The organism is Acinetobacter sp. YH12239 (genome assembly GCF_013417635.1).
In the GTDB taxonomy this organism is placed as follows: domain Bacteria; phylum Pseudomonadota; class Gammaproteobacteria; order Pseudomonadales; family Moraxellaceae; genus Acinetobacter.
This window is the reverse complement of sequence record NZ_VPDP01000003.1, coordinates 115,344-336,417: the sequence shown is the minus strand read 5'-3', so window position 1 is coordinate 336,417 and position 221,074 is coordinate 115,344. Positions and strand designations below refer to the sequence as shown.

General features: G+C 38.9%; 197 protein-coding genes, 9 tRNA genes, 3 pseudogenes and 1 CRISPR repeat array. Of the genes and pseudogenes, 99 read left to right on the top strand and 110 right to left on the bottom strand.

Features of this window, described 5'->3' with window-relative positions:
- The coding region (locus FTV17_RS05770) for a BapA/Bap/LapF family large adhesin (RefSeq protein WP_179998533.1) at nucleotides 1-3,723 on the top strand (3,723 nt) is incomplete at its 5' end.
- A gap of 96 nt (nucleotides 3,724-3,819) precedes the next feature.
- Here FTV17_RS05770 and FTV17_RS05765 read toward each other — a convergent pair.
- Entirely contained in the window at nucleotides 3,820-4,782 is a 963-nt protein-coding gene (locus tag FTV17_RS05765) for an alpha/beta fold hydrolase (RefSeq protein ID WP_179998532.1), read from the bottom strand.
- 105 nt (nucleotides 4,783-4,887) lie between these two features.
- Here FTV17_RS05765 and FTV17_RS05760 point away from each other — a divergent pair, with 105 nt between their 5' ends.
- Complete coding sequence (locus FTV17_RS05760; protein ID WP_257219892.1) at nucleotides 4,888-5,211, top strand: MGMT family protein; 324 nt, start codon at nucleotides 4,888-4,890, stop codon at nucleotides 5,209-5,211.
- 32 nt (nucleotides 5,212-5,243) lie between these two features.
- Here FTV17_RS05760 and FTV17_RS05755 read toward each other — a convergent pair whose 3' ends face one another.
- The gene (locus FTV17_RS05755) at nucleotides 5,244-5,684 is read right to left on the bottom strand and encodes a universal stress protein (protein WP_179998531.1); all 441 of its coding nucleotides are present in this window, start codon (nucleotides 5,682-5,684) and stop codon (nucleotides 5,244-5,246) included.
- A 248-nt stretch (nucleotides 5,685-5,932) separates the two neighbouring features.
- Here FTV17_RS05755 and FTV17_RS05750 point away from each other — a divergent pair, with 248 nt between their 5' ends.
- Nucleotides 5,933-6,691, top strand: a complete 759-nt coding sequence (locus FTV17_RS05750) for a hypothetical protein (RefSeq protein WP_179998530.1) — start codon at nucleotides 5,933-5,935, stop codon at nucleotides 6,689-6,691.
- On the opposite strand, the gene FTV17_RS05745 is transcribed toward FTV17_RS05750, so the two are convergent.
- Nucleotides 6,675-7,304, bottom strand: coding sequence for a CatB-related O-acetyltransferase (locus FTV17_RS05745; protein WP_179998529.1), 630 nt, complete (start codon nucleotides 7,302-7,304; stop codon nucleotides 6,675-6,677). The genes FTV17_RS05750 and FTV17_RS05745 overlap by 17 nt on opposite strands.
- 76 nt (nucleotides 7,305-7,380) lie before the next feature.
- Entirely contained in the window at nucleotides 7,381-7,794 is a 414-nt protein-coding gene (locus FTV17_RS05740; protein WP_035266893.1) for a RidA family protein, read from the bottom strand.
- Nucleotides 7,795-7,913: 119 nt separating this feature from the next.
- Between FTV17_RS05740 and FTV17_RS05735 the strand changes: the two genes are divergently transcribed.
- Complete coding sequence (locus FTV17_RS05735; protein WP_035266956.1) at nucleotides 7,914-8,501, top strand: TetR/AcrR family transcriptional regulator; 588 nt, start codon at nucleotides 7,914-7,916, stop codon at nucleotides 8,499-8,501.
- 64 nt (nucleotides 8,502-8,565) lie between these two features.
- On the opposite strand, the gene greA is transcribed toward FTV17_RS05735, so the two are convergent.
- The 5 genes from greA to yhbY all read right to left on the bottom strand — a co-directional run bounded on the left by greA (nucleotide 8,566) and on the right by yhbY (nucleotide 15,206).
- The gene (gene greA, locus FTV17_RS05730) at nucleotides 8,566-9,042 is read right to left on the bottom strand and encodes a transcription elongation factor GreA (RefSeq protein ID WP_035266896.1); all 477 of its coding nucleotides are present in this window, start codon (nucleotides 9,040-9,042) and stop codon (nucleotides 8,566-8,568) included.
- Between the two features lie 95 nt (nucleotides 9,043-9,137).
- A complete protein-coding gene (gene carB, locus FTV17_RS05725; RefSeq protein ID WP_179998528.1) occupies nucleotides 9,138-12,371 on the bottom strand; it encodes a carbamoyl-phosphate synthase large subunit in 3,234 nt (1,077 codons plus the stop codon).
- A gap of 14 nt (nucleotides 12,372-12,385) precedes the next feature.
- Nucleotides 12,386-13,528, bottom strand: coding sequence for a glutamine-hydrolyzing carbamoyl-phosphate synthase small subunit (gene carA, locus FTV17_RS05720; protein WP_035266900.1), 1,143 nt, complete (start codon nucleotides 13,526-13,528; stop codon nucleotides 12,386-12,388).
- A gap of 802 nt (nucleotides 13,529-14,330) precedes the next feature.
- Entirely contained in the window at nucleotides 14,331-14,867 is a 537-nt protein-coding gene (locus FTV17_RS05715; protein WP_179998527.1) for a DOMON-like domain-containing protein, read from the bottom strand.
- Nucleotides 14,868-14,882: 15 nt separating this feature from the next.
- A complete protein-coding gene (gene yhbY, locus FTV17_RS05710; RefSeq protein WP_035266903.1) occupies nucleotides 14,883-15,206 on the bottom strand; it encodes a ribosome assembly RNA-binding protein YhbY in 324 nt (107 codons plus the stop codon).
- A gap of 196 nt (nucleotides 15,207-15,402) precedes the next feature.
- Between yhbY and rlmE the strand changes: the two genes are divergently transcribed.
- The 4 genes from rlmE to FTV17_RS05690 all read left to right on the top strand — a co-directional run bounded on the left by rlmE (nucleotide 15,403) and on the right by FTV17_RS05690 (nucleotide 19,512).
- Nucleotides 15,403-16,053, top strand: a complete 651-nt coding sequence (gene rlmE, locus FTV17_RS05705; protein WP_179998526.1) for a 23S rRNA (uridine(2552)-2'-O)-methyltransferase RlmE — start codon at nucleotides 15,403-15,405, stop codon at nucleotides 16,051-16,053.
- A 137-nt stretch (nucleotides 16,054-16,190) separates the two neighbouring features.
- Nucleotides 16,191-18,080 (top strand): ATP-dependent zinc metalloprotease FtsH, encoded by a 1,890-nt coding sequence (gene ftsH / locus FTV17_RS05700; protein WP_035266907.1) that lies wholly within the window; start codon nucleotides 16,191-16,193, stop codon nucleotides 18,078-18,080.
- A 103-nt stretch (nucleotides 18,081-18,183) separates the two neighbouring features.
- Nucleotides 18,184-19,038: a dihydropteroate synthase gene (gene folP, locus FTV17_RS05695; protein WP_179998525.1), complete on the top strand. Its 855-nt coding sequence runs from the start codon at nucleotides 18,184-18,186 to the stop codon at nucleotides 19,036-19,038.
- 162 nt (nucleotides 19,039-19,200) lie between these two features.
- Nucleotides 19,201-19,512, top strand: a complete 312-nt coding sequence (locus FTV17_RS05690; protein WP_179998524.1) for a DUF5713 family protein — start codon at nucleotides 19,201-19,203, stop codon at nucleotides 19,510-19,512.
- A gap of 111 nt (nucleotides 19,513-19,623) precedes the next feature.
- Here FTV17_RS05690 and FTV17_RS05685 read toward each other — a convergent pair.
- Nucleotides 19,624-19,709, bottom strand: a tRNA-Leu gene (locus FTV17_RS05685).
- Between the two features lie 217 nt (nucleotides 19,710-19,926).
- On the opposite strand from FTV17_RS05685, the gene FTV17_RS05680 reads away from it, so the two are divergent.
- On the top strand, nucleotides 19,927-21,690 hold the full coding sequence (locus FTV17_RS05680; RefSeq protein ID WP_179998523.1) for an alkaline phosphatase: 1,764 nt from the start codon (nucleotides 19,927-19,929) through the stop codon (nucleotides 21,688-21,690).
- 8 nt (nucleotides 21,691-21,698) lie between these two features.
- On the opposite strand, the gene FTV17_RS05675 is transcribed toward FTV17_RS05680, so the two are convergent.
- The 3 genes from FTV17_RS05675 to FTV17_RS05665 form a co-directional block, all read right to left on the bottom strand.
- On the bottom strand, nucleotides 21,699-22,430 hold the full coding sequence (locus FTV17_RS05675) for a hypothetical protein (protein ID WP_179998522.1): 732 nt from the start codon (nucleotides 22,428-22,430) through the stop codon (nucleotides 21,699-21,701).
- A gap of 119 nt (nucleotides 22,431-22,549) precedes the next feature.
- Nucleotides 22,550-22,635: transfer RNA gene (locus tag FTV17_RS05670), tRNA-Leu, on the bottom strand.
- Between the two features lie 9 nt (nucleotides 22,636-22,644).
- Nucleotides 22,645-22,718 (bottom strand) — tRNA-Cys (locus FTV17_RS05665).
- Between the two features lie 153 nt (nucleotides 22,719-22,871).
- Here FTV17_RS05665 and folD point away from each other — a divergent pair.
- Both folD and FTV17_RS05655 read left to right on the top strand, forming a co-directional pair.
- Entirely contained in the window at nucleotides 22,872-23,720 is an 849-nt protein-coding gene (folD, locus tag FTV17_RS05660) for a bifunctional methylenetetrahydrofolate dehydrogenase/methenyltetrahydrofolate cyclohydrolase FolD (RefSeq protein ID WP_092765931.1), read from the top strand.
- 175 nt (nucleotides 23,721-23,895) lie between these two features.
- Complete coding sequence (locus tag FTV17_RS05655; RefSeq protein ID WP_179998521.1) at nucleotides 23,896-24,576, top strand: methyltransferase; 681 nt, start codon at nucleotides 23,896-23,898, stop codon at nucleotides 24,574-24,576.
- An 11-nt stretch (nucleotides 24,577-24,587) separates the two neighbouring features.
- Here FTV17_RS05655 and FTV17_RS05650 read toward each other — a convergent pair whose 3' ends face one another.
- Nucleotides 24,588-25,019, bottom strand: coding sequence for a hypothetical protein (locus FTV17_RS05650; RefSeq protein ID WP_179998520.1), 432 nt, complete (start codon nucleotides 25,017-25,019; stop codon nucleotides 24,588-24,590).
- Between the two features lie 143 nt (nucleotides 25,020-25,162).
- Nucleotides 25,163-26,992, bottom strand: a complete 1,830-nt coding sequence (locus tag FTV17_RS05645) for a phosphoenolpyruvate carboxykinase (GTP) (RefSeq protein ID WP_035266931.1) — start codon at nucleotides 26,990-26,992, stop codon at nucleotides 25,163-25,165.
- Nucleotides 26,993-27,398: 406 nt separating this feature from the next.
- Here FTV17_RS05645 and FTV17_RS05640 point away from each other — a divergent pair, with 406 nt between their 5' ends.
- From FTV17_RS05640 to FTV17_RS05620, 5 genes are all read left to right on the top strand, one after another.
- Nucleotides 27,399-28,322, top strand: coding sequence for a diacylglycerol kinase family protein (locus tag FTV17_RS05640; protein WP_179998519.1), 924 nt, complete (start codon nucleotides 27,399-27,401; stop codon nucleotides 28,320-28,322).
- Complete coding sequence (locus FTV17_RS05635; RefSeq protein ID WP_179998518.1) at nucleotides 28,319-29,095, top strand: metallophosphoesterase; 777 nt, start codon at nucleotides 28,319-28,321, stop codon at nucleotides 29,093-29,095. The genes FTV17_RS05640 and FTV17_RS05635 overlap by 4 nt, the downstream gene beginning before the upstream one ends.
- A 169-nt stretch (nucleotides 29,096-29,264) precedes the next feature.
- On the top strand, nucleotides 29,265-29,555 hold the full coding sequence (gene groES / locus FTV17_RS05630) for a co-chaperone GroES (RefSeq protein ID WP_004810787.1): 291 nt from the start codon (nucleotides 29,265-29,267) through the stop codon (nucleotides 29,553-29,555).
- Between the two features lie 69 nt (nucleotides 29,556-29,624).
- On the top strand, nucleotides 29,625-31,259 hold the full coding sequence (groL, locus tag FTV17_RS05625; RefSeq protein WP_035266940.1) for a chaperonin GroEL: 1,635 nt from the start codon (nucleotides 29,625-29,627) through the stop codon (nucleotides 31,257-31,259).
- Between the two features lie 149 nt (nucleotides 31,260-31,408).
- A complete protein-coding gene (locus tag FTV17_RS05620) occupies nucleotides 31,409-32,578 on the top strand; it encodes a LuxR C-terminal-related transcriptional regulator (protein WP_179998517.1) in 1,170 nt (389 codons plus the stop codon).
- A gap of 35 nt (nucleotides 32,579-32,613) precedes the next feature.
- Here the strand turns inward: FTV17_RS05620 and FTV17_RS05615 are convergent, their stop codons facing one another.
- Nucleotides 32,614-33,843, bottom strand: coding sequence for a hypothetical protein (locus tag FTV17_RS05615; RefSeq protein ID WP_179998516.1), 1,230 nt, complete (start codon nucleotides 33,841-33,843; stop codon nucleotides 32,614-32,616).
- 328 nt (nucleotides 33,844-34,171) lie between these two features.
- Here FTV17_RS05615 and FTV17_RS05610 point away from each other — a divergent pair, with 328 nt between their 5' ends.
- From FTV17_RS05610 to FTV17_RS05600, 3 genes are all read left to right on the top strand, one after another.
- Nucleotides 34,172-37,279, top strand: coding sequence for a multidrug efflux RND transporter permease subunit (locus FTV17_RS05610; protein WP_179998515.1), 3,108 nt, complete (start codon nucleotides 34,172-34,174; stop codon nucleotides 37,277-37,279).
- 159 nt (nucleotides 37,280-37,438) lie between these two features.
- Complete coding sequence (gene mgtE / locus FTV17_RS05605) at nucleotides 37,439-38,776, top strand: magnesium transporter (protein ID WP_373687189.1); 1,338 nt, start codon at nucleotides 37,439-37,441, stop codon at nucleotides 38,774-38,776.
- A 40-nt stretch (nucleotides 38,777-38,816) separates the two neighbouring features.
- Nucleotides 38,817-39,392 carry a DUF4112 domain-containing protein gene (locus FTV17_RS05600; protein WP_179998513.1) on the top strand — a complete coding sequence of 192 codons (576 nt, stop codon included), beginning with the start codon at nucleotides 38,817-38,819 and terminating at the stop codon, nucleotides 39,390-39,392.
- Between the two features lie 59 nt (nucleotides 39,393-39,451).
- Here FTV17_RS05600 and htpX read toward each other — a convergent pair whose 3' ends face one another.
- Both htpX and FTV17_RS05590 read right to left on the bottom strand, forming a co-directional pair.
- Nucleotides 39,452-40,357, bottom strand: coding sequence for a protease HtpX (gene htpX / locus FTV17_RS05595; RefSeq protein WP_179998512.1), 906 nt, complete (start codon nucleotides 40,355-40,357; stop codon nucleotides 39,452-39,454).
- 124 nt (nucleotides 40,358-40,481) lie between these two features.
- Complete coding sequence (locus FTV17_RS05590; protein ID WP_373687188.1) at nucleotides 40,482-41,339, bottom strand: lytic transglycosylase domain-containing protein; 858 nt, start codon at nucleotides 41,337-41,339, stop codon at nucleotides 40,482-40,484.
- A gap of 513 nt (nucleotides 41,340-41,852) precedes the next feature.
- Here FTV17_RS05590 and ttcA point away from each other — a divergent pair.
- Nucleotides 41,853-42,776, top strand: a complete 924-nt coding sequence (gene ttcA, locus FTV17_RS05585; protein ID WP_179998511.1) for a tRNA 2-thiocytidine(32) synthetase TtcA — start codon at nucleotides 41,853-41,855, stop codon at nucleotides 42,774-42,776.
- Nucleotides 42,777-43,115: 339 nt separating this feature from the next.
- Nucleotides 43,116-43,499 carry an SCP2 sterol-binding domain-containing protein gene (locus tag FTV17_RS05580; protein ID WP_092765941.1) on the top strand — a complete coding sequence of 128 codons (384 nt, stop codon included), beginning with the start codon at nucleotides 43,116-43,118 and terminating at the stop codon, nucleotides 43,497-43,499.
- Nucleotides 43,500-43,543: 44 nt separating this feature from the next.
- On the opposite strand, the gene FTV17_RS05575 is transcribed toward FTV17_RS05580, so the two are convergent.
- Nucleotides 43,544-44,659 (bottom strand): transglycosylase SLT domain-containing protein, encoded by a 1,116-nt coding sequence (locus tag FTV17_RS05575; RefSeq protein ID WP_179998510.1) that lies wholly within the window; start codon nucleotides 44,657-44,659, stop codon nucleotides 43,544-43,546.
- A gap of 366 nt (nucleotides 44,660-45,025) precedes the next feature.
- Here FTV17_RS05575 and greB point away from each other — a divergent pair, with 366 nt between their 5' ends.
- The gene (gene greB, locus FTV17_RS05570; RefSeq protein WP_092765943.1) at nucleotides 45,026-45,520 is read left to right on the top strand and encodes a transcription elongation factor GreB; all 495 of its coding nucleotides are present in this window, start codon (nucleotides 45,026-45,028) and stop codon (nucleotides 45,518-45,520) included.
- Between the two features lie 90 nt (nucleotides 45,521-45,610).
- Nucleotides 45,611-45,700 (top strand) — tRNA-Ser (locus tag FTV17_RS05565).
- A gap of 142 nt (nucleotides 45,701-45,842) precedes the next feature.
- On the opposite strand, the gene FTV17_RS05560 is transcribed toward FTV17_RS05565, so the two are convergent.
- Nucleotides 45,843-46,541 (bottom strand): pirin family protein, encoded by a 699-nt coding sequence (locus tag FTV17_RS05560; protein ID WP_179998509.1) that lies wholly within the window; start codon nucleotides 46,539-46,541, stop codon nucleotides 45,843-45,845.
- Nucleotides 46,542-46,689: 148 nt separating this feature from the next.
- The gene (locus tag FTV17_RS05555; RefSeq protein ID WP_179998508.1) at nucleotides 46,690-47,919 is read right to left on the bottom strand and encodes a L,D-transpeptidase family protein; all 1,230 of its coding nucleotides are present in this window, start codon (nucleotides 47,917-47,919) and stop codon (nucleotides 46,690-46,692) included.
- A 205-nt stretch (nucleotides 47,920-48,124) separates the two neighbouring features.
- On the opposite strand from FTV17_RS05555, the gene hemE reads away from it, so the two are divergent.
- From hemE to FTV17_RS05535, 4 genes are all read left to right on the top strand, one after another.
- Entirely contained in the window at nucleotides 48,125-49,198 is a 1,074-nt protein-coding gene (gene hemE / locus FTV17_RS05550; protein ID WP_179998507.1) for a uroporphyrinogen decarboxylase, read from the top strand.
- A gap of 17 nt (nucleotides 49,199-49,215) precedes the next feature.
- Nucleotides 49,216-50,016 (top strand): DUF817 family protein, encoded by an 801-nt coding sequence (locus tag FTV17_RS05545; protein ID WP_035266975.1) that lies wholly within the window; start codon nucleotides 49,216-49,218, stop codon nucleotides 50,014-50,016.
- Nucleotides 50,017-50,166: 150 nt separating this feature from the next.
- Nucleotides 50,167-50,637, top strand: coding sequence for a DUF3015 family protein (locus FTV17_RS05540; RefSeq protein WP_035266978.1), 471 nt, complete (start codon nucleotides 50,167-50,169; stop codon nucleotides 50,635-50,637).
- A 59-nt stretch (nucleotides 50,638-50,696) separates the two neighbouring features.
- On the top strand, nucleotides 50,697-52,574 hold the full coding sequence (locus FTV17_RS05535) for a DUF4105 domain-containing protein (RefSeq protein WP_179998506.1): 1,878 nt from the start codon (nucleotides 50,697-50,699) through the stop codon (nucleotides 52,572-52,574).
- Between the two features lie 45 nt (nucleotides 52,575-52,619).
- Here the strand turns inward: FTV17_RS05535 and FTV17_RS05530 are convergent, their stop codons facing one another.
- The 7 genes from FTV17_RS05530 to FTV17_RS05500 form a co-directional block, all read right to left on the bottom strand.
- Nucleotides 52,620-52,979, bottom strand: coding sequence for a cupin domain-containing protein (locus tag FTV17_RS05530; protein ID WP_179998505.1), 360 nt, complete (start codon nucleotides 52,977-52,979; stop codon nucleotides 52,620-52,622).
- A 72-nt stretch (nucleotides 52,980-53,051) separates the two neighbouring features.
- Nucleotides 53,052-53,600, bottom strand: a complete 549-nt coding sequence (folE, locus tag FTV17_RS05525; RefSeq protein ID WP_171076769.1) for a GTP cyclohydrolase I FolE — start codon at nucleotides 53,598-53,600, stop codon at nucleotides 53,052-53,054.
- 94 nt (nucleotides 53,601-53,694) lie between these two features.
- Nucleotides 53,695-54,378: a Smr/MutS family protein gene (locus tag FTV17_RS05520; protein ID WP_035266985.1), complete on the bottom strand. Its 684-nt coding sequence runs from the start codon at nucleotides 54,376-54,378 to the stop codon at nucleotides 53,695-53,697.
- Nucleotides 54,379-54,498: 120 nt separating this feature from the next.
- Nucleotides 54,499-55,590, bottom strand: a complete 1,092-nt coding sequence (locus tag FTV17_RS05515; protein ID WP_179998504.1) for a calcium:proton antiporter — start codon at nucleotides 55,588-55,590, stop codon at nucleotides 54,499-54,501.
- Nucleotides 55,591-55,774: 184 nt separating this feature from the next.
- Nucleotides 55,775-56,581 (bottom strand): indole-3-glycerol phosphate synthase TrpC, encoded by an 807-nt coding sequence (trpC, locus tag FTV17_RS05510; protein ID WP_179998503.1) that lies wholly within the window; start codon nucleotides 56,579-56,581, stop codon nucleotides 55,775-55,777.
- A gap of 18 nt (nucleotides 56,582-56,599) precedes the next feature.
- Nucleotides 56,600-57,646 (bottom strand): anthranilate phosphoribosyltransferase, encoded by a 1,047-nt coding sequence (trpD, locus tag FTV17_RS05505; RefSeq protein ID WP_179998502.1) that lies wholly within the window; start codon nucleotides 57,644-57,646, stop codon nucleotides 56,600-56,602.
- Nucleotides 57,647-57,655: 9 nt separating this feature from the next.
- Nucleotides 57,656-58,240: an aminodeoxychorismate/anthranilate synthase component II gene (locus tag FTV17_RS05500; protein WP_218945285.1), complete on the bottom strand. Its 585-nt coding sequence runs from the start codon at nucleotides 58,238-58,240 to the stop codon at nucleotides 57,656-57,658.
- A gap of 951 nt (nucleotides 58,241-59,191) precedes the next feature.
- On the opposite strand from FTV17_RS05500, the gene glnA reads away from it, so the two are divergent.
- Nucleotides 59,192-60,607 carry a type I glutamate--ammonia ligase gene (gene glnA, locus FTV17_RS05495; RefSeq protein WP_179998501.1) on the top strand — a complete coding sequence of 472 codons (1,416 nt, stop codon included), beginning with the start codon at nucleotides 59,192-59,194 and terminating at the stop codon, nucleotides 60,605-60,607.
- 96 nt (nucleotides 60,608-60,703) lie between these two features.
- Nucleotides 60,704-60,982: pseudogene (locus FTV17_RS05490) on the top strand (hypothetical protein).
- Between the two features lie 29 nt (nucleotides 60,983-61,011).
- Here FTV17_RS05490 and FTV17_RS05485 read toward each other — a convergent pair.
- Nucleotides 61,012-61,926, bottom strand: a complete 915-nt coding sequence (locus tag FTV17_RS05485; RefSeq protein ID WP_179998500.1) for a polysaccharide deacetylase family protein — start codon at nucleotides 61,924-61,926, stop codon at nucleotides 61,012-61,014.
- A gap of 160 nt (nucleotides 61,927-62,086) precedes the next feature.
- Between FTV17_RS05485 and FTV17_RS05480 the strand changes: the two genes are divergently transcribed.
- From FTV17_RS05480 to FTV17_RS05465, 4 genes are all read left to right on the top strand, one after another.
- Nucleotides 62,087-62,578 carry a chorismate lyase gene (locus FTV17_RS05480; RefSeq protein WP_179998499.1) on the top strand — a complete coding sequence of 164 codons (492 nt, stop codon included), beginning with the start codon at nucleotides 62,087-62,089 and terminating at the stop codon, nucleotides 62,576-62,578.
- Between the two features lie 10 nt (nucleotides 62,579-62,588).
- Entirely contained in the window at nucleotides 62,589-63,467 is an 879-nt protein-coding gene (ubiA, locus tag FTV17_RS05475) for a 4-hydroxybenzoate octaprenyltransferase (protein WP_179998498.1), read from the top strand.
- Nucleotides 63,468-63,575: 108 nt separating this feature from the next.
- The gene (locus tag FTV17_RS05470) at nucleotides 63,576-64,799 is read left to right on the top strand and encodes a S9 family peptidase (protein WP_179998497.1); all 1,224 of its coding nucleotides are present in this window, start codon (nucleotides 63,576-63,578) and stop codon (nucleotides 64,797-64,799) included.
- Between the two features lie 112 nt (nucleotides 64,800-64,911).
- Nucleotides 64,912-65,142 (top strand): hypothetical protein, encoded by a 231-nt coding sequence (locus tag FTV17_RS05465; protein WP_179998496.1) that lies wholly within the window; start codon nucleotides 64,912-64,914, stop codon nucleotides 65,140-65,142.
- On the opposite strand, the gene FTV17_RS05460 is transcribed toward FTV17_RS05465, so the two are convergent.
- The 7 genes from FTV17_RS05460 to FTV17_RS05430 form a co-directional block, all read right to left on the bottom strand.
- Nucleotides 65,143-65,595 carry a DUF2726 domain-containing protein gene (locus FTV17_RS05460; protein WP_179998495.1) on the bottom strand — a complete coding sequence of 151 codons (453 nt, stop codon included), beginning with the start codon at nucleotides 65,593-65,595 and terminating at the stop codon, nucleotides 65,143-65,145.
- A gap of 65 nt (nucleotides 65,596-65,660) precedes the next feature.
- Nucleotides 65,661-65,736: transfer RNA gene (locus FTV17_RS05455), tRNA-Asn, on the bottom strand.
- Between the two features lie 106 nt (nucleotides 65,737-65,842).
- On the bottom strand, nucleotides 65,843-66,145 hold the full coding sequence (locus FTV17_RS05450) for a hypothetical protein (RefSeq protein ID WP_179998494.1): 303 nt from the start codon (nucleotides 66,143-66,145) through the stop codon (nucleotides 65,843-65,845).
- Nucleotides 66,146-66,241: 96 nt separating this feature from the next.
- Nucleotides 66,242-66,317, bottom strand: a tRNA-Asn gene (locus FTV17_RS05445).
- Between the two features lie 6 nt (nucleotides 66,318-66,323).
- A tRNA-Asn gene (locus FTV17_RS05440) sits at nucleotides 66,324-66,399 on the bottom strand.
- A 153-nt stretch (nucleotides 66,400-66,552) separates the two neighbouring features.
- Nucleotides 66,553-67,179, bottom strand: coding sequence for a superoxide dismutase (locus FTV17_RS05435; RefSeq protein WP_092765960.1), 627 nt, complete (start codon nucleotides 67,177-67,179; stop codon nucleotides 66,553-66,555).
- Between the two features lie 161 nt (nucleotides 67,180-67,340).
- On the bottom strand, nucleotides 67,341-68,099 hold the full coding sequence (locus FTV17_RS05430; RefSeq protein ID WP_179998493.1) for a Nif3-like dinuclear metal center hexameric protein: 759 nt from the start codon (nucleotides 68,097-68,099) through the stop codon (nucleotides 67,341-67,343).
- Between the two features lie 169 nt (nucleotides 68,100-68,268).
- Between FTV17_RS05430 and FTV17_RS05425 the strand changes: the two genes are divergently transcribed.
- Nucleotides 68,269-69,456, top strand: coding sequence for a trypsin-like peptidase domain-containing protein (locus tag FTV17_RS05425; protein ID WP_179998492.1), 1,188 nt, complete (start codon nucleotides 68,269-68,271; stop codon nucleotides 69,454-69,456).
- Nucleotides 69,457-69,691: 235 nt separating this feature from the next.
- Here FTV17_RS05425 and FTV17_RS05420 read toward each other — a convergent pair whose 3' ends face one another.
- Both FTV17_RS05420 and radA read right to left on the bottom strand, forming a co-directional pair.
- Nucleotides 69,692-70,681: a Tim44 domain-containing protein gene (locus FTV17_RS05420; protein ID WP_179998491.1), complete on the bottom strand. Its 990-nt coding sequence runs from the start codon at nucleotides 70,679-70,681 to the stop codon at nucleotides 69,692-69,694.
- Nucleotides 70,682-70,812: 131 nt separating this feature from the next.
- Nucleotides 70,813-72,201, bottom strand: a complete 1,389-nt coding sequence (gene radA / locus FTV17_RS05415; protein WP_179998490.1) for a DNA repair protein RadA — start codon at nucleotides 72,199-72,201, stop codon at nucleotides 70,813-70,815.
- 187 nt (nucleotides 72,202-72,388) lie between these two features.
- Here radA and FTV17_RS05410 point away from each other — a divergent pair, with 187 nt between their 5' ends.
- Entirely contained in the window at nucleotides 72,389-72,787 is a 399-nt protein-coding gene (locus tag FTV17_RS05410) for a hypothetical protein (protein WP_179998489.1), read from the top strand.
- A 55-nt stretch (nucleotides 72,788-72,842) separates the two neighbouring features.
- Here the strand turns inward: FTV17_RS05410 and FTV17_RS05405 are convergent, their stop codons facing one another.
- Entirely contained in the window at nucleotides 72,843-74,201 is a 1,359-nt protein-coding gene (locus FTV17_RS05405) for a sodium:alanine symporter family protein (RefSeq protein ID WP_179998488.1), read from the bottom strand.
- A 322-nt stretch (nucleotides 74,202-74,523) separates the two neighbouring features.
- Here FTV17_RS05405 and FTV17_RS05400 point away from each other — a divergent pair, with 322 nt between their 5' ends.
- The 7 genes from FTV17_RS05400 to mtlD all read left to right on the top strand — a co-directional run bounded on the left by FTV17_RS05400 (nucleotide 74,524) and on the right by mtlD (nucleotide 82,321).
- Nucleotides 74,524-75,921, top strand: a complete 1,398-nt coding sequence (locus FTV17_RS05400) for an amino acid permease (protein ID WP_179998487.1) — start codon at nucleotides 74,524-74,526, stop codon at nucleotides 75,919-75,921.
- 139 nt (nucleotides 75,922-76,060) lie between these two features.
- Nucleotides 76,061-76,255, top strand: a complete 195-nt coding sequence (locus FTV17_RS05395; protein WP_035267033.1) for a lipoprotein — start codon at nucleotides 76,061-76,063, stop codon at nucleotides 76,253-76,255.
- A gap of 47 nt (nucleotides 76,256-76,302) precedes the next feature.
- Nucleotides 76,303-77,547, top strand: a complete 1,245-nt coding sequence (gene lysA, locus FTV17_RS05390) for a diaminopimelate decarboxylase (RefSeq protein ID WP_179998486.1) — start codon at nucleotides 76,303-76,305, stop codon at nucleotides 77,545-77,547.
- An 11-nt stretch (nucleotides 77,548-77,558) separates the two neighbouring features.
- On the top strand, nucleotides 77,559-78,401 hold the full coding sequence (gene dapF, locus FTV17_RS05385) for a diaminopimelate epimerase (RefSeq protein WP_179998485.1): 843 nt from the start codon (nucleotides 77,559-77,561) through the stop codon (nucleotides 78,399-78,401).
- Between the two features lie 112 nt (nucleotides 78,402-78,513).
- Nucleotides 78,514-79,434 (top strand): tyrosine recombinase XerC, encoded by a 921-nt coding sequence (locus FTV17_RS05380; protein WP_179998484.1) that lies wholly within the window; start codon nucleotides 78,514-78,516, stop codon nucleotides 79,432-79,434.
- Nucleotides 79,435-79,588: 154 nt separating this feature from the next.
- A complete protein-coding gene (locus tag FTV17_RS05375) occupies nucleotides 79,589-79,963 on the top strand; it encodes a hypothetical protein (RefSeq protein WP_179998483.1) in 375 nt (124 codons plus the stop codon).
- A gap of 210 nt (nucleotides 79,964-80,173) precedes the next feature.
- Nucleotides 80,174-82,321 (top strand): bifunctional mannitol-1-phosphate dehydrogenase/phosphatase, encoded by a 2,148-nt coding sequence (gene mtlD, locus FTV17_RS05370; RefSeq protein WP_179998482.1) that lies wholly within the window; start codon nucleotides 80,174-80,176, stop codon nucleotides 82,319-82,321.
- 86 nt (nucleotides 82,322-82,407) lie between these two features.
- Here mtlD and FTV17_RS05365 read toward each other — a convergent pair whose 3' ends face one another.
- Nucleotides 82,408-82,902 carry an Lrp/AsnC family transcriptional regulator gene (locus FTV17_RS05365; protein WP_179998481.1) on the bottom strand — a complete coding sequence of 165 codons (495 nt, stop codon included), beginning with the start codon at nucleotides 82,900-82,902 and terminating at the stop codon, nucleotides 82,408-82,410.
- A gap of 112 nt (nucleotides 82,903-83,014) precedes the next feature.
- Between FTV17_RS05365 and FTV17_RS05360 the strand changes: the two genes are divergently transcribed.
- From FTV17_RS05360 to FTV17_RS05335, 6 genes and pseudogenes are all read left to right on the top strand, one after another.
- Nucleotides 83,015-83,623 (top strand): LysE family translocator, encoded by a 609-nt coding sequence (locus FTV17_RS05360; protein WP_179998480.1) that lies wholly within the window; start codon nucleotides 83,015-83,017, stop codon nucleotides 83,621-83,623.
- A 452-nt stretch (nucleotides 83,624-84,075) separates the two neighbouring features.
- Nucleotides 84,076-84,828, top strand: a complete 753-nt coding sequence (locus FTV17_RS05355) for an electron transfer flavoprotein subunit beta/FixA family protein (RefSeq protein ID WP_179998479.1) — start codon at nucleotides 84,076-84,078, stop codon at nucleotides 84,826-84,828.
- Between the two features lie 18 nt (nucleotides 84,829-84,846).
- On the top strand, nucleotides 84,847-85,779 hold the full coding sequence (locus tag FTV17_RS05350) for an FAD-binding protein (protein WP_092765976.1): 933 nt from the start codon (nucleotides 84,847-84,849) through the stop codon (nucleotides 85,777-85,779).
- 331 nt (nucleotides 85,780-86,110) lie between these two features.
- Nucleotides 86,111-86,620: a hypothetical protein gene (locus FTV17_RS05345; RefSeq protein ID WP_257219889.1), complete on the top strand. Its 510-nt coding sequence runs from the start codon at nucleotides 86,111-86,113 to the stop codon at nucleotides 86,618-86,620.
- A 304-nt stretch (nucleotides 86,621-86,924) separates the two neighbouring features.
- Nucleotides 86,925-89,891: a DNA gyrase subunit A gene (gene gyrA, locus FTV17_RS05340; RefSeq protein WP_179998477.1), complete on the top strand. Its 2,967-nt coding sequence runs from the start codon at nucleotides 86,925-86,927 to the stop codon at nucleotides 89,889-89,891.
- A 72-nt stretch (nucleotides 89,892-89,963) separates the two neighbouring features.
- Nucleotides 89,964-90,387: pseudogene (locus tag FTV17_RS05335) on the top strand (DUF3887 domain-containing protein).
- A gap of 1 nt (nucleotide 90,388) precedes the next feature.
- Here the strand turns inward: FTV17_RS05335 and FTV17_RS05330 are convergent.
- The 4 genes from FTV17_RS05330 to FTV17_RS05315 are packed head-to-tail and all read right to left on the bottom strand — an operon-like array spanning nucleotide 90,389 to nucleotide 95,206.
- Entirely contained in the window at nucleotides 90,389-91,489 is a 1,101-nt protein-coding gene (locus tag FTV17_RS05330) for an ABC transporter permease (RefSeq protein ID WP_179998476.1), read from the bottom strand.
- Nucleotides 91,486-92,625: an ABC transporter permease gene (locus FTV17_RS05325; RefSeq protein WP_179998475.1), complete on the bottom strand. Its 1,140-nt coding sequence runs from the start codon at nucleotides 92,623-92,625 to the stop codon at nucleotides 91,486-91,488. Before FTV17_RS05325 ends, FTV17_RS05330 begins: the two co-directional genes overlap by 4 nt.
- Nucleotides 92,625-93,716 (bottom strand): HlyD family secretion protein, encoded by a 1,092-nt coding sequence (locus FTV17_RS05320; RefSeq protein WP_179998474.1) that lies wholly within the window; start codon nucleotides 93,714-93,716, stop codon nucleotides 92,625-92,627. The genes FTV17_RS05325 and FTV17_RS05320 overlap by 1 nt, the downstream gene beginning before the upstream one ends.
- 11 nt (nucleotides 93,717-93,727) lie before the next feature.
- The gene (locus tag FTV17_RS05315) at nucleotides 93,728-95,206 is read right to left on the bottom strand and encodes a TolC family protein (RefSeq protein WP_179998473.1); all 1,479 of its coding nucleotides are present in this window, start codon (nucleotides 95,204-95,206) and stop codon (nucleotides 93,728-93,730) included.
- 309 nt (nucleotides 95,207-95,515) lie between these two features.
- On the opposite strand from FTV17_RS05315, the gene serC reads away from it, so the two are divergent.
- Nucleotides 95,516-96,598, top strand: a complete 1,083-nt coding sequence (gene serC, locus FTV17_RS05310) for a 3-phosphoserine/phosphohydroxythreonine transaminase (protein ID WP_179998472.1) — start codon at nucleotides 95,516-95,518, stop codon at nucleotides 96,596-96,598.
- Between the two features lie 86 nt (nucleotides 96,599-96,684).
- On the opposite strand, the gene FTV17_RS05305 is transcribed toward serC, so the two are convergent.
- From FTV17_RS05305 to argG, 6 genes are all read right to left on the bottom strand, one after another.
- On the bottom strand, nucleotides 96,685-96,834 hold the full coding sequence (locus tag FTV17_RS05305) for a hypothetical protein (protein WP_171076764.1): 150 nt from the start codon (nucleotides 96,832-96,834) through the stop codon (nucleotides 96,685-96,687).
- 33 nt (nucleotides 96,835-96,867) lie between these two features.
- Complete coding sequence (locus FTV17_RS05300) at nucleotides 96,868-97,809, bottom strand: hypothetical protein (protein WP_179998471.1); 942 nt, start codon at nucleotides 97,807-97,809, stop codon at nucleotides 96,868-96,870.
- Between the two features lie 153 nt (nucleotides 97,810-97,962).
- Complete coding sequence (locus FTV17_RS05295) at nucleotides 97,963-100,470, bottom strand: TonB-dependent receptor plug domain-containing protein (protein ID WP_179998470.1); 2,508 nt, start codon at nucleotides 100,468-100,470, stop codon at nucleotides 97,963-97,965.
- A 216-nt stretch (nucleotides 100,471-100,686) separates the two neighbouring features.
- The gene (gene rnt / locus FTV17_RS05290) at nucleotides 100,687-101,343 is read right to left on the bottom strand and encodes a ribonuclease T (protein ID WP_035266446.1); all 657 of its coding nucleotides are present in this window, start codon (nucleotides 101,341-101,343) and stop codon (nucleotides 100,687-100,689) included.
- Nucleotides 101,328-102,362, bottom strand: a complete 1,035-nt coding sequence (pyrC, locus tag FTV17_RS05285) for a dihydroorotase (RefSeq protein WP_179998469.1) — start codon at nucleotides 102,360-102,362, stop codon at nucleotides 101,328-101,330. Before pyrC ends, rnt begins: the two co-directional genes overlap by 16 nt.
- A gap of 227 nt (nucleotides 102,363-102,589) precedes the next feature.
- Entirely contained in the window at nucleotides 102,590-103,930 is a 1,341-nt protein-coding gene (gene argG / locus FTV17_RS05280) for an argininosuccinate synthase (protein WP_092765981.1), read from the bottom strand.
- 429 nt (nucleotides 103,931-104,359) lie between these two features.
- On the opposite strand from argG, the gene FTV17_RS05275 reads away from it, so the two are divergent.
- On the top strand, nucleotides 104,360-106,393 hold the full coding sequence (locus FTV17_RS05275; protein ID WP_179998468.1) for an NADPH-dependent 2,4-dienoyl-CoA reductase: 2,034 nt from the start codon (nucleotides 104,360-104,362) through the stop codon (nucleotides 106,391-106,393).
- 97 nt (nucleotides 106,394-106,490) lie between these two features.
- A tRNA-Ser gene (locus FTV17_RS05270) sits at nucleotides 106,491-106,580 on the top strand.
- A gap of 69 nt (nucleotides 106,581-106,649) precedes the next feature.
- On the opposite strand, the gene FTV17_RS05265 is transcribed toward FTV17_RS05270, so the two are convergent.
- From FTV17_RS05265 to FTV17_RS05245, 5 genes are read right to left on the bottom strand one after another with little or no spacing between them, the layout of a single operon-like run.
- Nucleotides 106,650-107,438: an ABC transporter ATP-binding protein gene (locus FTV17_RS05265; protein WP_179998467.1), complete on the bottom strand. Its 789-nt coding sequence runs from the start codon at nucleotides 107,436-107,438 to the stop codon at nucleotides 106,650-106,652.
- The gene (locus FTV17_RS05260) at nucleotides 107,435-108,451 is read right to left on the bottom strand and encodes an iron chelate uptake ABC transporter family permease subunit (protein ID WP_179998466.1); all 1,017 of its coding nucleotides are present in this window, start codon (nucleotides 108,449-108,451) and stop codon (nucleotides 107,435-107,437) included. The genes FTV17_RS05265 and FTV17_RS05260 overlap by 4 nt, the downstream gene beginning before the upstream one ends.
- Nucleotide 108,452: 1 nt before the next feature.
- Nucleotides 108,453-109,490, bottom strand: a complete 1,038-nt coding sequence (locus FTV17_RS05255; RefSeq protein WP_179998465.1) for an iron ABC transporter permease — start codon at nucleotides 109,488-109,490, stop codon at nucleotides 108,453-108,455.
- Nucleotide 109,491: 1 nt separating this feature from the next.
- Entirely contained in the window at nucleotides 109,492-110,442 is a 951-nt protein-coding gene (locus tag FTV17_RS05250; protein WP_179998464.1) for an ABC transporter substrate-binding protein, read from the bottom strand.
- 37 nt (nucleotides 110,443-110,479) lie between these two features.
- On the bottom strand, nucleotides 110,480-111,289 hold the full coding sequence (locus FTV17_RS05245; protein ID WP_179998463.1) for a siderophore-interacting protein: 810 nt from the start codon (nucleotides 111,287-111,289) through the stop codon (nucleotides 110,480-110,482).
- 232 nt (nucleotides 111,290-111,521) lie between these two features.
- Between FTV17_RS05245 and FTV17_RS05240 the strand changes: the two genes are divergently transcribed.
- Nucleotides 111,522-112,844, top strand: coding sequence for a condensation domain-containing protein (locus FTV17_RS05240; RefSeq protein ID WP_179998462.1), 1,323 nt, complete (start codon nucleotides 111,522-111,524; stop codon nucleotides 112,842-112,844).
- 36 nt (nucleotides 112,845-112,880) lie between these two features.
- Here FTV17_RS05240 and FTV17_RS05235 read toward each other — a convergent pair whose 3' ends face one another.
- Nucleotides 112,881-113,651, bottom strand: coding sequence for an SDR family oxidoreductase (locus FTV17_RS05235; protein ID WP_179998461.1), 771 nt, complete (start codon nucleotides 113,649-113,651; stop codon nucleotides 112,881-112,883).
- A 160-nt stretch (nucleotides 113,652-113,811) separates the two neighbouring features.
- Here FTV17_RS05235 and FTV17_RS05230 point away from each other — a divergent pair, with 160 nt between their 5' ends.
- From FTV17_RS05230 to epmA, 7 genes are all read left to right on the top strand, one after another.
- Nucleotides 113,812-115,047, top strand: a complete 1,236-nt coding sequence (locus tag FTV17_RS05230; protein ID WP_179998460.1) for an isochorismate synthase MenF — start codon at nucleotides 113,812-113,814, stop codon at nucleotides 115,045-115,047.
- The gene (locus FTV17_RS05225; protein ID WP_179998459.1) at nucleotides 115,044-116,708 is read left to right on the top strand and encodes a (2,3-dihydroxybenzoyl)adenylate synthase; all 1,665 of its coding nucleotides are present in this window, start codon (nucleotides 115,044-115,046) and stop codon (nucleotides 116,706-116,708) included. The genes FTV17_RS05230 and FTV17_RS05225 overlap by 4 nt, the downstream gene beginning before the upstream one ends.
- Nucleotides 116,709-116,723: 15 nt before the next feature.
- Nucleotides 116,724-117,368 (top strand): isochorismatase family protein, encoded by a 645-nt coding sequence (locus tag FTV17_RS05220; RefSeq protein ID WP_179998458.1) that lies wholly within the window; start codon nucleotides 116,724-116,726, stop codon nucleotides 117,366-117,368.
- Nucleotides 117,369-117,370: 2 nt separating this feature from the next.
- A complete protein-coding gene (locus tag FTV17_RS05215; protein WP_228133240.1) occupies nucleotides 117,371-117,604 on the top strand; it encodes a phosphopantetheine-binding protein in 234 nt (77 codons plus the stop codon).
- Nucleotides 117,605-117,723: 119 nt separating this feature from the next.
- On the top strand, nucleotides 117,724-118,890 hold the full coding sequence (locus tag FTV17_RS05210; protein ID WP_179998457.1) for a type III PLP-dependent enzyme: 1,167 nt from the start codon (nucleotides 117,724-117,726) through the stop codon (nucleotides 118,888-118,890).
- 110 nt (nucleotides 118,891-119,000) lie between these two features.
- The gene (locus FTV17_RS05205; protein ID WP_179998456.1) at nucleotides 119,001-120,068 is read left to right on the top strand and encodes a 4-phosphoerythronate dehydrogenase; all 1,068 of its coding nucleotides are present in this window, start codon (nucleotides 119,001-119,003) and stop codon (nucleotides 120,066-120,068) included.
- Nucleotides 120,065-121,045, top strand: a complete 981-nt coding sequence (gene epmA / locus FTV17_RS05200; RefSeq protein ID WP_179998455.1) for an EF-P lysine aminoacylase EpmA — start codon at nucleotides 120,065-120,067, stop codon at nucleotides 121,043-121,045. Before FTV17_RS05205 ends, epmA begins: the two co-directional genes overlap by 4 nt.
- A gap of 12 nt (nucleotides 121,046-121,057) precedes the next feature.
- Here the strand turns inward: epmA and FTV17_RS05195 are convergent, their stop codons facing one another.
- The gene (locus tag FTV17_RS05195) at nucleotides 121,058-121,423 is read right to left on the bottom strand and encodes a GNAT family N-acetyltransferase (RefSeq protein WP_179998454.1); all 366 of its coding nucleotides are present in this window, start codon (nucleotides 121,421-121,423) and stop codon (nucleotides 121,058-121,060) included.
- A 236-nt stretch (nucleotides 121,424-121,659) separates the two neighbouring features.
- Between FTV17_RS05195 and FTV17_RS05190 the strand changes: the two genes are divergently transcribed.
- A complete protein-coding gene (locus tag FTV17_RS05190) occupies nucleotides 121,660-122,271 on the top strand; it encodes a LysE family translocator (protein WP_179998453.1) in 612 nt (203 codons plus the stop codon).
- Nucleotides 122,272-122,321: 50 nt separating this feature from the next.
- Here the strand turns inward: FTV17_RS05190 and FTV17_RS05185 are convergent, their stop codons facing one another.
- From FTV17_RS05185 to ahcY, 6 genes are all read right to left on the bottom strand, one after another.
- Nucleotides 122,322-123,560, bottom strand: a complete 1,239-nt coding sequence (locus FTV17_RS05185; protein ID WP_179998452.1) for a multifunctional CCA addition/repair protein — start codon at nucleotides 123,558-123,560, stop codon at nucleotides 122,322-122,324.
- 79 nt (nucleotides 123,561-123,639) lie between these two features.
- A complete protein-coding gene (locus FTV17_RS05180; RefSeq protein WP_179998451.1) occupies nucleotides 123,640-125,919 on the bottom strand; it encodes an NADP-dependent malic enzyme in 2,280 nt (759 codons plus the stop codon).
- Between the two features lie 132 nt (nucleotides 125,920-126,051).
- Nucleotides 126,052-128,916: an EAL domain-containing protein gene (locus FTV17_RS05175; RefSeq protein WP_179998450.1), complete on the bottom strand. Its 2,865-nt coding sequence runs from the start codon at nucleotides 128,914-128,916 to the stop codon at nucleotides 126,052-126,054.
- Nucleotides 128,917-129,083: 167 nt separating this feature from the next.
- Nucleotides 129,084-129,794 carry a 16S rRNA (uracil(1498)-N(3))-methyltransferase gene (locus tag FTV17_RS05170; RefSeq protein ID WP_179998449.1) on the bottom strand — a complete coding sequence of 237 codons (711 nt, stop codon included), beginning with the start codon at nucleotides 129,792-129,794 and terminating at the stop codon, nucleotides 129,084-129,086.
- Nucleotides 129,795-129,894: 100 nt separating this feature from the next.
- Complete coding sequence (gene metF, locus FTV17_RS05165; protein ID WP_179998448.1) at nucleotides 129,895-130,731, bottom strand: methylenetetrahydrofolate reductase [NAD(P)H]; 837 nt, start codon at nucleotides 130,729-130,731, stop codon at nucleotides 129,895-129,897.
- Between the two features lie 171 nt (nucleotides 130,732-130,902).
- Nucleotides 130,903-132,285: an adenosylhomocysteinase gene (gene ahcY / locus FTV17_RS05160; RefSeq protein WP_004814998.1), complete on the bottom strand. Its 1,383-nt coding sequence runs from the start codon at nucleotides 132,283-132,285 to the stop codon at nucleotides 130,903-130,905.
- A gap of 386 nt (nucleotides 132,286-132,671) precedes the next feature.
- Here ahcY and FTV17_RS05155 point away from each other — a divergent pair.
- Together FTV17_RS05155 and FTV17_RS05150 are read left to right on the top strand one after the other, a co-directional pair.
- A pseudogene (locus FTV17_RS05155) lies at nucleotides 132,672-133,517 on the top strand (DUF4917 family protein); the annotation flags it as partial.
- A gap of 114 nt (nucleotides 133,518-133,631) precedes the next feature.
- Entirely contained in the window at nucleotides 133,632-134,141 is a 510-nt protein-coding gene (locus tag FTV17_RS05150) for a cysteine peptidase family C39 domain-containing protein (RefSeq protein ID WP_179998447.1), read from the top strand.
- Between the two features lie 131 nt (nucleotides 134,142-134,272).
- Here FTV17_RS05150 and FTV17_RS05145 read toward each other — a convergent pair whose 3' ends face one another.
- Complete coding sequence (locus FTV17_RS05145; protein WP_179998446.1) at nucleotides 134,273-134,785, bottom strand: tetratricopeptide repeat protein; 513 nt, start codon at nucleotides 134,783-134,785, stop codon at nucleotides 134,273-134,275.
- Between the two features lie 292 nt (nucleotides 134,786-135,077).
- On the opposite strand from FTV17_RS05145, the gene FTV17_RS05140 reads away from it, so the two are divergent.
- Nucleotides 135,078-136,676, top strand: a complete 1,599-nt coding sequence (locus tag FTV17_RS05140) for a bifunctional 3-(3-hydroxy-phenyl)propionate/3-hydroxycinnamic acid hydroxylase (protein WP_179998445.1) — start codon at nucleotides 135,078-135,080, stop codon at nucleotides 136,674-136,676.
- A gap of 78 nt (nucleotides 136,677-136,754) precedes the next feature.
- On the opposite strand, the gene FTV17_RS05135 is transcribed toward FTV17_RS05140, so the two are convergent.
- The 4 genes from FTV17_RS05135 to FTV17_RS05120 all read right to left on the bottom strand — a co-directional run bounded on the left by FTV17_RS05135 (nucleotide 136,755) and on the right by FTV17_RS05120 (nucleotide 140,283).
- Entirely contained in the window at nucleotides 136,755-137,648 is an 894-nt protein-coding gene (locus FTV17_RS05135) for a LysR substrate-binding domain-containing protein (protein ID WP_179998444.1), read from the bottom strand.
- A 155-nt stretch (nucleotides 137,649-137,803) separates the two neighbouring features.
- Nucleotides 137,804-138,142 (bottom strand): DUF3325 domain-containing protein, encoded by a 339-nt coding sequence (locus FTV17_RS05130; protein ID WP_179998443.1) that lies wholly within the window; start codon nucleotides 138,140-138,142, stop codon nucleotides 137,804-137,806.
- Between the two features lie 5 nt (nucleotides 138,143-138,147).
- Nucleotides 138,148-139,926, bottom strand: a complete 1,779-nt coding sequence (locus tag FTV17_RS05125) for a PepSY domain-containing protein (RefSeq protein ID WP_179998442.1) — start codon at nucleotides 139,924-139,926, stop codon at nucleotides 138,148-138,150.
- Nucleotides 139,927-139,929: 3 nt separating this feature from the next.
- Nucleotides 139,930-140,283, bottom strand: a complete 354-nt coding sequence (locus FTV17_RS05120; RefSeq protein WP_035265656.1) for a hypothetical protein — start codon at nucleotides 140,281-140,283, stop codon at nucleotides 139,930-139,932.
- Nucleotides 140,284-140,445: 162 nt separating this feature from the next.
- Here FTV17_RS05120 and rutD point away from each other — a divergent pair, with 162 nt between their 5' ends.
- The 7 genes from rutD to FTV17_RS05085 all read left to right on the top strand — a co-directional run bounded on the left by rutD (nucleotide 140,446) and on the right by FTV17_RS05085 (nucleotide 146,702).
- Complete coding sequence (gene rutD, locus FTV17_RS05115) at nucleotides 140,446-141,240, top strand: pyrimidine utilization protein D (protein WP_179998441.1); 795 nt, start codon at nucleotides 140,446-140,448, stop codon at nucleotides 141,238-141,240.
- Between the two features lie 300 nt (nucleotides 141,241-141,540).
- A complete protein-coding gene (rutA, locus tag FTV17_RS05110) occupies nucleotides 141,541-142,653 on the top strand; it encodes a pyrimidine utilization protein A (RefSeq protein ID WP_179998440.1) in 1,113 nt (370 codons plus the stop codon).
- Entirely contained in the window at nucleotides 142,650-143,399 is a 750-nt protein-coding gene (gene rutB / locus FTV17_RS05105; RefSeq protein ID WP_179998439.1) for a pyrimidine utilization protein B, read from the top strand. Before rutA ends, rutB begins: the two co-directional genes overlap by 4 nt.
- A gap of 33 nt (nucleotides 143,400-143,432) precedes the next feature.
- Nucleotides 143,433-143,813: a pyrimidine utilization protein C gene (rutC, locus tag FTV17_RS05100; protein WP_179998438.1), complete on the top strand. Its 381-nt coding sequence runs from the start codon at nucleotides 143,433-143,435 to the stop codon at nucleotides 143,811-143,813.
- 70 nt (nucleotides 143,814-143,883) lie between these two features.
- Nucleotides 143,884-144,423 carry an NADH-dependent FMN reductase RutF gene (gene rutF / locus FTV17_RS05095; RefSeq protein WP_257219888.1) on the top strand — a complete coding sequence of 180 codons (540 nt, stop codon included), beginning with the start codon at nucleotides 143,884-143,886 and terminating at the stop codon, nucleotides 144,421-144,423.
- 28 nt (nucleotides 144,424-144,451) lie between these two features.
- Nucleotides 144,452-145,822, top strand: a complete 1,371-nt coding sequence (gene rutG, locus FTV17_RS05090) for a pyrimidine utilization transport protein G (RefSeq protein WP_179998436.1) — start codon at nucleotides 144,452-144,454, stop codon at nucleotides 145,820-145,822.
- A 13-nt stretch (nucleotides 145,823-145,835) separates the two neighbouring features.
- Nucleotides 145,836-146,702, top strand: coding sequence for an NAD(P)-dependent oxidoreductase (locus FTV17_RS05085; RefSeq protein ID WP_179998435.1), 867 nt, complete (start codon nucleotides 145,836-145,838; stop codon nucleotides 146,700-146,702).
- A gap of 72 nt (nucleotides 146,703-146,774) precedes the next feature.
- Here FTV17_RS05085 and FTV17_RS05080 read toward each other — a convergent pair whose 3' ends face one another.
- The 4 genes from FTV17_RS05080 to lipA all read right to left on the bottom strand — a co-directional run bounded on the left by FTV17_RS05080 (nucleotide 146,775) and on the right by lipA (nucleotide 152,419).
- Nucleotides 146,775-147,158 carry a carboxymuconolactone decarboxylase family protein gene (locus tag FTV17_RS05080; protein ID WP_179998434.1) on the bottom strand — a complete coding sequence of 128 codons (384 nt, stop codon included), beginning with the start codon at nucleotides 147,156-147,158 and terminating at the stop codon, nucleotides 146,775-146,777.
- Nucleotides 147,159-147,208: 50 nt separating this feature from the next.
- Entirely contained in the window at nucleotides 147,209-148,390 is a 1,182-nt protein-coding gene (locus tag FTV17_RS05075) for a thiolase family protein (protein ID WP_092766019.1), read from the bottom strand.
- A 258-nt stretch (nucleotides 148,391-148,648) separates the two neighbouring features.
- Entirely contained in the window at nucleotides 148,649-151,123 is a 2,475-nt protein-coding gene (locus FTV17_RS05070) for an acyl-CoA dehydrogenase (RefSeq protein WP_179998433.1), read from the bottom strand.
- 282 nt (nucleotides 151,124-151,405) lie between these two features.
- Nucleotides 151,406-152,419: a lipoyl synthase gene (gene lipA, locus FTV17_RS05065; RefSeq protein ID WP_035265671.1), complete on the bottom strand. Its 1,014-nt coding sequence runs from the start codon at nucleotides 152,417-152,419 to the stop codon at nucleotides 151,406-151,408.
- Between the two features lie 210 nt (nucleotides 152,420-152,629).
- Here lipA and sthA point away from each other — a divergent pair, with 210 nt between their 5' ends.
- Nucleotides 152,630-154,045 (top strand): Si-specific NAD(P)(+) transhydrogenase, encoded by a 1,416-nt coding sequence (gene sthA / locus FTV17_RS05060; RefSeq protein WP_179998432.1) that lies wholly within the window; start codon nucleotides 152,630-152,632, stop codon nucleotides 154,043-154,045.
- Between the two features lie 74 nt (nucleotides 154,046-154,119).
- Here sthA and chrA read toward each other — a convergent pair whose 3' ends face one another.
- Nucleotides 154,120-155,325 carry a chromate efflux transporter gene (gene chrA, locus FTV17_RS05055; protein WP_179998431.1) on the bottom strand — a complete coding sequence of 402 codons (1,206 nt, stop codon included), beginning with the start codon at nucleotides 155,323-155,325 and terminating at the stop codon, nucleotides 154,120-154,122.
- 124 nt (nucleotides 155,326-155,449) lie between these two features.
- The gene (locus FTV17_RS05050) at nucleotides 155,450-156,313 is read right to left on the bottom strand and encodes a pirin family protein (protein ID WP_179998430.1); all 864 of its coding nucleotides are present in this window, start codon (nucleotides 156,311-156,313) and stop codon (nucleotides 155,450-155,452) included.
- A 99-nt stretch (nucleotides 156,314-156,412) separates the two neighbouring features.
- Here FTV17_RS05050 and FTV17_RS05045 point away from each other — a divergent pair, with 99 nt between their 5' ends.
- The gene (locus FTV17_RS05045) at nucleotides 156,413-157,342 is read left to right on the top strand and encodes a LysR substrate-binding domain-containing protein (protein ID WP_179998429.1); all 930 of its coding nucleotides are present in this window, start codon (nucleotides 156,413-156,415) and stop codon (nucleotides 157,340-157,342) included.
- A 128-nt stretch (nucleotides 157,343-157,470) separates the two neighbouring features.
- On the opposite strand, the gene FTV17_RS05040 is transcribed toward FTV17_RS05045, so the two are convergent.
- The 5 genes from FTV17_RS05040 to map all read right to left on the bottom strand — a co-directional run bounded on the left by FTV17_RS05040 (nucleotide 157,471) and on the right by map (nucleotide 163,589).
- A complete protein-coding gene (locus tag FTV17_RS05040; protein ID WP_373687185.1) occupies nucleotides 157,471-158,685 on the bottom strand; it encodes an MFS transporter in 1,215 nt (404 codons plus the stop codon).
- Between the two features lie 140 nt (nucleotides 158,686-158,825).
- Nucleotides 158,826-159,944 carry an OmpW family protein gene (locus tag FTV17_RS05035; protein WP_179998427.1) on the bottom strand — a complete coding sequence of 373 codons (1,119 nt, stop codon included), beginning with the start codon at nucleotides 159,942-159,944 and terminating at the stop codon, nucleotides 158,826-158,828.
- Nucleotides 159,945-160,106: 162 nt separating this feature from the next.
- Complete coding sequence (locus FTV17_RS05030; protein WP_179998426.1) at nucleotides 160,107-161,177, bottom strand: OmpW family protein; 1,071 nt, start codon at nucleotides 161,175-161,177, stop codon at nucleotides 160,107-160,109.
- 233 nt (nucleotides 161,178-161,410) lie between these two features.
- The gene (locus tag FTV17_RS05025) at nucleotides 161,411-162,499 is read right to left on the bottom strand and encodes an OmpW family protein (RefSeq protein ID WP_179998425.1); all 1,089 of its coding nucleotides are present in this window, start codon (nucleotides 162,497-162,499) and stop codon (nucleotides 161,411-161,413) included.
- 265 nt (nucleotides 162,500-162,764) lie between these two features.
- Nucleotides 162,765-163,589 (bottom strand): type I methionyl aminopeptidase, encoded by an 825-nt coding sequence (map, locus tag FTV17_RS05020; protein ID WP_179998424.1) that lies wholly within the window; start codon nucleotides 163,587-163,589, stop codon nucleotides 162,765-162,767.
- A 209-nt stretch (nucleotides 163,590-163,798) separates the two neighbouring features.
- Here map and rpsB point away from each other — a divergent pair, with 209 nt between their 5' ends.
- The 3 genes from rpsB to FTV17_RS05005 all read left to right on the top strand — a co-directional run bounded on the left by rpsB (nucleotide 163,799) and on the right by FTV17_RS05005 (nucleotide 166,192).
- Nucleotides 163,799-164,551, top strand: coding sequence for a 30S ribosomal protein S2 (rpsB, locus tag FTV17_RS05015; RefSeq protein ID WP_035265684.1), 753 nt, complete (start codon nucleotides 163,799-163,801; stop codon nucleotides 164,549-164,551).
- A 140-nt stretch (nucleotides 164,552-164,691) separates the two neighbouring features.
- A complete protein-coding gene (tsf, locus tag FTV17_RS05010) occupies nucleotides 164,692-165,567 on the top strand; it encodes a translation elongation factor Ts (protein WP_035265686.1) in 876 nt (291 codons plus the stop codon).
- A 112-nt stretch (nucleotides 165,568-165,679) separates the two neighbouring features.
- Nucleotides 165,680-166,192, top strand: a complete 513-nt coding sequence (locus FTV17_RS05005; protein WP_179998423.1) for a DUF3465 domain-containing protein — start codon at nucleotides 165,680-165,682, stop codon at nucleotides 166,190-166,192.
- Between the two features lie 66 nt (nucleotides 166,193-166,258).
- Here FTV17_RS05005 and FTV17_RS05000 read toward each other — a convergent pair whose 3' ends face one another.
- From FTV17_RS05000 to FTV17_RS04970, 7 genes are all read right to left on the bottom strand, one after another.
- Nucleotides 166,259-166,702 (bottom strand): DUF962 domain-containing protein, encoded by a 444-nt coding sequence (locus FTV17_RS05000; RefSeq protein ID WP_179998422.1) that lies wholly within the window; start codon nucleotides 166,700-166,702, stop codon nucleotides 166,259-166,261.
- A 172-nt stretch (nucleotides 166,703-166,874) separates the two neighbouring features.
- On the bottom strand, nucleotides 166,875-167,486 hold the full coding sequence (locus FTV17_RS04995) for a septal ring lytic transglycosylase RlpA family protein (RefSeq protein ID WP_035265690.1): 612 nt from the start codon (nucleotides 167,484-167,486) through the stop codon (nucleotides 166,875-166,877).
- A 283-nt stretch (nucleotides 167,487-167,769) separates the two neighbouring features.
- Complete coding sequence (gene mltB, locus FTV17_RS04990; protein ID WP_373687187.1) at nucleotides 167,770-168,711, bottom strand: lytic murein transglycosylase B; 942 nt, start codon at nucleotides 168,709-168,711, stop codon at nucleotides 167,770-167,772.
- 309 nt (nucleotides 168,712-169,020) lie between these two features.
- The gene (locus FTV17_RS04985) at nucleotides 169,021-169,674 is read right to left on the bottom strand and encodes a hypothetical protein (RefSeq protein ID WP_035265692.1); all 654 of its coding nucleotides are present in this window, start codon (nucleotides 169,672-169,674) and stop codon (nucleotides 169,021-169,023) included.
- A gap of 25 nt (nucleotides 169,675-169,699) precedes the next feature.
- Complete coding sequence (queF, locus tag FTV17_RS04980) at nucleotides 169,700-170,518, bottom strand: NADPH-dependent 7-cyano-7-deazaguanine reductase QueF (protein WP_179998420.1); 819 nt, start codon at nucleotides 170,516-170,518, stop codon at nucleotides 169,700-169,702.
- Nucleotides 170,518-171,291, bottom strand: a complete 774-nt coding sequence (locus FTV17_RS04975) for an ABC transporter permease (RefSeq protein ID WP_179998419.1) — start codon at nucleotides 171,289-171,291, stop codon at nucleotides 170,518-170,520. The genes queF and FTV17_RS04975 overlap by 1 nt, the downstream gene beginning before the upstream one ends.
- Nucleotides 171,288-172,223, bottom strand: a complete 936-nt coding sequence (locus FTV17_RS04970) for an ABC transporter ATP-binding protein (protein ID WP_179998418.1) — start codon at nucleotides 172,221-172,223, stop codon at nucleotides 171,288-171,290. The genes FTV17_RS04975 and FTV17_RS04970 overlap by 4 nt, the downstream gene beginning before the upstream one ends.
- A 187-nt stretch (nucleotides 172,224-172,410) precedes the next feature.
- Here FTV17_RS04970 and FTV17_RS04965 point away from each other — a divergent pair.
- The 8 genes from FTV17_RS04965 to FTV17_RS04930 all read left to right on the top strand — a co-directional run bounded on the left by FTV17_RS04965 (nucleotide 172,411) and on the right by FTV17_RS04930 (nucleotide 182,499).
- Nucleotides 172,411-172,486, top strand: a tRNA-Arg gene (locus FTV17_RS04965).
- Nucleotides 172,487-172,919: 433 nt separating this feature from the next.
- The gene (gene cas1f / locus FTV17_RS04960) at nucleotides 172,920-173,888 is read left to right on the top strand and encodes a type I-F CRISPR-associated endonuclease Cas1f (RefSeq protein WP_179998417.1); all 969 of its coding nucleotides are present in this window, start codon (nucleotides 172,920-172,922) and stop codon (nucleotides 173,886-173,888) included.
- Nucleotides 173,885-176,827 carry a CRISPR-associated endonuclease Cas3'' gene (locus tag FTV17_RS04955; RefSeq protein ID WP_179998416.1) on the top strand — a complete coding sequence of 981 codons (2,943 nt, stop codon included), beginning with the start codon at nucleotides 173,885-173,887 and terminating at the stop codon, nucleotides 176,825-176,827. The genes cas1f and FTV17_RS04955 overlap by 4 nt, the downstream gene beginning before the upstream one ends.
- A 5-nt stretch (nucleotides 176,828-176,832) precedes the next feature.
- Entirely contained in the window at nucleotides 176,833-177,822 is a 990-nt protein-coding gene (gene cas7fv, locus FTV17_RS04950; RefSeq protein WP_179998415.1) for a type I-Fv CRISPR-associated protein Cas7fv, read from the top strand.
- Nucleotides 177,823-177,833: 11 nt separating this feature from the next.
- Nucleotides 177,834-178,847: a type I-Fv CRISPR-associated protein Cas5fv gene (gene cas5fv / locus FTV17_RS04945; protein ID WP_179998414.1), complete on the top strand. Its 1,014-nt coding sequence runs from the start codon at nucleotides 177,834-177,836 to the stop codon at nucleotides 178,845-178,847.
- Nucleotides 178,848-178,856: 9 nt separating this feature from the next.
- Entirely contained in the window at nucleotides 178,857-179,471 is a 615-nt protein-coding gene (gene cas6f, locus FTV17_RS04940) for a type I-F CRISPR-associated endoribonuclease Cas6/Csy4 (protein ID WP_179998413.1), read from the top strand.
- Between the two features lie 132 nt (nucleotides 179,472-179,603).
- Nucleotides 179,604-180,711: direct repeats of the CRISPR family, unit length 28 nt; unit sequence GTTCACTGCCATGTAGGCAGCTTAGAAA.
- Between the two features lie 218 nt (nucleotides 180,712-180,929).
- Nucleotides 180,930-182,234 carry a type II toxin-antitoxin system HipA family toxin gene (locus tag FTV17_RS04935; protein WP_179998412.1) on the top strand — a complete coding sequence of 435 codons (1,305 nt, stop codon included), beginning with the start codon at nucleotides 180,930-180,932 and terminating at the stop codon, nucleotides 182,232-182,234.
- Nucleotides 182,227-182,499, top strand: a complete 273-nt coding sequence (locus tag FTV17_RS04930) for a helix-turn-helix transcriptional regulator (RefSeq protein ID WP_179998411.1) — start codon at nucleotides 182,227-182,229, stop codon at nucleotides 182,497-182,499. Before FTV17_RS04935 ends, FTV17_RS04930 begins: the two co-directional genes overlap by 8 nt.
- 546 nt (nucleotides 182,500-183,045) lie before the next feature.
- Here FTV17_RS04930 and FTV17_RS04925 read toward each other — a convergent pair.
- Nucleotides 183,046-183,402: a hypothetical protein gene (locus FTV17_RS04925; protein ID WP_179998410.1), complete on the bottom strand. Its 357-nt coding sequence runs from the start codon at nucleotides 183,400-183,402 to the stop codon at nucleotides 183,046-183,048.
- Nucleotides 183,403-183,659: 257 nt separating this feature from the next.
- Nucleotides 183,660-184,361 carry a putative quorum-sensing-regulated virulence factor gene (locus tag FTV17_RS04920; RefSeq protein WP_179998409.1) on the bottom strand — a complete coding sequence of 234 codons (702 nt, stop codon included), beginning with the start codon at nucleotides 184,359-184,361 and terminating at the stop codon, nucleotides 183,660-183,662.
- 402 nt (nucleotides 184,362-184,763) lie between these two features.
- On the opposite strand from FTV17_RS04920, the gene glyA reads away from it, so the two are divergent.
- Together glyA and rnk are read left to right on the top strand one after the other, a co-directional pair.
- Nucleotides 184,764-186,017: a serine hydroxymethyltransferase gene (gene glyA, locus FTV17_RS04915; RefSeq protein ID WP_179998408.1), complete on the top strand. Its 1,254-nt coding sequence runs from the start codon at nucleotides 184,764-184,766 to the stop codon at nucleotides 186,015-186,017.
- Nucleotides 186,018-186,161: 144 nt separating this feature from the next.
- Nucleotides 186,162-186,566 (top strand): nucleoside diphosphate kinase regulator, encoded by a 405-nt coding sequence (gene rnk, locus FTV17_RS04910; protein WP_179998407.1) that lies wholly within the window; start codon nucleotides 186,162-186,164, stop codon nucleotides 186,564-186,566.
- A gap of 37 nt (nucleotides 186,567-186,603) precedes the next feature.
- Here the strand turns inward: rnk and FTV17_RS04905 are convergent, their stop codons facing one another.
- The 5 genes from FTV17_RS04905 to FTV17_RS04885 form a co-directional block, all read right to left on the bottom strand.
- On the bottom strand, nucleotides 186,604-187,011 hold the full coding sequence (locus FTV17_RS04905) for a DUF3106 domain-containing protein (RefSeq protein WP_179998406.1): 408 nt from the start codon (nucleotides 187,009-187,011) through the stop codon (nucleotides 186,604-186,606).
- A complete protein-coding gene (locus tag FTV17_RS04900) occupies nucleotides 187,001-187,327 on the bottom strand; it encodes a hypothetical protein (protein ID WP_035265708.1) in 327 nt (108 codons plus the stop codon). Before FTV17_RS04900 ends, FTV17_RS04905 begins: the two co-directional genes overlap by 11 nt.
- Nucleotides 187,317-187,937, bottom strand: coding sequence for an RNA polymerase sigma factor (locus FTV17_RS04895; protein ID WP_171260669.1), 621 nt, complete (start codon nucleotides 187,935-187,937; stop codon nucleotides 187,317-187,319). The genes FTV17_RS04900 and FTV17_RS04895 overlap by 11 nt, the downstream gene beginning before the upstream one ends.
- Before the next feature lie 160 nt (nucleotides 187,938-188,097).
- Nucleotides 188,098-188,874, bottom strand: coding sequence for an RNA methyltransferase (locus FTV17_RS04890; protein WP_035265712.1), 777 nt, complete (start codon nucleotides 188,872-188,874; stop codon nucleotides 188,098-188,100).
- A gap of 50 nt (nucleotides 188,875-188,924) precedes the next feature.
- Nucleotides 188,925-189,899, bottom strand: a complete 975-nt coding sequence (locus tag FTV17_RS04885; RefSeq protein WP_179998405.1) for a class 1 fructose-bisphosphatase — start codon at nucleotides 189,897-189,899, stop codon at nucleotides 188,925-188,927.
- A 172-nt stretch (nucleotides 189,900-190,071) separates the two neighbouring features.
- Between FTV17_RS04885 and FTV17_RS04880 the strand changes: the two genes are divergently transcribed.
- The gene (locus tag FTV17_RS04880) at nucleotides 190,072-190,257 is read left to right on the top strand and encodes an NF038105 family protein (RefSeq protein ID WP_179998404.1); all 186 of its coding nucleotides are present in this window, start codon (nucleotides 190,072-190,074) and stop codon (nucleotides 190,255-190,257) included.
- 47 nt (nucleotides 190,258-190,304) lie between these two features.
- Here the strand turns inward: FTV17_RS04880 and pal are convergent, their stop codons facing one another.
- From pal to ybgC, 6 genes are all read right to left on the bottom strand, one after another.
- On the bottom strand, nucleotides 190,305-190,877 hold the full coding sequence (gene pal, locus FTV17_RS04875; RefSeq protein WP_179998403.1) for a peptidoglycan-associated lipoprotein Pal: 573 nt from the start codon (nucleotides 190,875-190,877) through the stop codon (nucleotides 190,305-190,307).
- 28 nt (nucleotides 190,878-190,905) lie between these two features.
- Entirely contained in the window at nucleotides 190,906-192,189 is a 1,284-nt protein-coding gene (gene tolB / locus FTV17_RS04870) for a Tol-Pal system beta propeller repeat protein TolB (RefSeq protein ID WP_179998402.1), read from the bottom strand.
- 137 nt (nucleotides 192,190-192,326) lie between these two features.
- The gene (gene tolA, locus FTV17_RS04865; protein ID WP_179998401.1) at nucleotides 192,327-193,544 is read right to left on the bottom strand and encodes a cell envelope integrity protein TolA; all 1,218 of its coding nucleotides are present in this window, start codon (nucleotides 193,542-193,544) and stop codon (nucleotides 192,327-192,329) included.
- Between the two features lie 3 nt (nucleotides 193,545-193,547).
- A complete protein-coding gene (tolR, locus tag FTV17_RS04860) occupies nucleotides 193,548-193,997 on the bottom strand; it encodes a protein TolR (RefSeq protein WP_092766076.1) in 450 nt (149 codons plus the stop codon).
- A complete protein-coding gene (gene tolQ / locus FTV17_RS04855; protein ID WP_179998400.1) occupies nucleotides 193,998-194,696 on the bottom strand; it encodes a protein TolQ in 699 nt (232 codons plus the stop codon).
- A gap of 23 nt (nucleotides 194,697-194,719) precedes the next feature.
- Nucleotides 194,720-195,127 (bottom strand): tol-pal system-associated acyl-CoA thioesterase, encoded by a 408-nt coding sequence (ybgC, locus tag FTV17_RS04850; RefSeq protein WP_035265725.1) that lies wholly within the window; start codon nucleotides 195,125-195,127, stop codon nucleotides 194,720-194,722.
- A gap of 262 nt (nucleotides 195,128-195,389) precedes the next feature.
- On the opposite strand from ybgC, the gene FTV17_RS04845 reads away from it, so the two are divergent.
- The 4 genes from FTV17_RS04845 to FTV17_RS04830 all read left to right on the top strand — a co-directional run bounded on the left by FTV17_RS04845 (nucleotide 195,390) and on the right by FTV17_RS04830 (nucleotide 201,377).
- Entirely contained in the window at nucleotides 195,390-196,616 is a 1,227-nt protein-coding gene (locus tag FTV17_RS04845; RefSeq protein WP_179998399.1) for an acetamidase/formamidase family protein, read from the top strand.
- 284 nt (nucleotides 196,617-196,900) lie between these two features.
- A complete protein-coding gene (locus FTV17_RS04840) occupies nucleotides 196,901-198,562 on the top strand; it encodes an NAD(P)/FAD-dependent oxidoreductase (RefSeq protein ID WP_179998398.1) in 1,662 nt (553 codons plus the stop codon).
- A gap of 12 nt (nucleotides 198,563-198,574) precedes the next feature.
- Nucleotides 198,575-199,483 (top strand): alpha/beta hydrolase, encoded by a 909-nt coding sequence (locus FTV17_RS04835; protein ID WP_373687186.1) that lies wholly within the window; start codon nucleotides 198,575-198,577, stop codon nucleotides 199,481-199,483.
- A 268-nt stretch (nucleotides 199,484-199,751) separates the two neighbouring features.
- Nucleotides 199,752-201,377 (top strand): sigma-54-dependent Fis family transcriptional regulator, encoded by a 1,626-nt coding sequence (locus tag FTV17_RS04830; protein ID WP_179998396.1) that lies wholly within the window; start codon nucleotides 199,752-199,754, stop codon nucleotides 201,375-201,377.
- A 32-nt stretch (nucleotides 201,378-201,409) separates the two neighbouring features.
- On the opposite strand, the gene mobR is transcribed toward FTV17_RS04830, so the two are convergent.
- On the bottom strand, nucleotides 201,410-203,086 hold the full coding sequence (gene mobR / locus FTV17_RS04825) for a phenol degradation transcriptional regulator MobR (RefSeq protein WP_179998395.1): 1,677 nt from the start codon (nucleotides 203,084-203,086) through the stop codon (nucleotides 201,410-201,412).
- A 339-nt stretch (nucleotides 203,087-203,425) separates the two neighbouring features.
- On the opposite strand from mobR, the gene FTV17_RS04820 reads away from it, so the two are divergent.
- The 6 genes from FTV17_RS04820 (at nucleotide 203,426) to FTV17_RS04795 (ending at nucleotide 208,107) form a co-directional block, all read left to right on the top strand.
- Nucleotides 203,426-203,713 carry a phenol hydroxylase subunit gene (locus FTV17_RS04820; protein WP_257219887.1) on the top strand — a complete coding sequence of 96 codons (288 nt, stop codon included), beginning with the start codon at nucleotides 203,426-203,428 and terminating at the stop codon, nucleotides 203,711-203,713.
- 21 nt (nucleotides 203,714-203,734) lie between these two features.
- Entirely contained in the window at nucleotides 203,735-204,739 is a 1,005-nt protein-coding gene (locus FTV17_RS04815; protein WP_179998394.1) for an aromatic/alkene monooxygenase hydroxylase subunit beta, read from the top strand.
- An 11-nt stretch (nucleotides 204,740-204,750) separates the two neighbouring features.
- Nucleotides 204,751-205,017: an MmoB/DmpM family protein gene (locus tag FTV17_RS04810; RefSeq protein WP_179998393.1), complete on the top strand. Its 267-nt coding sequence runs from the start codon at nucleotides 204,751-204,753 to the stop codon at nucleotides 205,015-205,017.
- A 63-nt stretch (nucleotides 205,018-205,080) separates the two neighbouring features.
- The gene (locus FTV17_RS04805) at nucleotides 205,081-206,604 is read left to right on the top strand and encodes an aromatic/alkene/methane monooxygenase hydroxylase/oxygenase subunit alpha (RefSeq protein ID WP_179998392.1); all 1,524 of its coding nucleotides are present in this window, start codon (nucleotides 205,081-205,083) and stop codon (nucleotides 206,602-206,604) included.
- Between the two features lie 67 nt (nucleotides 206,605-206,671).
- A complete protein-coding gene (locus FTV17_RS04800) occupies nucleotides 206,672-207,034 on the top strand; it encodes a phenol hydroxylase subunit P4 (RefSeq protein ID WP_179998391.1) in 363 nt (120 codons plus the stop codon).
- A gap of 11 nt (nucleotides 207,035-207,045) precedes the next feature.
- Nucleotides 207,046-208,107, top strand: coding sequence for an NADH:ubiquinone reductase (Na(+)-transporting) subunit F (locus FTV17_RS04795; RefSeq protein WP_179998390.1), 1,062 nt, complete (start codon nucleotides 207,046-207,048; stop codon nucleotides 208,105-208,107).
- A gap of 57 nt (nucleotides 208,108-208,164) precedes the next feature.
- On the opposite strand, the gene FTV17_RS04790 is transcribed toward FTV17_RS04795, so the two are convergent.
- The gene (locus tag FTV17_RS04790) at nucleotides 208,165-208,770 is read right to left on the bottom strand and encodes an OmpW family protein (RefSeq protein ID WP_179998389.1); all 606 of its coding nucleotides are present in this window, start codon (nucleotides 208,768-208,770) and stop codon (nucleotides 208,165-208,167) included.
- A 270-nt stretch (nucleotides 208,771-209,040) separates the two neighbouring features.
- Nucleotides 209,041-210,393 (bottom strand): amidohydrolase, encoded by a 1,353-nt coding sequence (locus tag FTV17_RS04785; RefSeq protein WP_179998388.1) that lies wholly within the window; start codon nucleotides 210,391-210,393, stop codon nucleotides 209,041-209,043.
- A 206-nt stretch (nucleotides 210,394-210,599) separates the two neighbouring features.
- On the opposite strand from FTV17_RS04785, the gene FTV17_RS04780 reads away from it, so the two are divergent.
- A complete protein-coding gene (locus FTV17_RS04780; protein WP_179998387.1) occupies nucleotides 210,600-211,280 on the top strand; it encodes a hypothetical protein in 681 nt (226 codons plus the stop codon).
- Between the two features lie 131 nt (nucleotides 211,281-211,411).
- On the opposite strand, the gene ruvB is transcribed toward FTV17_RS04780, so the two are convergent.
- From ruvB to FTV17_RS04765, 3 genes are all read right to left on the bottom strand, one after another.
- Nucleotides 211,412-212,419, bottom strand: a complete 1,008-nt coding sequence (gene ruvB, locus FTV17_RS04775; protein WP_179998386.1) for a Holliday junction branch migration DNA helicase RuvB — start codon at nucleotides 212,417-212,419, stop codon at nucleotides 211,412-211,414.
- 11 nt (nucleotides 212,420-212,430) lie between these two features.
- A complete protein-coding gene (gene ruvA, locus FTV17_RS04770; RefSeq protein ID WP_179998385.1) occupies nucleotides 212,431-213,033 on the bottom strand; it encodes a Holliday junction branch migration protein RuvA in 603 nt (200 codons plus the stop codon).
- A 121-nt stretch (nucleotides 213,034-213,154) separates the two neighbouring features.
- Nucleotides 213,155-214,495, bottom strand: a complete 1,341-nt coding sequence (locus FTV17_RS04765; RefSeq protein ID WP_179998384.1) for a deoxyguanosinetriphosphate triphosphohydrolase — start codon at nucleotides 214,493-214,495, stop codon at nucleotides 213,155-213,157.
- 426 nt (nucleotides 214,496-214,921) lie between these two features.
- Between FTV17_RS04765 and sohB the strand changes: the two genes are divergently transcribed.
- Nucleotides 214,922-215,884 (top strand): protease SohB, encoded by a 963-nt coding sequence (sohB, locus tag FTV17_RS04760; protein ID WP_179998383.1) that lies wholly within the window; start codon nucleotides 214,922-214,924, stop codon nucleotides 215,882-215,884.
- Between the two features lie 53 nt (nucleotides 215,885-215,937).
- Here sohB and FTV17_RS04755 read toward each other — a convergent pair whose 3' ends face one another.
- Nucleotides 215,938-216,579: a DUF2238 domain-containing protein gene (locus FTV17_RS04755; protein ID WP_179998541.1), complete on the bottom strand. Its 642-nt coding sequence runs from the start codon at nucleotides 216,577-216,579 to the stop codon at nucleotides 215,938-215,940.
- 162 nt (nucleotides 216,580-216,741) lie between these two features.
- On the opposite strand from FTV17_RS04755, the gene FTV17_RS04750 reads away from it, so the two are divergent.
- Nucleotides 216,742-216,981 carry a hypothetical protein gene (locus FTV17_RS04750; RefSeq protein WP_092766082.1) on the top strand — a complete coding sequence of 80 codons (240 nt, stop codon included), beginning with the start codon at nucleotides 216,742-216,744 and terminating at the stop codon, nucleotides 216,979-216,981.
- A 74-nt stretch (nucleotides 216,982-217,055) separates the two neighbouring features.
- Here FTV17_RS04750 and purB read toward each other — a convergent pair whose 3' ends face one another.
- The 4 genes from purB to FTV17_RS04730 are packed head-to-tail and all read right to left on the bottom strand — an operon-like array spanning nucleotide 217,056 to nucleotide 220,869.
- Nucleotides 217,056-218,444 (bottom strand): adenylosuccinate lyase, encoded by a 1,389-nt coding sequence (gene purB / locus FTV17_RS04745; RefSeq protein WP_179998382.1) that lies wholly within the window; start codon nucleotides 218,442-218,444, stop codon nucleotides 217,056-217,058.
- Between the two features lie 55 nt (nucleotides 218,445-218,499).
- A complete protein-coding gene (hflD, locus tag FTV17_RS04740; protein ID WP_179998381.1) occupies nucleotides 218,500-219,231 on the bottom strand; it encodes a high frequency lysogenization protein HflD in 732 nt (243 codons plus the stop codon).
- Nucleotides 219,232-219,245: 14 nt separating this feature from the next.
- Entirely contained in the window at nucleotides 219,246-220,379 is a 1,134-nt protein-coding gene (gene mnmA / locus FTV17_RS04735; protein WP_035265757.1) for a tRNA 2-thiouridine(34) synthase MnmA, read from the bottom strand.
- A gap of 4 nt (nucleotides 220,380-220,383) precedes the next feature.
- Nucleotides 220,384-220,869 (bottom strand): NUDIX hydrolase, encoded by a 486-nt coding sequence (locus tag FTV17_RS04730; RefSeq protein WP_179998380.1) that lies wholly within the window; start codon nucleotides 220,867-220,869, stop codon nucleotides 220,384-220,386.
- Nucleotides 220,870-221,074 lie beyond the last annotated feature (205 nt).

Here is a 221,074-nt window from a genome sequence, read left to right as displayed (position 1 = left end):
TTAGCAGATGGCGAATATGACGTAGTTGCAAAAGCGACAGATAAAGCAGGTAACACAGGTGAATCTCAGCCAGAGAGCTTCGAGGTTGACACAGTAGCACCTGAATTAACCATCGATGAGCTTAAGCCAACAAACGATACTACACCAACAATCTCAGGTAAGACTGAGCCAGGTGCAACAGTAAAAGTTGAAATCTTAGACAAAGATGGCAACCCTGTAGCAACAGGTGATGCGACTGTAGATCCAGAAGGTAACTGGACGTTCACACCGACTGAAGAATTACCAGAAGGTGAATATACAGTTAAAGCTGAAGCGAAAGATGCGGTAGGTAATACTGCTACTGAAACTGCGGATGGCAAATTAACTGTAGATACAACTGCACCATCTGATACCGATGTAACGATTGATCCAATTGCGGATACAAACGATACAACACCAGAAATCACAGGTACAACTGAACCAGGAACAACAGTAAATGTCGTTGTTAAAGACAAAGACGGTAAAGTTGTTGCAGAAGGTCCAGCAACAGTTACAGGTGACACATGGACATATACACCATCAGTTGAATTAGCAGATGGCGAATATGACGTAGTTGCAAAAGCGACAGATAAAGCAGGTAACACAGGTGAATCTCAGCCAGAGAGCTTCGAGGTTGACACAGTAGCACCTGAATTAACCATCGATGAGCTTAAGCCAACAAACGATACCACTCCTGAAATTACTGGTAAAACAGAACCGGGAGCGATAGTTGATGTTGTGATCAAAGACAAAGACGGTGAAATTGTCTCTGAAGGTAAAGCAGAAGTTGATCCAGAAGGTAACTGGACGTATACACCGACTGAAGAATTACCAGAAGGTCATTACGATATAGAAGTAACTCCGACTGATAAAGCGGGTAACAAAGGTGATACTTCTAAAGAACAGTTAGAAGTTGATACAACACCTCCTTCTGACATTACTATTGATCCAATTGGTGGTGATGATTTCGAATCGAATGATCCTCAACCTGAAATTACAGGAACAGGTGAGAAAGGTTCGCTAGTGGATATCGTGATCACCGGTCCAGATGGCTTCGAAGAGAAGGCCACTGTTGAAGTAGGAGAAGATGGTAAATGGTCGTATAAACCAGAAGCTGAGTTGGAAGAAGGTGACTACAAAATCGAAGCTACTCCTAAAGATGAAGCTGGAAACGTAGGTAATCCAACTGAACAAGATTTTGTAATCGACTTGACACCACCAGATATCGATATTGATCCGTGGGAAGATGATAATGATCCTTGGTTAGATATCGATCCTTGGGATGATGAAGAAGCTGCATGGGATGTGAGTGAAGCTGCATCTGTACAGGCAGTATCATTAGCTGCTGAGCCTCAAATTGCTGCATTCTCTGCTTTCGCTGCACGCTCATTATTTGTAGCTGAACCAGTAGTAACAGCAGCTCAAGTAACGGCGGTTGATCCAAGTATTAATTATACTAATGATCCACAACGTACAATTAGTGGTAATACAGAAAACAATCCTAAAGAGGTTGCTGTAGAGATTAAAGATGCTAATGGTAGTGTTGTATCTAGTGGTTTAGCAGTGTTGTCAGCAGGTCGTTGGAGTTATAAACCAGCAGAACCTTTAGCAGATGGTACATATACACTTGTAGCTACTGCACGTGATGCAGCAGGTAATACTAGCCGTACAGTTTCTTTAAAATTTGGTGTAGATACACTTTCACCTGACTTGTCAGTTGAAGAGTTATATCCTACAAATGACACTACCCCAGCAATTTCTGGTTCAACTGAACAATATTCTAAAGTTCAAGTCGTGATCAAAGATAAGAATGGAAATACTGTTGTAGATGCACCAGCTTCTGTAGATAGCTCAGGCAATTGGACATTTACACCGCCAAGAGATTTGGCGGATGGTAATTATACAGTTGAAGTAACATCTACCGATTTAGCAAAAAACAAAACAACTGAAACACATCAATTAACAGTTGATACTCAAGCTCCTGATGCTGTGATTATTAATCCAATTACAGATCCAAGTGACTTGAAACCAGTATTAACAGGTAAAGCTGAAGCGAATACTACTGTCGAATTAGTGATTAAGGACTCTACAGGTCGAATTATTGATTCTGCACTTGTTCCTGCTGATCAAAATGGTAATTGGACATATCCAATCAACAATAATTTACCAGAAGGTACAATTATCGTTGAAGCTAAAGCGATTGATGAAGCTGGAAATGTCGGTCCTTCATCAAGCATTGGCTTTGATTTAGATGTAACTCCGCCAGATGCTCCAACTGCTACATTTAATGCTGATGGTTCATTAGTAACTGGTACTGCACAAGCTTTATCAACAGTTAAAGTAAAAGATGCAAACAACAACGTGATTGGTACAACTACTGCGGATAGCAATGGAAACTACTCAATTAAGTTGACACCAAGTTTAAATGACGGACAAAACGTATCTGTGACAGCTTCTGACGTAGCGGGTGAATCTGCACCACGTAAAGTGACTGCACCGAACATTCCGTTGGATGCAATTGATAACGTTGCGAAAGCAGGTATCGAGTATGAGTATCCAGTTACACAGAAATTCATTAAAGATGCGATTTCGTACAATTGGTTGATTGGTTTCCTTGGTATCACGCTTGGTAAAACAAGTGGTGCTACAGAGTTTACAATCGGTGCTAACAAAACTGCTGACATACAACTTCAAGTGAAGTCTGCTTCTTGGAAAACATTGTTTGACACTGTGAAAGTTAATTTGTACAAACAAGACAGTTCTGGTAAGTGGGTACTTATCGCTAATGATAAATCGTCAGGTTTATTCGACTTTATTGGTATCTTTGGTGAAGTTGCACATATTAATTTAGATGGTTTATCAGCTGGTAAATATCGTATTGAAATGAGTAACTCGAACCTTGCTTCTTTACCAGGTTATGTACAGACTAACTTGCTCATTAAAGAAACTGATACAAGTACAACGCCTGTAGTGAAGTCAATCACTGAAGCGAAGGGTAATGTGATTACTGATCTTGATCCTGTACATGGTAAAGATCTTGTAGTTGCCGGTGCTGTTGTGAAAGCTGTAAATGGTGTTGCGATTAATGGTGCAACAACAATCAAAGGTGAGTTTGGTACATTAACAATCGATGCAAACGGTACATACGCTTATAAGCCAAATGCAAACCTTAACGCGATTGGTAAAACGGATGTATTTAACTACACGATTACTGATCCTGTAACTGGTAAGTCTGATACAGCTCAATTAGTACTTCAAATTGATTCTAAATCAGGTTCACCATTGGCTTGGAGCAAATTCACACCAGAAGCAAACGCAAATGATGCTGATGCATTGGCGAATGAAACAGCAGGTAAGTTTAATTCTACTTACTTGAATGAAACAGTTTCTGCTAAAGGTTTGGATAAGTTGATCTTTAATGTGTTAAATGACAACAGCCATAACGGTGGTAACGGCGTTGACACAATCAATGACTTCCAATTAGGCAGCAATGTGAAGATTGATGTTTCTGAGTTGTTATCTGATAGTGCAACTGCTCAAAACATTGATAAATTCATCTTTGTCGAGAAAGACGGAAACAATACGAAGTTAAGTATTGATCGTGATGGCGCAGGTACAACTTATAACAAGGTTGACCTAATTACTTTCAACAATACTGATGTTTCACTTCAAGACTTGTTGAACAAAAACCATTTGTTGTTCTAATAGACTAATGTAAATAAGAGGAACTTCGGTTCCTCTTTTTTTATTCTTGAATTAAAAAAATGGGACATTTAAAATGTCCCATTCATTGTCTATAACTTATTTGAGTAGATTAAGAAAATTTAAATAATGTTGTACGAGGATTTGTTCTTGTTCCAATATTGGTGTATGACCTACACCTTTTAAGATGATAGGCTCTTGAGCATTTTTCAGTAATTCTTTCAGTTCAGCTGCAGCTTCTACATTAATAATTTGATCACGATCTCCCCAAATGATGAGTGTTGGTTGATCGATTGAACGAGCCGCTAGCGCAAATGTTTCAGGTGTAAATGATTTGGACATGAGAATAAGTTGCTCAACGAGTTTCGTGTTATTCGTAACATTGGATATCATGAGCTTTTCTTGTTCGACTTTCAGCTCGTTCGGTATAAATGGAGGTTGCTGCGTAGCAATTTTAAATAACCGATCAAAATCTCCAGGTTTAGAAACGATAAAATTTTTGAGTAAATTTGGGTCTTTTAAGTAAGGGGTATTGGCAGATTTAAATACACCTGCACTATTAATGAGTAGTAATGATTTAGTATCGATTGGATACTGCGCCGCATAAAGTAATGCTACAGCTCCGCCCATGGAGTGACCGGCAACATTTAGATTTTGATCAACATGAATGGCTTCTGCAAAGCGACGTAATTTTTCTGTCAGATTAGGAATTGAATAATCAAAATCTGCTGCTACTTTACTATCACCTTGACCAGGTAAATCAGGGATAATGATGTGATAATGTGGTGTCAGATAACGAGCGACTCGGTTCCAATTATCGCGACTGCCTGCAAGACCATGCACAAGCATAAGTACGGGTTTGCCTTTGGTTCCACCTTCACTGTAAGCCCAATCGATGTCGGAAACTTTAATACGCTTGGTATTTAGTCCAGCCCAAGCACGTTCTTGTTGTAAAATATTTTGTATATTTATACTGCTTGGCGCGGCTTGAGTTGTCGATGTAATAGAGATTGTACCGACTGCAATTGAAGCAGCAAGTAAGTGTGAAAATATCCTTTTCATTGTATTTCTCTGTGTATTGTTATTGTGCAAATTTAGATTAAGTGAGTCTGTTATGAAATGCATTTGCTCAAATCAATCATCCGATAAACTATAGGTCAATTATTGATGAATCGATCAGCATCAGCGGAAATGGCACAGATGATCTTGGCCACAGTATCACAAATTCCTTATGGGAAAGTAGCCAGTTATGGTCAAATTGCTGCGATGTCCGGACTGCCTAAACATGCACGTTTGGTTGGTCGTGTGTTGAATCAATTAGATGTGAGTAGCGATTTGCCTTGGCATCGTGTCATTAATGCACAAGGTAAAATTAGTCATCAGCGTTTGGATGATCAAGGTTTTAATTGCCAGCAAGCTAGATTGCTTGAAGAGGGAGTTGTGTTTAACAATGGCAAAATAGATTTCAAGATTTTTGGATGGTTCGAGTAGCTCCGTATGATGGTATACGGAGCTATCAGATATTATTGCTTCACGACAAAAACAGGTACATTGACTTCAGTGATGAGGCTTTGTGCGACACTGCCCATAATTAATTTCTTGAATCCTGAGCGACCGTGCGAGCTGATAACAATCAGATCAATATTAAGCTCATCAATCGCTTTCATTATTGTGCGGTGAATACTTTCTCCTTCGAGTATTTTAGTCTCTACGTCTACTCCATATTCATTAAACTTTGCTTTAGCTTGAGCTAGGTTATCTTCAATAAATTTTCGTGCTCGTTCAATTAAAAGATTTGACTGCCCATCTGAGAGATATTCGGCTGCGATATAGGGATCGAGTGTCATCACTTGAACAACAGTGATTTTGCTATTAAATGCTTTAGCCAATTCAACAGCATGCTGAACGACGTTGAGTGCTACTTCTGAACCATCCACTGGAACGAGGATATTTTGATAACTCATGTTGTTCTCCTTTTTTAACCGTTATTAAAATAGTTCAAAATAAAGTTGAAAAATTATGCTTTCGTATTGATCATATACTGATTTTTTTATTAATAAAACCAAGTGAATTTGTTGGAATTTTTTTTAAACATGTATTTAAGATTGGTTAAATTATTTGATAACTATATCTTTATTTATTTTTATATAAACTATTTCATCAATTCTATATTCTGGTATAAGTTCCTCAGAACAAATATTAATTAAATTAAATGATAAATTTTTGTAAAGTTGTTTGCATCTCGATTTTTGGTGCATTATTAACATCTCATCTCTATGCAAATTATATAATCTTTGCACAATCATTTGCGGAAATTCCAAGTTCTAAGAGTTTGGTCAACTCAATTTGTCAAAAAAACGAATTGAAATGTCGAGCACAAGACACAAAATTATATCGTGTGAAGAATATTAAGGATTCATATTGCTATCTAATTGATTCTTCTCCTAAATTAGTCAAATTTAAAAAAAAGGGTGAACACTATATTGAACTTAATCGTTGGGATTTTAAGGATTATAGACACTCACATCAAAGTTCTAGCATAGACGATGAGTTTCAAAGCTCAGGAATCAAAATTTATCCAGCACTTTATCCATTAAGTCAAAATGATCTGGCAATTGCTATCATTGATGATAGGTTTGTAAGCTACTCAGGGGGAGGGAGAACAGAGCAGTATGCGGACTTTGTTCAATTGAATCGTAAAGGAAAATATAGATTAGCAGTAGCAGATCAACTTTTTTATGCTTCTGAAAGGATTCGTGCATGTTTTTCAGAACATGATTATCAGACTTCAGCACATTGTTACGATGAGTCTGGAACTGTTCTAAATATTCATTTTAAACGGGGTGATCAGCAATATTATCATTGGACTCTTAATTACACAGATTATATTTGGCCTGCTCACGAATCTGAAAAAAATCGAAAAGTAGTGAAATATTCAAAAAAAATATTGCCATTTAATGATCTAAATTAAAAAAATAATCTGAAATTGAATTAACATCACCTGCCTGCAACTGTTCACGCATTTTTAAAAACTGCTTTTCATCTAAATCATAGAGCTTAAGAGAAAGCAGTTTTTTAACATCTTCCTTAGGGAAACGGTATTTAATAATTTTGGCAGGTACACCACCGACGACAGCATAAGGTGGCACGTCTTTGGTGACGACAGCACCAGTTGCCACCACTGCGCCTTCACCAAGTTTTACCCCTTGCATAATCATGGCACGGGAACCAATCCAACACCCATCACCAATGATAGTATCGCCGGCAGGCACAAAACTACGCGTATCAAAAGGAAATGCAGAAATCCAGTCGGTACGGTGTAACTGATTTCCACCCATCATGATGACACACTCAGCGCCAAAACATACAAAATTGCCGATATAAAGCTGATCGATGGGTTTTTCAGGTGTCGAAGCTTTGTCATGTAGATAACGCACCACACAACGCTCAAAACCTTGATCCCAATATGCTGAGTAATAGCTGTAATTGCCTTTGATATGAATATTCGGATTTTTGACTGTTTTCGAAATAAATTCGAATTCGCACCAATGCTTAACAGGGGAGTTGATCAGCTTTTCAGACATATCAATTAGATGACACACACGGAGAGTGTATTATAGCGAATAGGCTATTGGACTGGCATATTAATTTTCAAAACCCTTATGTAAACTCAGTAAGTTTAGCGTTATTAGGAATACGTGCAATCACTTTAATTTCAAAATCAAATCCTGCTAACCAATTCACACCTAAAGCTGTCCAGTTGGGATAAGGTTTTTGCGTGAAAACCTGATTTTTGACTTTCATAATGGTTTCAAATTGATGTTCTGGATCGGTATGAAAAGTCGTGACATCGACAATATCATCAAAATTACAACCAGCCCCAGCCAAAGTGTCAGCTAAGTTTTGAAAAGCCTGCGCAACTTGTTTTTCAAAATCTGGTTCAGGCGAACCATCTTCACGACTACCAACTTGTCCTGAAACAAAGAGTAAATCTTGCGATCGAATGGCGGCAGAATAACCATGTTGTTCATACAATGCATGGCGTTTTTTCGGAAAAATAGCTGTTCTTGTCATGAAATTATCTCCATTGAGATGTGAATTAAAAATTTAACATACGAATCGTATGTGAATAACTTAATTGACATACGTAGTGTATGTCAATTAGAATTTTTGTCATGGAAGGGATGCAAGTTATGTCTGTACGTGAACAAAAAATGGTGGAAACCCGCAAAAAATTGATTGAAGTTGCACGTCGTGCCTTTGCGATGTATGGATATGCTGATACATCCATGGATAAACTCACAGCAGAGGTGGGGTTGACGCGTGGGGCGCTCTATCATCATTTTGGTGATAAGAAAGGCTTATTTGCTGCGGTGGTTGATCAAATTGATTCAGAGATGGCTGCATCTGCCCAACAACATTTGAAACAGCCTGATGACCTATGGGAAGGGTTGATGCTGGAAGGGCGTACGTATATCGAACATGCATTAAACGCAGAATTTCAGCGTATTGTACTGCGTGATGGGCCAGCAGTATTGGGAGATCCAGCACATTGGCCAAGTCAAAATAGATGCTTGCAGAAGACACGTGAATGCGTAGAGCAATTGCTAGCTGAAAATAGATTAAAACAAATCGATGCACTTGCTGCTGCAGTCTTGCTTAATGGGGCAGCCATGAATGCAGCATTGTGGGTGGCGTCTAGTGAACATCCTAAAAAGCTATTACCACAGGCTTTACAAGCCTTCGAAATATTTGCGTCGGGCTTCTTGAAAATAAATTAATGTAAATTTTTAATCCAATAAAAAACCCCTCATCAGAGGGGTTTACAGCCTAAAATATCAAGAATTAAAGATATTCTACGCTCACAATTTCGTATTCAACTTCACCTTGAGGTGTCGTAATCTTAACTTCATCGCCTTCATTTTTTCCTAAAAGACCACGAGCGATAGGGGAATTCACAGATATTTTGTTAATTTTAAAATCTGCTTCGTCGTCACCAACAATTTGATACGTTTTACGTTCTTCAGTATCCAAATTTTCAATTGTGACAGTCACGCCAAAAACAACGCGTCCATTTTGCTCAAGTTCTTTAACGTCAATCACTTGTGCAGCACCCAATTTTCCTTCGATATCTTGGATACGGCCTTCACAGAAACCTTGTTGCTCACGTGCAGCGTGGTATTCCGCGTTTTCTTTAAGATCTCCGTGTTCACGCGCTTCAGCAATCGCTGCTGTAATACGAGGACGATCTACAGTTTTAAGTTGATGTAATTCTTTCTCAAGCGCTTCTTTGCCTTGAGGTGTCATAGGATAACGTTGCATAGTTGTCCCTCAAAAAAGTAAGTATGAAAAAATACTAAGTCTATAAATGAAAAAAAGCCCGCCACCAAGAGGTGACGGGACTTCTTGGTAGTGTATTAACCTACTGTTTGTAAGTCTTGCAAACGATATACATCCATTGGCAATTTGATTGCTAAAGCTTGGCAAACTGCATCTGCACCATTAAGGGTAGTCGTATGATAGACCTTACCTTGAAGTGCAGAACGGCGGATTGAGAACGAATCCTGCTGAGCTTGTTTACCTTCTGTTGTATTGATAATGAGGTGTATTTCGCCATTTTTCAAGCGGTCCACAATATTTGGACGACCTTCAGTCACTTTATTTACACGTTCACATTCAATACCAGCCGCTTTGATGACATCGTATGTGCCACCAGTAGCAAGAATTTTGAAGCCAAAGCCAGCAAGTTGTTTTGCAATACCTGCTGCACGTGGTTTATCAGAATCACGTACAGAGATGAACGCATGTTTAACTTCACCTTCCGTTGGAAGACCTGGTAAACGCTCATTTGCACCTAATACAGCTTTATAGAACGCTTCACCAAATGTTTTACCAACGCCCATCACTTCACCTGTAGATTTCATCTCAGGCCCAAGGATTGGATCAACACCAGGGAACTTGTTGAATGGGAACACTGCTTCTTTAACAGAGAAGTGCTCAGGGATAATCTCTGTAGTGAATCCTTGAGATTCTAAAGATTGACCCGCCATACAACGTGCAGCTACTTTCGCTAAAGACTCACCGATACACTTAGATACAAACGGAACTGTACGTGATGCACGTGGGTTCACTTCTAAGATGTAAACGTCTTCGCCTTTAACCGCAAACTGTACGTTCATCAAACCAACAACGCCAAGTTCTTTTGCCATTGCAACTGTTTGACGACGCATTTCGTCCTGAATCTCTTTAGAAAGAGAGTAAGGAGGGATCGAACATGCTGAGTCACCTGAGTGAATACCTGCTTGTTCAATGTGTTGCATGATACCGCCAATCACAACGTCTTTACCGTCAGATACGCAGTCTACGTCAACTTCGATCGCGTCGTCTAGGAAGCGGTCAAGAAGAACAGGGGCATCGTTAGAAGCTTGAACAGCATCACGTAAATAGCGACGTAATTCTTCGTCGTTATATACGATTTCCATTGCACGACCACCAAGTACATAAGATGGACGTACTACAAGTGGATAGCCAACTTTCGCTGCTTCAGCCATACCTTCTTCAGCAGATTTTACAATGCTGTTGTTTGGTTGACGAAGTTGCAGACGTTGAATCATTTGTTGGAAACGTTCACGGTCTTCTGCACGGTCAATCGCATCAGGAGATGTACCAATAATTGGTGCACCAGCTTCTTCTAAAGCACGAGCCAATTTAAGTGGTGTTTGACCACCGTACTGTACGATGATGCCTTTTGGCTTCTCAATACGTACGATTTCTAACACATCTTCAAGTGTAATTGGTTCGAAGTACAGGCGATCAGATGTGTCATAGTCAGTCGAAACCGTTTCAGGGTTACAGTTCACCATGATTGTTTCATAACCGTCTTCACGCATCGCAAGCGCCGCGTGTACACAGCAGTAATCGAATTCGATACCTTGACCAATACGGTTAGGACCACCACCGATCACCATGATCTTGTCTTTGCTAGACGGGTTTGATTCACATTCGTCATCGTAAGTTGAATACATATACGCTGTGTCTGATTCAAACTCAGCAGCACAAGTATCTACACGTTTGTAAACTGGGGTTACGCCCAAGTTCCAACGATGTTTACGGAATTGTTTTTGTGAAATACCCATCAAGTTCGCAATGCGAAGGTCAGATAAACCTTTACGTTTAAATGAACGGATGTTGTCCGCATTTAGATCACCAAAACCTAAAGTTTTGATTTGATTTTCAGTTTTGATGATGTCTTCAATTTGGATCAAGAACCATTTATCGATCTTAGTCGCTTGGAATACATCTTCTAATGTAAAGCCGTGACGGAATGCGTCAGCCACGTACCAAATACGCTCAGGACCCGGAACACGAAGTTCTTGTAAGATTTTCTCACGCGCGCCTTCAGCACCCACTTCGATTTTTTCATCAAAGCCAGTTGCACCTACTTCAAGACCACGAAGTGCTTTGTTTACAGACTCTTGGAAGTTACGACCAATTGCCATAACCTCACCCACAGATTTCATCTGTGTGGTTAAAGTTGCGTCAGCTTGTGGGAATTTCTCAAAGTTGAAACGTGGAACTTTAGTTACAACGTAGTCAATCGCAGGTTCGAAGGATGCTGGAGTGGTACCACCAGTGATGTCATTTTTAAGCTCATCAAGGGTATAACCAACCGCTAATTTCGCAGCGATTTTCGCAATAGGGAAACCAGTTGCTTTTGAAGCCAATGCAGAAGAACGAGATACACGTGGGTTCATCTCGATCACAACCATACGGCCAGTATTTGGACAAATACCAAACTGTACGTTAGAACCACCTGTTTCTACACCAATCTCACGTAACACTGCTAAAGATGCATTACGCATTAACTGATATTCTTTATCTGTTAATGTTTGTGCAGGTGCAACAGTGATTGAGTCACCTGTGTGTACGCCCATTGGGTCAAAGTTTTCAATCGAACATACGATGATACAGTTGTCGTTTTTGTCACGAACAACTTCCATCTCATATTCTTTCCAACCAATTAAAGATTCATCGATCAATAATTGTTTAGTTGGAGAAAGATCGAAACCGCGTTCACAGATTTCAAGGAATTCTTCTTTGTTGTATGCGATACCACCGCCTGAACCACCCATGGTAAATGATGGACGGATAATCACTGGGAAGCCGAAACGTGCTTGAATTTCTAAAGCTTCTTCCATTGATTCAGCGATTGCTGCTTTTGGACATTCAAGACCAATTTTACGCATTGCTTGGTCGAAAAGTTTACGGTCTTCCGCTTTTTCGATCGCTTCTTTCGTTGCACCAATCAATTCAACATTGAATTTTTCTAAAATGCCATGCTCATCAAGGGCAAGGGCACAGTTCAATGCAGTCTGACCACCCATTGTTGGAAGAACTGCGTCTGGGCGTTCTTTCTCAATGATCGCTGCAACAGTTTGCCAAGTGATTGGCTCGATATACGTTGCATCTGCCATTGCAGGGTCAGTCATGATCGTTGCAGGGTTAGAGTTTACCAGAATTACACGGTAACCTTCTTCACGTAATGCTTTACATGCTTGTGCACCTGAGTAGTCAAACTCACACGCCTGACCGATAACAATTGGACCAGCACCAATAATTAAGATGCTTTTAATATCCGTACGCTTTGGCATTATTTGCTCCTCAATTACTTCTTAGATGCTTCAATAAGTTCGATGAAATGATCGAACAATGGTGCGCAGTCATGTGGACCTGGGCTTGCTTCTGGGTGACCTTGGAAACTAAACGCAGGCTTATCTGTACGATGAATCCCTTGAAGAGTTTGATCGAACAATGATTTGTGCGTCGCTTTAAGGTTTGCAGGTAAAGTTTCTGCATCCACTGCGAAGCCATGGTTTTGAGAAGTAATCATCACTGTACCATCTTCGATGTTTTGTACAGGATGGTTCGCACCATGGTGACCATGAGGCATTTTCACCGTTTTAGCGCCAGAAGCGAGGGCAAGAATTTGGTGACCCAAGCAAATACCAAATACAGGTACGTTACGAGCGTCTTCAACAATTGTTTTTACAGCTTCAATTGCATAGTCACATGCTGCAGGATCGCCAGGACCATTCGATAAGAATACGCCATCTGGATTTAGAGCAAGAACTTTTTCAGCAGGAGTTTGTGCGGGCACGACAGTTAATTTACAACCGCGGTCTGCGAGCATACGTAAGATGTTGGTTTTGACACCATAATCATATGCAACAACATGGAATTTTGCTTCTGGTTGGGAGAAACCTTGACCTAATTTCCAAGAACCTTCAGTCCATTCGAAACCGTTTGGATCACAGCATTCTTTCGCAAGATCTAAACCATTCAGACCGCCGAATGCACGAGCTTTTTCTAAAGCTTCTTCTTCTGTAATATTTTCACCAGCTAAGATACAACCGTTTTGTGCACCTTTAGCACGTAAAATACGTGTCAGTTTACGTGTATCAATGTCAGCGATAGCGACAACATTGTGAGATTTTAAGTATTCGCCTAAAGATTGCGTAGATCGGAAGTTGCTGTGCAATAAAGGTAGGTCACGAATGATCAATCCGTTTGCCCATACTTTATGAATTCGACCTGACTCAGCGTCTTCATCATTACAACCTGTGTTACCAATGTGTGGATAGGTAAGCGTAACAAGTTGTTGTGCATAACTTGGGTCAGTCAAAATTTCTTGATAGCCAGTCATGGCAGTGTTGAAAACGACTTCACCAGTCGTACTACCCGATGCACCGATTGACGTTCCTTTAAAGATCGTACCATCGGCAAGGGCTAAAATTGCTGGGGTGCTCAAACCAAAGCTCCTGAAATTTAGGCTGTAAAAAAGCGAGTAGACGAAAAAAAAGGAAGGCTACTTTAAAACCCACCCTCCTTACATCTGCTCGCTTGAACTTAACACGGCATTATACGCAAACACCTTGATAAAGTCCACGTAAATAAACCTGAATTCGTCATATATATACCTTGTAATTTGTTTAAAAGTCTGCTTTTTAAACTTTGGACAAAAGTCTAAGAATGTAAGAATTGTTTAATAATTCAAAAGTTAAGTTTTATCACGATGTATCAAAATTTATGTAGACTTGCAATTAATAAGCTAAGTTTATGAAACAGAATAACAAAGCTTCTAAAAAGCTCATCCGTTAAATAGAACAAATGTTGAAGTTGCTCAAAATGCTTCTTAAAAATTCGAAAAAAGTGCTGATTAGGTTTATTTACAAGTATTTTAGAAAGGATCAGTTAAATATGGAAAATAAACTTAAAAGTTGCGTTGCTTGTTAAAAATGTGCGTTCAATTATTCAGAGAGAAAATTGGTACTTAGAATGATGGGATCTACAATTAAACCGATCGAACTTTAAGAGATTTGATGTTGCTTCAGTGTTTGTGAAGAAATATTTACGAGCAGATTTGGCTGTTCGGGTGATTAAGGACAATTCTGAAATTTAGAGATGTGTATCAGCAATTACGAATATCTGTAGAGTTAACATGCTGAGATCAGTTGTACAAAACTTTTTTCAAAGAGAGGTTGGAAGACTCTACAACTATAGAGCTTAAATATTGGGGGTAAAAAAATAGTGAGATTAAATCTCACTATTTTTTAAAACTGATGCAACCAATCGCGCTTGTTATGGAAGTCAGCCTCAGGACTACTATGCTGCATCGCATAATAATGTTTAGCTTGCGGTGTGTTTAATACAGCGGATAAGCCAATAAAAATATCCTGCCATTTCAATTTATGTTTTAACATAAACTCCGTTAAATCAAGGCTCACATTTAAACCATAGTGCGTCTTTTTGAGTGAGTTCAGTTCTATGTCATAAGCTGCTTGTGGTGGCATATCTTCAGGGTAGCGATACTCTTCAAATTGATACGCTTGCCAAGCTTGAGAAGGGGAGAGATTGACTTCACGATAAAAGTCCTGATCTTTCACCCCAATGAAAATTTCAAAGCAGGTTTCTTCCCACAGAAAATCTCGTCGTGGATGACCAGCTACAATTTCTGGATAAACTAAGTATTGATTTGGGTCACGTAACCAATAGCCCACATTTAGTGTGTATGGACTCACTTGTTCAATTGCACCAACCAGGGAGATATCAAAGTAACGGTCAAAAGAATTTAGTTCGTAACTTGCCATTCAATGCAACTCAAATTAATTAGAAAGATGCGCGTGGCGAACAAGATTTGAAAGTTTAGGATTTTGTTTTGCCGCTTTCTTGTATAAAAGTGCAATTTTTCCAATGGTTTGAACAACTTCTGCACCAGTAACTTCGGCGATTTCAGTAATGACAGCTGCGCGAGCATCACGATCTTCACCGCCAATTTTTACTTTAATTAACTCATGATCATTTAAAGCACGTTGAGTTTCTTCAATGACATTTTCAGTTAAACCTTGACCACCTAACATTACCACTGGGTTAAGTGCATGTCCGATTTGACGCAAACGTTTGCGTTCCTGAATTGATAAAGCCGCCATAAAGATAACCTAATTTTAAAAACGACTTAGTATAGCAAATCAAGAGATCAAACGCTTATGTTTCTCAGAAATAATCGATCAACTTAAATCAAAAAAACCTAACCGATAATCTTGAATTAGATACAGATGAATACTGCAAGGGGGATAAAATTCACGTACAATAAAAAGTTAGAAGATTATGTGTATTTAAAGAGTTATGGCAACACGCATTACCAATCAGAAGTTATCCAAAAGTAGTCGTGCGTGGATGAGAGAGCATTTAGATGACCCGTTTGTGAAAAAAGCACAAAAGGAAGGTTATCGTGCGCGTGCTGCATATAAATTGCTTGAAATCCAAGAGAAATACAAAATCATTAAACCTGGTATGACTGTTGTGGACCTTGGTGCTGCACCTGGTAGTTGGTCCCAGATCGCCGGAAAATTAGTGGGTGATAAAGGTTTAGTGATCGCATCAGATATTTTGGAAATGGATGCACTTCCAGATGTGACGTTCCTGCAAGGAGACTTTCGAGAAGAGGAAGTTTTCGAAAAATTGTTAAATATTTTAAATGGACGAACTGTAGACGTTGTAATTTCAGATATGGCCCCCAATACATCAGGTAATAAGGCCGTTGATCAACCTCGACAAATTTATTTGTGTGAACTTGCATTAGACTTTGCCAATAAAGTTTTAGGTCCGAAAGGACAGTTTGTTGTTAAAGTATTCCAAGGAACAGGTTTTGACGAATTCCGTAAGGAAGTTGTAGACAGTTTTGAGGTATTAAAAACTGCAAAGCCTGCTGCCTCGCGTGCTCGTTCGAAGGAAGTTTTTTTAATTGGACAGGGCCGTAAAAAGAATTCGCAATAAAGTGACTTGCCAAGTCGCTAAAAAATGTGCATTTTGTACCTTTTGAATATTTTATTGCGAAATTGATTTACTCGCTTTTTGTTAAAGGTCACCCAATTTTGGGCATGATCAAATTAGATTGATATGGGAATAAAGCTTTGAGCGATCTCTTTAAGAATGCCGTTTTATGGCTTGTTATACTTGGTGTGCTGATATTAATTTTCAGCAACATTAGTGACCGTGATAAGCCTGCTGCATTGAACTATTCAGAATTTGTTGCAGCGGTTAATGCTGGTCAAATTAAACAAGTTACCATTGACGGTGAACGAATTAGTGGCGAAAAAGTAAATGGTTCTCCATTTGAGAGTATTCGTCCTGCGGTTCAAGATCCTGAGTTAATGCCGAATCTCATCAAAAATAATGTCGTTGTTGAGGGTACTGCTCCGCAACGTCAAGGTTTATTGATGCAGCTTTTGATCGCAAGCTTTCCAGTACTTTTAATCATTTTGTTATTCATGTTCTTTATGCGCAACATGGGTGGCGGTGCTGGTGGTAAAAACGGCCCGATGAGTTTTGGTAAGTCAAAAGCAAAAATGCTTTCAGAAGATCAAATCAAAGTCACTTTCACAGATGTTGCGGGTTGTGACGAAGCGAAACAAGAAGTCGTTGAAATTGTTGATTTCTTGAAAGATCCAACAAAGTTTAAGCGTCTTGGTGCGAGCATTCCTCGTGGTGTCCTGATGGTAGGTCCACCGGGCACAGGTAAAACTTTACTTGCGAAAGCGATTGCTGGAGAGGCTAAGGTTCCATTCTTTAGTATCTCAGGTTCAGACTTCGTAGAAATGTTCGTTGGTGTTGGTGCATCACGTGTACGTGATATGTTTGAGCAAGCGAAACGCCATGCGCCGTGTATCATTTTCATTGATGAGATTGATGCGGTGGGTCGTCACCGTGGTTCAGGTACTGGTGGTGGTCATGATGAGCGCGAACAAACCTTGAACCAGATGTTGGTAGAGATGGATGGTTTCGAAGGCAATGAAGGTATCATCGTTATTGCTGCGACTAACCGTGCTGACGTGCTAGATAAAGCTTTACTTCGTCCGGGACGTTTCGACCGTCAAGTGATGGTTGGACTTCCAGATATTAAAGGTCGTGAGCAAATCCTGAATGTGCATTTGAAAAAATTACCTTCAGTGACTGGTGTAGATGTCAAAGTATTGGCACGTGGTACTCCAGGGTTCTCTGGTGCGCAATTGGCAAACTTAGTCAATGAAGCTGCATTATTTGCTGCACGTCGTAATAAAAATACGGTCGATATGCATGATTTTGAAGATGCAAAAGATAAGCTTTATATGGGGCCAGAGCGTAAATCAATGGTTCTTCGTGAAGAAGAGCGTCGCGCAACGGCTTATCATGAAGCAGGTCATGCGATTGTAGCTGAAATGCTTCCAGGCACAGACCCAGTACATAAAGTCACGATCATGCCACGTGGTTGGGCATTAGGTGTAACTTGGCAGCTTCCAGAGTTTGATCAAACCAGTCATTACAAAGACAAAATGTTGAATGAGCTTTCTATTCTGTTTGGTGGTCGTATTGCAGAAGAAATTTTCATTAATCAGATGTCGACTGGGGCTTCTAACGACTTTGAGCGTGCAACAAAAATGGCGCGTGCAATGGTGACCAAGTACGGTATGTCTGACAAGATGGGTGTCATGGTTTATGAAGAAGATGCTCAACAGTCATTTATGGGTAGTCTAGGTGGTCGTACTATTTCTGAAACGACTCAACTTGAAGTTGATCGTGAAATTCGCCGTATCCTAGATGAGCAGTACAAAGTTGCACGTGATATCTTAGAAAATAATAAAGATATTGCCCATGCGATGGTAAAAGCTTTGCTTGAGTGGGAAACGATTGATCGTGATCAAATCCGTGACATTATGGAAGGTCGTGAACCTCAACCACCTAAGGTATATGTGGCTGAGAATCCAATCGTAGATGTAACCCCTACAGATGGTCCTTCAACGCCTCCACCGTTACCTGCAAGCTAAAATGAAGGAGCCTCTTATGAGGCTCTTTTTTTTGTGTTGAAATTATCCCTCATGTTTAAATTTTACTTGATATCATGTGAATGGATTTTCTAGGGACATCAATATGCAACTTATCTCTTTGCCTAATCAGATTCTTAAATGTGGAGCATTGGAACTTGATCTATCAAAGCCTCATGTAATGGGTGTGTTAAATGTAACGCCAGATTCGTTTAGTGATGGTGGTAAGCACAATAGTGTAGATGCGGCACTAGAGAGAGCAAAGCAAATGATTGCTGAAGGGGTGAGTGTTATTGATGTTGGTGGTGAGTCAACTCGCCCTGGCGCATCTGCTGTTGATGTTCAGGATGAAATAGATCGTGTAGTTCCGGTCGTCGAAGCGGTGTCAAAATTGAATGTTGTGATCTCAATCGACACTTCACAACCAGAAGTGATTAAAAAGGCGGTTAAAGCTGGAGCGCATATTTGGAATGATGTCAGAGCTTTAACAAAGCCACATGCTTTAGAAACAGCTGCGGAATTAGATATTCCAGTCATTATCATGCATATGCGTGGTGAGCCAACCACAATGAACCAGTTGGATCAATATGATGATATTACTTTAGATGTGATCTCAGAATTGCAAACTCGATTAGATGCAGCATTAAATGCGGGAATTAAACCTGAAAATATCATGATTGATCCGGGTTTCGGATTTGCAAAAAATGCACATCAAAACCTGAAATTATTAAAAGAGTTGTATAAATTAAATGAGTTGGGATATCCAATACTTTCTGCATTATCTCGTAAGCGATTTATTGGTGAAGCTTTAGGTGGTGTACCTGCCCATGAACGTGCAGTGGGTTCGGTGACGGGGCATCTGTTAAGCATACAGCAAGGAGCATGTATGGTCAGAGCACATGATGTAAAAGAAATGGTGCAAGCTATACAAATTTGGACAGCAATGAATAGTGTCAGTTAAATTAAAGGGTGATTTAAGGTATTTAAAATCATCAATGAAAATATTGGCTTAGTTATACTTTGACTCAAAGTGAGATTTACTCCTCGTTTTTATTGTTGGTTTAATGTCTAGCTTGTGTTATATAAGCTCGGTTTTTGTTAATGCTATTACTTGAGCTTTAATATGTTGAATGATGTACTTCTCCCGATGTTCGACGATGAATATTATCCTGATATTCTTGTGGCTGAAATTCAGCAACTCATTGAAAAATTCTCAAAGAAGGTATCTAAGGTGAATTCCGATGCTGAGATTTATCAAATCGCCAATGATATTGTGTCGGAAATTAATGAGATGAAACCTCAGTTCGAAGATCTTGACTCATCTCTTGATGATGCAGCAGCAGACTATATTGCTGAGGCAATGATGATGGTCGTTCAGGAAGAGGGATTCTTAGATATCGAAATGGAAGAACTTGTTTCAAATAGAGAGTGGTAAATCGCTCTCTATTTTTTTGTGTTGTTATTGTTGTGACTAAAAAACGCTAGGCATAAAAAAACCAGCTTACGCTGGGTTCTTTATTTACACCATTCTTCTCTATTAGAAGAATGGTGCCCGAGGCCAGACTCGAACTGGCACGCTTTGAGGGCGGGGGATTTTAAATCCCCTGTGTCTACCGATTTCACCACTCGGGCATGTGCGCAATAATAGAGGACACTTTTAAGCTTGGCAAGAGAAAATCGCATTATTTGCTTTCTTTTCAATCAACTTGCATTTATTAGATTAAAAAATATAACTTTTGGGGCGATGGTTTATGATATTTGGACATTAAATTGTCATCTGATTGCAATTTTAACTTCATAAATACGGTTTAAGTTCGAAGTTAAAATAACTCGCCAATTCGTAAATAAAATGAAAAATAAAATCTCAAGACGCGCATTAATTAAAAATTCATTGGCTGGATTAGGTGCGATTTCACTACCTGTTTCGATTACAGCATGTAATGGCGATGGTCAAACCAGCAATGAGCATAAAGTTGAATTTTTGCATGGAGTGGCGAGTGGAGATCCATTACAGGATCGAATAATTCTTTGGTCGCGAATAACACCTACAGATCTGACGAAAACATATGAATTATATTGGGAAACTGCACTTGATGAGAATTTTTCGAATATCGTGCAGATGGGGAAAATCAAGACTTCTGCTGCTAAAGACTTTTGCTTGAAAGTCGATGTGCTTAATTTGAGTGCCGATACTCGCTATCATTACCGATTTAAATATGGGCAGATATATTCTCCAATTGGTCGTACGAAGACCTTAGCAACCAAGACCAATGCGGTTAACTTTGCCGTATGCTCATGCTCAAATTATCCAGCTGGTTATTTTTATGTGTACCGTGAAATTGCGAAGCAGGACGTGGATGCTGTGCTGCATCTGGGCGACTATATTTACGAATATGGCAAAGATGGATATGCAACTGAACAAGCCGAAAAGCTTGGTAGAACACTCGATGTGGATAATCAAAACGAGATTTACCGTCTAGAAGATTATCGAAAACGTTATGCAAAATATCGAACAGACCCTGATTTACAAGCGGTTCATCAACGTCATCCATTTATTTTGATTTGGGATGATCATGAGCTGACAAATGATGCATGGCGAGCTGGTGCGCAGAATCATCAACCTGATCTCGAGGGGGATTTCGTAGTACGAAGAACAGCAGCCCTAACCGCTTATTTTGAATGGATGCCAATTCGCGAAAAAAGCAACAACGATATTCTTAATATTTATCGTCAGTTTAATTTTGGTGATTTAGTTCAACTTAATATGCTAGATACACGTATGTTGGCACGAGATGAGCAACTGGCTTTTGCTTCATTTATGGATGGTGAAGATCTAAATGTTGAGCAATTTAGATCGGCATTATTGAATGAGCAGCGACAGCTAATAGGGATAGATCAGTTAAATTGGTTGGCGAATAGTCTGCAGAGCTCTCGCGCAATATGGAGTGTATTGGGTCAGCAAGTATTGATGGCGAAAATGTTGGTACCTGTTGAGGTATTACAAATATTAAATGTTGCCAAAAGCGGCATGGTAGATGGCAACTTTTTAATTGAAGCTCAAAAACGTCTCATGGAGTTGGTCGCGATTAAGTTGCGTTATAAAAATAATGATCCGAGCTTAACTGACGCTGAATTATCAAGAATACTAACCGTGATTCCTTATAATTTAGACGCTTGGGATGGTTACTATGCTGAGCGTGAGCGTGTTTATGCTTTGTATGAGCAGTATCAGAAGAAAGTTGTTGTGTTGGCTGGAGATACCCATAATGCGTGGGAGTCTGCATTACATCAACAAAATGGTGAGAAGGTGGGGATTGAATTAGCAACAAGTTCAGTTTCTTCACCAGGTATGGAGAAATATCTCAATTTACCTGAGAACTTAATGCAACAATTTGAACAAGTGTTTATCCAATTGATTGATGAATTAAGCTTTTGTAATTTGAATCAACGAGGCTATTTAAAATTGAGCTTTGATTCTACGCAATTGAGTGCAGATTGGTTGTTTTTAACAGATATTCATTCACAGGAGTATCGAGTTGATCAACTCAGATTGCACTCGACCACGTATGATACCAATTTGAATATAATTAAAGTAATGCAGCAAGCAAGTTGATCGTAGCGCTACATGATGCTATCGATATATTTTTCAATATCGGTATGCTTGTAGCGCATACACAATTTGTTTTCATAGTTCATCAAATGAACATAAAGTTGTGCATTTTTTTGTTTTTGTTCAATCAGTAATTGATGCTGCTTTGAGTTTTTCGATGAAAAGATTAGTTTTAAGTAAAGCTTAAAATTTTGTTTATAACTCCAGAAAGCCACTCTACGAATTTCTTGAATGTAGTAATAGTTTTCTTTAGAAGTATTTTCTCGGAATAAATTCTCTTTATAAAATTTAACGAAACCAAAATTCATAGCGAAATAAAACAAAATTCCCTGTAAGAACCAACTTTCCATAAAAGCGATATTTAAACTTTGTAAAAGAATGAGGATGGTCAGTTTGAATGGGGTATTTTTAAGTTGCTGGTAAGTTGAGATACTACTGTGCTTGATCTGTTTGAGGATGATTGGCGTAATCAGCATAAAAAATAACATGATACACAACACAGCACTCCCACCAGATTGAAAGCCTTCTAAAAAAATAATGTGTTGTTTAAGCAAAAGGGTTAACAAATATGAGCAAGGAAGGAAAATCATTAATGCAAGTGCAAGCGGGATCAGTTCTTTACGCTCATCTAGAATCCCTTTGGTCTTTAACTGACTATAGAGCAAGAAGTTTTTTTTAAACGCTTGAGGGTATTGTTGTTTTAGTTCTTGAAGATATTGAGCAACTTGCTGATTTTGATTCATTTGAATATGAAATTCTGAAGATGAGTGATTATAGCAGATGAGTTTAAAGAAAATGCAGACATAAAAAAACCAGCTTACGCTGGGTTCTTTATTTACACCATTATTCGCTATTGGAAGAATGGTGCCCGAGGCCAGACTCGAACTGGCACGCTTTGTGGGCGGGGGATTTTAAATCCCCTGTGTCTACCGATTTCACCACTCGGGCTTAACAAGATGGAGGCGGAGGTCGGAATCGAACCGGCGTACACGGAGTTGCAGTCCGCTGCATGACCACTCTGCCACCCCGCCATGTCTTGTTGATGCGTATATTAACAAGCTCTGAAAAAAAAACAATAGTGCTTTTATTCGTATGTGCAGAAAAACAGCATATAACGGAAATTATTTAAAATATTCATGTAGAATGTGCGAAATTGATTCATATCAACACTTGGGAGATGTGCCGTGGCATTAGTTTTAGATGGTCGTGCATTGGCAAAACAAATTGAGGCTGATTTGTTAACTCGCGTAGAAGCGTTAAAAGCAAAATCAGGACGTACTCCAATTCTTGCGACGATTTTAGTAGGTGACGATGGTGCATCTGCAACTTATGTGCGTATGAAGGGTAATGCATGCCGCCGTGTTGGTATGGATTCACTTAAAGTTGAACTACCAAAAGAAACGACGACAGAACAATTGCTTGCTGAAATTGAAAAACTCAATGCAAATCCTGATGTTCACGGTATTCTTTTACAACATCCAGTACCTGCGCAAATTGATGAGCGAGCGTGTTTTGATGCGATCTCACTTGAAAAAGATGTGGATGGTGTTACTTGCCTTGGTTATGGTCGTATGGCAATGGGTGAAGCGGCTTACGGTTCTGCGACACCTGCAGGTATTATGACGATTCTGAAAGAAAACAACATCGAAATCGCAGGTAAGCATGCGGTTGTTGTAGGTCGTTCTGCAATTTTGGGTAAACCAATGGCAGCTATGCTTCTCGAGGCGAATGCTACTGTAACGATTTGTCACTCTCGAACACAAGACCTTGCTAGCTTTGTGAAGCAAGCGGATATCATTGTGGGTGCAGTGGGTAAAGCTGAATTGATTCAAAAAGATTGGATTAAACCTGGTGCAGTAGTTGTTGATGCTGGTTTCCATCCACGTGATGGCGGTGGTGTGGGCGATATTCAACTTGTTGGTATTGAAGACATTGCTTCAGCTTACACACCAGTACCGGGTGGTGTAGGTCCAATGACAATCACAACGTTGATTCGTCAAACTGTAGAAGCGGCTGAGAAAGCACTAGGTTAATATTATCTCCCTCTCTTGCGCCATATACGGTTCAGGGAGAGTGTCGGGGTGAGGGTATTGAGTTGGATAAATCCTCTCCCTAGCCCTCTCCTTTAAAAAAGGAGAGGGAACTCTCTTTATTAATTTAGGTTTCGTATTTGAAACTCAAATTTTGCATTTTTAAAAATAAAATCCAATGAGCTGTACTTTCCAATTTCCTAAAGCGCCTGAACATTTACTAAAAGCCTTACATGATGTGATTCCACATTGTGAACTTCATGCACAGCAACTGCCTGATACACCAATTTCACTTTGGCTCATTCCACCCGTTTTTCCAACCGATAAGCTAGATGATGAAGTTATTCGTCGTATTTGGAATGATACGCCATATTGGATTTTCTGTTGGGCATCAGGTTTAGCAATGTCACAATGGTTATTGGCTGAACCGCATCATGTGAAAGACAAAGTGGTTTTAGACTTTGGCGCAGGTTCAGGCGTAGTTGCGATTGCGGCGAAAATGGCTGGGGCAAAACGTGTCATTTGTTGTGACATTGATCAAGTTAGTTTGGATGCGTGTCGTGCCAATGCTGAATTGAATGATGTTGAGCTTGAATATTTGGATGACTTATATAAAGCTGAGCAGGTTGATATCTTGTTGGCGGCTGATGTGTTGTATGACCAGTGCAATCGTTTCTTCTTAGATGAGTTTTTAAAATTTGCACCTGAGGTGTGGGTGGCGGATAGTCGTGTAAAAAACTTTAGTCATCCGAAGTATGAAAAGCTTGATGAACGCAGTGCAACGACATGGCCAGACTTGGATGAGTCACCTGAATTTAGAAATGTCAGTTTTTATAAGACACTCAATGAAGTACATTGAGTGTCTTAAGTTTAGAGTGTGCAGTTAAAGCGAACCACTTGTAAGAGACTAGGCTTAGTTTCTAAAGAAAGACGTGTATTGTAGTCTTCATTGCTGTATAGACTTTGAGTGTTTGAGAGTCCAAAAGATGTTCGTGATTGGCCAATTTGAACCTGTTGAGTTTCTTGAGTTTTATAATTGGGATTAGCAATTTCATTTACACTCAAAATGGTAGTTTTATACTGTTGAGTATGTCCTAAAACTTGTTGGCAAGTGCGTTGCAATTTGTGTTCATCAATATTTTGGTTGGCACGTGCAGAGAGGGTATACGAAATAGTGGCAGAATTCTCTGATTTATTTTCAATTTGATATCCTGTAGCTCCATTGTGCTGTCGCGGAACAGATTGACAGGCTGTAAGCATAAGGGCGATGAAACAAGAGCCAATCATTTCTATTTTTTTCATTATTCGATCCTAATAAGCTGTTTAAATCAGTATGCCATAAGTGTGACAACTTATTGGTACTAATAAACGTTACTAAATACACTTTATTCAGTTTGTTTGAAGTAAAAAAAAGGTCACCGAAGTGACCTTTTTTCTCATCATGCTTAAGCAGATTTAACCGCTTCTAAAAGCTCAGCTTGACGTTTTTTCAACGCTTCTGGTAAACGATCACCAAGTTTGTTGAATAATTCAGTGTGGCTTTCAAGTTCTTTGATCCATTGATCTTTGTCTTGAGAAGTCACAAGGTCAAATTGTTCTTTCGTAAAGTCAGAACCAGTCCAGTTCAACTGTTCGTATGTTGGAACACGACCAATTGGAGTTTCAACAGCGTCAGCACGACCTTCACAGCGATCGATAATCCACTCAAGAACACGCATGTTTTGACCGAAACCAGGCCATACAAAGTTGCCTTCAGCATCACGACGGAACCAGTTCACGTTGTAAATACCAGGAAGCTTGTTACCAGCAGCTGCAGCTTTCTCGCCAACTTTCTCACCCATTTCTAACCAATGCGTGAAGTAGTCAGCCATGTTGTAGCCAGCAAATGGAAGCATCGCAAATGGATCGCGACGAACAATACCTTGTTGACCAACAGCAGCAGCAGTTGTTTCAGAGCCCATCGTTGCAGCTTTATAAACACCGTCAACCCAGTCAAATGCTTCTGAAATTAGAGGTACTGTGTCCGCACGGCGACCACCAAAGATGAACGCAGAGATTGGAACACCTGCTGGATTTTCCCAGTCAGCATCAATAGAAGGGCATTGACCAGCTGAAACTGTGAAACGCGCATTTGGATGAGCCGCTTTTTCTTCACCAGTGTGGGGTTGACCTTTCCAGTTAGTTAGGTTAGCAGGCGCTTCTTTAGAAAGACCTTCCCACCATACTTCACCGTTGTCAGTCACAGCAACGTTTGTATAGATCACGTCTTTATGAAGCGTAGCCATACAGTTCGGGTTCGTTTTCGTATTTGTACCAGGAGCTACACCGAAGAAACCTGCTTCAGGGTTGATTGCATATAAGCGACCATCTTCACCTGGTTTGATCCAAGCAATATCGTCACCTACAGTTTCAATCTTCCAACCTTCATAACCTGCTGGTGGAATTAACATTGCAAAGTTTGTTTTACCACAAGCAGATGGGAATGCAGCTGCGATGTAGTGTTTTTCGCCTTGTGGATTTGTCACGCCAAGGATGAGCATGTGTTCAGCTAACCAGCCTTGTTGACGACCCATGAATGATGCGATACGTAATGCTAAGCATTTTTTACCAAGCAATGCGTTACCACCATAACCAGAACCGAATGACCAAATTTCACGAGTTTCTGGATAGTGAACGATGTATTTTTCTTTGTTGCAAGGCCAAGCAACGTCTTTTTGACCTTCTTCCAATGGTGCACCTACAGTGTGTACACATGGAACAAATTCGCCATCAGTACCAAGAACGTCATAAACAGCTTTACCCATGCGAGCCATTTTAGACATGCTGACTGCAACATAAGGAGAGTCAGTAAGTTCGATACCAATGTGAGCAATATGAGAACCTAAAGGTCCCATAGAGAAAGGTACAACGTACAAAGTACGACCTTTCATAGAACCGTCAAATAAACCGTTTAATTTTTCACGCATAACCGCTGGAGCTTCCCAGTTGTTAGTTGCGCCAGCATCTTCTTTATTTTCAGAGCAGATAAAAGTACGGTCTTCAACACGAGCAACGTCAGAAGGATCAGAGTTTGCAAGATATGAACCAGGGTGCTTTTCTTGGTTAAGCGCTTGCATTGTGCCGTTAGCGATCATCAAGTCGATATAACGTTGATATTCTTCTGCGCTACCGTCACACCATTCAATTTTTGCTGGTTTTGTTAGTTTAGCAATCTCTTCCACCCAAGCAATAAGCTTAGGGTGACGAACGAATTCTGGTGCGTTCACTTGGGTCATGGTGAGGCCTATATCAAAAGTGTACAATGTGGTGTACAAATAATATCTAGATGCTGGTTTGCAGACTCTAGATTCAGTATGAAAAAAAGTGGCTGTATTAAAGCATATTTTCATAAAAAAAATAAGACCAAAGGCTTAAATACCGCTTAAGACTTAAATGGTATTAAGTTTATGTAATTATTAGATATTTTTTTAAAAAATGAATGATTTCTTTTTCATGTTTAATTTTTATGTTTAGTATTTTTGGTTAAAATATTTATATTAAACAATGTCTTGGTTAAATTTTGAGATCAATTCTCATCATCGAAAAATCAAATGAACGTCATTTAAAAATTACATAAATTGGCTTTTAATTGAGTAGTAAATAGACGAAATTTTAAAGTAATTCAATTTTTAAAGCCATAAAATGAATTCAATGCTTAAGCCTTTGTCTATGATTTTCAATGAAAAATCTGGATTTCATGCCACCAATAATGATCAAATTTATGAGCAACTCATGCGTTATTGGACAGATCTAGGTTTTGAAATACAAGTTTTTGATATTGCATCAGAAATGAGTATTCAAGCACTCATCAAAAAAGTTCATCTTCGACATTTAAATCACGATAATCAGGGGGTAATTGTGGTTGCTGGCGGGGATGGAACGCTAAATTCTGTGGCTAATTATTTATTACATCAAACCATTCCTTTGGCAATTTTACCTTTAGGGACATTCAATTATGTTGCACGGGTTTTAAATATTCCTTTAGATATTCTCGAAGCTGCAAAACTGGTGGTTGAAGGTAAGCCTAAAGCAGTGCATGTGGCAAAAATTAATGATGCTATTTATCTAAATAATGCGAGTTTGGGTCTTTATCCATTGTTTATTAAAAAAAGAGAGTTATATAACCAAAAACTAGGGCGTCTGCCATTACATGCCTATACTTCTGGCTTAGATGTGTTGATTCGTGATCGTAAAGAATTAAAGCTGGAAATTGAGGTGGATGGTGTGAATTATGCAGTTAAAACCCCTTTATTATTTTTAGGCAATAACCAACTTCAATTAAAAGAAATGAACCTCAATATCGCTAAAACGGCAGAAGAGGGTCGGGTTGCGGGAGTTGTACTTGCTCGGACGGATAAGCTGAGTATTTTTAAAACACTCATCCAACTCATTCGTGGAAAATTAGATCAGGCGGCAGACGTATATAGTTTTAGTGCGGATCATGTTCGAATACGTTCTCATCAAAAAAAGATAACCGTAGCAATCGATGGAGAAATTATTCAACTGGATTCACCATTAGATATCCATGTTGAAAGAAATGCACTGACCTTAATGGTGCCACAATGATTTTACATTTGTCTGATTTGCATTTTGGAACTGAGCAACAAGATTGCTTAGATGCAATTACTCACTTTGTTGCAGAACATTTGATCGAAGCTATTGTGGTCAGTGGTGATCTCACTCAAAGGGCAAGATTTTCACAGTTTTATCACTGCAAAAAATTTCTAGAAGAACTTAATCTTCCTTATATTGTGATTCCGGGTAATCACGATATTCCTTTGTTTCATTTATGGCGCAGATTTTTAAGTCCTTTTCATCGGTATAAGTTGTTTTTTGGTGAAATGGAACAGACCTTAGAAACTGAGCATTTTTATATTATAGGAATCAATACAATTCATCCTAAGTACCATACCAAAGGTCGTATTACTGAGTTTCAAATTCAGGAAATTGATCAAAAAATGAAATTGGCTCCTCAAGATAAATTAAAAATTCTGCTTACGCATCAACCTTTCTATAGTGGTGATCACGGTATAAATATGTCTAAAGATCGTCCTAAAAATACTGAAAAAGCCCTAAAGACATGGGCAAGCTCAGGGTTGAATGCAATTCTACATGGTCATTTACATGTATCTGCTGTTTATGATCTGAATAAGATTTTCCAACTCAATGCTCAACATCCAATATTGGATATTCATGCAGGTACCGCTACGTCACATCGTTTACATCATGACTTTTCTAATAGTTTTAATCTAATTGATGAAAAACTGAAGGTGCGTGAATATCGGTTTGATTCGAGATTCAAGAAATTTTATTTAGTTGCAAATTGGAATGAAGGCTAAATTATCGAAATGTCTAAAAAAAATACAAAAAAATAAATTTTTTTTCATTTTCCCCTTGAAGCAATTTTTTCCATCCCCACAAAAGTGACATCAAATAATTTTGGTGGTGATCTAAGGAAATTAAGATCACGACTATTAATCAAAAGACTTAGTCTGATGGAGTATTTTTATGAGCAACATTCGTCCATTACATGACCGTGTAGTAATTCGTCGTGTTGAAGAAGAAACAAAAACAGCTGGCGGCATTTTATTGCCAGGTTCTGCTGCAGAAAAACCTGCTCAAGGTGAAATTATTGCAGTTGGTAATGGTCAGATCACTGACAATGGCGTTCGCGCTTTAGATGTAAAAGTAGGTGACAAGGTATTGTTTGGTACTTATGCAGGAACAACTGTGAAAGTAGATGGCGAAGAACTATTAATCATGAAAGAGTCAGATATTTTAGCTGTTTTAGAAGGCTAATTGATTCTTTTTAATACTACTCATTTAATCAATCAGATTTAGTAATTTTAATAATATTCGGAGTCAAATATGTCAGCTAAAGACGTTAAGTTTGGTGATTCAGCTCGCACAAAAATGATCGCAGGTGTGAATATCCTTGCAGATGCGGTTAAAGTTACACTTGGTCCTAAAGGCCGTAACGTTGTTATCGATCGTTCATTCGGTGCGCCACACATCACTAAAGATGGTGTTTCTGTAGCGAAAGAAATCACATTAAAAGACAAGTTTGAAAACATGGGTGCTCAACTTGTTCGTGAAGTTTCTTCTAAAACAAATGACATCGCAGGTGACGGTACTACAACGGCAACTGTTTTGGCTCAAGCAATTTTGAACGAAGGGATCAAGTCAGTAACTGCGGGTATGAACCCAATGGACTTGAAACGCGGTATTGATATTGCAGTTAAAGCTGTTGTTGCAGATATTAAAGCAACTGCTAAACCAGCATCTGATTCTAAAGCGATTGAGCAAGTTGGTTCGATTTCTGCGAACTCTGATACGACTGTTGGTTCACTGATCGCTCAAGCGATGGAAAAAGTGGGTAAAGAAGGTGTAATCACTGTTGAAGAAGGTTCAGGCTTTGAAGATTCTCTAGATGTTGTAGAGGGTATGCAGTTTGACCGTGGTTATATTTCTCCATACTTCGCAAACAAACAAGATACATTGACTGCTGAATTGGAAAACCCATTTATCCTTCTTGTTGATAAGAAAGTAAGCAACATCCGTGAGTTGATTACTGTTCTTGAGGCAGTTGCGAAAACAGGTAAACCACTTCTTATCATCGCTGAAGATGTTGAAGGTGAAGCACTTGCAACGCTTGTTGTAAACAACATGCGTGGCATCATCAAAGTATGTGCTGTTAAAGCACCAGGCTTCGGTGATCGTCGTAAAGCAATGCTTCAAGATATCGCGATCTTAACTGGTGGTACTGTGATTTCTGAAGAAATCGGTATGCAGTTAGATCAAACAACACTTGAACATTTAGGTACTGCACACAAAGTGACTGTATCTAAAGAAAACACAGTGATTGTTGATGGTGCAGGCGATGCGAATCAAATTGCTGAGCGTGTTCAACAAATTCGTGCGCAAATCGAAGAATCAACTTCAGAATACGACAAAGAAAAACTTCAAGAGCGTGTTGCTAAATTAGCAGGCGGTGTAGCAGTGATTAAAATCGGTGCTGCAACTGAAGTTGAAATGAAAGAGAAGAAAGATCGTGTAGACGATGCTCTTCATGCAACTCGTGCTGCTGTTGAAGAAGGTGTTGTTGCGGGTGGTGGTGTTGCATTAGTACGTGCAGCTAAAGCACTGGATGGTGTAACGGGTATTAACGATGATCAAAACGTAGGTATCAACATCCTTCGTCGTGCGATTGAAGCGCCACTTCGTCAAATCGTATCTAACGCAGGTGACGAACCATCTGTAGTGATTAATGCAGTTAAAAATGGCGAAGGCAACTTCGGTTATAACGCTGCGACTGGTGAATACGGCGATATGCTAGAAATGGGTATCCTTGATCCAGCGAAAGTTACTCGTTCTGCACTTGAGCATGCTGCGTCTGTTGCGGGCTTAATGTTAACAACTGAGTGCATGATTACAGAGATCCCAGAAGATAAACCAGCTATGCCTGACATGGGCGGTATGGGTGGTATGGGCGGTATGATGTAATTCATCCCACAGCCTAAAAAATCCCCGCATTAAGCGGGGATTTTTTTGTCATCTGTCTGATAAATATTTGAATACTATTGTAAATATTGAATAAAAGCCTAGTAGAGCGCTAATCTAAAGGAACATTAACACCATGATTGGGGGTGATGATGTTAACTGTTCAAGAAAATCAAATCATAGAAGAAATTTATGAGGCTGCCTTAAAGCCACATCACTGGGAAAATGTTTTAAAACAGGTCGTGGAATTTACACAGAGTTCAACGGCGATCTTTACTTACTTTGATCAGCTTCGGTCCGAACAAAATTTTATTTACACCATTAATATCCCGATTGATGGAATTCAAAATTATCAAACGTATAACTTAGATGTCGTAGACATGCGTATTCATGGTGAGTTAATGAATACCTATGGATTAGAGCATGTCTATCAAATTGATTGTCGATCATACGCTGAAACAGATAATGAGGATTTGAAAAGCTTTTATGAATATTGTTTAGTTCCTTCAAACATCTGTCATCTTAGTGGGGTATTGCTAGAGTATGGAAAATATAAATGGGGCGTGCTTGCAGTACATCGACCCTCAGATGCAGTTGCTTATGAGGCTGCTGAATTACAAAGTTTAGAACGAATCGCTAAACACTTTAGAAGAGCGATTCAAATTCATCGACAAATTAAGCATCTTCAACATGATAGAAGTAATTACACCGAAATTTTAGATAAGTTGAATGTGGGTGTACTCATCATTCAATCTGATCTAGAAGTTAAATTTGTGAATCAGTATGCGAAGGATTGTTTGAATGATACGAGTATGATTGAAATAGATTTGCATAGCAGATTAAAAATAATCGAGCCTTATAATACTCAATTAAAGAAATTGGTGCAGAGTACATTCAAAAAGAATGAGTGTCATTCATTAGAGAGGCTTGATCAAGATCAAGTTGGGGGTGCAATGCAATTATACAGCGATGGACATCAATCAGCGTACTTAATCACAGTCTCACCACTTAAGGTGCTGTCAGATTCAATGATCTTAGACAATAATCAAGTTGCATTATTCTTATCAAAAATGCAGGATCGAAAACGCTTGTCTAAAATATTACTGAAGTCAACATTCCAACTGACAGCTCGAGAAATTGAAATTTGTCAGCATTTTATGGACGATCAGCATCTTGAAAATATTGCTTTGAAATGTGGGATTACGCTGAGTTCACTGCGGACATATCTGAAAACGATTTATCAGAAGTTAGGATGCTCCTCACAAGCTGAAATGATGCGGATTTTGATCGAATTTATTGATGCTTTTCAGCATATTGAATAATCCCCCTTTAACGAAGATGTTGAAGGGGGATAAAATTAATTCATTCTGGTCAGTGTAAATGTGCCTTCATCTGCTACGGTAAAGCTTAAACTTTGAGTAGAAATTTGTAATGGTAAGCCTAAATGCGCGTCTGTATCGGATAATCCAGCACAACCATTTGTATCAATGCTGAGTGGCGTGGTAACAAAGAGCTTGTTGTCGCGTAATTGATAACGACCATACTCAATACCAGGGCCACCACAAGGTCCGTCATATGGATCTGGTTGATCATCGCCAATAGCATCTACCATAATGAAAGTGTTATTAGAATTAAATACGAAAATTTGTTTACCACTTGAGGACTGCCATGCGCCTACAATTCCACTATTATTTCGAGGAACTCGCGTAAACTCTGCACTTTCATCAGGATTTTCAGCTTCAGAAATCTTAAGTACAGAACCGTCAAAAGATAGTTTCATTGAACGCGATTCCCCATGATCGAGAAGTCCCCAATCTTCATTGGTATCAATCACAGGCGTAGTACTATTTATTGAAGAAGCGTATAAACTTCCACTTAGAGTATCTAGATTTATTTTGGCGTATTCCATGCCATTTGAAGAACTATTAGGCTCGTTCGGGATTGGTTCACCGAGCATATATTCGCCATTCTCTCCAATAAATAACACAATTTCAGACTCATCATTTTTTGCATACCATACGCCTTGAATGTCTTTGAGCATTGAGCCGCTAAAATGTTCTTTAGCTTGCTCTTCACTGACTACTATATTGGAGGCAATTTCAGGAATATTGATAATTTGAGCTTGAAGTCGCTCTCTAAAATCACTTGTCGTGTTGCTGAAATCAATCGCTGAAGGCGAGAGAGTTGAAACATCAACTGGGATTTGTATGGTCTCTTTATCCTCATCGATATCCAATGATTGTAAAAAAATCAGCAGATTGATAATTCTCTTGTTACGTTCATCTGCATTTAAATCTTCATCCACGAGTTCATTCGGTGTCACACGAGCTAAGCCTTGTACAGTACCAATTTCGATACCACCAATTTTAAATGTAATGACATCTCCATCTCGATATTCAAATTCCCCATTTGCATTGGTCTTCTTCGCATTGTCATTATTGCCATTCACGATATATGTCGCACCTGCTACTGGGCTGTCAGTCAGTATTCCTATTTTAATCTGATCATCATTTTTTGCGGATTTATCCGAACCACCACAAGCTGCTAAATAGGTACTGAGCGCCAGTGTTAGAAGAGCTTTTTTCATCATTTCCCCTAAATCATTCGTATTTTTGTACCTCGAATATAGTTTTAAAAAATTGAATATGACTATCCTCAAATTGGGAGGGGGTGATGGCATTAATGCTGCGTAATTTTAGAAGTTTTTTACTTTTGAGAAATTGCGCATATTTTTTTTGAAGGATCAGATAAGCGGTTCATAGGTGAGGGCTTCATATTTTCTTCTTAATTCGATCAATGTTGATCGTTTCTGTTATTAGTTCTTGTTTTTTTATTCATAGTCACTGAATATCAATTAAATTTTTATATATTTTAATGAAAACACTTTCTAGAATTCTTTTGACGGCTTAACGACTATGTTATCTAAGTTCTTTATTGAACGACCTATTTTTGCTGGCGTACTTGCGATTATTGTCATGGCAATTGGTATATTTGCGGTGATGAGCTTACCGGTAGAACGCTATCCTGATATTGCTCCGCCAAGAATTACTGTATCAGCAACTTACACAGGAGCTGATGCCGAAACAGTTGAAGAAAGTGTCACACAGGTCATAGAACAACAGATTAAAGGAATTGATAACTTACTTTATTTTAGCTCTACCAGTAATGCATCTGGGAATAGTCGAATTAGTTTAAGTTTTGAAAACGGAACTGATCCAGACACAGCACAAGTCCAAGTTCAAAATAGCATTAATGGGGTGATCAATCGTTTGCCTGAAGACGTGCAGCGTCAAGGGGTCAATGTCTATAAATCCTTAGGTGACACCTTTATGGTGGTGGGGTTATATGACACTACGAACCAAAGTAATAATATTGCGTTGTCAGATTATTTGGCTGATCATATTGAACCAGAAATTGCGCGTGTAGAAGGTGTTGGTGAGGTTGATGTCTTTGGTTCTCAATATGCCATGCGTATTTGGTTAGATCCGAATTTACTGAAACAATATCAGTTGATGCCTAGTGATATTCGTGCCGCAATTGAAGCACAAAATACACAAGTTGCTGCAGGTGGAATCGGAGATTTACCGACAGTAGCAGACCAGTATCTTAATGCAAAAGTTACCGCTGGATCACGACTAAGAACAGTCGATGAATTTAAAAATATCATTGTCAAAGCGACCGCTGATGGAAGTTTTATTTATTTAAAAGATGTGGCGCGCGTTGAGTTAGGTGCTGAAAACTATCAAGCTTTTAATACCATTAATGGATCACCTTCAGCAGGCTTGGCTGTTTCAATGTCATCTGGTGCAAATGCTCTTGCAACCTCAGCTAAAATTAAAGAAGTCCTTGAAGACATTAAGAAAAAACTTCCTGAAGGCTATCAAATTGTATACCCACGAGATAACACGCCGTTTGTTCAAGAGTCCATTAAAGAAGTCGTAAAAACCTTAGTTGAAGCCATTATCTTGGTTGTGTTGGTCATGTTTATCTTTTTACAAAGCTGGCGCGCAACACTTATTCCAACGGTCACGGTTCCAATTGTTATTTTGGGCACTTTCGCCGTCTTATTTGCACTCGGAATGACCATCAATACGTTGACACTTTTTGCATTAGTTCTTGCGATTGGATTACTTGTAGATGATGCAATTGTGGTGGTCGAAAATGTCGAACGTTTGATGCATGAAAAGGGGCTATCTGCAAAGCAAGCGTCTATCTTATCTATGCAAGAGATGACGGGGGCTTTAATTGGAATTACAGTGGTGCTAACTGCAGTATTTATTCCGATGGCTTTTTTTACAGGATCGACAGGAGTTATATACCGTCAGTTTTCAATTACCTTGATTGCAGCCATGGCACTGTCATTATTGGTCGCGTTAATTCTCACACCAGCATTGTGTGCGATTATTCTTAATCCTAAACAACAAGAAGCAAAATGGGCGACATGGTTTAATACAACAATGGAATCATTACGATTGCATTATCTAAAGTGGGTTGAAAAAAGCCTGTCACTAAAATGGATCGTTTTAACCAGTTTTGCTGGGTTAATTGTGATTTTTGCTTTGTTTTATAAGTCGCTTCCAACCAGCTTTATTCCAAGTGAAGATCAAGGTTTTGTCAGTGTCCAATTCAGTTTACCTGAAGGCGCACCTATGACAGAAAGTCAGCTTGTTGGTGAAAGTATTCGAGAGTATTTTCTTGAACAAGAAAAACAAAATGTTAGGTTGGTTCAAATTCGTTATGGACGAAATTTTTCAGGAACGGGTCAAAATTTAGGAACAGGATTTGTAGCATTACATCATTGGGATGATCGTCCAGGTGAGGCAAACTCTGCACAATCCATTCGTGAACGAGCGATGGAGTTCTTTAGAAAAGACAGTCGCGCTCGGATTATGGTGAGTTTGCCAGGTTCTGTAAGTGGTCTTGGCGATACCAACGGCATCGAGTTTTGGCTGCAAGATTTAAATGGACAAGGACGACAGTATTTAGAAGATCAATTTCAAGCGCTAGAACGACAGGCAATCAACTTCACGAATTTTGAAAATTTGGGCAAACGCTCTAATCCAGATAAAGCCAAATTGAAAGTAAATATTAATCAAAAATTAGTGATGGCAAATGGTCTTTCACAATCTGCGATTAATAGCACTTTGGCTGCAGCTTGGGGTGGTTCCTATGTGAACGACTTTATTGATCGCGGACGTATTAAACGCGTCATGATGCAGGGTGATGCCGAGTATCGTTCAAAGCCTGAAGATCTCAATTTATGGTCTGTACGAAACAATCAAAATCAAATGATTTCATTTGGTAATTTTGCCACTGTGGACTGGGATGGAGGCCCTGATGTGGTGACTCGTTTCCAAGGTTATTCCGCGCTACAAATGGAAGCAGACACTGCAAAAAATGTGAGCAGTGGTGCTGCAATGCGTGATATCAAGTCTATGGTTGATCAATTGGACGGGGTTGGGCTAGCGTGGAGTGGATTATCGTTTCAAGAGCAACAATCGAGTACACAAGCCATTTGGCTTTATCTCATCTCTGTTGGCTTTATCTTTCTATGTTTAGCTGCCTTATATGAAAGTTGGTCGATACCTTCTGTTGTGATTGCTGCTATTCCATTGGGTATTGGCGGTAATATTATTTTTAGTTGGTTGGTCGGATTTCCAAACGATATCTACTTCCAAATTGCGTTACTTACGACGATTGGGTTGTCATGTAAAAATGCCATCTTAATTGTTGAATTTGCGGCAATGGCTCAGGAGCGTGGAGCTAACGCGATTGCTGCTGCTTTAAAAGGTGCAAGTTTGCGCTTACGTCCAATTATAATGACCTCGCTTGCTTTTGGTGCAGGGGTTATACCTTTGGTATTTGCTTCAGGTGCTGGTGCTGCCAGTCGTCAAGAAATTGGTGTAAGTGTCCTTGGTGGGGTAATTTTCGGCACAATTTTAGTTCTAGTCTTTATTCCCTTTATGTTTGTTATCGTTCGGAATATTTTCAAATATAAATCAAAATCAGCATCTGAAACTTAATATGGTATCCGCAGTACAGCGAGTATGGTACTGCGGTTGATTTAATCCATTTTTTAAATATCAGTCTTTGACAAGATCTATACGCACTAACATTTTCAATTAGTGTTAGCATGCCTTGCGTAATTCTAAACGATAATAAATGAAGCGATTATGGATCAAATTAAACAAGATCATAAAATTGAAGCATTACAACAAGCATTGATCAATTCTGATGTCGCTCAGATTGATCATATTGCGGATACGATTAATCCTGCAGATTTGGCTTTGTTTTTACAGCAATTAGAAATTGATCAACAAATACAACTTATCCACCATTTAGAAAACGCAGCATATGTATTTGAATTTCTGCCACTCAATCATCAAGTACAGTTGGTTAAAAAAATGGACGGCATAAGTACAGTCCAGTTAATTCGTTCAATGCATTCAGATGCTCGAACTGATTTGTACAAAGCTTTACCGGATCAAATTAAAACATTTATTTTTGCGAATTTAGATCGAGAAACGAAGCAGCAAGTTCAAGCTTTGGCATTGTATGCTGAGGAAACAGCTGGTGCGATCATGACATCTGATTATGTCACTTTGCCATCAGACATCTCAATGCAACAAGCTTTAGAGATTTTGCGTCACTCCGCCAAAGATACTGAAACCTTATATCTGATCTATATTACCAATAAATTTCAGAAACTTGAGGGTGTAATTTCTCTTCGAGAAATTGTGCAAGCACCTTTGGATAAAACAGTCCAAGAAGTCATGACCACTGACGTCATTTACGGACGGGTGGATGAAGATCAGGAATCAGTGGCAAAAAAATTAAGCCACTATGATTTTATCGCCTTACCCATTTTAGATCATGATGATCATCTACTCGGTATCGTCACTTATGATGACGCTATGGATGTATTCCAAGAAGAATTTACCGAGGACTTTTTGAAGAGTGGGGCGGTAGAGCTTAAAGAAAATATCAGTATTCGTTCAGCACCAATATTATTGTTATTTAGACAACGTGTTTTTTGGCTAGTGTTCCTGGTCTTTGGCAGCCTACTTTCGAGTATTGGGATTGCCCATTATGAAGACATCATTGCTGCGCATATTGTTTTGGTTTTCTTTTTACCACTACTGGTTGGGAGTGGGGGTAACGCAGGCTCCCAATCTGCAACCTTGATGGTTCGAGCAATCGCAACTGGCGATGTAAAAGCCAAAGATTGGTTTGTGTTGCTTGGTCGTGAAGCGATGGTTGCTCTATGTTTGGGTGCAACGATGGCTGCAGCTGTTTCGATTCTTGGCTATATCCGTGGAGATATGATGGTCGCTTTAGTGCTTGCGATCAGTATGATGGGTATTGTCATGATGGGCTGTCTGATCGGGATGAGTTTACCATTTGTACTCAATAAATTAGGACTCGATCCTGCAAGCGCATCTGCGCCCTTGGTCACTTCAATATGTGATGCAACTGGTGTATTGGTCTATTTATTTATTGCTTCACAACTCTTATTCTAAGGCTATGACTGATGGAGTATCTTTGCAGGATGTTGCTTAAATGACAAATAAAAATAAATTAACCCAAGCTGAAGTCATCAAAATGGAACGCGATCTTGCCAAGTTCGCAAACATGATGGATTCCGTCGTAAGAATTCCATTCACTAAACAAGGGGTAGGGGCTGATGCAGCATTGAGTACGATTCCTGTGGCGGGTGACGTAGCTGGATTTGTACTTACGTGTTATGCAGTATTACAAGCTCGAAAAATCGGTGTGCCCCAATCTAAATTGAATGGCGTGCTTAAACTTGCTGTGATGGATGGTGTAGTAGGTTTAATCCCTGTTGCAGGTACACTCTTTGATGTGTTTATTCGACCGAGTCGCAAGGCTTTAGATTTGGTTCATGATCATATCCGTGAAGAATATCAGATTCATTCTGACCATCATGTGGTACACCCATTTTTACATGAAAATTTAGAACGCAAACAGCAGAACTCTGCCTTCTGGCGAAATCCTGTCGTGGCATGGATTTGGATTCATATTCCTGATCTACTGGGTCTTCTGTTTTTAATTATTTTTGCTGTTGCCCTGTGGTTTGGCGTCACGTTCTTATGGCAATGGTTTCAATCTATTTAAAGTGTTATGGATTGAGTCCATAAAAAAAGCCTCCATATGGAGGCTTTTTTAGAAGCAGATTAAGGACAATCAAGTTGTTGTAATGCTGCTACACGTTGCTCAATTGTTGGGTGTGTTTGAAAGAGTGCAGCAAGGCTGAATCCTTCTTCACGACCTGATGAAATTGAGAACGCTTTCATTTCTTTAGGCATTTGATCTGGCATTTCAGTTTCTGCTTGTAAGCGAAGTAATGCATTGATCATTGCTTGTTTACCTGCTAAACGCGCGCCAGCCTCATCAGCACGATATTCACGATAGCGAGAGAACCACATCACAATCGCCGAAGCAAGAATACCGAATACGATATCTAACACGATTGTAATGAGGAAATAGCTCCAGCCCGGTGCTTCACCTTCTTCACGACCAAATACGTTGCGATCTACAAAGTCGCCGACGATACGCGCGAAGAACATTACAAATGCGTTGACTACACCTTGGACTAAAGCAAGGGTGACCATGTCACCATTTGCAACGTGACCAATTTCATGCGCCAACACTGCACGTAATTCATCTTTATTCATGCGTTCCAATAAGCCTGTTGAAACAGCGACTAAAGCATCGTTTTTATTCCAACCGGTTGCGAAGGCATTTGATTGATAAGATGGGAAAATACCAACTTCTGGCATTTTAATACCAGCACGTTGAGAAAGTTGTGCCACTTCATTGAGTAACCATGCTTCCGCTTGGTTGCGTGGAGCATTGGGATCAATTAACTCTGTACCTGTGGTTTTCTTTGCAATCCACTTTGACATGAATAGGGAGATTAAAGAACCCACCATACCAAAGACAAAACAGATCACAAGTAAATTGCCAAGATTCAAGCCACCCGCGCCATGGTAACTACCGACACCGAAGAGTGACAAGATTATGCCAGCTACCACCAGTACCGCGAGGTTGGTCAGCAAAAACAAACCAATCCGCATCATCGAGAAAATCCTCTTATAAATAAAATTTAATAAGCTTTTTGAATTAAAAAACCTACGTCAAATATGCTTTCGAATGGGGAAAATTTCAAGAAAAAAATAAAAAATATAACGAAAAAAATTGAGATTAATTCGAAATATAGATCTTAGCTGATGCTATAGCATTATTTGTTGAATATGAACCAGCTGGTGCATCAGTAAAACTTCCATCAGCGGCCACAATAATTTGGCGAGGAGGTGACTTTGGTTTAGCTGGTGCAGTCATTTGAGCTGATAAATTCTGATTGTTATAGCTCGGTGTACTTGACTTAGAAGATGCTGAAGCTGAATAACTATTGGTCGGATTTGAGCCTACACCATTGGCGTATAAATTATTGTAACGACTGAGTACACGTCTGACATAATCTTGAGTTTCACGAAAGGGTGGAATTCCACCATATTTAGCAACATTTCCTTCGCCAGCATTATAACCCGCTAATGCCAATTGCGTATTGCCATTAAAGCGTTTCAATAGCCAAGCCAAATATTTTGCACCAGCGAAAATATTTTGTTCAGGATCATATGCATTATTAACATTAAATCGTTGTGCAGTCGCAGGCATCAATTGCATAAGACCCTGAGCACCAACAGGGGAGCGTGCATGTATATTAAAACCAGACTCGGTGTGCATCACCGCTTTAATGAGTCCTTCAGAAATGCCGTGTCGTTGAGCTGCTTGGCGAATATAGCCATCAAAGGCATTTCGATTTTTACTATGGCTTGGGAGAACTGATGCTTCGTTGCTTCCCCAATTGCTGTAACTATGAATATTGCTGTCTGGATAGTAGGTTTTCTTTTCAACTTTAAGATGATTGTATTTGTTTTTGCGGTTGGTCAGTACGGTAGTGCCGTTTGAATCTTTCAACTGATAGATTGTTTGACCTGCAGAAGCCTGTGGCGAGAATATTAGAAAATTCACACACCCAAATAACGCTATGACTTTTATTTTATTTGTAGTTTTCATCATTCGAACACTATTTTTGTCCCTAAATGATATGTAGGTGATTTTCTGCAATGGAGATGTCTCTCGACTATGTAATGTTTTTAACAATTCGTTGTGAAAAAATCAAGTCTTAATTGTTGGCTTAATATCCAAAAAAATTATTTATTTTTATTTATAAACAACTGCTTGACACATATAAGTTATTGAATTTTAACGATATAGAATAGTGGTTAAAAAATGATCAATCTAAGGGAAAGCACCATCTTATCTTGCCAAAACTTTGTCAACCCCTAAAAAGTCCACAATTTTATCCACAGGTTTTGTGGAAAACTGTGGAAAAGTCCAAAAGATAAGCAATTCGACTAAAAAATGAACCCAAGCGTCCATTTTAGATGTGTGAATAAGACAGTGTTATGAAAAAATAAAAATTAGATGTAAAAAACAGATTCTTTAGATGCGATTAAGCACTGAATCGGCTAAAATTGCGCAGTATTTTTTTTATGGTTAATGTCGTCTATGTACTCGCCAGTTGAATCCAGCCAAGGATTTAATTTTAAGCCAGAGCCACCTACGAGTTCTGCATATTATCGTTTATTGAAAAAACTTCGTCGTCAAGTAGGTCATGCAATCCGTGACTACAAAATGATTGAGGATGGCGATAAGGTCATGGTATGTATTTCAGGTGGTAAAGATAGCTATACCATGCTGGACATTCTCCTGCAGTTTAAACGCATAGCACCAATCAATTTTGATGTTGTGGCTGTGAATCTTGATCAGAAACAACCAGGGTTCCCTGAGGATGTATTACCCCGTTATTTAGAAGAAAATAACATTCCGTACTACATCTTAGAAAAAGATACATATAGCATTACCAAAAAGCTTACACCTGAAGGTAAAACCTATTGTGCAGTGTGCTCACGCTTGCGCCGTGGTTCTTTATATGGTTTTGCTCAAGAAATTGGCGCGACCAAAGTTGCTTTAGGTCATCATCGTGATGATATTATGGCAACGTTCTTCTTGAACCTATTCCATGGCGGTAGTTTAAAGGCAATGCCACCAAAATTACTTTCATCGGATAAAAAGAATATTTTGATTCGTCCTTTGGCGTATGTTGAAGAGAAAGACATTATCAAATACGCTGAAATGCGCAAATTCCCAATTATTCCATGTAACTTGTGTGGTTCGCAGGAAAACTTACAGCGCGCAATCATCAATGATATGTTGCGTGAATGGGATAAAGCTCATCCAAAACGTTTACACAGCATTTTTGGCGCGTTACAGAACGTCTCACCATCGCAATTGGCCGACCGAGATCTTTTCGATTTTGAAGCCTTAGATGGACAACGTGAAGTTGATTTTGATGTGACTTGCTCAACAGCCGAAGGGGATACACCAAATAAGCGTATTAGCATGGTCAATCTCGGTTTTGCTGCTGAGTAATTCGTCTTAATTTAAAAAGCACTTTTCGAAGTGCTTTTTTTATTTCTTAGATTTTTACAATTTAATGAAGGCGTTGAGTCGATTTACAAAATGATGTTTTTTGTCACTTTCGGTCGTAGTACCGATACAAAAAATCATTGACAAACTTGTGAAAAAATAAAGATTTGATGATATTTAGATGATTAGTTTTATTTACAAAAAAAATCGAACGCAGAGTACAAAAAAACGTATCGCATTTGGAAAATATCATGCTATAACTCTCTCAAGCGTAAAGCTTCTACATGTTGTTATCTTGGATAGGTAACGCAATAAATTGAATAAATACATCGAGGAAAGAACATGCCTGCATTTTTAACTGATGATTGGTTTGCAAACGTTGAGAAACTTACAGCTGAAGCTGGTGATTTGAACTTACCACCATCATTAGCAAATCTAGCATTGAATCTTGTAGTAACAGGTAGCGAAGGAACGACTGAATTAGCGCTTGATAGCGGTAAGATCCAAAAAGGGGCTTCTGCGAATGCTAAAACAACTTTAAACTTAGATGCGGATACTTTACGTAAAGTATTCTTAGAGTTTGACATGGCTGCTGCTATGCAAGCATTCATGACTGGTAAAATCAAAGTTCAAGGCGATATGTCTCAATTGATGGCTTTACAAACAGCGAAGCCAAGCCAAGAACAAAAAGATTTGTTCAAAAAAGTTTTAGAGCAAACAACTTAAGGCTTTTTAAACAAAAAAAGCTTACCTTTAGGTAAGCTTTTTTATTAAATACTCACCAAACTTGGTGTCGTTTTAATATGTTCTAAATAAGCACGAATACGAGTGACGTATTGGATCGCTTGCTTATAACGCGTATTGTGCGATTGATTACGGTAAAGAAAATCATATACCTGTATCCAATCATTCGGATTTTTTCCTTGAGCTTTTAGACGCTTCATAATCGCATCTGTGGCACCTGGCCCCATATTGTAAGCTACGAGGGCATACCAATAACGATCATGTTTAGGAATATAATCATATTTCGACATCATCAGATCAAAATACTTCGCACCACCTGCAATACTTTGAGCAGGATCAACACGATTCGACACACCCATTGCTTTTGCTGTGTTGTTAGTGAGCATCATGATGCCACGCACACCTGTGGGAGACACAGAATTCGGTTTTAAGAAAGACTCTTGATAACCTATCGCAGCGAGGAAGTGCCAATCTAAGTCGTATGTTTGGGCTGACTTTTCAAAGCTAGCTTTATAAATTGGCATACGTGTTTTCAGATTGCGCTGAATAGTATCCCAATCATCTTGTTTAACCACATTGCGGTTGTAGAAAGATGCCATTTGACGGATAGCACCATTTTGCTTGCTTTGACAAACAAAACCACTTGCAGTATCTGTTAAAGGATCAGCAGCATTTTTAAAAACCCAATTGATTTCTGGATTAAGCCCATTTTTGCGTAAGCTTTCAAGGTCACCACATGATGCGGAAAAACCTGAAAGATTCTTTTGCTCAATGGTCATGATCGATGCTGTGGTCACCGCGAAATGAGCTTTACCTTGCTGCACCATTTTCAAAGCGGCTTCATTACTTTGAACCGTTTTAAAATCGAGTTTTACATTTAAGTTTTGAGCGTAACTGCTCACCAAGTCATAGCCAAAGCCATGTTTGAAGTTACCGTCTTTAAAAACCACGGTGGGATTTGACACGGCCACCACTGTAAGTTTGTTCGAATTTACAATGGAGTTGTATTGGTTGTCGGTCTTTGTTGCATTTAATGCATGAAATGGGATAAATGCTGTAGCGAGGACCATCGCTTTAAACGAGAGAGAAGAAGTTAGTGAATTAAGGCAAAGCCTCGATCCAGTGTTTGAACTACTGCGCATGTTGTCTCCGCTACAAGTAATTTATGCCCAAAAAAAGCAAAAGCAGTACCGCCTTAAACTTTTATTTAAAGTTGATAAATTCAATTAGGGTGGGCGTCATGAACGTCATTCAAAATGACATGTGTGGGTGGATAAAATATTGAAGAAAAGATCTTCGTACAAAAAGTAATCAAGATGAAACATGGGCGCATATTAATGGTCAATTTTACTCATGTCAAATTTTGTACAAAAAAAAATAAAAAACATGGTTTTAAGATATTGATAAATAAAAAGAAAAAACTTTATAAAATTTTTCCATGTAGAAATGCGGTATAAAATGTTGCAATGTGTCGCTATAACGTAAGCAAAATACTCATTTTATCGCCTATGAAATCGAATTTAATTACCCGAAGTGGGCATGACAAATTGGTCGCAGAACTACAATATTTATGGCATGAGGAACGACCTGAAATCACCAAAAAAGTGAATTGGGCTGCCAGTTTAGGTGATCGTTCTGAAAACGCAGATTATCAATACAATAAACAAATTTTACGAAAAATAGACCGTCGTGTTCGTTACCTCGGTAAACGACTTGAAGAGTTGCGAATTATCGATTTTTCTCCTGAACAAGAGGGCAAAGTATATTTTGGCGCTTGGGTAGACATCGAGAACGAGGAAGGACAATTAAAGACGATTCGGATTGTCGGTGTAGATGAAATTTATGATCATCATCCTCAACATATTTCAATAGATTCACCTATGGCACGTGCAATGTTAGGTAAGCAAGTAGATGATGAATTTGAGGTACATACACCCTTGGGGAAAAAAACATGGTTTATTAATTCAATTCGCTATGAAAAGCTCGAAAATTCAGCAAAATAGTGATTTCTGATTTAAAAATAGGCAGGCGAGCAAAATTTCTTAGAAAAGTGTTTGCCAATTTTAAAAAATATTTATATGATAGCCGCCATTGGAAGCGTGGCAGAGCGGTTTAATGCACCGGTCTTGAAAACCGACGAGGGTGTGAGTCCTCCGTGAGTTCGAATCTCACCGCTTCCGCCAAATTTTTAAAAAGCCACTAATCATTAGTGGCTTTTTTTATTTTCTTCATATTCGTGCGATATTAAGACTGATATTTACTGTTTGATTTAATTTTTTGAGCAAGTCATAAAAAAACCACCCTAAGGTGGTTTCTCTACAGCGTTTAAGCCACTTTTTCTGGAAGATCGAACCAAATCACACGAGCATCTTCTGATGCTTCAATCTGCGCTGGATCAATAAATGCAATAGCATCTCCTGCATTCACAGTGTGTTCAGCGACTTGAATTGAACCACTAATCACATGTAGATAGCTGACATGTTGTGTTGCATCAACTTCAAGTGAATGGCCTTTCTCCAAAACAGCTGATTTAACCTCCGCATTTTGGCGAATATGCATGGGTGCATGTTCTGTCGGTCCACAAATCAGATGCCATTTGTTCGGTTTTTCAGCAGGATCAAGTTGAATTTGTTGGTAATTCGGCTCGGCATCGCGCTGATTTGGAATAATCCAGATTTGCAGTAAGTGAACTGTTTCATCACCTTGGTTGATTTCACTGTGTTGAATGCCTGTACCTGCACTCATCAGTTGCCATTCACCAGCTTTGATATCACCGTGGTTACCCATACTATCTTTATGTGTAATCGCTCCCTGCAATACACAGGTGAGAATTTCCATATTGTCGTGTGGATGTTTACCGAAGCCTTGATGCCCAGCAATGAGGTCATCATTAATGACACGGAGAGCACTGATGCCCATGTGGTTAGGGTCATACCAGCTCCCAAATGAGAAGCTGTGTTTGGATTCTAACCAACCCATTTTTACATGACCACGTGATTCACTGCGATGTAAATAAGCATTCATGATGATGCTCCTTTCATTATTCTTAAAGATGATGTTATTTTAATAGTTTAAAATGAATAAGATAGTGGATTAGGACAACGTATCGTTCTAATTTTGAAACATAACAAGGATAAAAAAGCCTGCTTGAAACAGGCTTTTTAAAATTAGATTATTCTAAGAATTTTACTGTAACGCCAGAACGAACTTTATTACCCAAATCATTCGCATCCCAGTTGGTTAAGCGGATACAACCGTGTGAAGCTGTCTTTGAAATACTTGATGGGTTAGGTGTGCCGTGAATACCGAACGATTTTTTGCTTAAACCGATCCAGATATTACCTACAGGGCCATTAGGACCAGGTGGTAATGAAAGTGGCTTCAAATTTTTACCTTGTACAAAGTTACTTGGTGAATAGCTATACCAAGGGTTTTTCGCTACACCAGTAATTTTGTATGTTCCAGTCGGCGAAGGAGTGTCAGCACTACCGATGGTTGCTGGGAATGAGCCAACCATTTGGTTTTGTTGGTTAAACAAATAAAGTTGTTTAGCGCCTTTATGAGCCACGATTAAATGAATATTTTCTGGAAGTTCATTGCGAATGTTGGTCACAATAAGCTTTTCACCCGCTTTCTTAAATGTCGCTTTAGGATTTAGTTTCTTGAGAAACTCTTCATCCATATGGAATTTTTCAGCCAGCATTTCACTTACACGTGTGTAATACAGACCTTTCATTTTCGCTTGTAAAGCATAGTCATGAGGAATTGAGGCTGCATAAGGACCTTTTAGGTCTGCTTCGGTAATCGTGTATTCAACATAAGCAGGTTTACCAGCTTGGCGTGCAACTAGAGCATCCCAAGTTTCTTTCGTCAAAACACCTGTAGCCTTTAAACCATTCATTTGCTGGAATGAAGCAATTGCTTTAAGTGTATTTTTACCACTTGTACCGTCAATAGCACCTGGTGAAGCATGTGCATTGTTTAACATTACATGTGCACGGGCATATACAGGGAATTGACCTTTGCCAATATTTTCATACCATTCAGCATTATTCAGACTGTCTAGTGTCCATGAATCTGCCGTAACAGGTGCTGATGTAGATGGAGCTGGATTTGTCACTGCTGAAGATGCAGGTGCACTGCCGATGTCTGCAGTGCTGTCCTCAGTTCTTTCTAGATTTTGAAGCGTATCTGCAGCTTGATTTAGATCATTTTGCTCTTGCTGGCTAATTTGAGCTTCAGAGCTAGATTCTACCGCGAGAGGATCAATTGGATCTTGAATAGTATCTAAACTCGTTTTTGTAATTGGAGAAAGCGGTTGTTCAGCAGTACCAGAAGCAGCCAATGCAGTTCCAGACATAATACAACTTAAACTCAAAGCAAGAATTGAGCGAACGAACATGTAATTCAACCTTAAGAATTATTCATATTGATTTATAAAAACACGGATAAAGTATTGCAGAAAAAACACGGATATGCAGTATTTGTTTTGTTTAAATCAAATAAATTCCGATAGTCTCAATCTTTATTTTCATTCTAACTAAATACTTTAAAGTGCAGCTTTTTGGTATGATGAATGGAATTTCAATTTTGCATCGAGAAAGTAAATGACGACCTTAAAAAATGATCGTTTTCTGCGTGCCTTATTATGTGAACCTGTGGACTGCACGCCAGTTTGGATGATGCGTCAGGCTGGTCGATATTTACCTGAATATCGTGCGACACGCGCAACAGCGGGTGATTTTCTTTCTTTGTGCAAAAATAATGACTTTGCTTGTGAAGTGACTTTACAGCCGCTTCGTCGCTATGACTTAGATGCAGCCATTCTATTTTCAGATATTTTGACTGTTCCTGATGCTTTGGGCTTAGGACTATATTTTGAAGCAGGGGAAGGACCAAAATTTAAGAAAACAGTCCGTACTGAGCAGGATGTAGCCCAATTACCAAAAATTGATGCTAAATCGGACTTAGACTATGTCATGAATGCAGTGTCGACAATCCGCTCAGCATTAGGTGGTCAGGTACCGCTAATCGGGTTTTCTGGAAGTCCATGGACACTCGCGACTTATATGATCGAGGGTGGGTCGAGCAAAGATTTCCGTTACACCAAGCAAATGATGTATGCACAACCTGAAGTTTTACATGCCTTGCTAGATCATTTGGCTGATTCAGTCATTGATTATTTGAATGCACAGATTGAGGCAGGTGCGCAAGCGATTCAAATTTTTGACAGTTGGGGTGGTGCACTCGCACATCGAGAATATCAAGAATTTTCACTCAATTATATGCACAAAATCGTGAAGGGTTTAAAGCGTGAAAATGAAGGCCGCAAAGTACCAGTAATTTTATTTACCAAAGGTGGTGGTCAATGGTTAGAGCCTATGATCGCAACTGGCGCAGATGCGTTTGGACTGGATTGGACAACCCCTTTAAATGTTGCACGTCAAACTGTTGCTGGTCGCGCTGCCCTACAAGGTAATTTAGACCCTGCAACATTATATGGCTCTCCTGCGAGTATCGAAAAGTCAGTAAAATTAATGCTCGATGATGCCTACGCTGCTGGTGAAAAAACGGGTTATGTTGCAAATCTTGGACACGGTATCACCCAATGGGTAGATCCTGCGAATCCTAAAGTTTTCATTGATACGGTACATGAGTACAGCGCAAAATATTTAGGCTAAACATTTAGGATGAATGTGTGAGCTTTTTAAAATCATTGTTTGAGTTTCATTATAAGGCAGCATCCGCTGCCTTATTTGGTATTTTATTACTGCTTGCCTTTGCTTTGACGGCTTCGATGGGGCATCAAGAATATTATGGATTGTACCGATACGACTACCTCTTGATTTATGCAGTGGTTATTCAGGTCTGTTTGCTGCTTTTAAAGCTAGAGTCTTGGGCCGAAGCCAAAGTTATTGCAATTTTTCATATGGTGGCCATGGTCATGGAGATTTTCCTGACACATCCACAGATTGCATCATGGCAATATCCGCAACCTGCGGTATTTAAGATTATGACCGTACCACTTTTTGCGGGATTTATGTATTCTGCCGTGGGCAGTTTTTTTGCTCGTTCACTCAGGCTCTATCGTGTAGAAATTGAGAACTTACCTAGTTTTTTTAATATGCTGAGTTTAGCGATCTTGTCCTATTTAAACTTTATGACGAAGTTCTTTATCCCAGATATACGATACTTATTGTTTGCATGGAGCGTATTGATATTTTGGAAAACTAAAATAACGTTCAAGCTTAAATATCATGAAATGACCTTGCCAATGCTTCCTGTGCTTTTGTTGTTGGCATTTATTATTTGGATTGCTGAAAATATCAGTACTTTTTATCAAATTTGGTTGTATCCAACGCAAGTGGAACAGTGGCATATGGTGGGATGGGGGAAACTTGGTTCTTGGTATCTCCTATTAATGCTGAGTTTAGTATTGGTTTTAAAAATCCTAGGTGAACGGAATTCACAGGGTTTGTGGCGATTGAAGGGCGAATAAGTTAATTCATCAAAAAAACTCGATACTTGATGGCATTGGTAAAATTTGTTTTGCGTTCTTGGCTTGATATCGCTATGTTAAAGAAGTTCGTAAAAGAACAAAATTGGAACAATAAAGAACACTTGAGCACATCAAGTTTGGAGTGATGTTATGTATAAAAAATTAGCTTTAGCTGCGGTATTGGCAGTAGGATCAACAGCTGCATTTGCTGACCGTGATGTGGGTTGTGGTATCGGTTCACAAGTTTGGGCAGGTCAGTCTGGTAAAGTTGCAAAAATCTTAGCAGGTACGACCAACGGTTTATTTGCTAACCAATTATTCGGTATTACTTTCGGGACGTTAGGCTGTAGTGGTACAGGTACAGTAACAGCACAAGCAGTAACATTTACAAATGAAAATGCCGAAGCTCTTGCACGTGATATGGCGGTAGGTGAGGGGGAAAGTCTTAACGTCCTTGCAGAGCTTCTGAATATTAAATCTGAAGATAAAGCACGTTTCTTTGCAGTATCAAAAGAAAATTTCTCTGAAATTTATTCAGCGGACAATCAAGATGCATTCCAAGTCCTTGCATCTCTTCAAACTGTTATGTCTCAAGACGAAGTATTAAAAGCTTACGTTTAATTGCGAAAACCCTGTCTTATGGCAGGGTTTTTTTGTTTCATCATTATTAAGTTCATTTTATGAAATTTGCTTTTTTTTCTGCCTTGATTGTCAGTAGCTTTCTGACACATGCATATGCTTCTCCAGTTGAACAATATATTGCACAAGCACAACACCATCAGCTTGATAAAAATAAAACTTGGCAAAGATTAATGTATGCACATCAAGCGAAGAGTGAAGTCAGATATTCAGGATTTTTTTTTAGTGCAAATGGTGCAGATAATTTAGAAGAGGAGCTGAATGCAAATATTCGTGAATTATTTATAGATCGAGGACAAGATCAATCCATTATATGTCGTTTCCCAGCTCGCTCTGCATGGTTAATAGAACAACTGAAAATAAAACAAGAGGAGCTTCCTAAAGCAGATTGTCCTGCTCTAGAGGAATGGATTGGACAGATTAAACCGTATCAAGCAACGTTGATTTATGCGACAGATTTCATGGGAAATCCAAGTTCGATGTTTGGTCATACCTTGCTACGTCTTGATCCTAAAGATCAAAAAGAGCTTAATCTTATTTCTTATGCAGTCAACTACGCTGCGACGGTCGAAAATAGTGATAGTTTTTCTTTTGCTTGGAAAGGCTTAACGGGTCAATATCCAGGCGAATACTCATTAATGCCCTACTATCGAAAAGTAAAAGAGTATGGTGATTTCGAAAGCCGTGATTTGTGGGAATATGAATTAGCATTAAACCCAGAAGAAACAACACGTTTAGTACAACATATCTGGGAGTTAAAGCATGTCCAATTTCCCTATTATTTTATAAGTGATAATTGTGCCTACCGCTTATTGGGACTCATTGATTTGGTAAAACCCGATGCCAATCTACAAGCACAGTTTAGTCATACTGTAATCCCAGTCGAAACCATTAAAGCGGTTCAGCAGCAAGGTCTTATTAAAGATACTGTTTATCGCCCAGCACTTGAAACGCAGTTACTTCATCAAGCCAAACAACATGGTAATGACTTAGCACATTCGGCACATCAATTAACGCTGGTGCAACCAGCACAAATGCGTGAATTTTTATCTCAATTTACGGCCAAGGATCAGGCGCGTATTCTTGAGATGGCATATGATCATTTGTATCTACAGCTTATTTCTCAAAAAATCGAAGCGAGTATTGCGCAACCTAAAATACGACAAATTTTGAGTTTAAGAAGCCAACTCCCTGTTGAAAAACAACGTACTGAAGTGGCAAGACCACGAATTGACCCTGTGGATGGGCATCATGCTCGAAAAACATTGATTGAATTTGGACGAGTGCAGGACGATACGTTTGTGCAGATCAACCATCGACTAGCGTATCATGATTTATCTGATCCTCAGGGTGGATACCGACTTGGAACACAGTTGAAATTTCTTGAGGGAAGTCTCGAGTTACGGAATGATCAATTCAAGTTGGCTGATTTAGATCTTTTAGAAGTGAATTCTTATAACCCAATTACGCCTTTTAAGACGCCGTTGAGCTGGGGATTTGGGTTAGGTTGGAAACAACTCTCAATTGATGATTCTGGAAATTTCAGTGATAGCGAGCAACATGGTGTTTTGAATCTATCAACACAGTTTGGATATAGTTGGGCAGATGCAGATCGTGAACACCTGTGTTATGCGCAGATGCAGAATCATATTCAAGCTGGAAAAATTTTAGAAAAGGGCTGGAGATTGGGGTTAGGGCCAACTGTAGGTTGTCAAAACTTATGGTCAGATCGAGTGAATAGCTTAGTGCAAATTGAAATCCCTTTTTGGGAGGATCAGCAGGCTTGGCAGCTCGGACTACGATCCTCAGTTCAGTATGCACTTAGCTCGCAAAGTGCTATCTCTATTCACTGGAATTATCAATTACAAGAACAGCATGATTGGCATCAAACTAGTTTAGGATTTACACGCTATTGGTAAATACACAGCACTAGGAAGTACTGTGTTGAAAGGTGAAGCTTGTTTTTAAACGATTACATTCACATAGTACTTTTTTACTTGCTCAACGACTTCGAATGTTCCAATGAATCCTGGTGGGATTACACCTGCTTGACCTGCCGAAACTTCGATAAAGTGATTTTTACTTTGAGTGTGGATGCGAACTTTTCCTTCTATAATTTGAAAGAATTCTTGTTTATTGTCGGCAAATTGAATACTCCAAGCACCAACTTCACATTCCCAAATCCCACATTCCATATGCTCGTGTTCATAAAGACTGTAGGTGTGACGTTCGGGATTGCCTTGGACGAGACGATCAGGACGCGGGAAGTCGACTGATTTTTCTGCGTGTTGTTGACCTTGACCTGCAACATGAAGAGATGTCATATATTCACCTTAAGAAATTGAGCCTTGGAATACGGTCTAAAAAAAACCTCAACAGGGTTGAGGTTTTATGAATTAATAACTTTCTGGAACAGCGCTCAGAAACTCGCGACGTTCATCTTTGTTAGTTTTAAAGTCCCCAACAAATGATACTGTACGAGTAGTTGACTCTTGTTTGCCTACACCACGCATCATCATACACATATGTGCTGAATCAATGACAACAGCTACGCCTCTAGCACCAGTCACTTGAGCCACAGCTTCAGCAATCTGTTGAGTTAGATTTTCTTGAATCTGTAGACGACGGGCAAACATTTCAGTAATACGTGCAAATTTAGATAAACCTAAAACTTGACCTTCTGGTAAGTAGGCAATATGCACACGTCCATAGAACGGCAGTAAATGATGTTCACAAAGCGAATAGAATTCGATGTTCTTGACCAAAACCATTTCACGGTTGTCTGAAGGGAAGACCGCATTGTTGGTCACTTCTTCAAGCGTTTGGCTATAACCTGACGTCAAATACGAAAAAGCTTTAGCAGCACGCATTGGTGTATCTTTAAGACCAGGACGAGTAAGATCTTCGCCAACGGCAGTTAAAATGTTGGCGTAGGATTGCTGCATAGACATAAGACGTGTTCACTTACACAGATGTTGAACAAGGACGGCATTGTATCAGAAAACGATTACAATGCCGTATATTCAGAAAAAATTCCGATTATTGAGTAAATTTTGGATTCTTTTCTGCACGTTTAAGCAGAACTAAGACCGCGCCAGTGCCACCTTGTTTTTCAGGCGCACTGACAAAAGCCAAAACATCACGATGTTGTCTGAGCCAACTATTAACATAGGTTTTTAAAACAGCTTCAGGACCTTTACCATGAACAATTTTAATGACGTTTTGATTTTGCTCTTTCGCCATCTGAATAATTTGCAATACAGCTGAACGTGCTTCTTCTACGGTACAGCCATGCAAATCAACTGCTTCAAACCAACGTAAATTTCCAGCTTTCAGATCTTCAAATACTTTATGTTGTAAGGTCGCAATTCGATAACTCAGACTGGCCTGACTGCCAACTGGATTGAGCATGGCTTGAGTATCAGACATCACAGTTTCATCAGTATGCATTGGACCTTCAGCAGCAGCACGTTTTGCTAAGGTTTGAGCATCCAATTTCTTTTTTAATGGTTTCTCAATTTTTGCAATATTGCCATGATCAATTTTTTGAACACCTTGCATCTGCTGACGAAAGAGTTCTAAATCTTCCTCATGCTCTTGTTCAACCGTCTTTTCAATAGGTTTAGGAGCTTCAACACGAGGAGCAGGATTACTGATTTGTTTCTTAAACTGTTTCAGTAAATTAAATTGATCTTTTGATAAAGAAGAATCATGTTTACTCATAACGTGTTTGTAACTTTAAAGTGGAAGATGAATGAATGTGATTATAATCCGAAAACCCCTCAACTTTGTAGTGAGGAGTATTTAAGTTGATTTTAACAGGTTAAATTAAGTGGAGATAACTTAAGGGACAAAGCTAAAAAATAGGTATGTGGCAAAAATACACAGATGTACAATGCCTGGCAAAATGGTGGTGTATCCAGTACGCAGAGAATTTGAAACAACAAAAAGTGATAGTACGAGTAATGCTAATGATTTTGCATCTAAACCTAACTCGAGTGTCCAGCCCATGCCGATCGAAAAAAAAGCCACCACAGGAATCGTAAGTCCGATACTTGCAATTGCAGAACCTATGGCTAAATTTAAACTTGATTGAAGCCGATTTGCTTTTGCTGCACGAATAGAAGCTCCAAACTCTGGCAGTAATACAATTGCTGCAATTATGATCCCAAGGGTCGCTAACGGTGCGCCAAACTGAGTCAGTAAGCTTTCAAGTGTTGGAGAAATTCCTTTTGCTGACAATACCACAGCAATCAAAGAGACGATCAGCATTATTAAGCTGATCATGACAGTATGAATACTAGGAATGAAGACATCTTCTTCTACAGCATTCTGATCGACTTCTACTGGTAGGAAGTAGTCACGATGACGTACAGTTTGGAAAAAAGTAAACGCTGAAAATAATATCAAAGTAATGATGGCGATAAAAAATAATTGTGAATTGTTGTAGCTGCCAATAGCTGGTGAGTTAGTCACATAATTTGGCAATACCATGGCAATAACAATAATGACGGTCATGGTGCCTAAAGCAGCAGTGACACCTTCTAAATTAAAGCCTTGAACTTGATGTTTAGTGGCACCTAATAATAAGCTTAGACCAATGATTGCATTTAAGATGATCATCACCGCTGCAAAAATCGTATCACGTGCAAGCCCCATGGCTTCAGGACCACCTGACATCATCATTGAAACAATCAGTGCAACTTCGATAATCGTGACGGATAATGCCAACACTAACGTACCAAACGGTTCTCCTACTTTATGAGCAATAACTTCTGCATGATGCACAGCAGTCACTACACTGCCAATCAGACCAACACAAAGTAATGTGACAATAAATGGAAAGCTTGGAATAAGATGATATACACCCAGAATAACCAGTGAAACTATAGGTATAGCAATGGTCCATGTGGGATTAAAGCGATTCGTTTTCATAAGATTATGTTCTATTTATTGTTGAAAAATAATGATAAGTGTTTGATGGTTTATTAATCAAATTTATTTTGAATTTGTTCTAGCTATTGTTGTTGGAATTAATGGAGGCAAGAATGGATTCGGGAATCCATTCTTATCAGGTCTAAAGCTTAGAATTTGAAAACCTTACCACAGAATATTAGAGTTAAATATTCTGCGGTTCGCCAAACAATGCGGTAAAGGCATGATCAGGACGAGGCTGTTTCATAAAACTTTCACCCACAAGGAAAGTGTGAATGTCATTTTCTTGCATCATGGCAACATCGGCAGGCGTAGCAATGCCACTTTCAGTCACCAGTAAACGCGAAGGATCAAGTAATTTTTTCAAACGTAAAGATGTATTTAAATTAACATCGAAAGTTTTTAAATTACGATTATTAACGCCTAATAAACAACGATCTGACAATTTGAGAGCACGTTCTAGTTCATATTCATCATGCACTTCAACCAGTACATCTAAATGATGTTCAAATGCAGTTTTCGACATTTCCTCAAGTTGTTGATCTGAAAGACATGCAACAATGAGAAGGATACAGTCTGCATGCAATGCACGAGCTTCAATCACACCATAAGGATCGATTAAGAAATCTTTTCTTAGTGCAGGCAAATCACAGTGAGAGCGAGCAATATGAATGTTCTCATCGGCACCTTGGAAGAAATCAATATCTGTAAGTACTGATAAACATACCGCACCCGCTGATTGATACTGTTCAGCTATTTCAGCAGGATTGAAGTTTTCTCGAATAATGCCTTTAGAAGGAGATGCTTTTTTGATTTCAGCAATGACAGCTGGACGTTTGTGTTGTAGAGCTTGAGCAAAACCGCGAACAGGGCTAGCGGCTTGAGCGAGTTCTTCGACGTCCTTGTAACTACGTTGTTTTAATCGTGCAGCAAATTCTTCTTGTTTACGGTCAACAATTTTGCCAAGAATAGTATTCGCGATATCTAACATAAGAATGTCCTGACTTAATTAAGCTTCATAATGTTTTATTGTTTTTGTGAATTCAGAAAGCACATCCATCTTTTCAAGTGCCTGACCACCATAAATGATGTCATGTGCTAATGCCACACCTTGTTTATAACTCGAAGTTAAACCTGAGACATAAATACCAGCACCAGCATTTAATGCAATCATACTGGCTGCTTTTTCACCTTTCGGTGATTTTTTCTTACCTAGTGCATCTTTGATCAGTGCCAAACTTTCAGCAGAGCTATCAACAGATAAATGCGTCAATGTTTGAGATTCAATCTCTACGTCCTCAGGGAGGATTTCCCACTCAGTAATTTCACCATTTTTTAACTCAGCAACATAGGTAGATGAAGCAAGACTGATTTCATCTAGTCCATCTTTAGAGTGAACAACCATGACGTGTTCAGCACCAAGTTGTTTAAGAACTTCAGCAATAGGTCGACATAATTCTGTTGAGAACACGCCAATTACAAAGCGCTTTACACCAGCCGGATTCGTAAGCGGGCCAAGTAAGTTGAAAATGCTTCTGAAGCCCAATTCTTTACGAGGACCTGCTGCATACTTCATTGCTTTATGATGGTTTGGAGCAAAGAGAAAACCCACACCCAAATCGCGGATACAGCGTTCAGTCTGTGCCATATTTAGGTCGAGATTAATACCAGCTTGTTCTAATAGATCTGACGAGCCTGATTTTGATGACACACCTCGGCCACCGTGTTTGGCAATCGTTGCACCTGCAGCTGCAATTACAAAACTTGATGCAGTTGATACATTAAACAGGTTTTGTCCATCACCACCCGTGCCAACGATATCGACTAAGTATGGAAGATCACTGACATCAATCTTGATCGCATATTCACGCATCACACGTGCAGCAGCAGTAATTTCGTCAATACTTTCGCCTTTTAAACGTAAACCCATCATTAATGCACCGATTTGTGCATCAGTCGCTTCACCATCCATAATGGTGCGCATAACAACTTCCATTTGAGGCTGTGTTAATTCAATATTTTTCGTAATGTTGTTTAATGCTTGTTGAATATTCATGTCTTGCTCTTACGCATAAATTTCTAAGAAGTTTTGGAAAATTTTGTGGCCATGTTGGCTGAGTATCGATTCTGGATGGAACTGAACACCTTCAACGGGAAGGGTTTTATGTTTCACACCCATAATTTCTTCCATAGAACCATCTTCTTCATTGGTCCAACACGTCACCTCTAAACATTCAGGTAAAGTCGCTTGATCAATGACTAAAGAATGATAGCGAGTCGCTGAGAATGGAGAGGGTAGATTGGTAAAGATCCCTTGATCAGAGTGGTACATGTCAGATAAACGCCCGTGCATTACTTTTTTTGCACGAACAATATCTCCACCAAATGCTTGCCCGATACTTTGATGACCTAAGCACACCCCAAGCAGTGGAATCTTGCCTGAAAAGTGTTGAATCGCTGGGATTGAAATACCTGCCTCAGAGGGAGAGCAGGGACCAGGTCCAATGACGAGATATTTTGGTTGCCATCGCTCAATATCCTCCAAAGTCACGGCATCATTACGGACCACTTTTACTTCCTGATTTAACTCGCCAAAATATTGGACGATGTTGTAGGTAAAAGAGTCATAGTTGTCGATCATCAGAAGCATTTTAAGCTTAACCTCTTGAAATTTATAATTTAACTTAATTTAGCTTTGTTTTTCACATTGATAAGATGCATCACAGAGTGTTGACTGCATCCTTGTCTAGTAACTCAAAGCGATTAAGTGGCAGTTATCATAGCAGATTCTTTTATCAGCGCAGGTTAAATTTTGGGGTTCAAAACATCAGCAATATTGATCACTTAAATCAAATTAACGTGTGAATTAAGGGTTCTAGGTGAAGAGCGCTAAAAAATGAAATATTGCTCTGAATCTAAAAGCTCATACGTGTTACGCATAAACTTTTAAATCAGCAAGAGTAGTGAGAAAGATTTGTGTTAAAAACAAACAAACAAAATGAGATCAGTAAATTTATAATTTATAAGATTTAGTCTCGCGGTCGTTCACTTTTACATCATTCAGTTTAGACAATTCATTTTACTGAACTATTTTGATGCACAAAATTTAAATTCATCATGGCTTAATGTTTCTTAATAAAGTCATGATTGAGTTGAAATTTTAGTTTTCCAAATAAAATCTAAATATATGTGGTTTGTATTTATTAATATATAAAACAAGGTATTAAACGCATGTGTCTGAAAAATTTATCCATTTTTCTGTTTTTTAAAAGTATATAAAATATAACGTTTGGTAAATAAATAGATTAAATCTATGAAAAAATTAGATTTTAAGTTTAATAATTAAACGATCTAGCTGTGATATGCACCATTTTGATACAGGTTGTAAATAAATATTTTTTATTGCGATGAACTGTGCCTGAATATGGTGCATTTAGTTTTAAGCACAGTATAATAGTCGCAAAGCAAAGTGAATAAAGCTGTTAATCTGATAAGGATTTCAAGATTTTAGCTTTGCTTTTGAAAGTTGGTACGGTAATTGCTTTAAAACTACCAACTACTAACACGCACTAAATGTGCAACAAAAAATCATCGGAGCAAAATGAGCATGGCGAACAAGGTCCTACAACTCATCCAAGAAAGTGGCGCAAAATGGGTAGACTTCCGTTTTACGGACACTAAGGGTAAAGAGCAACACGTTACTTACCCAGCAGATACTATCGATGAAGATACTTTTGAAGATGGTAAAATGTTCGACGGTTCTTCAATTGCTGGTTGGAAAGGTATCGAAGCGTCTGACATGATCTTACGTCCAGATGCTGAAACAGGTTTTATCGACCCGTTCTTTGCAGAGCCAACTGTTGTTGTGACTTGTGATGTTATTGAGCCATCTACTGGTCAAGGCTATGACCGTGACCCACGTTCAATTGCTCGCCGTGCAGAAGAATATTTAAAATCTACTGGTATTGGTGATACTGCTTTCTTTGGTCCAGAACCAGAATTCTTCGTATTTGACGAAGTTAAATGGGAAGTGGATATGTCTGGCGCACGCCACACATTAATCGCTGAAGAAGCAGCATGGTCTACGAACAAAGACTATGAATCAGGTAACTCTGGTCACCGTCCACGTGTGAAAGGTGGTTATTTTCCAGTGCCTCCAGTTGATTCTTCACATGATATGCGTGCAGATATGTGTGCGAAAATCGAAGAAATCATGGGGCCAGGTCGTGTAGAAGTACATCACCACGAAGTTGCATCTTGTCAATTAGAAATTGGTGTGAGCTTCAACACCATGGTTCGTAAAGCAGACGAAGTACAACAGTTCAAATATGCTGTTTGGAACGTTGCTCATCAATATGCAAAAACAGCAACTTTTATGCCTAAACCAATGGTAGGTGATAACGGTTCTGGTATGCACGTTCATATGTCGATCTCTAAAGATGGCAAGAACTTATTCGCAGGCGATGAATATGCAGGTTTATCTGAAACTGCACTTTACTTCATTGGCGGTATCATTAAGCATGCTCGCTCTTTAAATGCCTTAACAAACCCTTCTACAAACTCGTATAAGCGTTTAGTTCCGCATTTCGAAGCACCGATTATGCTTGCTTACTCAGCACGTAACCGTTCTGCATCGATCCGTATTCCTTATGTTTCTAGCCCGAAAGGCAAACGTATTGAAGCACGTTTCCCAGATCCAATGATGAACCCGTACTTAGGTTTCGCTGCATTGTTAATGGCTGGTCTTGATGGTATCCAAAACAAGATCCATCCAGGTGAAGCTGCGGACAAAAACTTGTACGATCTTCCACCGGAAGAAGAAGCTAAAATCCCAACAGTGGCACACAGCCTTGATATGGCGCTTGAAGCACTTCAAGCAGACCACGACTACCTTCTTAAAGGTGGTGTGTTCACTAAAGATATGCTCGATGCTTACATTGAGCTTAAAACTGAAGAAGTTCGTCGTCTTAATACGACAACTCACCCAGTTGAATTTGATATGTACTACAGCCTGTAATTCGTTCACGAATTTCGCTGTAAAAAACCCGCGCAATGCGCGGGTTTTTTTGTGTTTTAAGTTAAAATAGATGTAGTCAAATATGAGAAATATTTCATGGCAAAGCCACATAAAAAGCACACGGGATTTTTTCCTTGGAATGATCCAAGTGATCACGAAAAAGGATTCAAGCTCAATTTTTCTGAAGTGACCTATTTGGAAGTTGGCAGAACCGTCGAAGGCTATAAGCAGGCATAATTTCTTGAACTAAGAAATCCTGATTTGGCTTTACAATTTGATTATCCACATGAATTTTATATCAGTGCCGAAGGTTTTATTTTAGTAAAAACACCACAAGGCAAATTTGAAGTGATTGCAAAATCTGACAATGCTTGAATGTGTGTAGCTGCGCCTAAAAGTAAGATTTATTCCTTGTGATCATCCAAGTCATATTTGAGTAAGTTTTCACGCTCATAAGGTGCATCCTCAGCAGGATATCTTAAGCTTTCAATATTTTGGCTTTTGGCGATAGACCATATAATACTTTCCCCAGCGGGGATATTAGGGCTGAAATTCTGATATAGCGGATCAGCATAAGCATCTGCTGCATTGATTATTGTCCACCCTTTGCTTTCTAAGGCTAAAACGATCTCGCCTAGAAACTGTCCATTAATCGCATTCGTGTGGAGTAACAATATATGCTGCGGAGAGCGTTGAAGGGTTTGTAATGCGAGTGAATCATAATATTCTGCTCGATCAAGAAGATGATCAATATAAGCCTGCTTCAATCTTTTGATGTGTGATGTTTTACCTGCTTTTAGATACGCTAGATATTTTTGATTATAAAACCAGTCACTTGCATCAATACTAACACCACCATGCTGGTAATGATTTTGCTTTAACCAGTGTTGGACTTGATCTCTTTTCGCAATATTATTGCCTTCTTTGAGATAGGGGTACCTAAAAATTCTCCTAAAGTTTTTTAAATCACGAAAAACTAATTCATTAATTCTAATGCTTTTGATGTAGTCTTTCGCCAAAACTTCAGGTTTATTTAAATTTTCGTGAAAAGCACTGTGATTGCCGACAATATGTCCGTGTTTATCCCATTGACGTATTAAGTTTTTACCCGCATTGTCACCGATTTTGATGTAACTTGGGAAAATGATAGATTGAATATTTTTGGATTTTAAATGCGCTAGTATTTGTTGATTAATGTGTGGAGCAGTAGGATCGATAGTTGGATTTAATCCATCATCAAAACTCAGTGCTAATTGACGAGCATGAGCTTGGGAAAGAAATAACAGTGATATAAATAAGTACAAGCTAAATTTAAGCATGTTTAATGAAGGTGTTTACGAATGAATGTTTATAGCAATTTTTTGGGGGAGTGCAGTATGAAATGTGTGAGTGTGATGCCTTAAACTAAACCATAGGTTTGGTGCATTAGTTCTAAAGCTTGGGTACACTTGAGAGTATAAAATAATGGTAGTCTGAAATATGCTTGAAAGCCGTCAATTTAATCATCAGGAAAAATTAATGTGTCCTGAGTTAAAAAAATGGTTGTACGCCTCAGGCTCACTTACCCAACAACTGACAGATTTAGCTGATGGAATATTTAAAGTCCAACGAATCCAAGAGCGATTTCAACGTTTAAACTTTAATGATGCTAGCTGGATGGGTGTATCACATCAGCATACTTCTTGGGTGAGAGAGACTCATTTATTTGGTTCTGAGTGTGAACCGTGGGTAAAAGCGAAATCTATTTTCCCAATTACTAGCCTTCAAAAAAAAGCCCGTCTCTTTCAACATATTGGAAATCAGCCCATAGGTCGATTCCTGTTCCAACGCACAGAACCGCAATGCCAACGTCGCGTGATCTTACTTGAGGATGGATGGACTAGACAGAGCTGTTATACTTGGCATGGCTGTAAATTTATTGTCCAAGAAACATTTTTACCAGCATTTGAACGTTTTATAAAAACTCATTGAGCTAGACTTTATGGCAACCGCACAAGCAATCACCTGGCGCGAGCGTTTAAGCGCTTACTACTATTTATGTCGTTTCGATAAGCCAATTGGTACTGAGCTAGTCCTGTGGCCCACCTTATGGGCGCTGTGGATTGCAGCTGGTGGAATACCTGATGTAGTGACACTGCTTGCCATCGTATGTGGCACTATATTTATGCGTGCAGCGGGATGTGCCATTAATGATTTTGCTGATCGTAAAGTGGATGCACACGTAGAAAGAACCAAAAATCGTCCATTAGCCACAGGTGTGATTTCTGCAAAAGAAGCAGTTTGGGTGTTTATCGCACTGGTTGCGGCAAGTGCTTGTACATTGTTCTTCCTGCCTATTGAAACTTTTTATTGTGCCTTAATTGGGCTGGTACTTGCTTTCATCTATCCATTTATGAAGCGCTATACGCATTTACCTCAAGTGGTACTGGGGATGGCATTCTCATGGGGTATACCGATGTCATTTACTGCAATGGGGAAGCCTTTGGATTGGACGTGTTGGCTACTTTATTTCGGTAATTTGGCTTGGACTGTAGCTTATGATACTCAATATGCAATTACGGATCGCGAATATGATTTAAAGATTGGGGTTAAGTCGACGGCCATTTTGTTTGGAAAAAATGATATTAAAATTATCAGTTTATTGCAGGCGATGAGTGTTATTTTAATTGGTACTGCACTATGGCTTGAACACATACTTGTCCCTTATGGATTAATCGCATTAGTGCTCGTGGTAGGTGATTTCATCTATCAATGGACCAAAACGCGTGATAAAGATCCGCAATGGTGCTTCTGGGCATTTAGACATAACCGATGGGTAGGGGTGATGATCTTTATGGGTATTTTTATTGCGTTGATATAAACTGAATATTAAGTACAAATAAAGTTATTAAGCATCCTAGTCGGATGCTTTTTTTTATGTTTAATTAAAAGTACTCATGGAGAGTGATAATAATGAAGGGAAAGAATTATGAAGTATGTGATTAAAAAAACGGTTATCGCAATGTGCTGTACGGCAGCATTACTGTTAACGGCTTGTAATAGTGATGATGATAAAAATATTTTTCAAGAAAAAGTGTTTGTTGCTGAGAAAGCCTATCAAAAAGATAGTTTAGAGCAAGCTTCCAAAATCCAAATTATGACTTATTTAATGCCGAATGTTCTGGGTCAGAAAACTGAGGCTACAGCAATGGTCATGTTTCCTAAGACTGCTCAGCCAGCAGCAGGATGGCCAGTGGTGGTATGGGCACATGGAACAACTGGTGTTGGAGACGAATGTGCACCAAGCAATAATGTACTTAATTCGAATTTTGAAATTTTAGCGAACAGTCTTCTTAAAGAAGGTTATGTCATTGTAGCCCCTGATTATGAAGGTTTGGGAGTTAAAGGGATTCATCCTTATCTTCATCTATCTAGTGCTGCACAATCTGCGATTCATGCAATAAAGTCAGTTCACCAAGCATATCCATCACAATTAAATAAATCTTGGATGTCTGTCGGCCAATCCCAAGGTGGACATGCATCATTAGGAATTGCACAATATGCCAATAATGATCCGTATTACAAAGGGGCTGTAGCAACTGCTCCAGCATCCAGTTTGGGTTACATTATTACCCAAGTCGCACCAAATGCCATTTCAGCGATAGAAATTCAAAATAGAGATTTGGCAATCGCTATTTATTCAGAGCTATTAGCTTATGCTGCTTATACAGGTGTAGGGATTAAAGCATATGAACCTAGATTTTCATTAGCAACGATATTCCAATCTAGGTCTCAAGCTGTGGCAGAGAAAGCTGAGGGGTCGACTGGTGAAAATGGCCTATGCTTGATGCCATTAATTGATGAGTTTAAAAAAGACATTAAGACTTATTTGGAATCAAATTCAACACAAAAAGTAATGGACTATCCTGGGTTAAAGGTTGGCTTTGAAAATGATCCAGTGGTGAGTAGTTTTTTAAGTAATAATCAGCCTGGAACTCAAAAACTCATGAAACCGGTTTATGTGGTTCAAGGTGAAAATGACACCGCTGTCCCATATCAAGTAACACAACAATTAGTACATCAGTTAAATGGATTGGGGACTCAACCTCCAGTTGTATTAGATATTGTGGCAGGAGCATCGCATACACAAGCGATTGTTGAGAAAAATGATGAGGTTGTTGATTTTATTAAATCGTATTTATCGGTGCGCTAAACGTGACTATGTCAGCTAGGGTGTTGCATCCTAGTTGACCCTTAAAGCTAAAGTTTTTTCTATGACTTTATTCTGTTATATTGCCTCGGACTCAATGACTCAGGTTTTGTCGATGACTTCATCAAAAAAGAAATTCACCACTAAATTTATTTTATTGGCAAGTCTAGGCCCCCTTATCCCGTTGCTTATCATTGCGATTGCTTTTTTTGCAGTAAAGAGTGATGCAAAGAACAAAGCAGAGTACGATCGTTTACGTGCAGAACAAGCCGCGCGAATTGAAGCTAGAGAAAAACAAGAGCAATTTGAGCAGAATGCTTCGTCTGTAGCAGAGCCTTTGAACTAATTATTTTTTAGTAAGAATGTCTTTTTTGAGACTTTGAACACTTGGGATATCGTTATAGCGAAATACTCGATATCCTGCTTCATAAAACATTTGATCGCGTTCAGCATCTTCTTGTTCCTTACCAAGATGACTTGGATCATCGAGTTCGATAATGGCGATAACTTTAAGCTGATCATCCAGTAAGACAAAGTCAGTCACTTTTCGATTAAATTTAGCTCGAATCTTTAGACTGGGGTTTGTGATTAAAGCGCTAAAAGCGACTTGAGCAAGCACATGGTATTGCGGAAAACTCTCTTTTAATCTAAAAAACATTTTACTTTCAAATGCGGTAATAATGCGTTTGGGGTAAAAGCGTTGTGGCTTTTTAAATAATTGTTGAAAGATAATGGTGAGCAGGGCAAGGGTTGCAATAACACCAATAATTAAGAAAGTAATTTGACTGGATTGAAACACAGGAATTCGTAAATAAAAGCACATATAAGAAAAAACCCACTCGATTGAGTGGGTTTTTAGAATCTTGGCTCTCCAACCTGGGCTCGAACCAGGGACCTGCGGATTAACAGTCCGTCGCTCTACCGACTGAGCTATTGGAGAATCTGGTACGCATTCTATGAGTCAAATGAAGAGAGGTCAAGCCTTAACATTGAAAAATATTAGAAATATGAATCAACTGATTTAAATTTAATCTAAGTGAAACGATCTATAGCTTTTTTAATAAATGGACATACTCTGCTTTGCTTTTCAGTGGATTCGCTTTACGACATAAACTCATAAGTTCCATCATGGTTTGTTGTGATGATTCCACATGTACCTCGTTTTGAATTTTTTTGATCAGGAGTGCGTGTTCAGAGGATAATTCTGAAGTGCAGTGATACAAACGTTCATACATAAGTGCAGGGGCTACTTTATTATGTTCAGATTTCTGAGTGCATTGAAATATAAAAATGAGACTGCCAACAAGTAGAGACCAGAAAATCAGTGATTTAAGCCAAGGTGTATTCATTTTTAGACTTTTTTATAAAATTAGAATAATTCTATAGCAAATCAAAAATTTAGGCATAAAAAAACCCAAGTCATTATGCTTGGGTTTTTAGAATCTTGGCTCTCCCACCTGGGCTCGAACCAGGGACCTGCGGATTAACAGTCCGTCGCTCTACCGACTGAGCTATGGGAGATTAGATTGGCTCTCCAACCTGGGCTCGAACCAGGGACCTGCGGATTAACAGTCCGTCGCTCTACCGACTGAGCTATTGGAGAATCTGATGCGCATTTTAGGGTTGAAATTACTAGTCGTCAACCAATTATTGTAAAGAAATGAATAGTTTGATTTATTAATACTCAAATTGATGTAAATAATAAAAAAACCATCCTAAAAGGATGGTTTTTTAAACCTAATAAGACGGTTAAAGCTTATTTTTCTACGCCAGCTTCTTGACCAGCATATTTCGCATTAGCGTAATCCCAGTTCACTAAGCTTTCTAAGAAAGTAGAAATATACTTAGGACGAGCGTTGCGGAAGTCGATGTAGTAAGCATGTTCCCAAACATCGATCGTTAATACAGCTACTTTACCATGAGCAAGTGGAGTATCAGCATTTGAAGTTTTCATGATAGAAAGTTTACCATTTACTTCATCAGCAACTAACCAAGCCCAACCTGAACCGAATTGAGTTGTAGCAGCAGCAGCAAATTCTTCAGCAAATTTTTCGTAAGAACCGAAAGCTTCGTCAATTTTAGCAGCTAAAGCACCAGTCGCTTTACCACCACCGTTTTTAGCCATACAATTCCAGTAGAATGTGTGGTTCCAAACTTGTGCTGCGTTGTTGAAGATACCTGCTTTAGAAGCATCACCAGCAGAAGCTTTGATGATTTCTTCAAGCGTTTTACCTTCAAGATCAGTACCTGCAATAAGGTTGTTTAGATTAACAACGTAAGTATTGTGGTGTTTGTCGTGGTGGTATTCTAAAGTTTCTTTGCTGATGTGTGGAGCAAGATCTTCGTAACCGTACGGAAGAGCTGGTAAAGTAATCGTTGTCATGTTTTAAGTTCCTTGCATTGTGCTGGGTTTTACATCGAAGTGCACTTATTGTAATAGATTCTCACCATATTTTGCGCATTACTTATAAATAAGAATACAGAATAAAGCGTGAATTAATACGTATAAGCTCACTCCAATTTAAAACGCGTGGTTAAATCAATTTAAATAGGATTATTGAGTTCAACGTAATGATATTCAAGACCAAATTGTTCACAAATTGCTTGACCTAGTCGTTGAACACCATAACGTTCAGTCGCATGATGTCCACATGCGTAATAATGCACATCTAATTCTACAGCTTGATAAAAGGTACGCTCACTGACTTCACCTGAAATATAAGCATCGCAATTTTGTTCGGCAGCTTTAGTGATAAAGTCTTGAGCACCGCCAGTACAAAATCCAACTTTTTGAATACGTGGTTTATCAGCCATCAAATGTATCGGATCATAATTAAGTTGTTGTGACACAAAAGCTTTGAACTCATCTGGTGTCATTGCATTTTTTAAATAGCCGATATTTCCAATGGGATGACGTTCATTCGGATCAAGTGCTTCAAGTTGATCAAGATGAAGTAAATCTGCTATCGCTGCATTATTTCCCAAGCTAGGGTGGCTATCTAGAGGTAAATGATAAGCTAATAATGAAATATCATGTTGAATGAGTGATTTAATTCGTTTGCCACGCATTCCTGTAATCGGAGATGGCTCACCTTTCCAAAAATAGCCATGGTGAACCAATAAAACATCAGCTTGCAGCTCGATTGCAGCATCAATGGCTGATTGAGAAGCCGATACAGCACAAACAATTCGCTTTACTTCTGTTTTGCCTTCGATTTGCAGACCATTAGGAGCGTAATCTTTAAATTCATTGGCTTTTAGGGTCAGATCACACCATTGGATAATGTCGTTTAGCTTTACCATAATGTTCTTAAGTCTGTGAAAATATAAAGATCAAAGCATATTTTTAATATTAACTAAAGCCGAACAAAACTATTTTCACAATTTTAGGTATATAAATTTTTTTTGATTACAATATGCTGTCATAAATACTTTTCTCATCAATAAATTAAAATTCTCAGAGGATATTAAAGTGCGCCGGTCCTTTACATGGTTACCATGGGTGTTACTCATCATTGTAATTATTAGTTTTGTCACGTGGCAAAAGCTAAATCAACCAAAGCCTCAAATAGCAGCTGATGGATATAAAATGCCGGCTGAAAAAGTAGAACCTTTGGTGGATACGACACGTTCTGGGGGAGTGGTTTCATACAATGCTGCGGTAAAGGTTGCAGCACCTGCAGTCGTCAATATTTTTACAACACAAACTGTTAAAAAAATTGATCATCCGATTCTAAATGATCCTGTTTTTAGAGAATTTTTTGGTGGTCAATTACCAGAACGTTTTGGACAAGGACCAAATGAAAATAGTTTGGGTTCAGGGGTGATTGTTCGACCTGATGGTTATATTCTGACTAATAATCATGTGATTGCACAGGCTGATCAGATTATTGTGGCGTTGTATGATGGTCGTCGAGCAGAAGCCAAAGTGATTGGAACAGATCCTGACACTGATTTAGCAGTCATTAAAATCGAAATGGACAAACTACCAGTGCTTCCTTTCAAACTGAGTGGAAACGAGGTTGGAGATGTTGTACTCGCAATTGGTAATCCATTTGGCGTGGGGCAAACAGTCACGCAAGGGATCATTTCTGCGACAGAACGTTCGGGATTGGGTATAAATTTCTATGAAGATTTTATTCAAACCGATGCTGCTATTAATCCAGGAAATTCTGGAGGAGCACTCATTGATGTTGCGGGTAATTTGATTGGGATTAATACCGCAATATTCTCGCAATCGGGTGGGTCTTTAGGAATTGGTTTTGCTATTCCTGCTAAAGTCTGTCAGCAAGTTCTGAATTCAATATTAAAAGAAGGCAGAGTGATTCGTGGGTGGCTAGGTATTGGTTTGGCGAATCCAACGCAACTCGATGTATTACAACCTCGTGAGAAGGGGGTAATTGTGAGCAGCGTCTATGAGTCTGGTCCTGCAGATAAAGCTAAGGTTAAAGTCGGTGATCGGATCATGAAAGTAAATGATCAGGAGATCAATAATCCATCACAATTGATTAATTATGTTGCAATGCAATCACCGAATACCTCTGCAAAAATTGAGATTTTACGTGAAGGTAAGAGCATCAATACTGAAGTGGTTATTGGTGAACGACCAGCTGAAACCAGCGATCGTAATAGCCAGTATATTCCATTACCTCGTCGTTAAATTAACAAGCCCCAGTAATATGGGGCTTTTTTATAATTCTTAGATTCTATATTGTTTCATACCTTTGAATGAATCTGAATAAATCTGCTATTTAATAATTAAATACGGTCATGCATCCCTTATTGATGGTTAGATAGGGTTTTAATAAATACAGAAATGAATCCACTCAACAAGGATTAAACAGTGTGCGAAACAAAAAAAAGCCAGTGGTTCACTGGCTTTTTAAGGGAAAAAATTAGCTTTCTTGTTGAATACCCGCAACCAACCAATCTTGACTAGAACCTGCTGGTTTAACGAAATGCCAAACTTCAGCAAAAGGTTGTGGAAGGCTGTTTAAGTCTTCACTTACCGTACCCGTGAAACGAACGCTGACAACGTATTGACCATTTTCAGTCGCAGAATCAACAACCATAGCATTCAGATTTGAAAACTCAGCTACGTCTTGATCTTGGTTAGCCATGATATCGTTATACATCGATTGATAAAGATCAGGCGTCAAATAACGTTGAATCTCAGCAATATTACTTGCCGTATTCATCGATTGAATATGGTTGAAGCGTTGGCGTGCAATGCGTAAGAAAGCAGCTGGTTCAGTTCCGTCAGGTAGCTGACTTCCACTAGACATTGTTGCTGCACCAAAAGGAGCTTGTGGTGCTTGAGATGCAGCTGTACCACCGCCCACAGATTGACCAAAAATATTGGTATTATCATTAGACACTGAAGGGCGAGGTGCAGCAGTTTGACCAAACGGTGCAGATTGAGGACCTGAACTGTTTGGTGCATATGGGTTGTTAGCCGCTAATTTTTTTTTTGCTCCGAATTTACGGAAGATGAAGAACGCAGCAGCAGCAATAATCAACAACCAAACCCAACTTGGGATACCACCTTCTTCCTCAGGTTGTGCAGCAACTTCTGCTTGACTCGCTGGAACAGTATCATCATCTGCTAAAGCATTTGCTGCGACTGCACCAATTGCAGCACCAGCAACACCAGCAGCGACCATACCACCAACACCAGGACCAGACTTTTGAGGTGCAGTCGCTGGAGCAGCAGGTTGTTGGGCAGGAGTAGCTTGACGTGGTTGCTGATATGATTGGGTTGGAGCAGCAGAACGGCTCATACCATGGCTTTTACCACCACCAGCACGTTTTGCTTCTGCAAAAGGCGCTACCATGAGTGTCGCCATTAAAATACCCGCAACTAAACTACGCTGTCGAACTTCCATCTAAAATTCCTATTTAAAAAAGTTAATTTCACACTGTATTTATGCAGTCTTTTGGCTTAAATTTCAACTTAAACCTCAATTTTTTTCAGTATTCATACACAGTGTATAGTTAAATAAATTGATCAGCTGAATTAATGTTCATCCGCTAAGCTCATCGCTTCAGTTAAAGCTTCATGTAGACGGGCAACGGCGATAATTCGAACACCAGAAATATCCTTTTGCGGTGCATTTGCTCTAGGCACTATAATATATTTAAACCCGTGCTTAATTGCTTCCTTTAAACGTTCCTGCCCGTTAGGTACGGGACGAATCTCTCCCGATAAACCCACTTCGCCAAATACAGCCAATTGCTGAGGGAGTGCTTTTGCTCTCAAACTTGAAGCACAAGCCAATAAGACGGCGAGATCTGAACCTGTTTCAGTAATTTTTAAGCCACCAACAACATTCACATATACGTCTTGACCAGAAGTTTGAACACCACCATGTCGGTGCATGACGGCGAGTAGCATATTCAAACGGTTTTGCTCAAGACCCAATGCAACACGGCGAGGTTGACCATGCGCGTCATCTACTAGGGCTTGCACTTCAACTAAGAGTGGACGTGTGCCTTCTCGACTAATCATGACGATAGAACCAGGAATCGCTTCATCATATCGGCTAAGAAAGATGGCTGAGGGGTTGGCAACCTCTCTAAGCCCTTTATCGGTCATCCCAAAAACACCGAGTTCATTGACTGCACCAAAACGATTTTTAACAGCTCGAATCATTCGATAACGTGAATCAGATTGACCTTCAAAATAAAGTACGCAATCGACCATGTGTTCTAAAACACGAGGGCCAGCTAAAGCACCTTCTTTGGTCACATGACCCACAATAAATAAAGCTGTTCCGCTGTTCTTCGCAAAACGTGTCAGAAGGGCTGCAGATTCTCGAATTTGAGAAACGCCGCCTGGCGCAGACTGTAAAGTTTCAGTGTATAAAGTTTGAATCGAGTCTAAGATCGCGACAGCAGGTCGTTCATGCGCTAATACTTCGCAAATACGCTCTACGCACGTCTCAGCCATCACTTTTAATTGATCAGTTGGAAGATCCAAACGATTGGCACGTAATGCAACTTGAGATAAAGATTCCTCACCAGTGACATATAGGGCGGAACTTTTCGCGGCAGCCATATGGGTTGCCGTCTGCAAAAGAATTGTTGATTTACCAATACCAGGGTCACCACCGATCAGTACAACTGAACCAGTAACAAGCCCTCCGCCTAAAACGCGATCAAATTCTCCAATCCCTGTTGCTAAACGTGTTTCGTGAGAAACTGAAACTTGATTCAATGTAGTGATTGATGCTGCTTGACCAGCATAACCACCTGCAATTTTTGGATTTGCACGATGCGTAATCGCAGGGGCAATGGTGACTTCAACTAAACTGTTCCATTCTCCGCATTCTGAGCATTGACCTGCCCATTTAGGATGATCTGCGCCACATTGTTCACAGCGATATACACTTTTTGCTTTAGCCATAACTTGATATAGGTTTTTTGATTTTCTATATGCTGAGCATACTGAGTAAAGGTCACGAAAACAAAAAAATATTGATCAAATTTTAAAACAATAAGACAAGTCATGACGTGTGCTTTAACGAGATATTGAATTAAAGCGATCATGAATTGATTTATACTCATATCAAGAATCGACTGAGTTATTTGATATGCGTTTGTACGCCCAACATATTGATGCCATCGCACGCGAAATACAGCGTGATGTGCTGTTTATTCATTTTGAGAATTACACGGATGATCAGAATGAGGAAGAAAGTATTCGAGATCATGTTATTACATGGCTTGAACAACATGAAATTGAATTTGAGCCATGTCTAGGTTTGTCTGGTGAGGATGAAATTGACAGCTATCTGGGTGACCTATATCTAGATATTCCTTTTGATGAGCAAAATAAGCAGTATCAGCTGGTTAAAAATTATCTTGAAGATGAACAGGGTAATATGAAAATTGAACATGTTTTATTTTTTGTGTTGAGCTTGGAGGTTGCAGAAGAAATTGCAAAGGATCAAGAGGAAAAACAAAATTTGAACGATCAGAAATTTTCGTGAAAAGAAAAAAAGCCTCATCAATGAGGCTTTTTTTGGTTTGATTCTATTAATTTGTTTAATAAAGCTCACCAGATTTTCGTCGTTCAATAAAATCTTTAGATTCTTTTGCAATGACTCCAGAAAGTAACAATAAGGCAATTAAGTTTGGTGCTGCCATTAAACCATTGAAGGTGTCTGCGAAGAGCCAAACTAAATCAAGTGTGACGACACAGCCTACAAATACCGAAGCAATATAAATGAGACGATAGATAAATACTGACTTTTCACCCAGTAAATAGGTGCAACATTTTTCACCGTAATAACTCCAACCTAAAATAGTTGAATAAGCAAAAAAGATGATTCCGAACGTAACAACCCAGCCCCCAAATCCTGGTAGTAATTTGTCAAAAACACTAATGGTCAGAACAGCCCCAGTTTGATCACCAAATGTTTGTCCTGCCATGATGAAACCCATAACAAGAACAATACCCGTAATTGAGCACACAATAATCGTATCAATGAATGTACCTGTCATTGAAACTAGGCCTTGACGGGCAGGGTGATCAGTTTTTGCTGCTGCCGCTGCAATGGGCGCTGAACCCATACCTGCTTCGTTTGAGAATACACCACGGGCAACACCGTAACGAATCGCTGCACCAATCGCGCCACCTGCTGCTGCCTCGCCTGTAAAAGCATAGGTGATAATCATTTTAAGAGCTGGTAATACCAATTCTAAATTATTCAAAATAATAATTAAGCCGCCGATGATATAACCCAAGGCCATGACAGGAACAATAATTGAGGATGCTTTGGAAATAGATTTGATGCCACCTAAAATCACCAAAGCAGATAAAATCGTAATAATGATGGCAGTGGTGAGCGTGCTTATACCCAAACTATTTTCTACTGCTAATGCCACTGTGTTTGATTGAACTGAGCTACCAATACCAAAGGATGCCAATGTACCAAATAATGCGAAGAGGACAGCGAGCCACTTCCATTTTGCACCAAGTCCTCGTTCAATGTAGTACATTGGACCACCAGACATTTCACCTTTTTCATTTTTTACACGATATTTGACCGCCAAAACACCTTCACCATATTTGGTTGCCATGCCAAAAAATGCAGTCATCCACATCCAGAAGACAGCACCTGGACCACCCAGCACACAAGCTGTCGCTACCCCTGCGATGTTACCTGTACCAATCGTGGCTGAAAGTGCAGTCATGAGTGAGGCAAACTGTGAGATATCTCCCGAGTCTTTTTTATCGGGGTGTTTCCCAAACACTTGTTTAAATGCTAATGGAAGCATCCTGAATTGCCAAAAAAGTAGACGGAATGTTAAGAAAACACCTGTCCCAACAATCAGCACCAGCATATACGGTCCCCAGACTAAGCCACTGAGTGTTTCCATGATTGATTGTATTTCTTGCATAAATTACCTTCTTATTTTCCTGATTGTTTTTTACATGCATGATCAAGCAAGGGATATGCCATACTTTTGTGCGATCAAACACATCATTCCTTTTGATTATTTTTTGCACTTATATTTTTTACATATAACAACAAGATTTTCAATATTTTACTCAAAATAAGATAAATAAATATGATGAATAAATGATCATTCTGGTGATATATAAGAAAAATGAATTAATACTTTAAACTAATTAGAAAATATTGATCGTGCTAATTTTCTTTTTGAAATCTGATTTTTTTCAGTTAAGTTGTGCCGATTAATATATTTGGTGAATTTGAAAATGTCAGATCAAAATATAAATTCGCCTCAGCAAAATGGTGAATTACAACGAAGTCTATCCAATCGACATTTGCAGTTAATTGCAATTGGAGGCGCAATTGGAACAGGTTTGTTCATGGGCTCTGGGAAAACAATTAGCCTAGCTGGTCCTTCAATCCTTGTAATTTACATGATCATCGGTTTCATGGTTTTTTTAGTGATGCGAGCACTAGGCGAATTGTTGCTTTCAAATTTGCAATATAAGTCTTTTATTGATTTCGCAACGGATTTAATTGGACCATGGGCAGGTTACTTTGTGGGCTGGACCTATTGGCTGTGTTGGATCACCATTGGTATTGCAGATTTATCGGCGATCATTTATTACCTTCAGTTCTTCAATAATGGGATGCCTTTTAGCCCTGAAGAAGGGGTAATGATTAGCATCGCTGCAATCGTATTTATCATGGGATTGAATCTTGTTACGGTGAAACTGTTTGGTGAATTAGAATTCTGGTTTGCTTTAATCAAGATTATCGCAATTGTGGTTTTAATTGGCGTTGGCTTTTGGATGATATTTACAGGTTTTACTTCTACATCAGGTGAAATCGCAGCATTCAGTAATATTTGGTCACACGGCGGGATCTTCCCAACAGGTGCAATCGGTTTCTTGGCAGGCTTCCAAATCGCAATTTTTGCTTTTGTGGGTGTAGAACTGGTGGGTACAACGGCAGCTGAAACTAAAGATCCTGAAACAAACTTGCCGAAAGCTGTCAACTCGATTCCTATTCGAATCATTATTTTCTATGTTTTGTCGTTGCTGGTGGTGATGTCGGTTACACCATGGAATATGATTGATCCGAATATTTCCCCATTTGTAAACTTGTTTAGTCAAGCAGGTATTGCAGCCGCTGCTATTATTATGAATTTGGTTGTATTGTCTTCAGTGATGTCATCGATGAACAGTGGCGTATTCTCAACCAGTCGCATGCTGTTTGGCTTATCGCGCGAAACTCAAGCACCTGAAGCTTTTGGAAGACTGAATAAGCGAGCTGTGCCAGCGAATGCCTTGTATTTCTCAGCAGTATGTTTGTTACTAGGGGCAGCACTGCAATACTTCGTACCGAATACGGTGGAAGCATTTACTTTAGCGACAACACTTTCCACCATTTTATTTATTTGTGTATGGTTGATGATTATTTGGAGTTATGTGGTGTATTACAAAACACGCCCAGAACTTCATGCCAAATCGAAATTTAAACTACCAGGTGGATTGGTGACATGTGCGATTGTTGCTATATTCTTTATTGGCATGATTGGAGTATTGGCTTTAGAAGATGATACTCGCCGTGCATTGATGGTGAGCCCGATTTGGTTTGTTATTCTGATCATTGGTTATTTTGGTTTTTATAAGAAAAAATAAAAACTTATAAATGATTTGCAATTTAGGTCAAAAGAAACGTCAGTAAAAACTGGCGTTTTTTTATTTCTGTTGCGTTAAATACTTTGGTGAATTAGATGATCAAGGTATACTTCTATAAATTTTACTGATAGGTGTAGGTATGCGTATTTTGATCGGAGTTATCAGTGCAGCCGTTGTTTCAATCTTGGCTGGATGTGGTCAGACTGGTGCATTACAATTACCCAGTGATCCAAACTATGACAAGCGAGCACAATATTTAATTTATAAAAACAGTGATCGCCCAAGTCAGGATCAAGCTGAACCTAAAGCAGATGCTGTACCTACTCAAGATTAATATTCATTTATTTTTTTTCTCCAGCGCAATTTAGAAAGGATACATCCATGAGTTTCCCTCGCATTCAAGGGGTTTTGCACGCAGAACAATGTTCATTGGATCAACTTGCTCAGCAATTTGGTACACCACTTTATGTTTATTCAAAAGCAACTTTTGAAAAACATTATTTGGATATGGATCGTGCTTTTAATTTTATCGATCACCAAATTTGTTTTGCAGTGAAGTCAAACTCAAATATCGCTGTTCTAAATGTGTTGGCGAAACTTGGTTGCGGTTTTGATATCGTGACTGGTGGTGAATTAGCACGTGTTTTACGCGCAGGTGGTGACGCTTCTAAAATAGTCTTCTCTGGTTTGGGCAAGTCTGAAGCTGACATTCGTCAAGCATTAGAAGTGGGTATTGCCTGTTTTAATGTGGAATCATATGCAGAGCTTGACCGTATTCAACAAGTTGCAGCAGAACTTGATGTAAAAGCTCCAATTTCACTTCGGGTAAATCCAGATGTTGATGCCAAAACACATCCATATATCTCGACTGGTCTTAAAGAAAATAAATTTGGTATTCCTTCTGATTCGGTATATGAAACTTATCAGTATGCAGCAAGTTTAAGTCACTTAGATATCGTAGGAATTGATTGTCATATTGGTTCACAATTGACTGAAACTCAACCTTTTGTTGATGCGCTTGATCGTGTCATGAACATGATTGATGCATTGAAAAAATTAGGGATCAACCTCAAGCATATTGATATTGGTGGTGGTCTTGGTGTGACTTATAAAGATGAAGTTCCACCGACAATTGAAGAATATGCAAATGCTTTACGTCCTGCATTAGAAAAACTTGGTCTTAAAGTGTATATGGAGCCAGGGCGTAGTATTTCGGCGAATGCTGGCGTATTGGTGACGAAAGTTGATCTTTTAAAACCAACCAATCATCGCAATTTTGCAATTGTTGATGCAGCAATGAATGACTTGATTCGTCCTTCTTTGTACGAAGCTTGGATGGATATCCAAGAGGTTAATCAAAATTCGCAAACTGAGAAAAAAGTTTGGGATGTGGTTGGTGCGATCTGTGAAACAGGTGACTTCCTTGGTAAAGAGCGTGAACTTGCGATTCAAGCGAACGATCATTTGGCCGTTTTAGGTGCAGGTGCTTATGGTTTTGTGATGAGTTCAAATTACAACAGCCGAGGTCGTGCAGCAGAGGTGATGGTTGACGGTGATCAAGCACACTTAATTCGTGAACGTGAAACGATTGAGTCTCTGTGGGAACGTGAGTCCTTATTGCCTTAAGGAGACAATAGATGTTGCTAGAATTTACTAAAATGCATGGTCTAGGTAATGACTTCATGGTGGTTGATTTAATCAGCCAACGTGCTTATCTAGATCCTGTCATGATTCGCCGGTTGGCTGACCGTAATTTTGGCATCGGTTTTGATCAGTTATTAATTGTTGAAACACCAGACCATCCGAACGTGGATTTCAAATATCGCATTTTTAATGCGGATGGTTCTGAAGTTGAGCAATGTGGCAATGGGGTTCGTTGTTTTGCCAAATTTGTTCATGATCGTCATTTAACCAATAAAACTAAATTCAAAGTGCAAACAAAGGCGGGGATCGTCGAGCCTGAGTTGGGTGCGAATGGATGGGTGCGTGTGAACATGGGGTATCCGAAGTTCTTACCGAACCAAATCCCATTTCTAGCAGAAGCGCCTGCTGCTTTATATGATTTAGCTTTAGCGGACAATGAGACGATCAGCATCGATGTGGTTAATATGGGAAATCCGCATGCAGTGACCATTGTGCCAGACGTGTTAACTGCTGATGTTACCAAAATCGGCCCGCAAGTGGAGTCGCACGAACGTTTTCCTGAGCGTGTAAATGCTGGATTTATGCAGATCGTTGATGAAAAACATGCTCGATTACGAGTTTTTGAACGTGGTGTGGGAGAAACATTGGCTTGTGGTACAGGTGCATGTGCTGCTGCTGTCTCAGGTATGCGCCGTGGTTTATTGTCTAGCAATGTGGAAATCGAACTTGCCGGCGGTAAATTGCTGATTGAATGGAAAGAGGGAGATGTAGTTTGGATGACTGGTCCAACTGCAACGGTTTATGAAGGTCGTCTGGATCTTCGCTATTTTCAATAAAGCTTATTTCCTGACTAAAAAGCCCTGAAATTCAGGGCTTTTTACTTTATGATTTGATGGAATGCCCACGAGTATTGATGACTAGACATCGATTCAACAGAGAGAAAGCCAAATGCAATATGGCGCAATGCAATTGCTGTCAATGTGGTTGAAAGAGAGAAAGATTCAAAATCAATCTGAGCATACGCTTGAGGCGTATTTTCGTGATGTATCTGGTTTTATTGACTTTTGTTATGAAAAGAAAATTGAATTAAATCAAGTTGAAGCATCTGATTTACGAGAATATATGGCTTATAAGGTTGAACAACATCAACTCAACAGTGCAAGCTTACAACGTCATTTAACAGCCATTCGTCAATTCATGAAATGGGCTGTGGAAGGGAAATATCTATCGAATAATCCCATTCATGATTTTAAGTTAAAAAGACAGCCAAGGCCTTTGCCGGGTATGGTTGATGTCGAAACGATTCAGCAAATTTTGGATCAATCTGCACCTGAATCCTCTCAAGATCATCTCTTGTGGTTAAGGGATAAAGCTATTTTGGAGCTGCTTTATTCAAGTGGTTTACGATTAGCCGAAGTGCAAGGATTGAATATTCGAGATATCGATTTTACACGACAATTACTTCGAATTACAGGTAAGGGAAATAAAACTCGGGTTGTTCCTTTTGGTTTGAAAGCGAAAACGAGTTTAATCGAATGGCTTAAAGTCCATCGTATCTGGTGTGGGGAAATTGAGTTAGATTCCCCAGTTTTTATTACTAAAAAAGGGAATCGATTGACCAATCGACAGATTGAAAATCGAGTCAAATTGCAAGCACAGAGAGCGGGCGTAAATGTGGATTTACATCCTCACTTATTGCGACACTGTTTTGCTAGTCATCTGCTTTCAAACAGTGGTGATTTACGAGCAGTTCAAGAAATGCTAGGTCATAGTAATCTATCTACGACACAAATTTATACTCAGTTAGATTTTGATCGTTTGGCACAAGTTTATGACAAAGCTCACCCTCGGGCGCAGAAAAACAATTAATTGTTTCGACCAAAGTTGACTGAAGAAACGTATAAAATCATTTTTTAAAATATCATTTATAAGGTATAAGAAAGTATAAAACTTAAGCGTTCAACATTTATTCAATAATCACTATCAATCTAAGGATTAATTTAAGGATAAGTTAGGTCAAATCATGATTGACAATATTGATCAAAAGTATCAGCAACTCTCTTCAGCACAAAAAGACATCTTTGCAGGCTATGGTTTACGTCAGGTGAAACATTTTGTGGAAATCAATCTCCCGACGATAGAAGCTGCACTACCGAACAATGCCTATGTGCAGGGTATTAATACTGAAGGAAAAATCCAAGCGATTGATCCAGTAGCATCTAAGACCTATCTGTGGATTTCTGATCAGCAATGGCAAGAAAGATCTATTGCAGATCAAGGTGTAGATTTAAAAGAAGATTTTATTGAAGTTTGGAAAATTTTTGAATTAGAACAATATCCTATTATTGAATTGAGTCACGTCCATCGTGATTACTTGGCGGCGCTCAATCAAGCTTGAAAAAATTGATTTAAAAAACAGGGCTAATAATTTTAGCTCTGTTACTTTATAGAAAATTAAATTTACCTGTTTCCAACAACTCAATACATAAAGATAAAAATATTGATTAAATAATAATCAATTTTGTTTCATATATTTATTCTGCCCATTCGATTCAGTCAAATTCTTTACACTTGTCTAGTAATTTTGATTTTTTTTGGAGAGGGGTAAATGATTAAATTTCATGAAAATAATATCCATGCCGCCATTTTTGATATGGATGGCACAATGTTTGATACGGAGCGACTTCGTTTTCAAACGTTGAAGCAAGCATCATTAGAGCTCATTGGAGTCGAATTTACCGACGCCTATTTATTATCTTGTTTGGGTTTAAGTGCTCGTAGTGCCGAAAAACTGGCAAATCAGCAATATGGTCAAGAAGTACCGTATGCGGAAATTAGAAAGCGAGCAGATCAGCTAGAACTTGAGCATGTAAGAAAATACGGAGTGCCGATTAAATTTGGACTCATGCAAGTTCTTGAACGTTTAAGAAAGTCCAATCTGAAAATGGCAGTAGCGACTTCGAGTCGACGTGAAATAGCTGAAGAGTATTTAATCAATGCCAATGTATATAAGTTTTTCGACATTATCGTATGCGGCGATGAGGTTGATAATGGAAAACCACACCCAGAAATTTTCTTAAAAGCTGCTGAGCAACTGAACATTGATCCAACTTTATGTTTAATGTTTGAAGACTCAGAAAATGGAGTGATGTCGGCGTTTGAAGCGGGTGGATTAACGGTATTGCTTCAAGATATCAAAGAACCTAATTCAACCATGCTCGAAAAAGCAAATTTCTTTTACGAAAGCATGCATGATTTTCTGGAAGATTTAAATCAATTTACACCAAAATTAAAAATGCCTGCTCTATTTGACTCTTTTCCTCAGACTTTAAATCAGCATGTCGTGGGGATACATGGTTTTGGGGCAATAGGTGGTGGCTATATTGCCCAAGTATTGTCTCATTGGGATGGATATACTCGACCAAAACAAATCTATGCTTCAACGCGGAATTCACTCTATAGAAATAGTGTGAATACTTTTGGTGGTTACAGTATTCGTTATGGGCAACACTCTCATGACGAGCGAATAGACAATATAAACGTCATAGATGCATCAAATATTGAAATGATGCAGCACATGTATATTGAATCAAGTTTAATTGCACTGTGTTTACCTGAAAAGGCAATCGAGCAAGAGGCTAAAACCATTGCTCAAGGGTTGTATGCGCGTTATATCCATTTTGAAGAACAATTGAATCCTCTAACAGTTTTAATTGTTTTAAACAAAGTAGGCGCAAAATCATTAATTGAGCAACAGATTTGTAGTGCTTTGCATGAAATTACGGATGCGAAGACAGTCAATATCATCATGTCGCAGCATTATTTTTGCGATACAGTAGTCAATCGAATGGTAGCGAAAATTACAGATCAAAAACTATTTAGACAGTTAAAAATCAAATACAACATTTTTAGACATGTGCAGGATGAGCATGATTTAGACGTGACGGATGTGGATGAAGGGACGCGTTTAAATGCTGAACAAGAACAATTGGCTACACAGTATATTGACGATCTATACGAAAAATTCAAATCGGCGCATATTCTACAAAATCTAGAATTGATCTTATTTCATGCCGAAACAGATATGCCACTTTATGTGGAAAATAACAGTCCTTTATTGGCAAAAATGCGCCAAATGATTCTGGTTGAAGAAATTGAAGAGATACAGTTAATCAAAAATCGCATGTGGAATGGTGTGCATGCAATGACAGCATGGGCTGCAAGTTTTCGACAATATGAAACGATCGGGATAGCACTGTCTGATGAGCAAATTTCTAAATTTATGTTGGCAGTACTCCATGAGGTTAAAGTTGGATTAAAGGATCTACTACCACATCGAAAAGAAAATTTAGAATTGTTGGCGAAGAGTTTTATCGACTCTTGTGAGACGGCTTATAAAGACCCGTGTGATCGAGTGGCACGAGACCCATATCGTAAGTTAGGTTTTGGTGAGCGGGTACTATCTTCATTGGCATACAATTTTCAACGTGGTAAGCCTTATCAGGAAATTTTCAAAGGGCTTGTATTGGGTTATGCATACGTTATATTGAAGAAAAATCAACGACTTGAAGGTGTGATTCGGCATTTTGCTCAGCAACTTAGTCTAACTGAATTGGAACTTGAGGATCAATTGTATTTACAGGAAGAGCTGAAACGAAGACTCAAAATTTGTGATCCTAAATTGAGTGAATCAGTGGATCAGCATGTACTTTTAGAAAAAATTTTGAATGAAAAAATCGAGGTTGAAAAAACTTAAAGCATTGAACATTTAACTTTTTAACTAGATCAAATTGGATAATCGGTCCGATCTGAAAAGTCAGTCGGATCGATTGCTTTATGGTATTAAATTGATTGCAGGGGCAGTTGATAGCTTTGTTTAATGATTTGACTGGGTAAATCCGTTTTCACACTGGTAATGCCATTTTTTTTGGTTAAGTGTTCTGACTGAAATTTACGATAGTTCTCCAAATCAGGTACGACAACTTTTAACATCGCATCACATTCGCCCAAAATAATATAGCACTCCATGACTTGAGGGAGTTCTTTCATCGCCTCAATAAAAGTATCGATGGTTTCAGCGTCTTGTCCCACCAACCAAATACGCGAAAATAGAATAAGTTGTAATCCGATTTTTTGAGGATCAACAATGGTTGTGTATTGCTGGATGACTCCAGCCTCTTCGAGAATTTTTACGCGTCTTAAACAAGAGGATGGTGATAAGCCAATCTCTTTGGCTAAATCATTATTTTGAATTCGACCGTTGGTTTGAAGTTCATGAATGATACTTTTATCGATACGATCTAATTTAACTGAAATTGATTTAGATATTATTTTCATATGTTAGAATTAAATTCTAAAAATTAAATAATAAATAGAATATTTGAAATCCTATTTTATGTAAATTCGAAGATACTTTTTTTTCATTTTCATTAATGATGGAAGAAAGAAAATGTCTACCTATTGGTTATTTGCTTTGACAGTTATCCCTCTTATTTTTACGCCTGGTCCGGATATGTTATTTATTCTGTCACAGGTAATGGGTAAAAATGCGAAAGCAGGCGTTATGGCGACTTTAGGGGTGTGTTTAGGTTATTTCGTCCATTCTTTTTTAGTCGTTGTGGGTATTGCGGCTATCATTATTTCTTTCCCTATTATTTTTGAAACGATTAAATGGTTAGGAATCTGTTATTTGCTTTATTTGGCATTTAATTTGATTCGATCTGCGCTTAATCACAAAAATATTGAAATTAAACAAAGTCAGGTCAATAGTCCGATTAGACGCGGTTTTATAACATCCTTACTTAATCCTAAAGGTATGCTTATTTATTTTGCGATTTTGCCTCAATTTATTAACCAGCATACCTCTTCGATTATGGGACAGGGGATTGTCTTATCCCTAATCTTTATTGGATTATGCTTAATTATTTATTCATCATTGAGTTTTGTATTTGCATTTTTGACACAGAAAACAGGGATAAATGAAAAACGTCAAAAATGGATTGATGGTGGTTCGGGAGTGATGCTTTCATTGGCAGCAACATGGCTCATTGTGAATTAACATTAAAAAAACGCAAACTAATGTTTGCGCTTTCTATTCAAATAGAATTAACTTTGGTTAAATTATACTCAAAAAGAATAGCTGTTATTGTAATTTTTGCTGTCTGTTATGACATTTTTTACCTCAAATTTGGTGACTCACGCCAACGCTTTTCAACGTAAAATAAGAGTCTACAGCATCAATTCAACTGATGTAGTTAATAAATTAAAAAAATATTAAAAATCAAAGTTTAATTTTTTACAAAAAATATTGAAAAGCTGACAAATTTATTAACAAAATAATTTTGTGAACGCTCCGTTCAACGAAAATTACGCTTTTTTACAGCAGTTTTGTGAATTGTGACTTGACCGAAATGCCAAACACATTGCAAGATAGGACACCTAAAAATTTTAAATGAAGAGTTATTATAACTTTTCTGAATATTTACTTCTGTTAAAACAGCCGAGGATTACATGAAGGCTCTTGTTGCTGTAAAACGTGTGGTTGATGCCAACGTTAAAGTTCGCGTAAAGCCGGACAATAGTGGGGTTGACCTTGCCAACGTTAAAATGTCAATTAACCCATTCTGTGAAATCGCAGTGGAAGAAGCGGTTCGCTTAAAAGAAAAAGGAGCTGTTTCAGAAATCGTTGTTGTTTCTATTGGTCCTAAAGAAGCGCAAGAACAAATCCGTTCTGCAATGGCGCTTGGTGCAGACCGCGGTATCCTAGTTGAAGCTGATGATAGCCAACTTGGTGCTTTAGAAGTTGCGAAGATTCTTAAAGGCGTTGTAGACGCTGAACAGCCACAACTTATCCTTCTTGGTAAACAAGCAATTGATGATGACTCTAACCAAGTTGGTCAGATGCTTGGCGCATTACTTGGTGCTGGTCAAGGTACATTTGCTTCAGAAGTTAAAGTTGAAGGCGATAAAGTACAAGTGACTCGTGAAATCGACGGTGGTTTACAAACTGTTGAACTAGCACTTCCAGCGATCATTACGACTGACTTACGTTTGAATGAGCCACGTTATGCGGCGCTTCCAAACATCATGAAAGCACGTAAAAAACCGCTTGATACTAAATCTCCTGCAGATTTTGGTGTTAATCCTGCAACTAAGCTTAAGACTGTTAAAGTTGAAGCGCCTGCTGAACGTAAAGCTGGTGTTCAAGTGAAGTCTGTTGATGAGCTTGTTGAAAAACTAAAAAATGAAGCGAAAGTGATCTAATACAGAAGGATAAAAATCATGAGTATTTTAGTAATCGCTGAGCACGACAACAAAGCACTTAACGGTGCAACTTTAAACGTTGTAGCTGCGGCTCAAAAAATCGGTGGTGATATCACTGTATTAGTTGCTGGTTCAGGCGCTCAAGCAGTTGCTGATGAAGCTGCTAAAGTTGCTGGTGTAAGCAAAGTTCTTTTAGCTGACGATGCTGCATATGCAAACCAATTGGCTGAAAATGTAGCGAAGCTTGTTGCTTCAATTGGTACAGGTTATTCACACATTCTTGCGGCGTCTACAACGACGGGCAAAAACGTACTTCCACGTGCTGCAGCACTTCTTGATGTAAGTATGATTACTGACATTATTGCAGTTGATGGTCCTAAAACTTTCAAGCGTCCAATCTATGCTGGTAACGCGATTGCAACTGTAGAGTCTGGTGAATCAGTTGTTGTTGGTACAGTTCGTGGTACAGCGTTCGATGCAGTTGCTGCTGAAGGTGGATCTGCTGCGGTTGAAGCTGCAACTTCTACTGGTGATGCGGGTATTTCTAAGTTCGTATCTGAAGAAATCGTAAAATCAGAACGTCCAGAATTAACAGCAGCTCGCATTGTTGTATCTGGTGGACGTGGTGTAGGTTCTGGTGAGAACTACCATAAAGTACTTGATCCATTAGCTGATAAGCTTGGTGCAGCTCAAGGTGCATCTCGTGCAGCAGTAGATGCTGGTTTCGTTCCAAACGATATGCAAGTTGGTCAAACGGGTAAAATCGTTGCGCCAGACCTTTATATTGCTGTAGGTATCTCTGGTGCGATTCAGCACTTGGCAGGTATGAAAGATTCTAAGGTGATCGTTGCGATCAACAAAGATGAAGAGGCTCCAATTAATGCAGTAGCTGACTACTGGTTAGTAGGTGACTTAAATACAGTGGTTCCAGAATTAGTTTCTAAAATCTAATTCAGCATTGCTGTACGAATGCTCTGATCGAGTAATGATTCATTTCATTTTACTTGGTCAGGGCATTTTTATATTTAATCATCAAAAAAATCTCATAAAACAAAATTATAGATTATTCTCATCAAGGGATCAGAATTTACCGTTTTATATGTTTTTTGTAATTGTGATATGATTCGCCATCATTTTTTAAGCTCATTCATACTTTCAATGTATTGATGAGGGAGTTTGTGTTTTGCTGGTCGACACCCGAATAACATTACCGCTTGTTCTAATCGCGGTCTCATGTTTAATTTTTCCATTATTTAATCAAGTCCATTTCAATGTGTTTGGTATGGAAGACGTGCGTCTGATTGAAAATTTACAGGCTCTTTTATTGTTGTCCTTTGCAGCTATTAGCTATTTTTACATAAAGCCTTTACAGCTTAGAGAAGGTAAGAAAGAGTTTTGGCTTTGGGCTGTTTGCTGGTGGGTTTTATTGTTTGGTCGTAGTACCAGTTGGGGGCGAGATTATTTCCCTGATGTCCCAAAAATCTATTTTCGAGGTATCTCAATTGTATTGATTGGGTCTGTGGTTTTTCCACTATTGAACCAAAAATTACGCACAGAGATTGTGAACAAGTTTAAGACAGCTATTATCCCAGTTTGGGCCTTGGTTTTGGCTGTGATTGGGCTCGTTGTTTCTGATGCGATAGAGCATCATCGCTTTATAGGGATGCTCCTGCTCACAGAAAATAGTAATGAAAGCTTACTCGAAGAGCTGTATGAGTTTCCGTTGATTTTAAGCTTATTTGCAATTTCTTTTAGTTTAATGAAAGCGGACAAGCGCGAACTTCATCATTGAAGAATATTCATGTATTTATAAAGATCCTTACGAGGATCTTTTTTTATGTATAAGTAGCAAAAAGTGATTTTTATCATTCATTTTAGAGTAATACTGTTTAAGAATTTTGTGTTGAAAATTTAGTCATTTTTATGAATAAAATTAAACAGATCATCCATAAAATTTAGGGACAAAAATACGGATTTGTGCTATCATTTTCGGCTGAGTTTTAGAATTTAGCTCCATAGATTTTGAGCTAATTTTTTGCAAGATTGATTATATAAATCGAGCAGTTTCTTCAAGCTGTTTGTAATAAGGAGTATGCATGAGCGTATCGGAAATTCGACCGATTGCCATTGAGGATGAACTGAAGAGCTCATATCTCGACTATGCTATGAGTGTCATTGTCTCTCGTGCACTACCAGACGTTAGAGATGGTTTAAAGCCAGTTCATCGCCGTGTTCTTTATGCGATGCATGAGCTTGGAAATGATTATAACAAAGCTTACAAAAAATCAGCGCGTGTCGTTGGTGATGTAATCGGTAAATACCACCCTCATGGTGACTTTGCTGTATACGAAACAATCGTTCGTATGGCACAAGATTTCAGTTTACGTTATCAGTTGGTTGATGGTCAGGGTAACTTCGGCTCTGTTGATGGTGACAGTGCGGCAGCAATGCGTTATACCGAAGTGCGTATGCGTAAATTAACGCATGAACTGTTAGCTGATTTAGAAAAAGATACAGTAGAGTGGGAAGATAACTACGACGGTTCAGAGCGTATCCCACAAGTTATGCCAACTCGTGTACCAAATTTACTCATTAATGGTGTCACGGGTATTGCTGTCGGTATGGCAACCAATATGGCGCCGCATAATATGACTGAAGTGGTCAATGCGTGTTTAGCCTATGCCAATAATCCGAATATCAGCATTGAAGGATTGATGGAACATATTTCGGGTCCAGACTTTCCTACAGGCGGTATCATTTACGGTAAATCAGGTATTGTTGATGCTTACCGTACTGGTAAAGGTCGTTTATTTATTCGTGGTAAGTACCATTTAGAAGAAGACCAAAAAACAGGTCGTACGACGATTGTATTCACTGAAATTCCATATCAAGTGAACAAAGCAAAAACGATTGAACGTATTGCTGAACTTGTGAAAGAGAAGAAGCTCGAAGGTATTTCAGAGTTACGCGACGAATCTGATAAAGAAGGGATGCGTATTGCAATTGACTTAAAGCGTGGCGAAAACGCTGAAGTAATTGTCAATAATCTATTCCAAAACACTCAGCTTCAAAATTCATTCAGTATTAATATGGTTTGCTTGGATAATGGCCAGCCAAAGCTGATGAATTTAAAAGACATCATTGCTGCTTTCATTCGCCATCGTCAAGAAGTTGTAACACGTCGTACGATGTTCGAATTACGTAAAGCGCGTGAACGTGGTCATATCTTGGAAGGTTTAACGGTTGCTTTAGCAAATATAGATGCCATCATCGAAACCATTAAAACCTCTGCGAATCCGCAAGAAGCACGTGAACGTTTGCAAGCAGGGGAATGGTCTGCAGGGGGCGTAGTTGCTTTATTAGAAAAAGCGGGTTCAGTTTCTGTTCGCCCAGATGAAATTGAAGGCGAAGATCCTAATAAACCGTTTGGATTATCTGGCAATATTTATCGTCTCTCACCAACTCAAGTGGGTGCAATTTTAGAATTACGTTTGCATCGTTTAACTGGTTTAGAACAAGACAAGCTGCATGCAGAATATTCTGAAATTTTGGCACAAATTGCAGAGTTGACAGCAATTCTTAATGATTTTGAATTGTTGATGAACGTGATTCGTGAAGAGCTTGCACTTATTCTTCAGCAATATGGTGATGAGCGTCGTACTGCGATTGTAGAATCTCGTGTAGATTTCTCTCGTGAAGATTTAATTCCAGAAGAGCAAGTTGTTCTAACGGTTTCTCAATCAGGCTATGCGAAAACACAGCCACTTTCTGATTATGCTGCGCAACGTCGTGGTGGGCGTGGTAAATCAGCAACGTCTATGAAAGAAGATGATTACATTCAACATCTGATTGTGACATCCAACCATGCAACAGTTTTATGCTTTACCAATGTCGGCAAAGTCTATCGCTTAAAAGTTTTTGAAGTGCCTCAAGCTTCTCGTGGTGCAAAAGGTCGTCCTATGGTGAACTTATTGCCATTAGATGAAAATGAGACAATTACTGCTATTCTGCCAGTGATTGATGCACCAAAGAAATTTAAAGAACGTCTAGCGGATTTCCGTCAGTTTGTTAAATCTCATCAAGCTCAATTGCAGCAAAATGAAATCATTGCTGCACACTATGATGCATTAGAAAAATCATTTGCTGATCTAGCAGATGGTGACGATCTATCAGACGAATTGCGTACGCATCTGAAAGAGCTAGGTATTGAATTATCAACTACAGATCTTGATGATGAAGTAGTTGCTGAATTTGCTGAGCTTGCAGAAAACTTACGTAAAAACTTCTATGTCTTTATGGCAACGGAATACGGTACGATCAAGCGAGTTGAACTTGAGCAGTTCTCTAATGTACGTTCAAATGGTTTGCGTGCAATCGAGTTAGCTGGAGATGACCGTCTAATTGGTGTTGCGATTACGGACGGTGAACAACAAATTATGTTGTTCTCGAATGAAGGTAAAGCGATTCGATTTGCAGAAACTGATGTGCGTGCAATGGGTCGATCTGCGAAAGGTGTACGTGGTATGCGTGTCACCATTGGATTGGCACAAGCGGAAGAAACTGAAGACAATGATTTAGATTCAGAAGATGAAGATACGGATTCTAATTTCATAAGCCGTATTGTTTCATTAGTCGTTGTTCCGGAAACAGGTGAAGTGCTTTGTGCTTCAGCAAATGGTTACGGTAAGCGTACGCCAGTGGATGACTTCCCGACCAAGAAACGTGGTGGTAAAGGCGTCATTGCGATCAAGACATCTGATCGTAATGGTGAGCTGGTTGGTGCCGTAGCGATCGATGTCAGTAAAGAAGTCATGCTGATTTCTGATGGTGGTACGCTAGTACGTACTCGTGCATCTGAAATTGCTCAGACGGGTCGTAATGCACAAGGTGTACGTTTAATCCGCTTAGGTGAAAACGAGACATTGGTTGGTGTTGAAGCGATTGAAGCTGTAGAAGAAGATGAGTTTGTTGAAGAACTTGATGCTGAAACAGTGAATGTTGAAAATGTAGAAACTGATGTGGTTGATGCTTCAGAACAAATGAACAATACCCCAGAAGAATAAATCCTTTGAAATATGAAAAAGGGCGCTTAGGCGTCCTTTTTTATCGACCAAGATTGATTAAGGAATAATAGGATGCAAAAGAGAATTTGGTTATTAACAACAGTGTTGGCATTGGCTGCTTGTGATCGGAATCTCAGAGATTCCTGATCCAAGTCCAGCACAAACCAAAGCTGCGGAAGTTGCATACGATGACTTACGAGATGGTAAATTTGAGGATTTTCTTGCTCATTTAGAACCTGAGTTACAGGCACATTTTAAAGAAAATGAGAAAATTATGAAAAAATTCTCTCATCAAATTCCAAAATGTCAGTACAAGTCCAAAACTCTATTGATTAAGAAAATCGAAGAAAGTACAGCAGCACCGAGCCAATACAAAGTCAGTTATGAAATTGCTTATCCTAAAAATTTAGTGCAATACGATGTGAGCTTCGATCAACCGAATGGCAGCACAAAAATTCGTAATTTTAATATTCAAGTCTTTGGTGGTTCGCAATAATTTATGGGCTGTGATACTTGCTGATTAAACGATGATAAGCAAAGCCTAAACAGATCAAACCAAAGACGGTCAAATAAGCCAGTTTAGGTAAAATGAGTGCGATAGACACGCCCATTTGATTGAGTTGAATAAACATTTGCACGATTTGCGTCGATGGAAGTGCTTGCCCAAGGATTTGCATCCACTCGGGCATAGCACTATGCGGCCAAGCTACGCCTGAAAGCATAAATAAAGGGATAGAAGTGAAAACGATGATATGACCTGCACGCTCAGGCAGATCTAAAAAACTTGCGAAAAGTAATGTCATCGAAATTATACAAAATACCGCAATAGGCACAGCAATGAGCATTCCAATAAAATTACCACCACGTGGGTAGTCAAACCACCAGAAAGTAAAACCAAATAAATAAAAACAACCAAGAGAGCCAATGGTTAAAATTGCAAGTCCAATGCCAAGCAGATTCATACGATTGAATGGTCGATGTTGTTCACGATAGATCGCAATCAACATACTTAAACCGAGCAAAATTGTTTGGTGAATAATGAGTGGAGCAACAGCTGGAAATACGTAACTTCCATAACCAGAAAGTGTATTAAACAAAGGAATTTGATGAATTGAAATCGCAGGTGAGAACTGAGAAATATTACTAAAGCGTTCAGCGTATTCACTTAAGGTATTTTCAACAGAACTGACCAGCCCTAAACCAATTTGTTTGGTCACTAAAAAATTTGCAGCGCTTAAATACAGCCCAATCCCACCATTTTCACCATGATGTACTGATTGCGAAAGATTGGCAGGCAGCAGTAATATTCCATCTGCTTTTTGTTCTACAATCCATGATTTCGCTTCAATAAAATTGCTTGTGACTGCTTTAATATCGACATTTGGGCTTTGACCAACCTGATTGATAATCGTGGTCGTTAGCGCACTTTGTTCTTCATCGACAATAATAATGGGAAGTGCTTCAGCCTGTTGTGCCAGATAGGCAGTGGGGTAAAAGAAACTGTAAAACACAACTGAAAGAATCAGTGTGGTGAAAATACTCGTATTCGAAAAAATATCTTTAAATGTTTGTAAATAGACTGCCCAAAGTGATCTCATTGTTGCATACCTTTGGTTATTTTCTTTAAAAATAGATAAGCCAGAGCAAGGGAGAAAGCCACATAGATCAATAAAATGATGATGGGTTGAATTGAAATGGACAGTGGACTACCGATCACCCATTGTTCAGTTTGTAGCTTTGCATAGGGGGTGAACGGAATAATATTTGCCCAAAATTGAGTAAAGAGAGGAGCGTTGTTTAAAGGTAATGTCACGCCTGCAAAACTTAATGATGAGCCACCATAGACTGCCAAAAAACCAAATGACTTAGATAAATCTTGTGTAGCAAGGACAACTGCTGAACTTAAAAATGCGTATGCACTATAAAATAAAATTTGACCGAGTAGTATCAACCATAGAGAACCTGCAATAAACCAACCTCGAACTTCAATTAACCAAAACATCCATAGCCATGTCCAAAGGCAAAATATACAGACATACACAAGATTTTTGGAAAGTAATGCTGACCATAAGCCTGAAGACTGTAGCCAACTTTCTAATGTATGCCGTTTAATTTCTTGTCCAACGGCAAAGGCGATACAGCAACACAGCAAAAGATGCAAAATTGCGGGAACCATATAAGGCTCTAAGTAGAACTCATAATTGAGTTGTGGATTGTATAAGGGCGATATTTTGACATGTGGCGTGGGGGCATCGACATAGGGTAAGGCAGTACCGAGATATTGTTGACCACTAAATTCTGCTAAAGCACTTAAAGTACTGACCAGCATCGCAGATGAAATCGTATTACCAATACTAAAATAACTTTGATTAAACGCGATACTAATTTCAGCATCCTGTGTGGCAACCAAATGTTGTTCTGCACCATTTGGAATATGGATATATCCCCAAATTTTGTTTTGGTTCAGAGGTTTTTCAACTTCTACACTTTGCTCAGATACGGTGTAAATCTCAAGACTATGATTGAGAGAGACTCGCTCGTATATGGCATGGCTGAGTCGACTTTGGTCTTGGTCAATAATTGCTATAGGCAGATGGCTCGGCTTGCCTTGGTTAAACATGCTGCCAAGCAGAACTAGAACGCAAAGTGGTGCTACTAAGACTAGAGCCAAGTCCCATTTTTCATGGATAAGATAGCGGAGTTCGCGTAAAACTCCTAACCAAAACGGCAGCATTATTTTGGCTCTTCAAGTTTAAACAAAACACTCATCCCAGCTTTTAGCTCGGGCATTGCAGTTTGTGGTACTACATGCACTTTAAAACTTCGCACATCATAACCACCTGTTTGACGGGTAGTTTTAATGGTGGCAAATTCACCTTCGGCACTAATATTTTTTACTTTGAATTTTGCATTTTGATTTAAGGCAGGAATAAATCCTTCAAGGGTCGCATTTTGTTTTAAGGCACTGTATTGGTCTTCGCGAATATTAAAACTCACCCAACGCTCAGCAGAAATCAAGCTGACCACAGGTACAGCCATTGCCACGAGTTCGGACAAATTTCCGTAAGTTTTAGATACTGTACCGTCGATCGGAGCAAGTAACGCTGTTTCAGCTTCAAGTGCATTGGCTTCATTTAGAGCAGCTTGTGCAATTTGTACTTGAGCATCTGCGGAGCTTTTTTGCTGAGGTGTGCTACCACGTTCTGCACGTGTATATTGCTGGTATGCAGCTTCGGTCATTTGGGCTGAGGATTGTGCTGCAGCAGCTAATTCATCACGTCGTTGACGAGAAATAACACCTTCTTTAAACAAATTTGCCGCACGTTGATAGGACACTTGAGCAAGGTCTTGCTGTGCTTTTAAAGCTTGCCAGTTGGCATAGAGGCTCGCAATATTTTCATTTTGAGAGCCACGCTCAGCAGTCGATTGTAAGGCTAGAGCTGATTGTAAGGCAGCCAAAGCTTGCTGCTTTTTGGCTTCAACTTCAGGGCTTTTTAAGCGAACAAGCGTTTGACCTTTTTTAACGGTGTCACCCTCATGTACAAGTATTTCTTCAATACGGCTGGGTACTTTGGTTGCAACTTGAACAGTTTGTGCTTCAACACGTCCTTGTAGCTCAATCATTTGAGGTTGATAACTTTTCCATAGTCCAAAGCCTATAATGCCTAAAAAGATCGGAATTAAAGCCAAAAGTAGATATTTTTTCTTTGATTTTTCTTCTGCTTGAATGTCTTGATTTGCAATGTCGTTGTCTTTTATTGAAAGGGTAGATTGATTAGAAACATCGTGATCGAGTGAATCATCTGGCTTTTGATTATCAGTCATGGGATGCTCCATTAACGAATATAGTGTGTATTGGTATGTTGCATAAAGCTTTGAAACTCAGCAATTGAACCATGACTTTGTAAAAGTGTTGCGAGTGACATCACATATTTATAGGCATTTAAAGCCATTTCTGCTTTTAAACCACTCAGCATATTTTGGGCATCAATGACTTGCATGGCTGTGCCGACATCTTCTTTAAAAGACAGGGTTTGTATCCTTAAATTTTCTTGAGCCGCTTTTAGATTTTGCTGTAATAGCACATCACTTTGTTGTGCACTGACAGCTTCGCTATACGATTTATAAATAACATTTTCAATTTCTTGCTGAGTACGTGCTGTCATCAGCTCTGTGGCATAACGCTTTAATTCTGCCGCTTGAATATTTTTATTTTTATCAATGCCTGAAAATAGGTTATAACGCGCTGCGACACCGATAATCCAGTTTTCATTGTGATCTAGACTATATTCACCAAAGGCAAACACATTGGGTTTCTTGGTTGCTTGTTGCGCTTTGACATTGGCTTTGGCGAGTTCAGTGTCCATTTGCATTTTTTGTATCAAAGTCGAGTTTTGTTTAAAACTGTTCAGTAGGGCATTAACACTTTGTGGTTCTGAACGATTTACAAATAATGGTGTGCTTAAATCGGTAATGCTAGTTTGTTGTAGTAAATTATTAAGTTGAAACAGTGCTGCATTCAGATTGGCTTGGCTATTTTGATGACTACGCTCAGCATTATTTTTTGCAACTTCAAATTGCATACGCTGACCTTTGCTAATAAAGCCTTGCTGTTCAAGTTTAAGTGAGTTTTTATAATGTTGTTGCATGGCATCGAGATTAAAACCAGTTGAAGCTTGAAGTTGTTTTTGTAGCTGTACATTGAAATAAGCTTGGATTAGCTCGAAGCGCTGTGTATCTTGTTGTTGTTTATTGCTGAGTTCACTACGACCAGCTTGTATGGTTGCAATTTCTTTTGCACTCGTCGTTAAACCACCCGTATAGAGTGGCATCATTACGGATATAGTCGGGCGTATGACTTGATCTTCAAGTATCACGTTAGAGGTATCGGGGATTAAACCAATACTACTATGAATTGTGTTGTTAATTCCGTTTTGTAAAGGCTCAGTGATGCCTGATGGTAAGCCATTATGGCTTTCCCATTGATTAATTTGCCCTGTAATACCTTGGGAAAGACCATTTTCTAAATTGTTTTTAAATTGCTTGAGTGGAATATCCACTTCACTATGAAAGGCGTAGGCGCGGACATTGAGGTCGACACGGGGGAGTCCGATATTTTTGACGGCTTCTGCTTCGAGTTTAGCTGCATTTTCTAGTTGGTAAAATGCTTGTGAACTATAAGAGCTTTGTAATAGTTGACGTTCAGCATCTTGAAAACTGATACTTTGTGCATGGCTCTGACTGATATTTAGCATCATAGCTGTCAGTATGCTTAACCCAAAAAGGAGGCGAGGTTTATTGTTTTTAAGATTCATGAAGTCAACAAAACTTTATTATCAGTCGATCTAGGAAGGATTATAAATCAAGGCGTTGCTTCGAGGGTGAAAAGCAAAGTTGTAGTATTGTTTCGAAGATGAATAAGAAATTGCAGTATTCATTAAAATCTATTTTAGAAAATTAGTCGGTTCTTCAAATAAATGAAGGTGATTCAATTTATCCTCATCATCTACATTGATTTTTTGACTGTAATTACAGTTTGAGATTGAAATAATTTTGTGCAAGACTGCGCCATATATGGTTAAATGCCACCATTTTATTGTGTCTCACATAGATAAGGAAAACTCATGCGCGCGTACAACTTCTGTGCTGGTCCTGCTGCATTACCTACTGCCGTTTTAGAAAAAGCCCAAGCTGAAATGCTAGATTGGCAAGGCAAAGGTCTTTCAATCATGGAAATGAGCCACCGTAGTTCGGACTACGTTGCTGTAGCTGCGAAAGCAGAAGCAGATCTACGCAAGCTGATGAACATTCCTGAAAACTACAAAGTGTTGTTCTTACAGGGTGGGGCATCACTACAGTTTTCTGCAATTCCATTGAACTTATTGGGTAAAAACAGCAAAGCTGATTATATCCACACAGGTATTTGGTCAGAGAAAGCTTTAAAAGAAGCGCAGCGCTATGGTGATATCAATGTCATCGAAGCGGGCATTAAAGATGCTGATGGTAATTTGGCAATTTCTGAAGAAAGCACTTGGAACTTATCTGAAGATGCCGCTTATGTGCACTATGCAGACAACGAAACCATTGGTGGTATTCAGTTTAAAAATATCCCAACAACAGATAAACCATTAGTTGCAGATTTATCTTCAAGTATTTTGTCTGCTCCAATTGATGTGACTAAATTCGGTCTGATTTATGCTGGTGCGCAAAAAAATATCGGTCCAGCAGGCTTAACGCTTGTGATCGTACGTGATGATTTACTCGATCAAGCGAAAGCTGAGATTCCAAGTATTTTGAAATATGGTTCACAAGCAAAAAATGACTCAATGGTAAATACGCCATCAACATATGCTTGGTACTTATCAGGTCTTGTATTTGAATGGTTGCTTGAACAAGGTGGTGTAGAAGCAATTGCGAAAGTAAACCAAGCGAAAGCTGAATTACTATATGGTTATATTGACTCTAGCGATTTCTATGCAAACCCGATTGCTAAAGAATACCGTTCAATCATGAACGTGCCTTTCACTTTGGCGAAACCTGAACTTGAAAAACAGTTCTTGAAAGAAGCTGAAGAAAATCATTTGTTGAACCTTGCAGGTCACCGTTCAGTAGGTGGTATGCGCGCAAGTATTTATAATGCTGTGCCACTAGAAGGTGTTCAAGCACTAGTTAACTTTATGGATGACTTTGCAAAACGCAATGCTTAAAATTAGATCGTAAAAAAAAGCCTGTCATATGACAGGTTTTTTTTATGTATCTAAAACGTAGATGAAAGTGATCAACGCTAATTTTCTTAAAATGCTGGAATAAGATTGGTAAAGTGGAAAATAAAAGCAGCGAGGAAAACACCTAAGAAAAAGAAACAGTAAGCACCCTTGTCTACTCGAATACGAGGGCGTGCTTGTTCCATTAAGCCTGTTGATTGTTCCGGTATAATTTTCATCTAGGAGCCTAAATATTACTTTATAGTTAAATCCTATTTATTTGATGTATTTTTAGCATAAATATTCGCCTGAATCCATATATTTCCACGAATATATTGACCAATTTCGAAATTTTTATAATTCTCATCCTTAGTCGCGATACGAATAAGTGTAGCAGGTTGGTTATCTTCCAAAATAAGTGTTACATCATAAAGTTGATAAAATTGATCGTTGAACTGCATTTGGGTCTTGCCAACCACTTTTCCTTGGAACCAGGCCTCATCTTCCTGACCCATGGTTTCACCGTACAAGTAAGCCACCATTTTCGAAAAATCGACCGTTACAGGTTCTTTATCGGCATCTGATTTAGGTTCCCAAGCATCGATCAGCTGCTGTAAATTATCTGGCGCTACACCATTGTGTTCACTCAAAATTTCATTTAAAGCACGATGGTGTTTAATTGAAGCTGGATCATCCACAACAATTTGTTCTTGATCAGCAACTTTTTCTAGCTCATAAGCCCAAGCATTTAATTGGACTTTATAAGATTGATTTTTGTGGTATTGAATTTGATTCACGCTGTATAAGCTATCAAAAGCATAAACCACACTATTATCACTAACTTTTAATTGTAACACTGCTTGCGTGTTGGACTTACATGTAATGATGCGTTCAATCGTTGCGTTTAACGTATAAGGACTATCAAAAGTAGGGAAGGCTGTTTTGACTACTTTAGGTTTATTGTCTTCTACAGCAATGACTTGAACCAATTGGATAGGTTGTTGTTTAGGTCCTTGAATTAACCAAACATTCGGATCCATATCTTGTTCTTCAGCACAAATCCCCATCGGCATGACAGGTGCATTTAGTGCTTCACTCAACCATTTTGGAACCTGAACAGTCGGATCATCAGTTAACAGCGCCCAATGTTCTACATGGCTACCAAAGCTTTGATCTTCTATCGTAATAATTTCAGGTTTGTTTTGATTGTTCATATGCTCATTCTAAGATTGAGTGAATTACTCTATGTAATATCGAGGATAATTGATATTTTTCAAGTCTTGAATTGTTTTTTCTTTATGCAATCCAAAAGTTTAACGCGGCATAAATAAAAAAAGAGCACCTAAGTGCTCTATGGGAATCATGAGTTAGAACTTGAATGTAACATCGGCAATAAACTGACGTCCAATTTCAGGACTTGGTGTTGGTGTCACTGCGGATGTATTGGAAGAAAAGTACTCATTTTTACGGTTAAGTACATTATTAATGGTTAAACCAAAAATAGTTTGCGTATTCTTTGAACTTGGAATTGTGTAGGTAGTACGCATATCCCAATTCAAAGCATTTTTCGTTTTATATGCAGTGTAAGTGTCATATTTCATACCATCAAGTTCATAGACAAATTCAGTTTTACTGGTACTCAGGGTTTTTTTCATACCTGGTGTCCCTGCACGATAGCTAAGAGAATGATTAATATTTAAAGGAATATTATTAAAACCAATATTCCAATCAAGTCTAACTGTCCATGGCGTATTGAAATTATCAGTAGGTTTATCTTCAGCATTAATCAGTTTGCCATCATAATAAATTTGTGATGTGCCTGTGTAGTAGTTGCTTTCATAGCTATCAAAATTACGATTTATATCTGTCATATCGGCATTTAGGCTTAAATGATGCACAGATTTTTTAAATACTAGCGGTTTAATATTTTTTAAAGAGAAAGTTAAGATATCAGCTTCAGATTTTCCTGAGTTGTTATAAGACTTATTACCTTGCTGCTGCCGTAATTGGTCTTTGTTTTCTCGCTTAACATATTTTAAACCAGTATTGATGTTCCAAATATTAGTGTTAAAAGCAAATACAGATTCATCTGAAAATGGCGTATCCAGCTCTGACCTTGATTTGAAGGATGGCATATACGTCGGGTCGAGTTCCCAACCTTCAGAAAGACTATTTCTCTTAAATTTTGTCTGTAATCGACCTCGTTGATCTTGTAATTCGTTGGCGAATGCGTTTAAACCATAATAGCGATTCCAACCAGCCGTAATAAATAATTGATCATTGCCAAATGGCTTCAACACAAATGAACTACGAGGTGCAATATTGGTATTTTGAGTCAGTGAATCATAATCAGCTCGTAAGCCTAAACTAGACTGAATAAATGGATTAACATAAATTGAATCTTCGAGATATGCATGCCAACGATCTTGGCGTACATTGATTTGTCCTGCATCATATTTAAATCGTTGCGTTAAATATTGCCCGTCAATTGAATTGCCTTCATCACAAGCATCATAACGACGACCATCAGAAGCGTAACAGTTTAAGTTTTCAATATTTTTTGAAGCGATAGTAGTTGTGTAATAGTTATTAGAAACTTCAGGTCTTTCCCAATACGCTTCATAATGACCATAACCTGCACCCACTTTGAGTTGGTGTGATGAGTTTGCAAACTTTATTGGTTCAAATAAGGCTTTGATTGAGTATTCCAGTTTTTTTTCTTCTTGTGATAATGCACCATAGTTTCCATAGGATTGCGTACTTAAATTCGGATTCCAATTTTTTGTTGAAGATCGAGCCCACACGTACGCATCCTGTTCTGCCTCTCGCGAGCTATTTTGTGTTTGATAATTAAGTTGTTGTTCTAACCGAACAGCATTTAATTTATTTTGTAAATTGATATAAATACTTTGGCTATCAGATATTTGCGTGTTTTCTGAGTTTAAAAATGTAGCATTGAAGTATTCACCTTTATTTTCAAATAGCTGAGTTCCTATTTTTAATGAGGTTTTATCTGAAGGTGTATAGAAGAGTTCGACACCATAATTGCTCGCAGCACGTGTTTGGTCTAATTCTGCTGGCTCAATAAAATTCGTTTTTAATGGAATTAAGGAATGTCTAAAAGAGCCAAAAGCATTGAAACCTAATTGGTCTGTGAGATTACCATACAGTGTTGCACTGACTCCTTGTTTAGTAAAGAAAGGTTGATTTTTTTCACCGTTGGAGGTTTCAAATTCCTGTTGGCTTTCTGGATTAGGAAAGTTGATTTTAGACCAAGAATCAGTTGTATAGTCATAAGTAATATTACCGTGAATTTTGCCTTCCTCAGTTTTTGGTGCGCAGGTTTCTGCACTCACTACACCGCCAGTAAATTCACCATATTCAGCGCTCACATTGCTATCGAGCAGTTTAATATTACAAATCAGGTCTGCATTGACTGCAACAGTTTGACTAGAGCCGAGTAGTTCATTATTTGAGTTCGATATTGTTGCACCCACAGGGTTAATATTATTGTTGATGCTCATCCCATTGATTAGAAATTTATTTTCATAGGGTAAACCGCCATTGATGCTAATTTCGGCTGGGCTAAGTTCACCTTGTTGTAAGCCACTTCTAAAATTATTACCAAATTGCACATTAGGATTTACTTTTAAATAATCATTAATGTTCTTAGAACTATTGGGTGTCTTGTCTAAATCATCCTTCGTATAAACGGTTTTACCAACTTCTTGTTGCTCAGTTGCATTCGTTACGATTGTATTGAGTTTGATTGAATCATCATTAACTAATGAATTTATTTCTGTTTCATTTGCACAAACTGTGGTTGAGAGAATCGTAAGAATGGCTAAATTTAATTTTGAGCGTACAAATGACATGATTCAACATTGAGAGAATAAAAACGATAGCGATTATCATTTAATAATATTTATTTCACAATATTAATGAGAATAATTATCAATACTATATTTCGATTGAAATAATATAAAAAAACGATAGTAAAAATTGGAAAAAAGAAACCCCAATACATATTAATGAAGATCAATCCGCAAGAATGATCAAGATTTATAAAATATTGGGGTATTTAAAGATTGTTACTCTGAAACGAGTGTTTCGAGTAAATGGGGCGCTAATTTATTTAAAATATAGCAGAATAATTCAGCTGTTTTCTGTGTGTCATATAAAGCAGAGTGAGCTTCTTTACCATCAAACTCGATACCTGCTTGAATACATGATTTAGCCAAAACAGTTTGTCCGAACATCACAGCACTTAAAGTCACGGTATCAAAAACCGAGAAACTATGAAATGGATTTTGATTCTTGGTTCCAGTGCGTGCAATTGCCGCTTTTAAAAAGCCAAGATCAAAATGAGCATTGTGCCCAACTAACACAGCATGTGTGCATTGTTGCTGTTTACGGACTTCATTAATTGCTTTGAACATGCGCTTAAGCGCAGACTTTTCATCTTCTGCCATCGCTACACGCATTGGATTAAAAGGATCAATGCCAATGAAGTCGAGTGAGCGACGGTCTAAATTTGCACCTTCAAATGGATTGATGTGTGCATGATGCGCTTGACCAGGTACAAACTTTCCAGATTCGTCATAAATGATGGGAATACATGCTATTTCGAGCAATGCATCAGTATCTGCATTAAAACCAGCTGTTTCCACGTCAACAACCACGGGTAGGAACCCGCGGAAGCGTTGACCGATGACAGGTAATGTTTCAGTGGTCACACTTTTCTCCATTGAATTGTTTTACCTGCATAAAGAGGAATGATCTGTTCGCCATCTAAATATTCAAGGCTTTCTGGAATCACTTGATCTTCTTTGATCAATGTAATGGTTTCAGTATTGCGAGCTAAACCATAGAAGTCCGCACCAAAGAATGAAGCGAAACCTTCAAGACGTTCAATTTTACCGACCTGATCGAATGCTTGAGCATACAATTCAATTGCAGTTGGAGCGCTATAGCATCCCGCACATCCACAGGCATTTTCTTTCGCATTTTTAGAATGAGGAGCGCTGTCTGTACCTAAGAAGAATTTAGGGTTGCCACTTGTTGCGACTTCTAACAAGGTTTGCTGATGTGTCTGGCGCTTTAAAATTGGCAAACAATAGAAATGCGGTTTAACACCACCGACCAACATGTCATTGCGATTGAATAACAAATGTTGTGGGGTAATCGTTGCTGCCACGTTGCGATCTTGCTCAAGTACAAAATGTGCAGCTTCGCTTGTGGTGATATGTTCTAAAACTAATTTCAATTTTGGAAATTGTTTAAGCAGCGGTGCTAAAACTTCATCCAAGAAACGTTTTTCACGATCGAAAATATCAACATGATGATGTGTTACTTCGCCGTGGAGTAAGAGAGGAACCTGATGTTCTTCAAGTTGCTCAATGACGCTATACACTTTACGTATATCACTAACGCCATTATCAGAATTCGTGGTTGCTCCAGCAGGGTAAAGCTTAATTGCATTTACATATGGAGAGTTTTTAATTTTTTGTACTTCTTCAGGAGAAGTATGATCCGTAAAGTAAAGCACCATACGAGGATCGAATTTTACATTTTCAGGAACATGCGCCATGATTCTTTCACGATAAGCATGTGCTTCTTCCACAGTTTTTACAGGTGGAACTGTATTTGGCATACAGATTGCGCGATGAAATTGCTTCGCCAAATCAGGAACAGTACGTTGAAGTGCTAAACCATCTCTTAAATGAGCGTGCCAATCATCTGGCTGGATTAAAGTGATCGTATTCAAGGCAAGTCTTACTGAAAAAATAACATAGATGATAATCGATATTGCTTGAAATTGATAACGACAAAAGCCGATAAAAGAGGTTTTACATCTATTTGTGCTGATTAATATAAAAATGAGGCATACGTTGGATGAATGAGTCATTATTCATCTAGGGAACAATGATAGATTTTCATGTCCAAATAAAAAACCGCGCTCAAAGCGCGGTTTTTTTAGGACTAAACTAAATCTTAGTTTTTGTCTTTAAGTTGTGGAACAGCAGAACCTGTACCGACAGCAAGTAAACCTGCACCAGTATAGATTCCTAACTTAGCGCGTGTATCTGTAATGTCTAGGTTACGCATGGTTAATTGACCAATACGATCCATTGGAGTGAATACAGAATCACCTTTTTCCATAGTTAAGCGTTCAGCTTCGTATGTAAGATTCTCAGATTCAGTGTTCATAATGGTGTAATCGTTACCACGACGAAGTTCTAAAGTTACAGTACCTGTAATTGCTTTAGCAACCCAACGTTGAGCAGTTTCACGAAGCATAAGCGCTTGAGAGTCGAACCAACGACCTTGGTAAAGTAAACGACCTAAACGTAAACCGTTGATGCGGTACTGTTCAATGGTATCTTCGTTATGAATACCAGTCACAAGACGTTCGTAAGCAATATGCAGAAGCGCCATACCTGGAGCTTCATAAATACCCCGAGATTTCGCTTCAATGATACGGTTTTCGATTTGGTCAGACATACCTAGACCATGACGACCACCGATACGGTTCGCTTCAAGAATTAACTCAACTGGATCTTCGATACGTTGACCGTTAAGAGCAACAGGGAAGCCTTCTTCAAACGTGATTGAAACTTCTTCAGGTGCGATTTCAACGTCTTCTTTCCAGAATGCAACACCCATAATCGGTTCAACGATTTTGATACCAGCATCAAGATACTCAAGATCTTTCGCTTCGTGAGTTGCACCAAGCATGTTTGAGTCTGTTGAGTATGCTTTTTCTTTTGACATTTTATAGTCAAAACCGTTGTCGATGAGGAACTGTGACATTTCTGCACGGCCACCAAGCTCATCGATAAATGTTTGGTCTAACCATGGTTTGTAAATTTTAAGTGCTGGGTTCGTTAATAGACCATAACGGTAGAAACGCTCAATGTCGTTACCTTTATAAGTAGATCCGTCACCCCAAATGTTGACGTCATCTTCTTTCATCGCGGTAACAAGCATTGTACCTGTGACTGCACGACCAAGTGGTGTTGTATTGAAGTAAGGTACACCACCTGTAGAGATATGGAATGCGCCACATTGAATTGCTGCAATACCTTCTAATGCAAGTTGTAAACGGCAATCCACTAAGCGTGCTTTAACAGCACCATAAGCTTCAGCTTTCTTTGGAATAGCATCGTAATCATCTTCATCTGGCTGACCTAAGTTTGCTGTATACGCATAAGGTTCAGCACCTTTTTGCTTCATCCACAATAAAGCTGCAGAAGTATCAAGACCACCAGAGAAGGCAATACCAACTTTTTTGCCTACAGGTACATTCTGTAAGATAGTTGCATTATCAGACATTGTTCATCCTAACGATAGAATATAGGCACCTAGAAAATTGGTAACCTGAAAAAATATATTTCTTCAATTGTAGCACTTTTCATTGGTAATTTTTTTTAAAAAAAGATACGTGGTGCAAAAATATTAGAATAAGTAGCAATATTTCGTCGAAACTCAGAAGTAATAGGTAGTGCTTAATCTAATTCATGATTTCTTCTTGAAAATAATACAGGGCATTTATGAGGATTTTTATGCATCAATTTATTTTATTGCAATTTTTCAAAGCGAACTCAGTGAAAAATATTTTTTGTAAGTGATTGAATATTAATATCTAATTTCATAGTTGGTAATTTATTATAGAAAAAGACAAAAAATTGCCATAAACAGTTATGAAAAAAGAAGTATAGTTTTATGCAACAAGTTGCAAAGCCCATAAAATAAGGAATTGCCATGACAACTCGCTATGCAAATATATTAAAACCTCTTGATCTTGGTTTCACTACCCTAAAAAATCGTGTCGTGATGGGATCGATGCATACCGGTCTAGAAGATCGTTTTTATAACTATCCTAAATTAGCAGCATATTTTGGTGAGCGTGCTAAAGGGGGCGTAGGTCTCATCATTACTGGTGGTATTTCCCCTAACCGTCAGGGCTGGCTGCTTCCAGCTGGTGGCACAATGAATACCTTAGGTGATGTTGCCCCACACCGATTAGTGACACATGCAGTTCATAAACATGGCGCAAAAATTTTAATGCAAATTTTGCATTCAGGGCGTTATGGTTATCAACCATTTGTGGTTTCTGCAAGCCCAATAAAATCGCCGATCTCACCATTTAAACCACGTCAGATGTCAGAAAAACAAATTCTGGATACGATTCAAGATTATGCGGCTACAGCAAGTATCGCGAAAAAAGCTGGCTATGATGGTGTTGAAATCATGGGCTCAGAAGGCTATTTGCTGAACCAATTTATGAGTCGTCATGTCAATCAGCGTACAGACCAATGGGGTGGTGAAATAGAAAACCGTATGCGCTTTGCAGTTGAAATTGTTAAGGCAATTCGCGCGAAAGTTGGCGAAAAATTTATCATTTGTTTCCGTTTATCTATGCTCGATTTAGTTCACGACGGTAATACAATGAATGAAGTGATCACGGTTGCCAAAGCGCTAGAAGAAGCGGGTATCACATTATTGAATACAGGTATTGGTTGGCATGAAGCTCGTGTGCCAACAATTGTAACCTCTGTTCCTCGTGCGGCATTTGTAGATTATACCGCAGAGGTGAAAAAACATGTGTCTGTGCCTGTGATTGCATCCAACCGAATCAATATGCCTGAAACTGCCGAAGCTATTTTGGCTGAAGGTAAAGCCGACATGATTCAAATGGCTCGACCATTATTGGCAGATGCTTTCTGGGTGAATAAAACGGCGACTAATCGTGTTGATGAAATCAATACGTGTATTGCGTGTAATCAGGCTTGTTTGGATCATACTTTCAAAAATAAACGTGCCACATGTTTAGTGAATCCACGTGCAGCCTATGAAACTGAACTGGTTTATTTAAAAACCAAGAAGCCTAAAAAAGTAGCTGTTGTGGGTGGTGGTGTAGCAGGAATGTCGGCAGCGACTGTTGCTGCCAGTCGTGGTCATCAGGTTACTTTATTTGAAGCTACTAATGATGTAGGGGGACAATTCAACTTAGCGAAAGTTGTTCCTGGGAAAGAAGAATTTCATGAAACCATTCGCTATTTTAAAGTCCAAATTGAGCGTACTGGGGTTGAACTTCGTTTAAATACTAAAGTTAATCGTGAACAGCTTGAGCGTGAAGGCTTTGATGAAGTGATTGTTGCGACAGGCGTTGTACCACGTGCATTGAAGATCGAAGGAAGTGATGCACCACAAGTTTTATCTTATGCAGAAGTATTAAGAGGTGCGCCTGTGGGTCAAAAGGTAGCAGTAATTGGTGCTGGTGGTATTGGATTTGATGTGTCAGAGTTTTTATTAAAACCTGAACATCAGCCACAGCCACAACCTTTGGCAGAGTGGAAACGTGAGTGGGGAGTTGATCCTGATGTTCAGTATATTTCTGAAGGTGGTTTACAACCTGCTGAAGTGGATCATTCAGTTCGCGAAATATATTTATTGCAACGTAAGACAACGCCTTTGGGTATAGGATTAGGTAAAACCTCTGGTTGGGTTCATCGCGCCCAATTAAAAAAACACCATGTAAAAATGTTGCGTGGCGTTCAATATAAATCAGTGAGTGATGAAGGTCTGTGGATCGAAGTTGGTGGGCATGATCAATTATTACGAGTCGATACTATCGTTGTTTGTGCAGGGCAAGAATCTGTTAAAGAGATTATGCCATCAGAGACTGAAACAACTTTAGCGAAATATCACATTATTGGTGGTGCAAAGCTTGCTGCTGAGCTTGACGCTAAGCGTGCGATTCGTGAAGGTGCTGAAATTGCAGCCAAAATTTAATAAATTTGAATCATTTGGTGAAACTATATTCACTTGAATGGTTTGATTGTAATTTTTACTTGTCATGATATGAAAAGCTTCGTATTATGGCGCACATGGAAGCGTGGCAGAGCGGTTTAATGCACCGGTCTTGAAAACCGACGAGGGTGTGAGTCCTCCGTGAGTTCGAATCTCACCGCTTCCGCCAAATTCAAAAAGCCCTGACATTTGTCAGGGCTTTTTTTATTCTATATATTCAAGCTTTTTATTCGAGTGTTTAATCACCAAACTTATTTGGGATGACCAGTAACCTTTTTTTGAGTTGATCATCTTCAACCAGTCTGACTTCAGCATCTAAGTTATAGAGTTGATGAACTAATTTCTTAGTCAACACATCTTCTGATTTACCCTGTGCAATGATTCGACCATCTTTCATGGCAACTAGAAAATCGGCACAGCGTGCAGCAGTGGCTAACTCATGTAGAACCATCACTATGGTTTTACCTTGTGAGGCTAGAGAGCGGACTAAATTTAAAATATCGGCTTGATGACCGATATCGAGCATACTGATTGGTTCATCTAAAAGAATTAAAGGGGTTTGTTGTGCGAGTACCATTGCGATCCATGCACGTTGACGTTGACCTCCTGATAGATTACTTAAATTTTGATTTTTTAATTCGCTTAAATGGGTCGCAGACAAAGCGTCATCAATCGCTTTTTGGTCCTCGATGTTGAGTCGTTTAAACCAACCTTGATGTGGAAAACGACCGAAGCGCACTAACTGCTCAACTGTCATGCCGTTGGGTGCAGTTACATGCTGTGGAAGTAATGCGAGTTGCTTAGCGAGCAACTTTTTACTGAGTAAATTCAGTTGATTTTTTTCCCAGATGACTTCGCCTTGATCATATGGATGAATTTGAGCAATACATTTTAACAAGGTCGATTTTCCGCAGCCATTTGGACCAATGAGGACGATGACTTGACCCTGCTGAAATTCAGCATTGATACCCTTCAAAACTTGATGGTGATTATATCCAGCACCTAATTGATTGATGATTAAACTCATGTACGACTCATACTTCTAGAATGACGATATAACAACCATAACAACAGTGGACCACCAACCATCCCGCTAATAATGCCTGCGGGAATTTCGACAGGGGCCAGCAAATTTTTTCCAAGTAAATCGGCACATAAAACCATTAATGCACCAATACACATGGTTGGAAAAATCGGAAATAAATGATGAGGAAATGATTTAAATGCGATGATTGGTGCGGCAATAGCCACGAATCCAATGGGGCCTGCAATACTGACAGCGGTCCCAGCGAGAAAGGCAGCAATAATAATGAGCATCAGTCTAATTTTGGATAAGGGCTCTCCTAAACTATTAATGACAGAATCAGGGAGAACCATTGCACTAAACAGTCGCCGCCACAGCACAATAATACTGACAAGTACCATGATAAAAATCGAAGTTGGTAGTAAGATGCTGTAGCTTCGACCAATCAAACTACCACTACTAAAAATTAAAATATTACTGGTGTGCATTACTGGCAGTGTCGCAAGGATAAGGTCAAAACTGGCTTTCATAAGTGTTGCAATTCCGACCCCGATGACCAAAATACGATACCCCTGTGTTCCTACGCCGCCTGAAGCAATTAAAATAAAAAAAACACAGAAGATCGCACCCATTAATGCTTGCCACCATTGACCTAACATACTAGAACTTGAGAGGAGAATGGTGAATGCCAAAGCAAGCACTGCACTGTCACTGATACCAAAAACATCTGGGCTCGCAAGAGGGTTTTTGGTGATAATTTGAAGAATGAGACCAGATAAGGCGAGTGCAGCGCCAATCAATAAGGCTGCCAAAAGTCGTGGTAATCTAATCTTTTCAACGAGAAGTTGATGTGGAGCTGACGCATTGCCTGTAAATACATTCCATAGTGTATTCAAATTTATTGTGATTTCGCCGTACATCAGGCTAAATAAACTAAGTGATATCAGTAAAATCGCAATGATTATCCAAGCCTTTATCACTGTTTTTTGTTTTAAACGACTCAACAGAGAAGACATATTATTTCTCCGCTTGAATGATATTTTGTAAGTTATTTTGACGTACCATCCATATTAAAATAGGCGCACCTAATAAGGCTAAAAGAATACTGACAGGGGCTTCGAAAGGTTGCACGACTGCACGTGCAATGATATCCGCGATCAGCAACAACAACATGCCAAATAGTCCGCTATAGATGAGTTGTTTCTGAATACTCTGAGCACCAATAGCTCGTGCAAAGTAAGGTGCAATCAAGCCTAAAAAGGCAATTGGACCTGTTAATGCAACGGCACTTCCAGTTAATAAAACCACAGCTAAAATGCAGAATGCATCAAGTAGTTTCGTATTTAAGCCTAAGCTATTCGCCAGTTGATCACCAACTAAACTAAGACCTAGAGGGCGTATTACCAATATAGCGATGATGAGTCCGATCGCCATTAAAATTAGTGCAAGACTGAGATATTGAATATCGACGCGATTGAGCGAACCCAAAACCCAAAAACGATAGTCATCTAAGCCATTTTGGAAACTCAGAAGAATGGCAGCCATAAAACCTTGGAATGTACTGGTGATCGCCAGTCCAGCCAAGACTAAACGTGTAAGTGAGCTTTGATCTGTCATTTGACGAGGGGTGATGGCAAAGACCAATAAGGCACTCACTAAAGCTCCAATCAGCGCCCCAAAAAATAGTCCGAAGGTATCCATTTGAAGAACAATGGCCAAAACAATGGCAAGAGATGCACCACTATTAATTCCGATTAATCCACTATCAGCCAAAGGGTTTTTAAGCAAATTCTGAAGGATGACACCTGAGATCGCTAAAGCTAATCCGACACTCACTGCCGCAATAGTACGTGGAATTCTAATTTCCAATAGGGGAGTGATTGGTTCTAAGGACCATTGACTTAGTGCCTGAAGAATAAGTTGCAAACTGTCTGTAAAGTAGGGCTGACCAGCGCCGTACGCGATCGATAAAACAGTGCAACATAAAATAATCAAGCTAAGCACGATTCCCATCAGCGGGAATCGGTCAAGTACAGTTGTAGCATTCGTCAGCATGTTAATTATGGAGATGCTTCAATACATCATCAATGGCATGACGAGCAGCATGTGGTCCACCTATGCCAGTCCACATAGATGCATCAACCACGAAATAATGCTTGTTTTTTGCAGCATTAAGACGTTGGAATTCTGGTAATTTTTCTAGTTCTGCCAGTTGCTTTTCCGCGTTGAGATGACTGCCAATGATGAGCCAGTTTGCATCAATTTGATCAAAACGTTCTCGACTGATTGGAGGCGTATGGCTTGCACCTGGTTGTTGCTGATGTTGAGGTCGTGTTAAGCCAATATCTTTTAAAACTTGGCTCGCAAATGAATCATTTAACATATACACAGGTCCATTGGCTGTCCAACGAATGACACTGACTGATCGACCTTGTTGAGTATGTAATTTCTGTTGAGCTTCTTGCGCATATTGATCGTACGCTTCTAGAGCTTTTTGGGCTTGTTGTTCTTTATTTAATAAACGAGCTACCTTTTTGAAACTGTCTTTCCATGGCTCGCCGCGTGCAAAACTGACTGCAGTTGGTGCAATTTGCTGCAATTGATTAATCATTTGTGTATCAATCATGCTTCCAGCAATAATTAAGTCAGGTTGTAACGTAAGAATTTGTTCCATGCTCGGTTGTCCAAAGTTACCGACGGAGGCGATCTGTTGTGTTTCATTTTTGAGGTAATCTGGAAAATTACTTTGACCTCGAACATAACTACTGCCTATAGGTTTTATTCCAAGCGCAATAGCACTATCCAAATCAAGTTCACTTAAAACCACAACACGTTGTGGCTGAACAGGAATCGTAACTTGACGACCTAAAGCATCTTCAATTTGTCGTGTCGTATTTATTTGAGATTCAACCGTCGCTTTACTGTCTCGTGAAGAAGGTTCATTCGACTGAGAGCATGCTGTGAAGAGAGTGACAGCACTCAACATAATTGCAATTTTATATTTCATATCTTTCTACATATTTCATTAAAATAATTCTATTCACTTATTCAACGGCATCCATCACTTGATGGCGTTCCTCATGATAAGCCTCTTCGTTGTGACCTTGCTTCCAATAAGGCACAGCATATAAATTGCTCTTGGGTAACTGGAAGTTTTGTCTCAGTATTTTACGAAGTTCAACCACCGTTGAATTTTCACCCGCCAGTGATACTGAAATATCTTTATTTTTCCAGTCTAAGTTTTGCAAAGAATGACGGATGTTATTATTCAATTCATGAGTGCCTTTGCACCAATGAAGCTTAATGTGTTCAGGTTTATTCAGATGTATTTGGTCTGAATCATCTTCAATTTCGATCCAAACTTCACCATGGGCGTCTTTTGGTAATTGTTCAAGAGAGGCAGCGATCATCGGGATTGCTGAAAGATCTCCAACAAAAATCCAATATTCTGCATCGATTTTAAAACGTGCTGGTCCTCCTGGACCAGCTAGACCTAATAAGTCCCCTGGACTCGCATGCTTCGCCCAATCAGCCGCTATACCAAAATCTTCATGTCTTACAAAATCGATGACTAAAAGTTGCTGTTCTTCATCGAAATCTCGAACAGTATATGTCCGCGTAATTGGTTTCTTTCCATTTGGCCACGTAATTTTGCCTAAAGAATTTCGAAACGGGAGGTCAGGTGCTTGTTGATCAGGGTTCGGAAAAAACAATTTGATGTGCGCACCACCATCACATTTTGCATAACCTGTGAAATCTTCACTTTTAAACCTAATACGCTGTAAATGAGTGGAAATTTGTTCTGTTGAATGGACAGAAATATGTCGAGCTAGAGGAGGAGATTGTGTCGTCATTATTTAATCTTCTGTACTTATCAATGGAGTGAAGATCGTCGATACAGTAATACGTGCGTCAGTCGACAGATTTGAATGGTTATTAATCTAAATCAAACAAATTAAATTTGCAAATGATAATCATTATATTTAATAATCTTTTTGTGCCAAAGTGTAATCACAAAATATGAAGGTTAAAATATTTTGTAAAACTTTGATTTTATAATGAAAATTAAATATATGCGGTTGTCTTATGCAAATCAATGAATCCCATGATCTATTAACTCGTGCACAACACAGTATGTGGAAAGGCCATCATTATCATGGCAGTTATCCTTTTCATACGGCGGAGTGGTTGGTTATTGAGGGACCATTAGATCGAGAGCTTTTTCAAAAAGCAGTTTATCTCACATTAAAGGAAGCTAAATCGCTTCATTGGCGAGCTTTAGTTCAGGGCGAACACGTCTATCGAGTAGATGATGTGACGATACGGAAACCTAGCTTCGTTGATTTATCTCAGCTTGATGAGGAGGAAATTTTAGCGTGGGCTGAAAAAGAAGTAGAACCAGCATTTAATTTAGAATCGGGTCATTTATATGACTATGTGTTTGCACACTTAGGTGAGCAAAGGTATGGATTATTTTTTAAAGCGCATCACGTTGCATTAGATGGCTACGCTTACGGACTGATGATTAGCCGATTTATTGATTATTATCAATCTCTCAAAAATGGTACTGAATTAAAAATTAAAGGGTTCGATCATTATGAAAAGTTTATTGCAGAAGAACAGCACTACCTTCACTCTGAAAAAGCTAAAAAAGATTTAGACTTTTGGAAGGCTAATTTTTCGTATGAGAAAGCCCCTAAGAAACGACTTAAACGAAAATTAAAAGAGCCATTTTCACAAGGGCCACGTTATGAAGAGGTAATTGATTGGCCTACACAGCTACAATTAAATGCATTAGCAACTGAATTAAAATTGCCCAGTGCTCTTATCGTCATGGCAGTGATGATGAGTTATTTAATAAAACAGTCTAAAGATCCTCAACAATGCTTTGGGGTACCTTTTATGTCTCGGTTGGGTACTTCATCTATGCGTATACCGTGCTTAGTCATGAATATCCTGCCATTAAGATTGGGCATTACTGGACAAGAAAACTTAAAAGAAATCATTTTATTATTAACAAAAAGATTTGCCGAAATTCGACCGCATCAGCAAAGCTATTTTGAGCAAATGCGATTTGTATTAGAAGATTTTGATCCCTATGAAAATATCTTGTTTGGACCTATTGTGAATTGGATTCCTTATCCTTTACCTGAACATTTCGAAGGGTGTAAGTTAACAAAAACAACCATATCCGCTGGCCCAATTGAAGACTTTGACACCGCGATTACCAATAAGTTTGTTAATGGTATTGAGCGTTTGTATCTCGCTGTTGACGGACATAAAGAACTTTATGATGTGCTGAGTCTCAAAGCTTATTGGTATGATTTTATGGAGATGATGAAAACTTGGTTAGCTCAACCAGAACTTGTTTTTGAACAACTTCAAATTCATAAACCACTGCCAGAATAGTCTGGCAGCTTATCCTTTGAATGGGCAATAGGGCTGTTACACGCCTAAAGTTGCTCCACCATCAACCACCAATTCGTGCATTGTGATTTGGCGTGCTTGATCTGAAAGTAAAAACATCACGGCATTGGCAATATCTTCAGCCTCAGCAATCTTTTGCAATGGAATACCATTTCGAAATTGTTCTAGATTTCCGTTGACAATGCTTGCAGGGGGGCGATCCTCAGTCCATAGTTGTTTTTGCATTTGTGTAAGGGTTGAGCCGGGTAAAACTAAGTTACAGCGAATATTGTGAGGCGCGAGTTCCAACGCGAGATTTTTAAAAAAATGGCTCACTGTAGCTTTGGTCGTTGCATACAGACCCATATTCATTCTTGGAATGAGGGCTGCATTTGAACTGATGCTCACAATTGCACCTTCTCTTTTCGGAATCATTTGATGAGCGACCCAACGACTAAGTTCGGCAGGGCCAATGAAATTTATCGACAAATTTTCATGCCATTGTTCAACAGATGTATTTAATAAAGATCCCATTTCTAAGACTCCTACAGCATTCACTAACCCCGTAATCGTGCCTTTAAAAAGTATAGAATTTTCAATGTGCTGAATAATCTCATTGGTCTTACGAATGTCACAGCTGATGTGGTCTAGATGGTTGAGTGATGCTTCAGGAATTATTTTAAAAAGTTCCCATTGATTGATGTCATCAATCCGATCAATTGCGATGACTTGATGATCCTTCTGCAATAGTTGACGACAAATTTCAGAACCAATTCCTCTGGCTGCACCCGTCACGATATATAAACCCATTTAAGTATCCTTTAATTTTATTAACAAAATGAAACGATAATCATTTTCAATTGGGAATAATAATTATTATATTGGTTGCGTTCAACTCCTAGAGGTTGTCCTTTTGTGAATGTTGAAAGTTTGATGCACGCAGTGCGAACAGATAATCGTGAGAACAAATATGTTGCCAATAGAACCGTCAGTTTTTCAAAATATGATAGGCATAAAAAAGGAAGAGTTAATTGAGGAAGATCAACCTGGCTTCGTGTTCGCAACGCCAACAGGGACCATTTCAAGTAAAAAGTTAATTGAACATATCGAATTTGATCGAGCTTCTCATTTAAATTTTAATCAGCAGCAAGCACAGTGGCTCGAACAAGCAAAATCTACACTACAAAAAAAAATCGAATTAACAGCGAATAAAGATCTTATTTTGGTCGGGAGCTTGCCTTTTGATCATCGAGATTTACCAGAAATCTCGATTGCGGAAGCAAAAAACACATTTGTAAATGAGCGCATTGATCAATCGGCTCAGTCTTCTCTTAATGATCAAGTGCAAGCGACTCTCATCCCAGCACAAGAGGAATACATTGCTGGTGTCGTTAAATTGGTTGAATTGATGAAGTCATCACCGCTAGAAAAAGCAGTATTGGCTCGGGCAATTGATCTTAAAACCCAACACAAAATTAATATTATTGATTTATTCTACCAGTTGTTGGCCTCTAATCCTGATGGCTACACATTTGCGTTGGCCCAAAACCCAAAACAATCTGGTTGGTTTATGGGGGCAAGTCCAGAGCTTCTCGTTGCGAAGCAAAATGAATATTTGTTTAGCCACCCAGTTGCAGGAACCTTAGCACGTCATACAGATCCCACACTGGATCAACAACGAGCTGAAAAATTGCTTGCTTCACAAAAAGATCAGCATGAACACGCCGTGGTCATCGAAGCCATTGCAGATCAACTGTCTCCCTTGTGTAAAACGCTGAATATCCCAAAAAAACCTTCACTGATTAAAACTGAGGCGGTTTGGCACTTGGCGACCAGAATTCAGGGAACGTTGAAAGATCCAGAGCAACATATCTTTGATGTGGTCTCAATTCTACATCCAACGCCAGCAGTCTGTGGACAACCAGCCCCTATGGCTCGCCAGCTGATTTCGGAACTAGAGCCTTTCAACCGTAACCTTTTTGCTGGAACCATGGGGTGGTGTGATGCCAGAGGGAATGGGGCTTGGGCAGTGAATGTACGTTGTGGGCGTATTTTCGACCATTATGCGCGCCTTTATGCGGGTGCAGGAATTGTTGAAGCTTCACAGCCGACCAGTGAACTGTCTGAAACCATCGTGAAATTTAAAACGATGTTAAATGCATTGGGTTTAGATTCTCAGCACTTAAATCATGGGGGAATAAAATGAATGCAAATGTAAATGACGAGTCTTTACTCTGGGATGGCATCGTGCCATATCCAGAAGAATTCGTAGAGCGGTACATTCAAAAGGGATATTGGAAAGGACAAACCATTTCTGAGTTTTTTCAAGAATCAGCCCAGAAATTTGCCAATCAGGTGGCATTGATTTGTGGTGATCGCCAGTATTCTTATCAAGAGCTGAATCAAAATATTGAACAATTTGCAGTCTTCTTGACCAAACAAGGCTATGGGTTAGCAGATGCTGTTGTGATTCAAATGCCAAATATAGCAGAGTTTTTTATTGCTTATTTTGCAGCTTTGCGGATAGGGATGCGACCAGTGATGAGTTTACCAGCACACCGTCATGCCGAAGTAAGTCATTTTATTCAGCAAACAGATGCCAAATTGTATATCTGTGCAGATAAGCATCTAGGCTTTGATTACAGATCCTTAGCGCAAGAGTGCCAACGCAGATGTCCGACTTTACAGCAAGTGATTGTCGTTGGTGATGCAGGCGATTTTGATCCTTGGCCGAATCTTGCATCGTTTAAAAATCATATGGTTTCAAAGCCCAAAATAACGGCTCGCCATGTGGCTTTTTTTCAACTTTCAGGGGGCAGTACTGGCACACCGAAACTTATACCAAGAACACATGATGACTATTTGTATAGTGTTCGTGCCAGTGCAAATATTTGTGAGCTTGATACAGCAAGCCGTATGCTTATGGTGCTTCCAGTCGCACATAATTTCAGTATGAGTTCGGCTGGTTCATTGGGTCTGTTTTATGCAGGTGGAACACTTGTTTTAGCGAAAGATCCTTCTCCCCAAACTGCATTTCCACTCATTGAATCGCACAATATCACGCATGTTGCTCTTGTCCCTGCATTAGCAGCAACATGGGCTGAAGCTGTTCAAAATGGCGCAACAAATATTTTTAAAAAATTAACAGCTTTACAGGTCGGTGGAGCAAGGTTGCCAGATGCTTTAGCTGAAAAATTGATTGATCAATACCAATGCCGATTACAACAAGTATTTGGTATGGCAGAAGGCTTGGTGAATTACACGCGTTACGATGATCCGAAAGAAGTCATTATAGGTACCCAAGGTTCCCGTATAAGTCCAGATGATGAAATTAAAATCGTCAATGAAGATGATCACGAGCTGCCGTTGGGTGAGGTGGGGCATCTTTTAACTCGCGGCCCTTATACCATTAGAGGGTATTATCGGGCTTCAGAACATAACCGAAGTGCTTTTACCTTAGATGGATTTTATCGCACTGGTGATTTAGTTCGATTAACGCCAGAAGGCAATATTATTGTTGAAGGGCGAAGTAAGGAACAAATTAATCGTGGCGGTGAAAAAATCGCGACGGAAGAAGTCGAACAGGTTTTAAATCAACACCAACAAATCATCTTGTCCGCCTTGGTTGCACAACCAGATCCAATGTTAGGAGAAAAAAGTTGTGCATTTATTCAATGGCGACCTAACAACCAAGATGCATCAGAAACAAGGCTGAAAATGCAAATTAGACAATTCATTCAAGCATACGGTCTGGCGACCTATAAGATCCCAGATCGCATCGAATTTATTGAAGAAATGCCTTATACGGCATTGGGCAAAATCGACAAGAAACAACTCAGAAAACGCCTTACCGAAGACACGATTTAACGAAGGAAATAAAATATGGCAATCCCACGTATTGCAAGTTATCCCATGCCATCTGCTCAAGATTTTCCAGTTAACAAAGTTGATTGGACTTTAGATGCGTCACGGTCGGTTTTATTGGTACATGATGTTCAGCAATATTTTTTAGATTTCTATGATCAAACCCAAGCGCCCATTCCGACATTAATCCGAAATTGTAAAGCTCTTATTGATCAGGCACATGCACTAGGAATTCCAGTGTATTACACCGCACAACCTGGAGATCAGACGCCAGAACATCGTCAACTATTAACGGATTTTTGGGGTAAAGGTTTGTCAGCTGATCCAGCATTGACCAAAATTATTGATCCACTTCAACCAAAAAATGAAGACACCGTGCTGACAAAATGGCGCTATAGCGCATTTAAAAAAAGTGATTTTGAGCAGCAAATCAAACAAGCCAATCGCGATCAATTAGTGATTTGTGGAGTATATGCCCATATTGGTTGCTTATTAACAGCTGCGGAAGCATTTATGCTGGATATTCAAGCGTTTATGGTGGGTGATGCCTTGGCGGATTTTAGCCGAGAAGAACATGATCTTGCACTAAAGTATGCGACTGGGCGCTGTGCAAAAGTCATGGATACTCAGACTGTGATTAACGCCTTAGGTCAGGGGCAATGATCATGAATGAATTAAGCATGCTTGAGTTAAAAAATATGGTCGCACATCAATTGAATTTACCTGTAGATGAAATTCAGCAGGAAGATAATTTATTTATGTTAGGACTTGATTCAGTCAGTCTTATGACGCTGGTTGGATTGCTACGTGAAAAAGGCTTTCAAATTGAATTTCAAGATCTGGTGGAGGAGCCAACGTTGAATGAATGGAGTGATCGTCTTAAATTGAATAGAGATTGATGTAAGACTAATGTGCATACCTTGAAAATCAACACATGCACAATCAACGGCCCTAGCCAAAGTACTTATAGCCAAAGGCCATTTTCGTTAAATTATTCGCTAACGTGAGTGGATCTTACATGCAATTAGAAAAATACTATTCTGATCAACAATGGAAAAAAATCCAAAATTTTGCCGAAACAAAGCAAAGCCCTTTTTTAGTTGTTGATTTAGATCAAGTGCAAACTCAATTTATTGAGTTGCAAAATAGCTTTCCAAAAGCCCATATTTATTATGCAGTGAAAGCAAATCCAGGTCGTGAAATTATTCATAAACTTGATCAACTTGGCTCATGTTTTGATGTTGCATCAATTTATGAGTTAGACAAAGCGCTTGAATGTGGAATTCATCCAGATCGTATTTCATACGGTAATACTATTAAAAAAGCTTCAGACGTTGAATACGCTTACCGAAAAGGAATCCGTTTATTTGTTACCGATGCGGAAGCAGATCTCGCCCAAATAGCCGAATTCGCACCGAACTCTAAAGTCTTTGTCAGGGCAATGGTAGAGTCGGGAGGTACAGCAGATTGGCCACTGTCACGTAAATTTGGATGCCATCCAGATATGGCGGTTGATTTAATGGTGAAAGCTAGACAATTGGGTTTAATACCCTTTGGCGTGTCATTCCATGTCGGTAGTCAGCAACGTGATGTCACTGTATGGCGTTCAGCTTTAACGATAGTGAAGCAAATATTTAATACCTTGAAAGACCAATACGATATCAGTTTACAATTAATCAATTTGGGTGGTGGTTTCCCAGCACATTACTTAGCTGATGTTGACAGTATTCAAAGTTATGCGCACGAGATTCAACGCTATCTTGATGAACACTTTGATGATCAGGTGATATTATTTTTGGAGCCCGGCAGATCGTTGGTGGGTAATGCTGGTGTGATTGTTTCAGAGATTGTTCTTATCGCCAATAAATCAGCACATGATGATAAACGATGGGTCTACACGGATGTGGGCGTCTTTAATGGACTAATTGAAACTTTAGGTGAAATGATCAAATATCCTATATACACACCTAAAATGCATTCAGCACATGAGCATTCAAGTGTTGTGCTTGCAGGGCCGACCTGTGATTCAACAGATATCATGTATGAAAAAGTGCCTTATCAGTTACCTAAAAACTTGAGCATTGGAGATCGACTCTATTGGTTAAGTACTGGAGCTTATACAACCTCTTATGCTTCGGTCGAATTTAATGGTTATCCACCTTTAAAAACGTTCTATTTAGATTGATTTTAGGAATGGTGCTATGTGGTTGGTAGTCAGTCGCTCAAGCTGCGAGCCACATAGCCTAACCCTCACAGAAGCGTTATCATAATGCTAAAATCTTGATGGGTAGGCTCATGAAAATCGTTGCAGATGAAAATCTCGCATTCACAGATTATTTCTTTTCAGAATTTGGCGATATTTATAATAAAGCTGGTCGTACCTTAAAGCATGAAGATGTGGTCGATGCTGAAGCCTTATTAGTACGTTCTGTGACAAAAGTGAATTCTGCGCTCATTCAAAATACTGCATTAACCTTTGTGGGTAGTGCAACGATCGGAACAGATCATTTGGACATTCCAGCAATTGAGCAACAAAATATCCAATGGTCAAATGCTGCAGGATGTAATGCCCAAGCTGTTTCTGAATATGTTATTACTGCGTTATTAGCTCTAAATCCTCATTTGCTAGATGCAGAACAAGATTTCACTTTAGCCATTATTGGGCTGGGTAATGTCGGTTCACGACTCGCACATATGGCGAAACTATTGGGATGGAACGTCATCGGGGTTGATCCTTTTGTACAAAGAGCAGATATTCAGCAAGTCACTTTAGATGAAGTTTTTTTAAAAGCAGATGCAATTTCTATCCATGTGCCATTAACCACTTCAGGGATGCATGCAACCCGACATATGTTTAATGCTGAGACCTTAAAAAAGCTTAAACCATCTACATTTTTAATTAATTCTGCCCGTGGTCCAGTCATTGAAGAACAGGCTTTGATTGCAGATATTCGAGCAACAGGTCGTAAAGTTGTACTAGATGTCTTTGAGCATGAACCAGTCATTACGGAAGAGTTACTGGATCTTGTGCAATTTGTGACACCTCATATTGCGGGGTATAGTCTTGAGGGTAAAGCGCGTGGTACCCAGATGATTTATGATGCTTTCTGTCAGCATTTCGGCCATCAACCTTCAAAACAGTTCGAAACCCAATTGCCTACATGTGAACAATATTTTAACAATAGGGATCTCAAGCACACGCTGAAAACTCAATTAAACCATATCTACGATATCTTTAGAGATGATCAGAACTTAAGAGCATGCCTCAAAGATGGGAAAGTAGATCAAGCCTCATTTGATCAATTACGTAAAACCTATCCATTACGCCGTGAATGGGCTGCTCATGGAGGGCCGAAAGCATGACTGACTCTCTGAGCTATCTACCAACTTGCGATTTTGCTGCCATGAAAGCCAGAGCGAAGATGTATCAACAGATTCGCCAATTTTTTTTAGAACGTGATGTTTTGGAAGTGGAAACTCCAATTTTGTCTCATGCTGGAGTAACCGATGTCCACTTGGCGTCAGTTGAGGCAAGCCGTCATGTGCATGGTCATTTGAAAAAGCACTATCTTCAAACTTCACCAGAATTTGCCATGAAACGCCTGTTGGCAGCAGGAGTAGGGCCAATTTATCAAATCTGTAAAGTTTTTCGCGATGATGAACATGGCCGTAAACATAACAGTGAATTTACCATGCTTGAGTGGTATAGACCTGATTTAAGTCTCAAAGACTTAATGTTTGAAGTTACTGATTTACTCAATGTCACTTTGGCACATCGTTTTGGCGAAGTGCGACCTACGATTTTAAGTTATAAACATGCATTTATAGATCGTTTAGATCTTAATCCACTTAAATCCACATTAAAGGAATTAAAGGATTGCTGTAATCGTGTTGGGTTAAATCTAGATCTGGGTGATGATCGTCTAGGATATATCGACCTGTTATTTTCGCATATGGTGGAACCGAGCTTAGGTTTTGATACGCCTGTATTTTTAACGGATTTTCCACCAGAACTTGCTTCTCTTGCAAAAACTCGAGTTGATGAAGATGGGGAATTCGTTGCAGCACGTTTTGAGCTTTACATTGAGGGCTTAGAGTTAGCAAATGCTTATGATGAGTTGATTGATGCAGATGTATTGCGTTCCCGTTTTGAAGCTGATAATGCTGAACGTAAAAAATTAGGCTTAGATGTTATGCCAATAGATGAAAATCTCTTAGCAGCATTGCCTAAAATGCCAGAATGCTCAGGTATCGCATTGGGGATCGATCGTTTATTGATGGTGGCAACAGAGAAAATGAAACTAGAGCAAGTGATTACATTTCCTGCTGATCGCTCATAAGATTTTTTATCCTCAGGATAACGGACGATCTTGAGGAGTTAATATTTTGACAAATGTTGTGCTATACGCTTTAAAACCGTGATTTAAATAAAACTGATGTGCAGGTAATCGTTCAGCACGATTACCACTACTGAGCACAATTTTTTGAATACTTTGTTGACTGGCTATATGTTCAACGTGAGCCAACAGTTTTTGACCAATCCCTTTATCGCGATGCGCCTGATCTACAATGAGTACTAGAATGCGAAAATACGGATCAGCACATTCCCATGATATTTCTTCAACAAAACCAATATATACGACAACTTTTCCATGATCGATAAATACTAGGGTTGTATAACGCTCCTGGGCTTGCAACCTCATTAAACGTTCTTTCATAACTTCTGTTTGAGTTGGGTATTCAATTCAGCGATCGCTGCAACATCATGGTTTAAATTTACAGGTTTAATCAGCATTGTCATGGCTATTGAAACATGATTTATAAGTATGAATTGAAGTATGTTTAAATAATTTAATCTTTCATGTATTTTGTTTAGATAAATTTAATATTTTAATATTGGATTTAATTAATCTTTCCAACGTGAAGATTTAAAACAATAATCATAGGCGACTATATGTCTTTTTCTATATTTTTATCTTTTGTAATTTATACAATTGTGACATCCATAACACCGGGACCTAACAATTTGATGGTCGCAACCTCAGGAGTGAACTTTGGACTCCGTGCGACTTATGGACACATTTTGGGTGTAGCAATCGGTTTTGGGGTCATGGTGATTTTGGTTGGTTTAGGAATTGGTACATTACTGAGTCAAAATCAATTGGTTTACGAAATTCTAAAGTTGATCGGTATTGCTTATCTAATCTACTTAGCCATTAATATTGCTCAATCAGGTTCAGTTGAATTAGATAAAACTCAAGCAAAACCCATTACTTTTTTGCAAGCTGCATTATTTCAATGGGTCAATCCAAAAGCTTGGATTATGGCAATGGGCGCGGTGACGACTTATTTAGCTGCAGGCAGTGAATTTTATTGGTATATCATTTTGGGTGTTGTGTTTGGGTTAGTCTGTATTCCATGCACGGGAGCTTGGGGAATACTCGGAGAAAAATTACAAACTTTGGTGCGTACGCCACAGCATCTAAAAATTTTCAATTACAGTATGGCGATATTATTAGTGGCTTCGATCATTAAGCCGATGATTGATTCTTTTAAATATTTTTAACAAGCATTCTTTTAAAATACGATTACCTCCTGAGCTTCAGGAGGTAAATATTATGCATTTACACTGGATTGATGTTTTTCTCGGTGCGTTGACAGAGCTTCGATTCTTTTTTGGATCAGCATTTCACCAATATCAGGGCCTTTGATCTCAGGCGGTAAATCAGATGCTTTAATTGAACGAACAATCTGTACTGCATCTAATACATATTTTGCTTGAGGATATTCACGGTCTTCAAGACCTAAGCGACCTTTGGCATCACATTCACATGCTTGTACAAAAGCCTCAACACGTTCAGGACGGCGTAATACATCTAAACGTTGTAATAGACGCCAAAGTGTTCCTGGTTTTAATGTAAACGCCTGATGGCATTTAAGATGTTCTTTGCACACCGCAATAGCCAATTGTTTGGTTTGGGTCGGAACTTTAAGACGTTCACATAAATCAGTCACGGGTTGAACACCACGTTCCTCATGCATGATATGGCGAGGTAACTCATCTTTAGGCGTGAGTGCTTTACCCAGATCATGCACTAATACTGCGAAGCGTACATCCATCGAATAGTCTGCTTTACAAGCTTGTTGTAATGACATCAAGGTATGAATACCACAGTCAATTTCAGGATGGTATTCAGGACGTTGTGGGACACCAAATAATGCTTCGATTTCTGGAAAGAGGATTTTTAGAGCATCACACTGGCGAAGGACTTCGAAGTAAATATCAGCATCACGTTCCATTAAGGCACGAGAAGTTTCTTTCCAAACACGTTCAGGCGTAAGCGCTTGCAATTCACCAGAATCAGCCAAATTTTTCATTAAGGCTATGGTTTCTTCAGCTACTTTAAAACCATACTGATGATAGCGAGCTGCAAAACGGGCAACACGCAATACTCGTAGTGGATCTTCTGCAAATGCATCAGAAACGTGACGTAAAATGCGTTGATTCAAATCTTGATAACCATGATAAGGGTCGAACAACTCACCCTCTTCATTCATGGCCATTGCATTGATGGTCAAATCACGACGAATTAAATCATCTTCAAGGGTCACCGATGGATCGGTAAAAAATTCAAAGCCATGATAACCATGCCCAGATTTACGCTCAGTACGAGCAAGGGCGTATTCATCTTTAGTTTCGGGATGTAGAAATACAGGAAAATCTTTACCAACAGGTTGAAAACCTTGGTTTAAAAGTTGTTCTGGTGTTGCACCGACAACGACATAATCTTTTTCGTGATAGGGGTGTCCGAGCAACTGATCTCGTACTGCGCCGCCTACTAAATAAACTTGCATAAAAAACCTCTATTCTTAGCACCATCATGCATCAGAATAGAGGTTTTCTCAAGTCACAAAACGTGCCCTAAATGAAGGATTAGAGCGCGTTTTTTTCCTCTTCTTGAATTTCTGCAACAGTTAATGCAGTCATATTCACAACACGGCGCGTAGTTGCTGTCGGTGTTAAGATATGAACTGGCTTAGCCGCACCTAATAAGATTGGACCAATTGTTACATTATTTCCTGAAGTTGACTTCAACAGGTTGAATGAAATATTTGCAGCATCTAAATTCGGCATAATCAATAGATTCGCAGAACCTTTGAAGCGCGAGTTCGGAAATGCAAAGCTACGGATATTTTCATCGAGCGCTGCATCGGCATGCATTTCACCTTCAACTTCAAGTTCAGGTGCGATTTCAGAAAGAATTTCATACACTTTACGCATTTTTTGAGCGCTAGGATCAGTCTGGTCAGAACCAAAACTTGAGTGCGACAACAATGCTACACGTGGAGTAATACCGAAACGACGGACTTCTTCTGCTGCTAATATAGTCATTTCAGCAAGCTGTTCAGCCGTAGGGTTACGATTGATGTATGTATCTGCAATGAACAAGTTGCGATCTTCGAGCATCAACGCATTTAAGGTAAAGAAAGTGTTATGACCTTCTTTTAAACCAATCACATTGCTCACGAAATCTAAATGAATATCGTAGCTAGAATACGTACCGCATAGCATACCATCTGCTAAGCCGTGGCGTACTAACATCGCTGCAATCAGGGTCGAACGACGACGTGATTCACGTTGTGCATACTCAGGTGTTACCCCTTTACGCATCATCAGATTATAGTAATCATCAGCAAACTTTTCGTAATCAGGATTTGTTTCTTGATCAACGATAGTGATATTCACACCATTTTCTAAACGTAAACCTAATTTCTTAATATTCGCTTCGATCACAGCAGTACGACCCACCAAGATCGGTTTTGCTAGGCCTTCGTCTACTGCAATTTGAACAGCACGAAGAACACGAAGATCTTCACCTTCCGCATAAGCAATACGTTTAGGATCAGTTTTCGCTTGAGCAAAAATTGGTTTCATCATAAATGCTGAGTTATAAACGAACTCAGAAAGACGCTGATGATACACAGAGAAATCTTGGATTGGACGAGTCGCTACACCAGAATCCATCGCAGCTTTTGCAACAGCAGGCGCAATTTCAAGAATCAAGCGTTGATCAAGTGGACGTGGAATTAGATAATCACGACCAAATGATGCAGACTTTTCACCATAAGATGCAGCGTCAGCTTCTACATGCGCCATACGAGCAATTGCGTGTACACATGCAATCTTCATTTCTTCGTTAATGGTTGTTGCACCTACATCAAGTGCACCACGGAAGATATATGGGAAGCAAAGCGCATTATTCACTTGGTTCGGATAGTCTGAACGACCCGTCGCCATGATCACATCATCACGAACTTCATGTGCATGCTCAGGCAGAATTTCAGGATCTGGGTTAGCAAGCGCGAAGATGATTGGATCCTTCGCCATGACTTTGACCATTTCTTTAGTCAAAATACCCGCAGCTGATAGACCAAGGAACATATCTGCACCAGCAATTACGTCGCCAAGCTGAGAACCTTCAATATCTTGAACATAGCGTTTTTTAGAGTCGTCTAAGCCTTCACGTTTAGTGGTGATCAAACCGCGAGAGTCAGCAACAATGATATTTTCTTTTTTAGCACCTAATGCACAAAGAAGATCTAGACATGACAATGCAGCTGCACCAGCACCTGATGCAATGATTTTGATGTCTTCAATCTTTTTGCCATTTAATTGCAAAGCATTTAAAAGTGCTGAGCCTACAATGATTGACGTACCGTGTTGATCATCATGAAAGACTGGAATATTCATGCGCTCACGAAGTTTCTGTTCAATATAGAAACATTCTGGAGCTTTGATATCTTCGAGGTTAATCCCCCCGAAAGTCGGTTCAAGAGCAGCAACGATATCTACGATTTTATCTGGATCGTTTTCTGCAATTTCGATATCGAAAACGTCAACGCCTGCAAACTTTTTAAACAGGACGCCTTTACCTTCCATCACTGGTTTTGAAGCGAGGGGACCAATATTACCCAAACCGAGTACTGCAGTACCATTACTGACGACTGCAACTAGGTTACCACGCGCAGTATACAGCGCTGCTTTAGAAGGGTCTTTTTCAATTTCCAAACATGGCACTGCAACACCTGGGGAATATGCTAATGCTAGATCATGTTGGTTGACGAGTTGCTTACTCGGAGTAACGCTGATTTTTCCTGGTGTTGGAAATTCGTGGTAGTAGAGTGCTTGCTGTTTTAAAGATTGATCGTCCATCTGAATCCCAGTAATTACAATATTCCAGCTTTGCTGGTTTTTGGTTATATCACTTGGAATATACCACTAGTTGCGCAGTGATCACAGTTAAAAGTCGAAATTTCATACATATTTGGGACTTTGGTCTTGAGATTAAGGTGTTTGTGATAATTGTGCTTCATTTTTTAAATATTGAGTGCTGTCAATTGCATTTAGGGGCTTTGAAAAATAATAGCCTTGGAAATAATCACAGCCCTGTTTTCTTAAGTATTCGATTTGTTCAAGGTCTTCTACACCTTCAGCAACCAATTTCATACCCATCGCTTTACCCATGGAAATAATCGCATCGACAATAGCATTATTTTTACGAGTTCCAATTTTTGAAATAAAGGCGCGATCAATCTTGAGCGTATCAATAGGATAATCTGCAAGATATGCAAGTGAAGAATAGCCTGTTCCAAAGTCATCTAAGGCGATTGAGAAGTTTTTATCCTTAATTTGGTCTAACAAATCAAAAACATGAGATGATTTATCTAACAATGATGACTCGGTAAGTTCAAACTCTATAAACTCGGGTTTGAGTGAGTATTTGAGCACGGCTTGATCAATAAAATTGAGAAATTCCCCACGATGGATCTGTTGCGCCACGACATTAATAGAAATTTGTAACTTATCAAATCCTAATTCATGCCATATTTTAAGTTGCTTACATGTCTGGAAAATAACAAATTTTCCGATATCTGAGATCAGACTAGTCATTTCAGCAATAGGTATAAAACGATCTGGCATGATGATGCCGTACTTTGGATGATTCCAGCGGATTAACGCTTCAAAGCCGCTCACTTGCATCGTTTTACTTTCTATCTTAGGTTGATAATAAATTTCTAAGTCCTGATTCTTTATAGCAAGTCGTAAATCTCTTTCGAGCTCAATGTCACTGCCAAAAATGGATTCAGGCTTGTTGTCATAATAATAGGCTGTGCTGCCTCCTAATTTTTTTGCTTCTGTTAAAGCGCTTTCCGCGTGACTATTTAAGCTACCAATTTGTCTACCATGATTGGGGTAAATTGCGATACCCAGTGAGACATGAATCATGTGTTCTTGCCCATCGATGATAAAGGGTATTTCAAAGGCCTCAAGGATCTGATCGACGACTTGTTGGATCGTGTAATGACTATGATTTAAGTTGTAAATCATAGCAAAGTCATCATTGTTTAAATATGAAATCAGAACAGCTTTAGAACAAGTATATTTCAGTCGACGGGATACTTCTTTGAGAACTTGATCTCCAGTTTGATGATTAATAAACTCATTAAAATGTCTAAATCGATCAATGTTGAGACGAATAATAGAAAAATGGCTCAGAATTTTAGATTTACTAATTAGATACTGGTGTAACTGTAAATTAAAATAAACACGGTTAGGTAAATCTGTAAGTAGATCGTAATTCTCTAAGTAGGCCATTCTTTCAAGATTTTGTTTCCGTTCAGTTAAATCTGAAATGATGCCTACATAATTTAAAACTCGATTTTTATCATCACGAACTGCATTAATATGCAGCCATAAGGTTAATATTTTTCCTGAAATAAATTCTTCTGTGACCTCAGCATCATATTGTCCAGTGAGTAACACCGTCTGAGTTATATCGGCGTGATGTTGGCTGAGTTGGGATGTGGAAGATTTGGTAATATCAAAGATGTGTTTTGTGATAATATCTTGTGGTGGGATGTTGACCAATTCACTAAAATAAGGATTAACTTCTAAAAAACACAAGTTATTGTCTAAAACAAAAACCCCTTGGGCCACTTGATTAAATACATTCGAAGCTAATTTCAATTTTTCTTGTGCTTTTTTTTCACTTTCAATGTCTTGGAAAATACCCACCATTTTAAGAGGTTTATTATTTTTAGGATCACGTGTAATAACTCGACCAATATCTTTAATCCAGAACCACTGATCTTTTACTTTAGTTCTATAATGTGCTTCAAAACGTTCAGTATTTCCTCTTAAATGTCTACGGAGCTCTTTACGATAATTTTCTTGATCTTCTGGGTGAATAAACCCGTTAATTTGATCAGTGGCACTTTGGTAGTGTAAAACCTGATTACCATATTTAATGCCTGAGATTTCAATGGTTCTTTTCTCAATATTCCATAGCCAAGATGAAATTCCAGCAGTTTCATGCGCAAAATCGAGGTTAGCTTGATGGTGCTGTAGTCGATCGTTGATCTTATTAATATCGTAGGTTCGTTCAATTACTTTTTGTTCAAGTAATTGATTATGCATTTGTAATTGGTTTTCAATTTCTTTGGATTTTTCAATCTCATTTTTTAGCTTTTCTTGGAGAAGTGATGACTCCATAAGATGTTTTCTAGATTCAGATAAATAGAATTTATTGTGACTATTTAATATTCCAAGACGGCGGTACATCTTATGGGTAAGGAGAGCGCAAATAAGTAATACACCAAACCAAATATTAAAGATTAAACTAAAAACATCAGGAGTATTATCTAAAAAAAGGAAATTGGAGAGGACTATGGTCGAAGCTGAAGGCAAAAAAACATAAAGGAAGTATCGTAAACGCTGTGATAGAAATAAAATAGCAAAAGTATAAACAATAGATAACATTAACCCAGCTAAAGTCAACATATGTATATCTTTGACTTCTGGATTATGTTCGGGGATAAGCTGTAATACGGTATAAATACCTATAGCTAGACCAGCTCCAGTAATTAAGCAAACCAATTGTGCCCACATGTCTAAGTTAAAAATACTAATTTGATTAGATTTATTAAAAAAGAGGGTAAAGCAAAAACAGATTAAAAGAATGGTGGTGAATATAATGAGCCAAATGGTATAGGGTATTGAAAAGCTTTTGAAATAAAAGAAGTAAATAAGTTGATTATAGATACAGGCAAAGAGCACCCACGCTAAAAAAAAATGCAAATTAGAAGTCGCACTTTTGATCTGGCTATCGAGTACAGAGTTGGAAACATGCTCTCCCTGAACTTCACTCATAACTGGCAATACCTTAATTTTCTTTCTACTTTATTTGTATTATTTTTGAGTACGAACTTAAAAATATAAATTTAGCGCGACAACTCTTTTCTCATTAAAGTACTGTCTAATTGGAGGAAAATCAATTCTATTGTGAGTTAAATCACGGAATTTTGAGAAAATATTTATTAAAATTTGTAATTTAAGATCGATAAAGCAACCACTGGTGCAGTTTCTGTACGTAAAACACGTTCACCAATACACCAATTGATAAATCCATGCTGATTTGCAGATTGGATTTCAGCTTCACTTAATCCACCTTCTGGACCAATGAGTAGCGCTATATTTGAGGAGGCATCATTTAACACGTCGACCTCATCTTTATTGGGGGCTAAGACTAATTTCGTTTCAGGGAGTGTGCTATTTAACCATTGTGCCAAAGGGAGTGGAGCTAATATTTTTGGAACAATATTCATTCCACACTGCTCGCAAGCAGCAATTGCTACACCTTGCCAATGATCAAGCTTTTTCTGATCACGGTCGTATTTTAAACGCATTTCACAACGTTCAGAAGTGAGAAGTTGAATTTCAGATACGCCTAACTCAACCGCTTTTTGAATAGCATAATCCATGCGATCACCTTTACTTATTACTTGACCAAGTAAGGCATTAAAGTTTGGTATGCGATTGGTTGGGTTAAATTCTTGAACTAGAACCGAGGCTGTTTTTTTATTGGCTTCAATTAACTCAACTTGATATTCGCCACCTTGACCATTAAACAAGGTCGCTTTTTCACCGACTTGTGCACGTAAAACTTTGACCCAATGATGAAATACAGTTTCAGTCAGTTCAACTGTTGTATTTACATTAAGGTCTGCTTCAATAAAAAAACGAGGCATGTGCATTACTCTAAAATCGGTAAAATAAAAACTTCTTTTATCTTCAGTCCCTACATCAAATAAGTTGAACCTAAGCTGTCGATAAAAGAAGTCAGGAAACTTATGCCAGAGCGAGGTCTTTTACAAGTTGACGAGTTGGATCAGTGGTGTTCATCGTATAGAAGTGTAAGCTTGGTGCGCCACCAGCAATAAGCCGTTCACATAGCTTTACAATCACTTCATGACCAAAGGCTTTGATTGATGCAGTATCATCACCATAGGCTGCCAGTTGCTTACGAATCCAACGAGGGATTTCAGCACCTGTACCATCTGCAAAGCGAATTAAGTTGCTTGCATTGGTAATTGGCATAATGCCAGGTGCCACAGGAATATTCACACCTTCTTTTTGAATGCGTTCTACAAAGTAGAAATAGGCATCTGGATTAAAGAAGAATTGAGTTAAGGCTGCATTTGCACCTGCATTGGCTTTCTCACAAAAGCGTTGAATGTCTAAATCAAAGCTATCTGCTTGTGGGTGCATTTCAGGGTAAGCTGCAACTTCAATCTGGAAGTGGTCACCCGAATGTTCACGGATAAAGCGTACTAAATCCTGAGCATACGGTAATTCACCTAAGCCAACTTGACCGGAAGGTAAGTCACCACGTAGTGCAACGATACGGTCAATCCCTTGAGATTTGTATAAATCTAAAAGTTCAGCGATCCGTTCTTTGCTATCACCAATACAAGAGAGGTGAGGAGCAACAGGCGTACCTTTACCATTAAAATCAGCTAAAGTCGAAAGTGTACGTTCACGTGTAGAACCACCTGCACCATAAGTCACAGAGAAAAACTCTGGATTAAGCAACTGAAGTTCTTGGTGAACAACTTTAAGTTTTTCCGCGCCAGCATCAGTTTTGGTTGGGAAAAACTCAAAAGAAATCGGAATCTGTTTAGACATGTTCAAATCCTATTTTTATAAATACTTATATGTTTTACCCTCTTCCTAGCCTTCTCCCTGAGCCATATATGGCGTAAGAGAAGGGACTTTCATTGAGATAGCATTATTGTGAACTATGCCTCTAATGAAAGTTCCTCTCCTAACAGGAGAGGTTAGGAGAGGTGAGAAAATTTAGTATTTATAAGCGTCAGATTTGAATGGACCTTCAACAGCAACCCCAAGGTAGTCCGCTTGTTCTTGAGTCAATTGAGTCAAAACACCACCGAAACCTGCAACCATTGCTGCAGCAACTTCTTCATCTAATTTCTTAGGAAGAAGTTCAACACGGATCGCAGCTTGTTTTTGGTCTTCAGGAAGATCAGCAAATTTCTCTGCGAACAAGTGCATTTGACCTAAAACTTGGTTCGCAAAAGAACCGTCCATCACGCGTGATGGGTGACCAGTTGCATTACCAAGATTTACTAAGCGACCTTCAGAAAGAAGAATCAGGTAATCGTTTTCATTTTCTGAACGATACACTTGGTGAACTTGAGGTTTCACTTCAACCCACTTGTAACCACGTAAGTAGTTGGTATCGATTTCAGTGTCGAAGTGACCGATGTTACAAACTACTGCACCTGCTTTTAATGTATCAAGCATTGCAGCGTCACAAACGTGGTAGTTACCAGTTGTTGTTACGATTAAGTCAGTGTTTAGAAGAAGGTCAGCGTTAACGTCTTCTTTTTTACCTGTTTGTACGCCGTTTTTGTATGGAGAAACCACTTCGTAACCGTCCATGCATGCTTGCATTGCACAGATAGGATCGATTTCAGAAACACGTACGATCATGCCTTCTTGACGAAGTGATTGTGCAGAGCCTTTACCTACGTCACCGTAACCAATTACAAGCGCACGACGACCAGATAACAGCATGTCAGTTGCACGTTTGATGGCATCGTTTAGAGAGTGACGGCAACCGTATTTGTTGTCATTTTTAGATTTAGTTACTGAGTCATTTACGTTGATCGCAGGTACTTTCAATGAACCGTCTTTCCACATTTCGAGAAGACGTTGAACACCTGTTGTTGTTTCTTCAGTAATACCGTGGATTTTTGCGAGTACTTCTGGGTATTTTTCATGAACAAGCGCAGTTAAGTCACCGCCGTCGTCCAGAATCATGTTGGCATCCCAAGGCGTACCATTTACATTAATTTGTTGTTCAAGACACCACATGTATTCTTCTTCAGTTTCGCCTTTCCAAGCAAACACAGGAACACCTGAAGCTGCAATAGCTGCCGCAGCGTGGTCTTGAGTTGAGAAAATGTTGCAAGATGTCCAACGAACTTCAGCACCAAGCTCTACCAAAGTTTCGATAAGAACAGCTGTTTGGATTGTCATGTGGATACAACCCAAAATTTTAGCACCAGCAAGTGGTTTAGCCGCAGAGTAACGCTTACGCAGACCCATAAGGGCTGGCATTTCAGCTTCTGCAAGTTTGATTTCTTTACGGCCGTAGTCAGCAAGTGAAATATCGGCAACTTTGTAATCTGTAAATGAAGCATTAACCGCGTTCATCACGATCTCCTTATAAAAAACAAAAATTGATCATTATGTTCGCGGATGCCGTTGTTGGTCGATCTGAGCAGATTGACCGATCGTCGAGCCTGGCGCTTTTACATTTTGTACTTGTAAAACGTCGCAGCATCCCTCGACTAGGGCAGTATTGTACTTGGATTTAGTTTTAGTTCCAATCTGAAATTGGTTAATATCTGTTTAAGAAGAGTTTTTTTGGGAGTCTAAATTAGATGGGAAAGTTGCCTCAATATGAAATTAATCAATGGAGTGAGATTAGTTCCGATTATGAAAAGCGCGATTTACTCATTGGAAATGGTGCTAGCATAGCATTGCATCAAGAATTTAATTTTGAATCATAAAAAAAATATGCTGAATCCCCGAATTGTATGCGTGATAAATCATTATTTGACGATGACGTATCTAAGCTATTTGCGAAATTTGAAACAGACGATTTTGAGAAAGTACTTAGATTTGTGTGGCATGCAAAATTAGTTAATAAATTTTTAGATGTTAACGATACTGCTACAGATAAAGCTTATGAAAATATTAAACAAGCATTAATTAGCGTTGTTAAAGAGGTTCATTGTTTGCATTGTTTGCATTGTGATATTGCTGATGAATTGCCTAGGCTTTATCGGTTTACTAAACAGTTTAGAACGATTGTGTCTCTGAATTACGATTTAATTCTGTATTGGGTTCGAATGTATGGTGAAAGCCTACAAGATGGCCATACATTTAAAGATGGGTTTAAAAATGGAGGAGATATTTATTGGGATTGGGAATCTTTAAAACACCCCTATTACTTAGAGCCCGAACAAAAAGATATAACGAGAACGTTCTATCAACATGGCAATTTATCGATTTTTCGTTTTGCAAATGATATTGAGCGAAAAGTTAAAAGAAGAAGTAACTCTGACCTATTGGAAATAGTTGCAGAAAATTAGACTGATCAAAATATTCCACTTTTTGTAGCTGAAGGTACTTGCGACAGAAAAATGGAGTCGATTAGAAGTAGTAAATACTTGAGTAAGATATATTATGAAATTCTCCCCGAGTTTCTAACTCATGGGAAAAATTTAGTAATTTATGGTTGGGGAATGGGAGAGCAAGAAACTCATTTAATTGAACAAATATTTGGTAAAAGTGGAAATGCTATAAAGAAAAAGGGGAAAGTAGCTAAATCTATTTTTAAAAATGATCAAGAAACTTGTCATCGTATAGCATCAATATTGAATAAGATTTCGGATAAAATTGAAGTAGAGTTTTTTGACAGTCAAAGCTCAGCTTGTTGGAACAATCCTGAAAAAAGAATAATAATATGCTTAAAAATCAATTTAGAAATTTATATGTCTTCTAATATCCCATCTGAACTCGCCAATCTAGAAGCCAATGCTGGTATTTATGCCGTATGGATGCTCTTTCAACATCTTGGGTTAGACCCAGATATTGAACAACTAAAAGAAGTCTGTGGTTATGTAGAAGGTGATGGAACGACCACGATCGGTCTAGCGGTGGGACTTAAAAAATTTGGCTTAGATGTGGAATTTACCACAGATGAAGACAATGCACTTCAAGAGCAAGAAAAGCAAAGCTATTTAGAAGCTGAAAAACTTGCGCTAAAAATATCCCCCGCAATCAGCTATCAAGATATTCAAATCGCATTTGATGCCAATAAGTTCGTGATCGTGTATTACGATACTTTAGAAGGCATTGGTAATCATTCATTGGTATATGACATCAATGAAGAAGAAATCTGCTTTTTTGATAGCTTTGAAGCAATGCCTAAAAAAGTATTTGAACAGCAAAGGGCAGTAGACGGGATCTGTAGACAAGCCATCATCGCTGAAGTTAATTAATATCTAAAAGTAAGTCAATATCTTATAGTGTGTTGCTATTTTAAGGTATGTTATAGTTTAAAAAGTCTAAAGTAGCTCAATAAAAAGCCTTCAATCATGAAGGCTTTTGAGACAAAAAAACGAGATTTATCTTAAGTGCATGATTGAGCTTTTTCCTGCCAATAATCAGCTTTTTCCTCGTTTACATCCACACCTAAACCATGTGCATAGATGGCAGATAAATCACGCATTGCTTGAGTATCACCAAGTTCAGCGGCTTGAGTCACCAATTCAACAGATTTTTGTAAATCTTTTTCAACGACATTACCACGACGGTAATAACCTGCGAGCTCTAAAATCGCAGCAGCATGTTGATGTTTACTTGCTTGCGTGAGCCAGTTAAAACCGTACTCAAAGTTTAGTTTTGCATCCTCAGGATCTTCTTCTAAAACTTCTTTCGCATAATGGGTATAACCTTCCCCTAACCAGTACATCGCTTCGACATGACCCAATTGACCAGCACGTAAAGCCCATTCTTCTGCAAGCGCAATGTCTTCATCATGTTCACTCGTCATATAAAGTTCAGCAAGTTCAAATTGAGCAGCGGCATTACCTGCATGAGCACGATTTTCGAGAGCAATCGGGACGGTAACACGTTTAGTCATAGTGGGATTCCATGGCTTCAAAGCGAAGCAAAAAATATTAAAGTTGTTCCCTTATTATACTGTAAAACTGATTCAAAGCTTGAGTAGTATGGTTCGAGCCTATTTACTAAGATATTTTGTAGATGAATTACAAATTCAACTATAGGTAAAAGCTATAGATGAGCGACATAAATTAAGGTTTTTTGATGGAATTGAAGTAAAAGTGATAATTTCTTAAATTTCATAAGACCTTAGCATAACTTTTTCCTATGCTGAAAATCCTCTCTAATGCGAATATTAGAGGAGATTGACCATGTCACAGACCAACACTTATTCAGCAGATGTGATCGTACTTGGTGCAGGCCCAGTCGGTTTAACGATGGCGAACGGCCTTGGCCTTGCGGGCTTAAAAGTAAAAGTGATTGAACAGCTCGATCAATTGATTGATTATCCTCGTGCAATTGGTATTGATGATGAATCTCTAAGAACAATGCAATCGATTGGCTTGATCAACAAAGTATTGCCGCATACCACTCCCGATCATGCGATGCGTTTTCTTACGCCTTCAGGCCGTTGTTTTGCAGATATTCAACCTAAAACACGTGAGTTTGGTTTCCCTCGTCGTAATGCATTCGTACAACCTTATGTTGATGCAGAATTATTGGAAGGTTTAGAACGTTTTGATGATGTGGAAGTACTTTTTTCTCGTCAACTTCAAAGTTTTAAGCAGACTGAAGATCAAGTTGAAGTTCAAATCCAAAATAAAGATAAAACAATTGAATATATAACTGCAAAGTATCTTGTGGCATGTGATGGCGGTAATAGCTACGTTCGCCGTATGTTGAATATTCCTTTTGAAGGTAAAACTGCACCAAACCAATGGATTGTTGTCGATATTGCAAACGATCCATTGGCGACACCACATATTTACTTATGTTGTGATCCAGTACGTCCATATGTGTCAGCGGCTTTACCACATGGTATCCGTCGTTTTGAATTTATGGTGATGCCAGGGGAGACGCAAGAGCAACTGAGTCAACCTGAAAACATGGCTAAACTTTTATCCAAAGTATTACCAAACACTGAAAATATCGATGTGATCCGAAATCGTGTTTATACCCATAATGCACGTATTGCCAGTAGATTTAAAGATGGGCGTATCTTACTTGCGGGAGATGCAGCGCACATCATGCCAGTATGGCAGGGACAGGGTTATAACAGTGGAATGCGTGATGCATTCAATTTATCTTGGAAACTGGCTATGGTTGTACAAGGTAAAGTAGATGCTAAAGTTCTAGATTCTTATCAAGAAGAGCGTCATGATCATGCCAAAGCGATGATTGATTTATCTGTTACAGCAGGCCATGTGCTAGCTCCGCCTAAAAAATGGCAAGGAACTGCGCGTGATGCTATTTCATATGTTCTAAATTACATTAAACCAGTTAAACAATATTTGTTGGAAATGCGCTTTAAGCCAATGCCACAATATAAATCTGGTATTTTGGTTGGACAGGTCAATAAGACATCGCCAATCGGTAAAATGTTTATTCAACCTAAAATGCAAGACAGCACAGGTCAGGTGAAATTACTGGATGATTTTATTGGTCAAGGCTTTGCTATTATTGCTTGGGGAGTAGATCCGACTTGGGGACTCACACCAACAAGTATTCAAAAATGGAAAGCCTTGGGTGTGAAATTTATTAAAGTCGTTCCACCTGAACAATTGAACACTGATGCTCATGATGATGAAATATTGACACTTGGGGATACAGAGCATGCGATTCGAGCATGGTTTGGTCGTACTCAATACTCGATGGCATTTTTAAGACCAGATAAATTTGTCGCGGGTTTAAGTATTCCTCAGACAAGCGAAGAGCTCAGTCAAAAACTATTTGATAAACTTGGCGTTTAATCAAAAAGTTTAAGACTAATCTAAAAAAAAAACCTGCAAATTTGCAGGTTTTTTATTTTTAAAATAGTGTTCAAATTTTTAAAAAATATGACAATGAAAGTGTTGGCTAAGAATATCTTTGACAGTTTGCAAATGCTTACTTTGATCTTGCTTTCTGAAACTCAAATATAAGCTGATATTCGGTAAATCGATTTCAGTTGATTTAATTAAGACATTTTCACTGAGCAAGCTTTCAACATATTTTGGAACAATGGTCCAACCGACTTGCATCGCTACAAGATTAATATTCATTAAAATATTACTCGAGTATTGAGCAACTTGAATAGATGTATTTAGGGCTTCAAAAATATTTTGAATTTTTTGGAACAAAATCGGTGAGGCAGTTTCCTCGCTCATGATAAATTTTTGGGCAATTAAATCCTGTTTTGAAATACAGTCTAAATGCGCATGGGCTGAATGACGAGGAATCAGCAAGATCAGAGGCTCACTGAACAATTCGATAGAGGCAATATGCTCATCATCGATACATTGGCGAGTGAATGCGACATCAATTTTTTGATCACGAAGTGCTTGGATTTGATGTACACAGCTCAAACTATGAAATTGAATATCTAAATCAGGCTGTTGTGCACGAATAATAGGCATGACATAAGGAAAAATTTTCATTTCTGCCACAGGTAAAAAGCCAATATTTAATTTATTTTTCTTGGTATTCGCCATAATTTGAATCTTGTGTTTGGCGTCTTGAGCAAGTTTCAAGATATGTCGAGCATCTTTTAAAAAAGTTTCACCTTCCTCTGTGAGCGATAAGCTTCTGCTTTTACGAATCAGCAGGGATGTACCTAATTCCGCTTCAAGATCTTTAATTTGCTGACTTAAAGAGGGCTGCGCTATAAAAAGTTTTTCTGCAGCACGCGTAAAATTAAGCTCTTCGGCAACTGAGACGAAATATTTCAAATGTCGAAGTTCCATGCGTACCGATCCTTAATCGCCATAATAAATGAGGTTGATTATACGTTTGAATTGCTAGAACTTCAGCGTGATTCACGTTTAAAGCTAATGTAAGAAGAATAAAACCGACCCATATTGAAATGAAATATGGGCCGGTTTTTTTATCAAGTAAAGTATTAAATGATTGAGAAGATCATGCTGATGAATCCAATAAAGGATACGCCCAAAATGATTTTTTTCATTTTTGACTCAAAATAGGTCAGACAAAGTGCAACAAAAAGTGCAGCGAATGTCAGTACACCAACCCAATAACTCATCATATTACTGACTTGTCCTTTGCTCATGCAGAGGATAAGCCCTAACGACAGGAATCCCCATCCAACCATTGAGGCTATTTTCTGATGTTTAGTACTCAATGTTTGACCAAAAACTTGTTTTTGATGCTTTTGCATTGCACTGGCTAAACCTATAAAACCTAAAGTACAAACTGCCCAAATGAGGAGAAAAAAGCTCATGGTGATTACCCCTCTACCTTAGGTAAAACTTGACTCTTTTTTAATGGAGTTTCTTGATGATTTTGAACTTTGTAAAGTGCAAAATAAAAAACCACTGCTAAAACTATCATCGCCAGATCGAACGAAGCGATAACCCATTGTCCGTGAGCTATAGAACACCATAAAGGTTGACCACCTGTGATAAAGTTTACAAGCGGAAGTAAAGCAAAAAGCAGGGTAGCGAGACTCAGTAATTCAAGCCAAGCTTGGCGATGGGTGCGAAAAACAGCATAAACCAGTGTGAAGAGCCACACGATAAATAATGTACGGATTTCCCAGTTTATACGCATTTCCATATCAGCAGGGATAAAACGGTTTGCATAAAAATAAGCTGCACAAGCAATTGGTAAGCCAATAATCGCAGCGATGTTGGTAATCTCGACCGTACGATAGCCAAAGGATTTATAACCTTGTTTTGCTTGTTGAGGTGCACGTTTGACGCACCATAAAATTAATCCTGTTGCGACCATTAGCGTGCCAACGATACCAGAAAAAAAGAGTATCCAACGTAAGGCTAAATCAACTCCTCGTGCTTCATGTAGAACAGTGACAACATTGTAAATGCCATTGGGAATAGAAGGATTTTTGAGTTGAGCGGAATCATCTGTAATGTTTTGACCTGTCACACCATTGAAGTCTAAAGTTTCATATACGCCACGATGAGCGATACTTGCGCCGTGTAAAGCACGTAACTCAATGGTCGCCTTAGATGTATTTGGTGCTTTAATCGTGATTGAACCAATCGGATTGTTTTTCCACTTCGCTTCAGCTTGAGTGAGGATCGGGGCAATATCTGTAAGTGGTGCAGGTTCAGCTTTACGATCTTGGTTTCGAGTACGTCGACCTTCACCTCGATTCTTTCTCTCACCATCCATGTTGTTAGCATGTTCATTTGATGCTGACTGCGTACCACGAGCCTCAATTTCTGTACGAGCATTCATCATTGAGCGCTCATTTCCTTGCGGTTGACCAGTACGAGTCTGACCTTCTGATTCTGCTGGATTTTGAATTAAGGATTTTCGTTGGTCTTGTAGAAAGGCGCCACGATTGTCATAAATTTGCTGTACCCCCCACGGCATGATGGTAAACAATAATAAAAGTAAACCACTAAAAGTGATCATGATATGAAAGGGAAGTGCGAATACAGCTGTTGCATTATGTGCGTCTAACCAAGAACGCTGTCCTTTACCTGTTCTAAAGGTAAAGAAATCTTTAAAGATTTTCTTATGGGTGATGATGCCACTAATAATTGCAACAAGCATAAACATAGTTGCTATGCCCACAATCCAACGTGACCATATACGTGGCATTCCGTATAATTCAAAATGGAAACGATACAGAAAACTACCACCACGGGTTTCACGTGCTTCTAATACTTCACCTGTGGCACTGTCAATCGTCACACGTTCACCACCGCGACGAGCATTGGGATCTTCTCCGACACTCCTGATATTCAGTGTGGTGTAATTTTGACGAGCATTGGGTAATTGAATTCCCCAGCTCCCTGCATCAGCATGATTATTCTGCAAATATTGCAGAGCCACTTGCGTCTGCTCAAGTTGAGATTGGCTTGGAATCGATTGGTGATACTCGGGTTTCATCCATGTACTGATTTCTGCTTGGAAAAAACTCAAAGTACCGGTTACAAAGATGGCATACAGCAACCATCCTAGTATCAAACTAGCCCAAGTATGTAACCATGACATAGACTGGCGTGGGCCTTCAGCTTTGGCATCACTTCTCATGAATTAGTTCCCCATGATTTTATAGATGAGAAATAAAGCAAGACTAGGTAAGACGATGCCCAATGTAGCTTTTCTGGTTTTGTGAACCATAAAAACCCAAATAAACGCTGCACACTGTAAACAGAAAGCAATGAGCGTTGCTGACATCGCTGCGCTAGATTGATATGTGCTAAATGTTTGTGCAATCACGATAGCAGAGAGGGATGCAAGCAAATAACCTCCAATACCCGCCAATAAAAAACGATAGAGCACCATCAGGCGATAACTGATAGAAACTGATTTAGTAGTCTTACGAGTTTTTTTTACTTGATTCCCAAGTGTTAACTCGCCTGGTAGTTCGAATTCTGTACTGTTCATAAAAGTAAGAAAGTGTGAGTGTATGTAATTATTGTAAATGATAACAATTATTGTTTATCTTTAGAATTATAAATTTAGCATTTAGAAATAAATTTTTAATTGAATTAGCTTGGGCATGTTAATTGCAGCGTTGTAGTTATTTTTTATCGATAGGTAAAATTTATGACGTATCAAGTTTTTTACTGCAAAGCTAATCCTGATGCTCAATTTGTGTTGTTATCTTCAGGGTTAGGAGGGCATGGACATTTTTGGCATCCACAATTAGATATATTGACTCGATTTTTTCATGTTATTACATATGATCAAGAAGGATGTCATGCAGATGCTGCATTACTAGCACCAACTTATTCAATGACCGATATGGCAATGCAAGTGTTACAGATTTTAGAGGATCTAAAGATCGATGAATTCCATTTTATCGGTCATGCTTTAGGTGGGCATATTGGAGCGGAGTTAGCCGGTTTAATTCAAAATACAAAATTGGAAATGTTGAGTTTGACCAGTATTAATGCCTGGGACTCACTAGACCCACATACGCTCAAATGTTTCGAAGCTCGAGAATCGTTATTACAAAATGCTGGTGCAGAGGCATATGTTAGAGCTCAAGCATTATTTCTTTATCCACCCGTATGGATCTCTGTTAATATCGATCAAATACAACAAGCAGAAAATAATCAACTCCGAAACTTTCCACCAAAAGAGAATGTACTGAGACGTCTGAAGGCTTTAAAGGAATTTAAAATAACAAATGAACATATCACCGCACTTCAACGAACTCCAATTCACTTGATTGCAAACCGTGATGATTTCTTGGTTCCAGTACATAAGACTCTTGATCTTCAGAAAAATTTTGTACATGCACAATGCTCAATTTTTGATGTAGGTGCACATGCTTCTACTGTGACTGAGCCAAATATCACTAATCAGGCACTTATTCAATTTCTTCGATCACTCTAGCATTTGAAACTTTTCAATTGCATATAAAAACCCACGATTGAGATCGTGGGTTTTTTAATTATTTTACCAAATGGTATTTTTTGGAACATCATGTGCACTTTTTTATGACGTTATTTAGGAGTAATGGGTATTGGGATTATGTGATTAATTTATCATAAGGTAAAATATAAAATTATTAAGTTGTTGTAATATATAATAAAATAATAATTGGCACATCATTTGCTAAATATCTAATACAAGCTTGAAAGCTTAATCCTACTAAATCAAATTTAACTGATCGTTAAATTAGGAGTGTTAGATATGAAAATTGGTGTCTTTTGTCCGATCGGAAATAATGGCTGGTTACTCTCAGAAAATGCTCCTCAATACAAACCAAGTTTTGAGTTAAATAAAAAAATTGTCCAACGCGCAGAGCATTACGGTTTTGACTTTGCGTTGTCTATGATCAAGCTGCGTGGTTTCGGGGGTAAAACTGAGTTTTGGGATCACAACTTAGAAACTTTTACGCTTATGGCGGGTCTTGCTGCAGTCACCAGTAAAATAAAAATTTATGCAACAGCTGCGACGCTAGTGATGCCACCTGCCATAGTTGCACGCATGGCATCTACGATTGATTCAATTTCGAATGGTCGTTTCGGCCTAAATGTCGTCACAGGTTGGCAAGCGCCAGAATATACCCAAATGGGCATGTGGCCCGGTGATGAATATTTCGGAAAGCGTTACGAATACTTATCTGAATACGTACAAATTCTGCGTGAATTATGGGCAACAGGTAAATCTGATTTTAAAGGTGACCATTTCCAAATGGATGATTGCCGAGTTAGCCCACGCCCGCAAGCAGAGATGAAAATTATCTGCGCTGGTCAATCGGATACAGGTTTGGAATTTTCTGCTCAACACGCTGATTACAATTTTGTTTTTGGTAAAGGACTTAATACACCAACAGCATACGCAGAAATCAACGATCGTTTAAAAGCAAAAACAGATATTACGGGTCGTGATGTTCAAACCTACGTTTTGTTCATGATTATCGCTGCTGAAACAGACGAAGAAGCGATGGCGAAGTGGCAATATTACAACGATGGTGCTGATATTGAAGCGATCAACTGGTTAATGAATCAAGGCGGAAAAGATACTAAATCTGGTGCAGATACTAATATTCGTCAAATGGCTTCATCAGTATCACCAGTCAACATCAATATGGGGACGTTGGTGGGTTCTTACGAAAGTATCGCAAAAATGCTAGATGAGATTAGTGAGGTAAAAGGAACTGAAGGCATATTACTGACATTTGATGATTTTGTTGAAGGTGTTGAAAGTTTTGGACAACGGATTCAGCCGCTTATGAAATGTCGTGAACATGTTGTGGTTGAAGGAATGAGTTCAGAACCTGTGTTGGAGAAAATCGCATGAGTCATTTAGAAAATACCGTTGAAGCTGGATTTACTGCACAAGCGGGAACGGGTGTAAAACTCAAAGCCGAACCGGAAAATATTGTGCTTGCACCAGAGCAAACAGCATTAATCGTGATTGATATGCAAAATGCGTATACATCAAAAGGTGGTTATTTAGATCTTGCTGGGTTTGATGTGTCGACGACAAAACCTGTGGTTGAAAATATTAAAAAGGCAGTTTCTGCAGCACATGATGCTGGTATTCAAGTGATCTATTTCAAAAACGGTTGGGATAATCAATATCGTGAAGCAGGTGGTATTGATTCACCAAACTTTCACAAATCAAATGCACTGAAGACCATGCGTAAGCGTCCTGAGCTACAAGGCAAATTGTTAGCAAAAGGGGATTGGGATTTTGAGTTGATTGATGAGTTGGTGCCAGCTCCTCAAGATATTGTGATTGAAAAGCCTCGTTATAGTGGATTCTTTAACACAGCGCTAGACAGCATGCTCAGAGTGCGTGGAATTCGTAATTTGGTTTTTGTTGGTATCGCGACCAATGTATGTGTTGAATCGACGCTCAGAGATGGTTTCTTTCTAGAATATTTTGGCGTGGCTTTAGACGATGCCTGTCATCAAGCAGGACCAAAAGAAGGCCATGTCGCAAGTATGTACAACATAAAAACCTTCTTTGGATGGGTGTCGGATACAGAAAGTTTTGTCAGTAGTTTTGCAGATCAACCAACACTCGCTGAAAGCGCATAAATATTTATAGATTCTAAAATTAGGAAATAAGTCATGTCAAAAGAAGTCATTATTCCAGTGGATTCAGGTAAGCCACTCGCACCGTATTCGCCAGCAACTAAAGCAGACAACATTGTCTATGTTTCAGGCACTTTGCCTTTTGATGAAAACAACAATGTAGTTCATGTTGGAGACGTAGCAGCACAGACACGCCATGTCCTTGAAACAATAAAGAAGGTCATCGAAACTGCTGGCGGAACAATGTCGGACATTACTTTCAACCATATTTTTCTGACAGATTGGGCAAACTACGCTGCAATGAATGAAGTATATGCCGAATATTTTCCAAATGCAGAACCAGCTCGTTACTGTGTTCAAACAGGATTAGTCAAACCTGATGCACTCATCGAAATTGCTTCGATTGCTCATGTTTAATTTGAAAGCTTTCATCACCCTATTATGAGTCCCTCACTGACTGTTTAGGCGATGAGGGATGGAGAACACTATGAATGCAAATGTGAAATCAATCAATTTACCCGAGGCAGTGAGTGCCACACTCAACATTGACCAACAGGTTTTTAGACAAGGAATGTCGAATTTAGGTGCAGCTGTCAATGTCATTACTACAGCTGGTCTAGCAGGAAAAGCTGGCTTCACAGCTTCAGCTGTATGTAGTGTGACAGATACGCCACCAACATTGCTGGTATGTCTAAATCGATCAGCATCAGTATTTGAAACATTTAAAAGTAATCAGGTTTTGTGTGTCAATACTTTAAGCAGTAGTCAAAAGCATTTATCGAATGTGTTTGGGGGTAAAACTCCAATGGCAGAACGTTTCGAAAAGGGGGACTGGTCAACATTAGTCACAGGTGCACCTATTTTAGAAGGTGCGCTAGTGAGTTTTGATTGTGAAGTCGTACAAAGTTTATCGGTAGGCAGTCATGATGTTTTGTTCTGCCATGTAAAGGGGATGAAACAGCAAGCGGGTGAAAAAGCCCTCATGTATTTTAACCGCGCATATTGCGAGCCAGTTCCAATGGTCTAAAACAGCATGCTTGATCAGGAGAAGGTCGATGAGCACAAAAGAAACATGGTTTCCAAAATTTAAACCTTTCCAAGGAAATCTAGACACGACCGCAGTTCAAGTAGATGAGTACTTGCCGCCAGGTAAAAGTATGGTATTGGGGCTGCAGCATGCATTTGCAATGTTTGGAGCAACAGTACTTGCCCCTTTACTGATGGGTTTCGATCCGAATCTTACAATGTTTATTACGGGTATTGGGACAATATTATTTTTCCTAATGACTGGGGGGCGTATGCCGAGCTATTTAGGCTCGAGCTTCGCTTTCATTGGAGCAGTCATTGCTGTCACTGGTTATACCGGTGTTGGCTTAAATCCAAACTTAGGCTTAGCACTTGGCGGTACCATTGCATGCGGTATTTTGTACGCCTTGATCGGTTTGATCGTGATGAAAACTGGCACAGCATGGATTGAAAAATTGATGCCACCAATTGTGACTGGAGCAATTGTGATGATCATTGGTTTGCATTTAGCACCAATGGCGATCAAAAGTGTCTCTGCTAATCAGTTTGATTCATGGATGGCTCTAATCACGATTATTTGTATTAGTGTAATCGCCGTATTTACTAAGGGCATGATCCGTAGATTATTATTGCTCATTGGCTTAGTGGCTTCTTACTTTATTTATTTTTTACTCACCAATGTTTTGGGTTTTGGTACAGCGATCGATTTTACTAAAGTCAGTGAGGCAGCTTGGTTCGGTTTACCTACTTTTCATGCGCCAGTGTTTGAATTTAATGCAATGCTGCTTATTGCTCCCGTAGCGATCATCTTAGTTGCAGAGAATCTAGGACATTTCAAAGCGGTATCTGCAATGACTGGACGTAATCTTTCACCATATATGGGACGAGGTTTCTTTGCTGATGGTGTATGTACGACCTTGTCTGCATCAGTGGGTGGAACAGGAATGACGACATATGCTGAGAACATTGGTGTGATGGCGGTAACCAAAATTTATGCGACCACCATATTTTTATTTGCTGGCGTATTTGCAATTTTGCTAGGTCTATCACCAAAATTTGGCGCGGTTATTAGTACGATTCCTGTCGCATTATTAGGGGGAGCTTCGATTGTTGTTTTCGGTCTGATTACAGTGGCCGGTGCTAAAATTTGGGTGGACAACCGCGTAGATTTTACCAAAAACAGTACTTTGTTGATTGCTGCTGTCACCTTAATTATGGGGACAGGCAATTATAGTTTACAAATTGGCAATTTTGATTTGGGTGGAATAGGGACTGCAACATTAGCGGCTATTTTATTGAATCTTTTCTTAAATCGCGAAGATAAGAATGTGCAAACAGTAGAACTCGAAAACGAACCGCATTCAGCAGAAGCAACGGCACTCCCTAACACTCAAATTTGAGGTGAAATTAAAAATGAAAATTGCATTTATCGGTTTAGGTGCTATGGGATGGCACATGGCGAGCCATTTACCAAAACTAGGATTTGAAGTTTTAGTTTGGAACCGTAATTTTGAAAAAGCAGAAGCACATGCACAAACATTTGGTACTAAAGCGACCTCTGTCGATCAAGCAGTGAAAGCAGATTTTATTTTCAGTTGCTTACCCACCAGTGCAGATGTCGAACAGCTTATTGCTCAAAATCCTCCGGTCAAGGGGAGCGTATGGATCGACTGTACCAGTGGTGTACCTGTAAGTGCTTTAAAACTTGCAAATCAGTTGAAATTTAATGGTGTTGAATATTTAGATGCCCCCGTTTCTGGGCAAACTATAGGTGCTGAAAAAGGGACACTGACGGTAATGGTTGGAGGTGATTTCGATGCTTATAAGCTTGCAAAACCGATTATTCAGGCATTTGCAGGATTAATTGAATATGTCGGGGAGAGTGGTTCTGGATTTGCTGTTAAAGCGGTGAATAATACGTTGATGGCAACCCATCTATGGGCACTTGCAGAAGGATTGACGGTATTAAAGTCAAAAGGAGTAGATTTGAATAGTGCATTGAATTGTATTAATCATTCTAGTGGTAAAAGTTCAATGTCTGAAAATATTATGGCGCAACGTGTCTTGAGTCGTGCATTTCCAAAAACTTTCGCCTTAGATCTTTTACAAAAGGATATTGGAATTGCGACCGATCTAATTCAAGAGCAAGCGTTGAATTTGCCAACGATGCAACTTATACAAAATCAGTATGTGCAAATTGAAAAAGTGAAAGCCCAAGATTCTGATTTTTCAGCTGTGGTTCAGGTGCTTGAACATCAATCTAAAATTGAATTAAGTTAAATCTAGCGTCGAAATACCTTATAAAACCGCTTAATGTAGATTAAGCGGTTTATCTATGAATGCTCAATGAGATTAGCTTTGTTGATATTCATTAATGACTTCTAACGCGGCTCTAAATGCTTCTTGGGTAGCTGGAGCACCACAGTACGGCAAGCTGTGCAAAAGAACCTCTTGGATTTCTTCAACAGTTGCGCCGTTGTTTAAAGCGCCACGTACATGACCTTTAAGTTCTGTTGGGCTTTTTTGGGCTGTTAAAAATGCAATCGTGATTAACGAACGATACTTGCGCGGTAAAACACCTTCACGTTGCCAAGTTGAACCCCATGCATGCTCATTAATCCAATCTTGAAGTGGTTGAGTAAATGGAACTGTATTGTCTTGTGCACGTTTGACAAAAGTTTCTCCCATCACTTCTGTACGAACTTTTAAACCATTTTCATAATCTTGTTTTGACATTTTTTTCCTCATAAAAAAAGCGCATCTTGAGATGCGCTATAGCATAAATATTAAGCTGGGATTTCAATCGCAATCGCAGTTGCTTCTCCACCACCAATGCAAAGTGCGGCAACACCTTTGGTTTTACCTAAGCGTTTTAATGCATGGATGAGAGTCAAAATAATTCGTGAACCTGATGACCCCAATGGATGTCCGAGTGCACAAGCTCCACCATGGATATTCACTTTTTCAGGATCTAAATGAAAAGCATCAATCGCTGCCATAGTTACCATCGCAAACGCTTCATTAATTTCCCATAAATCTACGTCTTCAACAGTCCAGCCCGCTTTGTTTAAAACTTTTTCTATTGCACCAACAGGTGCGATGGTAAATTCTGATGGGTGTTGAGAATGAGTTGCGTAAGCTTTAATCGTTGCTAAAGTTGAAAGCCCTTTTGATGTTGCGTGTTCAGCAGAAGTGACTAAAAATGCTGATGCACCATCACTAATTGAACTGGCATTGGCTGCAGTAATTGTACCGTCTTTAGCAAATGCTGGGCGTAGCGTAGGAATTTTATCAATTTTTGCTGTAAATGGATTTTCATCTTGTGCAACGATGACATCGCCTTTACGTGAACTTACTGTAACGGGTGTGATTTCATCTTTAAAATAATTATTTTGAATCGCATTCTGAGCACGAGTTAAGGAGCGAATCGCGAAATCGTCTTGTTGTTCACGTGTGTAGTTTTTCTTATCTGCCATTTCTTGAGCAAGAATACCCATTGAATAGCCAGTTTCAGCATCTTCCAAACCTTCTTGGAACATGTGATCAATCACTTTGCCATGTCCCATACGGTAACCTGCGCGTGCTTTGTCCATGAGATAAGGTGCATTCGACATGGATTCCATTCCGCCAGCGACAATAATATTTGCCGAGCCAGCTTTAATGGTATCTGCAGCTTGCATCACGGCTTTCATGCCAGACCCACAGATTTTATTGATCGTTGTTGCACCTACATGATCTGGTACACCTGCAATTCGCATCGCTTGACGAGCAGGACCTTGTTTTAATCCCGCAGGTAAAACACAGCCCATAATCACTTCATCTAGTTGGTCTGCAGCAAGCTTAGATTGATCAAGTACGGCTTTAATGACTTCAGCACCAAGTTGCGGGGCTGTTAAGCTTGAAAGTCCTCCCTGAAAGCTACCCATAGCGGTACGGCTACCTGCAACTAATACGATTTCTTGACTCATAGCGTTGATCCTTGTCCTGTAGTTTATATGATTCAAATGCGTGTCAATTTCATATGTTCAAAATTTAATGACAGCTATTTTATTAGTTGTAATCACATTATCATAAAAAATGAATAAAGATTCATTATTTTGTTTTCATTTAATTTCGCTTATTTTGATGTTGTTTTCTATAACACCATAGTGGAATGAAATATAAAAAGTGGAATAAAAAATAAAAAACGACCCTTTAGGATCGTTTTTTCAGAAGCAATTGAGTGACTAGTATTGTGTAGAATTTGACAGAGCCTGAGCGTGAGGGTTCTCAAGTTCTAAACTCTGGTTAAGTTCAGTATCGAAAACATCAGTCAACATACTGTCAAAACGTTTAGCGTTATATGTAAGCAATCGATCTGCTTCAGCTTGAGTGATGAAATTCTCCTTAAGAGCAGATTCAATATGCTCTTCGAAAGTCAGACCTGTAAATTGGCCTTTGGATTCAGCTTTTTTAAACTTATTCCATAATTCCTCAATTTGAAGCAACATTTGGAATGTAGACTCCATGCGCCCATTGACATCATCAGGATCAGTGCTATAGAAGACATGTTTTTTTAATTCATTGCGGAAAGCATTTTCCTGAAGAATTAGTTCACCTAATTTAAGTTTCAAGGCATCCGATGGTTGAGCAATAGGACGACCAAAAGGGAAACAAATGAGTTTGACTAAGCTTGCGGCGATTTTTACAGGGAAGTTATCAAAAAGGCCATAGAATGCTTCTTGAGATGCATATAGTGCTTTCTCAAGTGCGAGTTTAGCATGCAGTTGTTCAGCTTCAGTACGTTGACCATTTTCATAAAATTTAAGAATTGCAGTCGCGATAAATAAATGTGAATGCATATCTGCCAATCGTCCAGACAGCATTTCTTTACGTTTGATATCACCTGCAAGGAGGCCTAAGCACATATCTGCGACTAAGGCAAAATTAGCACTCAAACGATTAATGGTTTTGTAGTAGGGGCGACTGAAATCATCAGCTTTTGCTGAGCCTTCTGTTGATCCACCTATAAAACCATAAGCAAATGATTTAGCGGTTCGATTGAATGTATAACCCAAATGCTTATAAAGAATGTCATTAAACTCTTTTAAGGCTGCATCTTTATTTTCTGCTTGTAAAAGTTGTAATTCTTCAAATAAATAGGGATGACAACGCATCGAACCTTGACCAAAAATCATCAGTGAACGACTCAGAATATTGGCACCCTCAACAGTAATCGAAACAGGGATCGCTTGGTACATGAGCGCCAAGAAGTTACGAGGACCCATTTGGATAGCACGGCCGCCCACAATGTCCATACTATGATTAACAATCTTACGCATGGTCTCAGTTGCGTAGTATTTTGCCATTGCGGTCATAACTGCGGGCTTACCCCCTTGGTTTAAACCACAAGTGACTAAGTAACGGAAAGCTTCGAGCATATAGGTATCGCTAGCGATATCACTTGAAACCTCTTGAACACCTTCGAATTTACCGACTGAAATTTTGAATTGTTGACGGACACGAGCAAAGGCGCCGACATTTAAATAACACATTTCACCTGCAGCTGTTGATAGTGCTGGAAGAGAAATACCGCGGCCAACTGCCAGACATTCCATCAGCATACGCCAGCCTTTACCTGCATTTTCTACACCACCAATAATCCAATCCAGCGGAATGAAGACATCTTTACCATCCACGGTACCATTCATAAATGGCGAACCTGGATTATGGCGTGCTCCTACAATCACACCTTCATGATCAGCTGGTAATAGGGCACATGTGATTCCGTATTCAGTTTTGTTTTTATCACCTAGTAAACCTTCAGGGTCATATAATTTGAAAGCTAAACCGACCACCGTAGCAACAGGGGCAAGTGTAATCCAACGTTTGGAAAAATTCATTTTTAGGCCAAGAACTTCTTGTCCTTCAAATTGACCATAACAAACCACACCTGTGTCAGGAATTGCACCTGCATCTGAACCTGCTTCAGGGCTTGTTAAACCAAAACATGGAATTTCTTCACCTTTTGCTAAACCTGGTAAATAACGATTCTTTTGATCTTCAGTACCGTAGTGTAAGAGTAATTCTCCTGGACCTAAAGAGTTAGGCACCATACAACTGACAGCAGTGGTAAGTGAGCGCGAGGCAATCTTACTCATGATACGGCTTTGCGCAAATGAGCTGAATTGTTTACCGCCGTATTCTTTAGGGATAATTAAACCCAGAAAACCTTTGGATTTAATAAATGACCAGACTTCTTCAGGGAGGTCTTTACGATGATGGTGAATATCCCATTCATCCAGCATCTGGCAGAGCTGTTCGACTTCATGATCGATAAATGATTGTTCTTCTTCAGACAGCGTGGGGTACGGATACTGATCAAATTTCTTCCAGTCTGGTGCCCCCATAAATAATTCTTTTTCCCACCAACTGGTTCCTGCATCCAATGCTTCACGCTCGGTACTACTCATTGTTGGCATTGCATTGGCTAGAGCTTTATAGGCAGGTTGTGTAATAAATTTCATCCTTAACGTATCAATACTGACAATCAATGAAATTAGGATAAAAGGAATACCGAGTATCAGCGACCAAGGGCTGATCAACGCGACTAAAATAGATACGACTGTGAGTATGATAGCCCCAGAAGTTCTTGAGAATTCGAAATAAAAAATAGCCCAGAGTGTTATAAATAGAATAATTAAACTGAGTATAAAAAACATTATGAACTGCTCCATTTATGATTTGGTCATGGAGCCAATACCCACAGTAAATTTAATCAAAGCACAAACATCAGATCTACAGAGATATTGGATCATGAAATGTGAAACGAAAGCGTTGAGTTCTAAAACGGACGCATATTAATACTTATATTGGATAAGATTGTTTGAAAAATATTCAAAATTCAAGCTGAAGAGAGATAAGAAATGTGTCAATAAGTAATTGAGAATTATAAAAACCACAAACAAAAAAGCCCTCATACGAGGGCTTTAAAGTAAGAAGAATTATGCTTCGATTGTTTGAACAGTAATTTTCTTTGCAGGATCAGCTTTACGACGAACTGCTGGTACTGGTTCGCCATAGTATTGACGATCAGCAAAATAACTTGAACGTACCATTGGTGCAGCCCAAATATTTTTAAAGCCTAATTTTTGTCCATGTGCTGTATAGCGTTCGAACTCTTCAGGTGTGACGAATCGATCAATTGGTGCATGTTCTTTCGATGGTTGTAAATATTGACCAATCGTTACGTAGTCAACATCGTGTGCTTTGAGGTCATCAAGAAGTGCGAGCACTTCTTCTTCAGTTTCGCCAATACCTACCATCAAGCCACATTTAGTTGGAATATCTGGGCAGTATTCTTTGAACATTTTAAGAAGATTTAAGGAATGTTGATAGTCTGAACCTGGACGCATTGCTTTGTATAAACGTGGTACGGTTTCAATGTTGTGGTTAAACACATCTGGAGGACATTCCGTCATGATGCGTAATGCAACATCCATACGACCACGGAAATCAGGTACTAAAATTTCCAATAATGTATTAGGACTTAAAGCACGCGCTTCTTTAATACAATCAACAAAGTGTTGCGCTCCACCATCGAGTAGATCATCACGGTCTACAGATGTTATAACAGCGTATTTCAAACCTAAGTTTGCAATTGTCTCAGCCATGTGGCGTGGTTCATCTGGGTCTAATGCATTCGGACGACCATGTGCCACATCACAAAATGGGCAACGACGTGTACAAATGTCACCCATAATCATGAAAGTTGCTGTACCACCACCAAAACATTCAGGAAGGTTTGGACATGCAGCTTCTTCACACACTGTATGTAATTTTTGTTCACGTAAAGTTGATTTAATGCGTTGAACCTCTTCTGGGGCAGCCATTTTGACGCGAATCCAGTCTGGTTTACGAGGTGCTTCAACCGTAGGAATCACTTTTACAGGAATACGTGCAACTTTCTCAGCGCCACGAAGTTTTTCACCCTGTACTGGTTTACGGTTTTCTGACATATTCAACGATTCCACTAATGTGTGACGGGAGGAAATATTAAAAATAGGTCTCTTATTATAGCGAATTTATGCATAAATTGGGCAAAAACGATATTCATAAAATAAATGTGGCTATCAAGCAATATATGGTATTGAAATACAGCAAATGTGTGCATTTTCAGTCATAATATAAGTTAGATAAATGAAGAGATAATTGTATAGGAGCATTGAATGCCGCGTAAGAAAGAGGTCGTGAGTGGAACCTTTGTCAAATATGATGCAGTCGTTTTAGGTTCAGGCCCTGCTGGTGAAGGTGCGGCAATGAAACTTGCCAAATCAGGCAAGCGCGTTGCAGTAGTTGATATGCGTGAACAACTTGGTGGTAACTGTACTCATGTAGGAACCATTCCAAGTAAAGCTTTACGTCAAACGGTTTCTAGCATTATCCGTTATCAACGTGATCCAATGTTCCAAAAAGTGGGTGATTGGAAACAATTCACCATGAAGCAAGTGCTTCGTAATGCGCATAAAGTGATCCAACAGCAAGTGGATACACACTCGCGTTTTTATGACCGTAACCGCATTGATATTTTCCACGGTCGTGCTTATATCCAAGATCAAAATACGGTGGTGATTTTCACGCCTGAAGGTGTGAAAGAAACGATTATTTTTAAACAGTTGGTGATTGCGACAGGTAGTCGTCCATATCGTCCTTCAATTTTAGATTTCAATCACCCACGTGTGTTTGATTCTGACAAAATCTTAGATCTAGATTTTTCAATTCAAAAAATCATTATTTATGGCGCTGGTGTCATTGGCTGTGAATATGCATCTATCTTTATTGGCTTAGATCACAAAGTTGATTTGATTAATACTCAGCATAAATTACTGAGCTATTTAGATGACGAAATTGCTGATGCATTGTCATATCACTTACGTGAACAAGGTGTATTGATTCGCCACAATGAGCAGATTGATCACTTAGAAACATTTGATGATCATGTGGTGTTGCATCTTGAAAGTGGCAAGAAAATTAAAGCTGATGCAATTCTATGGTGTAATGGTCGATCTGGTAATACAGATGGTCTTGGCTTGGAAAATGTTGGTATCAAACCAAACAGCCGCGGACAATTATCAGTGAACGAGCTGTATCAAACTGAAGTTGAAAACATTTATGCTGCGGGTGATGTGATTGGTTGGCCGTCTCTAGCTTCAGCTGCATATGACCAAGGTCGTTGTGCTGGCGCGATTATGAGCGGTGAACAAGGTATCCAACCCGTGGTTGATATCCCTACTGGTATTTATACCATTCCAGAGATTTCATCAATTGGTAAAACTGAGCAGGAATTAACTGAAGAAAAAATTCCTTATGAAGTTGGTCAGGCGTCTTTCCGACACCTCGCTCGTGCACAAATCACGGGTGATACAGTGGGTGAGTTAAAGATTTTATTTCATCGCGAAACCTTAGAAATTTTAGGTGTGCATTGCTTTGGTAATAATGCTTCTGAAATTATTCATATTGGTCAAGCCGTGATGAATAGTCCGAACAACACGATCAAGTATTTTGTTGAGACAACGTTTAACTACCCAACGATGGCTGAAGCTTATCGCGTAGCAACGTTAAACGGGATGAATCGCTTGTTCTAAGGCGACTTGATGACAAAAAAACTCGCAAGTTCAGGCTTGCGAATTTTTTTATTTTTTGCATTTAAGTTTGATCTTTAAATTACAAAATACAATAAAGCTCCATAGCTAACAAAGCTCGCTAATAAAGAGATGATGACAGGGATTTTTGATCTCAGTAAAAGAATGACAATGCCGATAAAAATAAAATCATAAATTGAGTGTAGATGTTTTTCAGCCATTTGAGCAATTAAACAGAGTAATAATCCGATAACCGCTGCATTAATAGCAGCTACGGCTGCGGCAATCTTTTTGTTTTTGACCCATTTTGACCAATAAGGGAGCGTGCCGAAAATAAGCAGAAATGAGGGCAGGAAAATTATACTGGTTGCAATCGCAGCGTTAAGTAAAGGCGATGCGGTAAATCCTAAATATGTGCCAACGTATCCTGCAAAGCTAAATAAAGGGCCTGGAATAAGTTGAGCAAATGCATAGCCTAAGTCAAATTGTTCCGCAGTGATGTGTTGAGTAAGCACAAAATCTTCATACATGAGTGGCAGGATGATATGACCGCCCCCAAAAACCATTGAAGCAGTGTGATAAAAGCTTTCTATATTTCTAAGCAAGCTTGATGAATAGATAAATTGCAGCGCAGGAAAAAAAATAAATAAAGCGACAAACAGGATGAGCCAGAGATAATGATATTTTGAAGATGTCTGAGTTGTTTTTAAACGAGGTGATGGCTGAGATATTCCTTTTTTTGTAAAAGCTAATCCAATGAATCCAGACACTAAAATTAAGAAAATTTGACTATAGCTCCACTGTATAAAATAAATAAAAAAAGTAGAACTCAGCATCAGGACATACTGCCAAATTTCAGTACAGAAGCTTTTGAACATTTGTAAAAAAGCCCAAATGACGACGGCTAATACAATCAAATGGATGATGTGAAAGAGTTCAAGAGGTACATCGGAAAAAAAATATTGACCAAAAATAGCAAATGAGGTCATTAGAATGAAGGCGGGAAATGTAAATCCTAACCAAGCAATAACGCCCCCCCAATATCCTTTGGATAAATATCCTATCGATAACCCCACTTGACTACTGGTCGGACCTGGCAACAATTGTGCTAATACGACCAATTGTCCATATTCATGAGAGCTTAGCCATTTGAGTCGATCAACAAAAGTGCGATGAAATAACACCAAATGCGCTGCAGGACCACCAAATGAAATACATCCTAATTTTAGAAAAATAAAAAATAATGTTGATAAGCTAACTTTAGGAAAAGTATCTGATTTCATTTAGTAATCGTATGTTGTTTTTGAACTAAGTCTAATAGGGGATTATGACAGGTATTTGAAATGAATGAAGGTGTGATGAGAAGTATGCCTTATCATCAAAACGATAAGGCTTGTGGGTGTTAAATTAAGCAAAATTTCCATTTTTGAAATCATCAAATGCTTGCGCGATTTCTTCCTGAGTATTCATGACGAAAGGACCGTGGGCAACAATGGGTTCATTCAATGGTTCACCACTTAAGGAAAGAATTTTCGCCTTACGATGAGCAAATATTTCGACCTCTGTTGATTTTGGATCAAGATAAAGCGTTTGCATGGCTGTATAGAGCTGACCATCAATCTCAACTTCTCCATCAAGGATGAAAATCAGGTGATTCCAGTTTGGCATAAGATTTAATGGAAGGTGTGCTCCATGATTAAGTCTAATGTCATAAACATTCATGTTGCTAAATGTTTGAGCTGGTCCTTGATAAACAGTTGAGCCAATTTGATATTGACCAGCAATAACACGAATCTTGGTTTGCTCATCGTGAGATAAAACTTCAGGAATGTTTTGCTTAGTCAATTCCTGATATCTCGGCTCAGTCATCTTTGCATGCTGTGGTAGATTTACCCAAAGTTGAACCATATCCAAAACTCCGCCAGTTGTTGCAAAAGCTTCTGAATGGTGTTCTTCATGCAGAATACCTTTACCTGCGGTCATCCATTGCACTTCGTTTGGACCAATTTTTCCATGATTGCCTTTTGAGTCACGATGCTCTAATTCGCCGTCATAGACAATCGTCACCGTTTCAAAGCCACGGTGGGGGTGTAAACCAACACCGCGTTGGTGGTGACTTGGAGAAAATCGATATTGACCTGTATAACCCATTACCAAGAATGGGCTGGTATGATTTCCTATTTCGTGCATGGGTAACATGGAGTTTGTTGGAAAACCATCACCCACCCATGTGCTTCGATCGCTGGTATAAACTTTCTGAACTTGTGTCATTTGTATTCCTCTATATATCGTTCTAATCATGATATTGAGGTATATTGATGAGATTACAGGGCGATTCTCTCAACAGATAATTCCAAAAATGAAACAATTATGCAAAATTTAAATGATTACTACTATTTCGTACAAGTCGTTAAATATCAAGGTTTTACTAAAGCGAGTGAAGCTTTAGGTATTACAAAATCTAAGTTGTCTCGTCATATTTCAGATTTGGAAAACCGTTTACACGTAAGATTATTGCAACGAAATACACGAAAGTTTGCCGTAACCGCAGTTGGTCAAGAATTTTTTGAATATTGTATGAAGATTTTGGATCAAGTGGAGGCGGCAGAAAATTTTGTAGAGCAAAGTTTGTCGAGCGAGCCTTCAGGTTTAATTCGAATCTCGTGCCCAATTGGTTTGGTTGAGTTTCCGTTGGGTAACATGATTGCTAAATTCATGCAACATTACCCACGTGTTCAAGTTCATCTGGTCGCAACAAATCGTAAAATTGATCTCATAGAAGAGGGGATTGATTTGGCTGTTAGGGTGAGAAATTTACCACTTGAAGATAGCGACTTGATTGTACGAGAGCTTGATGCTTGGCAACATGTGTTAGTGGCAACGCCTGAATTAATTCAACAGATTCATGAACCTATCCATTTGGATAGCCTTGCACAACTTCCGAGTATAGGTTTTCATGTCTCAAAATCGATTTGGAGATTTCAATCCAAATTTGATACAGTTAATCAGTTTCAAGAAGTAGAATTCTTTCCAAGACTCAAAACTGATAATTTTGCTGCCATGAAATCTGCAGTGTTGAACAGTGTTGGAATAGCATCATTACCTAGAGTGTTTGTTTATGAAGAGCTTAATCAAGGCACTCTTGTAGAATTAGTCCCTGAAGAATGGGAGTTGCCACGTGGCGTTATTCATGTTGCCTATACATCACGACAAGGCATGATGCCTGCCGTGAGGTGTCTATTAGATTATTTAATTGAGGAGTTTAAAAAACTGAGCTGTCAAAACCATGAAATTATATGAATTAATGTGCGCAAAAAGCTTGATTAAAATATGTAAATAAATCAGGAGTGTTCATCCATAAAGTAATCGATAGACTAAGCAGAAGGATGACTCCGATGAATATGCCGATGTTGAGCAGATTGAAGCGATTAGTCATTGACGACATTCTCCTCATTAACAAATAAATGAATGAATACACCAAAGATACTGAGCGCAATACACATCATCCAAATAATATTGTAATTGCCTGTCATATCATGATTTAAGCCACCTAGCCATCCTCCAAAAAATGAACCAACTTGGTGAGTGAAAAATACAATTCCACTTAGCATGGTGAGATATTTAACGCCAAACATATTGGCAACAATACCATTGGTAAGGGGGACGGTTGATAACCATAATAAACCCATAATGATGGCAAAACTATAAATCGTAAAGATCGAGAGTGGCAATGCGAGGAATAAAATGATGGCGATGCCACGTAGTCCATATAACCACATGAGCAATTTAGGTTTGGAATATTTATCACCCAGCCAACCAGCAGTGTAAGTTCCAACAATATTAAATAGCCCAACCAAGGCTAAAAACACAGTACCAGTGGTGGTGCTAAAACCATGGTCAGTTAAATAACCCGGCAAATGAATGCCCAAAAATACGACCTGAAATCCACAAACTAAAAATCCTAATGCCAACCAGATAAAAGGTTTGTGGTTTTTGGCAACTATGAGTATTTGTTTAAAACTTAAAGAAGGTTTAGCAATCGCATCAACTGCTTGAGGCGCTTTATACATTGGAGCTTTTAGCATCCAAGCCAAGGGTACAATTAATGCAATTAAAATCGCTGTGATGAGTAGCGCCGATGACCAACCAAAATTTTGTAAGAGTAAAAGTGTGGTTGGCAACATAATAAATTGCCCAAAAGAGCCTGCTGCGCTGGCAATACCCATAGCCATACTACGTCGACTTGGGTGCGCTGCACGTCCGACAGCAGAGAGCAAAACAGAAAATGAAGTAGCTGATAAAGCCAGACCAATGATTAAACCTAGACTAAGATTGATGAGAAGCCCTGTTGAGCTAAATGCCATCATCACAAGTCCTATCGCGTATAAAGCGCCACCTACAGCAACGACTTTTTTACTCCCATATTTATCTGCTAGCGCTCCCGTAAAGGGTTGAACAGCACCCCATAATAAATTTTGAAAGGCAATTGCTAAACTAAAAACTTGATGATTCCAATTAAACTCATGACTCATTGGAACTAAATACAAGCCAAATCCATGTCTGACACCTAAGGAGAGTGCCAAAATAAAAGCACTCCCAATGAGCATAAAGATGAGGGGTTTTGAAAATTTGGTTTCTGACATAGTCAATCCGCTTAGCATTTTTTGTAATTTTAAAAGATCAGTAGCATCATGACGACAGAATAAAAATTTATCAATCAATAAAATTTAGTTATTAGAATGAATAAAGCGGCACTTGGCCGCTTTATGAAGACTTATGGAAATTAGAATCGATAACCAATACCGGCATATCCCAGAATTGGATTAATTTCGATATCTGATTTGGCATTGATTAATTCACCAAGTTCAGCATCGTTTACTGTAATTGTTGTCTCACCTTTAAGATGCGCATAGGAAATTGATCCGACTGCAAACCAACGATCATTGAAATCATAAGTAAAACCAGCAGTAGCTACAGGGGCGAAAGCATCTTTAGCTTCAAGTTTAACTTTAGGATTCGCTGTACTTTCAATTCCATCAAGTGCTTTCCCAGCTTCACCTAATTTGATGTTCGCAATTTTATGACCTGCGGCGATTAGATCAGCTTCAAGGTTGGAGTTCATTTCCAATTCATTGAAGTATGCATACATCAAACCAAGCCCTACATAAGGTCTAAATTTATTTACGCCTGTTTTGCCAAAATGATATTGGAATTCGAATGCTGGCGTCCATGCACGAGCTTCTGCAACCTTACCATGACCTGATAAATCAGTAATGAAGATGTCATCTTTTAAAGGCAAATCGTTTAAAATTGCACCAATCCCTGTCGGGGTAGCTATGCCTGAAAGTGGAGCATAAATTTGTCCTTTCCCCTGAATGTCGACTTTAGGTGGAATTCCAGCTTTTACTTCAAATGAAATATTGTCGGTGAAAAAATAGTTGGTCATGATTCCAAGTGTTGTGACATCATCTGCTTCCAGGCCAGTTCCTTGAGCTTGCCAATTATCAAGACCATTAATTGTGGCTTCACCAGAAGTATTGGCTCTCAGATAGGTTTTTTCATCTTTCTCGTAACTAATCAAATTTGCTGCATCTAAGGCTACAGCAGCTTTCAAGAGGCTTTTCTTAGCCTCTGCATCACTGGCACTGTCATCAATTGCATTCAGTACAGAGTCAACTTGCACATCCCCAACCTTCGTTTTTTCACCCTCTGCTACAGCGGTGTTAATGTTAATTGGTTGAGCTTTACCCTGAGGCATTACGTGTAATGCACCCACTGACACAGAAAAACGTTTAAAGCCATCGCCATCTTTTAAACTAAAATAAGGTGAATCTGCATAACTGAAGACTGGAAAACTTAACGCACTGATGGATGCAACTAAGTAAGCTAGTTTTTTTTTCATTATGGAACTCCATGTCCAAAACTGTAAATAAAAAGTGATTATTTTTGTATTTTTATTATCAAATTTATTTTTAGACACATTGTAGTAATAATTTGCCAATTATGTTTGGTTTTTGTTTGATTACAAAAAAAGAGGCAATTGCCTCTTTTCTTACTCTATGCTTTAGAAACGCATGCCAACCCCAGCATAGCCTAATATTGGGTTAATCTCGATATCAGCTTTTGAGTTGATTAACTCTTGCCCAGTATTTTCATTGACGACTGTGATCTTCGTTTCATTCTGCAAGTGGGCGTAACTAATAGATGCTACTGCATACCATGTATCATTAAAGTCGTAGGTGAATCCAACTGTTGCAATAGGCGCAAAAACATCAGTTGCTTCTAAATTAACTTTCATTTTTCCATTGCTATCTTTCTTATCGAGTGCTGCACCAGCATTTTGATTAATAATATTTTGGATCATATGCCCAGCGGCGACTAAATCTTTTTCAATACCTGGATCCATTTTTAGCTCATTAAAATAAGCGTACATTAATCCAACGCCAACGTAAGGGCGGAATTTATTAATCCCGGTCTCACCAAAACGATATTGTAATTCAAAAGCAGGGGTCCATGCTCTAGCTTCAGCAGCTTTTGAAGATTGTTCTAGATTAGTAATATGAATATTATTTTTGAGGTCTAAGTTCCCCGCAATTCCACCTAACGGTGCTGCAGTAGCTGAGAAGGGGGCTTTAATATTTCCAATACCTTTGATATCCACTTTAGGTGGAATTCCACCTTTTATTTCCACAGACAAATTATCTGTAAAGTGATAACTGCTCATGATGCCAACTGTTGTAACTTTATCAGCCTCCAAGCCAGTATTCGGATTATCCCATTCAGCTAATCCATTAATATAGGATTTTCCACTAATAGCCCCTGAGACATTGCCTTGAAAAGCAGAAATTAATTTAACAATACCTTCTACTAAATAATTTGGTTTACGATCTGGGTCAAGGTTATCGATTACCGTGGAAGCATTAATGTCCCCAACTTTAGATTCATAATTGTCATTTATGACTGTTTTTACATTAAAAGGTTGGGCCTTACCTTGCGGCATTACGTGTAATGCACCCACGGAAATTGAAAAGCGCTTAAACCCCTCATCAGAAAGGCTAAAATATCCTGACTCCGCATAACTAAGAGTAGATAAGAATGAACTTGCGAATAATGTAGGAACTAAAAACTTCTTCATTGTTTGAAGGACTCCATGTCCAATTTTTAGTTCATTTTATATTCATTAAATCATCTAAATGCAAAGCAGTTTGTTCACTTGAAATCAAATTTATTATCCTAATTTACAATTGTTAAATTATTGAAAAATATGATATAAGTTGGATTTTAAAATGTATATTAATTGTCTTATTTTTTCTTTATTTGTGATGGGTTGGGCATATTGGGGTGTGGCTTCAATATGCCTCAAGTGTTTTAGAAGCGATAGCCTACACCAGCATATCCAATGATAGGATTTACTTCTAAATCAACTTCCGATGAAAATAATGTTCCGAGTTTATCATCGTTGACTTCAATAGTAGTTTTACCTGTTAGATGTGCATAACTAATAGATGCAACTGCAAACCAGTTTGGATTGAAGTCGTAAGTAAACCCAAGCGTGGCTATTGGCGCAAAACTCAATTCGGACTCAAGCTTAACCTTGGGATTTGCTGTACTTTTTTTACCTTTAATTAATGCATCGCCACCGCGTCCATTTTTCATATTGGCAATCATGTGACCTGAATCAATTAAGTCTTTTTCAAGGCTTGGATTCAATTCTAATTCATTGAAGTATGCGACCATAAGTCCAAGTCCAACATAGGGTCTAAATTTATTGATCCCAGTCTGTCCAAAATGGTACTGCAATTCCCACATTGGAGTCCATGCACGTGCTGTCGCAATAGAATTTCCATGACTTTCAAGATCTGTAATTGGCAGATCATTCTTAAGATAGATTGTTGGTAAAGGTATACCTAAAAGTGTTGAATTTGCTTCGGCTGTAAATGGTGCTGTAATCTTACCTTTACCTTGAATATCTACTTTTGGGGGGAACCCAGCTTTACTCTCGAATGAGATCTTATCGTTGAAATGGTAATTGATCATGATGCCAAGTGTTGTGACATCATCTGCAGTCATTCCAGAGCCATCCATACTCCAACTTTCAATGCCGCTTACAGTTGAAGTTCCACTTTGACTGGCTGGATAAGTATCACTAAAAGCATCAACGATCTTCAAAAGCGCTTTCATACTTTGATTTTCTTTTTGTTTATCAGGATCTAAGTTCTCAAAAACTGTAGAAAGTGTAATATCACCATTTTTTGCAACTTCACCATTTTTTACTGCTGTACGAATTTTAGGTGCCTTGGCTTTACCTTGAGGCATAACATGTAATGGTCCGACTGAAATTGAATATCGTTTAAACCCTTCAGTTTCATCCAGATTAAAAAATGATGATTCTGCATAAATAGTTGTAGATGCAAAAACAATAGGTACGACCATGCACCAGAATGCTTTTTTCGTCATTTTGGACTCCCTGTCCGATTTTGTTGCTAGTTGTTGTTTTACATTCTTTAAGCGTTATATAAACATAAAATGAATCAGTTTGAAAAGCGTTTTTACTCATTTTTGTGATAAAAAATTTTTAAAAATCATGAATTTAAATCTTAAAAATCCAACATTTGTTAGGTTTGTTTGTGAATTTATTTCTTATTGAGTGACTTAGCAAAATAAAAAGTCAGAACAACTTAAATTGATCTGACTTTTTGTTATGTTTAATGGTTAACTAAAATTACTGAAAGCGGGATAAATCCTCTTCAGGGCGAGCAGTTAAGACTTCGACACCTGTTTTAGTGACTAAAACAGTATGTTCATATTGCGCAGATAATTTATGATCTTTCGTTACAACTGTCCATTTATCACCAAGAAGTTTAGTTTGCCATACACCAGCATTGACCATTGGTTCAATTGTGAAGGTCATACCTTCTTCTAAAACCATACCTGAACTTGGTTGACCATAATGAAGCACTTGAGGTTCATCATGGAAAACAGTGCCAATACCATGACCACAGTATTCACGAACGACACTGAAACGCTCTGATTCAACATATTTTTGAATGGCATGACCAATATCACCGATCGTCGAACCAGGTTTTACCGTAGCAATACCGCGATACATTGCTTCTTGTGCAACTTTGCATAAGCGATCTGCAAGAATAGAAGTCTCGCCACCTACGATGTACATCATATTGGTATCACCATGAAATCCATCTTTAATCACAGTGACATCAATATTCAGGATGTCACCTTTTTTTAAGATTTTGTTTTCAGAGGGAATACCGTGGCAAACCACATGGTTTACTGAAGTACAAATCGTATGCTGGAATGCAGGACGACCAGGCGCCGCACCATAGCCTAGGCAAGCAGGAATGGCATCTTGTTTATTCACAATGTAATCATGACAAATCGTATCCAATTCTAGTGTACTCACACCAGGCTTGATATGCGGTTTGATCATATCCAAAACTTCTGCCGCTAGTCGTCCCGCCACACGCATCTTTTCGATATCTTCAGCAGATTTAATTAAACGACGTGGTGCTTCATAAGTACTGTTCATGATCTTTAAAAACTTTTGGTAATTTGTGTGTGACTATGGTATAAATAGCCGCCCAATTTATCAAATGCTTTTCGTGAATAGATTCACTTAATCGGATGATATGTTGGTTAATAAAATCCGCACATATGTCGACACATTACTCTGGGTGCCCGTAAGGGTGGAGAATGCGGACATATGGAGGCCTAACCCAAACTTTTAAGGTAAAGAAAATGGCAGATTACAACGTAAGCATGCGCGACCTTCTTCAAGCTGGTGCGCACTTCGGTCACCAAACTCGCTTCTGGAACCCAAAAATGCGTCAATACATTTTTGGTGCACGTAACAAAATTCACATCATCAACCTTGAGCACACTGTTCCTGCGTTAAATGATGCATTGAACTTTGTTAACAACCTAGCAAGCAAAAAGAACAAAGTATTGTTCGTTGGTACTAAACGTGCTGCTTCTAACATCATCCGTGAACAAGCTCAACGTGCTGGTCAACCATATGTAGATCACCGTTGGTTAGGTGGTATGTTGACGAACTGGAAAACTCTTCGTCAATCAATCAACCGTCTTAAAGATCTTCAAACTCAGTCTACTGACGGTACTTTCGCTAAGCTTACTAAACGTGAAGCTTTAGAGCGTACTCGTGAAATGGAAAAACTTGAACGTGCTCTTGGCGGTGTTAAGAACATGGGTGGTTTACCTGACGCATTGTTCATCATCGACGTTGACCACGAAGCGATTGCAATCAAAGAAGCTAAGAACCTTGGTATTCCAGTAATCGGTATCGTTGATACTAACTCTAACCCAGATAACGTTGATTTCGTTATTCCTGGTAACGATGATGCGATCCGTGCTGTAACTCTTTACGCTACTGCGATGGCTGATGCGATTATTGCTGGTAAAGAATACGCTCAAACTCAAGCTAATGCGCAAGCTAAAGGCGAAGAAGCTGCTAAAGAAGCTCCTGAGGCTTAATGCGATTTGATGCGGATTTGTCATTTTTGCGACACGTAATCGTGGCATCTTAAGCATCAATCAAGCAAAACGGCCCAGATGATTAATTTGGGCCGTTTTTGTTAACAGATACATATCTCGACCGAATTTAGGAGAATAACATGACTGCTATTACTGCAAGCATGGTTAAAGAGTTGCGTGATCGTACTGGTCTAGCAATGATGGAATGTAAAAAAGCGTTGACAGAAGCTGGTGGCGATATCGAGTTAGCGATCGACAACCTTCGTAAATCTGGTCAAGCAAAAGCTGCTAAAAAAGCAGGTAACATTGCTGCTGATGGTGCGATTACAATTGCTCAAGAAGGCAATAAAGCAATTCTTTTAGAAGTAAACTGTCAAACTGACTTCGTTGCTAAAGACGAAAACTTTGCTGGTTTCTCTGCGAAAGTTGCTGCTGCTGCACTTGCTGCGAATGTAACTGATGCTGCTCAAATTGCTGAATTGAAACTTGAAGATGGTGCAACTGTAGAAGAAGCTCGTATTGCGCTTGTTCAAAAAATCGGTGAAAACATTCAAGTTCGTCGTGCTCAAATCGTTGAAGGTGAAAACCTTGCAGTTTACAAACACGGTTTAAAAATCGGTGTTGTAGTTTCATTTGCTGGTGATGCTGCTACTGGTAAAGGTATCGCAATGCACGTTGCTGCGTTCAACCCAGTTGCTGTAAATGCTGAAGGTGTTTCTGCTGAGTTAATCGCTAAAGAGAAAGAAATTGCTGAAGCAAAAGCAATTGAATCTGGTAAACCAGCGAATATCGTTGAAAAAATGGTAACTGGTTCAGTTGAAAAATACTTAAATGAAGTTGTTCTTGAGCGTCAAATGTACGTGATCGACAACGACAAGAAAGTTGCTGATGTTCTTAAGTCTACAGGTACAACTGTTGCTCAATTCGTACGTTTCGAAGTGGGTGAAGGTATTGAGAAAAAAGCTGAACTTTCTTTCGCTGAAGAAGTTGCTGCTGCTCAAGCTGCTGCAAAATAATTGATTCAATTCTTTTGAAAAAGAAAAAGCCCTTAAAGGGCTTTTTCTTTTTTTGATGGGTCTAAATGATATAAACTTTAGGATGAAATAAAAATATAACTTAGAGATCAATATGTCTCAAAAATCAAAAATGAGTATTGTTGCGTTAATTGTAGTTGTGATCGCAGCATATTTAGGTATCGATTTAAAACAGGATTTAAAACAGAGTAATGAGCACGTACTAAATCCTACAGATGAAAGTACTCACTATAATGATGCTAACCAACGAGAACTATCCTCTGCGGATAATGATGATGCCGCAAAAATAGCGACACTTTTTCAAAAAAAGATCAGTGATGTGCAAGTTAGGGCTTCTGGAGAAGTTGTTGCAATATTAAAAGATGATAATGAGGGATCTAGACATCAGAAATTTATTGTAAAACTTAATCATGGTCAGACTGTTTTGGTAGCTCATAATATAGACTTGGCACCACGTGTTGAGAATATTCAAAAGGGGGATATCGTGGAGTTCTATGGTGAATATGAATATACTGACAAGGGTGGTGTAATTCATTGGACTCACCATGACCCTAATAAACGGCATATTGATGGTTGGTTAAAGCATCAAGGTCGAAGTTATCAATGAATTAGTTAATCAATGTAAAAACGGGCTAAATTAAATTCTAATTTAACCCGTGCTGTATTTGCTAATTTAAGTGCTGATTTGGCGTGATTTCCAACTGGGTAGTATCTTATCTAGGTAAGCATCCATACACCATAGAGGGCCAATCAGAAGGAATTGGAGGTCTTTAAAGAAAGATGGCTTTTTCCCTTCAATTTTGTGCCCGTAAAATTGACCTATCCAAGCTAAAACGAACAGAGCAATATAGAATCCTTTCCCGAATGGAAGAATAATAATAAGCCAGGACATGACCAATAATAACGCTGCCATTGCAACCGCGACTACAAGATCTAATCTTGCATAAAAGATGAGTGTTAACACCAGTAAAAGGGTAGTCAGTAATGCGCTGAAATGAGCGAGTATGCCAATGATCGAGAATAGAATCGTGGGTACGCAAATCCAGTGTAATGTTTTATTGGTTGGGTTTTGATGGCTATCACTATATTCATCTAACCATTCTGTAATTGTCTTCATCCTATTTCCTTCACTGATTATTTGAATTTTATTTATTCTATAAACGACAGTATGACATAAGATGATAAATCAAGATTCTTTTTTGTATATTGGTCACATCAAAAAAAATTAAAAATAATAAAGCCACTCAATGAGTGGCTTGTCGTTAAATGCTTCGCTGAATCATGAAAACCTAAGAATTTGGACCATCCACACGTTCGATGCTTACACGCGCAGTACCAGCATTGGTAATACCAAGAGATTTCGCAGCACCGTAAGATAAATCTACAACACGATTACCATGAAATGGGCCGCGATCATTTACTTTAACAACGACGCTTTTACCATTTGATTTATTCGTTACACGAATATAGCAATTAAGCGGTAGGCTACGATGCGCTGCAGTAAGTGCATTCATATCAAATGTTTCGCCACTTGCAGTTTTACGACCGTGAAATTGACGACCGTACCAAGAAGCAACACCTGTTTGACTAAAACGACGAACAGTGTTTGAAGCAACATTATTAAGTTTATCAATCACTGAAGGCTCTTCAACAGGTACTTGAATTTTCGCTGCGATTGTTTCGCGACGAATTTTATCACCTGAACTTTCAGTAATTGCTAAACTGTTTAAATTCGAGAAGTGCGAATTGAAACTTGTAGAGTCTTTGCTAATCACGCGTGAAGCAAGACTTGATTGGTCAACATCATTATTTAGATAAGAGGATTGAACCAGCTCGGCATGAGTTTGAGACAAAGCCAAACTAATACCTAATATTGATAACATTTTCAGCGAAGCATGCATCGTTTAACTCCTTGGAACCCTAAGTTAATTATCTAAGTTGCTGATAATTAACCTAAATGGTCTGTAAATTTACTTGTGCAACTGCATTTAACGGTAGTGGATGATATTCATCCTGATACAAAAGTGTCTAGCTTTATTTTCACTTTAGTTACAAAAACGACAAATTATCACAAAATTTGGTTAATAATTAATCAATAATGTAACAAGATATGCAAAATGTGCAAATAGTGAACTTAATCACAAAAATATTTATTGACTTTTGCGAAAACAAGTAGATTTATATTTATCTACTCGCGATTTCAGTCCCTAAAAGCCACAGTGCAGTTGCATACATTCGACTACGGTTATAGGTCGTAATGACTTGAAAATTAGGATATGTAAGGTAATAAGCTGGTCCATAATTTTCTTGTAGTTGAATCACATTGACCATGTCTAAGTCATCTATTTTAACAATAGGATTGAGTGGGCTAATGCCTTGAACTTTTAATGCACCATATGGGGTAGGTTGTGTTAAGTCTTTGGCTATGATGGCATCCGCATTATTTCCTTGGTAGCGTGCGGCAAAAGCAATCGGTTGATCTCGTTGCCAACCATGTTGAGCAAGATAATTTGCAATAGAACCAATTGCATCTACAGCAGAGTTTCTGAGATCGATATGACCATTACCGTCATAATCCACACCAAATTTCGGAATATTACTTGGCATAAATTGAGGATAGCCCACAGCACCAGCATAAGAGCCAACGACTGAATTCGTTGGAATACCGTCCTTATAAGACCATGCGATCAAGGCGCTTAATTCGTCTTGAAAGTATTGTGCACGACGTTCATATCCAAACCCTAAAGTGGCTAGGGCATCACGTGTGATGAATGAACCTTTATTTGCTCCAAAACCTGTCTCAACGCCAAGAATACCGAGAATGATGGACTGGGGAACACCGAACTGCTGTTCTGCTCGATTTAAAGTGTCTGCATACTGATTTTTAAAACGCACACCACGTTGAATTGTACTTTCTGCTAAAAAATTCTTTTTATATTCGTACCAAGGCTTACTTTCTCCTGGGCGATTCATAATATTGATAATATTTGGTAGGTTTTTTGACCCATTCATGGCCCAGTCAATTTGCTCAGCACTCAAACCATAGGTCTGCATCGTTTTTAATTTAAAATTTTGATATTGAGGATGTTGAGCGAAGTCATTGGCTTGAACAAAACTTGTGATCATAAACGCACTGAGTGCTAAACCAATACGTTGTAATTTAACATTAAAATTTTCAAATAACATAACAGCAGCAGATCCAATTATTATCGGTGGTAGATGCAAAGGTATAAGTGTTGATAAGGATTAAAAGTTCAACATCATTTGATTAATCGCAATGTTTATTAAGATAACATTAGGTCGTGATGGATTCACAAAAACCTACATAAAAAGTGTAAAAATGGATGAATTATGTCTTTTATTTATTCAATATTGATGAACTTTTTTTAAAACATAAAAAAACCTAGCAAAAGCTAGGTTTTTGATTAGTCTGATTTATTCTTGAATAAATAGCGTGTCATGATATTCAGCTGCAGCTAACAATTCTTCTTTAGTAAAATTAGGAATGAGCTTATCAATCGCAATGTGAACTGCTTTGATGACCGCTGAAGAAGCGATATCAGACGCCTTACGTTTAATCATACCCAAATCTAGGGTCTTATTAAAATCATTCATAAAGTGACGAACTGCAGCTTCACCGAATTGTTTGTATTGTTCAGACAGAACTGCACGATTGACATCATTGCCTGCACGTACTTCTGCAAAGCTATTTTTTAAATTTGTCACTAGATCAGCAGGTAATGGAGCACCGACACGATAATTACCCTCTGGATCTTTGAATAAACTCTTTTCAGAGAATTCGATCGATTGTCTCACGACGTCATTTGGTGCTTTACCCAATAACTGTTTAAGTAGTACCGATACAGTCGATTTAATATAGCCAGCAAGTTTTTCAGCTGTTTCTCGTTTGTCACTTGCAGGGAAACGACGTACAAGTTCAACTAAAATTGCATCGATAATTTCATCATTAATAGCGAGTGCAGTTTGATCACGCAAAGGGTAAAGTGGTTCGTTTGAATTTTTTTTCTCAATTCCAGTTTGAATATTCTTTAACAAAGATTCAGATGGAATAAAACCAAAATATGACATCGTATAACCTCAACTATTCTTCAATTTATTGTCGCGCCAATCGAATTGGGCTTGGCATCCATGCAAAGTCCGATACACGACAAGGGTTAATGTCTAAACCACCACGGCGTGTATAAGTCGCATATACCATCAACTTTTCAGGATTAAAGTTTTCCCAAATGTCTGCGTAGATTTGTTCAACGCATTGTTCGTGAAAGCCATTATGCTGACGATAGGAGATAATATAAGCTAAAATTGAACGATAACAAGGTTTTTTGCCACGATATCTTAAAAAAACTGTGCCCCAATCAGGCTGTCCTGTGACGGGGCAGTTACTTCTTAATAAATGCGAATATAATTGAATTTCAACGATTTCTTCGGAAGACGCTGCATCGAGTTTGAGTAAGCTCGCATCAGGGTGGTTTTCAAGACGTTCAGGCTCATAATGGTCGATGCATATTCCTTCAGGCTGGGCAATATTCAACTGATCAACATCGAATAATTCAAGTCTGACTTCTGCATTAGCAGCTTTAGAAAGATCACGCTCGACTGTCTCAATAAACTGATTTTGAGATTCAAATTTAGCAAAATTCAGACTATTGAAATATAGCTTAAGAGATTTTGACTCAATGAGATTGGGTGATGAAGCAGGAAGATGCATTCGACCAATCGCAACTTGAGGAATCCCTAACAGATTCAACCAAGAAATTTCAAAAATATGCCACCAATCTATTCCTTGTTGAATACCGTCTACATGTGCGTACTTCGCTCGTGCTTCTGCGCGAGCAATTGGAAATAGCACCTCAGGGTGATATTCAGTTGGATAGTTGGTGTCTTTGCCTAAAAGAGATTGTTCAACGCTCATTATTCACGCATTCCTGAACCACGGGAGAGTAAGTTATAAGCGACCGCATATAGCACGGCGCAACACGCTGTGATTACTAATAAAGAAATAGATACATTTACATCGCTATGGCCAAGAATCCCATAACGGAATGCATTGACCATATATACGACAGGGTTAATTAAAGATAGATTTTGCCAAAATGGGCTTAATGCAGAAATTGCATAGAACACCCCACCTAAATAGGTCAACGGTGTTAAAACAAAAGTGGGAATAATCGAAATATCATCAAATGACTTTGCGTAGACCGCATTGATAAATCCACCTAATGCAAACAGCAATGACGTAATGAGTACGGTATAAATTGTCACGAACCAGTTGGTAATATATAAGTCAGTAAAAAATAAACTCATCGCAGTCACAATGATAGCAACCAATAAGCCTCGAGCAACACCACCAAGCACATAACCCCAAAGTACGGCATGTAAAGGCACTGGACTCATGATCAGTTCTTCAATACTTTTTTGAAATTTAGAACTAAAAAAGCTTGATGAAACGTTGGCATAACTATTAGTAATGACAGCCATCATAATTAGACCAGGTACAATGAACTGCATGTAGGTAAAGCCACCCATTTCCCCAATTCTTGAACCAACTAGATTTCCAAAAATCACAAAATACAGCGACATCGTGATTGCTGGCGGTAATAATGTTTGTGGCCAAATACGCATAAATCTACGAATTTCCTTATGGATAATCGTATATAAAGCTACGGCGAGTTGGTTAAAATTCATTGCGCAGCTCCATAAAGATTCTTTTCGACCATTTTGACGAATAACTCTTCTAAACGATTTGATTTATTACGCATACTTTTAACTTGAATATTTTGTGATTCTAGAAGTTGGAAAAGATCATTCATGCTGTGTGCTTTATCAAGCGTAATTTCTAGGGTCACAGGATCAACCAAATTAAATTTCACACCAATAATGTCGAGTTGAATCGGTTCTATCGGTTCAGCCAAGTCAAAAATGAAAGATTCTTCATTTAATTGATTTAAGAAATTCTTCATGGTGGTGTCTTCTTTAATGACGCCACGATCAATAATTGCAATTTTGCGACACAGTACTTCTGCTTCTTCTAAATAATGTGTTGTGAGAATGATAGATGTACCTTTCTGATTCATTTCTGTTAAGAAGTCCCACATCGAGCGACGTAGTTCAATATCTACACCAGCAGTCGGTTCATCGAGAATTAACAGTTTCGGATCATGCATCATTGCTCGGGCAATCATAAGGCGGCGTTTCATCCCCCCAGATAGCATACGGGCTTGAGTAGAACGTTTTTCCCACAATCCTAATTTGGTCAAGTACTCCTCTGCACGAGTTTCAGCAACTTTTTTTGGAATGCCGTAATAACCTGCTTGTGTGACTAAAATATCGAAAGTCTTTTCAAATTGCGCAAAGTTAAATTCTTGGGGGACTACACCCAAGCATTGTTTAGCTTGTGAAGGATGTGTATCGAGATTATGACCAAAAATCTCTACAGTTCCTGCAGTTTTTTTTGTAAGAGAGCTGATGATGCCAATAGTGGTTGATTTACCTGCACCATTAGGGCCTAGAAGTGCATAAAATTCGCCTTCTGGAACATCTAAGTTGATTCCTTTTAATGCTTGAAAACCATTTCGATAGGTCTTCGACAAATCCCTTAAGGTCAATGCATCAGTCATGAATATCTCGAATGGTGAAAAGTTGAGATATTGTGAGTGATCTTGAAAAATAAACCAAGCTCTGTAATCAGAATTCTCTGTTTTGATGTTGAAACGCTGTATAAAGCATGAGCACTAAAAATAGGAAAGATATATAGTTGCTTTACCTTAGAGTTTTTTTTGTTATGATGTGCGCACTTCCTAAAATGCGCTCATAGCTCAACTGGATAGAGTACAGGTCTCCGAAGCCTGTGGCGTGGGTTCGAGTCCCGCTGAGCGCACCAATATTATTTTAAAAATATAGTAAAAAAATGAATGTCGTATGTTGCTGATATTGCATCTCATATACTCTAATTGTGCAAATTTTACTTTTTGAAAAGGGATATTTCATTTTAAAGAGTAGAAAGTCTAGTCTAATTGTATGAAAACTAGCATCAAGTGATGTAGATAGAGTTAATGGTTAAATTAGGTTAATAACATTAAGTAGCTTTAAGCACTGATCTGACTGAGCAAGAGCTAATCTAAGAATATAAATAGCTTAGGGAAAACCTAAATTAAAAAAATCTTTGTGCAATGAGCTGGTAACACTTAAAGCATTCAATTTATAAGGGGTAATAAAGACGACATCAGTTGTCGTTAAGTTTGAAATTAACGTATTCAGTCCATTTGATTTTTTGTAAATTAAAGTTAATCAAAACAACGAAAGAACAAAAAAAAATGGAACAACTAAACCCTGCAGATTTAAAGGCAATTTTACATTCAAAGCGTGCGAATCTGTACTATCTTGAACATTGTCGTGTCATGCAAAAAGACGGTCGTGTTTTATATTTAACTGAAGCTAAAAACGAAAATCAGTATTGGAATATCCCTATCGCCAATACCACGGTCATTATGCTCGGTACAGGTACATCAATTACGCAAGGCGCGATGCGTATGTTGGCCAGTGCAGGAGTGTTGGTTGGTTTTACAGGTGGCGGTGGCACACCGTTATTTATGGGCTGTGAAATTGAGTGGATGACGCCACAAAGTGAATATCGCCCAACCGAATATATGCAAGGTTGGATGCAATTTTGGTTTGATGATGCCAAACGCTTAGACGTGGCAAAACAATTTCAAGTCGCACGAATTGAATACATTCGCACAATTTGGACAAAAGATCGGGATTTAAAAGAGTATAGCTTTCATATCGATGATTTAGATATTCAACAAGCGCTCAATGGCTATCATGCAAAAGTGCCGTTGCAAAGTAAGGTTGGTGATTTATTGCTAGCGGAAGCTGCCACAACGAAATTGCTTTATAAAATTGCCGCGACTCGCACAGGGCTTAAAGATTTTAGTCGTAACCCTGAACAAGGTGACTTGGCCAATGATTTTTTAAATCACGGCAATTATTTGGCTTATGGTTTGGCTGCGACGACGCTTTGGGTATTAGGTATTCCTCATGGTTTTGCCGTCATGCATGGCAAAACACGCCGTGGTGCGTTGGTGTTTGATGTGGCGGATTTAATTAAAGATGCCATCGTGCTGCCTTATGCTTTTATCTGTGCCAAAGAAAAAATGTCTGAGCAGGAATTTAGGCAACAAGTTTTACAAAAGTTTACCGAGCATAAGGCACTGGATTTTATGTTTGATCAAGTCAAAGCACAAGCTTGCAAAAACCATGATGTGGATGGGGATTCATTATGATTGTGACCTTTATCAGTCAATGCGAAAAGAAAGCCATTGCTAGAACCCGACGAGTCTTAGATGCCTTTGCAGATCGAATTGGTGATAACACATGGCAAACGATCATTACCGAAGATGGTCTCATTGCTGTTAAAAAGTTATTGCGTAAAACGGTGACCAAAAGTACTGCGGTGAGTTGTCATTGGATTCGGGGCAGAAGACGCAGTGAGTTACTGTGGGTTGTGGGGAATCGGAATAAGTTTAATAGTGATGGAATTGTGCCAGTGAATAGCACACAAAAAGATGTATTTATGGATATAGTGACAATGAAAGCAAAACAAGATGAATTTTATGCAAACACGCACTTACAACCACTCGCAGAACATAGTTTTGCAATTGGATATTTGGCACAGCAACTATTTAAAAAAGTAGTAGATAACGACGAATATGAGAATTTATCTAAAGTTGCATTTTTAGCAGGCTGTTTGCATGATTTAGGAAAGCTTGATCCTCTATTTCAAGAATGGGTTAAAAAAGGAAAACAGAAAGATCCTGAGGATGATGGTCAGCATATTGATGTTAAATTTACCTTCGATAAGCATCCACGTCATAATGAAGTTTCACTGTTATTATTTAACTTTTTTGAACAGCAATGTAAGGGCTTAAACAATCGTCAAAAAGAATGTTTACAACATGTCTTATATTGGCATCATGCGAAGCCATATCGTCAAAATGATGATTTTACAGGGGTGTATAAAGCATACGAATATTTAATCAAAAACGTCCAAGCAGATAAATTTGAAATACTGATAAAAAACACATCTGACTTGGTGAAACGAATTAACAATTTATCAAAAAAATATCATGCCAATGAAAGTATCGAAAAGCACATTGATTGGAATACAGATCAAGCACAAGAACTAAAAGAAAACTTTGAATATCAGTTCAAAAGTAAATATTTTCCTGAATTTAAACATTATACCAATACCGACTCTATTGAGGTATTGCGTGATAAGGTTCGTATCAATTCAGAACATAACTTATTACGTGCCTGTGTGATTAGTGCAGATCGTTTGATTTCGAAACTGTCTACACAAGATTTAATGGAATACATTACTGGGCAACGCTTAGATGAATTATTAGAGACACAGGAAACGCTCTCTAATTTATCTGAACATTTAAGCAATGTATCAACAAAATTCCCAAATAGTGAACGCACTCAGAAACAAAATGAAATCGCACAACAGCTTGGCGATTTAAGAGATATTGCTGTGCTTGCAGGTCCGGCAGGTTGTGGTAAAACAAAAATTGCTTTGGAATGGGCAAAGCTGAAAAATGCAAAAAAAATATTTTGGATTTGTCCTCGTGTGCAAGTGTGTCAGGGCATTTTCCAAGAACTGACAGAAAGCTATTTACCTGATGCAAAGGTAGAAATTTTTACGGGTGAATTTAAGTTCACCAATGCTTGGGACAAGACGACACCTGAGACAGAATATCTATCGGGGGATGTTGTGGTTACCACTATTGATCAAATCTTAGGATCAATTGTGACGCATAGCAAAGTTGATAGTTTAATTCCATTTATGGATGCGCATGTGGTGTTTGATGAATACCATGAATATATTGGCATGGAAATTTTCAACATATTGTTTGCTGAGTTGATTGCCAATAAAAACATGCGTAAAAAATATGAAAAAAATACCTTATTGGTTTCTGCAACACCGCACTATTCGTATTTAAAGCAAGTTTTAGGTTTGCATCAAGATGATGTCATTGCCATGCCATCATTTAATGATCGTGACTATAAAATAGAGTTTATAGACTATGATGAATCCATCATTGCAGGGAATCCATTTTACCAAGTCTATGATGGACAAACCTTTGTGATTTCCAATACTGCTTTAACAGCACAATTGGGTTTTATTTATCAGAAGAATCAAGAAAAAAGCGTGCTTTTTCATTCTAAGTTTAAGCGCAGTGATAAAAAATATTGGTTTAATGAAGTATATGAAGCATTTAAAAAAGAGGGTACACACAAGTTTGAGGTCTTACGCAGTGGTCCAATTGTCCAAGCGTCATTAAACATCACAGCCAAAAATATGCTGACAGAAATGACTTCGCCTGAAAATATGCTTCAGCGTTTAGGGCGATTGGATCGTTTTGGTGAAAGTGAAAGTCTGAATATTTTAAAAGTTGCAATTACTGAACATGTAAAAAATGGTAGTTGCAAAGGTTCGTTGGCATATTTCTTAAATCAACTCAATTGTTTGCAAACGACAAAGGCTTGGTATGATTTTTTACATAATCAGCTTGCAGAGCAAAGCTTCAAATTATCCAAGCTTTATCAACTTTATAAAGATTTCCATGAACAGCAAGATCAAGAGAATTCAGTTGTTTCTCAAGATATGCAAAAAGCTTTAAAGAAAAGTATTAATCGAATGAATAATAAGGTGACAGAGCCAACCAAAGTATCAAAACCGAAAACGACAGAACGCAAATCTAAAATCAGTAAAAATTCATTACGTGGAGATAGCCGTTTTGTTCAGTTAGCGAAATTGAACCTGAATGACTATGCAAAACCTGTATTCCAAAATGAATATGCATATCAGCCACCTTTAGATGATTCAACTGAATATGATAATTTGACGGAGTCTTTAAATATTATTCAAGAACTTGGATTGATTCATTTTATTGCTCAAAAACATGGCAATATTGATTCTTCACATCCAGTGAAAGGCATTCCTGAGAAAAAACAAAAATCACGATGTATGGTCTTAGAAAATTATGCAAGAGATGCGGATTTTCCTTTGTACTTAAGTTACATCGAAGATGATTTAAATAAAGTAGGGGGCACAGGGGTTAGACATCCTGAAGCAATTTATTATGCGGTATGCGATCAGCAACCGATTGGTTCAATTTCCTTAGATAAATTAAATATTTTAACAACAATGCGAGGGTAAATAACATGGCTAAAGTAACAGGTGTGAAAAGCGTAGATTTTAAAATTACAGCGTATGGTTATGGGGTAGTGAATTGGAATGGTCCAACATCGCTAACAGGTAATGATGGTAAGACAGTGGATAACCATACATTACCAAAACTCCGTGGTTTTAGTAACTTATCGGGTAAAGTGAAAGAAGAAACAGGTTATAAATACCGTAAAGAAGCATCTGATATTGACTTTAAAGAAACACCTTTATATATCAGTCAGAATTGTATTCGTCATCACTTGTTCCGTGATCAATCTTTTGATTTACATTATGCAAAAGACAAAAATTTAATAGATGTAGTCGCTTCAATTACGGGACTAATTCGTGGTTATGTAGTGCCATCGAGTCAATGTAAACGTACCAGTCCGCTTTTGATTACTGATTTCATTGATCAACTTGGTAACGGTAATTTTGAGCAACTTTCGAATGCAAGTTCAAGTGAAGAAATTACGCAAGTTGATGGTTCTAAGACTTATAAGCGTGGTGAAAACTCAATCTTCTCTAAAACCACTTTTGGCGATACTGAATATATTGCTTATGGTTCAATTAGCATTGAGCAATTGCAGTTTATCTCACTCGATAAAAAATTTGACCGTGCGTCGATGATTATCAAAGAAGGTGAAGGTGAGAAGATTGCTGAACGCGCACAGGAATTTATTAAGAGCCTTGATCCATCAAGAGAGCCAAAAGCAATTTTCCACAAAAATTATGTGCGTAAGGGTACGATTTTTAATGAAGGTGAAGTGGGTATTCTACTCGACAATACCGCGATTGATATTTTAGTCAAAGAAACGCTTTCAATGCTTGAAGAACTTGTGATTAAACAGGCGAAAGGTTATATGTGTGTAGATACAGTTGAAGTGGACTATAACGATAGCCATAAAATGATGCGTATTAAACGCAATCCAGACCAAGCCAATCCTGAGCCACAACAAGATTATGCGGTTTATTTTGCAGCCCAATAATGAGGTGTTTTATGCAAATCATTATTGAATATGAATCTTCTTGGCGGAACTCGTTTTTAGATGGCTCTAACAATGAACCTTTGCCTAAAGGCGGACGTAATTTTATTGCTTCAATGACAACATTAAAGCAAGACGGTAATTACAAAAAGCGTAGTATTTCAAAAGATACCGTCATGGGTATTCTGAATCGATTGATTGGCGATCAACGTAAACTTTATCAAGCACGGCAAGATGAAAATTATTATTTTACTGAAGTTGAAAAAGTACTTCAAGAGAGTGATATTGTCGATCAGGCTTTAAATAGTAACGAAATGATTTATATCCGTAACGTTTCAGGGAGTACAGATCAAAATTCATTTACAGGTGAAATTAAAGCAAATGATCCATCCTTTAGCTCGAGTTTTTCAGCTGAACTTTGGGGTATTTTATGGCTTAATTTATCTGAAGTTTCGAAATTTATTTTGGATGAGTCATATTCTGTGACCTACTCTGAAGTTTTAGATCCAATTACGGTATGTAATCGTATTGAAGTTTTGAGTGCAGAAAAACCAATGGATCTGACGGAAGATATTCAAGCTGTACTAGACTGTTTATTGAATCATTTCCCAGATACAAATTACTTGACTGCAAAAAAGCAATTACCTTTGATTAGTATTTATGCCTCCGCTTTGTATATCCAAATTGCAAGATTGTCACAACGATATGATCTTTCAAATGCGTTAACAAAAAGTGGTGGGCTAAGTGGAATTTCTAAACGTGGTTTTACCAAAAAAGATTTTATGGATCGTTATACGACAGGAAGTAAAAAGCTCATTTGGGGAAATCCATATTTATTGAAAGAAAAGAAAAAAGGTGAGGGTGAAGTCGTATCTGTTTTAACCAAAGCGAGTGGAAAGCTCACCATCAATTTAAACATTTCTAAAGAGCAAGCAAGAGATTTAGAAGAAAAAATTGAAGATGCAGGCGTTTCATCTTTTTACTTAGGTAAAAAAGGCTTGGCTTATATCACGGATATTAGACCTTAAGGAAGGGATATGAACTATTACATTGAAGTGACATTAATGGAAAATGAAAAGTTTTCCCCTTATGAATTATGGTCACAGCTTTATCCTCAATTACATCTTGCTTTGGTTGAAGTTAAAAATGCAGACAATAAGGTCAATATAGGATTTTCATTTCCTCAATATCGTTTTAATCAAGATAAAGGTGTAGGGTTTATTGGTACAAAGTTACGTTTGTTTTCTGAATCTGAAGCTGATTTAAAACGATTAGATATCCGAAAATGGTTGCATTTTAAAGACTTAGACTTAAATGATTATGTGCACATCACGTCTATTCGTGAAGTACCTAGCGACATTAAAGGCTATGCCATTTACAAGCGTAAGCAAGTGAAAACCAATGCTCAGCGTTTGGCGCGTCACCGTGTAAAACGTGGTGATATTGGTTTTGATGAAGCATTAGCAAGATATAGCAATGTGGTGACCACAACTAACTTGCCTTATATTGAAATGAAAAGTCTGAGCACTTCAGATCAGCAAAGTGAAAGAAGATTTAAACTTTTTATTGAAAAGCAACCTGCGGAAAAATCTGAAACTCAGGTTTTTAGCACTTATGGATTAAGTTCGGTGTCATCTGTACCCGAATTTTAACCCAATATTTTTTTAACTCTTTAACAGCTTAATAAAATCAATAGGTTATGATAGTGGTTTAAAACTTGGGTCTTGTAGAGGATTTAAGGGTTAAATCACTGTTATAGCTTTATTTTTTGCTTTAAAATTACAGTTCACTGCCATGTAGGCAGCTTAGAAAATCAATAACCTCTAAGTCATTTAGCGAAGTACGTTCACTGCCATGTAGGCAGCTTAGAAATATCAAAGATTAATTTAGCCCAATAAATACCAGTTCACTGCCATGTAGGCAGCTTAGAAAGCATGAACATTGGCGTAAAAATCCCTGCTGGTGTTCACTGCCATGTAGGCAGCTTAGAAAAAATACGACAATATTTCCCCGATGCAGAATGAGTTCACTGCCATGTAGGCAGCTTAGAAAATACAACTAGCACTCCAACAATTTCGGATGGAGTTCACTGCCATGTAGGCAGCTTAGAAATACTTCCGATGGTCATACAACAAGTACGCCAAGTTCACTGCCATGTAGGCAGCTTAGAAATTATGAAAGCGACGTCGGCTCCATACCGCAATGTTCACTGCCATGTAGGCAGCTTAGAAATATGTAACATAATCGCGCGCACATTATGCGAAGTTCACTGCCATGTAGGCAGCTTAGAAAATGCAAAAGGGAATCAACCAAACATCAACATCGTTCACTGCCATGTAGGCAGCTTAGAAAGTATTATATTTCTTTATACGTACCACCTGAATGTTCACTGCCATGTAGGCAGCTTAGAAAACTCTAAGAAAGGTCCTGAGATGCTATTTGGTGTTCACTGCCATGTAGGCAGCTTAGAAATTTCGATGCGTCACATATAACATGTGGGGCTGGTTCACTGCCATGTAGGCAGCTTAGAAATTTAGGGTTGTGGGGCAGAACTGCTTTAAATAGTTCACTGCCATGTAGGCAGCTTAGAAATACAGATGAACTCGGATCATCGCCAAACGTTGGTTCACTGCCATTTAGGCAGCTTAGAAAAAGATATTAAGGGAGCATAGAAGACTGTAGCAGTTCACTGCCATTTAGGCAGCTTAGAAAGATTAACGGCGTTGTGCGTGATGCGGGGTATGGTTCACTGCCATTTAGGCAGCTTAGAAAAGTCACGATATTGATTTGCTCTTCATTCAATAGTTCACTGCCATTTAGGCAGCTTAGAAATAATCACGCTTTGCCTTTTACATTAGATAAAGGTTCACTGCCATGTAGGCAGCTTAGAAAAACGTTTTTGAATATCCACCATAGAAGGTTTCTTAGATAGATTAATACTAAGATTGGTAATTTTATAGCTGAACAGGTTTCACGTCTAAACGCTTACGACAGGTTTTTGATTTTGACTAAAAATAAGCAAATTACAATTCAAAACCAATAAATAGTTTTATATTTAAGTATAATAATTAGTGTTAAAAATAAGGTTGGTTTTATACTAAAATATAATTATGAGTAAATATTGTACTTTGCAGATATTTCAGAATAATCAATGGATTGATTGTGCTTTAATAGAATCGCTCGACCATGAAAATAATGGCTGGAACACTTCGACAAGGACTTCGTATTTATTCGAATATGCGATTCAGCATATGGATTATAATGATGGTAGAGCAATTTCTTTTCGATATCCTGTAAACGTAAAAAATAATATAGAAAAGACATGGCCTTCATTTCTTATGGATCTTTTACCTCAAGGATTTGGTCGTAAAGAATTACTTCGGCAGCTGGAATATTCAGAAAATGCTCAAGAAGAAGTAGATTGGCTACTTCTTAATACGGGATCAGGAAATTCAATCGGAAATCTTAGAATTAAAGAAGCATACGAATGGTTGTTACAAAATTCTTCAGATCGTATTGTTCAAGGATTTAGCCTAAACGAAGTTACTAATAGAGATGAAAAATTCATTGAGGCACTCGCTTCTTATGGACAATTTGTTGCTGGCTCATCAGGCGTCCAAGGAGAGTGGCCAAAATTATTATTAACCCAAGGAATAGATGATCTTTTTTACTTGGATCATACGATTTCTGACGTGGACGCTAAAAAACATTGGTTAGTGAAATTCAGTAGAGGTGGAAATACGCAACTTGATAAAATTTTAAGTCAAGAGGCACTCTATATGAACATAGCGCGATTCTTAGGATTGAGGGTTCATGATGATATTCACTTTTATGGTAGAACATTATTTATTCCAAGGTTTGATCGAATTATAACTAATGGAAAAGTTGAAAGAGTTGCCCAAGAAAGTATTGCTTCATTGAGTGGTAAAGTAGGTTTTGGAGTTAAGTTAAGTCATAATCATATCTGTTCATTACTAAGTGAATGCTGTACGCATCCAGAGCTTGAAGTTATAGAGTATTTAAAACGAGATTTAGCAAATGTCGCATTGGGCAACAAAGACAATCATACCCGCAATACTGCTATACAACGTTTTAATAATGGACACATACAATTAAGTCCTTTATACGATTTCGCTCCAATGTGGCTCCATCCAGATGGAATTGCAAGATCAACAAGATGGTATAAAGATGATGAGGGTGGAGCACCATTATGGCAATCAGTGATAGATCAAATTAGTGAAGTCACCAGTATAAAAAGAGAAATCTTAACAAATGCCCTAATAGCAGAACTTCCAAAATATCAAAATTTATTATCTTATATGGTCTCTATTGGGATCGATCAACAAGTCCTTGAAAATAGTACACATCGGATAAATTCAATTTGTGAGCAATTAGAGAAACTAAGAAATGGATAAAAGATTGAAACCATTAACACCAATTGAACAAATGCAAAATCGTGAAAAAGTGTTGAATGAAATAAGAGCTAATCCAGATTGGCCTCTTCATCAGGTTGCTAAATATTTACGAACAGAGCTAAATTTAACTTTAGAAGAAATGTCTAAAATAACTAAGATTGCACCTATTACTTTACATAAAATGGAGCAATCTAATGCTAATCCAACCTTAGGTACTATACTTAAATTATTAAATACATTTGGATTGAAAATTTGTGTTAAGTAATTGATTTATATTTTAAATATGTGAATATTTTGTAATTACAGTAATACTTGTATTCTATACTGTGGTTTAATGCTAATCTAAGATATATTGTTTGTGCGTGGTTTAAAAAGTAGAAATTATTCTACTTCTTTTATATAAGTTGCATAGTTTAGAAAGAATACTATTTGAAAGTTATTACAGGGAGAGAATAAAATAATATGCTTAGATTTATTAGTTTATAAATGATGAGCATACTATTGGATTTTTATCTATTTGAAAGATAAAGATATATAAAATAAATTATAATTCTTATATCACCAAAATCTTATCTCAACTCTATATACTGATTCAAGAGTGATTAAATTGGTTTAATGTATAAAAATGTTTGCAACTATTTTATTATTTTTGATCGAGGTGTATATTTTTAATACAAAGTAGGTTATTCCAAGTAGCGCTACTGACGAGTTGGACGGATCAATGACAGTTAGTTGAGTTCAGTTGAACAATAAATCTAACACTAGCCTTCCAACATAAAGCCCGCGTAAAGCGGGCTTTTTCATATCGAAATTAGGCTTTAAACATGACCTCAACATCATATTTTCGAAATTCACTGAGCAGTTCTTGAATGATCGATCCACCCGTTTGTTCTGCAGCATTGAGCAGGACTTCTTTATTTTCAAGGCTATCAAAGCATTCTATGTGATTGATTTGCCATTGATGTTCTTGATCAGCTTGTTCAATGATAATACGTCGAGGCTGCAATGAGCCATCTGCTTGACGCGGAATAACATTGGTAATGGCGAGCTGGATTTTCTCCACCTGGTCATGGGCATGCAAGAAGGTGAGAACCCAATTTCCGACTTTTTTAAGATACATAGGATTATCTAAAGGATCAAATTCTAGAATTTGGCTAAGTTTAGACATAAGGCACCTATTTATACCGTTGTTGTATGATCGTATTAATATATTTATGACAAAGATGTTCTACTTCGCCTTAGTCTAATGGGGGATGAGGTGGGCAGTGTTGAATGAATAAAAATAATAAAAAATATTTAATTATCATGTAATTATATTATTTTAATTATTGGTATAAATTTCAATTTAATCGTTTAAAAGTATTAAAAAATAGTTAACTTCTCACTTTGAGCTTTAGATACAAAGTGAGAGTCATAAAATATTGCTTAAAGAGTATCAATTAAAGTTTTTTCTAAGGCTTTTTTCAGATAGGGGTCTAAGTCTTCTTGTCTAAGTAACCATGAAACATAATCATTTGGAAGATCTACAATGGCTGTCCCACGATGTTTACCGAAGTTAATCGTACGAGGAATGCGTGCATCTTCAGATACTTCATAGAGTTCTTCAATGGTTTGAATACCCAAATGATGAATAATGTGCATTAAGATATTTGCAGTCAAAATAATATCTGCGTCAGCTCGATGGGCACCTTTTAACATCTCTCTAGCTTTGCTACTGCCTTTACTAATCATATAAATTAAAGCAGAAATGTTGTGTGCTTCCGCATGAGGCCAAACTAGTCGAGAAAGAGCGAGTGTACATATGGCTTTAATATGACTTGTTTCAACGCCGCATTGCTGAATAGCTCGAATATCATAATCAATATTATGACCAATAATATACGTCGTTTCTTGAGGTAACTCGAAGGTTCTGAAGTTGGGTTGATCTACTAAATCGCTTTCAAGAATATGATGAACCGCCATTGCAGCATAGGAAATTTTTTCGTCACCAATGCTATATCGTTGGTCAAAGATTTTTTCGCGATCAAGACTTAATTTGCCTTGTTCAATCTGAATAGGAGCATATGCAATTTCTATGGGCAAACCGTTTAATGTATGGGTTTCAGTATCCAAGATAATGGCTTGCATGCAAATGTCCAAGTTAATGATAAAGATGTAATTAATTTAACATTTTCAAATCTGAGCTCACAGTAATAAAGTCAATGAATTGTATAAATTATGCTGAATTGAACAAATTATGGGAATTATTTAGATAAGGTGCTCATTTAAAGAAATTTCGTTTTCTATGATATTGACGCTGCAAGTTTAGACTGTAGATTGTTAAAAATAATTTTTAAAAATGAATAAATTTAAAAAGAATAGTCATAATTCAGATATTTGTTTTTAATAGTAATAGAGTGAACACACAAGAATTAATCAAATTTAATTGCAAACTGTTTAAACTTCATTCTCGAAACTTAACAAGTTCATGTTACAATACGCGCCAATCTTAGCACGGCTTAAAAGCCCTACATTAATAGGACCTCGCTAATGTTTGCCAATATCTCTATTGCTGACTTTGATCCAGAATTAGCTCAAGCTATTACGAGTGAAGATGCTCGTCAGGAAGCTCATATTGAGTTAATCGCTTCAGAAAACTATTGCTCTCCAGCAGTAATGGAAGCTCAAGGTTCAAAACTCACTAACAAATATGCAGAAGGCTACCCAGGCAAACGCTATTATGGCGGTTGTGAATATGTAGACGTGATTGAACAATTGGCAATTGACCGTGCTAAAGAACTCTTTGGTGCTGATTACGCGAACGTTCAGCCTCATGCTGGTTCTCAAGCAAACTCTGCAGTTTATCTAGCGCTTCTTAACCCAGGCGATACTGTTTTAGGTATGAGCTTAGCTCACGGTGGTCATTTGACTCACGGTGCTAAAGTTAGCTTCTCTGGTAAAACATATAATGCGATCCAATACGGTTTAAATCCAGAAACAGGTGAAATCGATTACGAAGAAGTAGAACGTTTAGCTGTAGAACACAAGCCACGTATGATTGTTGCAGGTTTCTCTGCTTATAGCCAAATCGTTGATTGGCAGCGTTTCCGTGAAATTGCAGACAAAGTAGGCGCTTATCTATTCGTTGATATGGCTCACGTTGCTGGTCTTGTTGCTGCTGGTGTTTATCCAAGCCCAGTTCAAATTGCTGACGTAACAACAACGACGACTCACAAAACACTTCGTGGCCCACGTTCAGGTTTAATCCTTGCAAAAGCAAACGACGAGATTGAGAAAAAACTTCAATCTGCTGTATTCCCAGGTAACCAAGGTGGTCCTTTAGTTCATGCTGTAGCGGCTAAAGCAATCTGCTTCAAAGAAGCAATGGCTCCTGAATACAAAGCATACCAACAACAAGTTGTGAAAAACGCGCAAGCAATGGCTGAAGTGTTAATCGAGCGCGGTTATGACGTTGTTTCAGGCGGTACGAAAAACCACTTGTTCTTGTTGTCTCTCATCAAACAAGACATTACTGGTAAAGACGCTGATGCTTGGTTAGGTGCTGCTCACATCACTGTGAACAAAAACTCTGTGCCAAACGATCCACGTTCTCCATTCGTAACTTCTGGTATCCGTATTGGTACTCCAGCTGTAACAACTCGTGGTTTCGGTGAAGCAGAAGTACGTGAACTTGCAGGTTGGATCGCGGATATCTTAGATTCTAAAGGCGACGAAGCTGTCCTCAATTCTGTGAAAGCTAAAGTTGAGACTGTATGCGCTAAATTCCCAGTTTACGCAAAATAATCTTCGACTTGAGAAAAGCCCCCTCAAGGGGGCTTTTTTATTGAATATTGGAATGTCAAATCTGTCATTTTTCAATAGTTCTGATATAACTGATGTATCTATTAATTATTCAATTGTCGTTATACATTTGAATTGGAGCAGAAAATGAGCCATCCAAATATTATTATTTCTGAACAAGATTTAAATCGTTTAGAAACCATGTTGGAGCATCAGCCACAGTTGACTTCAACGATGGAACATTTAGAAAACGAGTTGGCTCGTGCTGAAGTCGTACAGCCTAAAGATATCCCTGCCAATGTAGTGACGATGAATGCTAAAGTGCTGATAACGGTTGCACCATCGACTGAACCTACAGAGATTGTGCTGGTATATCCCCATGACTTTAAAGGTGAAAAGGGGCAGGTTAATGTGATTGCACCCATTGGCGCAGCAATCTTAGGTTTGGCGGAAGGACAGGAAATTGAATGGCCTCAGCCTGATGGGCAAATAATGAAAGTAAAAATTGATAAAGTGCTCTATCAGCCTGAACGTGAGGGTATATATATTTAATTAAAAAAATAAAGCCTCTTATAGAGGCTTTAAACTTTTATTGTTTCATGGTGGTTTGTTGCATATATTTATTTAAATAAGTTTCACGTATTTCCTTGCGCTGCTCGGCAGTCGTCGCGTTCATCATTTTTTTACGTAAATCATTTCGTTCACTTGAGCTCATCTGTTGCCAAGTTTCGCGCATTTGTATTTTTTCTTGTTCAGGCAGTTTAGTAAACCAATCCATTCTTTGTTGTAGAACAATACTTTGCTCTTCAGGAATTTCTTTCAAATTTTGATAGCGTTTAATCAGTGCTTTTTGTTCATCTTCAGAAAGCGATTCCCAAGATTCATTAAGTTCAGAATTATTGTCTTTCGAGAAGATCCAAAAACGTTCATAGCCTGCAAAACTGGTTTGTAAAAAACCTAATGTGCAGAGTGCAATCGCTAAGCCTTTAGCTGCCATGAGCTGATTTATCCTCACCAAAAACAGATAACATTTCTAGATCTTCCATCATTTGCGGAGAAAGTTTAGGGGTGACAATCACTTGTTGTGGGCTTGGAGCTTCTTCCAAATCAAATGCATTTGGAAGTACCACAAATCCTGTGATCGCGGCTGCTAATGCAAAACCAGTAACTTTCCAAGTCATAAACTGAGAAAATAACGGTTTGTCTTTAATCTCATCAAGTACATGCTCCATCACGACCGCTTTATTGCGATGTTGTGATGCCAGTACATTCAATTTTTCAGTCACTTGTTTCGTAAATTCATCATGATTCATCCGATGATCCCCCGTCATTTGGGTTTAAGTGAGACAAAGCAGATCTTAAGCCCTGTATAGCTCGATGGTAATGGGTCTTCACACTGCCTTCTGAACAATTCATGATTTCGGCTGTGGTTTGTGTGTCAAACCCTTCCCATGCTCTCAACATAAATGCTTGTTGTTGGCGAACAGGTAACTTAGAAATTGCATTTTGAATCTCCTCAACAGCCATCTCTTGTGCAAGAAATTGCAGCGGATTAGGTGTTGATTCATCCACAATATTGATGGTTTCGTCATCATCTTCATCGTGGTTATTTTTTTTAAATAACGAAAATGGAAAAGCCCGTCGAGACTCTTTACGGCGCCAATCCTGAAGTTTGTTATTTAAAATGGTATAGAAAAGGGGATACCACTCTGCAGTGGATTTATCAGCATATGATTTATGCAAAGATATAAAAGCTTCTTGGACTAAATCCATGGCAATGCCATTGTGTCCTTGAGTTGCACTTTCCATCATCACCAATGCACGCCCAGTGACGTCTTGCATAAAATATTTAAGACGTTGTTCAGCCGTATTCAAAAGAACACTCGAATCTTCAGGCTTGACTTTTTTTGGTGCTAAATCCATAGAGATGGAAAATCCCGTCATTGGGTACCCACCATTATTTTCTAATCGTTACTTATATAACGTCAAAACATAATGGTAGGTTGACAATCTAAGCAACTATTTTTTAGCAGTTTAATAGATTTTTTTATTTTCAGTGACTTCGTTAATATATTTTAACGAATCATATCCGTTGGCGTACCATTTCAAAGAAACAAATCGATCCGGCAACTGCAACGTTTAATGATTCTTGACCACCCGGTTGGGGAATGGTAATTGCTGAAGCATGCGCTAGGGCATATTCCGAAACGCCTTGACCTTCATTGCCCAGTACCCATACGCAAGCTTGAGTTAAGTCTTTTGCATATAAACTTTCTGATTCATGTGAGCTCGTGACATACACGGGAATTTTGAATTGAGACAGCACATCTTCAAGCGCAACGTTTTCATAGGTTTTTAATGAAAAGTGCGCACCCATTCCTGCTCGTAATACGCGAGGAGACCACAAAGATGCTGAACCTTTGGTGCAAACAATTTGTTCAATACCTGCAGCCGCAGCTGAACGAAGTAATGTACCCACATTGCCTGGATCTTGAACATTTTCAAGAATTAAAGTGTCTTGAGTATAATCTAGAGCATCACGTTGAGTTGGCAAATCTACAATCGCTAAACATGCCAAGGTGGTTCCTAGCGTGCTAATGTCTTTATAGAGTGATTCACTAATAACAAACACTGAACCTGTATAGTGTTGTGCGATTTCGTCAAAATCAGCGTGTTCCATTGCTTTTTCAGTGGTAAAAATCGAATTCAATTTACGATTTTTTTCTAACCAAGCTAAGCACAAATGTGTGCCTTCTAGAACAGTTTGGCCTTGCTTTTTACGGTAACTATTTTGATCAATTAAACCACGTAAATGTTTAATTTTCGGGTTGTCTTTAGATTCTAAAAAGATAATGGCCATTCAGTTTGACTTCCATGAGAGCCTAAATCAATAGGCTCTCAATTGTAAAATTATTGATGATAAGCAGTAACAAGCTCAACTTCATTTTTTGAACCAATGACGACTGGTACACGTTGGTGAAGTTCAGTCGGTTGGATTTCCATAATACGCACGCGACCTGTTGTCGAAGCACCACCTGCTTGTTCCATGAGCATACTCATTGGATTTGCTTCATACATAAGACGTAGACGACCAGCTTTCTTAGGATCTTTGGTATCGTAAGGATATAAGAAAATCCCACTACGGCAAAGAATACGGTGGATATCACCGACCATGCAGGCAACCCAACGCATGTTAAAATCTTTTTCACGTACAGATGTTTTACCCGCTTGTAGCTCACCAATATAGCGTTGAATAGGTTCTTCCCAATGACGTTGGTTTGAAGCATTAATGGCGTATTCTTTTGTATCGGCATCCACTTGGATATTTTCAGTCGTCAACAGGAATGTTTTTGACTCTGGATCAAATGTAAAGAAAACAGTACCTGCACCAACGGTTAATGCCATCATAGTTGATGGGCCATATAACACATAACCAGCTGCGACTTGTTCAGTACCTGCTTGAAGGAAATCTTCTGCTTGTGTCACTGAATTTTTGGCAGGTAGGATAGAGAAGATGGTGCCAACACACATATTGATATCGATATTACTTGAGCCATCTAGTGGGTCGAATAAAACTAAATACTTACCATTCTCTTGTGCTGGGGTAAACTCATCGAGTTCTTCAGAAGCTAAACCGCCTACATTTTCGTTGTTCTTTAGCGCATCAATTAAATAGTCATTTGAAATAACATCTAATTTTTTTTGCGCTTCACCTTGTACGTTTTCATTACCAGCACTACCTAATACACCCGCTAAGGCACCCTTTTGCAATGCTGAATCGATGGTTTTACACGTTTCAGCAACTGTTTCAATCACATTAGAGAGTTCAGGCGTTAGATTTCCTTGTTGTTGTGCAAGATATTGTGACAAGGTGAGGTATGACATTACAAGGACGCTCCTAAAAGCTTTAAAAGAATAAAATTTGGATCTTGGGCTATTTTAGATGAGTTCAGTGCAAAATAGAAATTATCCTGCGTTATTTGTGGTGATTTTGCACTTGCCAGAGTTTTAGAACATGGTATGTTGATAGGAGGATGATTTTAAAAGGAGCTTTAAAATGAGCATTCAAAAGTTTGAAGCAACTCCAACGCCAGGTGAGGCAATCGACTTAAACGAAATTAGTTCAGAGAGTTCCAAGGAAGCATGGAAACAGTACGAGGCTAAACCTGAATATAAAGAGTTTAATAAGCATGACATGATTGAGTCTATGCAAGTGTCCATGCCAGACTCGCAAAGGTCTTAAACCTGATATAAAAAAAGCGCTCGAATTGAGCGCTTTTTTTGCATTCATTAGCGAAGAAGTGGTGGTACTGCTTCATAATTGAGTTCTACACGACGGTTTTCTTTCCACGCAGCTTCATTGTTACCTGTATTAATTGGCATTTCTTTACCATAACTCACAGCTTCGAGTTGGTTTGGATTTACACCATTTGTGACCAGATAACTTTCAACTGCTTTGGCACGTCGCTCACCCAAAGCCATATTGTATTCACGCGTTCCACGTTCATCGGTATGACCAGTTAATGCGATTTTAGAGTTTGCATTTGCCAATAAAAATTGTGCATGTGCTTGGAGGGTTTGGTAGTCCTCAGTAGATAGCTCACTGCTGTCATAATCAAAGTGAACAACACGTTTAGCCAAGAAAGCTTTATTGGATTCAGTTACCCCTTTAGCAGAAGCACCCGTTAAGTTTTGAGCATTTAATGCTGCATCTTCACTGAGACCAGTCGTATTCACAGAGGTTGACGTTGATGGTGGTGTCATCGTAGTGGTATCTGTCGTCGCTGGTTTACGGCTTGCGCAACCCGTCATTACTAAACTTACAGCAATGAGTGGAAGAGCAAACGTTTTAATCGCGTTCATGTTCATCTCCTTGAAAGATTAAATTCGATTATTTAGGTGCCCAAGCAGGTTCACGGACTTCACCTTGCTCGCTAGGTAAATTCATGCGGAAGCGGCCGTCTGTAGACATAATCGATAACAATCCACGGCTGCCTTCACGTGTCGCATACACGACCATTTGACCATTTGGTGAAAAGCTTGGTGATTCATCTAAACTGGTTGGCGTTAAAATGTTCGTGATCCCAGTGGAGATTTCCTGAATTGCTACCTTATAGTTGCTACCTGAAGGGCGATGTACTAAAGCAACATATTTACCATCGGCACTTAAACTTCCACGTGCGTTGAATGCTCCGCGGAAAGTTAAACGTTTTGTTGAACCATCAGCAAACGTGTAATGATAGATCTGTGCTGAACCACCACGGTCTGAGGTAAAGATAAAACCTTTACCATCTGGGGTATAGCGAGCTTCTGTATCAATTGCTGTATTATTTGTCATACGCTTCACTTGGCGCGTATTTAAATCCATTTGATAAATTTCAGGGTTGTCATGCATTGAAGCAGTGAACAACATGCTTTTACCATCAGGGGAAAAACTTGGCGCACCGTTTAAGCCACGGAAGCCAGCTAATTTTTCACGTTGTCCAGTCGCTAAATCTTGAACATAGATCGCTGGACGTTTGGTTTCGAATGAAACATAAGCGATTTTTTTGCCATCAGGCGTCCAAGCAGGGGATAAAATTGGATCGCGCGAACTCAATACAGTGCGTGGTTGTTCGCCGTCCGTATCTGCGATTTGTAAAGTGTAGCGATTATCGGGAGTCGCAGGATTTCGCAAAACATAAGCGATGCGACCACTAAAGTCACCAGGAATACCTGTTAATGCTTGGTAAATCGCATCACTGATCATATGTGCTGCAGATCGAATGCGCGATGGTGGTACAGTTAATAGTTCATTGAGCAAATATTGTTGTTTTTGGACATCATAGAGTTGGTAATGAACAGCCAGTGAACCATCAGGATTGGTTTTAACTTCACCATTCACAACATAAGGTACGCCTGCAGATTGCCAAGCAGCACCATTGGCTTGATTGATGGTTGCTGTTGCAGGTAAATTTTTAGATGAACTGGTAAAGCGACCTGAACGGTTTAAATCTTGCTCTACAACAGGGTATAAGCGTTGATCACCTACGAATGGCACGATAGCAATTTTTGGTGCTTCTTCAGGTGCTTTAGCAATTTCAAGATGAAGCTGTGCATAAGAGGTCGTAATGAGAGCAGGGCTAAATGCTGCCAAAATTGCTAAACCGAGAAGATGTTTTGAGATCATTTTCATGAGAGGTCACGTACTCAAGATACTAATTTTTCGAATATTCTAGCTTTTTAGCATATAGCTCTGTACCGAATCTATATAAAGCGTGTAATTATCCGCAATTCATGAAAAAACCTTTCGACGAATCGAAAGGTTTTTTATTATTTCACGGTGAATGAAGAAGTGAAACTACGAGCTTCACGCCTTGCATCAGGATCGGATGGCATCGGATATGGTGCTGCTGCACGAACAGCCTGTTCGACACTGGCTTTGACATCTGGATCTGATGCATTGACGATAACTGAAGTCACAGAACCACTGTCAGATAATGTCACGCGTGCGGTCGCTTTTTGACCTGAAGAGCCTACTGGCATTCTCCAAGCACCTTTGATTTTTTGCTCAAAGTCTCTTTTTGCTGAAGAAGCGATGCGTTTAGATTCAGCTTTTTTGTTGGCTGCTTCTTGTCTGGCTTTTTCAGCGGCAGATTCTCGAGCTTCAGCTTCGGCACGTTCTTTGGCTTCAGCGTCTGCTTTTCTTTGTGCTTCCTGACGAGCTTTCGCATCAGCCTCTTGTTTAGCTTTGGTATCAGCTGCAGCCTTAGCTTTACGATCAGCATCCTGTTTGGCTTTTGCATCTGCTTCCGCTTTAGCTTTACGATCAGCATCTTGTTTGGCTTTGGCTTCAGCAGCAGCTTTGGCTTTCCGATCGGCTTCTTGTTTGGCTTTAGCATCGGCCTCCGCCTTAGCTTTCCGATCAGCTTCTTGCTTAGCTTTGGCTTGAGTTGCCTCAGCTTTAGCTTTTCGATCAGCTTCTTGTTTCGCTTTTAAAGCCGCATCAGCTTTCGCCTTTTGTTGTTGTTCCTGTTTTGCGTTTTGCTCAGCTGCTTTGGCTTTTTGAGCGGCCTCGTGTTTAGCTCTAGCATCGGCCTCAGCTTTAGCTTTACGATTCGCTTCTTGAGTCGCTTGACGTTGTGCTTCAGCCGCTGCTTTACGTTCGGCTTCTTGTTGAGCTTTAACCGCAGCCGCTTGCTCAGCTTTACGGTCGGATTTAGGCTCTTCAACTTTTGGTTGAGCTGGAGGAGGTACAGCAGGTGCGACAGGAATCACTGGTGCATTTTGAATCGGCTCATTGGTCTGTTGAACATTTTCTTGAACGTTCTGGTGCGCTGTATCTGAATGATCAGATTCAACCAATGGCGTGGGTTCGGGTGGTACTAGATCCTCAGGTTTCACTAAAACTGTTTTAACAGTTTTAGTTGGCTCAGGAGGTTGAGTCAATCCAAGAAACAATAAGCCTGTGATCGCAATCACATGGACCGCAACAGTGAATCCGATTGCAATTTTCTTTTCTTTTGAAAAGCGGGAGTTAGATTCTTTCATAGCTTATTGAATCGGTTTGGTCAGCAAGCCAACTTGATTGATCCCTGCATCTTGTAAGTTAGACATGAGCGTCATCACCTCACCATAAGGTCGAGTGTTATGACCATTAATGACGACACTAAATTGTTTATTCTCACGTTCAGCAGTTTGTTGTGCATCACGGAGTGTCTGTTGTAACTCCTGCAAGCTCAGTGGACTTGGTTGGCTACCCTTGTATTCTAAAAAGTATTGTCCTTGTTGATCTAAAGTCACCATAGCTGGTGCATCCTTAGATTCAATCGGTACACTGTTTGCTTCAGGTAAATCAACTTTTATGCCACTTGTGATCATTGGTGCAGTCACCATAAAAATCACCAAAAGTACTAACATGACGTCAATATAAGGAACTACATTCATGTCACTGTTAAGTGGCTTTTTAATGCGTTGGAAACGCCCTGAGCGACGAACGGCCATTTATTCAGCTTCCTGTGTAGAACCCACAGAACGACGTTGTAAAAGCGCCACCATTTCTTCAGCAAACAAGGAACGATCTGAGTAAATTTCTTCACTTTTGGCCGTATAGTGGTTGAATGCAAGTACTGCAGGAATCGCAGCAAATAAACCAATAGCAGTCGCAATGAGGGCTTCCGCGATACCTGGTGCGACAGTTGCTAGCGTCACTTGATCGACTTGGGCTAAGCCGATAAAAGCATTCATAATGCCCCAAACCGTACCAAATAAACCAACATAGGGCGCAACTGAACCAATACTGGCAAGTGCACTGAGGCCTTGCTCCATACGGCTCTGATCTCGGCTTAAACCCACCCCAAGAATACGCTCTGTGCCATCAATGACTTGTGCTGTTTCAGCTTTGGTTTTTTTGAGTTTGAGAAACTCTGCAAAACCAAGATAAAAAACATCTTCCAAGCCTTCACGCTTAGAGTTGACTTGTGCATTGTTATATAAAGTGTTGAGTTCTGCACCAGACCAAAAAATCTTTTGAAAATGATCATCACCTTGGCGAGCTTTTTTAAAAGTCATATGTAACTTGGCAATAAGGTACCAGCTAAAGAGTGAAGCCAGTACCAACACCAGCATGACCAGTTGTACGACTGGACTCGCTTGAAGAATTAAATCTGTGACGTGAAGTGAAGATTCGAGTTGTGTTGCCATAGTTACATGTGCCAATCATATTTTTATGCGTGGGCTAATTCTTTTTCGATTAGATCACGGATTTCATTTGGAATTCTCAGCGGTTTCATTTCAGCGCTAATACACGCCAATTCTACTTCCCCTGAAGCTAGCATGATTTCACCACGATAAATATTTTGTTGCAATACAAAAGACGTTGCTTTACACGAAACTACACTTGCTGTAACAGTAATTAAGTCATCCATTAATATTGGACGTGAATATTTAAGCGCTAATTTATGCACGACAAAGTTGTAATCTTTTTGATGCCAGTAATGTGAAATCCCTGAAGCGCGTAACCATTCTGTACGTGCGCGTTCCATAAAGCGAATATGATTGGCATGATAAACAATGCCTCCTGCATCTGTATCTTCAATATACACTCGGATTTGAAATTCAAATTTGTTCGCCATACAGGTGTTCCATTACTTTAAATAGTCCAGTGTTTTGCAACATTCTTAACAAAGAATGCGAAACGCTGATTTATACAATGTTTGAAAGGCTTGAAGTTTAGCACTCCATTTTTACAGACCAATGGCACAAGATTTCAAAAATAGCTGTAGATTGGGCGAAATATTTTAAAATGAAAATGTAGATCTAATTGAATTTTAATCATGTTTGGCATAGGGATTGCTTAAATAAATTCACATGAAATTTATAGTTGGATTTGAGTGCATGTTAAAAAAGTTAGCTTTATCGATTTCGATTGCTACATCAATATTAAGTTTTTCGACTTTTAGTTCGGCTGAAGATTTTAAAATTTTAAAACAGATTGAAAGTAAGCCAACTTTATTAAAAAAAGGTGAGTATGCTGGACACTATTATATTCCAAGCACACTCAATACCATTCAATGGGGTTATCTACCGAATAAAGATGCTAAGCCAGTTTTAACGGTTCCATCGGGGAGTCATGTGACTTTTGATACAGTGTCACATGAAGGTTTATTAGAAGATCAAGGGCGTGATGCTGAAAAATACTTTACATCTAAAGGTGTTAAAAAAGAGCACATTTTAGATGAAGCGAAATTGATCACCCGCTCTAATTTAAAGCGTGATTTCCATAAAGATGGTCCACACATTATTACTGGTCCGATCTACGTTGAAGGTGCAATGCCGGGAGACGTGCTTAAAGTTGAAATATTGAAAATAGAACCACGTGTTCCTTATGGTGTTATTTCGAACCGTCATGGTAAAGGTACATTGCCTGAATTCCCTAAACGTCAAAAACATGATCATGCGTCACCTGCAAACCCTGAGGCTTATGGCAATGTTTCAGTATTTACACCCATTGCGCAAAATAAAGAGGGTGTATGGGAGGGGGTGATTCAAACAGAATCTGGTAAAGCGATTCGTTTTCCATTAAATCCGTTTATGGGAACAATGGGAGTTGCACCGAATACCAGCGAACCTGTTCACTCAGTTCCACCCTCATTTTATGGTGGAAATATTGATATTAATGATTTAACTGCTGGGGCAACCGCTTATTATCCTGTTCAAGTTCCAGGTGCATTATTCTACACAGGTGATAGTCATTTTGTTCAAGGTGATGGTGAAGTTGCGTTAACTGCTTTAGAAGGTTCAGCGCGTGCAACGTTTAAAATTAGTGTGTTAAAAGCGGGTAAAGATCATATTCCAGGTAAGCAACTTTCTCAGCCATTAGGTGAAAATGATCAATTTTGGATTACACCTGGCTTAGATGAAGATTTGGATGAAGCAATGCGTAAATCTACGCGTGAAGCAATCAATTTCTTAGTCAATGAATATGGCATAAGTGAAGAAATTGCATATGCATATCTCAGTGCTGCGACTGATTTTGAAGTTTCTCAAGTTGTAGATAAAACCAAAGGCATCCATGCGATGATTCGTAAAGCAGATTTCAAAGAGTTCATCGAGCAGAAATAAATTTTTCAAATAAAAAATCCTCCATCAAGGAGGATTTTTTTTGACTGCTGGAGTGTATCTTTGATGCCATGAATGAACTCCCTTCATTCTCAACTCCTTTATAAATTCATGTATATGTGAGAATTAGAGTTAATTTAGTGAAAACATGAATTTTTTTATTTAAAAAAATAAATATTTATATAAAAAACATGTGGTTAAGTTTTGGCACGCTCCTTGCGAAGTATCTGGTGGCTTAGATAGGACATTTAAGCATAAGGATAATTTAAGAACACTGGAGACGTTTCATGGATAATTTAAGTATTTTAACAAAAGGTGTGGACACCTTGGTGACGGTCGTTGGTGCAGGGTTTACTGGACTTTATGCCTTATTCAAACTGCGTGATCAGATGAAAGTTCCAGTACGCGTGTTTGAAAGTGCACCGGATGTAGGTGGAACTTGGTACTGGAATAATTATCCCGGTGCACGTTGTGATATTGAGAGTGTGCATTATTCCTATTCATTTGATGAAAAATTACAGCAAGAATGGACCTGGAGTGAGAAATTTGCAGCCCAGCCAGAAATTCTACGATATCTCAATCATGTGGCAGATCGCTTTGACCTGAGAAAGGACATCACCTTCAATACCAAAGTCACGTCTGTGGTCTGGAATGAACAAGAAAAATATTGGACAGTAACGACCAATCAGGGTGAAGTCATTAAATCTCGTTTCTTTATTTCTGGTGTAGGGACATTGTCCGTGCCGAAAAAACCGGAATTCCCAGGTGTAGAAAACTTTAAAGGTCCAACACTGATTACCGGCAACTGGCCAAAACAACCAATTAGCTTGAAAGGCAAACGTGTTGGTGTAATTGGCACCGGTTCTACGGGTATCCAGCTTATTACGGAAATTGCCAAAGAAGTCGGTGAGTTATATGTGTTCCAGCGTACACCAAACTACTCCACTCCATTGGGTAATGGGCCTACTCAGGCAGAGGAAGATCTCGAGAACAAGGCCAAATATACTTTAATCAGACATAATGCCCGCAATCATTTCCTGGGGGTACCTTATAACGAAGTACAGCCTTCAGCACTGGCAGTTTCCGAAGAAGAACGTTTAAAAGTTTATGAAGACCGTTACCAGCGTGGTGGTTTCCGTCTGTTTATTGATAGTTATCAGGATATCTTGTTTGATCCGAAAGCCAATGAAACTGTATCCGAGTTTATTCGTCAAAAAATTCATGCTCGTGTGAAAAGGCCAGAAGTAGCAGAATTGTTGGCACCGAGAGATTATTGCTATGGCACTAAACGACCACCCATGGAAAGTGGATATTACGAAGTATTTAACCAAGACAATGTGCATTTAATTGACGTTAAACAAACTCCAATTTCCCATATTGATGAGAATGGCGTTGTGGTTGGTGATCAGTTGCATGAGGTGGATGTCTTGATTCTGGCGACCGGTTTTGATGCCATGACTGGACCATTATTTGCGTTAGGGATCCAAGGCAAGAACCATGAAAAACTGACTGAAAAATGGAAAGAAGGACCACGTACCTATTTGGGGCATACCGTGAGTGGATTCCCGAATTTATTTCTTGTGACAGGTCCACAAAGTCCTTCGGTGCTATATAACATGCCTTTAGCGATTGAAGATCATGTTGAACTTGCGACAGGCATTATCCAACACATGATTGATCATCAGCTTCTTGAAGTTGATGCAGATGCTCAAGCGGAAGAAGAATGGGTGAATCATGCCAATGAGCTGGCTCAGGCAAGTCTGCTGCCAAATACGGATTCTTGGTATATGGGTGCCAATATTCCCGGAAAACCACGCCGTTGCCTGGTGTATTTAGGTGGAGCACCGAAGTATCGTGCGATTTGTAATGAGATGATTGCTAAAGGTTATCAGGGTTTTCATTTTAAAGCAGTCGATCCTAACAGTACTTTACTTCAACAAGTGTCTTGATCGGTCAGGAGAATTCATATGCCAATTACTCAAGAAATTGCAACTCTACTCGGTCAGATCCAAGAAGCAGGGGTGAAACCTTTTCATCAAAGTCAGGTAGATGAAGTGCGTGCAGTAGTTGAATCTTTCCAAAACATGCAAAAGCCGGTCGAGGTGAAAACCAAGACGACCGATGTTGAGTACCGCACAGGAACTTATCTGCGCATTTATGAGCCAGAACTTGCAGGAAAAACACTCCCTGTGCTGGTATATTATCATGGAGGTGGCTTTGTCGCTGGTTCGCTGGCTGTAGCCGATGAAACTTGCCATGTGCTGGCGCAAATGAATCAGCATATTGTGGTGTCAGTGGATTACCGTTTGGCGCCTGAGCATCCGTTTCCAGCCGCACATGAAGATGCCAGACAGGGATTGGAGTGGGTGTTTCAACATATTCAAGAATATGGCGGTGACGAGAATCAAATCTCAGTCATAGGTGACAGTGCAGGAGGAAATCTTGCAACGACATCTGCATTATGGGCTATATCACAGGATATGAAGATTGCCAAACAGATCTTAATATATCCAGTGATACAGCCTGAGATGGATTCTGCCTCAAGAAATGATGAAAATGGTTATCTAATATCGCAACAGGATATGGACTGGTTCTGGAAAAATTATCAGATCCAAGATGGGCAGTCTGTTCAATATTCACCTTTACAGTATGACAATCTATCTGCTGCGCCAGAAACTTTAATCGTGACCACAGAATATGAAGTATCGCGGGATGATGCGGAATATTATGGATTCCGTTTAATCGAGCAAGGTATAACCACCACCATCAAGCGTATTCGGGGTGGTGTACATGGTATTTTCTGGCTATCTGCAGTCGTGCCTGAACACCAGACGATTCGGGAGGAAATTGCTCGATTTTTAAAGAAATAAATCCCATTCAAAACCAGCCAGTGAAAGGCTGGTTTTCACAATTAAAGCGCATTAATCTTATCGATATGTGCCTGATATGTTCGATGAGATTGGTGAGTGAATCAAAGGAGCAAAACGTAGTGTTTTGTAGTTTTGTCATCTTTGACACTGTATTTCTAAATTGGCGATCTATACACTGACCTAGAAACGCCTGCTTATTTATAAAAATAATAATATATTCAAATAGTTCAGGAAATTCGAAATTAATTGAGGGATGGAGTAATACTCAATGAAAAATTATATGGATATATCGGTTAGCGATTTTATTAGTAAAATTTCTTTTGATAGTGAGGACGGTAAAATCTGGTTCGATGGAGATCGATCACTTCTCTTTAATGCGAATAGTTTGTATACACTGAAGCATTTTTTGATTGATGAATATGGGATTGATCTAGCTAAAAAAGTTATCTATCGCTGGGGTTATGAAATTGGTAGTGAAGATGCTGTGCGAGCGCTCAAACTGCGCGCAGATGATCAGTTGTCAGCCTTTGTGGCAGGGCCTCAACTGGCCAAGATACGTGGCATGGTAAATGTTGATATTGAGACGCTGGAGTTCAATCCCAAGCAGAACAAGTTTAAAGGTATATTCAAATGGAATGACTCCTATGAAGCCTATGCACAAATTAAGAACAGGTCTTACTCGACACACTGTTGCTGCTGGTGGTTGACGGGTTATTCCAGTGGTTATACCTCAAAATTTTTAAATGCTCCCTTTCATTATGTCGAAACACATTGTGTTGCCAAAGGAGATGAGTGTTGCCGGATTGAAAGCCATGAAGGGCAGGACCGTCATTTTGGACTGAAATCTGAATATTTTATTGAAACCATTAAACCATTATTTTCCAACAGCTACTTTGATGCCATAGGAAAATCCAAGACCTTTGCCAGGGTGTGCCAATTATTGCTCAAGGCAGCAGAGTCGGATATTACGGTATTGCTACAAGGCAGTACAGGGGTTGGGAAAGAAGCATTTGCGCGTGGTATCCATCAGAATAGTGCCCGTAAAGATAAAGAATTTGTCGCAATTAACTGTGCCTGTCTGCCAGAGCAACTGATTGAAGCGGAATTGTTTGGTAGTAATAAAGGCGCATTTACCGGGGCGACTGAAAACCGCATTGGTAAATTTGAACGGGCAGATGGGGGCACCATTTTCCTGGACGAAATTATCGAGCTATCCCCTAAAGCACAGGCGTCTTTGCTTCGTGTTTTGCAAACTGGAGAGTTTGAACGGGTGGGGGATACCAAGACCCGCAAGACCAATGTCAGGGTGGTGGTCGCTTGTAATGAAAGTCTGAAAAAAGCAGTAGATGAAGGACGTTTCCGCAGTGATTTATATTACCGGCTTGCCACTTATCCGGTATTAATCCCATCATTGAAAGAGCGTCGGGAAGACATTAATTTACTGCTGGAATATTATATTCGGTTCTTTGAAAAGCAGTACGAGAAGACCTTCAACGGATTTAGTGACCGGGTTTATGCTTTCTTCAACAGTTATGAGTGGCCGGGGAATATCCGCGAACTGCGAAATATTGTGGAACGGGCAGTGCTATTGTCCAATGATACGCCATTGGACTTAGAAGACCTGATGTTGGAAGATAATGTAATTCAGAGCTTTGTTAGCCAACATAAGCAGAAAGTGAATGGCATCAAAGGCATTGCTACTCATAGTGATCTGGATCAGTTCATTGAAAATCTGATGCACAATTCAGAACAGTTAGATATTGAATATGTCGAAGCCACGATTTTACAAACAGCTTTGCAAAAGTATCGCGGCAACGTGTCGAAAGCTGCACGTTATTTGAATATGACACGAAGTGCACTGGAATACCGGTTAAAAAAGCACGCAGTAATATAAGTTGAGGGTGTTTGGGTATGAAATATAGAGCCTTAGGATAAGGCCCTATATTTCTTTAAGCGATAATCCAATGTTGCCCGGCTAATGCCGAGTAAACGTGCTGCTTCGGAGACATTGTTCTGACTCTGTTGCATGGCTTGTACAATAATCTGCTGTTCGTAATGCTCCAATGAAAAGTCAGGAGTAAATAGTTCTGCAATTTTTTGTGAATTAAATGATTTGGAAGGGAATGTTTCCCGATAGCTATTTGCCTCAGCGGCCACAACATCGGGAAATAAATCACGTAGTTTAATCTCTTGTTGATCATCTGTGAGTAGTGCTGCGCGTTCCAGCACATTCTCTAATTCACGGATATTGCCTGGCCAATTATAATTTATAAAGAAATGTTTGGCTTTGTCACTAAGTCCTTTAAATTTTTTGTCATAGATATTTTCAAAGCGTTTAAGAAAATGACTGACCAGCAGGGGAATGTCCTCCCGCCGTTCGCGTAATGGCGGAATACGTACCGGAAAAATGTTTAGGCGAAAATACAGATCGGCACGGAATCGACCCTCTTTGACAGCTAATTCTAGATCTTCATTGGTAGCAGCTACCACTCTAACATCGACTTTTCGGGTCTGATAATCGCCTACACGCTCAAATTCACCTTCTTGCAGCATTCGTAATAAGGCTGCTTGGGCACGAGGGGATAACTCAGCCAGTTCATCCAGAAAAATCGTACCTTGATGGGCACGTTCAAATTTACCTATTCGTTGACTGACTGCTCCTGTGAAAGCCCCCTTTTCTACGCCAAAGAGCTCAGCTTCAATCAGGTCGTGTGGGATACAAGCACAGTTAACTGCGATAAAAGGCTTATCTTTGCGTGGACTAGCATAGTGAATACCTCGTGCAAAAGCCTCCTTACCAACACCTGTTTCCCCAGACAGGAGTACGGCCACTTTACTGCCAGCCGCTTTTTTGAGGAGGTCACAGACATTGCGGTAAGCCGCAGATTCTCCGACCGCATTAAACATGCTGTAGTCGACCTCGGCACGAGTATAAATATCATGTTTTAGCTGATTCAATTCAGCGCGTAATGCAATGATTTCGTCCGATATAGGGTCAGGAGACATAAATTGTACAAGTTCTTCGGCATTTTCCCATTCAGTTAAGGGTTTACCAATGATCCGACAATGATCATGACCTTGGGCAATACATTGGGTTTCCTGATAAATAATGGTTTGTCCCATGACATAGCTGCTATATCCACAAGCATAGCCAAGTTGTAGCCAGCAAGCAGGTTCATCGGATTTACCAAATTCGCTCAGGTGAACTTCACCTTCAAAGGAATGTCGCCAGTTAAAGTCGGCATAGAACTCATGGTTGCGATGGCTCAGCTGAAGTGTATTGACTTCGACCTGTACCATCCCACGAATACCATGCATTTGTGGTCCTGCCATAAAAGCCTCTGTTTCATTGAGGTCTGGACGAAGTTGTGCAGTGGCTTCGGCATCTCGCATACCAGCCTGATAACCACAACGAATAAAGAACCTTTTGGCTGGCTCATAACCCAGCATATCGTGCAAGTCTTTGCGTAGAAAACCAAAAATATCGGTATGTAGCAACAACATACGATTTTCTTCAAACCAAATCTGACCATGAGCGGCATCGAACTTAATCCGGTCAATCAGGTCCTGAATATCTTGTTGTGGCTTCAAAAATGGCTGCATGCGCAATGTCCTTCATTTTATTCTGTGCTCAATATCCTATGAAGCACTTTTTCATTACTTGTGTACTAATAACGAACTCAAAATTTATACATATCATCATACTGTACATAAAGTGCATGAAAATGCCAGATGGATATTTATAAAAAAAAGAGTTGAAAATAGTCTTTCATCATTTGATAAATTTTTTTTTAATTGTGTTCATCATTTGATGAAATCAAAACTTCAAAAAAAGACACCAAATATAATAAAACTTATATAAATCAAAAACTTAAAAAGTTGGCACACTAATTGATATATGTATGTGGAAGGAAGTTTGTCCAGCAAGAAGGATTCTTAGTCATGACAAATCAAATAGGGATGCCACAACTCACCAAATATATCCGGGTGACGGGTGACCGTGATGCTAAATTTGTTGAATTTGATTTCGCTATTCACGATCCAAGTCTGTTTGTCGAACTGGTGCTACCTCGTGAAGCTTTTATACAGTTTTGTGAGACCAATCAAGTCGTCGAGATGACTGAAGAACAGAAAACCAGAAATGATGAGGAAGAACAAAAATGGCGCTATGGGACTGAAGTCACTTTAGTCAATGCACAGCGATATATCCCAGATCAAGAAGATCTTTAGAAATAGCTTAAGGAGATAGCCATGTCACTTGAAATTAAAACATCTAGTATTGAACCAATACGCCAGAGTTATGCCTATATTGAACGCCGTTTTGGTAATAAACCTGCAACCCGCTATCAGGAAGTCAGTTTTGATATTCAGGCTGAAACCAACTTCCATTACCGACCATTATGGAAACCTGAGAAAACACTGAATGATAAAACGCATACAGCTATTGTGATGCAGGACTGGTATGCATTTAAGGATCCACGTCAGTTTTATTATGGGACATATGTGCAACATCGCGCCCGTTTACAAGATACTGCCGAAGCTAATTTTAACTTTTTTGAGAAGCGTCAGCTGGCTGTACATATTTCTGAAGAAGTCCGTGAAAAAGTAATCACGTTGTTTATTCCATTCCGTCATTTGGAGCAAACCGCCAACCTGCACATGATGTCAGGCAGTGCTTATGGCTATGGCACGGTACTGACCCAAGCATGTATTTATGCGGCGATGGATCGTCTTGGCATGGCGCAATATATTTCTCGTGTAGGTTTAGCCTTGGATGGTGGAACTGGGGAGTCGTTAATACCTGCAAAACAGGCATGGATGAACGATACAGCTTGGCAAGGACTACGTAAGCTGTGTGAACAAAGTCTGACTGAACAAGACTATTTCAAACTATTTTTACTACAAAACCTAGTGATAGACAGTTTTATGGCTGAACTGGTCTATACCCAGTTTGATCAATGGTTAGCAGAGCACCAAGCTCGGGATCTCGCGATGCTCACCGAATTTATGCATGAAGCCTTAACAGATCTACGTAAATGGTCAGACAGCGTACTCAAAACAGCGGCAGCAGAATCAATTGAAAATAAACGATTGTTAAGTCAATGGCTGGCGGAATACCTACCACAAGTCAAAGCGGCATTTACACCTTGGGCTGAAAAAGCGTTAGCTAGTGACGCAATAGATATAGCTGAACAAAAACTGCTGGAGCGCAGTAAAAAAATTGGAATAGATCTCGAACAAGTGGCACAGGCTTAAGGAGAAGCAGCATGTCTAAAGTGTATTTGGCATTACAAGATAATGATACCTCACGTTACATCATTGAAGCGATTGAAGAAGATAATCCTGACGCCACCATTCAGTATTTACCGGCCATGATTCGCGTAGAAAGTGAAAAAGGTCTGATTGTTCGTGCAGAAACGGTTTCGGAAAAATTGGGCCAAGAATGGGATATTCAATCTTTACAGCTCAACATGATCACATTGGGCGGCAACGTTGAAGAAGATGACGATACGTTCCGTCTACACTGGAATTAAAAAATAGTAAGCGTCAATGTGCCGCATTGAAGCGGTATATCAAAAGAATAAAGGACCTTAGATATGAATTCTAAAATTAATGCAATTGGCAAAAAACTGAATGCCAAAGACCGTTACCGTGCACTCACGCGTGATCTGGACTGGGAATTTTCCTATGCAGACCGTAAAGAAGCATTTCCTTATGAAGAATTTGAAGGCATTAAAATTACGGATTGGTCGAAATGGGAAGATCCATTCCGTCTAACCATGGATGCCTACTGGAAATATCAAGCAGAAAAAGAGAAAAAGCTGTACGCAATTTTTGATGCTTTTGCACAAAATAATGGTCAGTTGAATGTCACCAACGAACGCTATTTAAATGCCATTAAACTGTTTTTAACTGCTGTAACGCCATTGGAATATCAAGCCTTCCAAGGTTATGCCCATGTAGGACGTCAGTTCAGTGGTGTGGGTGCACGTATTGCGTCCCAAATGCAGTCCATTGATGAACTGCGTCATGTGCAAACGCAGATTCATGCGATGAGCCATTACAACAAATTCTTTGATGGCTTCCAAGATTGGTCACACATGCATGACCGCGTTTGGTATTTGTCTGTACCTAAATCATTCTTTGAAGATGCGCGTTCTGCAGGCCCATTTGAATTCTTACTGGCTATCAGTTTTGCCTTTGAATATGTGTTGACCAACTTGCTGTTTGTACCCTTCATGTCTGGTGCTGCCCATAACGGCGATATGGCAACCGTCACATTCGGCTTTAGCGCGCAGTCAGATGAAGCTCGTCATATGACACTAGGACTGGAAATTGTCAAATTCCTACTGGAACAGCATGAAGACAACGTACCGATCGTACAGGAGTGGATTGATAAGTGGTTCTGGCGTGGCACTCGATTACTATCAATTGTCGGCATGATGATGGATTACATGCTGCCAAACAAAGTTATGTCATGGAAAGAAGCATGGGAAACTTATTTTGAAGAAGCGGGTGGTGCACTCTTTAAAGACTTGAGCCGCTACGGAATTCGTATGCCTAAATATTCTGAAGTCATTGAAAAAGAAAAAGAGCATGTCTCGCATCAAGCATGGTGGATTTTCTATAACTTTGGTCATGCGGCTGGCTTCCACACTTGGATTCCAACTGATGAAGAAATGGATTGGTTATCAGAAAAATATCCAGACACTTTTGACAAGTATTACCGTCCACGCTGGGAGTTGGCACGTAAGATGGAAGCGGAAGGTAAACGTTTCTATAGTGCGGGCTTGCCACAGCTGTGCCAAATCTGTCAGGTACCGATGACTTTTACTGAAATGGATGGCGATCAGACCATGTTCAGTTACCGCAGCAGTGTCTATAAAGGCGAGCGTTATCACACTTGTTCAGATGGTTGTCATGACATTTTCGAACGAGAACCAGAAAAGTATGTTCAAGCGTGGTTACCCGTGAATCAAATTTTGCAAGGTAATTGTGGTGGCCCTGATCTGGAAGTGATGTTGCGCGAATATTACCGCTTTAATGTCGGTGCCGATAATTTAGATATCGAAGGTTCTCCAGATCAAGCACGTTGGAAGAAATGGAAAGGTGTGGCTTAAGTCGAATGTTTGGATAGTCCATCAAAGGGCTATCCACCTTCATCATGGAATTTAGGAGTTTAGGGATATGCCAGTAAAAGCGATTAACAACCAATATGATTTTGAACCTCGTGATCTACAAAAACATTATGGCGACAACATTCTGATTTATGTGGGATGGGATCATCACACCTTATACTGTGCGGCACATGCCATGTTGGCATCTCCACAGCAAAGCTTTCAGGATTTAATTGATCAACAAATACAAGGTGGTTTCCACCAACATCCTGAATTTACTGAAATTGATTGGTCAAAAGTCGAATATTTGTTAGATGGTCAACCATTCCAGCCACAGCTGGACCAAAGTCTGGCGAGCCAAAATATCGGACATAAATCACTATTGCGCTTCGTAACACCTGGGCTGGATGGCTACCAGCATCGTCATGTTTAAGGAGCGATGAAATGAGTTATCAAGTCACGATTGAACCGATTGGAACCACCATCGAAGTAGAGGAAGATCAAACCATCTTGGATGCAGCTTTACGGCAGGGTGTATGGCTTCCATTTGCCTGTGGTCATGGCACCTGTGGTACCTGTAAGGTACAAGTAACCGACGGATACTATGATGTCGGTGAAGCATCTCCATTTGCATTAATGGACATTGAGCGTGAAGAAAATAAAGTTCTCGCATGTTGCTGCAAACCAGAATCAGATATGGTCATTGAAGCGGATGTGGATGAAGATGAAGATTTCCTTGGCTATCTGGTTGAGGATTTTCAGACTGAAGTGATTGAAATCAAAGATCTCTCACCGACGATTAAAGGCGTGCGTTTAGCCTTAGATCGTCCAATGCAATTCCAAGCTGGTCAGTACATCAATATTCGGTTCCCTGGAATTGAAGGTACACGCGCCTTTTCGATTGCCAACTCCCCAAGTGAGGAAGGTATTGTTGAATTACATATCCGCCAAGTACCGGGTGGCGCAGCGACTACTTATGTCCATGAATCATTAAAGACTGGCGACCAGCTAGAAATTTCCGGACCGTATGGGCAATTCTTTGTACGCAAGTCTGATACGAAGGATGTGATTTTTATCGCAGGTGGTTCGGGCCTATCTAGCCCTCAATCAATGATTCAAGATTTATTAGAACAAGGTGATAACCGTACCATTTATTTATTCCAAGGTGCACGTGATGTTGCAGAACTGTATAACCGTGAAATATTTGAAGGTTGGGTAAAACAATATCCGAATTTCCGTTATGTACCAGCCTTGAATGCCCCTAAGCCCGAAGATCAATGGGATGGATTTACCGGATTTGTACATGAAGCCGTAGCAGATTATTTTGAAAATAAATGTTCTGGTCATAAAGCTTATTTGTGCGGTCCACCCCTCATGATTGACGCTGCGATTTCCACGCTAATGCAAAGTCGTCTGTTTGAACGAGATATTCATACAGAACGCTTTCTCAGTGCGGTCGATGGCGCATCGGATCAATCACGTTCAGCACTATTTAAACATATCTAAGTGCCTGATAGGTGAACATAAAAAAACAGCCAAATGGCTGTTTTTTTATTGAATGATTTAAAAATGATAAGCCAGTGTAAGGCTGTAGAGTCTTGGATCAATTTTGAGATTACCTGCATCCACACCATTGATTTTCACATCGCTGTCTACTTTGACATAACGATAATCAAAACCTAGACTAATTTTATTATTGATGAAATATTCTAGGCCGGCGTTAAACGTGATGCCATGTGAATTGGACAGATCAACATCTGAACCATCTGTGCTGTCAGTATCATAAAAATAGACATAGTTGTAACCGATGCCTAGATAAGGATTGATATTACCTTTGGGTTTGAAATGGTACTGGAGACTCAAGGTGGGTGGCAGATATTTGGTGCTGCCTAGTTTGACTCCATCACCATAAAAATTATGTTGTGGCGGGATACCAGCTAATAAATCTAGGCTGATGTTGTCACTGAGGAATAGCCCCATGGCTAGGGTTGGTCGATAACTTTCACCAATTGAGGTTTCAACACTGTTAAATAACAGGCCAGGATGTTTGTCTGCTTCAATCTGGGTAATACCAAACCGCATATACTTGTCGTGTGAAAGTAAAGGTGAGGCAGAAATTGCGGTGCTTACCGTAAAGGCCAAACTGGTACAGAGTATTGTTTTTTTCATCAAATTTATTCCTTTAAATATAGTCAATTTCATTACTTTGAAATTGATTAGGAATATTGCAATAGTTGTACCATGTTTATTTTTTAAAAAAATCAATCACTTGTTTATTTTTTTTAGATTTGTGGTTTTCATCATTTCATTTATTAGATAAAAAGTACGATTGAAATTTAATGAAATAATGAAATTTGCATTTCAATAAAATATGTATTTGAGAAGAGTCAAGAATTATCGTTCTAGACTCTCCTTAATTCAACTTACTATTAAAATGATTTAAGCCTTATTGTGTGTTTTTATCCAGTCTTTTTGAACTTGTTGTGCAATAGTCGGATAGTCCATCACAAAACGAATGTGGCTTTCAACGCCAGTTTTTAATGTCGCATCATCTACAATAAATTGAGGGTTATGATTGGGTGCAGCCTTACTCATCTCTTGATCTTGAGGTGTTGCACCAATGAAAATGAACAATGAAGGCATAAGTTGACCATAATAGGCAAAGTCTTCACTTGCACTCGCATTGTTCTCGAGCACATGTAATTTATCTTCGCCATGAACTTTCACAAGTGAGGGCGCGATGAGTTGAGTTAGTGTTTTATCGTTCGTGGTGACGGGGGCATAAGCGGCAATTTCTACTTTGGCTTTTACGTCATTTGCATGAGCATTATGTTCGATGAGCTTTGGTAAATCCTTGAGAATATTCTGGCGGACTTCTTCATTATTTGATCGAATCGTGCCAACCATATTGACTTGCTCTGGTATCACATTTCCTACCGTTCCACCTTGGATACTGCCGATACTGATTGCCCCCATACCTTTGGTTAAATCTGCACGACGGCTGATCAAACTCTGCATATTACTAATCATTTGAGATGAAGCATAAATGGGATCGCGTCCAAGCCATGGCATAGAACCATGAACTTGTTTTCCACTGACCTGAATGCGCAAGTGATCTGCACTGTTTAAAATAGTGCCATCTTTATAGAAAATATGACCGCTTGGCATACCTGCCATAACATGCATACCGAAGATCACTTCAGGCTTAGGATTTTTTAAAGCCCCATCAGCGATCATCTTGCGTGAACCAATTTGATCGCCATGGCTAAAGTTATCAATATCTGCTCCACCTTCTTCAGCTGGTTGGAAGACAAACACAACAGTACCTGCAATTTTATCTTTATTTTCCGAAAGCACTTTTGCAGCGCCGAGTAACATTGCTGTGTGAGCATCATGTCCACAGGCATGCATCACTGGCGTTTCTTTACCTTGATAGGTTGCCTTTGCTTTACTCACAAAAGAAAGTCCTGTTTTTTCCTCGATTGGTAATGCATCCATATCTGCACGTAATGCCATCACTGGGCCAGGTTTTGCACCTTTAAGAATTCCGATTACACCTGTTTTGGCATAGCCTGTGCGAACTTCAATCCCATATTTTTTTAATTCTTTTTGAACTAGAGCCGAGGTTTTAAATTCCATATTGCCGAGTTCGGGATGTTGGTGAATGTGTTGTCTTAATTTGATGGTATGTTGTTCAACCGCGTTTACACCGTCATCAACCCAATCTGCAAAACTCAAGGTTGAACAAAGGGGCAAGAGGGTACAAACAGAAAATAGCCTAAGTGAGATCATGAACTCAATGTCCTAAAAATCCTAAAGTTTTAGGAGCTTCTCATTCACTTCTGATGGTTGCAAAACTTAACAGGTATATCGAAATACATGAAAAGTATAGTAACTATGAAGCATTGATTTTTAATGCTTTATCCATAGATTTAAAGTTGTTATTATTTGTAAATTATTCATTTTAAATAATTATTTTAATAGTTGTGGGGGAGCTAATGGGCGTTGAAGAAGAACTTAAGCATAATCAAGATGTCATGATTCAACTTCCATGGACTGTACCTCAACAGTCTTTATATACGGCCAGTATTCAAGTTAATCCTGAAACGCAGAAAATTCCTTTGGATTTGAATGTAAGTTCGACTGATACCACAGCGATTTGGATTACTGGATTATCATTTATCGTGACAGCATTCATTGTATATATGTCCACAAAGCAACAGATAAAAGCGAACAGAGAGTTAATAGAGAGTCAAAATAATCGTCTTGAACTTGAGTTTGAATGGAAAAGAAAACAAGAATGGAATAATTTATTTAGAGAGTTTTCATCTGATTATTTAGCGGCAATTACTGAGTTGATTTATGAAACAGAAATGTATGAGCAAGAATATTTTGAAATGGATAAAACAAACAGAACATCGCTCAGTATCTTGTCTGTAAGGGCTTTAAGTAATATTAAAGCATTACATTCTAAAGCAATTTTATCTTTCCATAAGTTAGCTCAAATTCTTGATGAGGATATAGAACCAAGTCATAAAGAGTTAATTTTATTCGGTGACACTTTTAATGAGTTATTTTTTGATAAAAGGAAAGAGTTAGATGAAGGAGATGTTCCTGAAACATTAGGTAATCATAAGAAAGCTTCGAAAAAATTCTTAGGTTTATTGAATAAATGCTAATCAGTTGAAGAGATAGAAGAATTTAACGAGAAAACAATCTTACAAGCAGTATCTAAAATCAAGAGAAGGATTAGCAAACAGATGAAAGTTATCTCAAATCAGAAAAAAGCAGCCTAAGCTGCTTTTTTTATTTACTTATCTTTTGGTTCAGGTGGTGTCATCCCAAACTGTAAATATGCCTGATTCGTTGCAATACGACCACGAGCAGTACGCATCGCATAACCTTGCTGGATTAAATAAGGTTCGATTACATCTTCAAGCGTGCCTGAATCTTCTGCCATTGCCGCTGCTAGAGCTTCAACACCTGCAGGACCACCATCAAAACGTTCTAATAACATGGATAAATAACGGCGGTCGAGTGTATCTAAACCATCCTTGTCCACATTCAACATATCAAGCGCACGTTGCGCCATTTCTTGTGTGACCTCACCTGTACCTTTCACTTGCGCATAGTCACGTACACGACGCAGTAAACGGTTTGCGATACGAGGCGTACCACGAGAACGACGAGCCACTTCCTTCGAACCAGCTTCTGTGATTGGAACATCCATCAGATTTGCAGAACGAGTCACGATATGGGTCAAATCTTCAACCGAATAGAACTCTAATCGTTGGACGATACCAAAACGATCTCGAAGCGGAGAGGTCAATAAACCGGCACGAGTAGTCGCAGCGACTAAAGTGAATGGTGGTAAATCTAACTTAATTGAACGCGCAGCAGGACCTTCACCAATCATAATATCCAGTTGGTAATCTTCCATCGCGGGATAAAGGATTTCCTCGATCACTGGAGAGAGACGGTGAATCTCATCAATAAATAAAACGTCACCTTCTTCTAAGTTAGTGAGCATTGCTGCCAAATCACCAGCGCGCTCTAAGACAGGACCTGAGGTGGATTTTAAATTACCACCCATTTCACGCGCGATAATATTAGCAAGAGTGGTTTTACCTAAACCCGGAGGACCAAAAATCAAGGTATGGTCTAAAGCTTCACCACGTCCACGAGCTGCACCAATGAAAATTTCCATCTGCTCACGCACAACAGGTTGACCAATATAATCATCTAATGATGTTGGTCGAATGGCACGATCAAAATGATCTTCTGGTTTTTCAGAACCACTGATAATACGGTCTTGCATAATATGAGATCTTATTTATTCATCGATTTTAAAGCAGCACGGATAATATCGGATGCCTCAGTGAAGTCACCTTTAACGGCATTGACTAACTTTTGCGCTTCTAGTGGCTTGTAACCTAATGACTGTAAAGCAGCTTCAGCCTCAGCGACAGCGGAGTTACCCGTAAATTGAATTTGCGCTGTTGTAGAGTTTGATGTGGATGGCTGAGTTGCAAGCGCCTTAAAGCGATCTCGAAGTTCAATCATCAAACGCTCTGCAGTCTTTTTACCAACACCTGGAACTTTGACTAAAGTATTTACATCTTCATGTTCAACGGTATGAATGAGCATGTCTACGCTGAGTGTTGAGAGAATACCCAATGCCATTTTGGGACCAACGCCGTTCACTTTAAGTAAAGTGCGGAAAATACTTTTTTCTTGTGCGTTGGAAAATCCATACAGTAATTGGGCATCTTCACGTACAGCCAAATGCGTCCACAATGTGACTTTTTGTCCTTTCTGTAATTGGCAAAATGTTGAGAGAGGTGTATCAACCTCATAACCAACACCATTTACATTCAATAAAACTGTTGGTGCTTCTAAAGCAAGCACTTCACCAATAAGACATCCAATCATTCAATTATTTCACTTATTTGTCGATGTTAAATTCACTATGTCAGCATAGTAGTGTTCATTGCTTCAGAACGCAAAATCAAAAAACACTTTATGCTCTTTTCCTGAACACTAAATTTAAGGTTTATAAAAATCCAACTTTATTCCCTTGAAGTTCCTGTGCCAAATGATAAGCCTGATGATCCGAAAATTTTGAGATCACATCTAAGACTTGCATGATATTGTCATAGTGATCATCACTAAAACGTACACCTAAGCCTGAGATAATAGAGAGTAAACGTCCTTCCTTAAAGTTATGAATTTTGTTGGGTGTTGTAAGTGGAATAAAGGCATCTAGTATGTGCTGTAAGCTTTGATGTGCAATGATTTCTAAACCAGATTTTTGAGGATGCTCAAAGATTTTTTCCCGCGCTAAATTCTTTGCACAATCAATTCCTGCTTCGATATCGGGCGAGCAATATTGGAGCAAACTACCTTTAAGCTGTCCTGACAAAATTTCAAAATGATGTTTAGCAAAAGCGGAAGTGACTTCATCAACCAAGCGTTTCATCACACGACCACGCAATGCTGCAATCTTTTGTTGCCACGTGGTGTATGGCATTGCAAGTTCAGCAGGCGTGCCATAGTCACCAAGCAGATTTAAGAAAATAGGCTCGACTTGCTCATAGCTGAGCATGTTAAGAATAATGCCATCTTCTAAATCGATCAGGGCATAACAAATATCATCCGCAGCTTCGAGTAAATAGGTGAGTGGATGGCGACAGAAATGATATTCACCATATTGTATAAGACCCAATTGCTGACCAATTTGTTGCAAAATTTCTTTTTCAGATTGATAGCAACCAAACTTAGCTCGTTTACTGGCAGGCGTATTTCCTTGAGAGTCAATGGTTTTAGAAAGCCATGGGTACTTTAAGTAAGCTCCTAAGGTTGCGTAAGTGAGGCGCATTCCACCGTCATTAGGGTGATAGTCAATTTTCGTGAGTAAACGAAGACCTTGAGCATTGCCTTCAAACTGACGAACATCAGCCTGCTGTTCAGGGGTTAAACTGGATAAAAAGTCGCCGTGTGATGCATCATCAAACCATTCTCGAATAGCGTACTCACCTGCATGACCAAAAGGGGGATTACCAATATCGTGTGCAAGACAAGCTGCTTGAATAATTGCACCGACATCTGCAGGAGAGATCCACATAGGTAACTCATCACGAATTTTTTCAGCTGCCAGCATTCCCAAAGAGCGTCCTATACAAGAAACCTCAAGGGAATGTGTTAGACGCGTATGAATGCCATCATGTTGAGTCAGGGGGTGAACTTGAGTTTTACGGTTAAGTTGCCTAAAACTCTGCGAAAAAATAATACGATCGTAATCTTTATGGAAGGGGCTACGTGCTTGTTCTGTATTTTGTTTTGAACTACCAAATCGAACTGTTGATAACAGTTCCAGCCAACGCATTTGAGTCATTTATCATTATTCATCATTACTGTCTGCAACCATAATGCCAAAAAATCAGTTAAAAATATATGTTGATACGACACAATTTGGCGCTTGAAAACGCATTTTAGAAAAGTTTAAGAAGTTAAGTAATTAGTATTAAGATATTGATTTTAATAATTATTTTACTAATATAATTCAATTTATTCACTCTGAAATCATATAAGAGTCTCTAATTGATTATAAAGATAGATATCAATCATGAGATGATGCGTGGATGCTCATCGGTTCGATAATTTTTAACGAATTAGTATACATAACGTATCTACTTTTTATGCCGATTGTTGATCAAATTGATCCTATGATTGGCAGAACATTTCAATAAAGCTATTGAAATTTGTCTATTTTGACCTCATGTTATCCTCATAAAGATGAATTATAGAGATGTGAATTTATATGTTATTTCATTTGCCGAAACTTCCTGCCGAAATTCGAGTCACTCACTTAAATGCGCGTATTAATGAACAACGAAAAAAAATTGCGCAAAGTACTGCATCTAAACTTGAACTTCTGCAGTTGTCTCAGCAGTTTTCAAAAGAAGCACGCACGCGTAAAAAGAATAATCAGAAAGTATATGTAATTGATTTTAAAGGTGACATGGCAGCTTCAGCTGTAGAAAATCTTCGTGAAGAAATCACCTTGATTTTGGCGACTGCTAAAGCAGGGCGTGATCGTGTCGTAGTTCGTTTGGAAAGTCCAGGTGGGATGGTACATGGTTATGGACTTGCGGCTGCTCAATTGGTGCGTCTGCGCGATGCTGGTTTTCATTTAACCATTTGTGTTGATAAAGTCGCAGCAAGTGGTGGATATATGATGGCATGTATCGGTAACGAAATTATTTCTGCTCCATTTGCAGTGATTGGTTCAATTGGCGTTGTTGCTCAAGTGCCTAATTTTAATCGTTTACTTAAAGAACATAATGTTGATTTTGAGCTTTATACTGCGGGTCAATATAAACGTACCGTGACCATGTTTGGTGAAAATACGGAAGAGGGTAAAGCAAAGTTTGAAGAAGAGTTGCAACAAACGCATGCATTGTTCAAGCATTTTGTTGAAAAATATCGTCCACAGTTAAATGTTGAAAAAGTAGCAACAGGTGAACATTGGTACGGTCAAGATTCATTAGATTTGAATTTGGTTGATAAGCTTCAAACCTCGGATGAGTATTTATTAAGTTTATTGACAGTGCATGATGTTTACTTGATTCAAACTCGCCGTAAACCTACCTTAGGTGAGAAATTAGGACTGCAAGCGGCACAAATGGCGGACAGTTTGATTCCTGCTGTGATGAATAAAGTTATGGACACTTTAGTCAAAACTAATGCGAACTTAGTGCAACTACGTGATCCTAAACTTTAAATTCGATGAAATAAAAAAAAGCCAATCTAATGATTGGCTTTTTTTATGATTTATCATTTGTATGGTCGAGAGTCTAATTTTCGATATAACATCACTATTCCTGTGATCATGGACCCAAGTGTTGCGAACAGCATATCTTTATGGGCATCCCAAATATCACCTTGTTGACCATTATAATTTTCTGCTGCCTCAGGGGAAAGATTAATCGCAATTAACCATTCAATCCATTCGTAAATGAGACTGGTGGCCATGACAAACTGAACCACAATAAGAAAAAGTACTCGTTCAGATAATTGGGGTAAATAGAATTGAATGATCCTCAGGAAAAAAGGATAGAGAAGTAGACCATAGGCAAAATGGACCAAGCGATCATACATATTTCGCTCCCAACCCATCTGTGCATTTAAATCTATGCCGAAGTTGTGCATCAACCATTCATTATAGGGAACATACGAATATAAATAGTGTGCCCCAAGAATATGAATGATCAGAAATCCAATATAGAGAGAAAATGCGATAAAACTCAAACCAACTTTCTTTTGTATATAGATCAAAAACACCAGCATTAAAGCTGTGCCAAGTTGATGTAAGCCATAAGAAGCATATTCAAGAGGCTTTATACTTGCCAAGATCAGCACCATTATGAAAATGAAGAATACGAGGTGGTGTTTAGGAGTAAATTTTTTGTAGTGCATTTTGTTATATGTTGATTTGATTAATTTCTTCATATGATTGTAATGGATCAATCCTGAGAATAAGCTGCAGATCGCAATATTTTTATAAATAGTTGTTTATATCAATAGCTCATTGCAATCATGGATGATCAGTTAGAATATGATTTATTTTGAGTTTTTATTATGACGGTTTCAGCTGCTTTTCTTGCACAGCAAAATGCATATTTTCATTATGAGTTTGAAGAGCTTACTTTGGATGACTTTCCTGAAGAGATCTCAGTATCACTTCGAGGAATGATGTTTAGGCATGACATTCAATATGCTCAAGTGACTCATTATATTTACTATAGCGATGTTTTAACTGGTGATGAATTAGAAAAGCTAAGAACTGACTTTATACGTTACTGTCCTGATGAAGCATGATTTTTATTGAAACATTTGATGAATCTCATACAAAAAAAGCGAAGCCTAAGCTTCGCTTTTTTATTTAATACTATTTAGATTTTAGCAATCAAATCTTTAATTTGTTTCGCTTGCTCAGCAGCATTACCTGTATACGATGCAGGTGTCATTTCAGCAAGACGTGCACGATCTGCTGTAGGAACAGCTTCTAATTCGTTACCATTTACAAAATTCACCATCATTTCGCGAGTCATTGCTTGACCACGAGTAAGGGCTTTAAGTTTTTCGTATGGTTTTTCAACGTTATAACGACGCATTACTGTTTGAATTGGTTCAGCAAGAACTTCTTGAGCGTTGTCTAAGTCTTCAAGAATACGGTCGGCATTCAATTCAAGTTTGCCCACACCTTTCAAGCAAGCTTCAAATGCGATCAAGCTTTGTGCAAAACCAACGCCCATGTTACGAAGAACAGTAGAGTCAGTTAAGTCACGTTGCCAGCGAGAGATTGGAAGCTTTTCACCAAGGTGAGCAAGGACTGCGTTAGCAATACCCAAGTTACCTTCAGAGTTTTCAAAGTCGATTGGGTTTACTTTGTGTGGCATTGTTGAAGAACCAACTTCGCCTTCTTTTAATTTTTGTTTGAAGAAACCAAGAGAGATATAACCCCAAACATCACGGTTGAAATCGATGAGAATTGTGTTGAAACGGCGAAGCGCATCAAACAATTCAGCCATGTAGTCGTGCGGCTCAATTTGAGTTGTATACGGGTTAAACGTTAAACCTAAAGATTCAACAAATGCTTGCGAGTGAGCAGGCCAGTTAATTTCAGGGTAAGCAGAAAGGTGAGCATTATAGTTACCTACCGCACCATTGATTTTACCTAGAAGCTCAACATTATTGAATTGTTTGATTTGTCGTGCAAGACGGTATGCCACGTTCGCCATTTCTTTACCCAATGTTGTTGGGCTTGCAGTTTGACCATGTGTACGAGACAACATTGGTTGGTCAGCGTGTTTTTCTGCAAGTGCAACAATTGAGTCCACGATTTGTTGCATAGACGTAGCTAGTACTTCACGACCGCTTTTTAGCATGAGTGCATGAGACAAGTTGTTGATGTCTTCAGATGTACAAGCAAAGTGAATGAATTCACCCGCATTATTAAGTTCATCAATGTTTGCAATTTTCTCTTTTAAAAAATATTCAACCGCTTTTACATCGTGGTTGGTTGTGCGTTCGATTTCTTTGATACGGTTAGCATCGTCTTCAGAGAAATTTGCAACGATTGCATCTAAAGCTACATTTGTTTCGTTAGAAAAAGCTGGCACTTCAGTAATTTCTGGGCGATTTGCAAGTGCTTGTAACCAGCGCACTTCAACAGTCACACGAGCATGGATTAAACCAAACTCAGAGAGGAAAGGGCGCAAAGCATCACATTTGCTAGCATAGCGACCATCTAATGGAGAAAGTGCGGTTAAAGCGTTCATAGCAATTCCTTAAACTTTGGAATGAAACGTAAAACAGAACTCGATATACATCAGGTTAAACTACCTGAAACTGTAAACGAGCGAGATCTTGAATATCTTTCAGTAACTTGCGTTTGGTGAAGATCATGCTCCATGAACTTCCACCTGACTGACGCCATAAATGCGCCATCTGTAAACCTGTAAACAATGAAGCACGAATACGATTGGTGTGCGAAGAATCCTTAAAAGCTTCTGCATTGCCTTTCACCATAATGCGAGGATTAATCTGTCCTGCAGTTTCGACATAGGTTTGAGCAAGGTTTGCAAGAATACTTGGATGTAGATAATTATGATCAAAAAAGGAGAGTTGCTTTAGTATTTTTTCTTGTGATTTTTCAATAGTTTCTACGAAATTTGGGTTGCTATATACTTTCTTTTCTAAATGTAATAATGCCATCGCATAGGACATTGGAAGTTTTGCATTGGCAAATTTAGGTATTCTTGATTTTGGTGCAGTATTGAATGGTTGGGTGATGCTACTTTCTAATGTTTTTAATCCCAGAGAAATATCTGCAAGCTGGTTAAAAAAATCTAAGGTTTGACAATTCTTATTGGAAGTAGGGCGAATATTTAAACTCGCCTTAATTAATTGTTCTAAATAGAAGTTACCGTTTTCGCCAATATTTTGTCGACCTGCAATGGCTGTCATATGTGTCAGCTGAGTCGATTGAAATACTGCTGCCAAAGCCAAAGCTCTGTTTTGACGATCATTCAGAGTCTGAAGCTGCTGGAACGGTAACTCTGTCATGCCTGAAAATTCCTTTAAATAAAATCAGGTTTAGGCGCATTAGTATGATGAATCACACCGCCACCTAAACAAACTTCATCCGCGTAAAACACAACGCTTTGTCCTGGCGTAACAGCACGTTGAGGTTCATCAAATTCTACACGTACACCTTGCGGTGCATTTGGGTCATTAAATAAGACACATGCTTGATCAGGTTGTCGATAGCGAGTTTTCGCTGTGCAACGGAAACCATTTTCTGGAATCTCTTGCTCACCTGCAACCCAATCAATTGCTTCAGACCATAACATGGTACTTTGCATGAGGGGATGCTCATGACCTTGGCCAACAACTAAACGATTGCCTTCAATATCTTTATGTAATACGAACCAAGCACCTTCTTCAGCGCCTTTCATACCACCGATACCAATACCACCACGCTGACCGAGCGTATAGTACATTAAGCCGTGATGATCACCAACCTCTTTACCATCTTCGAGGACAATTTTACCCGGTTGAGCAGGTAAATATTGCTTCAAGAAGTCATTAAATCGGCGTTCACCAATAAAACAGATACCTGTAGAGTCTTTTTTCTTCGCTGTTGCAAGACCTAAATCTTCAGCAATTTTACGAACTTGAGGCTTTTCGATCTCACCCACAGGGAACAAGGTCTTGTTAATTTCACGACCATGAACGGCATGTAAGAAATAAGTTTGGTCTTTGTTGTTATCCACGCCACGGAGTAAAGGCGCATATTGCTCACCTTTAGAGTTGGTCATGGTTTCACCGCGACGAGCATAGTGTCCTGTTGCGATGAAGTCCGCGCCCAATTTCATGGCATGATCGAGGAATGCACGGAACTTAATTTCTTTATTACATAAAATATCTGGGTTTGGGGTGCGCCCCGCAGCATATTCAGCCAAGAAGTGCTCAAATACACGATCCCAATATTCCATTGCGAAGTTGGCTGTATGTAATTTGATGCCGATACGATCACAGACGGCTTGCGCATCTGCAAGATCATCCATAGCCGTGCAGTATTCTGTGCCGTCATCTTCTTCCCAGTTTTTCATGAAAAGACCTTCAACTTGATATCCTTGTTGAAGTAATAAAGCCGCAGAGACAGATGAGTCTACACCACCTGACATACCGACGATGACACGTTGTTGCATAGGATTAGGCATCCAAATTTGAAATTAAGGGAGAATTTTGGTGCTCATAAACGAGCGATAAAGGAAATTTTTGTCCTGATTGGGCATCTTGAATGGCTTTGATGACCAAAGGACTACGCGCGCGCGCCGTTTCTAACAGCTCATCTAAGCTCATCCAAACTGCACCTACGATACCTGTATCTAGTGTTGCATCGGCAAAATACTGGATTGATTTTGCAAAAAAACAGAAGCGGTAATAGGTGCGATCTGGAAACATAGGTGGGGTATAGGTGTATACACCCAATAAATCTGTGACTTCAACTTGGTGACCTGTTTCTTCCATGGTTTCACGAACTGCGGCTTGGATAAGGGTTTCACCAGCTTCTACATGACCTGCAGGTTGATTAAAAACGGTGTGCATGACACCTTCTGTTTGTTCTTCTACAAACAGATATTTACCATCTTTTTCAACCACTGTTGCAACAGTGACGTGAGCAGTCCAAGCGGTCATAAAAAAGCACCAGATGAAGGGAAGGCATATTGTATAAAATTTTGAGGTGTGTGGCTATGATGGGGAAGGATTTCTTTAAAGGTGTTCTATTTTAAGTTTAACTAAGAAGTTCTTTGGATTAATGATTTAATAAAGGGCATGGAACATGAAGAATCAACAAAAAAGCTCAATTTAAGTGAATTGGGCTTTTGAATGTAATTTAAGG

Bases quoted from the DNA above. Each gene is read 5' to 3' on its own strand.
- FTV17_RS05070 (WP_179998433.1), bottom strand. From the start codon at position 151,123: ATGTTTTTTATACTCAGTTTAATTATTCTATTTATAACACTCTGGGCT.
- FTV17_RS05615 (WP_179998516.1), bottom strand. From the start codon at position 33,843: ATGAAAAAAGCTCTTCTAACACTGGCGCTCAGTACCTATTTAGCAGCT.
- ubiA (WP_179998498.1), top strand. From the start codon at position 62,589: ATGGCAACCGCACAAGCAATCACCTGGCGCGAGCGTTTAAGCGCTTAC.
- FTV17_RS05005 (WP_179998423.1), top strand. From the start codon at position 165,680: ATGTCTCAAAAATCAAAAATGAGTATTGTTGCGTTAATTGTAGTTGTG.
- greA (WP_035266896.1), bottom strand. From the start codon at position 9,042: ATGCAACGTTATCCTATGACACCTCAAGGCAAAGAAGCGCTTGAGAAA.
- FTV17_RS05220 (WP_179998458.1), top strand. From the start codon at position 116,724: ATGGCAATCCCACGTATTGCAAGTTATCCCATGCCATCTGCTCAAGAT.
- FTV17_RS05600 (WP_179998513.1), top strand. From the start codon at position 38,817: ATGACAAATAAAAATAAATTAACCCAAGCTGAAGTCATCAAAATGGAA.
- FTV17_RS05170 (WP_179998449.1), bottom strand. From the start codon at position 129,794: ATGCCTCGTTTTTTTATTGAAGCAGACCTTAATGTAAATACAACAGTT.
- FTV17_RS05330 (WP_179998476.1), bottom strand. From the start codon at position 91,489: ATGAGATCACTTTGGGCAGTCTATTTACAAACATTTAAAGATATTTTT.
- hemE (WP_179998507.1), top strand. From the start codon at position 48,125: ATGACGACCTTAAAAAATGATCGTTTTCTGCGTGCCTTATTATGTGAA.
- FTV17_RS05540 (WP_035266978.1), top strand. From the start codon at position 50,167: ATGTATAAAAAATTAGCTTTAGCTGCGGTATTGGCAGTAGGATCAACA.
- hflD (WP_179998381.1), bottom strand. From the start codon at position 219,231: ATGACAGAGTTACCGTTCCAGCAGCTTCAGACTCTGAATGATCGTCAA.
- FTV17_RS05405 (WP_179998488.1), bottom strand. From the start codon at position 74,201: ATGCAAGAAATACAATCAATCATGGAAACACTCAGTGGCTTAGTCTGG.
- FTV17_RS05240 (WP_179998462.1), top strand. From the start codon at position 111,522: ATGCAAATCAATGAATCCCATGATCTATTAACTCGTGCACAACACAGT.
- FTV17_RS05040 (WP_373687185.1), bottom strand. From the start codon at position 158,685: ATGTCAGAAACCAAATTTTCAAAACCCCTCATCTTTATGCTCATTGGG.
- FTV17_RS05645 (WP_035266931.1), bottom strand. From the start codon at position 26,992: ATGACCCAAGTGAACGCACCAGAATTCGTTCGTCACCCTAAGCTTATT.
- ttcA (WP_179998511.1), top strand. From the start codon at position 41,853: ATGTACTCGCCAGTTGAATCCAGCCAAGGATTTAATTTTAAGCCAGAG.
- FTV17_RS04895 (WP_171260669.1), bottom strand. From the start codon at position 187,937: ATGGATTTAGCACCAAAAAAAGTCAAGCCTGAAGATTCGAGTGTTCTT.
- cas5fv (WP_179998414.1), top strand. From the start codon at position 177,834: ATGCAAATCATTATTGAATATGAATCTTCTTGGCGGAACTCGTTTTTA.
- sthA (WP_179998432.1), top strand. From the start codon at position 152,630: ATGCCGCGTAAGAAAGAGGTCGTGAGTGGAACCTTTGTCAAATATGAT.
- dapF (WP_179998485.1), top strand. From the start codon at position 77,559: ATGTTGCTAGAATTTACTAAAATGCATGGTCTAGGTAATGACTTCATG.
- FTV17_RS05395 (WP_035267033.1), top strand. From the start codon at position 76,061: ATGCGTATTTTGATCGGAGTTATCAGTGCAGCCGTTGTTTCAATCTTG.
- htpX (WP_179998512.1), bottom strand. From the start codon at position 40,357: ATGATGCGGATTGGTTTGTTTTTGCTGACCAACCTCGCGGTACTGGTG.
- FTV17_RS04785 (WP_179998388.1), bottom strand. From the start codon at position 210,393: ATGATCTCACTTAGGCTATTTTCTGTTTGTACCCTCTTGCCCCTTTGT.
- FTV17_RS05080 (WP_179998434.1), bottom strand. From the start codon at position 147,158: ATGTCAAAACAAGATTATGAAAATGGTTTAAAAGTTCGTACAGAAGTG.
- cas7fv (WP_179998415.1), top strand. From the start codon at position 176,833: ATGGCTAAAGTAACAGGTGTGAAAAGCGTAGATTTTAAAATTACAGCG.
- rutF (WP_257219888.1), top strand. From the start codon at position 143,884: ATGAATGCAAATGTGAAATCAATCAATTTACCCGAGGCAGTGAGTGCC.
- queF (WP_179998420.1), bottom strand. From the start codon at position 170,518: ATGAGCGTTGAACAATCTCTTTTAGGCAAAGACACCAACTATCCAACT.
- FTV17_RS05580 (WP_092765941.1), top strand. From the start codon at position 43,116: ATGCCTGCATTTTTAACTGATGATTGGTTTGCAAACGTTGAGAAACTT.
- FTV17_RS05400 (WP_179998487.1), top strand. From the start codon at position 74,524: ATGTCAGATCAAAATATAAATTCGCCTCAGCAAAATGGTGAATTACAA.
- FTV17_RS05735 (WP_035266956.1), top strand. From the start codon at position 7,914: ATGTCTGTACGTGAACAAAAAATGGTGGAAACCCGCAAAAAATTGATT.
- rnk (WP_179998407.1), top strand. From the start codon at position 186,162: ATGAGCCATCCAAATATTATTATTTCTGAACAAGATTTAAATCGTTTA.
- trpC (WP_179998503.1), bottom strand. From the start codon at position 56,581: ATGTTAGATATCGCGAATACTATTCTTGGCAAAATTGTTGACCGTAAA.
- FTV17_RS05480 (WP_179998499.1), top strand. From the start codon at position 62,087: ATGCTTGAAAGCCGTCAATTTAATCATCAGGAAAAATTAATGTGTCCT.
- glyA (WP_179998408.1), top strand. From the start codon at position 184,764: ATGTTTGCCAATATCTCTATTGCTGACTTTGATCCAGAATTAGCTCAA.
- FTV17_RS05515 (WP_179998504.1), bottom strand. From the start codon at position 55,590: ATGAAAACGAATCGCTTTAATCCCACATGGACCATTGCTATACCTATA.
- FTV17_RS04890 (WP_035265712.1), bottom strand. From the start codon at position 188,874: ATGGCCATTATCTTTTTAGAATCTAAAGACAACCCGAAAATTAAACAT.
- FTV17_RS05755 (WP_179998531.1), bottom strand. From the start codon at position 5,684: ATGAGTTATCAAAATATCCTCGTTCCAGTGGATGGTTCAGAAGTAGCA.
- FTV17_RS05530 (WP_179998505.1), bottom strand. From the start codon at position 52,979: ATGACATCTCTTCATGTTGCAGGTCAAGGTCAACAACACGCAGAAAAA.
- FTV17_RS05760 (WP_257219892.1), top strand. From the start codon at position 4,888: ATGAATCGATCAGCATCAGCGGAAATGGCACAGATGATCTTGGCCACA.
- FTV17_RS05420 (WP_179998491.1), bottom strand. From the start codon at position 70,681: ATGGAAGTTCGACAGCGTAGTTTAGTTGCGGGTATTTTAATGGCGACA.
- FTV17_RS05315 (WP_179998473.1), bottom strand. From the start codon at position 95,206: ATGAATCTTAAAAACAATAAACCTCGCCTCCTTTTTGGGTTAAGCATA.
- FTV17_RS04885 (WP_179998405.1), bottom strand. From the start codon at position 189,899: ATGTCATACCTCACCTTGTCACAATATCTTGCACAACAACAAGGAAAT.
- cas1f (WP_179998417.1), top strand. From the start codon at position 172,920: ATGGAACAACTAAACCCTGCAGATTTAAAGGCAATTTTACATTCAAAG.
- FTV17_RS05265 (WP_179998467.1), bottom strand. From the start codon at position 107,438: ATGAGTTTAATCATCAATCAATTAGGTGCTGGATATAATCACCATCAA.
- tolA (WP_179998401.1), bottom strand. From the start codon at position 193,544: ATGAAAGAATCTAACTCCCGCTTTTCAAAAGAAAAGAAAATTGCAATC.
- FTV17_RS04995 (WP_035265690.1), bottom strand. From the start codon at position 167,486: ATGCATGCTTCGCTGAAAATGTTATCAATATTAGGTATTAGTTTGGCT.
- FTV17_RS05380 (WP_179998484.1), top strand. From the start codon at position 78,514: ATGCAATATGGCGCAATGCAATTGCTGTCAATGTGGTTGAAAGAGAGA.
- FTV17_RS05750 (WP_179998530.1), top strand. From the start codon at position 5,933: ATGATAAATTTTTGTAAAGTTGTTTGCATCTCGATTTTTGGTGCATTA.
- FTV17_RS05305 (WP_171076764.1), bottom strand. From the start codon at position 96,834: ATGAAAATTATACCGGAACAATCAACAGGCTTAATGGAACAAGCACGC.
- FTV17_RS05190 (WP_179998453.1), top strand. From the start codon at position 121,660: ATGTCTTTTTCTATATTTTTATCTTTTGTAATTTATACAATTGTGACA.
- FTV17_RS05500 (WP_218945285.1), bottom strand. From the start codon at position 58,240: ATGCTTCTGATGATCGACAACTATGACTCTTTTACCTACAACATCGTC.
- FTV17_RS04925 (WP_179998410.1), bottom strand. From the start codon at position 183,402: ATGTCTAAACTTAGCCAAATTCTAGAATTTGATCCTTTAGATAATCCT.
- chrA (WP_179998431.1), bottom strand. From the start codon at position 155,325: ATGAAATCAGATACTTTTCCTAAAGTTAGCTTATCAACATTATTTTTT.
- FTV17_RS05355 (WP_179998479.1), top strand. From the start codon at position 84,076: ATGAAGGCTCTTGTTGCTGTAAAACGTGTGGTTGATGCCAACGTTAAA.
- FTV17_RS05295 (WP_179998470.1), bottom strand. From the start codon at position 100,470: ATGTCATTTGTACGCTCAAAATTAAATTTAGCCATTCTTACGATTCTC.
- mtlD (WP_179998482.1), top strand. From the start codon at position 80,174: ATGATTAAATTTCATGAAAATAATATCCATGCCGCCATTTTTGATATG.
- glnA (WP_179998501.1), top strand. From the start codon at position 59,192: ATGAGCATGGCGAACAAGGTCCTACAACTCATCCAAGAAAGTGGCGCA.
- argG (WP_092765981.1), bottom strand. From the start codon at position 103,930: ATGTCTGATAATGCAACTATCTTACAGAATGTACCTGTAGGCAAAAAA.
- FTV17_RS04845 (WP_179998399.1), top strand. From the start codon at position 195,390: ATGTTAAAAAAGTTAGCTTTATCGATTTCGATTGCTACATCAATATTA.
- ruvA (WP_179998385.1), bottom strand. From the start codon at position 213,033: ATGATTGGATGTCTTATTGGTGAAGTGCTTGCTTTAGAAGCACCAACA.
- ahcY (WP_004814998.1), bottom strand. From the start codon at position 132,285: ATGAACGCGGTTAATGCTTCATTTACAGATTACAAAGTTGCCGATATT.
- FTV17_RS05210 (WP_179998457.1), top strand. From the start codon at position 117,724: ATGCAATTAGAAAAATACTATTCTGATCAACAATGGAAAAAAATCCAA.
- FTV17_RS04975 (WP_179998419.1), bottom strand. From the start codon at position 171,291: ATGAATTTTAACCAACTCGCCGTAGCTTTATATACGATTATCCATAAG.
- FTV17_RS05205 (WP_179998456.1), top strand. From the start codon at position 119,001: ATGAAAATCGTTGCAGATGAAAATCTCGCATTCACAGATTATTTCTTT.
- cas6f (WP_179998413.1), top strand. From the start codon at position 178,857: ATGAACTATTACATTGAAGTGACATTAATGGAAAATGAAAAGTTTTCC.
- FTV17_RS04930 (WP_179998411.1), top strand. From the start codon at position 182,227: ATGGATAAAAGATTGAAACCATTAACACCAATTGAACAAATGCAAAAT.
- rutB (WP_179998439.1), top strand. From the start codon at position 142,650: ATGAGTCATTTAGAAAATACCGTTGAAGCTGGATTTACTGCACAAGCG.
- FTV17_RS05435 (WP_092765960.1), bottom strand. From the start codon at position 67,179: ATGACAACGATTACTTTACCAGCTCTTCCGTACGGTTACGAAGATCTT.
- FTV17_RS05045 (WP_179998429.1), top strand. From the start codon at position 156,413: ATGCAAAATTTAAATGATTACTACTATTTCGTACAAGTCGTTAAATAT.
- FTV17_RS04765 (WP_179998384.1), bottom strand. From the start codon at position 214,495: ATGACTCAAATGCGTTGGCTGGAACTGTTATCAACAGTTCGATTTGGT.
- folE (WP_171076769.1), bottom strand. From the start codon at position 53,600: ATGCAGCAATCCTACGCCAACATTTTAACTGCCGTTGGCGAAGATCTT.
- pal (WP_179998403.1), bottom strand. From the start codon at position 190,877: ATGAACGCGATTAAAACGTTTGCTCTTCCACTCATTGCTGTAAGTTTA.
- FTV17_RS05470 (WP_179998497.1), top strand. From the start codon at position 63,576: ATGAAGTATGTGATTAAAAAAACGGTTATCGCAATGTGCTGTACGGCA.
- FTV17_RS04795 (WP_179998390.1), top strand. From the start codon at position 207,046: ATGAGTTATCAAGTCACGATTGAACCGATTGGAACCACCATCGAAGTA.
- FTV17_RS05640 (WP_179998519.1), top strand. From the start codon at position 27,399: ATGAATTCAATGCTTAAGCCTTTGTCTATGATTTTCAATGAAAAATCT.
- FTV17_RS05345 (WP_257219889.1), top strand. From the start codon at position 86,111: ATGGAAGACGTGCGTCTGATTGAAAATTTACAGGCTCTTTTATTGTTG.
- FTV17_RS04880 (WP_179998404.1), top strand. From the start codon at position 190,072: ATGAGCATTCAAAAGTTTGAAGCAACTCCAACGCCAGGTGAGGCAATC.
- FTV17_RS05030 (WP_179998426.1), bottom strand. From the start codon at position 161,177: ATGAAGAAGTTTTTAGTTCCTACATTATTCGCAAGTTCATTCTTATCT.
- FTV17_RS05715 (WP_179998527.1), bottom strand. From the start codon at position 14,867: ATGGCAAGTTACGAACTAAATTCTTTTGACCGTTACTTTGATATCTCC.
- greB (WP_092765943.1), top strand. From the start codon at position 45,026: ATGAAATCGAATTTAATTACCCGAAGTGGGCATGACAAATTGGTCGCA.
- FTV17_RS05360 (WP_179998480.1), top strand. From the start codon at position 83,015: ATGTCTACCTATTGGTTATTTGCTTTGACAGTTATCCCTCTTATTTTT.
- FTV17_RS04805 (WP_179998392.1), top strand. From the start codon at position 205,081: ATGAATTCTAAAATTAATGCAATTGGCAAAAAACTGAATGCCAAAGAC.
- FTV17_RS05320 (WP_179998474.1), bottom strand. From the start codon at position 93,716: ATGACTGATAATCAAAAGCCAGATGATTCACTCGATCACGATGTTTCT.
- FTV17_RS05140 (WP_179998445.1), top strand. From the start codon at position 135,078: ATGTCACAGACCAACACTTATTCAGCAGATGTGATCGTACTTGGTGCA.
- FTV17_RS04730 (WP_179998380.1), bottom strand. From the start codon at position 220,869: ATGACCGCTTGGACTGCTCACGTCACTGTTGCAACAGTGGTTGAAAAA.
- tolQ (WP_179998400.1), bottom strand. From the start codon at position 194,696: ATGGCAACACAACTCGAATCTTCACTTCACGTCACAGATTTAATTCTT.
- rutC (WP_179998438.1), top strand. From the start codon at position 143,433: ATGTCAAAAGAAGTCATTATTCCAGTGGATTCAGGTAAGCCACTCGCA.
- FTV17_RS05410 (WP_179998489.1), top strand. From the start codon at position 72,389: ATGCGTTTGTACGCCCAACATATTGATGCCATCGCACGCGAAATACAG.
- rutG (WP_179998436.1), top strand. From the start codon at position 144,452: ATGAGCACAAAAGAAACATGGTTTCCAAAATTTAAACCTTTCCAAGGA.
- FTV17_RS04780 (WP_179998387.1), top strand. From the start codon at position 210,600: ATGGGCGTTGAAGAAGAACTTAAGCATAATCAAGATGTCATGATTCAA.
- FTV17_RS04815 (WP_179998394.1), top strand. From the start codon at position 203,735: ATGTCACTTGAAATTAAAACATCTAGTATTGAACCAATACGCCAGAGT.
- FTV17_RS04750 (WP_092766082.1), top strand. From the start codon at position 216,742: ATGACGGTTTCAGCTGCTTTTCTTGCACAGCAAAATGCATATTTTCAT.
- FTV17_RS05740 (WP_035266893.1), bottom strand. From the start codon at position 7,794: ATGACAAGAACAGCTATTTTTCCGAAAAAACGCCATGCATTGTATGAA.
- rpsB (WP_035265684.1), top strand. From the start codon at position 163,799: ATGGCAGATTACAACGTAAGCATGCGCGACCTTCTTCAAGCTGGTGCG.
- FTV17_RS05375 (WP_179998483.1), top strand. From the start codon at position 79,589: ATGATTGACAATATTGATCAAAAGTATCAGCAACTCTCTTCAGCACAA.
- FTV17_RS05085 (WP_179998435.1), top strand. From the start codon at position 145,836: ATGAAAATTGCATTTATCGGTTTAGGTGCTATGGGATGGCACATGGCG.
- FTV17_RS04840 (WP_179998398.1), top strand. From the start codon at position 196,901: ATGGATAATTTAAGTATTTTAACAAAAGGTGTGGACACCTTGGTGACG.
- FTV17_RS05675 (WP_179998522.1), bottom strand. From the start codon at position 22,430: ATGAATCAAAATCAGCAAGTTGCTCAATATCTTCAAGAACTAAAACAA.
- rutA (WP_179998440.1), top strand. From the start codon at position 141,541: ATGAAAATTGGTGTCTTTTGTCCGATCGGAAATAATGGCTGGTTACTC.
- FTV17_RS05195 (WP_179998454.1), bottom strand. From the start codon at position 121,423: ATGAAAGAACGTTTAATGAGGTTGCAAGCCCAGGAGCGTTATACAACC.
- FTV17_RS05130 (WP_179998443.1), bottom strand. From the start codon at position 138,142: ATGAGCTTTTTTCTCCTCATTTGGGCAGTTTGTACTTTAGGTTTTATA.
- groES (WP_004810787.1), top strand. From the start codon at position 29,265: ATGAGCAACATTCGTCCATTACATGACCGTGTAGTAATTCGTCGTGTT.
- FTV17_RS05300 (WP_179998471.1), bottom strand. From the start codon at position 97,809: ATGAACAATCAAAACAAACCTGAAATTATTACGATAGAAGATCAAAGC.
- FTV17_RS04900 (WP_035265708.1), bottom strand. From the start codon at position 187,327: ATGAATCATGATGAATTTACGAAACAAGTGACTGAAAAATTGAATGTA.
- FTV17_RS05485 (WP_179998500.1), bottom strand. From the start codon at position 61,926: ATGCTTAAATTTAGCTTGTACTTATTTATATCACTGTTATTTCTTTCC.
- FTV17_RS05365 (WP_179998481.1), bottom strand. From the start codon at position 82,902: ATGAAAATAATATCTAAATCAATTTCAGTTAAATTAGATCGTATCGAT.
- sohB (WP_179998383.1), top strand. From the start codon at position 214,922: ATGTTATTTCATTTGCCGAAACTTCCTGCCGAAATTCGAGTCACTCAC.
- FTV17_RS05655 (WP_179998521.1), top strand. From the start codon at position 23,896: ATGAGCTGTACTTTCCAATTTCCTAAAGCGCCTGAACATTTACTAAAA.
- FTV17_RS05050 (WP_179998430.1), bottom strand. From the start codon at position 156,313: ATGACACAAGTTCAGAAAGTTTATACCAGCGATCGAAGCACATGGGTG.
- FTV17_RS05260 (WP_179998466.1), bottom strand. From the start codon at position 108,451: ATGTCTTCTCTGTTGAGTCGTTTAAAACAAAAAACAGTGATAAAGGCT.
- FTV17_RS05185 (WP_179998452.1), bottom strand. From the start codon at position 123,560: ATGCAAGTTTATTTAGTAGGCGGCGCAGTACGAGATCAGTTGCTCGGA.
- rnt (WP_035266446.1), bottom strand. From the start codon at position 101,343: ATGGAGAAAAGTGTGACCACTGAAACATTACCTGTCATCGGTCAACGC.
- FTV17_RS05465 (WP_179998496.1), top strand. From the start codon at position 64,912: ATGACTTCATCAAAAAAGAAATTCACCACTAAATTTATTTTATTGGCA.
- FTV17_RS05075 (WP_092766019.1), bottom strand. From the start codon at position 148,390: ATGAGTCAAGAAATCGTATTAGTTGCAGGTAGCCGTACCGCTATGGGT.
- FTV17_RS05235 (WP_179998461.1), bottom strand. From the start codon at position 113,651: ATGGGTTTATATATCGTGACGGGTGCAGCCAGAGGAATTGGTTCTGAA.
- FTV17_RS05765 (WP_179998532.1), bottom strand. From the start codon at position 4,782: ATGAAAAGGATATTTTCACACTTACTTGCTGCTTCAATTGCAGTCGGT.
- tolR (WP_092766076.1), bottom strand. From the start codon at position 193,997: ATGGCCGTTCGTCGCTCAGGGCGTTTCCAACGCATTAAAAAGCCACTT.
- FTV17_RS04955 (WP_179998416.1), top strand. From the start codon at position 173,885: ATGATTGTGACCTTTATCAGTCAATGCGAAAAGAAAGCCATTGCTAGA.
- FTV17_RS05245 (WP_179998463.1), bottom strand. From the start codon at position 111,289: ATGACGACACAATCTCCTCCTCTAGCTCGACATATTTCTGTCCATTCA.
- mobR (WP_179998395.1), bottom strand. From the start codon at position 203,086: ATGCAGCCATTTTTGAAGCCACAACAAGATATTCAGGACCTGATTGAC.
- FTV17_RS04810 (WP_179998393.1), top strand. From the start codon at position 204,751: ATGTCTAAAGTGTATTTGGCATTACAAGATAATGATACCTCACGTTAC.
- gyrA (WP_179998477.1), top strand. From the start codon at position 86,925: ATGAGCGTATCGGAAATTCGACCGATTGCCATTGAGGATGAACTGAAG.
- FTV17_RS05180 (WP_179998451.1), bottom strand. From the start codon at position 125,919: ATGGACGATCAATCTTTAAAACAGCAAGCACTCTACTACCACGAATTT.
- FTV17_RS05690 (WP_179998524.1), top strand. From the start codon at position 19,201: ATGTTGAATGATGTACTTCTCCCGATGTTCGACGATGAATATTATCCT.
- carB (WP_179998528.1), bottom strand. From the start codon at position 12,371: ATGCCAAAGCGTACGGATATTAAAAGCATCTTAATTATTGGTGCTGGT.
- FTV17_RS04790 (WP_179998389.1), bottom strand. From the start codon at position 208,770: ATGAAAAAAACAATACTCTGTACCAGTTTGGCCTTTACGGTAAGCACC.
- mltB (WP_373687187.1), bottom strand. From the start codon at position 168,711: ATGATCACAAGTTTTGTTCAAGCCAATGACTTCGCTCAACATCCTCAA.
- tsf (WP_035265686.1), top strand. From the start codon at position 164,692: ATGACTGCTATTACTGCAAGCATGGTTAAAGAGTTGCGTGATCGTACT.
- FTV17_RS05555 (WP_179998508.1), bottom strand. From the start codon at position 47,919: ATGTTCGTTCGCTCAATTCTTGCTTTGAGTTTAAGTTGTATTATGTCT.
- FTV17_RS05230 (WP_179998460.1), top strand. From the start codon at position 113,812: ATGTTGCCAATAGAACCGTCAGTTTTTCAAAATATGATAGGCATAAAA.
- yhbY (WP_035266903.1), bottom strand. From the start codon at position 15,206: ATGGCGGCTTTATCAATTCAGGAACGCAAACGTTTGCGTCAAATCGGA.
- FTV17_RS05150 (WP_179998447.1), top strand. From the start codon at position 133,632: ATGTCTTCTAATATCCCATCTGAACTCGCCAATCTAGAAGCCAATGCT.
- ybgC (WP_035265725.1), bottom strand. From the start codon at position 195,127: ATGGCGAACAAATTTGAATTTCAAATCCGAGTGTATATTGAAGATACA.
- FTV17_RS04800 (WP_179998391.1), top strand. From the start codon at position 206,672: ATGCCAGTAAAAGCGATTAACAACCAATATGATTTTGAACCTCGTGAT.
- metF (WP_179998448.1), bottom strand. From the start codon at position 130,731: ATGTCTAAACAGATTCCGATTTCTTTTGAGTTTTTCCCAACCAAAACT.
- map (WP_179998424.1), bottom strand. From the start codon at position 163,589: ATGAACAGTACTTATGAAGCACCACGTCGTTTAATTAAATCTGCTGAA.
- FTV17_RS05620 (WP_179998517.1), top strand. From the start codon at position 31,409: ATGTTAACTGTTCAAGAAAATCAAATCATAGAAGAAATTTATGAGGCT.
- FTV17_RS04920 (WP_179998409.1), bottom strand. From the start codon at position 184,361: ATGCAAGCCATTATCTTGGATACTGAAACCCATACATTAAACGGTTTG.
- FTV17_RS05350 (WP_092765976.1), top strand. From the start codon at position 84,847: ATGAGTATTTTAGTAATCGCTGAGCACGACAACAAAGCACTTAACGGT.
- tolB (WP_179998402.1), bottom strand. From the start codon at position 192,189: ATGAAAATGATCTCAAAACATCTTCTCGGTTTAGCAATTTTGGCAGCA.
- FTV17_RS05135 (WP_179998444.1), bottom strand. From the start codon at position 137,648: ATGGAACTTCGACATTTGAAATATTTCGTCTCAGTTGCCGAAGAGCTT.
- folP (WP_179998525.1), top strand. From the start codon at position 18,184: ATGCAACTTATCTCTTTGCCTAATCAGATTCTTAAATGTGGAGCATTG.
- FTV17_RS05175 (WP_179998450.1), bottom strand. From the start codon at position 128,916: ATGAGTGAAGTTCAGGGAGAGCATGTTTCCAACTCTGTACTCGATAGC.
- FTV17_RS05215 (WP_228133240.1), top strand. From the start codon at position 117,371: ATGAATGAATTAAGCATGCTTGAGTTAAAAAATATGGTCGCACATCAA.
- trpD (WP_179998502.1), bottom strand. From the start codon at position 57,646: ATGAATATTCAACAAGCATTAAACAACATTACGAAAAATATTGAATTA.
- FTV17_RS05325 (WP_179998475.1), bottom strand. From the start codon at position 92,625: ATGCTGCCGTTTTGGTTAGGAGTTTTACGCGAACTCCGCTATCTTATC.
- rlmE (WP_179998526.1), top strand. From the start codon at position 15,403: ATGGCAACACGCATTACCAATCAGAAGTTATCCAAAAGTAGTCGTGCG.
- FTV17_RS04985 (WP_035265692.1), bottom strand. From the start codon at position 169,674: ATGTCATATTTTGGTTTTATTCCATCTGAATCTTTGTTAAAGAATATT.
- FTV17_RS05275 (WP_179998468.1), top strand. From the start codon at position 104,360: ATGACAACTCGCTATGCAAATATATTAAAACCTCTTGATCTTGGTTTC.
- FTV17_RS05610 (WP_179998515.1), top strand. From the start codon at position 34,172: ATGTTATCTAAGTTCTTTATTGAACGACCTATTTTTGCTGGCGTACTT.
- FTV17_RS05450 (WP_179998494.1), bottom strand. From the start codon at position 66,145: ATGAATACACCTTGGCTTAAATCACTGATTTTCTGGTCTCTACTTGTT.
- lysA (WP_179998486.1), top strand. From the start codon at position 76,303: ATGAGTTTCCCTCGCATTCAAGGGGTTTTGCACGCAGAACAATGTTCA.
- groL (WP_035266940.1), top strand. From the start codon at position 29,625: ATGTCAGCTAAAGACGTTAAGTTTGGTGATTCAGCTCGCACAAAAATG.
- FTV17_RS04935 (WP_179998412.1), top strand. From the start codon at position 180,930: ATGAGTAAATATTGTACTTTGCAGATATTTCAGAATAATCAATGGATT.
- FTV17_RS04755 (WP_179998541.1), bottom strand. From the start codon at position 216,579: ATGCACTACAAAAAATTTACTCCTAAACACCACCTCGTATTCTTCATT.
- FTV17_RS05225 (WP_179998459.1), top strand. From the start codon at position 115,044: ATGAATGCAAATGTAAATGACGAGTCTTTACTCTGGGATGGCATCGTG.
- rutD (WP_179998441.1), top strand. From the start codon at position 140,446: ATGACGTATCAAGTTTTTTACTGCAAAGCTAATCCTGATGCTCAATTT.
- FTV17_RS05575 (WP_179998510.1), bottom strand. From the start codon at position 44,659: ATGCGCAGTAGTTCAAACACTGGATCGAGGCTTTGCCTTAATTCACTA.
- mnmA (WP_035265757.1), bottom strand. From the start codon at position 220,379: ATGCAACAACGTGTCATCGTCGGTATGTCAGGTGGTGTAGACTCATCT.
- lipA (WP_035265671.1), bottom strand. From the start codon at position 152,419: ATGTCAGAAAACCGTAAACCAGTACAGGGTGAAAAACTTCGTGGCGCT.
- FTV17_RS05250 (WP_179998464.1), bottom strand. From the start codon at position 110,442: ATGAAATATAAAATTGCAATTATGTTGAGTGCTGTCACTCTCTTCACA.
- FTV17_RS04820 (WP_257219887.1), top strand. From the start codon at position 203,426: ATGACAAATCAAATAGGGATGCCACAACTCACCAAATATATCCGGGTG.
- FTV17_RS05035 (WP_179998427.1), bottom strand. From the start codon at position 159,944: ATGAAAAAAAAACTAGCTTACTTAGTTGCATCCATCAGTGCGTTAAGT.
- FTV17_RS05255 (WP_179998465.1), bottom strand. From the start codon at position 109,490: ATGCTGACGAATGCTACAACTGTACTTGACCGATTCCCGCTGATGGGA.
- FTV17_RS05560 (WP_179998509.1), bottom strand. From the start codon at position 46,541: ATGAATGCTTATTTACATCGCAGTGAATCACGTGGTCATGTAAAAATG.
- FTV17_RS05025 (WP_179998425.1), bottom strand. From the start codon at position 162,499: ATGACGAAAAAAGCATTCTGGTGCATGGTCGTACCTATTGTTTTTGCA.
- serC (WP_179998472.1), top strand. From the start codon at position 95,516: ATGCGCGCGTACAACTTCTGTGCTGGTCCTGCTGCATTACCTACTGCC.
- FTV17_RS05635 (WP_179998518.1), top strand. From the start codon at position 28,319: ATGATTTTACATTTGTCTGATTTGCATTTTGGAACTGAGCAACAAGAT.
- FTV17_RS05520 (WP_035266985.1), bottom strand. From the start codon at position 54,378: ATGAGTAAACATGATTCTTCTTTATCAAAAGATCAATTTAATTTACTG.
- FTV17_RS05650 (WP_179998520.1), bottom strand. From the start codon at position 25,019: ATGAAAAAAATAGAAATGATTGGCTCTTGTTTCATCGCCCTTATGCTT.
- purB (WP_179998382.1), bottom strand. From the start codon at position 218,444: ATGAACGCTTTAACCGCACTTTCTCCATTAGATGGTCGCTATGCTAGC.
- FTV17_RS05000 (WP_179998422.1), bottom strand. From the start codon at position 166,702: ATGAAGACAATTACAGAATGGTTAGATGAATATAGTGATAGCCATCAA.
- FTV17_RS05535 (WP_179998506.1), top strand. From the start codon at position 50,697: ATGAAATTTGCTTTTTTTTCTGCCTTGATTGTCAGTAGCTTTCTGACA.
- FTV17_RS04830 (WP_179998396.1), top strand. From the start codon at position 199,752: ATGAAAAATTATATGGATATATCGGTTAGCGATTTTATTAGTAAAATT.
- FTV17_RS05120 (WP_035265656.1), bottom strand. From the start codon at position 140,283: ATGAACAGTACAGAATTCGAACTACCAGGCGAGTTAACACTTGGGAAT.
- FTV17_RS05745 (WP_179998529.1), bottom strand. From the start codon at position 7,304: ATGTCTGAAAAGCTGATCAACTCCCCTGTTAAGCATTGGTGCGAATTC.
- FTV17_RS04970 (WP_179998418.1), bottom strand. From the start codon at position 172,223: ATGACTGATGCATTGACCTTAAGGGATTTGTCGAAGACCTATCGAAAT.
- FTV17_RS05145 (WP_179998446.1), bottom strand. From the start codon at position 134,785: ATGACTAAACGTGTTACCGTCCCGATTGCTCTCGAAAATCGTGCTCAT.
- FTV17_RS04905 (WP_179998406.1), bottom strand. From the start codon at position 187,011: ATGGCAGCTAAAGGCTTAGCGATTGCACTCTGCACATTAGGTTTTTTA.
- ruvB (WP_179998386.1), bottom strand. From the start codon at position 212,419: ATGCAAGACCGTATTATCAGTGGTTCTGAAAAACCAGAAGATCATTTT.
- radA (WP_179998490.1), bottom strand. From the start codon at position 72,201: ATGGCTAAAGCAAAAAGTGTATATCGCTGTGAACAATGTGGCGCAGAT.
- FTV17_RS05125 (WP_179998442.1), bottom strand. From the start codon at position 139,926: ATGAGAAGTGATGCCAAAGCTGAAGGCCCACGCCAGTCTATGTCATGG.
- FTV17_RS05680 (WP_179998523.1), top strand. From the start codon at position 19,927: ATGAAAAATAAAATCTCAAGACGCGCATTAATTAAAAATTCATTGGCT.
- FTV17_RS05430 (WP_179998493.1), bottom strand. From the start codon at position 68,099: ATGGTAAAGCTAAACGACATTATCCAATGGTGTGATCTGACCCTAAAA.
- epmA (WP_179998455.1), top strand. From the start codon at position 120,065: ATGACTGACTCTCTGAGCTATCTACCAACTTGCGATTTTGCTGCCATG.